The organism is Thermodesulfobacteriota bacterium, assembly GCA_040753795.1.
In the GTDB taxonomy this organism is placed as follows: domain Bacteria; phylum Desulfobacterota; class Desulfobacteria; order Desulfobacterales; family Desulfosudaceae; genus JBFMDX01.
On the sequence record JBFMDX010000005.1, the window covers coordinates 1 to 230686 of the forward strand.

At 55.7% G+C, this 230686-nt stretch carries 190 protein-coding genes and 1 pseudogene (1 of these 191 cut by a window edge); 67 read left to right on the top strand and 124 right to left on the bottom strand.

What is annotated here, in order from left to right; translation table 11 throughout:
- Window positions 1-301: 301 nt before the first annotated feature.
- The 11 genes from AB1724_07860 to AB1724_07910 form a co-directional block, all read right to left on the bottom strand.
- Complete coding sequence (locus tag AB1724_07860) at window positions 302-1984, bottom strand: acyl-CoA reductase (GenBank protein ID MEW6077709.1); 1683 nt, start codon at window positions 1982-1984, stop codon at window positions 302-304.
- Window positions 1985-2001: 17 nt separating this feature from the next.
- The gene (locus AB1724_07865) at window positions 2002-3432 is read right to left on the bottom strand and encodes a hypothetical protein (GenBank protein MEW6077710.1); all 1431 of its coding nucleotides are present in this window, start codon (window positions 3430-3432) and stop codon (window positions 2002-2004) included.
- A 138-nt stretch (window positions 3433-3570) separates the two neighbouring features.
- Window positions 3571-4836 (bottom strand): NADH:flavin oxidoreductase, encoded by a 1266-nt coding sequence (locus AB1724_07870; protein MEW6077711.1) that lies wholly within the window; start codon window positions 4834-4836, stop codon window positions 3571-3573.
- 87 nt (window positions 4837-4923) lie between these two features.
- Window positions 4924-5766, bottom strand: coding sequence for a hypothetical protein (locus tag AB1724_07875; protein ID MEW6077712.1), 843 nt, complete (start codon window positions 5764-5766; stop codon window positions 4924-4926).
- Between the two features lie 48 nt (window positions 5767-5814).
- Entirely contained in the window at window positions 5815-6459 is a 645-nt protein-coding gene (locus AB1724_07880; GenBank protein ID MEW6077713.1) for a TetR/AcrR family transcriptional regulator, read from the bottom strand.
- 106 nt (window positions 6460-6565) lie between these two features.
- Entirely contained in the window at window positions 6566-10999 is a 4434-nt protein-coding gene (locus AB1724_07885) for an efflux RND transporter permease subunit (protein MEW6077714.1), read from the bottom strand.
- A 4-nt stretch (window positions 11000-11003) separates the two neighbouring features.
- Entirely contained in the window at window positions 11004-12092 is a 1089-nt protein-coding gene (locus tag AB1724_07890) for an efflux RND transporter periplasmic adaptor subunit (GenBank protein ID MEW6077715.1), read from the bottom strand.
- Window positions 12093-12190: 98 nt separating this feature from the next.
- The gene (locus tag AB1724_07895) at window positions 12191-14317 is read right to left on the bottom strand and encodes a hypothetical protein (protein ID MEW6077716.1); all 2127 of its coding nucleotides are present in this window, start codon (window positions 14315-14317) and stop codon (window positions 12191-12193) included.
- Window positions 14317-14985, bottom strand: coding sequence for a hypothetical protein (locus AB1724_07900; protein MEW6077717.1), 669 nt, complete (start codon window positions 14983-14985; stop codon window positions 14317-14319). The genes AB1724_07895 and AB1724_07900 overlap by 1 nt, the downstream gene beginning before the upstream one ends.
- 196 nt (window positions 14986-15181) lie before the next feature.
- On the bottom strand, window positions 15182-15745 hold the full coding sequence (locus tag AB1724_07905; protein MEW6077718.1) for a hypothetical protein: 564 nt from the start codon (window positions 15743-15745) through the stop codon (window positions 15182-15184).
- Complete coding sequence (locus tag AB1724_07910) at window positions 15745-17568, bottom strand: clostripain-related cysteine peptidase (GenBank protein ID MEW6077719.1); 1824 nt, start codon at window positions 17566-17568, stop codon at window positions 15745-15747. The genes AB1724_07905 and AB1724_07910 overlap by 1 nt, the downstream gene beginning before the upstream one ends.
- A 232-nt stretch (window positions 17569-17800) precedes the next feature.
- On the opposite strand from AB1724_07910, the gene AB1724_07915 reads away from it, so the two are divergent.
- Window positions 17801-19129: a transglycosylase SLT domain-containing protein gene (locus AB1724_07915; protein MEW6077720.1), complete on the top strand. Its 1329-nt coding sequence runs from the start codon at window positions 17801-17803 to the stop codon at window positions 19127-19129.
- Here AB1724_07915 and AB1724_07920 read toward each other — a convergent pair.
- Window positions 19126-19572 carry a PPC domain-containing DNA-binding protein gene (locus AB1724_07920; GenBank protein ID MEW6077721.1) on the bottom strand — a complete coding sequence of 149 codons (447 nt, stop codon included), beginning with the start codon at window positions 19570-19572 and terminating at the stop codon, window positions 19126-19128. The two genes, AB1724_07915 and AB1724_07920, sit on opposite strands and share 4 nt — an antisense overlap.
- Window positions 19573-19847: 275 nt before the next feature.
- On the opposite strand from AB1724_07920, the gene AB1724_07925 reads away from it, so the two are divergent.
- On the top strand, window positions 19848-20966 hold the full coding sequence (locus AB1724_07925) for an ATP-binding protein (GenBank protein MEW6077722.1): 1119 nt from the start codon (window positions 19848-19850) through the stop codon (window positions 20964-20966).
- Between the two features lie 5 nt (window positions 20967-20971).
- On the opposite strand, the gene AB1724_07930 is transcribed toward AB1724_07925, so the two are convergent.
- The 10 genes from AB1724_07930 to AB1724_07975 all read right to left on the bottom strand — a co-directional run bounded on the left by AB1724_07930 (window position 20972) and on the right by AB1724_07975 (window position 34650).
- Window positions 20972-22819 carry a UvrD-helicase domain-containing protein gene (locus AB1724_07930; protein MEW6077723.1) on the bottom strand — a complete coding sequence of 616 codons (1848 nt, stop codon included), beginning with the start codon at window positions 22817-22819 and terminating at the stop codon, window positions 20972-20974.
- Between the two features lie 4 nt (window positions 22820-22823).
- On the bottom strand, window positions 22824-27110 hold the full coding sequence (locus tag AB1724_07935) for an amylo-alpha-1,6-glucosidase (GenBank protein MEW6077724.1): 4287 nt from the start codon (window positions 27108-27110) through the stop codon (window positions 22824-22826).
- 66 nt (window positions 27111-27176) lie between these two features.
- Window positions 27177-28100, bottom strand: a complete 924-nt coding sequence (locus AB1724_07940; protein ID MEW6077725.1) for a DUF6206 family protein — start codon at window positions 28098-28100, stop codon at window positions 27177-27179.
- Window positions 28090-29385 (bottom strand): aminotransferase class III-fold pyridoxal phosphate-dependent enzyme, encoded by a 1296-nt coding sequence (locus AB1724_07945; GenBank protein MEW6077726.1) that lies wholly within the window; start codon window positions 29383-29385, stop codon window positions 28090-28092. Before AB1724_07945 ends, AB1724_07940 begins: the two co-directional genes overlap by 11 nt.
- Window positions 29386-29406: 21 nt before the next feature.
- Window positions 29407-29841, bottom strand: coding sequence for a nuclear transport factor 2 family protein (locus tag AB1724_07950; protein ID MEW6077727.1), 435 nt, complete (start codon window positions 29839-29841; stop codon window positions 29407-29409).
- Window positions 29842-29870: 29 nt separating this feature from the next.
- Window positions 29871-30998 carry a sensor domain-containing diguanylate cyclase gene (locus AB1724_07955; protein MEW6077728.1) on the bottom strand — a complete coding sequence of 376 codons (1128 nt, stop codon included), beginning with the start codon at window positions 30996-30998 and terminating at the stop codon, window positions 29871-29873.
- A gap of 167 nt (window positions 30999-31165) precedes the next feature.
- Complete coding sequence (locus AB1724_07960; protein MEW6077729.1) at window positions 31166-32758, bottom strand: radical SAM protein; 1593 nt, start codon at window positions 32756-32758, stop codon at window positions 31166-31168.
- Window positions 32759-32767: 9 nt separating this feature from the next.
- Window positions 32768-33412 carry a metallophosphoesterase gene (locus AB1724_07965; protein ID MEW6077730.1) on the bottom strand — a complete coding sequence of 215 codons (645 nt, stop codon included), beginning with the start codon at window positions 33410-33412 and terminating at the stop codon, window positions 32768-32770.
- Window positions 33413-33448: 36 nt separating this feature from the next.
- Window positions 33449-33820, bottom strand: coding sequence for a hypothetical protein (locus AB1724_07970; protein ID MEW6077731.1), 372 nt, complete (start codon window positions 33818-33820; stop codon window positions 33449-33451).
- A 38-nt stretch (window positions 33821-33858) separates the two neighbouring features.
- Window positions 33859-34650 carry a thymidylate synthase gene (locus AB1724_07975; GenBank protein ID MEW6077732.1) on the bottom strand — a complete coding sequence of 264 codons (792 nt, stop codon included), beginning with the start codon at window positions 34648-34650 and terminating at the stop codon, window positions 33859-33861.
- A gap of 185 nt (window positions 34651-34835) precedes the next feature.
- Between AB1724_07975 and AB1724_07980 the strand changes: the two genes are divergently transcribed.
- Together AB1724_07980 and AB1724_07985 are read left to right on the top strand one after the other, a co-directional pair.
- Entirely contained in the window at window positions 34836-37190 is a 2355-nt protein-coding gene (locus AB1724_07980; protein MEW6077733.1) for an ATPase, T2SS/T4P/T4SS family, read from the top strand.
- Between the two features lie 68 nt (window positions 37191-37258).
- On the top strand, window positions 37259-37675 hold the full coding sequence (locus AB1724_07985; protein MEW6077734.1) for a DnaJ domain-containing protein: 417 nt from the start codon (window positions 37259-37261) through the stop codon (window positions 37673-37675).
- A 6-nt stretch (window positions 37676-37681) separates the two neighbouring features.
- Here the strand turns inward: AB1724_07985 and AB1724_07990 are convergent, their stop codons facing one another.
- From AB1724_07990 to AB1724_08055, 14 genes are all read right to left on the bottom strand, one after another.
- Window positions 37682-38086 carry a MerR family transcriptional regulator gene (locus AB1724_07990; protein MEW6077735.1) on the bottom strand — a complete coding sequence of 135 codons (405 nt, stop codon included), beginning with the start codon at window positions 38084-38086 and terminating at the stop codon, window positions 37682-37684.
- Between the two features lie 93 nt (window positions 38087-38179).
- Entirely contained in the window at window positions 38180-39598 is a 1419-nt protein-coding gene (locus tag AB1724_07995; GenBank protein ID MEW6077736.1) for a fused MFS/spermidine synthase, read from the bottom strand.
- A gap of 61 nt (window positions 39599-39659) precedes the next feature.
- A complete protein-coding gene (mtaB, locus tag AB1724_08000; protein ID MEW6077737.1) occupies window positions 39660-40976 on the bottom strand; it encodes a tRNA (N(6)-L-threonylcarbamoyladenosine(37)-C(2))-methylthiotransferase MtaB in 1317 nt (438 codons plus the stop codon).
- A 5-nt stretch (window positions 40977-40981) separates the two neighbouring features.
- Window positions 40982-42007, bottom strand: coding sequence for a tRNA 2-thiouridine(34) synthase MnmA (gene mnmA / locus AB1724_08005; GenBank protein MEW6077738.1), 1026 nt, complete (start codon window positions 42005-42007; stop codon window positions 40982-40984).
- A 7-nt stretch (window positions 42008-42014) separates the two neighbouring features.
- Complete coding sequence (locus tag AB1724_08010) at window positions 42015-42944, bottom strand: putative 2-dehydropantoate 2-reductase (protein MEW6077739.1); 930 nt, start codon at window positions 42942-42944, stop codon at window positions 42015-42017.
- 17 nt (window positions 42945-42961) lie between these two features.
- On the bottom strand, window positions 42962-43597 hold the full coding sequence (locus AB1724_08015) for a histidinol phosphate phosphatase domain-containing protein (protein MEW6077740.1): 636 nt from the start codon (window positions 43595-43597) through the stop codon (window positions 42962-42964).
- Between the two features lie 5 nt (window positions 43598-43602).
- Window positions 43603-44106: a bifunctional nuclease family protein gene (locus AB1724_08020; protein MEW6077741.1), complete on the bottom strand. Its 504-nt coding sequence runs from the start codon at window positions 44104-44106 to the stop codon at window positions 43603-43605.
- Complete coding sequence (gene miaB, locus AB1724_08025) at window positions 44096-45466, bottom strand: tRNA (N6-isopentenyl adenosine(37)-C2)-methylthiotransferase MiaB (GenBank protein ID MEW6077742.1); 1371 nt, start codon at window positions 45464-45466, stop codon at window positions 44096-44098. Before miaB ends, AB1724_08020 begins: the two co-directional genes overlap by 11 nt.
- Before the next feature lie 16 nt (window positions 45467-45482).
- A complete protein-coding gene (locus AB1724_08030; GenBank protein ID MEW6077743.1) occupies window positions 45483-45758 on the bottom strand; it encodes a DUF4911 domain-containing protein in 276 nt (91 codons plus the stop codon).
- On the bottom strand, window positions 45755-47854 hold the full coding sequence (locus AB1724_08035) for a response regulator (GenBank protein ID MEW6077744.1): 2100 nt from the start codon (window positions 47852-47854) through the stop codon (window positions 45755-45757). The genes AB1724_08030 and AB1724_08035 overlap by 4 nt, the downstream gene beginning before the upstream one ends.
- A gap of 3 nt (window positions 47855-47857) precedes the next feature.
- The gene (efp, locus tag AB1724_08040; GenBank protein ID MEW6077745.1) at window positions 47858-48421 is read right to left on the bottom strand and encodes an elongation factor P; all 564 of its coding nucleotides are present in this window, start codon (window positions 48419-48421) and stop codon (window positions 47858-47860) included.
- A gap of 87 nt (window positions 48422-48508) precedes the next feature.
- Window positions 48509-49282: a hypothetical protein gene (locus AB1724_08045; GenBank protein MEW6077746.1), complete on the bottom strand. Its 774-nt coding sequence runs from the start codon at window positions 49280-49282 to the stop codon at window positions 48509-48511.
- A 25-nt stretch (window positions 49283-49307) separates the two neighbouring features.
- Window positions 49308-51356, bottom strand: a complete 2049-nt coding sequence (locus AB1724_08050; GenBank protein MEW6077747.1) for a neutral/alkaline non-lysosomal ceramidase N-terminal domain-containing protein — start codon at window positions 51354-51356, stop codon at window positions 49308-49310.
- Window positions 51353-52153, bottom strand: coding sequence for an FkbM family methyltransferase (locus tag AB1724_08055; protein MEW6077748.1), 801 nt, complete (start codon window positions 52151-52153; stop codon window positions 51353-51355). Before AB1724_08055 ends, AB1724_08050 begins: the two co-directional genes overlap by 4 nt.
- A 206-nt stretch (window positions 52154-52359) precedes the next feature.
- On the opposite strand from AB1724_08055, the gene AB1724_08060 reads away from it, so the two are divergent.
- Window positions 52360-53937, top strand: a complete 1578-nt coding sequence (locus AB1724_08060) for a helix-turn-helix domain-containing protein (protein MEW6077749.1) — start codon at window positions 52360-52362, stop codon at window positions 53935-53937.
- A gap of 39 nt (window positions 53938-53976) precedes the next feature.
- Here AB1724_08060 and AB1724_08065 read toward each other — a convergent pair whose 3' ends face one another.
- The gene (locus AB1724_08065; GenBank protein ID MEW6077750.1) at window positions 53977-54618 is read right to left on the bottom strand and encodes a hypothetical protein; all 642 of its coding nucleotides are present in this window, start codon (window positions 54616-54618) and stop codon (window positions 53977-53979) included.
- A gap of 342 nt (window positions 54619-54960) precedes the next feature.
- Here AB1724_08065 and AB1724_08070 point away from each other — a divergent pair, with 342 nt between their 5' ends.
- Complete coding sequence (locus AB1724_08070; protein MEW6077751.1) at window positions 54961-55266, top strand: hypothetical protein; 306 nt, start codon at window positions 54961-54963, stop codon at window positions 55264-55266.
- Window positions 55267-55294: 28 nt separating this feature from the next.
- On the opposite strand, the gene AB1724_08075 is transcribed toward AB1724_08070, so the two are convergent.
- From AB1724_08075 to AB1724_08175, 21 genes are all read right to left on the bottom strand, one after another.
- Window positions 55295-57073 (bottom strand): ABC transporter ATP-binding protein, encoded by a 1779-nt coding sequence (locus tag AB1724_08075; GenBank protein MEW6077752.1) that lies wholly within the window; start codon window positions 57071-57073, stop codon window positions 55295-55297.
- On the bottom strand, window positions 57070-58254 hold the full coding sequence (locus tag AB1724_08080; protein MEW6077753.1) for a nucleotidyltransferase family protein: 1185 nt from the start codon (window positions 58252-58254) through the stop codon (window positions 57070-57072). The genes AB1724_08075 and AB1724_08080 overlap by 4 nt, the downstream gene beginning before the upstream one ends.
- Window positions 58255-58256: 2 nt before the next feature.
- A complete protein-coding gene (scmE, locus tag AB1724_08085; GenBank protein MEW6077754.1) occupies window positions 58257-59360 on the bottom strand; it encodes a SynChlorMet cassette radical SAM/SPASM protein ScmE in 1104 nt (367 codons plus the stop codon).
- A gap of 10 nt (window positions 59361-59370) precedes the next feature.
- Window positions 59371-60108, bottom strand: coding sequence for a hypothetical protein (locus AB1724_08090; protein ID MEW6077755.1), 738 nt, complete (start codon window positions 60106-60108; stop codon window positions 59371-59373).
- Window positions 60108-60380 (bottom strand): hypothetical protein, encoded by a 273-nt coding sequence (locus AB1724_08095; protein ID MEW6077756.1) that lies wholly within the window; start codon window positions 60378-60380, stop codon window positions 60108-60110. Before AB1724_08095 ends, AB1724_08090 begins: the two co-directional genes overlap by 1 nt.
- Window positions 60337-61431 (bottom strand): hypothetical protein, encoded by a 1095-nt coding sequence (locus tag AB1724_08100; GenBank protein ID MEW6077757.1) that lies wholly within the window; start codon window positions 61429-61431, stop codon window positions 60337-60339. Before AB1724_08100 ends, AB1724_08095 begins: the two co-directional genes overlap by 44 nt.
- 26 nt (window positions 61432-61457) lie before the next feature.
- Window positions 61458-62546, bottom strand: coding sequence for a radical SAM protein (locus tag AB1724_08105; protein MEW6077758.1), 1089 nt, complete (start codon window positions 62544-62546; stop codon window positions 61458-61460).
- Between the two features lie 65 nt (window positions 62547-62611).
- The gene (locus AB1724_08110) at window positions 62612-62911 is read right to left on the bottom strand and encodes a PqqD family peptide modification chaperone (protein MEW6077759.1); all 300 of its coding nucleotides are present in this window, start codon (window positions 62909-62911) and stop codon (window positions 62612-62614) included.
- Window positions 62912-62916: 5 nt separating this feature from the next.
- Window positions 62917-64278, bottom strand: a complete 1362-nt coding sequence (locus AB1724_08115; protein ID MEW6077760.1) for an O-antigen ligase family protein — start codon at window positions 64276-64278, stop codon at window positions 62917-62919.
- Window positions 64275-66548 (bottom strand): AAA family ATPase, encoded by a 2274-nt coding sequence (locus AB1724_08120; GenBank protein ID MEW6077761.1) that lies wholly within the window; start codon window positions 66546-66548, stop codon window positions 64275-64277. The genes AB1724_08115 and AB1724_08120 overlap by 4 nt, the downstream gene beginning before the upstream one ends.
- A 55-nt stretch (window positions 66549-66603) precedes the next feature.
- Window positions 66604-68760, bottom strand: coding sequence for an FG-GAP-like repeat-containing protein (locus AB1724_08125; protein ID MEW6077762.1), 2157 nt, complete (start codon window positions 68758-68760; stop codon window positions 66604-66606).
- A 15-nt stretch (window positions 68761-68775) separates the two neighbouring features.
- A complete protein-coding gene (locus AB1724_08130; protein MEW6077763.1) occupies window positions 68776-69573 on the bottom strand; it encodes an AAA family ATPase in 798 nt (265 codons plus the stop codon).
- A gap of 58 nt (window positions 69574-69631) precedes the next feature.
- Window positions 69632-70549: an HD domain-containing phosphohydrolase gene (locus AB1724_08135; protein MEW6077764.1), complete on the bottom strand. Its 918-nt coding sequence runs from the start codon at window positions 70547-70549 to the stop codon at window positions 69632-69634.
- A 394-nt stretch (window positions 70550-70943) separates the two neighbouring features.
- Window positions 70944-72134: an MraY family glycosyltransferase gene (locus AB1724_08140; protein MEW6077765.1), complete on the bottom strand. Its 1191-nt coding sequence runs from the start codon at window positions 72132-72134 to the stop codon at window positions 70944-70946.
- On the bottom strand, window positions 72131-73183 hold the full coding sequence (locus AB1724_08145) for a DegT/DnrJ/EryC1/StrS family aminotransferase (GenBank protein ID MEW6077766.1): 1053 nt from the start codon (window positions 73181-73183) through the stop codon (window positions 72131-72133). Before AB1724_08145 ends, AB1724_08140 begins: the two co-directional genes overlap by 4 nt.
- Before the next feature lie 26 nt (window positions 73184-73209).
- Window positions 73210-73836: a PIG-L deacetylase family protein gene (locus AB1724_08150; protein MEW6077767.1), complete on the bottom strand. Its 627-nt coding sequence runs from the start codon at window positions 73834-73836 to the stop codon at window positions 73210-73212.
- The gene (locus tag AB1724_08155; protein ID MEW6077768.1) at window positions 73836-74522 is read right to left on the bottom strand and encodes a WbqC family protein; all 687 of its coding nucleotides are present in this window, start codon (window positions 74520-74522) and stop codon (window positions 73836-73838) included. Before AB1724_08155 ends, AB1724_08150 begins: the two co-directional genes overlap by 1 nt.
- On the bottom strand, window positions 74519-75712 hold the full coding sequence (locus AB1724_08160) for a glycosyltransferase family 4 protein (GenBank protein ID MEW6077769.1): 1194 nt from the start codon (window positions 75710-75712) through the stop codon (window positions 74519-74521). Before AB1724_08160 ends, AB1724_08155 begins: the two co-directional genes overlap by 4 nt.
- A gap of 1 nt (window position 75713) precedes the next feature.
- Window positions 75714-76922, bottom strand: a complete 1209-nt coding sequence (locus tag AB1724_08165; protein MEW6077770.1) for a glycosyltransferase family 4 protein — start codon at window positions 76920-76922, stop codon at window positions 75714-75716.
- An 89-nt stretch (window positions 76923-77011) separates the two neighbouring features.
- Window positions 77012-78178: a glycosyltransferase family 4 protein gene (locus AB1724_08170; protein MEW6077771.1), complete on the bottom strand. Its 1167-nt coding sequence runs from the start codon at window positions 78176-78178 to the stop codon at window positions 77012-77014.
- On the bottom strand, window positions 78175-79368 hold the full coding sequence (locus AB1724_08175; protein ID MEW6077772.1) for a glycosyltransferase family 4 protein: 1194 nt from the start codon (window positions 79366-79368) through the stop codon (window positions 78175-78177). Before AB1724_08175 ends, AB1724_08170 begins: the two co-directional genes overlap by 4 nt.
- A 306-nt stretch (window positions 79369-79674) precedes the next feature.
- On the opposite strand from AB1724_08175, the gene AB1724_08180 reads away from it, so the two are divergent.
- Window positions 79675-80655, top strand: a complete 981-nt coding sequence (locus AB1724_08180; GenBank protein MEW6077773.1) for a class I SAM-dependent methyltransferase — start codon at window positions 79675-79677, stop codon at window positions 80653-80655.
- A gap of 61 nt (window positions 80656-80716) precedes the next feature.
- Here the strand turns inward: AB1724_08180 and AB1724_08185 are convergent, their stop codons facing one another.
- From AB1724_08185 to AB1724_08235, 11 genes are all read right to left on the bottom strand, one after another.
- Window positions 80717-82165: a glycosyltransferase family 39 protein gene (locus AB1724_08185; protein MEW6077774.1), complete on the bottom strand. Its 1449-nt coding sequence runs from the start codon at window positions 82163-82165 to the stop codon at window positions 80717-80719.
- Window positions 82166-82390: 225 nt separating this feature from the next.
- Window positions 82391-82966, bottom strand: coding sequence for an acyltransferase (locus tag AB1724_08190; GenBank protein MEW6077775.1), 576 nt, complete (start codon window positions 82964-82966; stop codon window positions 82391-82393).
- A gap of 25 nt (window positions 82967-82991) precedes the next feature.
- Window positions 82992-84191, bottom strand: a complete 1200-nt coding sequence (locus AB1724_08195; GenBank protein ID MEW6077776.1) for a glycosyltransferase family 9 protein — start codon at window positions 84189-84191, stop codon at window positions 82992-82994.
- The gene (locus AB1724_08200; GenBank protein MEW6077777.1) at window positions 84188-85459 is read right to left on the bottom strand and encodes a glycosyltransferase; all 1272 of its coding nucleotides are present in this window, start codon (window positions 85457-85459) and stop codon (window positions 84188-84190) included. The genes AB1724_08195 and AB1724_08200 overlap by 4 nt, the downstream gene beginning before the upstream one ends.
- Window positions 85446-86498: a glycosyltransferase family 2 protein gene (locus AB1724_08205; protein MEW6077778.1), complete on the bottom strand. Its 1053-nt coding sequence runs from the start codon at window positions 86496-86498 to the stop codon at window positions 85446-85448. The genes AB1724_08200 and AB1724_08205 overlap by 14 nt, the downstream gene beginning before the upstream one ends.
- Window positions 86476-87783 (bottom strand): glycosyltransferase family 4 protein, encoded by a 1308-nt coding sequence (locus AB1724_08210; protein ID MEW6077779.1) that lies wholly within the window; start codon window positions 87781-87783, stop codon window positions 86476-86478. The genes AB1724_08205 and AB1724_08210 overlap by 23 nt, the downstream gene beginning before the upstream one ends.
- A complete protein-coding gene (locus AB1724_08215) occupies window positions 87764-88444 on the bottom strand; it encodes a class I SAM-dependent methyltransferase (GenBank protein MEW6077780.1) in 681 nt (226 codons plus the stop codon). The genes AB1724_08210 and AB1724_08215 overlap by 20 nt, the downstream gene beginning before the upstream one ends.
- Before the next feature lie 390 nt (window positions 88445-88834).
- On the bottom strand, window positions 88835-89533 hold the full coding sequence (locus tag AB1724_08220; GenBank protein MEW6077781.1) for a TylF/MycF/NovP-related O-methyltransferase: 699 nt from the start codon (window positions 89531-89533) through the stop codon (window positions 88835-88837).
- A gap of 83 nt (window positions 89534-89616) precedes the next feature.
- Window positions 89617-90909 (bottom strand): ABC transporter ATP-binding protein, encoded by a 1293-nt coding sequence (locus tag AB1724_08225; GenBank protein MEW6077782.1) that lies wholly within the window; start codon window positions 90907-90909, stop codon window positions 89617-89619.
- Between the two features lie 16 nt (window positions 90910-90925).
- Window positions 90926-91777: an ABC transporter permease gene (locus AB1724_08230; protein ID MEW6077783.1), complete on the bottom strand. Its 852-nt coding sequence runs from the start codon at window positions 91775-91777 to the stop codon at window positions 90926-90928.
- A gap of 217 nt (window positions 91778-91994) precedes the next feature.
- A complete protein-coding gene (locus tag AB1724_08235; GenBank protein ID MEW6077784.1) occupies window positions 91995-92765 on the bottom strand; it encodes an enoyl-CoA hydratase-related protein in 771 nt (256 codons plus the stop codon).
- Between the two features lie 289 nt (window positions 92766-93054).
- On the opposite strand from AB1724_08235, the gene AB1724_08240 reads away from it, so the two are divergent.
- Window positions 93055-94908, top strand: coding sequence for a methyl-accepting chemotaxis protein (locus tag AB1724_08240; GenBank protein MEW6077785.1), 1854 nt, complete (start codon window positions 93055-93057; stop codon window positions 94906-94908).
- Window positions 94909-94916: 8 nt separating this feature from the next.
- Here AB1724_08240 and AB1724_08245 read toward each other — a convergent pair whose 3' ends face one another.
- From AB1724_08245 to AB1724_08290, 10 genes are all read right to left on the bottom strand, one after another.
- Entirely contained in the window at window positions 94917-95855 is a 939-nt protein-coding gene (locus AB1724_08245) for a ParB N-terminal domain-containing protein (protein MEW6077786.1), read from the bottom strand.
- A gap of 31 nt (window positions 95856-95886) precedes the next feature.
- Window positions 95887-96765 (bottom strand): phosphoribosylaminoimidazolesuccinocarboxamide synthase, encoded by an 879-nt coding sequence (locus AB1724_08250; GenBank protein MEW6077787.1) that lies wholly within the window; start codon window positions 96763-96765, stop codon window positions 95887-95889.
- Between the two features lie 7 nt (window positions 96766-96772).
- Window positions 96773-97138: a PilZ domain-containing protein gene (locus tag AB1724_08255; GenBank protein MEW6077788.1), complete on the bottom strand. Its 366-nt coding sequence runs from the start codon at window positions 97136-97138 to the stop codon at window positions 96773-96775.
- Window positions 97139-97162: 24 nt separating this feature from the next.
- Window positions 97163-98320: a DUF4388 domain-containing protein gene (locus tag AB1724_08260; GenBank protein MEW6077789.1), complete on the bottom strand. Its 1158-nt coding sequence runs from the start codon at window positions 98318-98320 to the stop codon at window positions 97163-97165.
- 12 nt (window positions 98321-98332) lie between these two features.
- Complete coding sequence (locus tag AB1724_08265; protein ID MEW6077790.1) at window positions 98333-98953, bottom strand: GTPase domain-containing protein; 621 nt, start codon at window positions 98951-98953, stop codon at window positions 98333-98335.
- Window positions 98954-99101: 148 nt separating this feature from the next.
- Window positions 99102-99986, bottom strand: a complete 885-nt coding sequence (locus AB1724_08270; protein MEW6077791.1) for a hypothetical protein — start codon at window positions 99984-99986, stop codon at window positions 99102-99104.
- Between the two features lie 149 nt (window positions 99987-100135).
- Window positions 100136-101719, bottom strand: coding sequence for a hydrogenase iron-sulfur subunit (locus AB1724_08275; GenBank protein MEW6077792.1), 1584 nt, complete (start codon window positions 101717-101719; stop codon window positions 100136-100138).
- Between the two features lie 4 nt (window positions 101720-101723).
- The gene (locus tag AB1724_08280; protein MEW6077793.1) at window positions 101724-103004 is read right to left on the bottom strand and encodes an FAD-dependent oxidoreductase; all 1281 of its coding nucleotides are present in this window, start codon (window positions 103002-103004) and stop codon (window positions 101724-101726) included.
- A 73-nt stretch (window positions 103005-103077) separates the two neighbouring features.
- On the bottom strand, window positions 103078-104001 hold the full coding sequence (locus AB1724_08285) for a methylenetetrahydrofolate reductase (GenBank protein MEW6077794.1): 924 nt from the start codon (window positions 103999-104001) through the stop codon (window positions 103078-103080).
- Between the two features lie 23 nt (window positions 104002-104024).
- Complete coding sequence (locus AB1724_08290; protein MEW6077795.1) at window positions 104025-104708, bottom strand: methylenetetrahydrofolate reductase C-terminal domain-containing protein; 684 nt, start codon at window positions 104706-104708, stop codon at window positions 104025-104027.
- A gap of 264 nt (window positions 104709-104972) precedes the next feature.
- On the opposite strand from AB1724_08290, the gene mdh reads away from it, so the two are divergent.
- Window positions 104973-105905, top strand: a complete 933-nt coding sequence (gene mdh, locus AB1724_08295) for a malate dehydrogenase (GenBank protein ID MEW6077796.1) — start codon at window positions 104973-104975, stop codon at window positions 105903-105905.
- 179 nt (window positions 105906-106084) lie between these two features.
- Here mdh and AB1724_08300 read toward each other — a convergent pair whose 3' ends face one another.
- From AB1724_08300 to AB1724_08340, 9 genes are all read right to left on the bottom strand, one after another.
- A complete protein-coding gene (locus tag AB1724_08300) occupies window positions 106085-107557 on the bottom strand; it encodes a DUF1566 domain-containing protein (GenBank protein MEW6077797.1) in 1473 nt (490 codons plus the stop codon).
- A gap of 242 nt (window positions 107558-107799) precedes the next feature.
- Window positions 107800-109128, bottom strand: coding sequence for a DUF1566 domain-containing protein (locus AB1724_08305; protein MEW6077798.1), 1329 nt, complete (start codon window positions 109126-109128; stop codon window positions 107800-107802).
- A 26-nt stretch (window positions 109129-109154) separates the two neighbouring features.
- Complete coding sequence (gene uvrC, locus AB1724_08310) at window positions 109155-110996, bottom strand: excinuclease ABC subunit UvrC (protein MEW6077799.1); 1842 nt, start codon at window positions 110994-110996, stop codon at window positions 109155-109157.
- Window positions 110993-113002, bottom strand: coding sequence for an excinuclease ABC subunit UvrB (gene uvrB, locus AB1724_08315; GenBank protein MEW6077800.1), 2010 nt, complete (start codon window positions 113000-113002; stop codon window positions 110993-110995). The genes uvrC and uvrB overlap by 4 nt, the downstream gene beginning before the upstream one ends.
- Window positions 113003-113012: 10 nt before the next feature.
- Entirely contained in the window at window positions 113013-113345 is a 333-nt protein-coding gene (locus tag AB1724_08320) for a hypothetical protein (GenBank protein MEW6077801.1), read from the bottom strand.
- 1 nt (window position 113346) lies between these two features.
- Window positions 113347-113661 (bottom strand): TRL domain-containing protein, encoded by a 315-nt coding sequence (locus tag AB1724_08325; GenBank protein MEW6077802.1) that lies wholly within the window; start codon window positions 113659-113661, stop codon window positions 113347-113349.
- Window positions 113662-113804: 143 nt separating this feature from the next.
- Entirely contained in the window at window positions 113805-114761 is a 957-nt protein-coding gene (locus AB1724_08330) for an aminoglycoside phosphotransferase family protein (GenBank protein MEW6077803.1), read from the bottom strand.
- A gap of 11 nt (window positions 114762-114772) precedes the next feature.
- Window positions 114773-115444, bottom strand: coding sequence for a class I SAM-dependent methyltransferase (locus AB1724_08335; GenBank protein MEW6077804.1), 672 nt, complete (start codon window positions 115442-115444; stop codon window positions 114773-114775).
- A 108-nt stretch (window positions 115445-115552) separates the two neighbouring features.
- The gene (locus tag AB1724_08340) at window positions 115553-116167 is read right to left on the bottom strand and encodes a peptidylprolyl isomerase (GenBank protein MEW6077805.1); all 615 of its coding nucleotides are present in this window, start codon (window positions 116165-116167) and stop codon (window positions 115553-115555) included.
- 180 nt (window positions 116168-116347) lie between these two features.
- Here AB1724_08340 and AB1724_08345 point away from each other — a divergent pair, with 180 nt between their 5' ends.
- The 3 genes from AB1724_08345 (at window position 116348) to AB1724_08355 (ending at window position 119375) form a co-directional block, all read left to right on the top strand.
- Entirely contained in the window at window positions 116348-117676 is a 1329-nt protein-coding gene (locus AB1724_08345) for a DUF362 domain-containing protein (GenBank protein MEW6077806.1), read from the top strand.
- A 64-nt stretch (window positions 117677-117740) separates the two neighbouring features.
- A complete protein-coding gene (locus AB1724_08350; GenBank protein MEW6077807.1) occupies window positions 117741-118805 on the top strand; it encodes an acyltransferase in 1065 nt (354 codons plus the stop codon).
- A gap of 12 nt (window positions 118806-118817) precedes the next feature.
- Entirely contained in the window at window positions 118818-119375 is a 558-nt protein-coding gene (locus AB1724_08355; protein ID MEW6077808.1) for a hypothetical protein, read from the top strand.
- A 69-nt stretch (window positions 119376-119444) separates the two neighbouring features.
- On the opposite strand, the gene mamK is transcribed toward AB1724_08355, so the two are convergent.
- The 15 genes from mamK to AB1724_08430 all read right to left on the bottom strand — a co-directional run bounded on the left by mamK (window position 119445) and on the right by AB1724_08430 (window position 139727).
- Window positions 119445-120464 carry a MamK family actin-like protein gene (gene mamK / locus AB1724_08360; protein ID MEW6077809.1) on the bottom strand — a complete coding sequence of 340 codons (1020 nt, stop codon included), beginning with the start codon at window positions 120462-120464 and terminating at the stop codon, window positions 119445-119447.
- Window positions 120445-121653 carry an N-acetylmuramoyl-L-alanine amidase gene (locus tag AB1724_08365; GenBank protein MEW6077810.1) on the bottom strand — a complete coding sequence of 403 codons (1209 nt, stop codon included), beginning with the start codon at window positions 121651-121653 and terminating at the stop codon, window positions 120445-120447. Before AB1724_08365 ends, mamK begins: the two co-directional genes overlap by 20 nt.
- A gap of 215 nt (window positions 121654-121868) precedes the next feature.
- Window positions 121869-123566, bottom strand: coding sequence for a hypothetical protein (locus tag AB1724_08370; GenBank protein MEW6077811.1), 1698 nt, complete (start codon window positions 123564-123566; stop codon window positions 121869-121871).
- 158 nt (window positions 123567-123724) lie between these two features.
- Entirely contained in the window at window positions 123725-126100 is a 2376-nt protein-coding gene (locus tag AB1724_08375; protein MEW6077812.1) for an ATP-dependent Clp protease ATP-binding subunit, read from the bottom strand.
- 1 nt (window position 126101) lies between these two features.
- Window positions 126102-129974: a tetratricopeptide repeat protein gene (locus AB1724_08380; protein ID MEW6077813.1), complete on the bottom strand. Its 3873-nt coding sequence runs from the start codon at window positions 129972-129974 to the stop codon at window positions 126102-126104.
- A 272-nt stretch (window positions 129975-130246) separates the two neighbouring features.
- Window positions 130247-130555, bottom strand: a complete 309-nt coding sequence (locus AB1724_08385; GenBank protein MEW6077814.1) for a GIY-YIG nuclease family protein — start codon at window positions 130553-130555, stop codon at window positions 130247-130249.
- A gap of 42 nt (window positions 130556-130597) precedes the next feature.
- Window positions 130598-130930 carry a DUF3147 family protein gene (locus AB1724_08390; protein MEW6077815.1) on the bottom strand — a complete coding sequence of 111 codons (333 nt, stop codon included), beginning with the start codon at window positions 130928-130930 and terminating at the stop codon, window positions 130598-130600.
- A gap of 29 nt (window positions 130931-130959) precedes the next feature.
- Complete coding sequence (locus tag AB1724_08395) at window positions 130960-131166, bottom strand: hypothetical protein (protein MEW6077816.1); 207 nt, start codon at window positions 131164-131166, stop codon at window positions 130960-130962.
- Between the two features lie 70 nt (window positions 131167-131236).
- On the bottom strand, window positions 131237-132028 hold the full coding sequence (locus AB1724_08400; GenBank protein ID MEW6077817.1) for a hypothetical protein: 792 nt from the start codon (window positions 132026-132028) through the stop codon (window positions 131237-131239).
- Between the two features lie 187 nt (window positions 132029-132215).
- On the bottom strand, window positions 132216-134084 hold the full coding sequence (locus AB1724_08405) for a sulfatase-like hydrolase/transferase (protein ID MEW6077818.1): 1869 nt from the start codon (window positions 134082-134084) through the stop codon (window positions 132216-132218).
- The gene (locus tag AB1724_08410) at window positions 134071-134676 is read right to left on the bottom strand and encodes a tyrosine-protein phosphatase (protein ID MEW6077819.1); all 606 of its coding nucleotides are present in this window, start codon (window positions 134674-134676) and stop codon (window positions 134071-134073) included. Before AB1724_08410 ends, AB1724_08405 begins: the two co-directional genes overlap by 14 nt.
- 70 nt (window positions 134677-134746) lie before the next feature.
- Window positions 134747-136366 carry a phosphoethanolamine--lipid A transferase gene (locus tag AB1724_08415; GenBank protein MEW6077820.1) on the bottom strand — a complete coding sequence of 540 codons (1620 nt, stop codon included), beginning with the start codon at window positions 136364-136366 and terminating at the stop codon, window positions 134747-134749.
- Window positions 136363-137535 (bottom strand): metallophosphoesterase, encoded by a 1173-nt coding sequence (locus AB1724_08420; protein MEW6077821.1) that lies wholly within the window; start codon window positions 137533-137535, stop codon window positions 136363-136365. Before AB1724_08420 ends, AB1724_08415 begins: the two co-directional genes overlap by 4 nt.
- 136 nt (window positions 137536-137671) lie before the next feature.
- Window positions 137672-139072 (bottom strand): ATP-binding protein, encoded by a 1401-nt coding sequence (locus AB1724_08425; GenBank protein MEW6077822.1) that lies wholly within the window; start codon window positions 139070-139072, stop codon window positions 137672-137674.
- On the bottom strand, window positions 139050-139727 hold the full coding sequence (locus AB1724_08430) for a winged helix-turn-helix domain-containing protein (protein ID MEW6077823.1): 678 nt from the start codon (window positions 139725-139727) through the stop codon (window positions 139050-139052). Before AB1724_08430 ends, AB1724_08425 begins: the two co-directional genes overlap by 23 nt.
- Before the next feature lie 217 nt (window positions 139728-139944).
- Here AB1724_08430 and AB1724_08435 point away from each other — a divergent pair, with 217 nt between their 5' ends.
- Window positions 139945-140691 (top strand): isoprenylcysteine carboxylmethyltransferase family protein, encoded by a 747-nt coding sequence (locus AB1724_08435; GenBank protein MEW6077824.1) that lies wholly within the window; start codon window positions 139945-139947, stop codon window positions 140689-140691.
- A gap of 227 nt (window positions 140692-140918) precedes the next feature.
- The gene (locus AB1724_08440) at window positions 140919-141674 is read left to right on the top strand and encodes a DUF1573 domain-containing protein (GenBank protein MEW6077825.1); all 756 of its coding nucleotides are present in this window, start codon (window positions 140919-140921) and stop codon (window positions 141672-141674) included.
- 175 nt (window positions 141675-141849) lie between these two features.
- On the opposite strand, the gene AB1724_08445 is transcribed toward AB1724_08440, so the two are convergent.
- A complete protein-coding gene (locus AB1724_08445; GenBank protein MEW6077826.1) occupies window positions 141850-142569 on the bottom strand; it encodes a CsgG/HfaB family protein in 720 nt (239 codons plus the stop codon).
- Window positions 142570-143043: 474 nt separating this feature from the next.
- Between AB1724_08445 and AB1724_08450 the strand changes: the two genes are divergently transcribed.
- The 9 genes from AB1724_08450 to AB1724_08490 all read left to right on the top strand — a co-directional run bounded on the left by AB1724_08450 (window position 143044) and on the right by AB1724_08490 (window position 156725).
- On the top strand, window positions 143044-143331 hold the full coding sequence (locus tag AB1724_08450; protein MEW6077827.1) for a 4Fe-4S dicluster domain-containing protein: 288 nt from the start codon (window positions 143044-143046) through the stop codon (window positions 143329-143331).
- A 41-nt stretch (window positions 143332-143372) separates the two neighbouring features.
- Window positions 143373-144518 (top strand): 2-oxoacid:acceptor oxidoreductase subunit alpha, encoded by a 1146-nt coding sequence (locus AB1724_08455; GenBank protein ID MEW6077828.1) that lies wholly within the window; start codon window positions 143373-143375, stop codon window positions 144516-144518.
- A gap of 1 nt (window position 144519) precedes the next feature.
- Entirely contained in the window at window positions 144520-145347 is an 828-nt protein-coding gene (locus AB1724_08460; protein ID MEW6077829.1) for a thiamine pyrophosphate-dependent enzyme, read from the top strand.
- 238 nt (window positions 145348-145585) lie between these two features.
- Window positions 145586-146179 carry a 2-oxoacid:acceptor oxidoreductase family protein gene (locus tag AB1724_08465; GenBank protein ID MEW6077830.1) on the top strand — a complete coding sequence of 198 codons (594 nt, stop codon included), beginning with the start codon at window positions 145586-145588 and terminating at the stop codon, window positions 146177-146179.
- Window positions 146179-149544, top strand: coding sequence for an FAD-dependent oxidoreductase (locus AB1724_08470; GenBank protein MEW6077831.1), 3366 nt, complete (start codon window positions 146179-146181; stop codon window positions 149542-149544). Before AB1724_08465 ends, AB1724_08470 begins: the two co-directional genes overlap by 1 nt.
- A gap of 316 nt (window positions 149545-149860) precedes the next feature.
- Complete coding sequence (locus AB1724_08475) at window positions 149861-151465, top strand: hydrogenase iron-sulfur subunit (protein MEW6077832.1); 1605 nt, start codon at window positions 149861-149863, stop codon at window positions 151463-151465.
- A 224-nt stretch (window positions 151466-151689) separates the two neighbouring features.
- Window positions 151690-154110, top strand: a complete 2421-nt coding sequence (hdrA2, locus tag AB1724_08480; protein ID MEW6077833.1) for a CoB-CoM heterodisulfide reductase HdrA2 — start codon at window positions 151690-151692, stop codon at window positions 154108-154110.
- A gap of 288 nt (window positions 154111-154398) precedes the next feature.
- On the top strand, window positions 154399-156504 hold the full coding sequence (locus AB1724_08485; GenBank protein ID MEW6077834.1) for a DUF1254 domain-containing protein: 2106 nt from the start codon (window positions 154399-154401) through the stop codon (window positions 156502-156504).
- Window positions 156501-156725 (top strand): hydrogenase iron-sulfur subunit, encoded by a 225-nt coding sequence (locus tag AB1724_08490; protein ID MEW6077835.1) that lies wholly within the window; start codon window positions 156501-156503, stop codon window positions 156723-156725. Before AB1724_08485 ends, AB1724_08490 begins: the two co-directional genes overlap by 4 nt.
- Before the next feature lie 2 nt (window positions 156726-156727).
- On the opposite strand, the gene AB1724_08495 is transcribed toward AB1724_08490, so the two are convergent.
- The gene (locus AB1724_08495; protein ID MEW6077836.1) at window positions 156728-157804 is read right to left on the bottom strand and encodes a PLP-dependent aminotransferase family protein; all 1077 of its coding nucleotides are present in this window, start codon (window positions 157802-157804) and stop codon (window positions 156728-156730) included.
- Here AB1724_08495 and AB1724_08500 point away from each other — a divergent pair.
- On the top strand, window positions 157803-158231 hold the full coding sequence (locus tag AB1724_08500) for a hypothetical protein (GenBank protein MEW6077837.1): 429 nt from the start codon (window positions 157803-157805) through the stop codon (window positions 158229-158231). The genes AB1724_08495 and AB1724_08500 overlap by 2 nt on opposite strands.
- 289 nt (window positions 158232-158520) lie before the next feature.
- Window positions 158521-159897, top strand: a complete 1377-nt coding sequence (locus AB1724_08505) for a glycosyl hydrolase family 17 protein (protein ID MEW6077838.1) — start codon at window positions 158521-158523, stop codon at window positions 159895-159897.
- 24 nt (window positions 159898-159921) lie between these two features.
- Here the strand turns inward: AB1724_08505 and AB1724_08510 are convergent, their stop codons facing one another.
- The 9 genes from AB1724_08510 to AB1724_08550 form a co-directional block, all read right to left on the bottom strand.
- Window positions 159922-160725 carry a methyltransferase domain-containing protein gene (locus AB1724_08510; GenBank protein MEW6077839.1) on the bottom strand — a complete coding sequence of 268 codons (804 nt, stop codon included), beginning with the start codon at window positions 160723-160725 and terminating at the stop codon, window positions 159922-159924.
- 67 nt (window positions 160726-160792) lie between these two features.
- Window positions 160793-161131 carry a type II toxin-antitoxin system PemK/MazF family toxin gene (locus tag AB1724_08515; protein ID MEW6077840.1) on the bottom strand — a complete coding sequence of 113 codons (339 nt, stop codon included), beginning with the start codon at window positions 161129-161131 and terminating at the stop codon, window positions 160793-160795.
- The gene (locus AB1724_08520) at window positions 161116-161358 is read right to left on the bottom strand and encodes a ribbon-helix-helix domain-containing protein (GenBank protein MEW6077841.1); all 243 of its coding nucleotides are present in this window, start codon (window positions 161356-161358) and stop codon (window positions 161116-161118) included. Before AB1724_08520 ends, AB1724_08515 begins: the two co-directional genes overlap by 16 nt.
- 198 nt (window positions 161359-161556) lie before the next feature.
- A complete protein-coding gene (locus AB1724_08525) occupies window positions 161557-161871 on the bottom strand; it encodes an HNH endonuclease (protein ID MEW6077842.1) in 315 nt (104 codons plus the stop codon).
- Window positions 161872-162306: 435 nt separating this feature from the next.
- Window positions 162307-163125 carry an SDR family oxidoreductase gene (locus AB1724_08530; GenBank protein MEW6077843.1) on the bottom strand — a complete coding sequence of 273 codons (819 nt, stop codon included), beginning with the start codon at window positions 163123-163125 and terminating at the stop codon, window positions 162307-162309.
- Between the two features lie 33 nt (window positions 163126-163158).
- Entirely contained in the window at window positions 163159-163710 is a 552-nt protein-coding gene (locus AB1724_08535; protein ID MEW6077844.1) for a hypothetical protein, read from the bottom strand.
- 231 nt (window positions 163711-163941) lie between these two features.
- On the bottom strand, window positions 163942-164565 hold the full coding sequence (locus AB1724_08540; GenBank protein MEW6077845.1) for a TetR/AcrR family transcriptional regulator: 624 nt from the start codon (window positions 164563-164565) through the stop codon (window positions 163942-163944).
- A 228-nt stretch (window positions 164566-164793) separates the two neighbouring features.
- A complete protein-coding gene (locus AB1724_08545) occupies window positions 164794-166959 on the bottom strand; it encodes a PKD domain-containing protein (GenBank protein ID MEW6077846.1) in 2166 nt (721 codons plus the stop codon).
- A 72-nt stretch (window positions 166960-167031) separates the two neighbouring features.
- Window positions 167032-167571, bottom strand: a complete 540-nt coding sequence (locus tag AB1724_08550; GenBank protein ID MEW6077847.1) for a hypothetical protein — start codon at window positions 167569-167571, stop codon at window positions 167032-167034.
- A gap of 226 nt (window positions 167572-167797) precedes the next feature.
- Here AB1724_08550 and AB1724_08555 point away from each other — a divergent pair, with 226 nt between their 5' ends.
- The 3 genes from AB1724_08555 (at window position 167798) to AB1724_08565 (ending at window position 171470) form a co-directional block, all read left to right on the top strand.
- Window positions 167798-169357 carry an ATP-binding protein gene (locus AB1724_08555; protein ID MEW6077848.1) on the top strand — a complete coding sequence of 520 codons (1560 nt, stop codon included), beginning with the start codon at window positions 167798-167800 and terminating at the stop codon, window positions 169355-169357.
- Window positions 169354-170037: a response regulator transcription factor gene (locus AB1724_08560; GenBank protein ID MEW6077849.1), complete on the top strand. Its 684-nt coding sequence runs from the start codon at window positions 169354-169356 to the stop codon at window positions 170035-170037. The genes AB1724_08555 and AB1724_08560 overlap by 4 nt, the downstream gene beginning before the upstream one ends.
- 92 nt (window positions 170038-170129) lie before the next feature.
- On the top strand, window positions 170130-171470 hold the full coding sequence (locus AB1724_08565) for an MBL fold metallo-hydrolase (protein ID MEW6077850.1): 1341 nt from the start codon (window positions 170130-170132) through the stop codon (window positions 171468-171470).
- A 15-nt stretch (window positions 171471-171485) separates the two neighbouring features.
- Here the strand turns inward: AB1724_08565 and AB1724_08570 are convergent, their stop codons facing one another.
- The 4 genes from AB1724_08570 to AB1724_08585 form a co-directional block, all read right to left on the bottom strand.
- Window positions 171486-172202, bottom strand: a complete 717-nt coding sequence (locus AB1724_08570; protein ID MEW6077851.1) for an enoyl-CoA hydratase/isomerase family protein — start codon at window positions 172200-172202, stop codon at window positions 171486-171488.
- Between the two features lie 43 nt (window positions 172203-172245).
- Window positions 172246-172731, bottom strand: coding sequence for a hypothetical protein (locus AB1724_08575; GenBank protein MEW6077852.1), 486 nt, complete (start codon window positions 172729-172731; stop codon window positions 172246-172248).
- The gene (locus tag AB1724_08580) at window positions 172728-173768 is read right to left on the bottom strand and encodes a radical SAM protein (GenBank protein MEW6077853.1); all 1041 of its coding nucleotides are present in this window, start codon (window positions 173766-173768) and stop codon (window positions 172728-172730) included. The genes AB1724_08575 and AB1724_08580 overlap by 4 nt, the downstream gene beginning before the upstream one ends.
- A gap of 231 nt (window positions 173769-173999) precedes the next feature.
- Window positions 174000-175106 (bottom strand): hypothetical protein, encoded by a 1107-nt coding sequence (locus AB1724_08585; GenBank protein MEW6077854.1) that lies wholly within the window; start codon window positions 175104-175106, stop codon window positions 174000-174002.
- Between the two features lie 234 nt (window positions 175107-175340).
- Between AB1724_08585 and AB1724_08590 the strand changes: the two genes are divergently transcribed.
- Both AB1724_08590 and AB1724_08595 read left to right on the top strand, forming a co-directional pair.
- Window positions 175341-176081 carry a MerR family transcriptional regulator gene (locus AB1724_08590; protein ID MEW6077855.1) on the top strand — a complete coding sequence of 247 codons (741 nt, stop codon included), beginning with the start codon at window positions 175341-175343 and terminating at the stop codon, window positions 176079-176081.
- A gap of 10 nt (window positions 176082-176091) precedes the next feature.
- Window positions 176092-177912: a radical SAM protein gene (locus tag AB1724_08595; GenBank protein MEW6077856.1), complete on the top strand. Its 1821-nt coding sequence runs from the start codon at window positions 176092-176094 to the stop codon at window positions 177910-177912.
- A 26-nt stretch (window positions 177913-177938) separates the two neighbouring features.
- Here AB1724_08595 and AB1724_08600 read toward each other — a convergent pair whose 3' ends face one another.
- Window positions 177939-180017, bottom strand: a complete 2079-nt coding sequence (locus AB1724_08600; protein MEW6077857.1) for a hypothetical protein — start codon at window positions 180015-180017, stop codon at window positions 177939-177941.
- A gap of 167 nt (window positions 180018-180184) precedes the next feature.
- Between AB1724_08600 and AB1724_08605 the strand changes: the two genes are divergently transcribed.
- Window positions 180185-180919 carry a metallophosphoesterase family protein gene (locus AB1724_08605; GenBank protein ID MEW6077858.1) on the top strand — a complete coding sequence of 245 codons (735 nt, stop codon included), beginning with the start codon at window positions 180185-180187 and terminating at the stop codon, window positions 180917-180919.
- A gap of 1 nt (window position 180920) precedes the next feature.
- Here the strand turns inward: AB1724_08605 and AB1724_08610 are convergent, their stop codons facing one another.
- Genes AB1724_08610 through AB1724_08620 form a run of 3 tightly spaced genes read right to left on the bottom strand, consistent with a single transcriptional unit; the run spans window position 180921 to window position 183718 of the window.
- The gene (locus AB1724_08610) at window positions 180921-182282 is read right to left on the bottom strand and encodes a protein kinase (GenBank protein ID MEW6077859.1); all 1362 of its coding nucleotides are present in this window, start codon (window positions 182280-182282) and stop codon (window positions 180921-180923) included.
- 21 nt (window positions 182283-182303) lie between these two features.
- Entirely contained in the window at window positions 182304-182741 is a 438-nt protein-coding gene (locus tag AB1724_08615) for an SRPBCC family protein (protein ID MEW6077860.1), read from the bottom strand.
- The gene (locus tag AB1724_08620; GenBank protein ID MEW6077861.1) at window positions 182738-183718 is read right to left on the bottom strand and encodes an NAD(P)H-binding protein; all 981 of its coding nucleotides are present in this window, start codon (window positions 183716-183718) and stop codon (window positions 182738-182740) included. The genes AB1724_08615 and AB1724_08620 overlap by 4 nt, the downstream gene beginning before the upstream one ends.
- A gap of 300 nt (window positions 183719-184018) precedes the next feature.
- On the opposite strand from AB1724_08620, the gene AB1724_08625 reads away from it, so the two are divergent.
- Window positions 184019-186202 (top strand): DUF6600 domain-containing protein, encoded by a 2184-nt coding sequence (locus AB1724_08625; GenBank protein MEW6077862.1) that lies wholly within the window; start codon window positions 184019-184021, stop codon window positions 186200-186202.
- Between the two features lie 73 nt (window positions 186203-186275).
- Here the strand turns inward: AB1724_08625 and AB1724_08630 are convergent, their stop codons facing one another.
- A complete protein-coding gene (locus AB1724_08630; GenBank protein MEW6077863.1) occupies window positions 186276-186704 on the bottom strand; it encodes a hypothetical protein in 429 nt (142 codons plus the stop codon).
- A gap of 468 nt (window positions 186705-187172) precedes the next feature.
- Between AB1724_08630 and AB1724_08635 the strand changes: the two genes are divergently transcribed.
- From AB1724_08635 to AB1724_08675, 9 genes are all read left to right on the top strand, one after another.
- Window positions 187173-187610 carry a response regulator gene (locus AB1724_08635; protein ID MEW6077864.1) on the top strand — a complete coding sequence of 146 codons (438 nt, stop codon included), beginning with the start codon at window positions 187173-187175 and terminating at the stop codon, window positions 187608-187610.
- A 22-nt stretch (window positions 187611-187632) separates the two neighbouring features.
- Window positions 187633-188793: a response regulator gene (locus AB1724_08640; protein MEW6077865.1), complete on the top strand. Its 1161-nt coding sequence runs from the start codon at window positions 187633-187635 to the stop codon at window positions 188791-188793.
- Window positions 188794-188904: 111 nt separating this feature from the next.
- A complete protein-coding gene (locus AB1724_08645) occupies window positions 188905-190479 on the top strand; it encodes a DUF2868 domain-containing protein (protein MEW6077866.1) in 1575 nt (524 codons plus the stop codon).
- The gene (locus AB1724_08650; protein MEW6077867.1) at window positions 190472-191911 is read left to right on the top strand and encodes a GTPase/DUF3482 domain-containing protein; all 1440 of its coding nucleotides are present in this window, start codon (window positions 190472-190474) and stop codon (window positions 191909-191911) included. Before AB1724_08645 ends, AB1724_08650 begins: the two co-directional genes overlap by 8 nt.
- Window positions 191912-191925: 14 nt before the next feature.
- Window positions 191926-192573 (top strand): DUF2959 domain-containing protein, encoded by a 648-nt coding sequence (locus AB1724_08655; protein ID MEW6077868.1) that lies wholly within the window; start codon window positions 191926-191928, stop codon window positions 192571-192573.
- Window positions 192574-192739: 166 nt separating this feature from the next.
- Window positions 192740-193384 carry a hypothetical protein gene (locus tag AB1724_08660; GenBank protein MEW6077869.1) on the top strand — a complete coding sequence of 215 codons (645 nt, stop codon included), beginning with the start codon at window positions 192740-192742 and terminating at the stop codon, window positions 193382-193384.
- Window positions 193385-193572: 188 nt separating this feature from the next.
- On the top strand, window positions 193573-194400 hold the full coding sequence (locus AB1724_08665) for a DUF2092 domain-containing protein (GenBank protein ID MEW6077870.1): 828 nt from the start codon (window positions 193573-193575) through the stop codon (window positions 194398-194400).
- Window positions 194397-195605: a DUF6515 family protein gene (locus AB1724_08670; protein ID MEW6077871.1), complete on the top strand. Its 1209-nt coding sequence runs from the start codon at window positions 194397-194399 to the stop codon at window positions 195603-195605. The genes AB1724_08665 and AB1724_08670 overlap by 4 nt, the downstream gene beginning before the upstream one ends.
- A gap of 42 nt (window positions 195606-195647) precedes the next feature.
- Window positions 195648-198431 (top strand): glucosidase, encoded by a 2784-nt coding sequence (locus AB1724_08675; protein ID MEW6077872.1) that lies wholly within the window; start codon window positions 195648-195650, stop codon window positions 198429-198431.
- Window positions 198432-198452: 21 nt separating this feature from the next.
- Here AB1724_08675 and AB1724_08680 read toward each other — a convergent pair whose 3' ends face one another.
- Complete coding sequence (locus AB1724_08680; protein MEW6077873.1) at window positions 198453-199199, bottom strand: ion channel; 747 nt, start codon at window positions 199197-199199, stop codon at window positions 198453-198455.
- 218 nt (window positions 199200-199417) lie between these two features.
- Here AB1724_08680 and AB1724_08685 point away from each other — a divergent pair, with 218 nt between their 5' ends.
- The 26 genes and pseudogenes from AB1724_08685 to AB1724_08810 all read left to right on the top strand — a co-directional run.
- Window positions 199418-200596, top strand: a complete 1179-nt coding sequence (locus AB1724_08685; protein MEW6077874.1) for an ATP-binding protein — start codon at window positions 199418-199420, stop codon at window positions 200594-200596.
- A 349-nt stretch (window positions 200597-200945) separates the two neighbouring features.
- Window positions 200946-202115, top strand: coding sequence for an ATP-binding protein (locus AB1724_08690; GenBank protein MEW6077875.1), 1170 nt, complete (start codon window positions 200946-200948; stop codon window positions 202113-202115).
- Between the two features lie 263 nt (window positions 202116-202378).
- Window positions 202379-203314: a DUF4238 domain-containing protein gene (locus tag AB1724_08695; GenBank protein MEW6077876.1), complete on the top strand. Its 936-nt coding sequence runs from the start codon at window positions 202379-202381 to the stop codon at window positions 203312-203314.
- Window positions 203315-203442: 128 nt separating this feature from the next.
- The gene (locus tag AB1724_08700) at window positions 203443-206352 is read left to right on the top strand and encodes an N-6 DNA methylase (GenBank protein MEW6077877.1); all 2910 of its coding nucleotides are present in this window, start codon (window positions 203443-203445) and stop codon (window positions 206350-206352) included.
- Window positions 206349-206969, top strand: coding sequence for a class I SAM-dependent methyltransferase (locus AB1724_08705; GenBank protein MEW6077878.1), 621 nt, complete (start codon window positions 206349-206351; stop codon window positions 206967-206969). Before AB1724_08700 ends, AB1724_08705 begins: the two co-directional genes overlap by 4 nt.
- 511 nt (window positions 206970-207480) lie before the next feature.
- Entirely contained in the window at window positions 207481-208509 is a 1029-nt protein-coding gene (gene fbaA / locus AB1724_08710; GenBank protein MEW6077879.1) for a class II fructose-bisphosphate aldolase, read from the top strand.
- 27 nt (window positions 208510-208536) lie between these two features.
- Entirely contained in the window at window positions 208537-209967 is a 1431-nt protein-coding gene (gene pyk, locus AB1724_08715; GenBank protein ID MEW6077880.1) for a pyruvate kinase, read from the top strand.
- A gap of 12 nt (window positions 209968-209979) precedes the next feature.
- Window positions 209980-212079, top strand: a complete 2100-nt coding sequence (gene pta, locus AB1724_08720) for a phosphate acetyltransferase (protein MEW6077881.1) — start codon at window positions 209980-209982, stop codon at window positions 212077-212079.
- Window positions 212076-213296, top strand: coding sequence for an acetate kinase (locus AB1724_08725; GenBank protein MEW6077882.1), 1221 nt, complete (start codon window positions 212076-212078; stop codon window positions 213294-213296). Before pta ends, AB1724_08725 begins: the two co-directional genes overlap by 4 nt.
- Window positions 213293-213820 carry a GNAT family N-acetyltransferase gene (locus AB1724_08730; protein ID MEW6077883.1) on the top strand — a complete coding sequence of 176 codons (528 nt, stop codon included), beginning with the start codon at window positions 213293-213295 and terminating at the stop codon, window positions 213818-213820. The genes AB1724_08725 and AB1724_08730 overlap by 4 nt, the downstream gene beginning before the upstream one ends.
- 128 nt (window positions 213821-213948) lie before the next feature.
- Window positions 213949-214950, top strand: coding sequence for a type I glyceraldehyde-3-phosphate dehydrogenase (gap, locus tag AB1724_08735; GenBank protein ID MEW6077884.1), 1002 nt, complete (start codon window positions 213949-213951; stop codon window positions 214948-214950).
- 172 nt (window positions 214951-215122) lie between these two features.
- The gene (gene gpmA / locus AB1724_08740; protein MEW6077885.1) at window positions 215123-215812 is read left to right on the top strand and encodes a 2,3-diphosphoglycerate-dependent phosphoglycerate mutase; all 690 of its coding nucleotides are present in this window, start codon (window positions 215123-215125) and stop codon (window positions 215810-215812) included.
- 12 nt (window positions 215813-215824) lie between these two features.
- Window positions 215825-218322: pseudogene (locus AB1724_08745) on the top strand (glycogen/starch/alpha-glucan phosphorylase).
- Window positions 218323-218341: 19 nt separating this feature from the next.
- Window positions 218342-218599, top strand: a complete 258-nt coding sequence (locus AB1724_08750) for a hypothetical protein (GenBank protein ID MEW6077886.1) — start codon at window positions 218342-218344, stop codon at window positions 218597-218599.
- A gap of 91 nt (window positions 218600-218690) precedes the next feature.
- Window positions 218691-219899, top strand: coding sequence for an efflux RND transporter periplasmic adaptor subunit (locus AB1724_08755; GenBank protein ID MEW6077887.1), 1209 nt, complete (start codon window positions 218691-218693; stop codon window positions 219897-219899).
- A gap of 33 nt (window positions 219900-219932) precedes the next feature.
- A complete protein-coding gene (locus AB1724_08760) occupies window positions 219933-223079 on the top strand; it encodes a multidrug efflux RND transporter permease subunit (GenBank protein ID MEW6077888.1) in 3147 nt (1048 codons plus the stop codon).
- A 1-nt stretch (window position 223080) separates the two neighbouring features.
- A complete protein-coding gene (locus tag AB1724_08765) occupies window positions 223081-224538 on the top strand; it encodes an efflux transporter outer membrane subunit (protein ID MEW6077889.1) in 1458 nt (485 codons plus the stop codon).
- A gap of 2 nt (window positions 224539-224540) precedes the next feature.
- Window positions 224541-224666, top strand: coding sequence for a hypothetical protein (locus AB1724_08770; protein MEW6077890.1), 126 nt, complete (start codon window positions 224541-224543; stop codon window positions 224664-224666).
- 48 nt (window positions 224667-224714) lie between these two features.
- Window positions 224715-224903 carry a hypothetical protein gene (locus tag AB1724_08775; GenBank protein ID MEW6077891.1) on the top strand — a complete coding sequence of 63 codons (189 nt, stop codon included), beginning with the start codon at window positions 224715-224717 and terminating at the stop codon, window positions 224901-224903.
- 17 nt (window positions 224904-224920) lie between these two features.
- Window positions 224921-225622 carry a DUF3313 domain-containing protein gene (locus AB1724_08780; GenBank protein MEW6077892.1) on the top strand — a complete coding sequence of 234 codons (702 nt, stop codon included), beginning with the start codon at window positions 224921-224923 and terminating at the stop codon, window positions 225620-225622.
- An 82-nt stretch (window positions 225623-225704) separates the two neighbouring features.
- Window positions 225705-226325 carry a hypothetical protein gene (locus AB1724_08785; GenBank protein ID MEW6077893.1) on the top strand — a complete coding sequence of 207 codons (621 nt, stop codon included), beginning with the start codon at window positions 225705-225707 and terminating at the stop codon, window positions 226323-226325.
- A 48-nt stretch (window positions 226326-226373) separates the two neighbouring features.
- The gene (locus AB1724_08790; protein MEW6077894.1) at window positions 226374-227003 is read left to right on the top strand and encodes a hypothetical protein; all 630 of its coding nucleotides are present in this window, start codon (window positions 226374-226376) and stop codon (window positions 227001-227003) included.
- Window positions 227004-227045: 42 nt separating this feature from the next.
- Window positions 227046-227408, top strand: coding sequence for an STAS/SEC14 domain-containing protein (locus AB1724_08795; protein MEW6077895.1), 363 nt, complete (start codon window positions 227046-227048; stop codon window positions 227406-227408).
- Between the two features lie 148 nt (window positions 227409-227556).
- On the top strand, window positions 227557-228642 hold the full coding sequence (locus tag AB1724_08800; protein MEW6077896.1) for a hypothetical protein: 1086 nt from the start codon (window positions 227557-227559) through the stop codon (window positions 228640-228642).
- A 21-nt stretch (window positions 228643-228663) separates the two neighbouring features.
- The gene (locus AB1724_08805; protein MEW6077897.1) at window positions 228664-230145 is read left to right on the top strand and encodes an alpha-amylase family glycosyl hydrolase; all 1482 of its coding nucleotides are present in this window, start codon (window positions 228664-228666) and stop codon (window positions 230143-230145) included.
- A 33-nt stretch (window positions 230146-230178) separates the two neighbouring features.
- Window positions 230179-230686, top strand: partial view of a DUF4105 domain-containing protein gene (locus AB1724_08810; GenBank protein ID MEW6077898.1) — the beginning only. 521 nt of this gene lie beyond the right edge of the window; only the first 508 of its 1029 coding nucleotides appear in the window; the start codon lies at window positions 230179-230181; its stop codon lies beyond the right edge, outside the window.

Below are 230686 nucleotides of genomic sequence, written 5' to 3' on the forward strand. Positions count from 1 at the left end.
GCTCCCAGCGGCAAAAAAGCCTGGCGTCGGAGATGTTTTAAACAAATTTTCAAAGAGCAGGCGATCAACTAACGAAATCGGATCGCAAAAAGTCAAAAATATATAGGAAGGCTGCGAGACAGCCTGTGAAGCCTTCCGCTACATTATTTCCGGGCAACTGCCCCGGCCTGTGTAGGGGAAGGTTTCAGCCTTCCAGGTGGAGGTCTGAAGACCTCCGCTGCAATACTTTAGCAGCAAATAACGGTTGAATGACAATAGAATCTCTTCAGCCGGCAACCATACCCGTTGTCGGCCGGATTGTCTACCCGTTCTTCCAGTCCACCAGTTCCGTCAGCACCATCATGCCGTCATGGCTCTGGCCGGGGTAAATGGTTCCGCTCTGACCGATATCGACGATGTTGCTGACGCCGGCCGCGGCGATCACGTCCCGGAGTTCTTCCCGCCGGGCCGGCGGGAAAATACTGACCGTGGAGACACCGGGATGCAGGTACGACAGAACATCGGAAAGCGCGCCGACCTTGCGGACGATGATCATCCGTTGCATGGTCAGGCAGGAAAGCGGGAACTCCCGGTTGACGACCACCACCCCGGATGAAAACCGCCCGTTTGTCCGGTTGATGTACCAGTCGGCGTCGATGAGCATACCCCGCATCAGGCGCTTGATTTCCCCCTCGAAGAAGGGTTCGATATAGTTGGGTGCGTATTGGTCGAACCGTTCCAGCCCCTGACGCAGGGCCTCGGCATAAGCCTTCAGTTGATCGTCGTCCCCTTCCACGTAATGAATCTGGGAGGCGATACAGGCTTTCTGGTTGGCGACCAGGGAGTCCGCCAGGGTCCGGTCAGCCACGTGTCGGATGTCTCCGGCAAACGCTTCCCGGCCGATCATGGAAATACCGTAGCGCGGGTTGAAGGTCAGCACCTTGGTGAAAACGGCTCGCTTTTTGACCGATTCCACCGCCTCGGGCGCGCCCCAGACCACGATGCGGTCAAAGCTGCCGGGCGCGAAAAAAGCCGATTCCACGGATTCGTCACCGCCCGGCCAGTAGACGATGGAGAGATGGCGGGTGACCGGATGATCGGGCCGGCCGGTCGCCATGGCCAGGGCCAACAGCGCGCCGGGAATGGTGGCGCCATAGGGCGACTTGACCACCGCCGGAGACTTGGTCAGGATGGCGCGGAGAGCCGAGAACAGCGGAATCTGCGGGGCGTTGCCGGCGGTGATGTGCAACTGCCGGGTGGGCATGGCGCGCAGCGTTGGAACGCGCGGCCGCCAGGCCTTGTCCGGTTCCCTGAATATTTCGGCGGCCATTAAGTGGACCGGTTCGGGGAAAACCGGGGCCTCCGTCAGGGGGACCCAGCCGTCGAGAAAGCGCGTTCCCGGCAGGTTCCAGGCGCACAGGTCATTATCCACCATCCGGCGGGCGTTGCCTTCATCCAGCAGCAGCTCGATGGTGTCGAATCCGGCCCGATGCCAGCGGTCCGGCAGAAGCGCCGTCGGCAGGGTGGCCTCCCGGACATGGTCCAGGAAGGAACGGCTGGCGGCAAAGGTCTCGCCCAGGGCCCGCAGGAACGAAAGGATTTCTTCAAACGGCAGGCTGTACAACTCCCGGCAGAGACGGCCGAAATCCTTTTCGATGACTTCCGTTGCCTGGAATACGGGCATGACAGAGTAAAGATATTGCCCCGTATGGGTCATCGCCTGACGGTCGATAACCGGTTCGCGCGCCACCTGCGTTTCGCCGATGGTGACGTGGGTGACCGGCGCCGACGACAGCGGCCGGCCGCATTCTTTGTCCGCGAAAGCCTGACGGATGGTGTCCATGGCGATCGGGCCGGGCAGGCGGAGTTGTCCCTTGATCAGAAACGGGATCCGCTGGACGCCGTCGGCATCCGGCTGAAGCAGGTTGTGCTCCCGGCAGAATTCGCCGATGGGACCGGAGAAAATGTTTCCGGCGGTTGTCCCGCCCTGATTGCTTGATTCCATATTTTCCTCCCGCCGGGCTACGCGTTGATTTTGGCCATGATGCCGCCGCACCCTTTGACCTCGCGGCCGGCGCTCCGCTCGATGGACAGAATCATCGGCCCGGAGCGGCCGCAGGGACAGGGCGCGTTGATCCGGCGGACCGTATCGCCGGTCACCAGAAAACCCGGGTAGCTCTCGGCAAAGGGGTCGATGATGCCGAGGGCGCCGGTGACGTCATCCCCGGCGAGCGGTTTCAGGGACTCGTCCAGGATAACGGTCTCAAAGTGGGGCGGAACATGGTAGCGCTTATGGCTGCAGCGCAACATGAGGCCGTGGATTTCCGTCATGGAATACCCTTCGGCGATATGCCGGGGCTCCAGGCCGAAGGTTTCGCTCAGCAGGCGGACCAGTTCCTCCTCGGGAATGCGCCGGCCGTCAAAGGATTTCCAGCCGCCGCCGAAAATCACCCCGCTCCCCTTCCGGACCTTAAGCGAAATCTGCCGGGCCTTGATTTTCTGGCATATTTCCAGGAGCAGATACGGAGTTCCGAAAACAATGACCTTTCGCCGCCGGCGGACCGATTCCTGAAGCGCGCCGATCATGCGGTCGTAGTTGGCTTCCTTGTTGAAGACCGTGGCCCTGAGGAATTCGTCGGCCAGGGTCTGCTCTTCCGGAGAATGAGCGCCGCGAATAATACCGCGCACCGCGGCCGGGGACAGGGTCATGTCGTAGAGGAAAAAAGCCGAGCCGCAATATTTGGCGATCTCCTGGCCGACCAACTGGATGCCCTGGTTGCCGCCGGAAAAATTGCAGAAGTAGCCGTCATAATCTTTCAGGACGAAGCGGCCGAATTTATCGGCCATCTTCAAAAAGGCATCCGGCTGTATCATTTTGATCAGCCGCTTCAGCAGCCAATATTTCCAGGGTGAAATCATGCCCTGCTCGGCGATCAGCAGCGGCAGATAGAGCAGCGGCGTCTTTAGAAAATGGGTCCAGGTAGCCTCGTCCCTGGGAACGAACGACATGTTGCCGGAGGTCCCCGAGGAAAAGACCAGGTTCATGCCCTTTGCGGCCAGGGCCTCGATCCACTGGTCCAGGTTGCGGACATCACCCGGGAGCTGCCCTGTCAGGTCCACGGTGCTGATCCGGGAGAGCCAGGCGGTCATGCCCTCGAAGTTCTTTCCGTCGACCAGGGACTGGGGATAGGACTTGAAAATATCGTCGGTCACCATCAGGTGCGCAATGATATTGTCCAAGCCCGGGTTGTCCGTGTCCAGGTCCGCCATTCGACATACCTTGCGGTAGTAAGGAATGTTTTCCCGGTACCGGCGGTGATTGATCTCCACGGCCCTTTGCCGCAGTCGCCTGGCCCGGTCCCCGTCCACGGTCTTGTCCGCGGCCCAGTCCATGATCAGGCGTTTGAGCTCACCGTGAACCGCTTGTAGTTCCCGGTCGTGGCTTGTGTTCATGAGTCCGCCCTCCCCCTCTAAAGACCTCCGCTACAACTTTTTGGCTACTGCCGCGACTTGTGTAGCGGAAGCCTTCAGGCTTCCAGAAAGGCAATGAAAGACTTCGCCTTTCCATCTATGGAGGTCTAAAGACCTCCGCTACATTGAGCCCGCAGCTTCCGCTGCCATCATGCGGTCTTTCTCGGCCTTCACTTCCGGGTCATAGCATTCCACCGGCAGCCGGCCGGCCCTGGCAATGCAGCCGTTGCAGAAGGAGCACCTGGGACCGGCAACATTCTTTCTGAAATGGGCATACAGATACGGGTCGGCGATCATGGCCCGGCCCACGGATACGGCGTCGCATAAACCACGGTTGATGGCGTCGGCGGCCGCCTGGCGGGTCAGAAACCCGCCCACACAGATGACCGGCATGGTCAGCGTTTTCTTGAACTCCCGGGAATAGCCGGTATTGAACCCTTCGTAATGGGGCCAGATGCGGTTGAAGGCAAAAGCAATGGGATGGCGGAACAGGGTCACGCCCGTTTTCCGGATAAAGGGCAGCTGCCAGCCGATGCCTTCTTTCATCAGGCCCTTGAAGAAATCATTAAAAGTTCCCCGGATCATGGGAAACCCTGACTCGTAGTGACCCACCGTCACTTCCACGCCGTCCAGCCCCTCTTCCTGGAGGATGCGGGCGGTTTCGACCAGTTCGCCGGTGCTCAGGCTGGCCCGGCCGGTCAGGGCGTCGGCGCCGCCGATCTTGGCGATCAGGGGGTAATCCGGTCCGACCCGTTCCCGCACCGCCCGGTATACCTCCAGCAGGAAGCGGAGCCGCCGGCCCTGATCGCCGCCGTACTCGTCCCGGCGGCGGTTGGTGTAGGGCGAAAGGAACTGGTTGATGAGATAACCGTGGCCGGCATGGATCTGGACGCCGTCAAACCCCGCTTCCTGGCAGTACTGGGCCGAGTCCGCGAACTGCCGCACGGCCTGCCGGATCTCGTCGATGGTCATGGGCCGCGGTTTCGTGCCCATGACCTTTTCCGTCACGTCTGAAGCCGAGATGGCGCTCTTTAACCCCATGGCCCGGGCGAACACCTGACGGCCGCAGTGGTTGATCTGGCCGAACAACTTGCCGCCGTATCGGTGGGCCAGGTCGGCCCAGCGTTTCAGCCCCGGCACCTTGTCCGGCGCGTCCGCGCCGCCCATGCGGTAGGTGGATTTGCCTTCCGGACTGACATACAGGTTGCCGGTGATGATCAGCGGCGTCCCGGCCCGGGCGATGGGTTCGTAAAAAGCCAGCAGCTCGTCGGAAACAAACCCGTCCTCGGTGGCCCGGGTTTCGGAAGTGGCGGTTTTACAGACCCGGCCGCTCACGGTCAGTTTGCCCAGGGAAAACGGCTGGAACAGGATGTCTTCAGCGCTCATGACGGTTTCCTTTTTAGTGATATAAAGGGTTCAAGGATTCAAGGGGTTGTTGCGGTTCACTTGAATCCTTGGCCCCTTAACCTGGCATCAGGCTTCTCCCGGCTCCCTGATGTAAAGAAGTTTAGCGATTCTCTGCATGGGCATGCCGCGACGGAAAAGCAGGACCTGGGCCAGCACGATGAAGAGCGGTACGCCGATCAGATATCCCAGCAGAGTGCTGCCGGTCACACTCTTCAGGCCCATGACCATGAGAGCCGCCGCGATGGCCAGCCCCAGGCAGGCCACCCATTGAATCCCGAAATAAGCCGCAAGTATTATAATCGGATTGGGCACCTCCTCCGGCCGGATGGACGGATCCATCTTCGCCCCTTCCCGGGTGAACGTGATAAAACCATGGATGAGCATGGGACCGAAAAACACGGCCATGATCACCAGGGTCCACCACACGTTGCTCATGAAAAAACCGAGGCCCATATGTTTTCCCGGGGACCAGAGTTCGCCGTTGTTCATGCTCATGTCATAGAGGAATCGCTGATACCCCGTGCAGTCCCAGCCGCAGACCAGGATAAACCAGAACAGGATCCAGGCCCACATCCAGTTGGCATGGGCGCCGTAGTAGTTTTTCTTTTTTACCAGTTTCAACGTGGTCCAGTACCCCAGTATCCCCTGGGTCACGTTCGTGACCGCAAACAGGGTGACCAGCCACGCCGGTATGTCCTTCATGGTTTTAGCCACCTGCATCGTCTCCCATTGGGTGTGTTCCCAGAGAAGATACAATCCCGACGGGGCAAAGAAAACCGAGAGGAAAATCAGGATAAAGACATACCACTTGTTGTCAAAAGACTTTTCCTCTTTTTCGAGCTGACGGCCGGCAGCCGCCGCGAACGTCGCGCCGAAGGCGTACGCCCAGACCACATCTACCTGAACCATAATTGCATCCTCCCTGTTATTGTTGATATTACTACCCAAAAATACTCATCATTCCGGTTTGAGAACCCGGAAAATCACATCCGCCATGAATGCCAGCCATTCGTCCTGACTGGAAAGCGATTTAAAAGCCGGCGACTTCTTCGAGATCACCAGGTCCATGTGGGGCAGCAGTCCGGCCAGACCAACCACGATCAGCACCATCAGGACAATGCTCTTGTCCGGGTCGATGGATCGGATGGCGCCGCTCTGCTGCAGTAATTTGAGCATGGCCGCCACGGTGTCGAATTCGGCGTAGAGATCAGGCCGTTTCTTCTTCAACGCTCGCAGGCTGGCGCCGCCGGCGGCCAGGTCGTACAGGATAATGGTGGCGTAGTCCTTCTTTTCCAGCAGCGTCTTGAAATACCCCTGCAGGACGGGATAAAGGGATTGCAGGGTCAGGTTTCCGCTCTTAAGATGCGCCTCCACCTGCCGGGTCTTGGCCTCGAACAGGTGTTCCAGCACTGCCAGGTGCAACTCATCTTTGTTTTTGTATATGTAATAGATCATGGCCTTGTTGACGCCGGCCTCCCGGGCAATGCGGTCCACCCGGGCGCCGGAGAAACCGTAGACGGCAAATTCACCGGCGGCCGCGTCCAGGATGAGCTGACGCGTTTTTTCCAGATCCCGTGTTTTGTTTTCCCTGCCCTTTTTCATGATAAACATTTTCCTTTTTTCCACCCGGCGGCCGTTAAAAACTAACCAGTTAGTTAGTTATAGGACGTAAAAAACACGATTGCAAGGGAAAAATTTGAAAATCTGATTATGGCTGCTTAGGTTGTTCTGAAGGTTTCTGCCCGATCTTTCCCATGGTCCATTCCAGGGTCAGGCGGGCGACCAGATAATCTCTTTTGCCCCGGGCCAGGCTGCTCTGGGCATGGAGAAGATTGAGGGCGGCATCGTCAACGTCCAGGCGCGTCATGACGCCGTACTTATAGCCCTGCTCGGCCATGGCCAGCATCCGCTCCGCCTGGGTCACGGTCTCACCCAGCGCCATCACGATCTCGCCGGCATCTCTGACGGCGTTGACCGCCTGCCTCACCTGCAGCACCAGCGTGTCATAAATATTGCGGATATCCAGCTCCAGGCTCTTGGCTTCGCTGACCGCCTGGGCCGTCAGGCCTTTGGTCCGGCCGCCGTCAAACAGCGGCCAGGTCAGATACATGCCGAGTGACCAGGCGTCGCCTTCCCCGTTGAAGCTGTCGTCATACTGCTCCATGGTCAGATCGCGGTAACCGTAACTGGATTTGAAATCGAGCCGCGGCTTGTTCAGGCTGTTGGCGATGATCACCTTCTCCTTGGTCATCAGCAGGTTGTGCTGCAGATACGCGACTTCCGGGCGGTTGGCCAGCGCCGTTTCCATGACCTTGTCAACGGAAGGGCATTCGGCGATGGCAACATCCAGCGTGCCGGAGGCGTCGGGTTTCTCGTCCTGGAGCGCCAGCAGGAACCGGAACCGTTCTCTGACCAGGGCCAGCGCGTTATCGGTCCGGATCGCCTCGGGCCGGGCGTTTTCCAGCGCCACCCGGGAAGACAGCACATCGTAATCCGTGGCGGTACCGGCGGCGTATTTATGCCGGGCCTCATCCAGATGCCGCTGTTTCTGGCTGATGTTCTGCAGGGCCAGGTCATGCATGTCGCCGGCCAGGAGGATGTCGTAAAAAGCGACGCTGACGTCCTTGATCGCCCCCTGCTCGGCCATGATCGTCTGCGCATCCGCCGCCCCCATCATCTCTTTGGCGCCGCGGATGGCGGCCGCGACCTGGCCCCAGGTGAAGATGACCTGGGAGAGCCGGAGCTCGGCCACGTTGAAATCGCTGTATTCCGGAACGTCAAACAGCCCCATGCCCTGGGCCGCCCGGCTTTCATCCTTTTCCCTGGAAACCGCCGAAACGGCGGTGATCTGGGGGAAGGCCGCGGCCCGCTGCTCCAGGTAATAACCATGGACGCGGTTTTCCGATTCCCTGGCCTTGAGAATGTCCTTGTTGTTCTCGAAGGTCAGTTTCAGTGCCTCGTCCAGGGTGAGCCGCCGGGTGGGGACAAACTCCTCGCTCATGCCCGGCCGGGGCCAGAGCAGTAGGGCCAGCAGCAGGGGGACGACGGCGGACTTCGCCCGGAGGCGTTTGAGCCGGTTGATGACATCCTCCAGCAGGGTGTAGAAGACCGGCACCACCAGCAGGGTCAGCAGGGTGGAGGTGATCAGGCCGCCGATGACGGCCCGGCCCATGGGCGCCCGCATTTCGGACCCGGCCCCCAGGGCCAGGGAAAGCGGCAGCATGCCGAAGATCATGGCCAGGGTCGTCATCAGGATGGGCCGCAGACGGGTGCGCCCGGCCTGGATCAGGGCCTCTTCCCGGGGCAGTCCCTGGGCCCGGAGAACGTTGGCGTAATCCACCAGCAGGATGGCGTTCTTGGTCACCAGGCCCATCAACAGGATGAGGCCGATCAGGGACATGATGTTGAGGGTGTCCCCGGCCAGGCGCAGCATGCCCACCATGCCGACGATGGAAAGGGGCAGGGAGAGCATGATGGAAAAGGGATGGACAAACGACTCGAACTGGGCGGCCAGGATCAGATAAACAAAGACGATGGCCAGTATCAGGGATTCGGCCATGTAGCCGAAGGACTCGGCCATGTCCTCGCTTTCTCCGTAGTAGAACACGCGATAGCCGGCCGGCATGTCCCTGGTCGCTTCGGCTACGATCGGCTTGACCTGCTTGATGGCCGAGCCCAGCGGCAGCCGGTCGAGGTTGGTCGATACCAGGGCTTCGCGCATCAGGCCGTAACGGCTGACTTCCGACGGGGTGACGCCCATGGTGTAGGAAACGACGTTGCTTAACGGGATGAGGTTGGTCCGGCCGGCGGGATCATGCACGGCCATGAGCAGATTGTTCAGCTGGGCCGGGTTCTCCCGCATCTCCAGCGGCAGCCGCACGCGGACATCGACCGCGTCGCCGTCCTCGTCCTCGAAGGTGGTGATGACCGAGCCGTTGACCAGGGTGTTCAGGGTGCGGGCGATGGCGGCCGTGCTGAGGCCCGCGTCCGTCGCCCTGGGACGGTCCACCATCAGGCGGTATTCGGGAATGTCCTGCTCCTGGGCCAGTTCCACGTCCACAATGCCCGGGATGGTCGCCACTCCCGCCTTGATGCGGGCGGCATACTTTTTCAACACCTCCAGGTCATCGCCCCGAACGCTGATGAGCAGCGGTTTGCGCGTGTCCATGCGGCCGCAGTCCTCGAGGGAGGGGATGACCCCGGCCACCTGCTGCAGCTCACGGCGGATTTCGGCCATGAGGGTGAACTGGTCCTGGCGGCGTTTTTTCTTATCCACCAGCCGGACATACATGGCGGCGTCGCGCGCCGTTCCCCAGTCGCCGGCCCCGATGGTGGTATAGGTGCTCTCCACCTCGGGATGACGCTCCAGCACCGACATGACCGCCTGGACGCGGTTTCTGGTTTCATCGAGGGAGGCGTTGGGGGCCGATTTGAATTTGAGCAGAAATTCATTCTGATCGTAGATGGGGATGAAGTTCTGTTCCAGGGTGGTCATCAGGAACAATCCGCCGACGAACGCCAGAAAGGCGAGCATCACCACCGCGGCGCGGTGCTTGAGCGCCCACCTGACGAGCCGGCGGTAGAAATCCGCCAGTCGATCAAAGGCGCGGTTGAAACGGTCCAGCCAGCGGGTGAGGAACCCCCGGCGGGCGGTTTTGTCGAGAACGTCAGGATCCAGCCAGCGCGAAGAGAGCATGGGGTCCAGCGTGAAAGAGACCAGCAGGGACACCAGCACGGCAAAGGCCACGGTAATGCCGAAATGAAAAAAGAAACGGCCGATGATGCCCTTCATGTAAGCCACCGGCACGAACACGGCGATGATCGAAAAGGTGGTGGCCATGACCGCCAGCCCGATTTCGTTGGTGCCTTCCCGGGCGGCCCGCATGTGATCGTGGTCCTTCTCCAGGTGGCGGACGATATTTTCCCGCACCACGATGGCGTCGTCGATGAGCAGGCCGATGGACAGGGAAAGGGCCATCAGGGTCATGAAGTTGAGGGTCATGCCCAGCATGTTCATGATGATGAACGAGGAAATGACCGAAACCGGCAGGGTCAGGCCGGTGATGACCGTGGACCGCCAGGAATTCAAGAAAAGAAACACGATCAGGACCGTCAGGAGCGCCCCGATGACGATGGTTTCCTGCACGTCGTCCACGGACTGGCGGATGATGCGCGAGCTGTCCCGCACCACGTCCAGGTCCACTCCGGCCGGCAGGGCCCGGCGCAGATCGGTTATCGTCTTGCGGACCCGGTCGGCCACCTCCACGGCGTTGGCGCCGGACTGCTTGAACAGGTCGATGGTCACGGCCGGTTCCCGGTTGACATAGGCGGCCGTGTCGGGTTCCTCGACGCCGTCAATAATCTCGGCCAGCTCACCCAGCAGAACGGGCCGGTCACCCCGCCGGGCGATCTGCATGGTTTTGAAATCCTCCACCGCCTCGTTCTTGCCGGTGACGCGCAGGGGATACTCCGAATTGTTCTGCCGCAGGCGCCCCAGGGGGATGTTCAGATGCTCCCGCTGAATGCCGCCCAGGAGCTCATCCACGCCCATGCCGATCTCCGTCAGCCGGTCGGGATGCACATAAATATTGATCTCGCGCTTGGCGGTGCCCACCAGGTTCACCTTGCCGATGCCGGGGATGTTCTCCAGGCGATGAATGACCTTCTTTTCCGCCAGGGTGGTCAGCGACCGGGGATCGAGGGTATCGGACCGCAGGGCCAGGGACACCAGGGAGGTGTTGGTCACGTCGATCTTCTGGATGATCGGTTCCTTGATCTCTTCGGGCAAATGGCCCCGGATGGCGTTGATCTTGGTCCGTGCCTCCTGGGCCACGTCATTGAGCTGGACCTCCAGATGAAATTCGACCACCACCAGGGAGATGCTCTCCCGGGAAATGGACCGGACATGCTTGACCCCCGGGATGGCATTGACGGCCTCTTCGATTGGCCGGCTGACCTCGCGTTCGATGGTTTCAGGGGCGGCCCCTTCCAGGACGGTGCTGATGGTGATCACCGGGATATCCACGTTGGGCCACATGTCGATGGGCAGCCGGCGGTAGGAAAAAAGGCCCAGCGTCACCAGGGCCAGTATGAGCACGGTGGCGAAAACCGGACGCTTGATGGAAATATCGGAAATAAACATGGGCTTAATTCCCGGGCGTGTCCGTCGCGGACGAGACAATCACGATCGGATCGCCGTCCTTGAGCTGGAAATTACCGCGCAGGATTACCTGCGCCGAGGGATCAAGGCCGGAGGTCACCTCGATGCGGTCCTGTTCGGCATAACCGGTGGCAATGCTGCACAAGCGGGCCTTGCCGTCCCGGGCCACGAACAGGTCGGCTTTCCGGCCGGCCATGTCCCATTTGAGCAGGGCCGTTTTGGGCACCTGCATTACCCCCGTCCGGAAGGCGGTCTTGATAAAACAGTTGACGAACAACCCGCCCTTGAGCAGGCCGTTTTCGTTGTTCACCAGGGCCACCACTTTTATCGACCGGTCTGCTTCATTGATCACGGGGTTGATGAAATCGACCACGCCCGGGAAGGTCTGGCCCGGGAAGGCGTCGCTCCGGAAATCGATGGCCTGACCTGGCCGGATATCCTTCAAATAAATGGACGGCACGGTGCAGGTCAGGTCCAGAATGCGGTTATCCACTATCCGGAACATGATTTTGGGAGAGCCTACTTCCCCAACAAGATCGCCGACATTGATCATCCGCAGCGCCACCACGCCGTCCAGGGGCGAAACGATTTCGGCCTTGCCCAGCCGGGTCCGGGCGTGACGGACCATCTCTTCCATGGCGTCCCTGGCGGTCCGGGCGTCATCCAGGTTCTGCTGGGTCACCAGCCCGGCTTCATTGAGCTTGAGCATGCGCTCATATTCCCGTTCGGCCTTCTGGCCTTCCACCTCGGCCTTGCGGACCAGAATGTCGGCCTCGCGGGTGTCGAGCCGGGCCAGCGGGTCCCCCTTCCTGACCTGCTGCCATTCGGTCACGTAAACCTGCGCGACGATGCCGGGATATTCGGATTTGACATCCGCCTGGAATTTGGGGGACAGCGTGCCGACCGTGTTGATGCCTTCGGTAATATCCCTGACCATGACCGGGCTGACCTCAACGGCAACGGGCGCCGGGAGTTGGGATTCCCTGCCCTCTTTTTCAGACGGTTGACCGGAGCAGGCGACCAGGAACACGATCAGAGCAATTCCGAACGCGGCGGGAATGAATTTGATGACCATGCGGCATTCCTCAGAATTAACACCTCGTTAATCTTCCGTACGCAAAGGTAGGAATCATAATCCCGGGTTGGTTCATTTACAACAAGGAAGAACAAAAATCAGAAAATCTTAAAATCGGTTATCAGATCCAGCGACAGCAACACCTGGGAATCCCGGTAGCTGTCACTGTCTTCCCGGGTGTAAAAGTAGAACCATTTGTGCTTTGCCGAAACCGCCAGGAAGGAATTTACCCGGCACGAAAAGGCATTGGTGATTTCGGTGCGGATCTGTTGCTTGTTAAAATCCGCCCGCTCCAGGGAATAAAACAGATCCAGATCGAAAGTGTATTTTAGATATTCCCGCCATTCATACCTGGCCCCGACGATGGTTTCAATACCGGAGAACAGCGGTTTTTCCGGATCCCGGGTCTGCTTTTCAATACCCAGCCCCACCTTGCCGGTAATAGGCCCCCTCTCCCAGAGAGCGCCGACAGTTTCGCGGAACAACAGAGGCCGGAGGTTGTCCACCACCTTGACGACCGTGTCCACCTGGGATTTGTGATAGGGCTTGAGATAAGGATTTTCATTATAAGTATAAAAAAACGTTCCCCGGAGAAGATTTTGAAAATAGCTTTCATCCTCCCGGACATAAAAAAGATAAGGCGTGAACACAAATTTATGTTTCAGGTTATAGACGGTGATGTCGATCTTATCTTCCAGTCCCCATTTTTCATAGGTTTCCGGCGGCTTACCTGGAGGAATATCCATGTCGTCATCACGGGCCACCGCGGCATGATCATAGAAATTGGCCAGGGAGACGTCTACCAGGGTACGGAAACGCCGGTCCAGATAATCGTAATCAGAAAATCCGAGTACCCGCTCTCCCCGGAGATCTTCTTTAATTTCATCGGCCATGGTTCTCCAGAAATTCTTGTGAGAAAGGGGCTTGTTCAACCGCTTGGCCACCCGCTCGAATACGGACTGGGCGGAGCAGATCTTGTATCGGCGGCGATCATCAATGGGATATCCCTGGACCGAAACCCCGTCGGTTCCGGCTATGACAAAATCCGGTTCCTGCCCTGCCACCTGCCTGAGATCGGCCCCGGAAACCGAATAGGTAAAGATGGGGAATTCGTTTTTCACCATGCCAAGGATATTCGAATACATGATCGGACCGGCAATCCGACCTGGGGATATGGCATTTTTTTCCACAATAGCAATTTCGGCGTCATACCGGTGCCGGAGAAGCTGGGCCACCCGCAGAGCATCCATCGAAACAGCGCGGCCGTTATCCGGAATAATTTCAACGTCACCTTCCAGGACGAAGCGTTCCTGCCAGATGGACAGCCGGTCCACAAATTCAAGATAACCGTCGTCGCGGATTTCATGGGGCGACGACGGTATGAATTTCAGCTCGCGGACCTCCAGCTGGTCTCCGGCGGAAAGATTCAGCACGTAGAACCCGTCGGGGTTGGTCAGTGTCACCAGGGACCGGCCGTCACCCATATCCACACGGCGGGCCTTGACCGCATAAAGCTCCCCGGTGGCGTCACCGCCGCTGATACACAGATCGATTCGTCCGAATTTTTCCATGATGGCGAAGTTGTCCGGGTAGGAACGGCCGGAAAGCAGAACAATGTAGTCCGCTTCCCGGTTCTTGACCTCGGTGATCACCTGGTCCAGAACTTTTTCATAATCCTTCAGGGAAACGTCCATCAGTTTTTTTTCGGCGGCGTCGATAAACCCCGTTTCCGAGGACAGGCCGATAAAGGCATACCGCCGGCCGTTGATCGGACGGATGAAAAAAGGCAGAAATAACGGCTTGCCGTCCTTTTCAATATTCGCGGAGAGAAGCCGTGCCTGCTTCTCTTTTGCCAGGAACTCCAGATTGCTCACGCCGATATTCAAATCCATGGAAGAGACAAGGGTAGCCGCGCAGTCCAGAGAATCCAGAAAATCCATCACCACCGATCCATAGGAAAACCGGGACAGCAGGCCCGGATAAAAGGCGTTGCCCAGGTCCAGGTACAGGTCGGCGTGATCCGTCATTTGTTCGTGAAGCAGGGACTGGGCCATGATCAGCAAAGGATCCGGCCGGTCATGTTCTTTAGCGGATACGTTGAAGCGGCCGTTGAGGTTTGATGTCAACAGAAACCTGGCGGTCTTTTCCCCGGCGGAGGCCGGAATAGCTGCCGTCAACATCAAGACCAGAAAGGCCCCGGATATCCGACACATTGTCTTGTTCATCACCGGTCGTCCCGACTCCCGTTGATGCCATCGGTATTCGTCTCGCCGTCCGCCTGCCCCGCCGACCCCTGAAGGGCATTGAGCGCTTTATACAGATGATCAATGGTTGACTGACGATCCGTTATTTCTTTTTGCGCCTGCTGCAGTTGCCGCATCTTTTCCATGAGGTCGGCGTCCTGATTCCGGATCAGTCGTTCCTGTTCTGCGGCGGCGGTTTCCATGAGCGTGATCCTGTTGCGGCTTTCATCTCTGGCTTTCTCAAGCGCCGCAATGGTACGGTCTTTTTCCCCGGATTCTTGCCGGGAAACCGTCAAGCTATCATTTAAATCGCTGCACTCCTGTTGACATGACAACAGCTGCCGCTCGAGCAGATCGTACGCTTCTTCCGCCCGGCTTATGTCATCCGCATATTTCGTGGCCATGGCATCGAGATCGTTCCTAAGCCGTTCCATTTTTCTCTTCTGATTGTTTATTTCAGACCGGTAGCGCTCGTTTTCCGTCTTCAGCACGGCATTTTCCCGCAAGGCCAGTTCCGAGTTTCTCTTCAGCAGACGGTTTTCCGCCTGAAGTTGCTCCAACGGGCCATCAACATTGGAGCGTCGTGCCGGAATCGAAACGCAGGATACCAGTGCGGTCACAAGACACAAATGCAGGAATATGTTTTTCATGCCCTTTTCCAGTTATAAAAATGTTGACTATTGGTATACCCGGGCAAAAAAAGATTCAATGAAAATATCGGTTTTCCGGCTATCCATTAAGAAAATGGCTTCGCCGCCGGGGAGGGCGGCGGAACGGGCTGTTCCATTGTGCCGGGAATTGCCGGGAACCGGAAAAAGACGAGAGAGGTGAAACGCAACAATTGTTTTAAGGCCCTGTGTCCAGGTACGGAATGTTATTTTTCATCCGCACGGTTCCGGTCACGGAAATTAATTCGTTGGATGGCCTGGCCGGGTTAAGACCGGGAGGTATGGGGCCGGACACATAGAGGCAGCCCGAGGTATCCCCAATCATCCAGTCGCTGCGCGAAACCGGCGGACCGCCGCGGCATGGCCCCCGCCACCCCAGGAAAACACCTCTGACCGTGACGGCTCCGGATCCATAGCGGGAGGGATCCTGGAGAATCATCCCCGGGCCGACGCCCTGATCTTCAGTCTTGACGTCCGCAGGCCGCGGAGGATGCGCGGATTCGTTTGACTGGAGAGGACCTTCCGCGACCGGTTTGTTCCCGTCCTCGATTTTGTGCGAAAAAGCGGTTTCAGTAAGGTCGTTTTCTCCCAGAACGGCTTTAGGGCCGCCGGCAACCTGTCCGCTGTCGGACGCCCCGCCGGTCGTACCGGATGGTGCCACGGCTTTCACGCCGCAGGCGCCCGTAACGACAACCAGTATTCCCGCAGCAGCCAGCCACATGAACGTTCGTTTCCAAAACATCACTTCAACTCCTCACTCAACTGGGGGGCGCGTTTTTTCGGCGGAATATGGAATGTCACCTGCCGCCCGCCCGCGTTGATCGTCACCCCGCCCTCTTCCGGCATGGCCCGGTCAAATGTCCACGTATACCAGAAGTTGCTGTAGTCGTTTAGATCCAGAAGAGAATCCAGGTCGCTGAAATCACCCGTATAGGGATTGCTCAGATCCATCCAGATGGGGCCCGTCATCTGCCATTCGCCCACATCCGGATCCAGATACCAGAATTCCACATTGGCTCCCCGGCTGTTGGCTCCGTCCTTGAAATATTCGATAAACACGTCATATTGTCCGGGCAGGACATAATCATTGGCCACGTAATACTCTTCCGATACACCGACGTCATAGGAATCCGCGGAGAAAAACCCGTTGGGGGTGGTCTGTCCCATCCAGGGAGCGTAAATCTCCAGGTTGGGTTCCCATACATAGAGATCCAGATCGGCGTCCGTATCCCATGATACATAAAAGGCGAAACCGCCGGGGTGCAGGGTCTCCTCAGCGCCGGACACTATTGTCTCGACCGCGTCCGACCAGACGGTGGACCTGATCTGGTTGCAGGCCAGCAGATTATATTCCCTGAGGTCATCGTACAGCGTGTCGCTGGAAACCTGTCCCCGGGCGGGGACAAACACCGCCAACCCAGTGGCGTCATTGACGGCATTCCCGACGGTGCGATTACTGACCACGGCCCTTGTCACGGCGTTGCTCACTTCCAGGGCGGTATTCCGGACAGCACCGGTAAGAAGACGGTTGGCGATGCGGGAGGCAAAATCATACAGATCCAGATTGGCCGCGTATTCAAACCCCTGGGCATTAGCCTGAACCTGGGCGATCACGCCGGAAACATTGTCGTAGTCGGCGACGATCGCGTTGGCAAAGTTCATCATGGCCGTATGCAGTTCCGGGATCAGCGACATGTCTACCGCGGATTTGGTGATTCTTTCCCCACGGGTGCCCGGTCCGCTGTAATAAGCGTAATATTTTTCCACGATCATATCGGACAGCTGCCGGCCGGTCATATCGGGCCTGACTTTGAGTTCGGCCAGGATCGTGTCATAAGGATCGCCGTCTCCGGGCTCCGTCTCCTCGGAAAAAACCATATAATCGGTGAGCTCGAGAAACTCATAGGCCACCTCGTACATGGCCATGAGGCAGGCGTCAAAATTGATGACATCAAAATGCAACCCGGCGTTGCGGACCGCCCCGGCCAGTTCCGGAAGGGTCATGAAGGAGTCGCTGGTTTCATCCTGAACCGCGCCTTTGAAAAGGACGGATTTTTTCCAGCCCGCTCCATGATCCCAGATCACCAGGGCGTAATGTTTGGCGGGATACGTCGCCCTGGCCCATTGAATAAAACTGGTCAGGGTGGCGGCCGTGCCCATATCGACGTTTCCAAGGGATTGGCCGGCGCCAAGATTGACGTTGTCGGGATTGCCGTCGTTCTGGACCAGAAAACGCAGCGTTTCGCCTTCATAAAATTCCCGGTCGATAACCGAAAAATCCGTGTAGAACTCGCTGAACTCCGCCTGCAGCACGATATTGACTTTTTCATCGGACCCGGCGGTTTCCATTTCGTTCAGATCCACCAGGCCGGCCGTGGACAGGTTGTTGTCCGCGCCCATATAGACCATATAGGTCCAGTCGGCATCAGGAGAACCGGAGTTGTTTGAATTACCACCGCCGCCGCCACCGCCGCCACACCCTGCCAGAAGCAGGCACGTCAGCAGAACCGCAATACGTTTGTACAAGCAGATGCCCACTTTGTTTTTTCCCTGTCGGCTGGTCATTGCGCTGGATTTCCTTGCTGGTTTTATTTAGATCGGCTGCCTTTTTTACAAATTAATTATAACATGACCGCAGTGTTATTTTCAATTATGAAAAATACGGCCATTACCGGGACTGGCTTATTATTCGGTAAGCCGGAAAACAGTTGACATCTAAACAATATCAAACATAAAATATTATAAAAAAGATTGATTATCGATGTCTCGATGCCAACACTGTTGCCCGGGAGTACGCATGAAAAAGGTTGTTCCCGTGTTACTGGTGATCCTGTTGCTGTGGATCAATGCCTATGCCGACCATCCTTCCGCGGATCCGTTTCCGACCTATCCCTGTATCCGCTCCAATGTCGATTTCTGGCTGAAAATCTATACCCGCTACGACGTCACCGAAGGCGTTCTGCATGATAACACGGACCTGTCCATTATCTACGGTATTATCCCCCTGGAGGACCCGAAAAATCCCGGAGCTTCAAAAATCAATGAGGACCGGATCGGACGCATCAAGGAAAAATACCAGGCGCTTCTGATCCGATTGGCCAAATCGCCCGTGCCGGTCTTCCCCGAGGACGAACGGATCATCAGCCTTATCGGCAAGGACGCCCCCCCCTCAAGATATCTGCAGGCCAGTGAACAGCTTCGCTGTCAGACCGGGCAGAAAAGCCGTTTCCTCTCCGGGCTGATCCGTTCCGGCCGTTATACGGATGAGTTCCGGAAAATTTTCATCAACCAGGGGCTTCCCGGAGACCTGGTTTATCTGGCCCATGTGGAATCTTCCTTTGATCTTCATGCCACCAGCAAGTGCGGCGCCGCTGGTATCTGGCAGTTCATGCCGGCCACGGCCCGGAAATTCATGAAGGTCAACGACGCCCTTGACGAGCGGCGTGACCCGACGGTATCCACCCGGGCGGCGGCGGCGTTTTTAAAAGAAAATCATAAGCTGCTGGATTCATGGCCCCTGGCGCTGACCGCCTATAATCATGGAACCGGCAGCATGCTCAAAGCCAGAAAGCAAAGCGGCACCTATGACCGGATCTTCAAGGAATACCGCGGCCCGTCTTTTGGATTCGCGTCCCGCAATTTCTATCCCTGTTTTCTGGCCGCCCGGGAAGCCGCGAAGAACCATGAACGATATTTCGGCCGGGTGGAACTGGACCGCCCCATACCGACCAACACCCTGGTCATGCCGGGCTATGCCTACCTCAATCATGTGATCCGGAACCTGGGAGTGGATGAGGACGTTATCCGGGAACTGAACCCGGCTTTGCGGCCCTCAATATACAGCGGGAAGAAATATGTCCCCAGCGGATATGCCCTGAAGATTCCGGCCGGGGGCAAGGAGATCTCTGCCGATATGATCGCCCGGATACCGGCCGGCACAACCCAGAAGCGTCAGGAACAGGACCGCATCCACGTGGTTAAAAAAGGGGATACCGTTTTCCGCATCGCCCGGATGCACAAGATCGACCCCACGGATTTGCTGGCCGCCAATAATCTTTCCCGCCAGGCCGTCATCCGCCCGGGGCAGAACCTGAAAATCCCCGACTCCGCGATTTACGCCGATTAATCCGGATTCAAAAGTTTAAACCCCAGGTCCGGTTCCAGCAGCCGCCGGGCGGGCGTGTCCAGCAGTTCCAGGACAATGATCTCCATGATCTGCCAGGTGGCGACACCGCTGCGGACGCAGCCTGTTATCGTATTCGTCTTCCGGCCGCAGGCCATGTGCATGTGCAGCAGGGGATTGCCGGCTTCGTCCGGAAAGATCGTGCCGACCCCGGCGATTTCATGCACATTGTCGAGGACCTGTTTCATGGGATTAACCGGGCGGGCGCATCCGTCTTCCGGTCCCACCACCAGGGTGCTGCCCCGGTCCGCTCCGCCGACGGCAATCAGGGCCGCCGCTTTTATCGTCTTTTCCCGGGCAAACTTTTCAATGATCTCGTGTACGATTTCACCGTCTTCCAGGCGAATCACAAATATGCGGCCCTGCCGGGCTTCAGAAAACTTCATCGTTTTCTCCTTTAGACTGGTTATTATCTGAAGTCATGTTATCCGGTCATCCATAACACAAACCGTCCCCTGATCCGAACAGAAAAAACGATCCCCGTTGACCGGACCGATGATACCTGTTACATTAATAACCAAAATCACGCACACGAACCCGGGGCCATCGCTTCTCGCGGAAAAGGGGGAATCCCGGACAATTGTCATTTTCAAGCCTCACTGAACCTGTTTCCCGATATGTTGCGGAAGATCTCAACATTTTTTTGCGAGGCTAAAAAACAATGAAAACCTATTTTGCCGCGCCCGAGAAGACCAGCGGAAAAAACCTTGCCGCCGAAATCGAAATCGTCAGTCACGATCCGGTTGTTTCCGGGTTGCTGCACACCGTCAGCGGCCTGCTGGCCGTGCTGGACGATCACCGCCAGATTATCGCCCTTAACGATTCCTTTCTCAGACTGCTCGGCATTAACGACCCCGGGGAAGCCCTGGGTTTGCGACCCGGCGAAGCGGTCCGCTGCGTTCACGCGCACGATGAACCTTCCGGATGCGGGACCACCCCGTTCTGTTCAACATGCGGCGCAGCCATTGCCATCGTTTCCAGCCTGGAGCGGGGCCTGCCGGTAGAAAAAATCTGTGCCCTGTCGACCATCCGTGACGGCAAGGAGATGGACCTGGCCCTGCTGGTCCGATCCCATCCGATTCGAATAAACCGGAAAAACTTTCTGCTGCTGTTTATTCAGGACATCACCCGGCAGCAGCAGCGGGCGGCCCTGGAACGGACCTTTTTCCACGATATCAATAATATGCTAACCATGATCGTGGGCGCGAGCGAATTGCTGATCCGCAAGCATCCTTCGGATCTTGCCGAAACCGTTCATCGGGCCGCCCTGCGGTTGATGGATGAGATGGCCGTACAGCGCTTCCTGTCTCAAAGCGAAAATTGGGATTATCCGCTCAAAGCCCGTGATATCACCATTTCTCAGATCTTTTCGGAACTTCATTCGTTTTTTTCAGGACATCCGGTTGCCCGGAATAAACGGATCGATTTCCCGCGGGACGCTGATGAAAATGTTTTGCGCACGGACATTTCTCTTCTTTTACGCGTCTTGTGCAACATGATCATCAACGCCCTGGAAGCCACCGGAGAAAACGGCCTTGTCAAGGTATGGATGACGCCAGAGGAGCGTGAGATCTCTTTTCATGTTTGGAACGACCGGCACATTCCGAAGGAAGTGGCCCTGCGGATATTTCAGCGGAACTTCAGTACAAAAGAGCAGACCGGCCGGGGGATCGGCACCTATTCCATGAAACTGTTCGGCGAAAAGCTTCTCGGCGGCCGGGTGAATTTCACCACCTCGGAATCCGACGGCACGACCTTCACCTTTGCCTGCCCCAGGTAAAGCCGTCAATCCATATGCCGCTCGATTTCGTAAAGAAAACGGCTGCGGCGGTTGAACTGTCCCTTGCGGTATTCGGTTGAGGTAAAATAGAGAAACCGCTCGGCTCGTGTCATGGCCACATACATCAGCCGCCGCTCCTCCTGAAGGTCATCAGCGCTTTCCAGGGACTTCCAGTGAGGAAAAAGGTTCTCCTCGCATCCGGCCACGAATACGGCCTTGAACTCCAGGCCCTTGGCGGCGTGAATGGTGGAAAGGTTGACGCCGGCCTTCCCTTCTTCGTCCTCCTTGTCTTCCCTGATGAGAGATGCCTCTTCCAGATACTCCAGCAATGATTCCTTGCGGGAGGCGGCGTAAACCAGCTGTTCGATATTTTCAATACGGGTGGTGTAGTCCATGGAGTTGGCGTCGGCATACTGTTTGATATAATCCATGTATCGGATCCGGTCGATGACCGCTTCAATGGCCCGGTCCGGTTTCATGGACCGGATGTCATCCAGCAGGCCCAGAACGTCCTTGAGCCCGTTGTAGAGTTTGCCGGAAAGAAGCTTTTGGGAAACGGCCTGGCGGGCCGCGTCCTGAAGGCCCATATCGCCGGTCCTCAATTTCATGACAGAGGCCAGGGCCTTGGGACCGATGCCGCGGCGGGGGGTGTTGACGATCCGCTCAAAGGCGGTGTTGTCTTTGGGAAAGACCGCGGCCAGTAGATAGCTGTTGATATCCATGATTTCCTTACGGTCGAAAAAGCCCCGGTCGCCCAGCAGATGATAGGGGATGCGGGCCTCCCTCAAGCCGTGTTCAAAAAAAAGGGAAGTGAACTTGGTCCGGTAAAGCACCGCCATATCGGTGAACTCCACTCCGGCCCGGTGGAGGGCATGGATCTTGTCGGCCACCCATTCGGCCTCCTCTTCTTCGTTGATGAATTCATGGCATTCCACCACGCCGCCGGTCCGGTCGGAAAAGCAGGTTTTGTCCATCCGGCCGGCGTTGTGTTCGATCAGGTGATTGGCCAGCTTGACGATCTCATCCGCGGAACGGAAATTCTGCTCCAGCCGGAAAATTCTGGCCCCGGCATAGCGTCGTTCAAAAGAAAGGAAATGGGTGATGTTGCTCCCCCGGAAGGAATAGATGGCCTGCCAGTCATCGCCCACGCAGAACAGGTTGTCTCCCCGGCAGAGCAGACCGGTCAGTTCTTCCTGAATATTGTTGGTGTCCTGGTACTCATCCACCAGAATATAGTCAAACCGATCCTGATACTGGCGCCGCACATCAGGAAACTGTTTCAGCAGGTCCCGGGTCAGCAGCAGGATATTGTCAAAATCAACCGCGTTGCGGGATTTCAGCGCGGCCTCGTACAATGTAAACACATCCGCCAGCGGGGCATAAGACAGATAAGGTTTGGCGTCAAAACAACTCAAGGGGTCACCGGAATTTTTTGCCCGGGAAATCTCGGCCATGACGGCCGGCGCCATCTTGATGTCCAGATTCAGTTCGCGGAGGACTTCCTTGAAGGTCTCCCGCTGATGATAGGCGTCATAGATCTGCAGGGGCGGGGTGTATCCCAGCAGCGCGCAATGGGTACTCAGAATACGGAAACAGGCGCTGTGGTAAGTCCGGACCCAGGGATAACGGCTTTCCGGAATCCCGGTCATTGAAAGCAGCCGGCTTTTCATCTCGTCGGCGGCCTTGTTGGTAAAGGTAATAGCCAGAATGCGTTCGGGCGGGCAGCCGCCGGACACCAGGTGGGCGATCTTGGCGGTCAGGGTCCGGGTCTTGCCGGACCCCGCCCCGGCGGTTACCAGGGCGGGTGAGCCGCTGTGAAAAACGGCCTCCTGCTGCTGTCGGGTCAGTTTCATTATTTTACGCTTTCAACAATTCCCAGACCCGGACCAGCTCACTCAAGCCCCAGGCCTGCGCGTCACATCCCCGGGGCGTGTGCGGATAATCTCCATCAACGATTTCGGGTAAATGGCCGGCACAACCACAAACCGCCAGTTCCAGACTCGCCGCCAGCAGGGCCCGGGCGGTCCCGTTTCCGCCGGGGCCATAAAGAATGGACCAGGCTTCACAGAAAAGGGGATACATCCAGGTCCAGGCAGTACCGTTATGATAAGCCGGTTTACGACTGGTATCTTCGTCACCCCGGTATTTCCCCTGATACGGATGAATGGGATCGTTCAACACACGGCCCTGATGTTCGATCCGGATGGGATAAGCGACCGGCAGGTCGGCCAGGCTGCGAATGGCACCGGGAACCAGCAGGGTCCGGCAGGCCTCCAGTATTTTCCTGGCCAGAGGCTCATCGGTAACCGCGCCCAGGGTCAGGGCCAGGAGCTGGTTGGGCCGCAGCGCGTCATCGGCCCTGGCCTGGCGGGCGGACTGACCGGGATCGGCGTGCAGGCAATCGGACAGGTAGCCGTTTTCAAGGACAAACAGATCCATGATGGATTGCCTGACCTGTCCGGCCATGGCACGCCAGCGCTCTTTTCCCGTATTATCGATATCGGACAGGAGCGTCAGGGCGGCATGCCATAAGGCCTGAATTTCGATGCAGTACCCCTGCCGCGGGGTGCAGGCCGGGAAATTCGTATCCATCCAGGTAAAATGCTTGGGACTGAAAACAAGTCCCGTCTCCTTGTCGACGTGAATTTTGTTGTAGGTTCCCCGGAGGTAACCCTCGGCAATGGACCGGAGAATGTCACGGATGGTTCTGTCGCCGCAGGATTCATCCAGAAAAGCCGTGGAAGATTCCGCCCGGACCATGTCGGCGCAGGCGGTGAAAAACCACAGGGGCGCGTCGGAGGTGTCCCGGTTGTGGGCATCGTTGCCGAGGATCATGTTGGGCAGGGTGCCGTCACTCTCAAACCGGCCGAACTGCCTGATCACCGCCCGGGCATCGGTCGTCATTCCCGCCGCGATCAGCCCCCTTACGGCGATGAGCGAATCCCTGCCCCAGTCCAGAAACCAGGGATAACCGGCGATAATGGATTTCAACTCCCCCCGGTTGACCACATAATGGTTCAGGTTGGCGGACAGCAGTGACAGCGGCGTTTGCGGATTACCGTCTCCGGAGCGGTCGGTCCGGGCGTGAGGCGGCGTTTTTTTCCGCGGCGATCCTCCGGACGGCCCGTTGACGACGGCAGCCAGTTCCACCGTGTCGCCACCCTGCAATAAAATTGAAAAATAACCGGGGCTGAAAAGATCGGAATGTCCGTCCATGCCCCGCTCGGCGTCCATGGGGTGTTGAACCATATACTGCCATTCCGGTTCCCGGATAAACCGGCCGCTTGAGGCGCTGAAGCGCAGCTGCCGCGAAACATCCGGGGCAAAAACAAATCCGTTCGCCTCCGGACGCACGGCATTGGGCCAGGAATATTCCGGACCGGTATAGGCCTTGGTGATATAATGAAAATTCCGGTCCTCAATATCCGGTCGCAGTATCAATTGAATACCGATATGATCATCCAGGCCGCCGGGCGTGCCGTTCATTTTTTCCCGGGTAAAACGAAGACAGACGGCATTGTCTTCCGGGTCCATCCGGACGTCGACGGTCACGTCGATCCGTTCGCCCTGGCCGGTGGGAATCCTGAAGCGCCAGACCCCGTGATCGCCCTCTACCTGAAAGGTATCCAGGCAGTCAAAACAGATTTCCTGGGAATAGCCCTGATACACCGTCCAGCCCCGGCAGCGGGTGAACATGATCCAGCGGTCTTCCGGGAAATCGGGGTTGAGATTGGCCGCCAGCAGGGCGTCGTATTTTGAATCAAGCTGCCCCCACAGGGCATGGGCCCGGAGCATCCCGCCCCGGCGATTGGTGCCGAGCAGCAGCGGGGTCAGGGTTTTGACGTCATGGCGGCTGTAACACGTTTTCAGGCAGGCCGTGTCCGGATCCGGAAGAAATAAAAGCGGAGCCTGGATATGGCGATACCCGTCAGCGGCATACACGGTCAGTTCCAGGTACCGGTGACAGGCTGAAAACGGCGTCTCCTGAGGCCGAAACAGCACAAACCAGGTTCCGTCCGACGCGGGAAGGCTCTCATCAAAGGACCACACCTGTCCTTCGCCATTGGGCTTATCGATAATCATGGCACGGAACGGCGCCTCGGCCAGGACCATCAGAAAATGCCCGGGAGGGATCATGACCTCCCGGTTCAGGTCATGAGACCAGCGCCACGGGACGACGCGGCTCTCGCCGGAAGCCGGGTTCAGGCAGCGGCAGTACTCTTCCGGGTTTGCCTTCAGCCGGTCGGCGGCGGCGTCAAAATCAACGCCGGTCACATCACCGGTCCCGTGATAATGGCAATAAATCTCCATGGCCCGGGCCCGGAACCGCTGCCGTAACAGCCGTTCGGGTATCGCCGGGAAATCCCGGGAATCATCGGCCAGATCCAAATCCTCCGGTTCGGTCGACAGGCAGCAGACCTCACCGGGACTCAGATCGCAGCCGGGCAGACCGTCAATCCGGGTAACGGCCACCTCTTTCCCGGTCAGAAGATCGACGGTTCCGGATTCCGGCATATCCGCCACCGGCTCCCAGGACGATCGTACGGGTCTTTCGTCATCCAGGTTGACGGTGATCAGCAGCTTTTTACCGGTAGGGAGATGATGCCGCAGGAGAACGATATGGTTGCCTCCTCCCGCCTGGACCAGTCGCAGGGAAACGGCGTCGGAAAAGGCCGGATGGTTCTTGAGCAGAACCGTCAGGCGGCGGATAAAGTCGATCTGGTTATCAGCAGCGCCCCAGTTCAGTGAAACCGCTTCGTGGACATCAATCTTTTCGGTGGCGAACCATTCCACGCCGTTGGCGAATCCGAAGCCTCCCTGAACGGAAGTAAGGGCGCAAAGCGCGGTCCGCATCCGGGCGTAAATTCTGGAACGGGCGGCCAGACGGCTGTTGTCGTGGGTCTCGGCAAAATGGATGGTCAGTCCGTCGCTGCCGGATATATCGATGGCGCCGGGCAGATACTGCCCGATCTGATCCCGGTCGTAACTCTGAAACAGTTCGGAATAGGCCCAGTTGAAATTGGCCAGGTTCAGGATATCCCGGGTAACGGAAATCTTTCCGCCCAGTCCTTCCAGAAAGAAAATCGTTCGCGGAAACTGCTGCCGGACGATGGCGACGATATAGGTCCAGGCCGGTACGGGGATCATGTATCCGGCATCGCACCGGAACCCGTCGACTCCCCGGCGGCACCAGGCCAGAAACACCCGGGCGATGTACTGCCACAAGTCCCTCCGGGAATAGTTCAGGCTGGTCAGATCCATCCATTTGACGCCCCAGGCGCCCGGCACATGGATTTCACCATCCTCGCTCCGCACCAGCCAGTGCGGATGGGTCTCATGCAGGTTAGCGGCCCAGCCCATGTGATTCACGGCGATATCGAGAATAATTTTAGCGTGGCGGGCATGGACGGCGTCCACCAACTCGGTAAACTGTTCCAAAGGCGTCTTGGTGGGATCAAATTCCGCCAGGGCCGGATCCACCCCGGTAAAATTCAAAGCCGCGTAAGGGCTGCCGAACCGGCCCATGCGGCCGTAAGTCGTGGGCGTAGGATGAATCGGCAGGAGGTGAAGAAAACGGCAGCCCAGGCGACCGATTATAAAATCCAGTTCCCTGATCAGATCGCGGAAAGTTCCCGAACGGGGAATTACCGAATACTCCTTGCCATCGAGCTTGCGGATGCACTCGGCCTCGTCGGGCGAAGGGCCGTGTTGACCGGCACGGTTGGGACCGAACTGGCGGACAAAGGCGTTATAAATGATGTTGGCGCAGCAGGTATCGGCCGGTTCCACGTTGACCACGACGTTGGGACCTTCCGGCCAGGTGGGACGAATGGCGCCCGTTTCCATGAAAAAGCATTTAGCCTCAAAATGGCCGACCTGGGCCAGCGGCAGGGTCACCTGAAAGCGGTACTCATCAACGCGGCGCATGGGGATGTCAAACCATTCCGCGCCCAGGGGAGGGATATCATCTTCGATATGACGCACCACGCTTTCCCGGGTGCCGAAGGCCTGACCGATATTGGTCCGCAGCCAGGCATACCCGTCTATCCTTCCGGAAACCGAAATGGAAAAAACAACGGTATCCCCGCGGAATTTAATCATCCGGGTGCCTGGTGCCGGGGTTTGAATGACGGTGTAGTACATCTTTTTAATTATCCCCTTTACCTCTTTCCCTTGAACCCTGCGCCATGAACCCTTGCCCCCTCGCCCCTATCTTTTTATCGGTCCCGGCAGAATGAACTCATACCGCCGCCGGAAAATCCGGGTGACCATAAACCGGTCTATCCGGCGAAGGACCAGAAACAGGTCCCAGATCCGTCGATCCTGATGGTAGTATGCGGCCACGTCTTTTTCCGTCAACGGACGGATGGCTTCCGGCAGCGATTCGTTCATAAGGGATATGGCCGCGGGAATCAGATCGGGCCGCTGTTCCTTAAACAGGTTGGCCACCAGGTCAATCAGGTTCTGGCGGTGATCAAAATAGCGATCCAGTACGCCGTCAGCCAGAAACAACTTTGTCAGCCGGCGGACAAGAAAAGGAACGGAACGGAGCAGAAGCGCCGTATCCAGCTGCTGCCGCCCCTGCCGGCGAATAAATGGCGTGGAGGTATCGATAAAACAGATCCGGCCGGTATCGATGTCACCGTCGATGGCCCAATTGGACAACTGGCCGTCCACGGCGATTTCCAGATGAGGACGGACGGTTTGGTTAAACTTCCGGATCAGTTCCTGCTGGGCGATAATCCGCCGCAGCAGATCGCCGATACGGTCGGCCGGCAGTGTGTTGATCAGACGATGGCAGAAACAGTCTGACGGCAGGGTCCGCTGAGCGATGTACAGAACGACCGGCCGCCGCGGCACCGCCACCACGGCCGTGTCGCTGTCCGGAATATCAAGACCGGCCTGACGTAACAGCCGGCAATACTCATCATGCAGTTCCGCGTATGCCTGCGCCGCCTGCCGGGAAGAAAAAAGAGGCATGCGCTTGTAAGCGGTGCCGGTATCGCCGTTGATGTGAAAAATAGCCGAGATCTCACCGTATCCGATCATCACGGCCGGGACGGTTGATCGCTCTATCCGTTGCGGATCCAGACCGGCCTCGAAGCGCGTAAGCAGGTCCTGATCAAGCCTCATGGGATCCCCCGGCCGGACCGAAGAAATCCCGCAACTCCCCGGTCAGCTTCAGGGCCCGGTCCAGTCCTTCCATGATCTCATCGGCCTGGTCGACGGTGATAATCAGCGGCGGGAGAAACTGGACAACCGACTTGCGATTATTAGCGTAAACCATGAACAATCCGTTGTCAAAGGCGGCTTTGCACATCAGCTGGCCGCAAAATTCGTCCGCCATCTCCAGGCCCATGAAAAGGCCCAGTTGACGCAGGCCCCGGAGAACTTCATAACGGCCGGCCAGTTTTTCAATGCCGGTCCGGAAATATTCCGACAGCCGGTTGACGTGATCCAGAAAATCCGGGGCCGATGATAATTCCAGCACTTTGAGCGCTACCCGGCAGCCCAGTTCGGAGCCGCCGCCGGTGGAAACATGGATATGGGGATCGGCGTGAAATACCGATTCCAGGGGTTTCCGCAACACCGTGGCGGTAATGGGATAAATGCCGCCGGACATGCCTTTGGCCAGGACCACCATGTCCGGCAGAACGTCGAAGTGTTCAAATCCCCACAATTTGCCGGTCCGTCCGAAACCGGTCTGCACCTCGTCCATGATCAGCAGGGCGCCGCGTTCATGGCAGATGCGCCCAACGGCGGAAAAATAATCCGTAGAAGGGACGGGTATTCCCAGGGTGGCCGGAACGGTTTCCAGAATCACCGCCGCCGTTTCCACGTCAACGGCCGCTTCCATGGCGTTGATGTCGTTAAAGGGGACTTGCCGGAAACCGGGACAGGACGGGCCGAAAGGCTCCCGGTACTTGCGGTCTCCGGCCGCCAGGGCCAGGCCCGTATGGCCGTGGTAACCGCCCAGGGCGGAGATGATACCGGCCCGGCCCGTAAAAGCCCGGGCGACCTTGATGGACAGGTCCACGGCTTCCCCGCCGCTGACGCCGAAGACGACGTAATCCAGGTCTCCGGGCATCAACTCGGCCAGACGTCTTCCCAGATCCGCCCTGGCTTTGCTGATCAGATGGCCGTTGCCCATATCCAGGTCCCGCAAGGCCAGCTCCAGCTCCCGGATGATTTGAGGATGGCGGTGCCCCAGGTTGTAAACACCGCCGTTGCAATGCAGGTTCCAGTACCGCTTCTTTCCGTCCAGATCCCAGAAAAAAGGGCCTTCCCGCCGGCCCATGACGACATCCATTTCCAGCTGCTGCCAGAAACATGCCTTGGCGGAGGAAACATGACGGCTGAAATCAACGATGGCCTGTTGTTTCAACGCTTCAAGAGAGCGTGAGTCCGGAGACGGCATGGCGGGTACTTTCCTGTTCGATCATTCAATGTTTTCCATGCTCTCCTGGTCCGACTGGAAAATCTTCCACTGTCCCTGGTCTTTTTTCAGGGTATGGACCATCGTCGATCGGTTACTCCGGTAATTTTCAGGCCCTGCAATCCGCCTGGCTTCCTGTGTGGTGCGAACCCTGGCCGTGTCGCCGGAAACATCGAGCACCTTGATATCGATGAGTTTGTGCTGCAGGTCATAAATCTGAAAAATCTGGGGGCAAATCGCTTTCATTCTGGCATAGCCCTGGCTATCCGGGTGCAGGGTAGACATGTATTTTTCAACATTCTCCTCCTGAAGCGCCGTCACGTTGTTTTCGATAACGGCCTTTAGAGTCGCCTCTTCGTTTTTACCGTTACCGGTACAGCCCGTTATGGCGATGACCGCCATCAGCGCGACTGCGGCCAACATACTGAATCGGACCATGATAACGCCTCCTTCTTGCTGCCACATATTTATTCGATCATTTCCGCCAGAACCGTGGTGCAGACCTGGTTCCTCCCCCGGGCCTTTCCCAGGTAAAGCGCCTTGTCGGCGATATCCAGGGCATCGAGGGTGGCACTGGCGTCATCCGGTATGCCGGCCACACCGACCGTAACGGTCAGGGTGCAGGGACCGAGATGGGGCGCGTCTTCGTTAAAATCAATTGCTTCCACTGCCTTACGAAGCTTCTCACCGACGATGGCGGCCTTCTCTTTGGGGGTTTCCGGAAGCAGCACCAGGAACTCCTCCCCGCCGTAACGGGCCACCACATCCACCTGCCGCAGGGAACACTCAAGAATCTGGGACACGTGCTTGAGTACCCGGTCTCCTCTCAAGTGACCGTAATTATCATTATACTCCTTGAAATGGTCGATATCGATCATCAGCAGGGAAATAAACCGGCCATACCGGCGGGAGCGGTAAATCTCCCGTTCAAAGCGCTCGAAGAAATACCGGCGGTTAAACAGTCCGGTCAGTTCGTCCCGCCGGATCAGCTCCTGGGTCTGCTGGAACGTCATGGCGTTATTGATCGCTATGGCGACATGTTCGGCCACGGCCGCAAAGAGCCGCAAGTCAGTCTGTGAAAAACCATTCACTATCGGCTTGTGCACATTCAGAACACCCATGATGGCGCCGTTGACGTTCTTCAGGGGGAGCCCCAGATAACTGCCCTGATGAATACCGGAATTAGGAAAATAGAAAAAGTCCTTCTCGGCGCTGATATCGTCGATCACCAGCGGCTGCCCGCTGGACACCACTCGTCCGGAAACGCCTTCCGTTACCTTGACCTCCCCGCGGTTCAGGATGTCTTCCGGCATACCGTGACTGGCCCGAATCTGAAGTTTCTGAAGTTCCTTATCCAGAAGCATCAGACAGTACTGATCCACGTTCAGGGATTCTCCGATCAAACCGACGACCAGCTCAAACAGATCGGAAACCTGCAGGGAAGCGCTCAACGTCCGGCTGACATTATAAAGGGTATATAGCTCCAGAACCCGTTCGTTGAGGCAGTTATTGGCTTTCAGCAGCGCCAGATACTGCGCCTTCAATTCATCAATATTGTCCGGAAGGAACAAGCCTCCGGATTCCATATCGCTCATTGGTTCCCCTCCTCCATAATCCACGGGATCACGGTTCTGTTGCCTGACGCTTTTTCCCTTTAGATGATTTTTGCAACTTCTATTATTAAAACAACGGTATGTCAAGAAAATCCTTAAGGATTTTTCTGTTTCCAGACATTTTATGGCAGGTGTAAGCCGCTATCCGGTTACCCGCCGGCGGAGGAATGATCACGGATCATGCATTCGATCCGCTTTACGGCCTTGCCCCGGAACTGCTTGACATACCTGCTCAATCCGACTCGCAGATAGGCCGGGAGCAGACGGGCGGCCCGGGCGGCATCTCCGCCGCAACTCTTTCGAATCAGCCGGAAGGAAGCGACCGGCTCCAGTAAAAGCGCCGATGCCATTCCGGCCGACCCCAGCAGAAAACGGAACCGCGGGCTGAACCTGTTTTTCTTATAAAGATCTGTCAGGTGTCTGATCAGCCCGGGGGGGAGGTAACCGGACATCCGGATCAGTCGGTTTAAATCGGTTTTGGCGTAGTCGTGATAATTTTTGACCAGGTAGTCTTCACGCCCGGCGCTGTTTTCCTCAGCCATCTTCCGGTACAGACCGGTCCCGGGATAAAGGGCCAGAGAAAAAAGTTGAACAAAATAAGGCCTGGAGATGGCGGTCAGCGCCCGGATCGTTTCCAGCCGGTCATCATCCGTTTCCAGGGGGTTGTCCAGGATCACATCATAATAGGCGGCCACGTCCGCTTTATGGATGAGCGTCGCCGCCCGCAAAAAATCTTCGACCAGCGATCGGCGCTGGTAAATATCCGTCAGGACCCGGTCGCTGCCGCTCTGAAGCCCCATGGAAATCCATGACAGCCCGGCATGTTTGAGTCGTCGCAAGCGGCTTTCGGTAACAAAAGAGGGAATGCAGCGGACAATGAACGGTCGGCGGACGCGATTCCGGTAGGTGCCGCAGAACTGCTCCAGATACTCATCCGAACAGGCCAGAAAGCAGTCGTCCTGAAAATTAATATAGGCGATGTCCGGACGAACGGCCAGAGCGCTTTCCAGCTCGGCGATAATGTTATTGACGCTTCTGCGCCGAATCGCTTTCGTGCCGTAAAGCCGGGAGACGAAGTCATTGCAGCAGTAAGAACAGGCAAATGGACAACCCCTGCTGCCCATGATACTGTAGACAATGCCCTGCCAGCGGGCATATTTCCGGAAAAGGAGTTGATCAAGCGGCAGGAGCCGGCCGTTATGAGCGATCAGGTCGTCGCCGGGCAGAAAATTCGCGAACGGGAGCCGGTCAATATCCTCGGTCAGAGGAGCCGGCCCTGTCCGGATAACGTTTCCACCCTCTTTCCGCCACAGACCGGGAATGGCATCCGTGTTTTCCCCGGCGAAAACCGCGGCCGCGAACGCGACCATGGCCTTCTCCCCCTCGCCGACACAGACAAAGTCCGCTGACTCCAGGCACATTTCCGGCGCGATGGTGGGATGGACGCCTCCCCACACCACCGGAATTCCGGGGGCCGCCTTCCGGATGCGAGCGCTCAGGGCCGCGGCACTGTAATACTCATGGGACATGAGGCTGATCCCGACAAACCCGGGAGCGGTTTGCCGGATCAGATCGGCGGTCTTTTCCATCAGGGCGTCATCGTCGGGCCGGAGCCCCGGCAGATAGAGGATGACCGTCTTGAAACCCGCCTGACGCAGTAAAGCTTGAAGGCTTTTCAGTCCGATGGTATCCAGATCGACCTGCGGAGAAATCAGCAGTATATCCGGGGATTTTTCTCCCATCTTTTTTCTTCAGACTCCCAGCATGGTCGCCTCTGGCGGGTCGCCGTTCCGGAACTCAATCAGCGCGCCCGCTCCCTGCCTGGCCAGGCTGCAGTTGACCACCAGTGTCCGACCCAGAAAGACGGTTCCGGCATGTTCATGGATATGTCCGCAAATGACCACGCACGGCTGACAGGTCAGCGTCAGCGCCCGCAACGCGCTGGATCCGGAATGAAAACGGCCCATCACCCTGTCCACCGTACCGCGGGGAGGAGGATGGGTCACCAGAACGGAAACGTCGTTGAAAAAATCGTTCAGCCGGGACAGCAGCCGGTTTTCACGCAAACACAGCCGGGAGGAGAAAGGCAGCAGAAACGTTCCGCTGATACCGGCAAAGCATAGTCCCTGGATGCGAACTTTATTTAAATGAAGATGAGTGATCAGCGGATCCGCCAGGAGCATCCGGTCCGTCCGTCTCCGGTCGCTGTTGCCGCGGACATAAAAAACCGGCGCCGGCATGGATTTCAAGAGGTCGTGAACATGCGGATGGGAATTGAGGCCGGCAATGTCCCCGGCCATGACGATCAGGTCCGCTCCCGTTTCAACGGCCTTTTTCCGGATCAGCGCAAACCGATCCTTGCGGCCGTGAATATCGGCCACAGCATATATTCTCACCCGTCATCCGTCCTGGAAAAGACCGGGGCGCAGGTATCACGCCCCCTCATTGTCAAGTATAACTAAAGCCTCTTCAATGGTATTGACGTTCCGGGCGTGATAACCGACATTCATGGACGTTTTGTCAAACTGCAGATGTCCCCACGTCCCGAATTTTCTGACCACACGTACAACCCGGGCCAGTCCGGCCTTGATGAGAAACTCCTGGGCCTGACGGATGAGCGCCTCCTTTCCGACATCCACCAGTTCATAATCTCTCAAGTCATTTAAGCAACTGAAGCCCGGTTTTAAATCCCGGCAGGCGTTTTTAATTTTCTCCACCACCTCCAGGATCTCGTCGGTGTTCTCCAGTTTCCCCAGCGTCAGAAGAAGCCTGTTTTTCTCTTTATCGACAGTAACCCGGTGCATATCCCCTCCCGGCCGGCGCTCTGATTTTATGGCCCGGTTTACACCTTCAAACACCTCAGCCGTGCCAGATCTTCCGCATACCCGTAAAGATGAAGCCCCTTGCTCTCCACGATCATTTCCCCGTCCTCCACGCCGATCTGCCCCGCCATATACTCTTTCAGGTTCTGAATACCGGCCAGATTGGCGGGCATCCCGCTCCACAGGTCCCAGGAGCGGAAATAAACGAAGAAAATCAGCCGGCCGTCCTGAATCCGCGTATCGATGGAACGCAGACAGGGCGGGTCGAGGAGCATCAGGTCGGTGGGTTCGGCGACCTGCAGTACCATTTGATTATTCCGGTGGCCGAACTTCCGATAGGTGTCGATTACCCATTCGATCTGGTTGATATACAGGCGGCCGCCATCCTCAAAAACAACCCTGCCGTCCGGCTCCCGGCTGTCGACGATATCCGGATCTTTTTGCCGCCACCATTCCAGCTTATCGCCGAAAAGGGGGGCCCGGGTCAATCGTTCGCCATAAGTATAGGACTCGCCCGGTTCCTTTCGCGGGGTCATCAGATACTCGATGTAGGCCCGGTCGTACCCCTGCCCGCCATATACATACCCTTCCTCTACCGGGTTGGGTATGCCGCAGGAGGGGGGAATATCCGGCAGTAGCGGCCGGGTGCCGGGAAAACTGACCAGACCGGTGAAATAATCATATTCCAGGCGTGTCTGACCGGCGAAGGAGCCCCGGTCGATGGTGAATCGGTGACCGTTGTCAAGAATATCATACACAGCCTGAAACCAGAGATCCGGTAAATCTCTGGCCTTTATCCCATGAATACGCATTCCGCCTCCCGCCTGCAATCGGTTCATGAATTTAAAAATTTGTTCGATATATAACCGAAACACCGTTTACAGTCAAGTCAATCAAAACGGCCAAAAAATATCAAAAAAGCTTTTTTTTATTGCCTGTTACATTACAAAAAGATTATATTAACTTTTCCTAATAATCAATCAAACGGGGATCTCTTATGGACAAAAAAAATACTGTCAAGGAAAGCCTGACCGCTTCCATCCGTATTGGTGACTGCCTGATCAAGGAAGGCTTCGCGACCGCCGACGACATCGCCCGGGCGATCGAGCTGCAAAAAAAAGAAGAAAAACTGATTAAATTCTCAGACCGGCCCATCTTCCCCCCCCTTGACAGGCTGTCCCGGGATCAGATCAAGTTCATCCTGGGGCACCCTCCCCTTGATTCCAATATCGGCCTTATCTGTGTACAGAAGGGCCTTATCGGAAAACCGGAACTGTATGATCTGCTCAAGGATAACACGGAATCGAGTTCTCTGGGAGAGGCGCTTATCAAAAAAGGAGTCCTTACGGGCGATAAGCTTGAGGAAATCCTGTTTGAAAATCTCGGGGCCGCCGTGTTCGGCGACATCGCCCTGAAACTGATGCTGATTACCCCGGATGAACTCAACCGGGCCCTGAACGCCAAAAGATCGCCGAAAACCCTCGGCCGGATTCTGTGCGACATGGGCGTCATCAACCCGGCTGACCTGGATTATGTTCTCAAGAAATACGGCAAGCAGATCAAATTCGGTGAAATTCTCGTCAAGGAAGGCATCCTGGATCAATCCCGGCTGATGACCGCTCTTCAGGAGCAGTTTCACCGGGAAATGCCCCTGGGTAAAATCCTGATGGAAAAAAATCTGATCACCATGGATCAGCTGTATCACGCCTTGTCCATACAGCATAATATCCCCTTCAGAAAGATCACCAAACTGGATCTGTTCGGAGCGCAGAAAACCGCCCTGACCAACATCATCGGGCAGAAATACGCCCTGAAAAACCGCATTCTGCCGATCTCGCTGGAGGGCAGAAAAATGACGGTCGCGACCTATGACCCCGAGCATCTATCCGCGGCCACGGACATCAAAAACGTGTATACCTACCTGGAGATGTCCTGTCTCTTTATCACCGAAGATAATTTCATCCGGCTGTTTGACGAATTATATCAAGCCAGCCCGGCCAAAACCGCCGCGTCGGCCAAAACCGCCGTGCCGAAAGGAACGGCGCTGAATGTCGAGTCACTGCATATTTCGCTGGACACCCAGACCGATGACTTCAAACCGGGCGCCAAAACCGACTATGGCCTGGAAAAAATCGAAGCCATGGAACTGGTCAACTACATCATCAAATACGGTATCGCCAACAACGCCAGCGACATCCATATCGAGCAGGACCGGAAAAACCCGCAACTCCGATACCGCATCGACGGCATGCTTCAGACCCTGCAGCAAGGCTGGCTGGACAACAAGCTGCGGGAACTGGTCAACAGCGTCATTTCCCGCGTAAAGGTCATGTCCAATCTGGACATTGCCGAGCGGCGGCTTCCCCAGGACGGCGTCTTCCGGGTCAACTATTTCGATCCGATTAGAAAAGAACCGGTTGATCTGGATTTCCGGGTGGCCACCTGTCCGGGTATCGTAGGAGAAAACGTCACTATCCGGATTCTTGATCCCCGCAAAGCCAAGGTGGACATCGACTCCCTGGACCATTCCCTGCACGTGGCCGATCCGTTCAAAAAACTGCTCAAAAGCGCCGCCGGCATGATTCTGGTTTCCGGTCCCACCGGCAGCGGCAAAACCTCCACCCTGTACAGCGCCCTGCGATACGTTTATAACCCGTCGGTAAAAATCATCACCGCCGAAGACCCCATCGAATACAGTTTCCCGGGCATCATGCAGACCCAGATCAATGCCAAGATCAACCTGAACTTCGCCCGTCTGCTGCGTTCGTTTCTTCGGCTTGACCCGGACATCATTCTCATCGGCGAAATCCGTGACCAGGAAACGGCCCACATCAGTTTCGATGCCGCCCAGACCGGTCACCTGATGCTCAGCACCGTCCACACCAATGACGCCGCCGGCGCCATTACCCGGCTGATCGATCTGGGTATCGATTATAACCAGCTGGCCTCGAGTCTGATGTGCGTAGTGGCCCAGCGCCTGCTGAGAAGAATCTGCCCGGTTTGCCGGGTGCGCTACCGGCCTTCGGAATATGAATGGGAACCGCTGTTCTTCACCTATCCCGAACATATCGAATTTTTCAGGGGTGAAGGCTGCCCGGACTGCAATTACTCCGGGTTCAACGGTCGGACCCTGATTTCTGAAATTCTGATTGTCGATCAGGACATTGCCCGGGCGCTGAACAGGGAATCGCCGGTATCTGAAATTAAAGCTTTGGCCCAGACCAACGGCATGATGACCATGGTGGATGACGGTTTGGCCAAAATGTCCTCCACCACGCTGTCTGAACTGATCCGGGTGGTGCCCAACGAAATGCTTAAAAATTTTAAAGCCCGCCAGAAAGCAGCCGCGTAATGTAGCGTTTCGTTTCATTCCGGCTGACATTTTTCCGGGGACGCCACGGAATACCGGTAAATAAGGATATGTCAAAAGACGCCATGAGCTGGATCGGGAAAGTGGTGGGCGGCGCCGTCGGGTTTATGCTGGGAGGGCCCGCCGGTGCCTTGGCTGGAGCGTTGTTCGGGCATGCTTTTGACGTTAACGGGACCGGGCGTCCGGATGAACAGGCTGAATCGTTTCATTCGGGTGACTCTTCCCGCCATCGTCCGCCGGAAGAACATATCCGCAATCTGGATATGGATTACGCGATGCTCGATTGCGCCGGCAGTGATTCCGACGACCGGATCCGCAAACAGTACCGTAAACTGGTGTCGGAATTTCACCCGGACAAGGTTCTATCCCGGGGATTACCCGAGGAGTTCACCATTTCAGCCACGGAGAGGTTCCGGGAAATTCAGCGGTCTTATGAAAATATCAAACAAGCCCGTGGAATGATCTGACCCAAACTATTTTTTTTCGAGTTCGGCCAGGCGCCGCTTAAGGGTTTTCCCGAGTCCGAGCATCTCCTGTTCCAGAAGCTGCAATTCATTTATTCGTTCCCGGATATCATCGATCTTTTTCTTTCCGAATTCGATGGCCTTGCGGATCTGGTCCTTTTCTTCCGTGTCAACATTATTAAAACCAATAATTTCTGATATTTCATCCAGCGTATAACCAAACCGCTTGCCCCGGAGAATCAGGCGAAGACGGCTTCTGTCCCGTCTGGAATATAACCGGTAATTCCCTTTGGTTCTGCCGGGGGAGATCAGATTCTTTTCTTCGTAAAAGCGGATGGCCCGTTTACTGACGTCAAACTCCCGGGCCAGATCGGCTATGGTATAAAATATCTCTTTGTGATCGTTCTGATTCATGGTGTCCCCTTTAACCTTAACGTAAAGGTTAACAAAGTCAATTGTCAAGATTTCTTTTTCGGACTGATTCCGCCTTTCGTTAAATGGGGAGGTTCAATCAGTAAAATCCCGGGCGATCAGAAACTCTACCGGCGACCGGTCATCGCTGAAAAGCAGACGGTCCATTTCTGACTCGAGGGGTTGACGGCCATAATGCAGCGGCGAGCGGCTGGCCAGTATCCAGATGTTTTCCGTACAGCCGGAAGAGTTGGGTACAATTGAGATGTGGTCAAATTCACGGCTTAACGTATAAAGAAGCGAGCGGGTAAAACGGCTTCTGGAGGGCAGCCCGATGACGTTGACGGCATAGAGCCCCTTAGCGGTCAGTTTACTCGCCACAAGGCTGTGAAACTCTTGGGTTACCAGATGGAACGGGATCTCCTTCATCCCCTTGAAGGCATCATTGACGATCAGGTCGTAAGTTTCAGACTGATCCCGGAGAAGACATCGGCCGTCGCCGATGAGAATATTGAATTCGGGTTTCAACCCCAGAAAGGTGACGGCTGTCGAGAGAACATCGGGGTCGATCTCGGCGGCATTAATGGACATGCCCGGAAAGATGGTTTTCAGATAAACCGGCATGGTAAAAGCGCCGCCACCTATAAAAAAAGCGCTCTCCGGACCGGGAACCTGTTTTGCGATATCGGCAATCATCTGCTGGTAGCTCAATACCGGGAAAGCGCTGTCTTTACTGACCGAACCCTCCAGGGAGTTATCCAGAAACAAAGACCGGATGTTTTTCCGGGGATCGCTTTCCACCACGAAAATGCGATGGTAACCGTTGCTTTTATCAAACACGGCATGGGCATATCCTGAAGCGGGCATGAAGTAGACCGCCGCGGTCAGAAGCACGCCCGCCGCCGGGATCATGGTTTTTCCCTGCAGGGCCAGGGCCGCGAACACCATTGCCGCCGCCGTCATCATGGTTCCTTTAATGCCCAGTTGAGGAAGCAGAAAATATCCGGTGGACAATACGCCGGCCACGCTTCCGATGGTTGACCAGGCGTAACATTCTCCGGCGGCCAGACCGGCCTGAGTCCGCCGCCTTTCGACCACCATGGGTAAAACCGCGGCGCTGAGAATCGCGGGGACAGCCGCCAATAGAATCGCCGTCAGCATGGGACCGGTTTTAATCCCCAGGCCGTAAAAAGCGGGAGTCAGGCGTTGCCCCCAGACGCCCAGAAGCAGCACCCATATGGCCGAACCAGCGGAAAAGAAAATGACTATCCCGGGCGCGTTTTTACGGGAAGCCAGCCGTCCGCCCCAGTAATAGCCGATAGCAAGCGCCGATAGAACAACGGTTATAATGGCCGTCCAGCAGAACAGCGTGTTGCCGAATGTGGGCGCCAGTATTCTGGGCATGGCGATTTCCATGATCATCGTCTGGGCGCCGAGGCACATCAGAAGGGCCAGTGTTTTCCAGCTGAATTCAGAGGCTGATTTTTCAACCTGCCTTCTTTTTTTCCCGCCCATGGATTTTCCTTTCTCCACAAAAAATAAACGTATTGCCGCCTCTGATTACCGTGCTCCCGGTTCAGTCGATTCCCCCCCGGACCCGCAATCCGCCCAGGCAATCCCCGATTGTGACGGGGATATCCCTGTTGGTAATGGCGGCGTCCCCTTCCACCAGCACCGTCAGATAATTGGCGGTAACGCCTTTCAGAAGTCCGGTCACCCGGTCCCGCTGGTCCTCGATACGGATAATTTCCGTGCGGCCTTTCTGCTGCCGGCTGAACCTTTCCCTGAAATCCGCGCTCATCCGGCGGAGGACCCGGCATCGCTCGCTGATTACCGCCGGGGGCACCGGATCGGGAAAACCGGCCGCCGGCGTGCCCGGCCGGGAGGAAAAGGGAAAGACATGCAGATAACTGACCGGCAGGTCATTGAGAAGCGCCACCGTTTCGGCGAACTCGCTGTCGCCCTCTCCCGGGAAACCGCACAGCACGTCAACGCCAATGGCCGCCTCCGGTATGATCGTCTTGACGGCTGCCACCCGCTCTTTAAAAAATGCGGCCGTGTAAGGCCGGTTCATCCGCTTCAAAACGGCATCCGATCCGCTCTGCAGCGGCAGGTGAAAATGAGCGCAGATCCTGCCCGACCGGGCCGCCAGGTCGAGGATGTCATTGGTCAGTTCCCGGGGCTCCAGGGAACTGAGGCGGACCCGGCCGATGGCCCCGGTTTCTGTTATCGTCGCCAGCAGCCGATAAAGGGAGTGCGGCGGCATCAGGTCGAGGCCGTAGGCGCCGAGATGAATTCCCGTCAGCACCACCTCCGGATATCCGGCCGAAGAAAACCGCCGGACGGCGGCCAGAACATCATCCGGGGGCATGCTGACGCTTCTTCCCCTGGCATGAGGCACGATGCAATAAGAACAGAAGGCGTTGCATCCGTCTTGAATTTTCAACACCGGCCGGGCGCGGGAACCGGTGAAAGGCGCTGCGGCGAAGCAGGAGAACATATCGGCGCTGCTTCCTCCGGTAACGGATTCCGTCGGTATCGGTTCCGGTAATGACCGGAGGCGGGCCGCGATTTCCGGGATTTTATGTTTGGCGTCATGACTGACGACGCAATCGACGCATTCCAGATCGCGGACCTCTCCACCGGCCACGGTGGCATAACATCCGGTGGCAATAATGAACGCTCCCGGGTTCTCCCGTCGAAAGTGGCGCAACAACTGGCGGGACTGGCCGGCGCTCCGACCGGTGACAGTGCAGGTATTGACGATACACAGATCGGCCGGAGCGTTTCCGGTGACCTGACGCCAGCCGGCGGCGGTTAATAAACCCGTCAGCGCGTCTGATTCAAACTGATTGACCTTACAGCCCAGGGTGACGATAGAAAAGGTATTCATGAAATTCAACCGACGGTGATAATGCCGCCCCCCAGGACGATATCATTTTCATAGAAAACGGCGCCCTGCCCAGGCGCCACGCCGAACTGGGGTTCCTCGAAGGTTAGTCGGGCATGAAAATCCGGCAGCAGCGTCACCCGTGCCGGAGCCGGCCGGTGCTGATAACGGACTTTGACCGTACAGGTGAAATCCGCGTCAGGGCCGCGTCCGATCCAATTAATTGCCCTTACCCGGCATTCGGGTATCATCAGGTCTTCCCGGAAGCCGACCCGGATACGGTTGCTCCGCCGGTCAATGGACGCCACGTAATAAGGTTTTGCGGCCGGGCAGTTGATGCCCCGGCGCTGGCCCACGGTAAACAGGTGCACACCGCCATGCTCGCCGATCACGTTGCCGCGGATATCCTCGATCAGACCCGGCTGCCGGGTCAGTCCGACCTGACGGCCGATTAGATCCGCGTAAGTTTCCTCCCGCCCGATAAAACAGACGTCCTGACTTTCCCTGGCCACAACCGGCGCCAGTTCCATCTCCCGGGCCAGAGACTGAACCGCCGCCTTGGTCATCCCCCCCACCGGAAAACAGAGGCGGGAAAGCTGGGCTTCCGTCACCAACGCCAGGAAATAGCTCTGATCCTTTTGTTGATCAAGCCCCCGGGCCAGACGCGGGTGACCTCCCTCACGCCTGATCATACAGTAGTGACCGGTGGCAATGGAATCAGCGCCCCGGTTCAGGGCGTAATCCAGTCCCAGGCCGAACTTGATCGTCGGGTTGCAGCGCAGGCAGGGGTTGGGGGTTTCGCCTTCAAGATAGGCGGCAATGAAATAATCAACGACCAGGGATTGAAACGCATCCCGGCAGTCGATGGTTTCAACCGGCATACCGGCCCGTTCGGAAATCAGGCGGACCTCCTCATCGGACAGGTCATTATACCCCGTTCGCAGGTGCAGGCCGATAACCCGCTCGCCCTCGTGTTTCAGAACCCGGGCGGCCATCAGGGAATCGATACCGCCGCTGACCAGAACCGCGATCATCAGATTGTCACCGTCTGTTCCGCCGGTCCAGAAAATCCAGCTGCCGGGCGACGGTTTCCGCTCTTGGCATGGCCACGCCGGCCGCGCGGGCCGCGGCAATGGGATGCCGGTAAATCTCCTCGATTTCCAGGGGACGCCGGGCCTCAAAGTCCAATTTCATGCTGGGACTGTAGGCGACCATGTTCCGGGTGACCCCGATCATCAGTTCGATGAATTTATCCTCCAGGGGATAACCGCAGGCCCGGGCACCGGCCACGACCTCCTCCATGATGGAGCGAACCAGCGCCAGGGAGGAGGAATCCGCCATCAACTGGTCAGTGGTCGCTCCCAGCACCACCGTAACCCCGTTAAAAGCCATGTTCCAGACCAGCTTCTGCCACCTGGCCAGAGCCAGGTTATCAGTGACGTCCACCTTGACGCCGGCCGCCCGGAAGGCTCCGGCCACTCTTTCCAGGGTCGGTGTCAGTCCGGCGGCCGAGCCGTCGGGCCGGAATTCTCCCATGCGGACGGCGCCGAAATCCAGATGATGGATGTGGCCCGGCCCTATTTTATTGCTGCACAGAAAACAAAGACCGCCAATGACGATCGCGTCAGGAACGATCCGATGAATCGTCTGTTCTACTTCAAAACCGTTCTGCAGGGCCACCACCACACCGCCTGGTTTGACCACATGGGGCAGGATCGCGGCCAACCATTCATTGGCGGTGGTTTTTAAGGCGACGATGACCACGTCGCAGCGGGGCATGTCTTCGGCCCGGCCGTAAGCGTTGACCCTTTCCAGCAGAAAGTCACCGTCTTTGGAATCAATTTGCAGCCCGTGTTCACGGACATGATCATAATCGCTGTGCAGTAGAAAATGGACGTCAAACCCGTGACGGCACAGCAGCCCGCCGTAATAGCCGCCGACCGCGCCGGTACCGATAACCGCGAAATTCATTGCTTCTCCATTACCGCTTACAGAAACGCCGCCGCGTTTTTCTGCATCTGCTCAAAATCCGTATCGGCCAGCCCGGCCCCGAGGACGATGCGTCGGGCGCTTTCCCGGTCTTTAAGATCAGAAGGAGAATGGGAATCGGTATCGATGACCATCCCCACCCCGTGTTTCCGCGCCAGGGCGGCCACATGACCGTTGGCCAGACAGTGCCCGGCCCGGGTAGTGATTTCCAGCAGGACGTTCTTTTTACCGGCGGCGATCACCTCCTCCTCCGTGATCAGACCCGGGTGGGCCAGCACGTCCACGCCCGCCTCGATGGCCGCCCGGTTGGTCCCCGCGGCCACGGGCTCCACCAGGGTCTCGCCATGAACGATGACGATCCGGGCGCCCAGATCGCGCGCCCGGGCGCAGACGCCCGGAATCAGCACCGGCGGAACATGGGTAATCTCAATGCCGGGGATAATGGTAATCGACATCACCTTGTTCAACTCATCGGCGATGGCCACGATCCGGGGAATAATAAAATCGATATTGGAGGAATCGCCGTGGTCGGTCATGCCGATGGCCGCCAGGCCCGCGTGTTCGGCCCGCCGGGCCAGCTCAGAAGGGATGAGAACCCCGTCGCTGAACAATGTATGCGTGTGTAAATCGATCATCTCCGTTATACCTTGTATTTTCCGAAATCATCCGGTGACAGCTTATCCAGATACTCCGCCCACTTCTTTCCTTCCTCGCTGTCGTCTCCCATTTCGATCGGTTTACCGCCCTGCCGCGGCGTCAACGCGTCAATGACCTTTTCGTCCACATAAATTGGCGCACCGAACCGGATGGAGAGCGCGATGGCGTCACTCGGCCGGGCATCCATGGAAAACAGCTTGTCGTCATGGGCAAAATAAAGCGTCGCGAAAAAGGTGCTCTCTTTCAAATCGCAGACTTCGATTTTCGTCAGCGTCGCGCCCATGCGGGTGATGAAATTTTTGAACAAGTCGTGGGTCATGGGCCGCTCGAAATCGATCTTCTGCAGGGCCGAAGCGATGGACGCCGCCTCCAGCAGGCCGATCCAGATGGGAATCGTCTCGTTGGTGTCGATGGTTCGAAGAACCAGAATCGGCGCGTTGGATTCTTCGTCAACCGTCAGCCCGAGAATCTTGACCTTATGCAGCATGAAAACTTTCCCCCGTATTCATGGAATTATTTTCTTCGGAAACAATCCGTCCGGAAAGGCTGTGGGCGAATCCGGCTTCAATATACACCCGGACCATATCGCCGGCGTTGACTGTGGGCGTTGGCGACAGGCTCCCGGACAGCATAAAGTTGACAACCTTGTTGGTGGAGGTGCGGCCCGTCCACTGCCGTTCCAACCCGGCGCCTGAACCGGTGCTTCCACCTGACCGCCGGCTTGGCCCCTCCACCAGAACCGGCAGGATCTGCCCGGCCAGAGCGCTGTTTTTACTTTCGCTGATTCCTTTCTGAAGATCAAGCAGAAGGTTCAACCGCCGGTTCTTTTCGGCCGAAGGAATCTTGTCGGGGAATTTGGCGGCCGGCGCCAGGGATCGATCCGAATACATGAACGCGAAAATGCCGTCAAACTCGACCGCCTGGATCAGACTGACCGTTTCCTCAAAGTCCGCCGGTGTCTCGCCCGGGAAACCGACGATGATATCGGTTGTGATGGCGATGTCGGCTGCCGTCTCCCGAAGCCGCTCGACCCGCTCCAGATACCGTTCCCGGGTGTAGCGGCGGTTCATCCGTTCCAGTATCCGACTGGAACCGGACTGAACCGGCAGATGAAAATGGTGACACAGCTTCTCAAGTCCGGCATAGGAACGAATCAGCTCATCGGACAGGTCCTTGGGGTGGGAAGTGGTAAAGCGGATCCGTTCGATTCCCGCCACCTCATTAACCATGGCCAGCAGCCGCGGGAAAGAGCAAAGACCTTCCTTGTTACCGTAGCTGTTTACGTTCTGCCCCAGCAGCACGACTTCCCGGACGCCGGAAGCCGCCAGTTGCCGGATTTCCTCGATGATCCGTTCCGGCCGACGGCTCGTTTCCCTCCCCCTGACATGAGGCACGACGCAATAGGTGCAGAAATTGTCACAGCCCCGCATGATGGTGACAAAATCCGAAACCGCTCCACCCGCCCGGATCAGACCGGGGACCTCGTCAATGGCATCCGTCAGGCCGACGTCAACGACCGGGCCGTACCCGTCCTCGACCAGATTCAGGAATTCCGGCAGCCGGGTCACAGCATGGGTCCCGAAGACGATGTCGATATGCGGGAAAAGGTCGATCAGAGCCCTTCCCTCGTGCTGGGCGACGCACCCGCCGACCGCGACGATAACCCGGGGATTTTTCCTTTTTCGTGATGCCAGACGGCCCAGAAAGCTGACGGCTTTCTGCCTGGCTTTGTCCCTGATGGTGCAGGTATTGACGATAATCAGATCGGCCTCGCGAAAAGAGTCAACCTCCCGAAAATTCAGGGCGGTCAGCATGGCGGACATTCGCGATGAATCATATATATTCATCTGGCAGCCGATGGTATTAATAAAGTAAGAGCGCATCGTCATCCGTTAAATCACTGTCTTTTCCCGGTGCCGGCACCGGTTCAATCATGATTTCGTCTTTCAGTCCGCTGATGATCCCGGCCACGTCCCGCTCACACCCCGGGGCCACCGTCAGCACCACCTGACCGGACTGCGCGTCCAGCGTGGTCAGGACCGCCAGGCCGTCATACCCTTCCAGGATAAAACGGAAAAAAGAGATGTCTCGTCCGGCCACGCGATAGTATTGCCGACTGGTTTCAGCGGCCGTCATCATGGGCTCTCCGGTCGGCACGGTTTTTCCAGCCACTTTCTGATCAAATTCAGCAAGGCATCCGCCTGGATGGGTTTAAAAAGGATATCATCCATGCCGACCTGGACATACCGGCTCTTATCCTGATCGACGGCTCCGGCGGTAACCGCGATGATACAGACATGCCGCGACATCATACCGGGATTGGATTTCTCCAGATCCTGCCCCGATTCCCATTGGCGAATTTCCCTGGCGGCGGCGATGCCATCCAGCTCCGGCATCTGAACGTCCATGAGTATCAGGCGGTACTCATCCGGAGCGGAAGTATATCGCTCCACGGCCTGACGGCCGTCTTCGGCAACCGTCACCGGATACCCGGCTTTTTTGAGTATGGCCACCACCAGTTTCTGATTCACGGGATTATCTTCCGCCAGCAGGATGGCGGCCCGGGATTGGTCTTCGCCGATGCCGCGGGGACCGGATATCGGTTGGCAAGGAGGTTCCGCGGGAACTGGGCTTCCGCCTTCCCCGTGAATCAGATGATGAATCAGAAAAAACAACTGATCCCGCCGTAGCGGCTTGGGAAGAAACCCGTCAAAACCGGCCTCCAGACATTTGCCGGCGCTCCCGGAAAAAGGATCGGAGGTGGCGATCAACGGGATGCGGTCCGTCGGCGGATCGGTCTTTCGAATCTTTTGAATGTAAAAAAAATCACCCGGTTCTTCACTGGCCAGTGCCGCCTCAATGACACACAGATCAAACGGTCTCCCGGTTTTTTGCGCCCTGCCAAGAATATCCGGGATATTCTCGCAGCTGTCACGAAGCTCCACTGTCATTCCGGCTGATTCCAGAAAATGACCGAGGATCTCCAGGTTAGTCTGGTTATTATCGGCCACAAGAATTTTTCCCGGCGGCACCCGGGTCGTTCGAAATCGTTTCGGCGATCCGCCGTCGACCACTTTCATCCGCGAGGAAAAATGAAAAACGCTTCCCTTGCCGGGAGCGCTCTCCACCGTTATATCACCATGCATTAACGCCGCGATGCTCTTGCAGAGGAAAAGGCCCAGTCCGGTGCCGCCATAATGCCTGGCAGTCGAATCGTGAAATTGGCGAAAAGGTTCAAACAGGTTTTTCATATCCGCCGGAGATAACCCGATACCGGTATCTTTCACCGCAACATGAAGCGCTATCGCATCCGGGTCCCCGTCATCGGCTCGGGCGCCGAGGGACAGCAGCACTTCGCCGGAACCGGTAAACTTGGCGGCGTTACTCATCAAATTCAACAGCACCTGCCGGAAGCGATGGGGATCTCCGTAAACCTTGGCCGGAACGTTGTCGTCGATGCGGCAGATCAGTTCCACCGGCTTACGGTAAAGCCGGGGACGGATCAGATCGCAGACATCAAAACAGATGATCTCCGGGTCAAAAACAATGTTTTCCAGTTTCATCTTGCCGGCTTCGATCTTGGAGGAGTCCAGCAGGTCGTTCAACAGGGACAGCAACACCTCGCCGCTCATCTTGATATTGGCGGCGTAGCTCATCTGCTCATCGTTCAGTCCGGTGGACAGGAGGATATCCGTAAACCCCAGGATCCCGGTCAGGGGTGTCCGGATTTCGTGGCTGATGCTGGCCAGGAGATCGCTTTTCGCCTGGGCCGTCTGACGCACCTCGTTCATCATCCGGTTGACCTGGTTAACCGTTTCCATCAACCGTTCATTGGTGTTCTGGAACTGTTTGACCAGCTTTTTTTCCCGCTTTATCCGCTCGATGCGGGCGACCAGTTCCATCATTTCAAACGGTTTGACCAGATAGTCGGAGGCGCCGGCATTGATGATTTCCACATAGGAGTGTTCCCCGGTATGACCGGTCATGATGATAAAGTCCATGTCCGGAAACAGGGCCTTGGCTTCGTTCATCAAGGCGATGCCGTCTTTACCGGGGAGCACCACATCGGCCACCACCACGTCGATGGAAAAATCCCGTATGATTTTCAGGGCACTCTCGGCGTCACGGGCGGATTTGCTGTAATACCCCCGCTGCAGCATGAACTGCTCCAGGGAATCCAGAAACATCCGGTCGTCATCGACCAGCAGAACCGTCTTGTTGAACTGATCGGTCATGCCCTATCCTTTGACGCGCTCCACGTAAGCCCGTGTCCGGGTATCCACTTTCAGAACCTCGCCCTCCTCAATGAACGGGGGGACCTGCAGCACGCATCCGGTTTCCAGGGTAACCGGTTTGGTGCTGCCGGCGGCGGTGTCCCCTTTTGCCCAGGGGTCCGCTTTTGTCACCTTCAGTTCGATGAAATTGGGCAGGGTAATGCCGATGGGCGCGTTATCATAAAAGAGCACGTCACAAACCGTGTTCTCTTTCAGCAGGTCCTTAACGTCACTGACCTGATCGGCGGAGATGGTGACCTGTTCATAGGTATTTGAATCCATGAAACAGTAACCATTGCTGTCGGCGTAAAGATATTCCATCTTCCGCTCCTCCAGATCGGCTTTGTCCACCTTGTCCCCGCTCCTGAAGGTCTGATCGAACTGCGACCCGGTTTTCATGTTCTTGAGCCGGCACTTGTAAAGCGCCTGCCCTTTTCCGGGTTTGACAAATTGAAAATCGACAATCACGTAAGGATCCCCGTCTATAGCGATTTTCAGGCCTTTTTTGAATTCCGCGGCTTCATACATCTTCTTCTGATCTCCTCATTTTTTATTAAAATCAACATCCATTCTTCCTGAAACAAAGGGCGACGACGGGATATGTCGCGATTCTTTTTACCCGTCTGCTTCCGCCCTTCGCACCTCTTCAACAAAACGACGCACTTTATCGTAATCCTTTTCAAAACGCACGGTCCCCCCGCGGCCGTCGTCCCGGTTGGTCCGGGTGCAGCTGTCCACCCCGGCCGGCCGGGTCCGGACGATGGCTTCATACACATTGTCCGGGGACAGTCCGCCGGCCAGGATCACCGGCACCCGGGTGAATTTCACCAGTTCCGCCACCATCTCCCAGTCGCAGGTTGTGCCGGTAATGCCGACAAAACCCGGCACCGGCTGTTCTTTATTGCCGGGATCCGGAGATACCGGCAGAACCGTATCGGTCAGGAAAAAATCGCTGATGGGCTCAAACCGGGCCGCCATTTCCATGAGCCGCTCTTTCTGTTCCATTCCCGGCGGTCCCACCGGCAGGCTTCTCATAACGCTGATCCCGGGGAAACGCTCCCTGATCCTGGCCTGAGCCGTTCCAAGACTGTCGATCCGCCGACGAAAGTCCGGAGCTGAAGGGATGGTCTCACACAGATGAACAATATCCGGCTGATAATAATCCAGCGCCCGGCAAACCGCGTCCGCTGAAGAAAACAGGGGGAGCAGGCTGCTTCTGGCGCCGCTTTCCGATACCAGTCGCACTGTTTCCTTCAGTTCGGGTATCTTCCAGTTCCGTTCGTCCAAGACCACGCTGCCGATGTGATCAACGCCCATGGCCAGGAGTTTATCCGCCACCCGGGGGGACTGGATTTCATATATCTGCGTCAATACGGATTTATCGGCCATACCCGTCATCATCTCCGGTTCTGGTTCAACGGAAAACCGAGGAGTAAAACACGTCCTGCCCCGGCCGCGGCAACACCGCAAACCGGCAGGCCGCGCCTTCCGGAATCCGGGGATTATACCACCGGGCTTCATACACTCCCATCCGCCGGCCGTCCGCCCATTTGAGAAAATTCACGGACACATCATACCCTTCATCATTCACCGGTCTCTCATCCGTCACCAGCTCCCGCCAGTCGCCACCGTCACGGCTCGTTTCAATCCGGATCAGGGGCTGATGATAATCAATGGATCCAGGGGAGACGTCTTTCCAGCGGTATGTCCAGCAGGGCTCGGCATTGTCTCCGGCCTTAATGAAGGCGGGCATTGCCACCTCTTCCCTTTTTCCCGGACAGGCTTGCCGTTCCGGAAAATAGGCGGCCGTGGTGAGGTCGAATCGCCACGCCTCCGGAACATCCCTTACCCCTCCCTTTTCCATGGCGACCGCCAGGGCGGCGGCATGCTGCTCCAGAAAAGCGGCCGTATTGGGACCGTACAGGGTATGACCGCCCTCATAGTGCTGGCGGGAATATTCCTCCGGCGTGGTGACGTATCCGAAATATCCGTTGGCGCAGCTGACCACGACCGCACGGCCGGAATCACCGCCCGCCGCCCGTTCCACCGCCCGGGAAATCCGTCGTCCGGCCTGGCAGGTCACCTCAAAGGGAAGCGGCACCAGGATAACGTCTCCCACCCGGATCGTCTGGAAAAACAAATGGTGGGGGAAATCCTTCTTTTTAAGCACCAGGGGCTGGAAAATGCCTCCGATATGTCGCTTGTATCCCTGGCATGAACCGGTAAAGACCCACCGTGACGTTGCCCATCCCTCATGGAAAAAGGGGAGCCATCGCAGGACCGGCGTCTTGCCGTCCTCTGCCCCGGCCGTCAGGGCGTTGCCCACCACGGGTCGGTCGCAGAGAGAGACCCCATTGATTGTATTATCCCGGTACAAATCGACCTCCCGGCAGGCCGATGAAACAATTATTGCATCACCGGGAACAGTCTGCAGTGAGTCGAACAGCGCCACTGCCTGCCGCCCGATCTCCAGTCCGACCCGCCTTGCTTCCATGAAGCCCTGCCGGCCGGGAGCGTAGCCGGGAGAGTTATCTCCGTGGGTGCCGTTCACCGCGGCGTGAATCTTGCGCCAGGAGGTCGGTTCCCGCTGTTCCAGCGAGAATTCGAGTTCCCGGGCGATATAACCGAACACGTCCGCCGTGTAAAACTCATTCCAGTATGGCACCGACGTGGGGTGAACGGAAAAGCTGGAAAAGGCGCCCGCCGGACGATAAGTACCGTCATCGTCCCGCAGATCCACCCGGATCATCGTCATGATGGGATTAACCGCTGTTTCCCGGTCTGATGGTCTGTCCGCCTCGCCTGTCCGGTGTTCCGCCCCTTCCTCAAAATTTGCCAGAAAAGCTTCCATGCTGCGGTTACGCGTCACGCCCTGAATCTCGGCGGTTCCCACGGCGATCCGGGCCGGCCGCCGGTTGCGATAAGCCTCGATAACGGCATCAGCGATCCGGGAAGAGAGGAACTGATATAATTCCCCGTCCAGTCCTTTTTTGGACGAAGCGAATTTATTGTAAAAATTACAATCGAAAAAATTACCCGGTGCTGAATGAGAATGCGTCCCGGCAAACATCAATCCGCTGATGGGGACATCCACAAAAGGCGCGATCAGTTCGGCGACCCGGTGATGCACCAGACGGGAGCCGGACAGGAGATCCGTCTGGACCAGCGCTACAGCCTCACCTTCGGCCGAACGGATATAGATAACGCGGGCATAAAGCCGGTTTCTGAAGCCCGTGCAGGTTTCGGCCATGGCCGAATAACCGGCCACGGCAAAACCCGGCGGAGGCGTGATGTCGACCCGGGACAATCCGGCCTCAACGTTACCGGAAACAGCCGTCGCGGGCAAGGGCTCTTGCCGCTGGATCTTGATCAGAGTTGTCCCGTAGGAGCCACAACCGATGATTCCGGCCAGCATTACCAGGACCAGCAGAAGAAGCCGTGTTTCCCTACCGTAACGCATCATTCCTCCCGACAGTTTGAAAGTAACAGGTTGATAAATCCCTCATTGCCAATATCCGTGTCCGTCTCATCGGACCAGAGCCGCAGAAAGTCGGGGCTCACGGGCCAGAGCTTCCGGCCGAAATGGTCGATATGCAGCCAGGTCATGTCAAACGATTCCAGCAGATCGAGCAGTTCGTTACCCGATGCCCCCGACTGCCGCAGCCCCCATGGCCAGAATTCCACCATCAGGGTCAAATGGTCCCGATTTTCCAGGATAATGTCTTTTAATCCGTTCAAAATCCGGTATTCCGATCCCTGGGTATCAATTTTAATAAAATTGACCCGATCCGTTATCGACCGTAAATGCCGGCCGGCGTGGATGACCGGAATTTCCCTGCTCCCGCGGCCGTCACCGCTGTCATACAGGCGATGATCTCCTTTATTGTCCGGCGATAGAAAAAGGTGTCCGCTACCGTCGCGGTCGGAGACGGCGGCCTGAACCGGAATAACGTTCAAGGCCCGGTTCAGACACAGATTTTCACAAAGCAGCCGGTAGTTCTCATCGTCCGGTTCATAGGCGATCACCTTCCCGCTGTTTCCCGCAATAGCCGCGGCAAGGACCGTATAGTAGCCGATATTGGCTCCGATATCCAGAAAGACATCCCCGGGTTTGAGAAAACGCACCACTAATCCGGTTTCATAAGGTTCCCAGATGCGGTGCTCCCGGATTTGCCTGGACACGCAGGTATCGTACCGGTCATGGGTGCCCAGTATCAACCGGCTGTTCAGGCCGGGTATGTCCAGTCGGATGGGATGCAAGGCATATCCTTGGGAAATCCGCGCCACATTACCGCAAGCAAATCCCGCTTGCGTCTATAACCTATTTAATCTATACTTATTCTATTGTAATGGCAAGGGATTACTTTTAGCCTTCAAGCGGCGGGATCCCCCCATTCAAGAGAAACGGGCGACCGGCTGTGACAGCGCGTTTCAATATCACGGACAACAGGTAAGGAATCATCATCGTGCCCATTATATTTCCTGTTGCCGGCGGCAAGGGCGGCATCGGCAAAAGCTTTATTTCCGCCAATCTCGGGTGGCTGCTGGCGAAAGAAAACAAAACCGTGCTTCTGGCGGACCTGGATCTCGGCAGCGCCAACCTTCATACCATGATGGGAATCCAGGATCCGGGCACGGGTCTGAATCACTTCCTCAACAAAACATCGTCTGACCTGATGGAAACCATTATTCCCTGTCAGATTCCGGGGCTTTCCCTGTTGAGTTCCAAAAAGTGTTCCATGGAGGCCGCCAACCTCCCCTTTCCCCAGATACAAAAGATCATCAACGCCATTACCCGCCTGCCGTTCGATATCATCTTTCTCGATCTGGGGGCCGGCACCCATTTCAACACCCTGGACTTTTTTCTGACCTCAACGGATGTCATCCTTATCTTCACCCAGGAACCGACATCCATCGAAAGCGGCATCCGGTTCATTGAAACGGTCTACTACCGGAAAATCAAGCACCTCTTCAAACAGAACCACATCAACGCCATTATCAAAAACACGGATAACCCGTCCGCGCCGTCCCTTTCCAACATCATCAACCTGCTGGCCGGCGGCGCTCAGAACGACAGCCTGGACCTGCGTCAGTGCCTGGAAAAAATTTCCTTTAAAATCATCATCAACCAGGCCCGGCATCATAACGGTTATCAGGTCGGTGAAGCCCTGGTCAAGCTCTGCCAGCGTCACTTTTACTCTCGTTTTGAACTGATCGGCGTCATTGATTACGACGAAAAGGTCCTGGACGCCATTGTCGCCAAGCAACTGTTTGTAAAAAAATTCCCCCGTTCCCGCACGACCTATGATCTGGTTAAAACCGCCCATAACCTGGTTTCCGTCCGGAACAAAACCGCGGTTCCGCCGATAAAGTCTTTTTGTGACCGCAACTTTTACGAAATTCTGGAAATCCATCCCGAAACGCTGTCGGTTGACGTGCGGCAGGCCTATCAGAGCATGAAATCCCTTTACCGGGACATCCCCATGGTCACGGACGCGTTTTTTACCTCCGAAGAACGCGATAGGATTCTGGAGACCATTGACGCCGCCGGAGAAGTGTTGAGCGATCCCAACAAAAGAACCGAATATGATCGTCTGCTCTCCAAGGGCCATCCGATCACGGTCAATGGCGGCGACAGGGGGGTGGGAAGCCGTTTGCCGGAACACGATCCCGTTACGGCACCGCCTGAAAAGCCGCCGGAGTCAGCCCCGCCCCAGCCGCCTAATGTCAATGAATCCGAAGCCATGCAACTGATTGAAAAAATATCCGCCCAGCAGATCATTTCAGGCCTTGACCTGAAAACACTGCGAAACGCCTGGGGAATCAGCATGGAAAGTATTTTTGAAAAGACCCGGATCGGTGTCGCCACCCTGAAAATCATCGAAGAAGACCAGTTTGACGCCTTACCGCCGCTGATCTATCTGAAGGGTTTTTTAAGGGCCTATGCCCAGGCCCTTCGTCTTCCGGCCGGGACGGTAGTGGATGGTTATCTGAAAAGTATTGGACAAAAAGACCGTAAACGGCCGGATGCCAGCAGAAGATAACGATCGAAACGGGCCGGGGTGCTGGACCGGACGGAAAGGTCAGAAGCGTCCGGGTTCCTGCCGGTCCTGCTCCGGCATGACGCTATCCAGGTATTTGGGCTTTTTCACCATTTTCCTCAGATTTTCAAGCGTCTTGTAGGGTGTGTCCTCAAAAAACGTTTTAATCAGCCACAGGGGGATGCTGCCGCCGGCATCGGCGCAGATCGTATAAACCACCTGCGTTTTTTCTCCGTCGATCGCGGCCAGCGTCCATTGGCCTCTCATGAATGGGAGGCGGATCATGTCACGGGTATCGGCCCGGTCGTCAATGGATCGGGCACCGGAAACATCATCGATCCCAAAAGCAACAACGATCTGCTTTCGTGAATTATCCGCCATTTTCCTGGAGCTGAAGACGGCATAGCGGTCTTGAAACGGCCAGGGGAAGTCGGCGATGTTCATTATAATTTTTCTGCCATCGGGCAGGTCATCGATCACGCCGGCCGACAGGCAGAAGGGAAACCATTCGACCGCGGCCGGGATGTCATCCAGCACGGCCGATACGCAGGAAATCCCGGCATCAAGGAGAATCTCCGCCCTGTATTCCCTCAAGGTGGAGTCAGGCACCGGCCTGGCATATACCCTGATATCGTGCTTCTCCAGAAGCAGATCCCACGGCCCGTCATCGGCTGATGTTGCCATCGCCAGGCAGCAAAGCCCCAGAAAAAAAATAAAGCAAATGAGCCTTGGTTTCATTAAGCCCACATCATGCCCCTTGCCGGATAATCAAACATAACCCGGGCTTGTAGCACTATTCGAATTCACCTGTCAAAACATTTCCTGGATCGGCGTCTTGCGCCCGAATCGCCGGCCAGCCGGTCATGCGCCGAATTGCCCTTTGGGAGATCCGGGTGAATCGTGCTATGCGCCGTTATCCTATTGACGAGACGGAATCATGTGAATATAATAGAAAAATAAAAATTCTGGTGAGTTCCGACACGGAAACAGCAAAAAAACAAACTATCTACCGGCAGGAGTCCGATAATGCGCTACGTTATAAAAAAGCTGATTGTTCTTGTCTGTTTGCTGACCTTCATGATGACTATTTTTTATACCGGTGCGGTCGCTGAAGCGGTTCAGCAGCAGATGATGAATCCCACACCGGCCGATACCTTTATCGACGCGCTTTTCTACCGCCCCATCGGCCTGGCGCTTATTCCCCTTGGTGCCGCCCTGTTTGTCATTTCATTGCCGTTTTCCGCCATCGGGGGAAACGTTCCGTCGGCGTTTCATAACCTGGTTGTGGCTCCGGCGGAATACACCTTCTGCCGGCCGCTTGGCGAAATTTAGACCGCTTTTACAAATCAAACAAAAAAGGTCAGTTAGCATCCTGGGCATCGGGATTTCCGGACTCTTGCGGCGCCTGAAGACGATACCACTCCCGGTAATTCCCGGCGATCCGCATCAGCGTCTGGTGATCCCCCTGCTCCAGCACCCGGCCCTGCTCCATAACAATAATTCTATCGGCGTGGCGAATCGAAGCCAGACGATGGGATACCAGAATGGTGGTTTTCCTCTGCTGTTTACGTTCAGCGGCGATTTGCCGCAAGATGCGCTTTTCCGTCGGCGCATCCACCCAGGAAAGGGCTTCATCCATCATTAATATGTCCGCCTTTCTGATCAGTGCCCGGGCCAGGGCAACGCGCTGCTTTTCCCCGCCGGACATTTTTCCACCCCGTTCCCCGATAAGCGTGCGGTAGGCTTCCGGGAGCCGGGAAATGAAATCATGGGCGCCCGCCAGAACCCCGGCTTCAACTATCCTGCCCTCCCCGGCCGCAGGATAACCATAGGCAATGGCCTCGGCCGGGGTGGCCTGGAATATTCCCGGATCCTGAGGGACGCATCCGAACAAAGTCTTAAGCGCCGTCAGATCCAGATGTCTCAAATCGTGTCCATCCATCAAAACAGCGCCCCGGGTCGGGTCATGAAGCCGGATGAGAAGTTTCAGCAGGGTTGATTTGCCGCATCCGCTGGGGCCGGCAATGGCAACGGTCTCTCCTTTGGCGATGGTCAGGCAGATATCGTTCAATACCGGGGTTTCCGTATCGGGATATCGGAAACAGACTTGCCGAAGTTCAATTTGGCGTTCCAGTGAAGAGAGGATCAGGCCATCCGGCGGGGACGCGACCGCCGCCTTGCTGTTCAAAAAACCGAATATTTCATTGGCGCTGACAAGCCCCGTCAGCATCGAAAGATACCACGAGCCGAGATTTGATATGCTGCCATAAAGGTAATAAGCGGAAGCGATAAAAATGGTCAGACCGCCGACGCTTAACTTGCCCGATGCCACCTGATGCGTCCCCAGGATGACCAGCACGACAACGCCCGCGACCTTGATCAACTGGGTTACCGGCGACAGCAGAGACATGAACTTATAGGTGTCAAGGGATACGGCCCTCAATTTTTCGTTCATCTTTTTGAATCGTTCTTTTTCCCTTTCCCCGGCGGCGAACATGGAGATAATTTCCAGATGAGACAGGGTCTGTTCCGCCATGGTATACAATTCCGACCGGACCCGGTTGGATTGCCCGGCATTACGGGCGACCATTTTTCTGAAATATCGAAAGAATATCAGGCAGGGGACCAGCAGCAGCAGAACCAGACCGGCCAGAGGTGCGTGCACGGAAAAGAGGACGATAATCAACGCCGGTATCCTGACCGCTTCTGTCACCAGACTCCCGGAGGTAGACGTAATCATCTGCAGCATGACCTGGGAATGATAAAACAGGATCGTCATCAAATCACCGACGGTAAACCGGTTCTGGATGGCGTCGGAAAGCTCGTGGATCTTGGCGTAAATCAGATTCTGAACGCGGTTGCTCATTCCGACTTCGATATAATGAAACAACCAGCCGCTGGCATAAACAACAGCGGATCGCACCATGAGCAGCCCCGCGGCCGCAAAAGCATACCATTGCAGTTCCGGCAGGTGATCGGCGGCAAAACCGCTGTTGATGATTTTCTTAAACAAAAACAGAAAGCCCAGATCAGCCGGCACGCTGACCAGATTAAGCATGCAGGTCAGCGCCAGCAGGCCGGCATAAGGACGGCCGAATCTCATGGTGGCGATGAAAGTTTTCACCATACTGGCGTTCATCTCTGCCGGCCTCCCGGAACCATGGATGCCAGCCCCTGAAAAAGTTTTATCGCCAACCGCATGTGGCGGTTAGGATAATACAGCCAGTAGCACCCCATCGGTTTGCCGGGATACAGTTGTTTCATCACCTGCCGGGAAGGGAAGAAGGTGTCCCGCAGGTAAGCCATCAGGTCGCGGGGAGACTTCATCATCAACAGATAATACAATTCACCTTCATTCGGCAGGCGCAGTCCGGCTCTTGAGACAAACCGGGAAAAAGCCGCGGCCCGGCGGGAAATTTCCAGCTCGCCAATCGGGTCCGGATTCAACCGCCGGGGCCATGATTCAGCGCATTTAAAAAGCAAAAAAAGCGGCAGGGACGCGCCGGCTTCTCCGGCATCGGCCGCCAGTCGGCGGGGAGAAGACGACAACTCCGGAAACCGGTCGAAAAGTAGAAACATATCAACGATCCAGATATCTTTTGAAAAACCGTGTTTCATGGCGTTGGCGGCCAGGCACAGCAGGGCGTCGAAGGGAGAAGGCATGACCAGGTGACTATAACCCGGAAAGGCGGCGGCCCGGGACAGCAACGTCCCGGTGTTCAACGCCAGCGCTTTCCGGCGGGCGGGGATCCGGTCCGAATGCGTTATATCGCCATGCAGGTCGATAACCATCGGTCCCCGATGCCATGTCAGGGGATAATCCGGCCGCCGGGAAAAACCTATTTGATTTAAAACGGGAATCAATGCCTGCCAGTGTATTTCCGGCACCAGCAAATCAATGTCATCCATGGGACGGAGCCCCATGCCTCCGTAAACCATTGCCGATATGGCCGCGCCCTTCCAGACCAGGCAGGGAATACCGGTTTGCTGGAGAGCATCGTCCAGTTCCCGCAGTGTTTTTTGGATCTGCAAATTCCGAAGCAAGGTGCTGAGATAGCTTTCCCGTAATAAAGACGACAGCGGTTTCCGCGATACGGGGGGGAGGCCGTCATCGGTTACGGCTTCCGTCATGAGGCGCAGGTCCGGGTGCCGCGGGTCCAGTTTCAGCAGTCGCCGCCATAGCAGCGGCGCCAGTCCATGACGGCAGGCGTAATGGACAAGTTCGTCCGTCAGGGGCATTGTTCCCGGCGGCTCGTCGGTATTATCCGAATCGAGCAATGCCGTCAGGCACAGCCATCGCAGGTATCGAATTTTGTCCATTCTTACTCTTCCAGAGGCAGAGCCCCGCCCATTGCCAGGTACCGTCTCAGGCAGGCGTCCGGGGCGGGATGGTTCACCTGACCAGTCATGCTGTAGGCAAGGCCGGCACAGTTGCCGGTACAATAAGGGATGTAAAGGCAGTCCGAACAGAACGGGAAAGAAGACAGTGGCATGTTATTCCGGCTCCTCAGTTCATTGAGCAGCGGGCTGTGGCGCCAGACATCCGGCAGCGCATCGTGATTGATGCGTCCCAGTTCCATATGGGCCAGCATGGTGCAGGGAACGATCATCCCGTCGGACCGCACCGCTATCTTATTATGATAGCAACCGCATCCGGTTAATCTTCCCCGGCCGGGCATGGGCGGCCGGTTATCCGCCCGGGCCTTTTCCATTTCGTTCCAGTATGTGGCTTCGGCCAGCGGACCCGCTGAAGAGGTTATCCGGTCACTATACTGATTCTTCAGTCGCCACAATGTCCGCATGGCCTTGCCGCGTTCGTCAACGGTCAGCAGGATATCATCGGCGTTGAGCCGGCATGTCCCCAGATAGGCCGCTGAGTTAACGCTGAAACCGGTCAGGTTCAGATCATTGAGGAGAAACGAGGCCATGTCCTCCAGCACATCAACGTTCAATTTCTGGACCGTTACCCGGGTAGTGACAGTAACGCCATGCCGCTGCAATATGCGGATTCCCCTGACGGCCTCGACAAAGCTGCCCTGCCCCCGGCAGCTGTCGTGTATGGCTGGCCCGTTGCCATCCAGAGACACCTGAATGCCGTCACAGCGCCCGGTACCGGCAATCAAGGCGGCCAGCGTGTCGTCGATCAGCGTGCCGTTGGTGAGAATGGAAAACCGCATCCGGCAGCGGACAACCCTTTGGATCAGGTCGGCAAAATCGTCCCTGAGAAACGGTTCACCCCCCTGGAAGGTGACATGCAGGACCGACAGGCGGCCGAGTTCCTCGAAAAAATTCAGCCATTCCGTTGTTTCAAGATCCGAATATACCACCGCGTCATTGCCGAAATAATAACAATAACGGCAGGACAGATTGCAGCGGGAGGTGATTTCAGCATCAACACTCACCGGTGCGCGCAGGCGGGGTGTCATGGGGCCATCCTCACGCGGCGTGGATCCGGCAGAGGCGACTATCGATCGGACAGGCTGTCGACTCATCTTCCCGGTTGGCGCCGGCTGTCAGCCCGGGATAACGACGGCGGAAGTGATCAATCAGGATTTCCGGAGATAAAATCAGACTGAAAACGGATATGCCGCCAGCATGGACGATTTTGCCGTTTACCAGACGAATTTCCGCGATCGGTTTCTCGGACAAAACCAGCCAGGCCTTGCGGGAATCTGGTTTGGCGTTAAAAACATAGCAACGGGATCGCGCCAGCAGTAACCGCCCGATTCTGTCAACCGGGAAAACGGCTCTGGTTAAAGCCATCAGAACTGCTTTGATAAAACGCCGCAGGTCCATGATATTCAGGTTCAGGCGGGATAAAACCGCCTGCAGGCCAGAGCGACCAACGATGCGCATCTCCTCCTTACGGCCGGCCCGTTGACTGGCGCAGACCCTGCCCCGATAGTTGGCGGGTGTCAAATAAAACGCGTCCGGCCGGACGGCATTGTCCCCTTTTAAGAGGCCGTAACAAACGCCTCCCTGATAACGCCAGCCGATAAGACGATGAACGACGGTACACGGCGGATTGTCCGACTCCAGAAGAACCACATCGCCGATACCCAGAGACTCGAACGGTGCTGGTCTTACCCGGATAAAATCCCCGGCTTTCAAAAAGGGGGACATGCTGGTCCCGGCAACAATCCAGGTCATATCTTTGGGGTCCGGATAGGTCATCAAGCGCGCGCCCCGCTGCCAGGACCGCAGGGCGAATTCCCGTTTCCCGGGCCGACTGTGGCACTATTGCCGGCCGAACAGGCATTGGGATCAGTCGGGGTACCTGAAGCCGAACTCCCGGTACTGCATGATCCGGAGCCTCCGCCGGCATTGTTGCCCAGCGGACTGCAATAGCTGACGCCCAGGGCCTGCTGATAAGCCGTCTGGATATGAATCAATTGCGGGGATTCATATTCCCGCGGCCAGTCCATCTGTCCTTTTTTGATTGTCATGCTTCACCTCCATTTGAGGCTGTTTTCCCATCATTTGAAAAAAATCATCGCCTTTGCGCCACTGCAGCCTGGCGACCGGGCATTGGCTGATCAATGCCCGCCAGAAATCGAACACGGAGACCGCGCTTTCCGGGTCCATAAAGGTAAAAAAATGGGTGGACGCTTTCAGCAGCCGGTCGATAGCTTCCGTCCGGGAGACAGTCCCCAGTCGCGTTTCCCCGCTTTTTTCCAGAAGGTACAACTCGGTCAGGGGGACCGGTTGCTGATGCCAGGCCCATTGATGCTTACCCCCGCCCGGCCGCTGGCGGAAAGGCGTTGGATATATCGTATAGCCATCCTGCCGACGACGGATCACCAGGCCGTCATCGGCCAGTACCGTACCCGGTGGCGACTGCATTGAAAGCGAGGTCTTGCCGTTGCCGGAAGAAGCCGCAAACGCATAACCACCTTCCCGGTATTTCAATCCGACCGCATGCACGACCACTCCTTCGAGGGTACTCAGTGAAAGGGAAAGAAGGCACATGACCGCATTCATGATGGTGATGGTTACCCGGATCAGCCATAATTTCTCTTCATCCGGTTCTTCCGCTATCGGCGGCCTCTCCATTAATAATATCCAATTATTGCGGCTTAAGTCAAACAGCAGGAATCCGGTCTCCAGAGGGACGCATCCGGGGCGATCCGGTTGTTGTAAAAACAATTCAAGCCACGGCGTAATGGCCGGTTGCGTCAATACCGTCTTCAAATCGGTCAGCCTTTGGCCCTCCCAAAGACGCCGTTGAAGCGCTGTCGCTCTTCGCAGGATCAGATCGATCCAGGCATCGGCAGGAGCCGCACCGGCAGAGGATTCGGTAAAGCGGTCGGGAGCAGAACCGGAGAGAATAATGTTCAAGGTCAGATCAGCCTTACCCTCTCCTGTTAGACCGAAATCGGTCATTCGCCGACGGAATATCGTCAGCAGCGCATCCAGTCCGGGTTCGCCCCTGATTTCCAGGGTTACGTCGCCGATGCTGCAGCAGAACAACTGTTTATCAACTTTATTAAGAGCCATATGATCGATCGATATCTTCAGGATACCTATTCATTGACCAACCGGCTTTTCGGAAAAAGCCCGGCATTATAAGCTTCCTGGCAGATCCAGTAAGGGCCCATGAGATCTCGGGACTGTTCATAAGCCAGAGCTCGGCACTCACCCAGGCAGATCGCCTTGAGGATACATTGCGCGCATACCCCTTTTAAATGACGGGGGAGGCCCTGTCGCAAGGCCGCTATTAAAGGCGCCCGGTGCCAAAGCTCCGCCAGGGGTTCGTTAAAAATATTGCCGATGACCAATGAAGCGTCTATATTGCCCACGCCGCAGAAGGACAAATCCCCGTTCGGGAGCAGCCCCAGGATATGATGAATTCTGCATACGGAAAACTGACGCTGTCGAATCACCGCCAGGGGACGAAAAGCCAGCGGGAGCGAAAAGGCCACACCGCCGGGAAAATCAGTCATGGCCCGGCTATTCCAGCGATCGGTCATGGCCAGCAGTTCCGGGACCGTCAGACAGGCGTCTCCGTCCAGATTACTGCCCCGGCCCATCGGCTGGACCGGATTGATTTTCAGGGATTTGGCCCCGCAATCCCGGGCAAGTTTAATAATTGCCTCCAGGTCGGAAAGATTGCCGCGATGAAGGCAGGTAATGATCTGGACCTGGAGGCCACGTTCGGCCAGCAGCTTCAGGCCTGATATTGTCCGTTGAAAAGCGCCCCGCACGCCCCGGAAATCGTCATGGATATCCGGCCTTGACCCGTCCAGGCTGACGGAAATCGAAATATCCTTCGGGTATTTTAAAAGGTCGGCCATGGCCTCGTCGATCAGGGTAGCGTTGGTTTCCATCGTAATCGAAAGCCTATGATCCGCCGCAGCCTTTAAATATTCCGGGAAACCGGGATGAAGCAGCGGTTCACCGCCGGTAAATTTCACCCACCTCATCCCCAGCGATCCGGCCTCATCCAGCAGGCGGGAAAACACGTCCGGCGTAATCCCCTGCCCCGGTCCGGAGTTATTATCCGCATGCGAGCCTGAATCCGCCCGCTGCCAGCAATGCCGGCATTTTAAATTGCAGGCCCGGGTCACATGAAAAATAAGCGTCTCAAGCGCCGGTATGTCAGAGTTGATCAACGTTCGGCCTTACGGTATGCCCGTTATCAATCACCGGAATAATATATGTCAGAAACAAGCGGGTTTTATTGGCTCGACTCGTCAGCCCGGGACCCGGCGTATCCCATATTGATCAGTTCCTGAAGAAACGATTGGACCTGCTGCTGAATATTCGAAGATGGAATATCAGGGTAGCGATCACTGATCATCGATATAATCGCCCCGGGTGAATGAGAACCGTCCAGAAGTTTCCAGATCACAGCGCCCATAAGGTTGAGGCATTTTAATTCACCGCTATCCGGATCGAAAAGAAACGAGCCCTCGTCTTCCTCCCGGAACACAATATCAGGATTAGCCAGCAACGGCCTGTCGTCATTGATCGCCATATTATTTACTCTCTTTCCCACCCGAAGCCAGCCGCCGTTTTCAGCGTCGGCGCCAGGAATACAATGCCGGTAAAAAACCAGAATGGTTCCATGATCCGGACAATGATAAAGGTATTGGCCCCCAGCGCGTGAACCAGCAGTCCGGCGGTGCCGGCAATATAGCCGGCACACAATCCCCGGTAAAAAGAACTGTCCGTCAATCGAAGACTATTGAATGCCATTTTGAATATCGAATAAATCAGAAAAATAAAAAAAGACAATCCCACCACCCCGGATTCAACCAGCACGCGGGGGAACTGTGAATCGATAAACCGATGCCCGGTGATGCCGTACCCCAGTATCGGGCGCTTTGTCCAGTCGGCTATCGCCTGTTTGGCGGAAAGAATCCGGGCGGAAGTCGAAGGGTCCAGCCGTATTTTTCCCAGTGAAACCTGGGCCTCACTCTGGGGAGTCTGTCGAAAGGTATAAGCAACTCTTTGTTTAACCACGGCCGGCAGAAAAAAAGGACTCATCGCCATCATGACCAGGACAAACGCCAGCAAAAATCCTTTTTTTCTTGTAAAAAGAGAAACGACGATCAGCATGACCGGCAGGGCCAGATAAGAAACCCTGGATTGGGTGAAAAGAAACGGCGGGATGATCACCGCGGCCAGCAACACCACCATTCTTTTAAGATTGTAATTATCGCTCAGAAGAAACAGGCCGGCCGTTATGGCCAGCATAAACATCAGGTATCCGCCAAAGGTATTGGGCTCGCCGCTTTCCCCTTCAAAGGGGGCGGTGACCCGGCCGCCGCCGGGTATCTGGAAAAGACCGACAAGGGCCACAATAAAACAGGTTACCAGCAGAAAATAAACCATTCGCCTGGCCTGGTCATCGGTATGGACATAATTGACCACCATGAAAAAAACGATGAAATATTCAAAATATTTTAAAACGAAAAACATGCCTGTTTTGGGGTCGACATTTCCTGCCATGATGCCCAGGCCCGTCGACAACACACACACGAACAAATAGATGAACAAAGGTTTGTTCAGCGGCGTTTTCAGAAAAAGGCCGATATCTTTGTAAACCGCGTTGCGGGCGAACCAGCCGGCGCCGATAATAATCAGTAAAAAATCTTCAAACCGGAGGGTAACCCCCCGCCCGAGAGAGCTGCCGCCAGTGGATCCGGCCACAAACTCGGGCGACAACAGCATGGAAAAAATCAACAGGTAAAGGCTGAATTCAACATTCAGAAAAGAAATAAAAAAAATGAACAGCGCCACTATTCCCAGGAAAAGATGCCAGGCGGAGAACTGGGTAACAGCGTATCCGGCGAAAAGCGCCAGAGCCAGAAACCCTATGGCCGATAATAATGTCCTCAAGACATGTTCCAGAACAGGCTGATCAGCAGCAGCAGGATCACCAGCGTAATCGCGGCCACGGCCGCTTTGTTCTGGGAGACCAGACTGATCAGGGAACCGATCTGCCCCATCCCGGTCGCCGTCTGATGATTTCTATCATTCGGCTCCTGGTTCTCGCTGTAATAATATTTGGAATGATATTTCAGGTATTCAGGGCCGATTTCAGGCCTGACGCTGTTTAAAATAACGCCCACCACATTGGCACGCACCGCCACCAGCGTATCCTTGGCGCGTTTGAGAACGTTCCGGGCGATCCTTCCGGCGGTATATACGATAATGACCCCGTCCACCAGGGTGGCTACCTGGCTGGCATCGGCCACGGGAAGCGTCGGGGGAACGTCGACAATAATAAAATCATAGTAGGGATAAACCGTCTGGATAAACGTTTTAAACTGCTCTGAATTCAGTATTTCGCCGGGATTATCCACCTTAGTGCCGGCGGTGACCACATGGAGATTATCCAGTCCCGGCGTTTTTAAAACATCATCAATCTCCAGCTCACCCACCATCATATCCGAGATGGTGCTGGTTATCTCTTCAATCCGGCAATTGCCCAGCACATAATCGGTCAGTCCGGGTTCACGGTTAAGGCCGAAAACCTTATGAAGGGACGACCTCCTGAGATCGGCTTCGACCAGCAGCACCTTCTGGCCGTTTTGAGACAGCGATACGGCCAGGTTCACGCAGTTTAATGTTTTTCCTTCCTGCAGGTAGGAACTGGTGACGATAAAAGATTTGATTTTCTTCTCAATGTTCAGAAACTGCAGATTGGTTCGCAGGGTTCGGAACGCTTCGGCAGCCAGGGATTTGGGGTCATAATGGGTAATCAGATCGGCATTTTCTTCCTCGCCTGTGTCCGTATCCGGGCGGGCCTCTTTTCTTTCCAGAAACATGGAAGGGATAACACCCAGAACGGGAACTTTCAGCAGGCTCTCCAGATCCTCAATGGTGCCCATGGACGTATCAAACGCTTCCAGGCCGAACGCGCCCACGAATCCGACAATCAACCCCAGGAGAAGCCCGGTGAAAACGATCATTAGCTTGGAGGGGATGTTAAAAGGCCCGGAAGGAATTAAAGCGGGCTTGACGATACTGACATCCGCCATGGTTCCCGACTCCTGGATCAGCAGGTTCTGCTGTTTTTCCTGAAGCTGGGAGTATAATTTATCGGCTAAATCGACACTCCGTTGAAGTTTAGCCAGTGTCTGGGCGTTTTCCGGCAGGCGGTTGCTTTGCGCCAGCAGATCCTGTTCTCTTTCAGCCAGCTTTTCTTCCTGTTTGATCAGATAGTCCTTTCGGGTCTGGAGCTGATTGCCGGCCTCATCGATAACGGTGCGGATTTTGCCCTCCACCGCCTTTACCTGAGGGTGCTCCGGCGTGAACTGCAGCAGCAGCTCTCTCCTTTCCAGCCGCAAGGCTTCAAACCGCTGCTGCAGGGTCGGAAACATGGCATCTTCCCTGCCGCCGGGAAAAACAATCTCGGCAATGGTTTCATAGGATTCAAACGTATCCGCGCCAAAAAGCGACTGCGTTTTTTCAATCCACTTTCTTTCCTCCCGGACCGCGTCAAGATCTTTCCTGGCCTCGGAATAAAGCCGCAGAAGCTCCTGGGTCTGGGTGTCAATGGAAAAAATGGAATTTTCTTCCTTGAATCGCTGCAGGTCAGTCTCCGCCTGCTTCATTTTGGATTCCGTCAACGCCATCTGCTGTTCAATAAAGGTGCGGGTCTCGTTGAGCTTCTTGTTCCCTTGGGCAATATCATACTCCTGATAGGCGGCAGCCAGGGCATTGGCTATGGCTGCAGCCTCTTCCGCGTCCCTGTCGATAACGGTAATATTGATGATATTGGTGCCGGGTTCCTGCTCGGCGCTGACCTTGGATTTCATGCCCTGGATCGTGGAAAAATGTGCCTTGCTGGCACGAACGTCGTTCATGGTGAGATCCCGCGGCAGCACCCCCATCTTCTGTACGGCCACGAGGATAACCGGGAAACTGGTAATCGTATAGGCGTGAGTGGTGATGTCTTCCTGGGGAATCCAGAAGCCGCCGCTCATTTTGGAGCGGTTCTCGATTTTGATGGCCGAACCGGCCTTGTATAGAGGCTGAGGCTCTTTGAACCGGGCAAAACCGTAGCTGAAGACAACGATAGCCGCTGTTATAACAGCGATCACCGACTTCCGTTTTCTGATAATTCTCCAGTAATCCCGGAGATTCAGATCATATTGTGTCATTGAAATTTATCACCTGTATATATTGATTAATATGAAAGAATCTTTTACACGTTTTTTAATCGTTGAGGTCATCGATCTCTTCATAGGATCGGGTCGGCATCGAAATCAGATTGAAAATCGGCCGGATCTGATCCACAAACAGCTTGACGCTGCCGATGGAACTTCTGGGGATATAGACCAGATCGCCGTTGACCAGGTCCAGATTCTGTGCCTGACTCCCCTGTTCGACCAGAGACCGGACATTGGCGGCAATCACCTCCGGAGAAGTGATATCTCCCCGGACGATGCGGGTTTCTTCCGGGCGGCCGAAGATGGTGGGTCCGCCGGCCTGGGCGATGGCATCAAACAGCTTCATGCTGGAACCGCTGAAGGAATACCTGCCGGGTTTGTTGACCTCGCCAAATACATATACCCGGGATGAACCTTCTGCCATACGGGGGACAAATATCAGGTCTTCGTTATCCAGAACCGGATCCTGGGATCGGTCTCCCTGGGTAATCGCTTTGAAGATATCCGCCTTGACCACTATGCTGCCGTTTTTGCGACGGATCTGGATATTGTTCAGGTCCGCGGTCTCTGCCAGCAAACCGCCGCCGGCCAGAACTTCCAGCAGTTTGGTTTTTCCAGTTAAGTATTTGATGCCGCCGCCGACCTGACGATCCAGGGCGGTATCGCTGCCCGGCCCCATTACCGTCACGAATTTGCTTTTGTACTGTTCCACGGTCACATCGATCTGGGGATCGATGATGTACCGGGACAGTTGCCGCTTGAGTTCTTCCTCCACCATGGACGGCGTCATGCCGACCACATACAGATTATTGACGAAATTAAATGAAATTTTACCGTTGGGTTTGACAACAACCTTATCGCTGCGCACACCTTCGGGCACCCAGATATCAATAGCCAGAAGGTCCATGACGCCGATTTTATATTCAGGTATTCCGTTAACAGTGGTAAACACTTCGTTTTCGAACACATCACTGGCGTCCGGCAATTCCTTGCGCAGCGAACCTCCAGCGGCGTTTTCATCGGCTACATCAACAGAAGTTTCCGGATTAACGGGAAAGGGACGGATCCCCTCTCCATCGGAAGACGCCAAAATAATGGGCGTCCCCCCTTCGACCAGCGACATCTCGGCCAGATCGAAGTAGGAACCTTCGGTCGGAAACCGGTCGTCAAGACGACCCCAGGACCCCGCTCCCTTATTCCGCCAGCAGCTGATCCCGCCGTTTTCGATGGAAGTGGCCAGCAGATCCACCCGGTCATCGCCGTCCACTTTTACCGGGAAAGCCTTCCAGAAGCTACCTTCCATCACCGGGCCGTCCATTTTGCTGAATTCGCCACGGCCGTTTCCGGCATAAACCGCCACTCCGGACCGGTAGGTGCCGGACATCAAATCAAGAAAGCCATCTCCATTGATGTCCCCCGGCGTGATGGTGTAAAATTCGCCCTGGCCCACGGTGGATGCCGGCGACCATTTTCCCTTGCCGTCACCGAACCAGACCTTGACTGAACCGTAAGTTCCCCAGCCCGCGGCGGCAATATCCAGCAGGCCGTCGCCATTAAAATCGGCGGTACATACATCCATAAACTTGCCGTTAATAGTCGGTCCGCACTCGACTTCCCAGCCGCCTTTACCGTTTCCCAGCCAGACCTGAACGCCGCCGTGGCTGTCGGCAGTGGCGTTGGCGGCGACAATATCGTAAAACCCGTCATTGTTCACATCCGCCAGTTCGATCCCCTCATAATTATTGATATGAACGGGGCTTTGACCTTTTTCCCAGGCGCCTTCCGGACCGTTCAGCCAGACCATCAGGCCGGATGATTGCCGTTGAACGGAACAGACAATATCTTTGAGTCCATCGCCGTTGATGTCCGCGGCATCAATGGACCGGATGTCTCCCTTGATCGGAAGAGCCAGGGGTTTTAAAAAATTGGCGTCTTTCTGCTTGTACCAGACAGAAACGCCTCCCGGCTCCGAAGAGCCGCCGGCAAAGTCCGGGAATCCGTCATTGTTCAAATCCGCTACGACGACGCAACGGTAGCTTCCCGACGTGATCGGGGTGCCGGCGTTAAACATGACCATCGGCTGAACGGCGGAATGGTTGGCGGCGCATCCGGCCAGCAAAGCGACGGCGCACAGAATGACGATCATGACTCCGGCAAAAAATCGCCAGCCGGTTTTTCCGGCGGTTCTGGTACTTTTATTCATATGATAAAACACTCCCTATTCCAGATCGGCCACAGCCTGTTTAACTGTTTCCGCGTCAACGGATTGCTTTTTATTCATCATCCCTATCAGAAAACAGCGGTCACAGAGATTATTGATGCGCAGCGGAACGCCATGGGAATACTCATAAACCAAAGGGATGGATTCCCCGGAGAAAATCGCCCGTTCGGATCCGGCCTGTTTGAGACGGTATTGAATATACTGGTTCGTATCCTCCTCATTCAGCGGCGGCAGATGATACTTCATGCTGATCCGTTCTTTCAATGCCTGCAATATCTCAACCTTTTTTAACAACAGCGGCTGGCCAACCATGATCAGCGTCAGCAGAAAGCGGTTATCGGCCTGGAGATTCAGCAGCATCCGCAATTCATCCAGAGTACTCTTGCTGTTGATTACATGGGCTTCATCAACCACCAGCACCGCGCCGCCGTTGTGAGCGGCATAAGTTTCCAATTTTCTGCGCAGTTCCTCCAGCAGCACGGATTTGGAAGTACTCTTGACCGGGATACCGAACTGGATGAGAATCCCGCGGATCAGGTCAACGGCCGAAACCGCCGGATTGGAAAGCATCCTGATTTCAAATCTGCCGGAAGGAAGATAGGAAGACAGGTTTCTGATCACGGTGGTCTTGCCGCAGCCGACCTCTCCGGTCAGCATGGCCACGCCTTTGCGATGATTGATGACGTAAAGCAGACGGTTGATCGCTTCCTGATGTTGCGGAGATTCAAAAAATATTTCGTGACTGGGAACATTCAGAAAGGGCGGCTCGCGAAGTTCCCAATAATCAAGATACATTCCGTTTCCCTCGTCGCTTTATCATCATCCCGGTCAAAGCGGATATTTTCCGCCCTGATCAGATCGAACCCGTGCCGGCGACATCTTCCGCCATCCCGTCGGTGATAAACAAGAGTGTGTTCTCCTTCAGGTCGACAATCCGCTCCGTTGTCATCGGCCGATGCTGAGCGTCAAAAATAATTTTCACCCGGGGACGCGTCGGATATCGCGCGTCGGTTTCCAGAACTTTGCCGATGGTGCCGGAGTTCAGACGGACAAAACTGAATACCGGAAAAAGGGACACGACACTCATCAGCGCTTTGAGATGCTTCCGGTCAAAGGAATTCTTGCCCGTGCGGAGAACTTCCTTCATGGCCGGGAAGTGGAGAAACCGGTTACGGTGAGGACGGGAATGAATCAGCGCTTCATAAAAATCCGCCAACCCGATGACCCGGGCATACTCATGGATATCAGCGGCTTTAAGGCCCGACGGATACCCCGACCCGTCCTGACGTTCGTATACCTGGACAGCGATTTCGGCCAGGTAATCGTAATCTTTATCCAGTTGTGACAGAATCTGACGGCTGAAAACCGGCCGCTGCCGGATCTGTTTCATCTCATCTGAATTCAACGCCGACGTTTTGTAAAAAATCTCGTCCGGTACCAGAACCGTCCCGATATCATGGAACATGGCCGCGGTTCCCAGTTTCACCAGGCCGGCGGCGGGGATTCCCAGATGACTTCCGATCATAACGGCCAGGATGGCGACGTTAACGGAGTGATGAACAACCGTATCCTCCCGATAATCTCGGTGAATTGCGGCCAGAAAAAGCGCGTCCATCTCCTGCCGGCCGACGTCCGTCACTTTCTTCATCAAGGTAATGGACGGATCAGGTGAAAACGCCCGGTTTCGTCGAACGGCATCATAAACCTCTGCCAGACACTTGAGTGCCTCCGTATACAAACGGCTTTCTTCAGGGGTTCCGGGCATCCGCATGCGGGCATCTCCGGCAGCTCCTTCCAGTTGGCTTAATCGCAACGATTCTGAGTCGCTATTTTTTTGCGCGGAGGTTGAACGGACGGTCGAATGTCCGCTCTCGGCAGCCAGCTTGGACATGTTTAATTTTGATTCGTTCATATATCTCCATAAAATTTCACCCGGGGTGAAAATCAGACCGGGCCGATGGGTTTATCCGGATTATAAGTTATTAAAAAAATTATAATTATATTTTTAATGATAATCAAATTTTTTTTACGGCCGGGTAACATTGGTCCTCTTGAAACGCACGGGCATATCTGCCTGGAAATAAATTAAATTATATATAACTACAAATAGTTATATGGTCATAGACGAGGGTTTAATCAGTTAAATTCTGAATATTTTTAGTATATTATTTTTTTGTTAAGGGCGGGTCGGGATGCCCGGACGTGGACTTTTTTCGTAACCGGCCGGATTTTTCCAGCACGCTGATCAGCAGCACCAGCAGCACGGCCTGAAGGAGCAGAAGCGCCGCTTCCAGGATACCGGCGTGACGTATGACAACGGCGCTGATACCGAGACAACTGTTTAAAGCAAAAATAAATACCACGCTTCTTCTGTTGCCGCCCAGGACAATGGCCAGTCGATGGTGAAGGTGATCACGACCGACATATTCCAGCCATTGCCGCACGGTGGCCACCTTGCCGGTAGCGATCCGATCGACGGTGATATAAATCATGTCGAAAATCAACACCCAGAAAATCAGCAGCGGAGAAACCAGTGCCACCACCGGATTGGTGTCCGACCAGACGCCGTAAACAGCCAGACAGGCCAGTATAAATCCGATAAAGGTGCTGCCGGCATCTCCCAGAAAAATAGCGGCCTTGCCCCTGGCCCTGAAATTGTAGGGCAGAAAACCCAGGCAACCGCCCATTACGGCGATGGCCAGCCAGCCGACAAGCGGTTGCCCGGTCTGATAGGCAACCAGGCTCAAAAAAAAAGCGATAATGGCGCCCAGACCGGCGGCCAGGCCGTTCATGCCGTCAAAAAAGTTCAGGGCATTGGTAATGCCGATGATCCACAAAAAAGTCAGGACCAGGTTAAAGGCAAGACCGGCGGTTCCCAGGTGAGTCGGGACAACCTTAAGGACAACCCCGTGACTGACGACGATGATGACCGCGACGATCTGGGCCAGCAGCTTGATGACGGCGGGCACCTCACTGATGTCATCCATCAGCCCCACGGCAAAAAGAAGCAGTGAAGCCGATAGAATCGCCACGACACCCGGGTCATAAATGCCATTTAAGAGAATGGAAGCAAGAGAAGCCATAAAAACAGCCATCCCGCCCAGCAGCGGTGTGGCCTGATCGTGACGTTTGCGTCCGTCCGGCAGGTCGAGGATGTTGAACCGGCGGGCCACCCGCATACAAACCGGCGTCAGGCAGAAGGAGATCCCGGCGGAAAGAATCAGGATATAGGCCCAGCGAGCGCCATGCAAAGCGAATGTTATGGAGGCAGACGGCAGCAGCAACGCTCCCGTCAGAAGAACGGCCGTTCCATAAAGCAACCCTTTCCACTTGCTGTTTCCCGACCTTTCCGTCATGACTCCATTTCCTCCAGACATTCTTTCAGGGCGGCGATGACGGTATCTGCTTCCTGATCCGTCAATGAGGGATAGATCGGGATGGACAGCGCCGTGCGCCAGGCCGCGTCCGATTGCTCATATCCCGTCAGGTTCAAATAGTGATGAAGCGGCCGGAACACGGGCCGGGCACAGGTGATACCGCGCCGGGCAAGGCGGTCGATCCACGGGCCGGCGTCATCCGGTACCCGGACAACATAGCGGAAGTAAATCCGGCCGGGCGTGTCCGGCGGCAGGATGACGCGGAAATGACACAGGGCCTCATTATAGCGGCCTGCTATCTCCTGCCTTCTGATGATAAACGTTTCCAGCTTCCCCAATTGGGACAGGCCCATGGCGGCCTGAAGGTCGGTCATCTTGTAATTGAAACGAACGCGGTAATCCGTCCGGTTGTCATAATTTCGCAAATCCACAATCCGCTCGATAATTTTCTGATCCCGGGACGCGACCAGACCGCCCTCACCGGTTGTCATCATCTTGGTGGCGTAAAAGGAAAAAACAGCCGCGCCGCCAAACGCGCCCAGGGGTCGGCCATGATAGAGGGCGCCCACAGCCTGGGCACAATCCTCGATCAGGGGAATGCCGATGGCCAGCAGTCCGTCCAGGTCAGCCGGCGCACCGAACATATGAGGAACGATTATCGCCCGGGTCCGAGATGTTACCCTGCCGGCAGCATCGCGAGAATCCATGTTGAACGTGTCCGGATCGATGTCTGCCAGAACCGGTTCCGCGCCGGCATGATAAACCGCGTTCAACACTGCCGTGCAGACATAAGAGGGAATGATCACCTGGTCGCCCGGACCGATCCCTAGGGCCAGCAGGGCCAGATGCAGTCCCGCTGTTCCCGAGTTCACGGCCGCGGCATGGCCCAGCCTGAATGCCTCCGCAAAATCTCTTTCCAGACGCTCTACCATCCGGCCCTGGGCAATCTGACCGGACAGCACCACCCGGTGGACAGCCGCGGCTTCCGCCTCTCCCAGGGTGGGACGTGAATGAGGGATGACATTCATGATGTCGGCCGATAATCCTGAACACCTTAAATGTTGATAAACAGCCGTAACGGGCTGAAGGCTTCGGCGTATTTCACCCGGCCCTGGATCCCCCGGAAAACCGCTCCGGCGTTGGCGATATCCAGAATGGACAGACCTTCGATATTGGTCCTGGCCACCTGGGATTGGTGGGCCTTGAGCAGGTCTCTCTTTTTGTCGATAGTCTCGCTGATATCAACAAAAACCGAAGGGTCAAACCGCTGAGTAGTCGGCCCCTCGTAAAACATGACATTCCGGACATAACGGGTGGCTGAAATAACGATCTGGGCCAGGTGGCGGTGATCCTGATGGGTGTCGTCATGGTAGTGGCAGAAAATAAAATCCGGTTTCACCACGGACATGATGCCCTCGATATACTGGATCGTATCCAGGTCGACCGCCAGGCGCGTATCTTCGGCGTTGCCCCAGAACAGGCCGCTGGCATTCATGATTTGCGCCGACGCCGTCTGTTCGGCCATGCGGACGTCCATGTCTCCGCCCCTGTCACCCTTGGACATGATCAGCAGATATATCTTGTGCCCCCGGATACCGTATTTTAGCAGGGTTCCCCCGCAGCCGAACTCGATGTCATCGGGATGAGCGCCGATGGCCAGGATATTCATTCGTTTATCCATTATTCTCCTTCCCCTCTGATCACCGCCAGACTGTCCGGACCGCGGTTGAAGAGCAGGTCGACCGCCGACAGGTTGGCCACAAAATCGCCGTACAATTGAGGATAGACCGGATGATCAAATGCCTGAAACACCACCCGGATACCGCTGTCGTTAAACCGGGACAGATCCATGTAATTGGCGCCTCCCCGGCCGGCCAGATAAGTGTCCGCTCCAAGTTCCCGGCAGATATCGATCAGCCGGTCGGTGGGCTCTTCCCTCAGGGGCGCCAATTCCGAAGCGATCACCGTTTTCGTTTCGATCCCCAGTGCCCGGCGCAGCGCTTCGGCCAGAGCGATATTCAATTCGGAAAGGCGTTCCGGGTCAGATCGCAATATGGGTTCAAAAAGGCTCATATACTCATCAAAAAACGGTGCACGCCGGTAGCAGGTCGTCAGGGCCTGAATATGTTTTTTTCCCCACGGCGTTTTCCGGTCGATTTTAACCTGGTTGATTCTCTGGGGAAACCGGTAAGTCACGGGAACGGTCAGCCACTGCCACCCGCCAACGGACTTAATCCGGTTCCGGTTCTGCCACTCGTTCTTTTTGTATTGAACGTTATCAAGATAGCAGAAAACATCGGCTTTGGCCATCTTATCGTAATAGCCGAGCCAGGGAAAATATTGCGGCTGATGAACGGCGGCGATCATGGCCGGTCCCTCATGGCGGATTCATAAAGGGCGTTAATCTTGGATATCATGACGGCAAGCGAGAAGCGAAGCGCTGTCTCCCGCCCCTTCTCCCCAAGGGCGACGCGCAGGGCGTGACTGTCAAGCAATTTTACGATGGCGGCGCGCAGGGCGCCGGGATCCCGGGGATCGACCAGAAAACCGTTGTCTCCATTACGGACCATGTCCGGTATGCCGCCGACGTTTGAGGCCACTACCGGCCTGCCGGATGCCATGGCTTCCACCACCACCCTGCCCATACCCTCGTTCAGGGACGGCAGGACAAACACGTCAAACGCCCGCATCACTGCGGGGATATCCCGACGCCAGCCGGCCAGCACCACCTTCACGTCAACGCCCGCTTCAGCGGCTTTTTGCTTCAGGTCCGATTCCAGGTCGCCCTTGCCCACAAACACCAGATACAGGTCCGGCCGGGATCTCAGCAGCGGTATCATGGCCTCAAGCAGGCCCGCGGGGTTCTTGACGGACTGCAGCCAGCCCACGGTGCCGACCACGGCCGCCCTTTCCGGGATCCCCAGTTCCCGGCGAATTCCGGGGTCATCGCCTGGCGCCGCAAGGAAGGCGTCAATATCCACCCCGCTGTGAATGATACGCATGCGGTCATCGGCAAAAAGGCGCAAGGATAAATAGTCGTCCCTTTCTCCCCGGGTCAGGGCCACCAGATGATGCGTTATAGGGGCGGTAAGTCTTTCCGTCAACAAAAACAGCTTTGAAAAAAGAGCGGCGAAATGACCGTAAAACACATGGCCATGAGGCGTATGGACAATCACCGGTGTCCGCGCCAGCCAGGCGGCCCATCGGCCCAGGATGCCGGCCTTGGAAGTATGGGTGTGAACGATGTCCGGTTTCTCCCGCCGGATGATCCGCCATAATTGTAGCATGGCGTCGACATCATATAGGGGATGGACGCTTCGAACCAGCGCGGGCAGGCGGATGATTTCCACGCCCTGCCGCCGGGCTTTCTCCAGACCGGATTCTACCGATTCCGTCTCCGCCGGCGTCATCCGTGACTCCCGGGACAGGCCGGTGACCAGGATCACCCGATATCTCTTCCGGTCCAGACCCAGGCAGGTCAGCAGCGTGTTCTGCGCCGAACCGCCCATGTCCATCCGGGTGATGATGTGCATGACCGAAACCCGATCCGTCATCATTTCAATCCCTCCCGATTGCCAGGGCCAGCATGGCGTCGATATTTTTTTCCCAGGAATAATTGTCCTCGACAAAGGCACGGGTTTTGAGCCGGAGTACTTCGTAAGCGCCGGGCGTTTTTCTGACACAACCGGTTTTTTCAATGATCAGCCGGGCCATGGCTTCTTCGGAAATATCGTCGAACAGCAAATCACGATCAAACGATTCGAGAATCTCCAGGGTACCGCCGACGGGCGTTCCCAAAACGGGCGTACCGGACGCCATGGCTTCCAGGGTAACCAGGCCGAACCCTTCCAGGTCTTGGGTCGGAAGGATAAAAAGGTCCGCCATGCGGTAATAGTCGGGCAGATCCTCTTCTTGGATAAAACCGGTGAAGAGAACGTGCGGCGTCAGTCCGGTTTCTTCCGCCTGCCGTACCAGTGCCCGCTTCAAAGGCCCCTCGCCGCCGATCACCAGATGCACATCCTTCGACCGTCGCAGAACAATTTCCATGGCGCGCAGCAACACGGAGAGTCCCATGCGGGGCTCCAGGTTCCGCAAAGTAAACAGGATGACCCGGTTTTCGGGCAGACCCAGCCTACCCCTGATGGCTGCTTTGTCATCAGCCGGCCGGAAACGAGTACAATCTACACCACCGGGAATAACCGATATTTTTTCGTCCGGGACCCCATGACTGTGCCGCAATTTTTTACCGGTATAAGCACTTAAGGTCACGATCCGATCAGCACCGTCCAGAGCCGTCTTCTCCAACCGTTTCCTGACCCGAGCCATTACCTGAATGGCCAGACGCCCGAACATGCCGGGTGGCGCGGCGTTCCTGGAAAGATATTCCTCATGCCACAGGGAATGACAGGTGTAGATTTTTCTTATGCCGGTCCTTCCGGTAAACAGAACGGCCATGGCGGATAAGGGTTGATGCAAAAAGATACAATCAAAACCGATGTCCTGATGCAACGACCGGAACAGGCGTCCGCCGTTTTTGATGGTGTCGGCGAAAAAGCCCAAGGGATGTTTCGGATCCGCCCGGTATCGCCATTCGGTGACGCCGGATATGGTCTGGTGCTCCGACCCATGGATTTCCGGGATCCATCGGGTCATCAGATGGACGGAATGGCTCCTGGCCGCCATACGTGTGGCCTGTTCGAAAAGGACACGCTCCGTACCGCTGCCGGCATTGCTGATGGACGCATCCGCCACAAAGAGAAGATTCAACTCCGGTTCCCCGCCTGAAGCAACTATATTTCAAAAGAATCCTTTGAGGGAGTATAGCATAATACGGACGGACTCGTCATTACCGCGTGTCAGCAGACGCCAGCCAGGCCGGATCGTCCCGGGGCCAGTCCTTTAAGGGAATCATACACCGTCTCTGTTGACGCGACCGTAGTCCTGATGTCAAAACGTTCGAGAACCGTCCGGTGCCCCTGCCCGGCTATCTTCTTCCGCGAATCGGAGGCGGACAGGATACGTCCGGCCGCCTCCGCCATTGCCGACGGGTCTTCGGGAGGCACCAGCAGGCCGTTGATTCCGGGGCGGATATATTCCGCCGGTCCTCCGGAATTCGTGGCCAGAACCGCGACGCCTGAGGCCATGGCCTCCAGGGCCGACAGGCCAAAAGGCTCTCTCACCGACGGCAGGACAAAAAGGTCCAGGACGGCATAGATCTCTTCAATTTCATCGACCGAACCAGTAAACCGGCAAATGTCCGCCACGCCCGCGGTCATTGCCTCCCGTTTCAGATCTTCCAGCAACGGCCCCTCTCCGGCGAACAGGCAGACCAGATCCGGGAATGCGGGTTTGAGAAGAGGCAGTGCCCGGATCAGATGCACCTGCCCCTTTTCCGGGACCAGACGGCCCACCGTACCGATCACCGGAGAGCGGCCAGTTATACCCAGCTTCATTTTTATCGCTTCGACATCAAAAGCGCGGGAGAAACGCACCGGGTCGATGCCGTTATAAATGACAATGATTTTGTCCGGACTGATGCCTAGCTTCCGGGTGTCCGCGGCCATAGCTTCGGAAACGCAGATAAAGCGCCGGGTTATGCGGGATGACCATGATTCAATAATCCGGTAGAACCGCCGGAGGGCAGGCGGCGTATCCCGGTAATCAAAAAGAGAAACATGAATGGTGACCACATGAGGCCGTCGGGTCAGCAGCGCTGCCAGGCGGCCGTAAAAATTAGCCCGAAACCCGTGGGAGTGGATCACATCCGCCCCGGCCTCCCGGCAGAGGCGGCAGAGGTGGATGAGGGCCGCCGGAGACGGCTGCCGCGGCATAGGGATGATTTGATACCGATGGCCGGCGGCTTCCATCTCCCGGTTCAGGTATCCGGCATAAGGGATTACCGTAACATGACGGTAAGCCCGCGAGGAATAACGGATCAGGTCGAGCAGGTGCCGCTCGCCACCGCCCGGGCCGCCGGAACCGATCACGTGAAGCACGGTTGTCATCGGAGCTGTCAATGTCATTGGTTTGCGCACTGCCTTACCGCTTCGTCCGCCACCATCCTGGCCATCATCCGCCGGTCGAACCGGTCCCGGATCCACTGATGGGCTGCCATCCGTTGATCCATGTCCGGTTCGCCGGGCTGCGACAGGATGCGGATCACCGCCTCGGCCAATGCCGTAGGCGAATCCGGCTGCACCAGGGTCACCAGGGGCGCGTTCCGGAATATGCCGGTAATGCCGGGCACGTCCGAAGCGACCACCGGTCTGCCGCAGGCCAGGTAGTCAAACATTTTGACAGGTGATCTCAAACCCGCGTCACGATGATACGGCGCCACGCAGACATCCATGGCATTGATCCAGTGCGGGAGCGCTTCATACTCGATTTCTCCGGTAAAAATGAAATAACGTTCCAAGCCCATCGCTTCGACCATTTCCGCCCACACCCGCCTCATGGGGCCGTCGCCGACAATCAGAAACCGTGCCGCCGGAACGGTCTCAACAATCTCCGACGCGGCTTCTATCAACCTTCCTACGCCCTGGTGAGCAAGCAGGGTCCCCACAAAACCGACGTAACGAAGGTTCTCCTCCAAACCAACGGTTCGGCAAGACGCATGCCTGTCCGCGGGTCGCATCAAATCGGTATTGGCGCCGCTGGGCATGACGACCATCTTCCCCGGAGGCATGGCCGGCATCTGCTTTCCGATCTTTGTAATCACCGCTTCTGAGATTACAAAGCAACGGTCGGCGTGACGGATATTGATCCGGTCCAGAAATTCCGAAAGCAGAGACCGCAGGCGGGATCGGGCTTGCCCTCCCTCACCCCGGCGGCCGGCAAACGGGTCGTCATTTACTTCCAGGTAAAACCGGGCTTTCTTCATTTTCGCATACAACAGCGGGACTATCAGTGATGTTCTTCGCAGATAAACAACATCCGGCAGCGTCCTTCGTCGGTGGATCAGAGACAGAAGCAAAAAAAGGTTATAGGAAACTGAACGCAGGCCCGGCACATTCAACAGGGGGATCTCAATGACGGTAAAGGGCGGTTTCTTCTCGGCGAAACCATACTTCGGCAGAAAAAGCGTCACCTCGCTTCCCGTCTGGGCCAGGTTCCAGGCCAGATCCCAGATCTTGACGCTGGCGCCGACGAAATGTTTCCAGAGGGGATCATGCCAGTAGGCGAAAAGGTGAAATGATAGTTTTGTATTATTCATTAGGGCTTTTAATAGTTGTACAAGAAATCTTTTCCCTGCTATAGTTTTAAAAAAAGAAACTCTTTTGATCTATTAACATAACCATTTGATTTATATAAACATCAATTTTGTTTTTCCACTCTTTTATGATTCCCTTATAAAATATGCGGACCAAAGAAAACTTTTTCTCGTCATAACTAACTTAAATTTTGGTTATTTACAACCGATTCTTCCTATGAATCAGTAAAGTCGGTATACATAATCTTAACAAGATATCAGTCAGAATATTGGCAGAAAATAAAAACGGATGGGTGTGCTCCATTGAAAATGACAGTGAATATGCCCTGCCTAATATGCGGTTCGGAAGAAAACCATGAAAGGTTTCGAATTCGATATCCCGAGCATAACTATCCCGGAGACTTTTGTATTCGAGAATGCAAGGGTTGCGGTCTGTTGTTTAATTCGCCTAGAATTCCTGAAGAGCAACTCAAGCAATTATATGATAATAATTATTATTTCTTTAAGAGACCGGCAATCGATGAATTCAATCGTTCGGTACACATTTATAACCGAACTATCCGCAGGATTGAAAATAAAATATCCGAAAAACGAGTACTTGAGATTGGAAGCGCCAAGGGATATTTACTATCAATCATGCAAAAAATGGGTTGGGAGGTCAAAGGTATTGAAATATCGGCCGAGGCTGCCAGGTATGCGGTTGAAAAACTTCATGTAGATACGTTCCATGGCACGATAGACCAATATATTCAATCACCAGGTGCCTTTGAGCCCTATCCTCTGGTTCTTGCCATCGATATTATTGAACATGTTCCAGACCCGGTCTTATTTATCCGGCATTTACAGAAAATCGTAAAACCGGGCGGTATGCTGATCATCGATACTCCAAATGGCGGCTCGAAAAAAATTGGCATTGAAGGCAGCGCCTGGAAAGGCTTCAATCCTTATCACATATCTCTTTTCTCTGTAAGTAATTTATCTCAGCTACTGACTCAATCTGGCTTTCACCTGAAAGATATTTTTTTTTATGGTGGTAAAATAGATGATCAACAAAAAATCGGCTACAGGAAACGTATTAAAATTATGCTCCAATCGAGTTTCGCCTGGCCAATTTTTGAGCATACATACAATCTGATAAAATCGGCGGCATCTCGAATAATACCAATCCCATATTATCTTCACTTGGCTGAATCAAAGATAAGTTCATTAAAAAGGCTTGAATCTTTATCTCAGAATAAAAACGATGTAGACGATGGGGATAATTTTGTTCTATTTGCACAGAAAGAGTAAAAGAATAACCTAAAATCATTTCCAATTTTTGAAAGGGCCCAGAAGTTTTTCTTACTATGCGCTATTCTGTTATTTCGAATCCCGTTTCCCACTCTTTTTTTACATATGGATTTACCTTCTTATTCAGACGATAAAAAATCGTGGCATTCCCCACATTATTTTGAAAATACTCAACATGACTGTCCGCTAAATATCGGATAAATATTTTTTCCAGGTTATGCTCATAATCGGCAAAAATAAAAGCCGGTTCGGGACTAGATCGAACTTTCTCCGTAATATCAATTTTCCTGTCCCGCAACACGATCCCGTCGGGTATCAGATAGGGAGCGCCATTCAGAACGCCACCCGATGCGAACATAATCGAATAAGTTGTATCGTATGACCCATAGAAATTCATCAGATGATTCGAGGATAAAAACTTGGCTGCCGGATACGGATCAAATACGGATTTTCGGAATTCGGAATTCCACCCCATAACATTGGCAATGATGAACAACGGAATCAAAGACAACACAAGGCCTCGACCTTTTAAAATAATATCTTTAAAATAAAAAAGAATTACTGGCCAAACCAGCAACAAGGGCATGAAATGTCGGTCATGGTTCAATCCCACGCCCCAATGGAAAAAAAACAACAGCACCACTGAAAACGCAAACTGTCGAAAATAAAAACGCGGGATGTCGTTTCTTTTATCCCGTAACGCAACGATAATAAATAACAGAAGTGAGGCTATCAGGAATATTCCGACCATATTTGAAATAGGACTCGGTTTTTGAAAAGGATATAAAAAGGTGGAAAGGTTATAAGGCAGATGAAGTACCCACCACTTTAAGTAAGCGAGCTTTTGCTGAATGGCGCATAGGACGATCTCTGCGGTAGGCTTTATCATTGCATTACGGCCGACCCCCAGACTTCTCCCGCCGGCCCTTAAAAAAGTTTTGAGGGGGAATAAAAAATTATAAACGATCAATGGCGATAACCCGATAATAAAACCGGCGGTAAAAACAGATATCCCCTTCCAGCGAATATCCTCGAATCTTCGGTATAACGAAGTAAAAATAAAAGCGATGATGACAGGAATGATCAAAAAAATTATTTGCAGAAAAAATCCGGCGGCAAATCCGGAAAAAAACAGGACTCGGCCAAACCCCTCACGGCCGACATGTTCGTTGATCCGCCAGCTCGAATAAATGACCAGCGCCATACCAAAAACCAATTCACCATACCCACCGTAAGCGCCCATGGTATGATGAAGAATGACATAGGGGCAAAATATATAGAAAAGAACGCAAAGGAAAGCATTCATCCGGCCAAACAGTTTTTCATAAATTCGTTCCATAAAAATAATTGCCAAGATGCTAAAAATAAGCATGCCGCTTCTGATCTGGACGAATCCGATGCCGAACAGTTTGAAGATAACGGCGCCTATATAGGATACCAGCGCACTGGCATAGTGAGCTTCCCAGCAGTAGATGGGGAATTCTTTTAAGTCCATGATGTTGATGGCCATGAGGCCGAATACCGCTTCATCATGAATCCCGATCCGGCCGGCCGGAGATAGCAGATAGATGACTCTGGTTATCAGAAAGGTCAACAACAAAACGATTAATATTATGCTCCGCTTAAAATTCATTTCGATTCTCTGGCAAACGAATTCGTATTGTGATGTTTAAGTTATCTCCGGGAAAACCCCTTGGAAACATATTTGATACGTTCTGACTGATGATGAAATGATTCAGGATCTGGAATAGAAAAATCGTTTAACCCGCTCAATAAAATCCGCTTTGACGGTTAAATAATCAGTTTCGGTTTTTTCGATTTCCCCCATCCAGTCAAAATCAGCGGTCAATGAGCTGCTTTGATGTTTGCGTTTTTCTAAAAGTTCCTCGACTGTGCACAGATATCGGGCCGGGACCCCAGCCCAAACCTGCCCTTCGGGTATATCCCTGTTAATCAAAGAACAAGCGCCTATAATCGCGCCCCTTCCGATACTGCTTCCTGGCAAAATAACGGTCCCAACACCAATATATGCTCTTTCACCGATAATCACTCGACCGACACGATTAGGCCCCTTGCCCAGGGCATTGGGTATTGATGAATCGTGTAGTTCAATAACCGTCCTTGCGGACAGAACGGCACCTCGGCCAATATCTAGCAAAAAAGCAAAGTCGTAATCAATCAAAACGTCCTTGCCGATAAATACCTGCTCCCCTACCGTTCCTCCGTGCCGGCGAATTTTATCCTCAACGGTCTCCAGTCGCAGCAGGACTTCATTGTATAGCCGGTTGATAATTTTGTGTATTATTTTCAATCCGTTATACTCTTATCATGAATATTTATTGGTCACTTAAAGTCTTTACAACCGCTTCCGCCACACGTTCTGGTGAAACCCGCGTCAAACAGGGCATACTGTTTCCACAAGCAAGAAACCAGCGGGTGTAATGACAGGGGCGACACTGAACCACATCTTCGACAATAATCGCATCTGATGCGTTATCCGTGGCATTTTTAATCTCACTGGTGGGACCGAAAACAGTGATTGTCGGAAGGCCCTGCGCTGAGGCCAGGTGGCGCAAGCCACTGTCATTTGAAAGAAACAGGTCGCAACACCCGATTAAAGCCGCTGCTACCCTGATACCATTCAAGCAAGGGAAAACAGAAGTTCGTGCCAGCCGGGCAGATTCAATTGATTGCTTTAAATCCGTTTCATCCGGACCCAAAAAAAACACTGCGGCCATGTCGGTGCGATCCAGAACAATACGAACGGTGGCGATGAAACGATCAAGCCCCCACCGCTTCCATGACTGCTCCGAACTTGATCCGGCATGAACGCCCAGTATTTTTGCCGTTTTCCCTCCGGTCAGATCATGCATCAACCGCCGGGCGGAGTTCTTTTCCTCGTCCTTCAGCATCAGACAAGGCCGCCCAGGCCCTTCGCCGCCCCCCACCAAACCGGCCAGTCTTATATTTCGCCTCAGTTCCGATAGGTTGGGGTCAACCGGTGCCGCATGAGTATAAAACATCGCCCGTCCCCGCCAGTCTTCGCCCACCCGTATCGAGGCATGGGAGAGCATCGTCATAACGCTTCCTCTAACCGGGTCGGCTCCGGCGGCCACCAATACCGCTGACGGGTGTATGGCAGCCAGCATCCGACCGGCCTTCAGGCACAAACGGAAAGACCGTAACCACCCCGGATCCAGAACCGAACATTCGTCCACGTTGGGATCTTCAGCCATCAGGTCGGCACAAATCTGTGATGCCGCGGCCAGATGCAAAAGCACATGCGGATGAGCATTTTTTATAGCTGATAAGGCCGGCAGCAGCAAAATATGATTACCAATGCCTCCGAAACCGACCACTACCAGGCGATCCATCTCCAATGGACGAACCGGCCCCAGGGCCAAGACCATTTTGTGGCCGATGCGGACAGCATTAAATACAGCGGTACCAATGGTCAGGCGGACCAGACGCCAGTATTCAACAAGCGACTGTCTGCCTGCCCGGTGTTTCCGATAATCAATCACCGGTAACGTCATTTCCGTGCCAATTGATCTAAATGATCAGCCAATGTCTTCACCAGACTTTTCAGGGTATACTGTTGAACAACTTCCGGATCAGTCTCTGTCAATACACGCCCGTCTTTGAGCCATTGATGAAAATAACGGCTGACAGCCGATTGAATGCCGGCCTGATCGTTAAAGTCCACTACTTCTCCGGCTCGGGTATCTCGGATCAGCCCTGCGGCCGCCCCCTCTGGAGGCACCAGCGCCAATATGGGTCGACCCGCTGCCAGGTAATCAAAAAGTTTGCTGGGGATCACCCCGCTGCCCCGTTCCCGACTGAGAAGCAGCAGGGCCATATCGGCCCGGGCCAATTGTTCAAGGGCTTTGACCCGGCTTAGAAAACCTGTAAATTCACATACCCTATAGTCATCGGGGACATCCAGATCAGCGATAGTATTAGCCCCCACAAAACAAATACGGATTTTTTCCCGTGGTATGTCGCCCTGGGAAATTAAACGGTTGACGGCTGCCAGCAAAGAATTGGGCCGGAAACTGTTGTAAAAAAGCCCGGTGAACACCAGACGGAAAACCGTTGACTGTTTGGAAGGCTGAGGCATGACAAACTCAGCCGCATCATAACCTGCCGGCAACCATAAAAACTTTTCGGTGTCGGTAACATGCTTTGCTAAAAAATCGCCGAAAGCCGGCGCCATCACCACCACCCTGTCGGCTTTACGGACAATGCCCTGTTCCAGATGATAATGCATACGGTAATGATGCCGGGTCGGCAGATTCAGGGCCGGGTCTTCCAGCCATTCATCCCGAAACTCAGCCACCCAAGGCAGACCGGTCCGGGATTTGACAAATTGAGCGATCAAATGGTTGGTTAACGGCCCCGAGGTGGAGTAAATAGCTTTTATTGGATACCGTTTTACCAGTTTCAAGGCCGTCAGACAGGCCAACGGCAGCCAGCCGACCTGACTATCCGGATGCAACAGGAATCTTCTGATGAAACGATCCATGACACGGCTGCGCAAGGGATTGAGCGCGGAATAAATCCAGGAGGATTTAAACATATGACTCCTGGTAATGACGACATCCTCCGGTAGCTCGCGGATCAGATCCGGGTCTCTGGCATAGTACCAGTCGGGATTCTTAACCGTATGAACAACCGGTATCCAACCATAATCCGGCAGATATTTAGCCAGTTTCAAGGGACGAATGGCTCCGGATCCGCCCAAAGGCGGGAACAGATATGCGATCATCAAGATATAATGATGGCTCCGGTCAGACGGCGTCATGTTTCGTCTCTCTGATATCTGTCCCAAGGACCAGTTCTGCCACACTCTTCTTCCGAAAAAACAATAAGCGCCGGGCCTGCCCCAGTATCTTCCGCTCACATAGAGCCGGTGGAAAGCGCCGGATCATCCTGGAAAAATCAACCAGAGCCGCCAGTCGGCCATGATTGCGCCAATTATCAAACACGTTAATATAATCGATTTCCATCCGCAGGCGACGGGCGATACGCCGCTTATGCCCTTCGGAAATCCCGCAGGCGGTTGCGTGTTTATCAAGGATCGCCAGGGATTCCCTGTGGAAAGAGATCTCCCGGGTCATGCTTTTACTGGCGTTGTGCTCCCGGAACCGGGCCAGCACCTGAGAGATGAACATCGGCTTTATTCCAGCCAAACCCATTCTCAGAAAAAACTCTCTGTCAAAACAGCAGTGCAGCGTTTCATCAAAACCGCCCAGCTCCTGGAAAGCGGACCGGCTCCAGAATGAAGCCGGCTGGGCAAATGTGGAGCTATACGTCCGGGAGACATAATATGCCGGCTTGGCTGGCCACCATGGTTGAAAAATTCTTTTTACCCCCTGGTCGTTAAATACAACGCACTGACCAGCCAGCAAATGGATTCCCGTCTGACCGGAAAAACTTTCGGCTGCAACAAACAAAGCCCCCGGCTCATAGAGATCATCACTGTTGATATAGCCTAAAATATTACCCGTGGCGTGTTCAAACCCTTTATTAATAGCTTGGCTCTGTCCTTGGTCCGGCCCGCTGGTCCAAAACGTCAGCCAGGGCTCATATTTTTTGATGATGGCGACCGAGTCATCGGTGGATCCGCCGTCAATAATGATGTATTCGAGATTGGGATATCCCTGCAGCAATACCGATCGTATGGTCTCTTCAATGTACTCGCCCTGATTAAAGCTTGGTGTTACAATAGTAATTTTTGGCCAAGGAGAACCATCAGGCAGAGGAACAGTCTCCTTTGTCCAAGGCCAACCAGACTTATCAGACATCGGTAATACTAATTCATCCGTTGAAGGAGAATGCATTCTTATCCCTTTGGGATTGTTTTAAATCAATCAGATGGCGATACAAAGCCATGTATTTGAGTGCTTGAACAGACTGGGAGTACTCTTCAACAACGACCTTACGACAATTTACGGACATTACCGCTAATATATCCGGACAGGTTATCAAATGAACAATTGCATTCCTCAAGCTATCAACGTTTTCAGGTTCCGCCAACACCCCTGTCTCACCGTACCGTACCATATCGGGAAGCCCCCCGACCTTAAAACCTACCACAGGAGTTCCGCATGCCATAGATTCAAGTACAGTATTGGGGAGATTATCCTGTAGGGAAGGGACAACAAACACATCGGCGGCGCTATAAACCATTGAAAGCATTCTGCTGTCAGCAATACGCCCAAGATAGCGATATGGAATTGTTGTATTTATCGTTTCGCCTTCCCTTCCGGAGATCATTAAAAATAAATTTTCTAGATGTTGCATCTCGGTCAAGGCCTTATTTAAATAAATAAATCCTTTTCGTTTATTTCCAACCACATCGGAAATAAACAGAATCACCTTGGCATCTGGTGGAAGACCAAGCGTTTTTCGTGATATTTTTTTATCACGAGGTGCAAATTCTTTTATATCTAAACCGTTTGGAATCACTTTCACGGGGAATTTTTGCAATAGACTGCTTGCTCGAGATTTTTCTGCCAACCATTGGCTTGGTGTCACAATCGTAAACAATTCCGGACATATCTTTTCGAATAAAGTATGTTTCCGCCTCCAAATTTTATATGATATATCGTTTGGATCATTCGACCCAAGTTGCGGACAGGCCCCACAATTTTCTTCATACTTTCCACAACCGATATCGTAATGACAGCCACCAGTAAACGGATTCATATCATGCAGTGTCCAGACAACCGGTATGGTGGTCAGTGCAACCGATGTAAAAAAACTCGAATAATCCAAAAAATTAGCAACCCAATGCAGGTTTATGATATCCGGCTTATTAATTTGTCCTAACAATTCGGTACCGAACGACGTGCGGCAGTCACTAAAAGCCTCATATCCCGACAGCCTAGATCTGATATCCTTATTAAGACTTTGGGCAATCATCTTTCGACGAATATATCTATAAAACCGTCTTGTCGGTTTCCTGGATGGAGAGAATTCATGAACGGTTGGATCAGAAGTCCGCTTAAGGGCCACCATCATGGAAGACTCTGCGGGTAAATCACATAGTCCCCTATGCAACCGATATGCCGCATTAGCTGCTCCTCCTCCGTTATCAGAAAAATTAATATGTAATAACTTCATTCTTCTCATAGCATACACAAATAGTATGCCCACTCAGGATTCTGTATATTTTTGAATGTTGAGCGATAGGAAGTCCTATCTTGCGAGTACCAATATAAATATACCGTTTCAAAACTTTAGGTAGTGGGAGTCGCGATAATTGTAAATTTATATACCATTCTAGATGATAAGACGCTAATGGTTCGTATAGAATTCTTTTTATTTTTACCGGATACTGTGTCTCTAAATATCTAAAAACAGATTTAGACCAACGAGTAACGTGATGAGGTGGCTGATTTAATAAATCATTATCTGCAAGTCTTATAAATCCGGCACTGTTCGGCACACAGATCCATAACCGCCCCGATGGTTTTAACAACCCAATACATGTCTCAATAAAGGCTTTGGGGTCATCACTATGCTCAAGTATTTGAAAATTGCAAACAACATCAAACTTACAACTCATCCCTTTTGAAAAATCAATTAACTCCTCTAAAAATACCGGTAGCCCTAATTGCTTAGCCTCTTCCACAGCATTAGAATTTAATTCGATCCCTGTAGCATCGATCTTTTGGGATATAAGTTTTTTAATGAAATGGCCGGATCCGCAACCGATTTCCAGCACTCTATCACCCTGTTTGATCTCTCTGGAAACAACACGGTGCTCCCATTTATCCTTCATATAATACCAGTCGAAATCCTGTAGCTGCGAATAGAGAGATTCAGAGCCGGTTACCAAAGGAATATAAAACTTCAGGTTGCAACGTTGACAGAGATATAAGTTAATGCGGTCCGATTCGACAAAATCATCAGAAACATCTATATGATAACTGGATTCCCACCCTTCAATGATTCTTTGTACCGGTATCGTATCAACAACAACCGTATTCTCTGATCCACACAAGATACAATTCATGCTTCGAGTATCGCTCACGGATTAGAGGCCCTAATCGGCAGATGGACCAAGGCATACGGAAGTAACCGAATAGAACTTTCCTTCTGCAAGTAACGGTGAACTAATGCCTAACCGATTAAATTTTATCATATATATATAAGCCTTTCATAAAATACTTCACTTTATTATATAGCAAACACCTTCTGGTGAAGCGAATATTTTATTAGCTAAATTGTTCTTGGAAAGATAATCATGCACTGCTCTTGAGCAACCATCCCAAGTATAATAATCATCAATTATTATTACTCCTCCTTTTACAACTTTATCAAAAAGATTTTCTAAACACTCTGTCGTTGATTCGTACCAATCACCGTCTAATCGTAGCACTGCAATTTTCTCATTAAACTTATATAACGTATCTTTGAACCAACCTTTTTGAATTTCATAATCTTTTGCTTTTGCTAACTTCATAGCGATTTCTGCATCATTTACACTTGCTTTACAATTATCAAAATACAATTTTGATTGTTTATTAATTTGCCACTTGATTGCTGCTTTACCATCAATTTCCTTTGCTTTGGGAAGGCCTTCGAAACTATCAAATAAATAGTATTTATTATCTTTAATTATTTCTGAAATTGCGGCTATCATGCCTCCTTTCCACACACCGCATTCGACTATTACACCACTTAACTTTCTGTATCTATAGCATATCTTTAAATTTCCGATAAAAAAATTCAACGGTATCATTGTAAAATTTCTATATTTATAATGTAAATATAGATATTTAATAAACATTAAACTATACTTAAATTTATATATATATTTTTTTACTTTTTTTATCATTTTACATTTAATGAGATCGGATAAACACATCCGCCATCGTTTTTCTGATTTACCAGATCGTCTTTTTTCTTAAATGATTCATCAAAATGGTCTGCCCCAATATTTTGAGCCTTTCATGGGATATCGGAATAATCTTCTTCTATTGTTATCAACTCACCATAAGTGAGGCCATGTTCCCGCTGGTTAATGGTCTGAGTTATATTGATCTTGTCGCTTTGTAAAACAGTAAATGGAGCAACATATTTAACGTAATCGAACTCTTCCAACCCTGAACGCCCAATCCAGATATTGAGATAATACAATCCCGGCATTAACTGTACATTGGGGATGTTGGCCTGGAATGAAAAAATATTTTCATCAGTTGTTTGGAACTCTTTAAATTGATCATAAGCATATATTACCGAAATTTCGGTTTGCGTGACAATTTGTAACCCCACTGTGAACGAAAGGTTTGGTTCTGCGGAATTTCCCGATATTTTAACCCTGACATTTTGTCCCATAAAAAAGGTTTTGCATTCATGGTTTTGATCATTTAACAGTTCAATAGAACGGATACGGACCCTCCCAGACCCACTTCTCACCCATCTTTCAGGTAAATTGCTATCTTGATTGGACGCATCTCTTATATATTTTTCAATTACATCATTCGATTCACCAACAACAGACAAGCTGCCTGATTTAAAAAGAAAGCACCGTTTGCACAGTTGTTGTACCGCTCCCATATTATGACTGACAAAAAGTACGGTTCGTCCTTCCGTAGCCACAGCCCCCATTTTACCCAAACATTTTTTCTGGAAAGAGGCATCCCCCACGGCAAGAACTTCATCGATTAACAAAATTTCCGGTTCTAGGTGGGCTGCCACAGCAAACGCGAGACGAACCTTCATCCCTGAAGAGTAACGTTTAACAGGCGTATCAAGGAACGCCTCTACTTCGGAAAAGGCCACGATTTCGTCAAATTTCCGGTCGATCTCTTTTTTTGACATACCCAGGATAGTGCCATTCAGATAAACATTCTCCCTGCCGGTCAATTCCTGATGGAACCCCGTCCCCACCTCCAGCAGGCTAGACACACGGCCGTTAATAAGAGCCCGGCCTGAAGTCGGTTCTGTAATACGGGACAAAATTTTCAACAGGGTACTCTTTCCTGCCCCGTTTCGTCCGATAATTCCGATTACCTCACCTTGCTTGACCTTAAATGATACATCTTTTAATGCCCAGATAACATCAAGCGCCTCGGATGAACTGGTTTCGAACCTTATCAGATCTTTCAGCTTTTTCAGATTCGAGAAAGGCGTTTTCAACCATTTAGTCATAGCACCACCGAACGTATCGCTGCTTTTTTCCTTTGTACCGATACGGTAACGCTTAGAAAGTCCTTCTACTATAATGGCTGAATCGGGCATTCGAATGAATCTCTATTTATGCTACATCGGCAAAGATGCGTTCCATACGGCAAAAATAAAATGCACCGGACAACGCAATGCATGAAGCACTGACTGCCCCCACAGTAATGAGGTCCCACGGCATGGGCCTTGAGCCAAGCAGGGTCGAACGAAACCCTTCAATGACACCGACCATTGGATAGAGGCCATAAAGCAACCGGTACTTGTCTGGTATAAGGGATACTGGCCATACAACAGGAGCTGAATACATCAGCAACTGCACGAGAAAGGACATGGCATGGCGTACATCCCTGAACTGAATGGCCATGGCAGACAACCACATGCCAGTACCCGCCGCAGTCAACATCATTACAAAAATCAATGCAGGTAAAAACAGAACATATACCGAAGGCGCAATACCGTACCAAGCCATTAACACCGCAAGAATACCGAACGATATTACAAAATCCACCAGTCCGGCCAGCACAGGCGTCATCGGAACAACCAGTCGAGGGAAATAGACTTTGGTAATCATATTGGCGTTTGCCACCAAGCTTTGGGCGGAATTCGTAAACGACGTAGAAAAATAGGTCCAGGGGATCAAGGCCACATAGGTGAAAACCGGATACGGCACCCCGTCGCTGGGGATTTTAGCCAACCGTCCAAAGACAACAGAAAAAATGATCATGGAAAAAACCGGCCGGATAATCGCCCACAAAAAGCCTAATACAGTTTGTTTGTACAGAACCTTAATATCACGCCAAACAAAAAACCAGAATAGATCACGGTACTGATACAATTCGTGGAGATCAATAATGCGCCACCCTTTTCGCGCTTCGATAATATACTGATTTTTGATATTGTTCGGGCTTATTGGGGTGCTTTTCATATACCAGAGTCTCGTCCGATGAGTTATCGGTGCATTATATATTAACCCTGATCATTGCGGTAAAAGATGGGCATAAGAAAACCATAGCAAAAAATATCGGAAGGAAAAAGAAAAAGAGGATGGGAAAGAGTGTGATCCATCGCAACATAACAGGCGATGGATCACACTCAGCTACCTATGTTTTTTTTGGCAAAAGCCTCGCCAAGGTTATTCGAATTTACTCCCCCTTAAATACCGGATCGCGTTTCTGCATGAAGGCCAGGAACCCTTCCATGGCGTCGGCGGATCGGGAGACCCGGTTGGTGCCTTCCAGTTCGGTCTGGAGGCCCTTGTCAAAGCCCCAGTCAATGCCGGTGGCAATGGCTTTGAGTACGCTGGCCACGCCCAGGGGCGGACGGTTGATCAGTTTTTCCGCCATGGCCCGGGCCTCTTCCATCAGCTTGTCGGCCGGGCAGACCTTGTCGACCAGGCCGATTTCCAGGGCTTCGGCGGCGCTTAAGCGCTTGCTGAACAGGATCAGGTCCAGGGCCTTGGATCGGCCCAGCAGAACGGTCATGCGCTGGGTGCCGCCCCAACCGGGGATAATACCCAGGTTCAGTTCGGTCAGGCCGATCTTGGCCTTGGGCGCGTCGGACATCAGCCGGAAATGGCAGGCCATGGCCAGTTCACAGCCGCCGCCGAAGGCGAACCCGTTGACGGCGGCGATGACCGGCTTGGTGTACCGGAAAATCTTGGTCCAGACCCGTTGGCCCTCTTCGCCGGCTTTGGCGGCATTGCCCGCGTCGCTGACGTCGAACCCGGCCGAAAAGGACTTGTCTCCGGCGCCGGTGAGAATGATCACCCGCACGTCTTTGCTGGCTTCGAGCTCATCAAACGCCTTTTCAATATCTTGAATGGTCGCCAGGTTAACGGAATTGACCGGCGGATGGTTGATCATCACGGTGGCTACGTAATTATTAATTTCAATGACTAAATTCTGATACGACATGTCGCTCCTCCTTATACAGTTCTGTTCCAGTTGATAAACACCGACAAGGCGCAGACTATTACGAACTCCGGCCGCAAGTCAAGCACTTACCCGTACTTATCCGATATTTCCTTAACCGCCCAGGCAAGGGGCAGCCGACCTCCCGACCCGGGTTCGGTTGGCATAAACAAAAAAGATCAACCGTCCGCACCGGCTGATCCACTTAATTCCCCCCGGGAATTGATTCGGTCTTGACAACTTTGCCCGGATTATATAGTTAAGTAGAAAAAATAATGGGTTATCACAGCAGATGAATTCAAAAAAATTTATGACCCGGGTGTTGACGGTTATCCTGGCCGCCGTTACCTTCCACATCCTGGGTATTGAATTTCTCATCTTTTTCGTCATGGCGCCTTCTGTCCGCGAATTTGCGGCCATGCTGCTCTATCCCCTGCCCCTGGCCGTCGCCCTGATTATCGCCTATATCGTCATCACCGGCTATTTTCTCAAACCCGTTCTGCTGCTGCTTCGGAAAATTGAAAACGGATCTTCACCGGAAGACGGACTCCTTGCCCTGGCCCAGGACCGCTGCATCAACCTGTCCTATTTTCTGTCCGGCCTCTCCTTCCCGGCATATATTATCGGCGGCGGCGGCGGCGTCTGGATCATCCGCCAGATTTACCCGCACTGGCCGCCGCATATTATGGTTTACGGTTTTCTGGCAGGCATCATCGCCGGGCTGCTCACCATTCCCATGTCCCAGGCCGGCACCGACTGGGCCATCCAACCGGCCATGGAAACCATGAAGGACATTCCCGGTTTTGATCTGGCACGCTCGGCCGGCATCGGCGTACCCTTGCGGGTTAAATTCGTCATTATCGTCGTCGTGATGGTCATCGGCATCACCGGATACAGCGCCATCATCGGTTACAACCGGGTCACCACCGTTATCGACAACATGCAGCAGATCGAAGCCCTTCTCCCGGTGGAAGCCGCTTCCCTGCTGACAGACAAGGCCCGGGGCTCGGAAGACACTCGCATCAAATCCTCGGCGTTCTTCCTGTCGCGGATGGGCAGTCTGAAACTGCTTTTTATCGGCATCATTCTGATCGGTTCCCTGCTGTCCCTGGTCGTGGCCTATGCCGCCGCCGACGCCATGACCCGCCCGCTGAAAATGTTCGCGGGGGTCGCGGAGCGGATAAAGAACGGCCGTTTCAACGAAACCATTGCCATCATCAGTAATGATGAATTCGCCGAGCTGGGCGCCTCGTTCAACCGCATGACCGACACACTGCTGACCCATTTAAAGAAGAATGAACTGCTGATCAACAGCATCGGGGAAGCCGTGGATATTCTCAACCCTCTGTCGCAGGAACTGGTCTCTATCGCCGATCAGCACGCCCTGGGCAGCATTCAGCAGGCGGCCGCCACCGAGAACGCCGAGGAAAGCGGACGGAAAATCGCGGAAACCGCCCGGCAGATCGCCGAGAATGCGGCGGATGTGGCCCGAAGCAGCGCCCAGACCCGCGACAACACCCGTGAAGCGCGGCAGCGCCTGACCGAGACCGGCGTTCGGCTGGAGGAAATCGCCGGTAAAATGGAACATATCGCCAGAGCCGTAACGTTGCTGAAGCAGCAGTCCCAGGAAATCGACGGCATCGTTGAGGCCATCAAGAAAATCAGCGGAAAAACCAATATTCTTTCCCTGAACGCCGGAATCGAAGCCATTAAATCCGGGGAAGCGGGCAGGCGCTTCGGGATGGTCGCCGAAGAGATCAGGCAACTGGCCCAGGACACCGGCAAGTCCGCCAAGCGCATCCGCAAAAATATTGAGCGAATCCAGGAATCCGTGGCCATGTCCATCACCTATGCCCGGGCGGGCGAACAATCCGTGGGAGACGGCAAAAACGCCATGAAGCAGATGACGGCTCAGTTTGAGGAAATTGCCAGGGCCAACGAGGCCGCCGTCCGCGACCTGGAAACCATTGAAGCCATGACGGCCGAGCAGGCCCAGGCCAATGAAAAACTAAATGGAATCCTGTCCACCATCCGTTTGACCGCTCACGACACCTCGGCCTCTTCCGAGCAGACTCACAGTTCGATCAAAGATCTGAAGCGGCTGATCAACCAGTTAAGATCCCATACCCGTCTGCATCAGCAGTAACAGGCCTTTCATTTTTCCCCGCTGATCAGATCGCCGTCTATGATCCGCCGCAGGAGGGCCAGATGAGCGTCTAAGTCTTTCCGGTTTCTGAAAGTCAGAGAAAGGGTATAATCCGGGCCTTCAAAATCGGCGGGAGGCGAAAGTTTTGCCCGGGGTCCGGGTTTTAGCGCCCTGACTTTTTCGGCGAATTCCTCTTCGGCCCGGGAAAGGTGAGGAAAGCGGCGCCGGTGAAGATAACGGAAAAGCTGATCGCAGCGCAGTCCGCGGTCGGCTCCCGGTTCGTTGACCACGGCCTGGCGTCGGATATCGACAAGCAGATCCAGGCATGAAATCCCTTCGACAGCCGTGATCTCCTGAATGAGCAGCAGCGCCTCCCGCTGCCGGTTTACGCCCAGTTTCAGATCGGTGAAAAGTCCGGCCAGTTCCAGAACCTCCGGTTCAGCCATGGCCGCCAGAGACAGGCCCGTGGAAAACGCCAGGCTGCCTGCGGCAACAAGATTAAAGACAGCCTCAGGCAGGGCATGAATCGCCAGTAATTTATCAATGGCGTCGGGTGACGACGGCAGACCGAGCGAAGCCGCCACAGGGCGAAGGTCTTTAGGGTCGTCGATTAACCGGCGGAGTTTATAGACCGCCCGGGACTGTTCGCCGGTATTTAGCGAACGCTGCCAGGCGTTATCGGCAATGGCGATCTTCAGGCAGGCCAGTGCGTCTGTTGCCGGATTCACCAGACGGCAGGGGGCTTTGGAAAAATTCAGGCGGCGGAGGACGGCCAGGCGCCGGAAGCCTGTCACCACACGACAGACGCCCTCGCCCGCGGGTTGAAGAATCGGCGGGGACAGGAGACCGACCTGGGCGATGGACCGTTCCAGGCAGGTATCGTCCTTGTCTTTTTCCGTGGTAATCAGGTACGTCCGGTCATCGGGCAGAATATCGGCGAGGCTCACCACATCTTCTGAAAATGGGAACATGGCCGTATCAGCGGGTCAGCAGCCTCAAAGCCTCCTGGTACTTGCTTTGAGTAATCCTGATGACATCTTCCGGCAGGGACGGCGCCGGCGGGGTTTTATCCCAGTCCAGAGAGAGCAGGTAGTCCCGCACGAACTGCTTGTCGAAACTTTCCTGTGCCCCTCCCGGCCGGTATTTTTCCATGGGCCAGAATCGGGATGAATCCGGCGTCAGGATCTCGTCGATCAGAATCAACTCGTCATTGACGTAGCCGAATTCGAATTTGGTGTCGGCAATGATGATACCGCGTTTTTCCGCGATGGATACGCCCCGGCGGTAAACCGCCAGGCTTAAGTCGCGGGCGGCTTCGGCGGCGTCTTTTCCGGCCAGGGCGACGGCCTCTTCAAAAGAGATGTTGACATCATGCTCGCCGGCATCGGCCTTGGTGGATGGCGTGAAAAGAGGCTCGGGCAGGCGGTCAGATTCGCGCAGGCCGGCAGGCAGGGCGATGCCGCAAACGCTTCCGTTTTTCCGGTAATCATTCCAGCCGGAACCGGAGATATAACCCCGAACGACGCATTCGATGGCCAGCGGACGGGCTTTTTTCACCAGCATGCTTCTTCCGGCCAGGACATCGGCGTAAGGCCGGCAGATCTCGGGATAGTCTTCGACCCGGCTGGAAATCAGGTGATTGCCGACCAGATCCTTCATCTGCTCAAACCAGAAAAGAGAAATCTGGGTAAGAATTTTGCCCTTTTCCGGGACCGGATCGGGCATGACCACGTCAAAGGCCGACAGCCGGTCGGTGGCGACGATCAGCAGTTTGTCGCCCAGGTCATAAACATCGCGGACCTTGCCTCTTTTTAAAAGGGGCAGGCCGGGAAAATCGGTTTGGTATACCGCCTTCATTGATCTACTACTCCGTCTTGTCAGAGGCCGTCTGATGCCGGGTAAACGCCTCGATGTATTTTTTAATGATGCGCCGGGCGTCAGCGTCCGGGTTGAGGAACTCGATGCCGGACTGCCAGCGGTCGTTATCTCCTTTTTTGCTGTAAACGATTTTGCCCATGACATCCGTCACCTCTTCCTGGAAACCGATGGACAGACAAACCGCGTATTGCGGCTCGATCTGCACGTGGGTTTCCAGCAGGATTCCGCCTTCACTGACGTTAAGCGTTCGGCCCATACCCTGGGCGACCGTTTCCCGGGCGTCATTGAAGCAAGAATAGGACAATAAATTCAAAGAATTTACCCGCTCATGTTTTCGATGATGCAATGTCATGGCGAACAACCTGTGTATAATGTTTTATTTCTGATAAATATTCAGCGCGATGCCGGTGGTAGCCGCTATAAAATTGGCAAAATTGTCAATCATATTGGCCATGGTGCCGGACATCCTGCCGTGTTCTTCCATTATGGCTTCCATGCTCATTGGTTTCGTCTCAAGATCATCCGTTCCGTAAACCGCCGCAGAAGCCGGTTCGTGCCCGATATTCAGAAACGGCAGCGGTCCGAAGAAATCATCTTTTTTCAATTCGCAAAGCAACAGGTCTCCCTTGGTAAACTGTTTGACGATATAGGCGTTTCCCTGAACAATGGTAAGCAGCTTGTCCTGCTTCCCGCCTTCCTTGACGATCAGCTTCTTGTCCTTGGAGACCTGCTTCATTTCCATCATCTTAACTTTGCTGGTGGAGGCCAGTTCGGTAACCTGCTTCAACCGGTTATCCATGCTGGTGATAATTTTTCTGAAATCCAAAGACAGCGCCGAATATTCATGATTCAACCGCTGGCGGTCCAGAACCCCGAGAATGACACGATCCGCGGCCACCGCGGTAGCGCTCCGGACATATCCCTCAGCCCCCAGGGAGGACAGATTGCCGATAAACGATCCGGCGCCCAGTTTCAATAATGGAACCAGCTCGCCACCGGTCTCTTTACAGATTTTTATTTTCCCCTCCAGGATAACCCACATCCAGGCGCCGTGTTTCCCCTCGTGCACAATCGGCTGCCCGTCCTGGTATTCCTCTTCGGCGACCACATCCATGTAGTCGATCATCGGGCCCTTGATTACGGGCAGGTAATCCTTTTCGGCGCTTTTCCCGTCTGTGTCAATGCTGACCGCGCCCTTGACCTCAATGTTCCCGTCGTCCAGAAGCCGCAGCCCGTCCAGGATGATTTCCATCCGGCTCTTCTTAATGGAACCTTTGCCCGGAACCGGCTCCTTGACAAATTCAAATTCGCCTTCCATCCATCCGAACAGGGAATAAAGCGCGTCTACTCCGGTTTTCTCCATGGCTTTGGCTTCGATAGGGTTGCCGTCCTTGAAATGGATCAACCCGGGGGTTTCGACATACTTGCTGATAATACGAAGCGTACCGGTGCTGCCGTTGGATCCGATGAGTTGAATCAACTCACCCAGATTAAGATATCCCAAATCGCCGGAAAAAACGACACTGCTTTTCATGATCCGGTCTCGTTATGCTTGATCCGCCCATTTTAACTGCTTTTGCAGATATTGCAGCGTTAGTCGCATGCAGGCCTGTAAAGTCTGCCCAACCCCGTCACCATTCAAAGCACTGGCTTCAAAAGTGGGAACTTTCAACTGGCGGTTGAGGTCTTTTTCCATCTGCTCAATCGACATAATGGGAATATTGTCTTTGGCCAGATCGCGTTTATTATATTGAAGCACCAGCGGAAGTTTAAAAATGCTAAGGCCGTATTCTTTTAAATTGTTCTGCAGGTCCTTTAATGAAAGCATGTTCTTTTCCCGACGGATTTCCATGGAATCGGCGACAAAAACAACACCGTCGGCGCCTTTTAAAACAAGTTTTCGAGTGGAGCTGTACTGGACCTGGCCGGGAACGGTGAACAGCTGCACCCGCACATCACAGCCTTTTATCTTGCCCAGCTCCATGGGAAGGAAATCGAAAAACAGTGTCCGGTCGCCTTCGGTATCGATGGACACCATTTCGCCCTTGACCTGCTTTTTGTACGCCTTGAAAATATATTCAAGATTGGTGGTTTTCCCTCCCCGACCCGGACCGTAATAAACAATTTTACATTCGATTTCCCGTTTATTTATATTAAAAACAGCCATAGCAGTATCAGCGACCTTTGCCAGAGAAAACCGTTGTCAGCGATAAATAATCACCATATCAGTCCATCGGGTGTAAATATAACATATTTACAACGGTCTGCAAAAAAATAAAATGTTTTTTTTATTAATTTTGATAGTAATAAAGAGATTACAGGCTGTCAATCTTTATATCCATGCTGTAATCCCCTTCTTTGGGGCCGGAGGAAATCCTGGTTTTGGAAGCAACCGTACCGGATCCCCGGAAGATAGCGATGGGAGAATAAAAATGGACATCGTCCAGCCGGGTACCCTCTTCCAGATCCTTGATGCGCTCCTCCTCGGACTTGTCGATAATCAGGCTGACGACATTACCGGATTGAAAGCTCACGTCAAGTTCCAGCTGGTCTCCGTTGGCGAGTGTTATGGCAACTGCGCTGATATCCAGAAAATCGTTTTCATCCACGCCGCCGCCGCCGGTTAGTGCCTCGGAACGCGCGGCGCCCTTTTCATCCCATTTCTTGTCAAGAATATCCTCAAAAAACGCCTTTACTTTTTTTAGTTCATCTTCCGAAAAAAGATTATCATTCTTCCATTCGGTAAGTTGTGAAAAGGCTTCGTCGGAAGATTTATAGGCGATGAGGCATCGCAGAATATTCTTGGCGGCCTGAACCCGCTGGGTGTCTACCTCCAGCAACCGGCGGAATTCGGCGATGGCGTCGTTATACTGACCGAATTTGGCCAGGGCAACGGCCCCCTCCAGGGCGGCGGCATGCTCATCATTTTCGGCTGACTGCGAAAAAAGTTTTCGAATCAGCTGATTGACTTCGGCCGACATCTGGGGGTTGTCGGAAACACCTTCCACCCTGACGATACTGCTTTGGACTTTCTCTATTTTTTTGGAAATATTCTTAAGCAGTTTCTCCCGGTTGGGAAGCTGTTTGCTTTTCTGAATGATTTTCTTGACACGGTCATACGTCGCCCGGGATTCATTATACAGACCCTGGGAGCGGTACAGTTCAGCCTGCTGCAAGAGTGATTTGATTTTATCCCGCATCTTTACGCAGAATCCTCTAAATCATCAGTATTACATAAAGTTCGGTCCCCGGCACATCCCCTTTGCCACAAACGAAAGGTATATTACCAACGATGAATATTTATTGTCAATATATAGATATCGCCGACCGAAAATGGACAGGTAAAAAACTAATTTCCGGTCCCTTTCGCGGCCAGCGCGTCGGCAGCCTTGACAAAATCGCCGGCCATATTGGAAGCCATGGTCACAAAGGCCAGCCGGCTCTTGTCGACGCCGGTTTCATCCAGCATCCGGAACGCCTCATTCACCCGCCACTTGGCGTAATTGCTGCCATATTCAGACTTACAGTTGCCGTTATGGCAGGCGGCGACAAGCACCCCTCCAGCTCCTTCGGCAAAGGCGGACAGAATATAATGAAGATCGACCTTCCCGGCGCAGGGAACTTTGATGATGGAAAGTTTTTCCGGCAGCGATAGGCCGAAGCGGCCGGCCGCTTCGGCTGCTTCCGCGGCCGAATTTTCGCAGCAGAAGGCAATAATGGCGCCGCTGGTTTTTCGCGCCGCCTGCCGGATCGCCGTGTTCATCTCGTCATCCGTAAAAGACAACAGTTGAATGGCGTCATTGGGACATTCACTGGCACAGATGCCGCAGCCCTGGCAGGCCACCGGCGACACAACCGCCTTGTCTTCCCAGTAAATGGCGCCGTGAGGACAGCACCGGTAGCAGGTCAGGCAGATGGCGCATTTTTCCCGGTCGACGACGGCTATCCGGTCCGAAGGCAGTGCCGCGTTAAACAGCGTCTTCAGTTCCTGAACGACCGCGGACACATCGGTGACGCAACCGGTCAGCGTCTGCGTCAGGCGGGCACCGCCGACCACATAAATCCCCTTGCGGTTGGAACGGGCGGGAAAGCGATGGACGTTATCCTTCTGCAGATAACCCGAAGGCGTCATGTGCAGACCGAGGACATCCGATAATGAATCGTTTTCCGCGTCGGTATGATTTTTTTCATCCACCACCAGCAGGTCATGGGTGGCCACGACCGGCCGTCCCAGAACCACGTCATCGAATGAAACGCTGGTGCCATTGATCGCGGGAGCCTGCTTCATCTTGAAATAAACAGCGCCCTTATCCCGGCCCTCCTTGTACATCCGGTCCAGGCCGTTATCCGTCAACTTGATGTCATTCACGTAGACGGAAGCGCTGCCCCCGCCTTCCATGACCGACAGGACGGCCCGGAAAATACGTTTCATGGTGATGGGATCACTGTTGTGCTTGAGTCCGACCAGAAAACCGACGCTCTGGTCCTTGACTTTTCCTTCCCCGATACGGGTTTCCATCTGGGAAAGCGAAAGAACATTGCCGGAAAGTTCCAGCCCGTATTCCTGATGCATGGAATCGGCTTTTAAATCCGTAGCCACAACAATGGCGCCGATTTTCCTGTCGGTACAGACGCCGTTATCGCCGGCCAGCTGGACGGTAAAATCACCGCACACGCCGGCGGCCCGGGTCAGCCGGACGTTATCAAGAATTTCGACATGTTTGCTGGACGCGGCCCGGCCGGCGAGCTTCTGCCATTCAGCCCGGGCTTCATCACTGACGCCCAGCAACGCGGCCGGCTGGTTATCGGCTTTGCCGCTCTGTTTGGCCAGCAGGACCCGGTACCCTGCGGCAGCAAGGGTGACGGCCGTACCGTCCCCGGTTAAATTCCCGCCGATGACCAGGACGTCGGTATTCATGCTGATTTTTTCCATAATACTATTCTCCCAGATATTTCATGGCTTCCCCTGCCGCCTTGATCGCCTGGGCAATGGAAGCTTCGATTGTTTTCGGCTGATGCGCGGTTCCGGCCACAAAAACGCCCTTTTTCTTCGTCCGGGTCGCGTCGATCTCCCCTGACAATTTAAAAAATCCGTCCTGATCCACGGCCAGGCCGAACAAATCCGCGAGAACCAGGTTGTCCGGATTGGGCGTAATGCCAATGGACAGCACCAGGAGATCAAACATATTATACGCGGCCTTGCCCGCCGCGGCTTGCGGGGTTGCACCCTCTGCGGCCGCCGGTTCGCTCATCTCCAATGGTTTCGCGGCCGTGCCATCCTCATCATAAAAACGGATGGACAAGTTGTCGTTGTCTCCGGGGAAAACATCCACCGGTATGCTTCGGACAAACCGGAAGTTATTGTGACAGGCTTCATAAAAAACCGGGAATTCCTTGCCGATGTTCTGGATATCCATATAAAAGACGGTAACGTCCGTATCGGGAAAACGATGTTTCACGGAACGGGCCGACCGCAGGGCATACGAACAGCAGACCCGGGAGCACCAGAGATTGCCGAGCCGCTCGTCCCGGCTGCCGACGCATTGAATAAAAGCGATCTTTTTCGCCGGAAGCCCGTCCGAAGGACGGACCAGAGCGCCTTTTTCCCGCTTGATCCGCTCCATATCCAGCCCGCTGATGACGTTGGGAAATTTCCCGTAGCCATAGGTCCCTTTTTTGGACGCATCAAAGGGGGCGAAACCCGTCGCCACGATGACCGCGTCCGCTTTTACGGTTTTGGTGGACGCTTTGGCATCAAGGTGGATGGCCTTTTTCGGGCAAAGCTTCACCAGCGGTTTGCATTCGCCAATCATGTCCGGATTCAGGGCGTACAGGGGATTATTGTTTTTGGAATATCCCCGCAGCACCGCCCCCTTTACCGGGGATTTTTCATAACAGACGCCGCAGTTATTGCATTTTTCCGGATCAATATACTGCGGGCCTTTTTTCAACGTGATCGCAAAATTCTCTTTGTAATTGACTTTTTCGATCTCGGAGAAAAGGTGCACCGATGCTTTTTTGTCGCTGCCGACATCCTTGAGCAGTTGCTCCACGCTGCATGCGCCGCACTGCATGCATTCATCCGTCGCCTTGCAGGTATAACCGATGGCGTGCCCACCCAGAAAATTCGTCTTCTCGATTATATGGACGCCCACACCGGATCCTGACAGTGCCCTGGCCGCCGCCAGCCCCGCGGTCCCGCCACCGATAATTGCCACATTTTTTCCTGCCATATCCGTTCTCAAGCTCCTTGTATTCAAATTATCCGAAGATACAATTCTTAAGCTAACATTAAACTTCCGGCCTCGGAAGGACGCCGGCCCTTTCCGCAATTTCAGGAACCTTGTGCTCCCATTCAATCGCCATCAGATGAACGCCGGCGACGCCTTTCATCTCCCTGAATTCCGCGATCTGCTCGCAGGCGATCTTGATCCCCTCGTTGGCCTGTTCGTTTTTGGGCACGCCCTTGAGCCGGTTGATAATTTCATCCGGGACATCCATGCCCGGCACGTTCAGCTTCATGTACCTGGCCATACCGAGGCTTTTCATGGGGGTAACGCCGGCCAGAATAAACACCTTTTCGGTCAGCCCCATGTCATTGGCCTGCTTGACCCATTCCCGCATCCGCTTCATGTTGAACACACACTGGGTCTGAATAAAATCGGCTCCGGCGGCGACTTTTTTCGCCAGACGATGCACCCGCCATTCGTGAGGTCTGGCAAAGGGATTGGCGGCAGCGCCGATAAACATGCGGGGCGGCACGTCGATTTCCTGACCGCTCAAGAACTTGCCTTCATCCCGCATCATTCTAATGGTGTTAACCAGTTGCATGGAATCAATGTCAAAAACGCCCTTGGCCTGGGGGTGGTCGCCGAACTGCATGTGGTCGCCGGACAGGCATAGAATATTGTGAATTCCATGGGCATAGGCGCCGAGGATATCCGCCTGCATGGCCAGCCGGTTACGATCCCGGCAGACCATCTGGAAGTTGGGCTCCAGCCCTTCCGTAATGGCGATCAGCGAGGCGGCAAAACTCGACATCCGGACGACCGCCGTCTGGTTGTCGGTGACATTGACCATGTCCACCATGCCTTTCAGGTGCGAGGCTTTCTTTCGCAACGCTTCTACATTAGCGCCCCGGGGAGGACCGAGTTCACCGGTAAACGCGAAATGGCCCGCACGAAGTATTTTCTCCAGTCTGCTATCAGATTTCATAATGTCCTTCTTTCCCGGGAAAATTACCTTTCTTCAAAAAAAACCTTACGCTCTCTGTATCCCGACTGAATGAGCGTCTGCGGTTTGGTGTTTCTCCAGTCATTTACCGGATTCAACTTCAGAATATTTTCCAGACGATTTTGTGCGTTAAGGCGCTGATAAATCATGAACCAGGCGCATGGCTGATCCTTGCTGATTTCACAGCTCTCATTGTTGGTGCCGCCGCAGGGGCCGTTGAAAAGGGATTTGGCGCACATGGTCACCGGGCAGATTCCGCCCGTCAGGCCCAGCTGGCAATTACCGCAGGCGCGGCATTTTTCCTCGTACCAGCCGGCATCCCGGTTGACGCCGATGAAATTGGTGTTGACGGCCGGGAACACGGGGATCCCGGGATATCTTTCGGCAAGGAATTGAATGCCGGCGCCGCAGGCCATGGAGAGCAGGGCGTCGTGTTGCGGTACCAGGTCATCCAGCTCGGCAAGAAATTCCATATCGCACTGCCGCTGCACGGTGGCCGCGCCGAATTCCGCGGAGCGACCCTGTTGCCGGGCGCTGATGGCCAATTCCGCGTTCAATATTCCGACCTCTTTTTCGCCACCCGTCAGGCAGACCGTTACGCAGGTGGCGCATCCCACGGTCAGCACCTTCCGGTAATTTTTGATAAACGCTTCGATTTCTTCAAACGGTTTTCGTTCAGCTACTATCATCTGGACATCCTCCTCATTGAGACGACCCTCATCATTGCTGATGGACAAAAAAGGTTACATGCCATAAAATCGGAAAAAATGTCAACGAATTTTATCGAAAACAAAAAACATTTTTTAACGTTTTCAGGTAACTATCTTTTTATACAATAAAAACGATCTGACTTGATAAGGTTTTGATTGACATCAGGAATCTGCCGCCTAAAATACGGATAATTCAAAACTGTTTTTAAACCTCATTAACGAAAAAGGACTTGGCAAAACACAATGGAAAAGAAAATCACGGTAATCGGTGCGGGAAATGTGGGGGCGACAACCGCCCAGCGGCTGGCTGAAAAACAGATCGGAGATGTCGTACTGATCGATATCGCCGAAGGGCTGCCCCAGGGCAAGGCACTGGATCTGGCCGAAGCGGCCCCGATCGAAAAACACGACGCCCAGGTTGCAGGAAGCAACGATTATGAACTTTCCAGAAACTCGGATATCGTTATTATAACCGCCGGGATTCCCAGAAAGCCGGGCATGAGCAGAGACGATCTGATCAGCACCAACGCGAAAATCATCCGGGAAGTGACCCGTCAGGTCGCCCAATACTCCCCGAACGCGATCCTGATCGTGGTCAGCAACCCGCTGGACGCCATGTGCCACGTGGCGTATGACGCCAGCGGTTTTCCCAAAAACCGCGTTATCGGCATGGCCGGCGTTCTGGATTCCGCCCGTTTCCGGACGTTCATCGCCAGGGAACTCGACGTCTCGGTGGAAAACACTCACGCCTTTGTGCTCGGCGGCCACGGCGACACCATGGTGCCCCTGCCCCGGTATTCCACCGTGGCCGGGATTCCCATTACGGAACTGCTGGACAAACCGACTATCGATCGTCTGATCGAACGTACCCGGAACGGGGGAGCGGAAATCGTCGGGCTGCTGAAAACCGGCAGCGCCTTCTACGCCCCGGCTTCGGCCGCGGTGGAAATGGCCGAATCCATAGTAAAAAACAGAAAAAAAATTCTGCCCTGCGCGGTTCTTCTGGAGGGTGAATACGGCATCAAGGGGCTGTTTATCGGCGTGCCGGTCAAGCTGGGAAGCAACGGCGTTGAAAAGGTTATCGAGATCAAACTGACACCCGAAGAAAACGAAGGCCTGCAGGCCTCCGCCAGGGCGGTTCAGGAACTGGTTGAAACACTGAAAAAACTATCTTAAGGGCGCCCCCGCCCCGATCCATCCGTCACCCGGGCAAGCGTACCGGCGGCACGGCATGCCTGCCCGGGAAACGGATGGCGTCTCCCGTCGTTCGTCGTCATCGGCACGGTGAACGGCTTGATCAGGACAATTCTTCCGGCGCAACCGACGCGGGTCAACTTGATACCGGGCCGACAAAATCACAAATCCCGAACCGCACGGACATTGCTGCCCATTCCCTTGGGCGTGCCGCCCCCGACGCCGGAATAAAAACCAATCACCCAAACCCGCGTCCGCTCAACGTGATAAGTCGTAGACGACCAGTAGGCTGATCCTATGGTTTCTGGAAAAAAATCCAGGTCAATGGACGGGAGTTCGACGGTATAATCGACAATCGATCTCAGCTCCTTGATATTCGGCAGCCGCCAGTCCGAATACCCCGCCAGCGTCAGATTTTCGCAGTAGGCCAACCCCTCCTGCCAGGACATGGTATCCGTCGGAAATTTCGTCCACATCAGTCCGGTAACGTTATCGGTGACGGTGTTGTTGCCGTTGTCCCGGAAGGACGGGGCGTCGGTCCGTCCGCGGACCGCGCGTACATAACAAAGTTCCTCTTTTGCTGAAACGACCGGCCCACCGTCATAAAAATCAATGCGCCAGGCCAGGGTATCATCGGTCGCGTATGGTATGGCGGTCCAGTACTGGCCATTGATGGTGTTGGGGAAATAAGACCGGTCAATGGCCGGGCCATAGGCGCCGTAATTCACGATATAAGCCAGTTCATTGACGGTCGGCAACCGCCAGTCCGAATACCCGCCGAAATTATTGCGATTAAGATCAAGGATAAACTCCTGAGCGTCATTCCAGGTATAGGTAAAATCTTTGTCCTGAAGGTTCCCGTTGTCGGTCTTGAGTTCCCAAATCAGTCCGGTCACATTGTCTTTGACCATGGCCCAGACCGGAGTGTCATCGGGCAGTTCGCCAGCGCTGTCGTCCAGTTTGGTATAGGCGGAGCCATCAAAACGATAGCAGGCATCCTGCCCGTAAAAAGCCTCTCCCGCGACGGGACAGGGGAAGATTCTTTCATTATATCCGTAGCAGACGCTCTGGCCGGTATCAGGAACCGAAGAATCTCCGGCAACGCACTCCTCGTCAATGAACTGGTCGCCGTCATTATCAATTCCGTCACCACAGATTTCAGGCGGGCAACCGGGATCGATCAAGCCGTCACAATCGTTATCCACATCGTCGGCGCAGATATCACCGCCTCCCGGATGGACGGCCGCGTCCATGTCATCACAGTCCACGGGAGTGACGCAGCCCGCTCCGGCGTAATAACCGTCTTTATCGATATCGGTGCATCCGGGCGCGCAGCCCTCATCGATGTAATCGTCGAAGTCGTTATCAATGCCATCCGCGCATACTTCCGGGGCGCCGGGATAAATGGTCGCGTCGTTGTCGTTCGGGTCAATGGTGGTGCCGCAGCCGGCCTGACCATAGTAGCCGTCCGAATCCGCGTCCGTGCAGGTATAATCAATCTCATTTTCTCTGGAGACGCCGCCGCCGCCTGTATCGCAACCGATAACGCCGGTCAGCATCGCCAGCGCAAAAACCGCAACGGTCAGCATTGTGGCAAAATGAATCGTATGAAAAATTTCTGATAAGCGCCTCATGACGTTCTCCTTTTTGTCCTGCCATATCATGGAATCAACCATACGGTGACTTCCTTGCCATCGACAGGGCGAATTGAATGTATTCATCCTATTTAAACATAACTAAAATTTCAACGATCTTTTCTCCGGCTTATTCTCCGGATTCGTCTTAACAGCCGGTTTCATCCTGAGCCACGATGAGCAGATAGCCTCAGCGGGGACCGGCTCTCATGACGCCTGTTACCGAAATGATTGGAGGCAAGCTATTCCAGCCCGCCGCGAACCGCACGCACTTTAGACGCATCCCGGTTCTTGTCTTCACCGCCATTGCTGCCGCCGCTGTAAAAACCAACGACCCAGGCATCTCCAGGAGACTCGGTATAAGTTGTGGAAGACCAGTAAGGATCTAACGTCGTATCGGGAAAATAATTCAGGTCGATAGCGGGCCCATGGCGTTCGTAATCAACGAGCGATCTCAGCTCTTTGATATCGGGCAACCGCCAGTCTGAATAACCGGCCAGGATCAGATTTTCACAATAGGCCAAGGCGTCTTCCCAGGACGACGCCTCGACGAATGAATCCCGGGCCCACATCAGGCTCACGCCATTATCAGTGGCGGTGACCGTTCCGTCTCCGTTGTCCGTGTATGTTCTCATCAACTGACCGCCGCGAACCCCGCGCACATGGCATCCGTCCTCTTTGCTGCCAATGAAGATACTGCCGTCGTTGAATCCCAGACTCCACGCCAGCGTCTCGTCTGACGCGAAAGTCGTTGAGGACCAGAAGCACTCGGGTAAGGTGTTAGGAAAATAACGCCGGTTAATCGCTGGATTAGAAACCCCAAATCGTACAATGGAATCCAGTTCATCTATGGCGGGAAATCGCCAGTCCGAATATCCGCCGAACCGGTCGGCATTGAGTTGAGCGATAAACACGCCGGCGGCATCCTCCCAGTCATACAGATTATCCCGGTCCCGTAGGCCGCCGTCATCGGTCTTGACCTCCCATACCAGTCCGGTAACATTGTCTTTTACCATGGACCATTCAGTCGCGTCGTCCGGCAGCTCATTCCCGTTGGCGTCCAGTTTGGTAAACGGCGTACTGTTCATGGAATAACAGGCATCCTGGCCAAAGAACGGCTGTCCCTGTGACGGGCAGGGATACATTGCCCCCAGACTGTCATAGCACCGCGCCTGGCCGGTGTCGGAAACAAAAGACGTCCCGGTAGCGCACTCTTCGTCGGCGACGCCGTCACCGTCATTATCGACGCCGTCGCCGCAAACCTCCGGCGTACAGCCTTCATCGATCAAACCGTCGCAGTCATTGTCGATATCCACGCAATGTTCCCTCGCGCCGGGATGGATGGTCGCGTCCAGGTCATTGCAGTCGAGGCTCGTTCCACATCCCTCCTCGGCGTAATAGTCGTCCTTGTCCGCGTCCGTGCAGCCGGGAGGATCTGCCTTGTCCTGTCCGGATTTACCGTTTCCGGTGGTGCAGCCGGCCAGGCCGGACATGATCATCATGCCGGCCACTGCCACTGTCAGCAGCATGACCATACGAATCAGCCACGAAACTTCCGGTGTGCGTCTCATGCGATCTCCTTGTCTTTGGCGATATGTCATTTTCCAGGTATCTGCCTGTCGGACTGTGTTTGCAGCGCCTGTCGGATTTCGGCGGCGATTTTTCCGGAAATCCCCGACACCGCGACCAGTTCGTTCATATCCGCTCCGCGGATTTTCTCTATGGTGCCGAAATGATCCAGCAGCGCTTTCTTTTTCTTCGGGCCGAGCCCGGTCACGCCATCCAGGGCCGATCGAAAGGCAACGGCGCCCCGGCGGGCCTTCTGATATGAAATCGCGAACCGGTGGGCCTCATCCCTGATCTGCTGCAATAAAAACAGGGCCGGATCGTCCGTTTTGAAATTCACGGGGTTGACCCGGCCGGGCAGATAAATCTTGTCCTCGGTCTCGCCCTTTTCCTTTTTCTTCTTGGCAATGGCCGCCACGGCAAAACGCCCGGCCAGCCCCAGGGATTCGAACACCGACAGGGCGATGCTCAACTGTCCCCTGCCCCCGTCCACCAGAACCAGATCCGGCCATTCGGTGATTTCCGCATCGGGCGTGAACCGGCGGATCAACACCTCGGCCATGGAGGCGTAATCGTCGCCGCTGCCGGCCGAGCGCAGGCGATAGCGCCGGTACTTATTTCTGTCCGGCCGCCCGGCAGTAAACACCGCCATGGCGGCTACCGTTTCCGTTCCGGCCAGGTGAGAATTGTCAAAACACTCGATCACCTCGGGCAGATCGGATAGATGCAACTTTTTTTGCAGCCGTTCCAGCACCTGCCGACCGGATTCCAGCTGGGCCATGCGATCGGTCAGCTCTTTTCCGGCGTTTTCCGCGGCCATCTCAACGAGCCGTTTTTTCTCGCCCCGTTTGGGATATATCAACTCAACCTTTTTACCCCTGAATTCACTCAGGGAGGCGGCCACCAGATCCGGATCGGCCGGCGAGACGGCCGTCAGGATCTCTTCCGGGACAACGCTGTTTTTTTCATAATACTGCAATACAAAGGAACTGACGGTCTCCGGTTCCGGCGTCATGGGCCGGTCGAAAACAAAAGAACCGGTACCGACCAGAAAGCCGCCCCGGACATGCAGCAGGGCAAAAACTGAAAACCGCTCGTTTTCCGCAAAACCGATCACGTCCCTGTCGGCAAAATCCGTGGTAACGGCCACCTGTTTTTCCAGCGTTTTTTCCACCGCGAACATCTTGTCCCGCAACCGGGCCGCCTGCTCGAAATCCTGGCATCGGGCCGCCTGCAGCATCTCCCCCCTGATCTTCGCCACCAGGTCGGCCCGGCGTCCCTTTAAAAACAGCACCACTTCCTGGACGATTCCCCGGTATTCGTCTTCGGCAACGTTTCGGCAGCAGGGCGCCAGACAGACACCCATCTGGTAATTCAGGCATGGCCGCTCCCGTTTCCGGAATCGAATGTCCCGGCACTGCCTGAGCCGAAAGGTCCGGTCGATCATGCGGACGGTTTCACGGACCGACCGGGAGGATGTGTAAGGTCCGAAATAGAGGGCGCCGTCGTTGACGATCTTCCTCACGATCTCCAGCACCGGGTACGTCTGACCGGCAACGTCAAGGCGCAGCACGGGATAGCGTTTGTCATCCTTTAGAATGACGTTATAGCGGGGCTTGTGCCGTTTGATCAGGGTCGATTCAAGGATCAGCGCCTCTTTTTCCGTGGCGGTCACCACCGTGTCAAAAGAGGCCATGCGTTCCACCAGCACGCCCGTCTTCGGCGTCAGCCGGCTCCGGTCAACAAAATAAGATGATAGCCGCTTTTTCAGGTTAGCGGCCTTGCCGACATAGATGACCCGGCCGGCGGCGTCTTTGAACAGGTACACGCCCGGACCGGATGGTGTATGGGACAATTTTTCGTTAGGGGTCATTTGTCAAAATCAAACAGCATCAGTTTTTTCAGTTCATTGATCCGGTCCCGGATCTCAGCCGCTCTTTCAAACTCATAGACCTCGGCCGCCTGCTTCATCTCCCGTTCCAACCCGGACAGAATGCGGCTCAGATCTCCCGCGGCATCATACTTTACCAGCGTTTCGCCGACCTTGTCGTCCACTTCAGCCCGGGTCAGGTCGCACATGGCCTCGAAAGTGGTGGCGATCTCCTTGACAATGGTGCGGGGAATGATGTGGTGAGCCTGATTGTATTGAACCTGGATCTCCCGGCGGCGATTGGTTTCATTCATGGCGCGCATCATGGAGTCGGTCACCCTATCGGCGTAAAGGATGACGGTGCCGTTGATGTTCCGGGCGGCCCGGCCGAAGGTCTGGACCAGGGATCGTTCCGACCGGAGGAACCCCTCCTTGTCCGCGTCCAGCACCGCCACCAGGGAGACTTCCGGGATATCCAGCCCTTCGCGCAGCAGGTTGATGCCGATCAGCACGTCGATCTCCCCCCGCCGCAATTGCTGGATCAGCTCCATGCGCTCGATGGTCTTGATTTCGGAATGAAGGTATTTGGTCTTGATCCCCAGATCGGCGTAATAATCGGTCAAATCTTCGGCCATCCGCTTGGTCAGGGTGGTGACCAGTACCCGTTCCTGACAGTCGGCCCGCTTCCGGATTTCATCAAAAAGGTCGTCCACCTGGCTGGTCGCGGAACGGACCTCAATGCGGGGATCGATCAGTCCGGTGGGCCGGACCACCTGTTCCACTACGGCGTCCCCGGCCCGGTTGAACTCGTAGCCCGCCGGCGTGGCGGAAACATAGACCATCGCGGCCCGCTCCGCCTTGGCGTTGAATTCGTCAAAGGTCAGGGGCCGGTTATCCAGGGCCGACGGCAGTCGGAATCCATATCCTACCAGGGTCTCCTTGCGGGACCGGTCGCCCTTGTACATGGCCCCGATTTGCGGCACGGTAATATGACTCTCATCCAGAAAAATCAGAAAATCATCGGGAAAATAATCGATCAGGGTCGAAGGCGGCTCACCCTGTCCACGGCCGGTAATGTGCCGGGCGTAATTCTCGATGCCGTTGCAGTAACCGATCTCCTGGATCATCTCCATGTCAAAAAGGGTCCGTTCCTCGATCCGCTGAGCCTCGATCAGTTTATTGTTGTCCCGGAAATAATCGACGCGCGCCTTCATCTCGTCCAGAATCCGGTCGATGATGGCCTGGCGGTTCTGCTTTTTGGTGACATAATGGCTGGCCGGGTAAATCACCGCTCCGGTTAACCGGTTGACCACCTCTCCTTTAAGGGAATCGATTTCGGAAACGGCTTCAATTTCGTCTCCGAAAAATTCAACCCGCAGGGCCCGGTCTTCCTCGTACGCGGGAAACACGTCCACCCGGTCGCCGCGGACCCGGAAAACGCCCCGGAAGAAATCCAGATCATTCCGTTCGTACTGGATGGACACCAGACGTTTGAGAAAATCGTCCCGGTCCATGGCCATGCCGGGTTCCAGGTCGATGCGCAGGTCGAGATAATCCTCCGGCGCTCCCAGTCCAAAGATGCAGGAAACGCTGGCCACCACGATGACATCCCGTCGCGACAGCACCGACCGGGTGGCGGAATGGCGCATCTTGTCGATCATTTCGTTGATGGATGAATCCTTCTGGATGTATGTATCCGTGACAGGCAGGTAGGCTTCCGGCTGGTAATAATCATAGTAACTGACAAAATACTCCACGCTGTTTCCGGGGAAAAGCCCCTTGAACTCATTGTAAAGCTGGGCCGCCAGCGTCTTGTTGGGCGCGATGACCAGGGCCGGTTTTTCCAGCCGGGCAATGACATTGGCCATGGTGAACGTTTTGCCCGAACCGGTCACGCCCATGAAAACCATGTGTTTCCGGCCGGATTGAATGTAACGGCAGAGCCCGTCAATGGCCCCGGGCTGATCGCCCCTGGGCGTGAAGTCGGTAACAAGAGAATACAGGGGCATAGCGGTCGGCTTACTCTCCCCACACCCGGACGATCTGCTGTTTCCACAGCCCGCCCAGGACGCTGATGGTCTTCATGTCGGCGTAGTACAGTGACTCCATACCCGCTTTGCGGGCGGCATCGCCGATGGCACGGCTGTCCCATTGAAGGCTCAGATCAAAGCCGGTGATCGGCTCTTCCAGGTGTTTGCTGTTAACGGTGCAGACTTTGTCCCCGCGGGGTGTCCGGTCCATATCGGTGGACAGAGGAAGCGTAACATGGGTATAAATGAACCCGGAAACGCAACCCGATAACAACAGGAACATGGCGGCCAATAAGGCGGCGGTAAAAATTCGGAAACGCAATTTATTCCCCATAGGCAATGGTCGTCTGACGGGCATACAGCCCGAACAGCACGATAAAAAATTCGCCATCCAGATGGTTGATCGTCTGTAGATCCCCGTTTTTCGCGGCCGCGGCCACACCCGCATCTCCCCAGCTCACCAGCCAGGCGACGGAATGGGCGCTGGAGGAACCGATTTTATCTCCCAGATGGGTCTGGGCGACGTCCTGATCAAGGGGATATCTAACCCTGCCGTATACGCAGCCGGAAAGAAATAGTGAACAGAATACCAGTGCCAGCGACAATACCGCCGCTTTTCTTGTGACTAATTGTTTCATAACGTCCTATCCTTCAAGATATTTAAGATAACCGGGGTGCCGGAACCCGGGACATGACCGGGTTCGTTTTGGAAAAAAGGATTTCCAGAGCCAACTATTGAATAATTATGATAGTCCGGATTATGAAAAAAGGCCAGTTTCTTTTATAAACTGTCCCACTCGTCCCGCAGGGTCTCCGCATTTTTAACCAGCAGGTTCATGTAAACCGCCTCCAGGTCGATCATCTCCCCATCCTTTTTCCGCAGCCACTCGGCCAGCCAGGCAAACCGCATGGCCGTCACCCACTCGGGCAAAAATCGCCAGCCGTGGTCACTGATGACCGCCGCTTGCTTGAGCGAATGAATAAAAGCCGTTGCCAGACCGCCGGTCAGGCCCGAGGGATGCTCCATGCCGACGCAGCCCACCAGGTTGGCGGCGTCGTAGATATCCGGTTTGAAACCGCAGAATTCCCAGTCGATCACCGCCGTGATATCGCTGTTTTGCCAGATGACGTTCAAAGGATGAAAGTCTCCGTGGCAGAAGGTCGTCGGCAGCGCGTCATGAGCGTCAAAAAAAGACCGGCGGAGAAAGTCGAAAACAGGAGCAAACCATTCCGCTGCCGCCGGATCATATCGTTTCATGTCCTGCTCAAGCTTCAGGACGTAGCGTTTTAATGAGAAAACGGGCAGATCTGGGGCCGGGAGAAGTTCCCGGCCGCAACGGTAAAGGTCTTCGAGAACCCGGGCCAGGGATGTTCCCCTTTCCGAGTCATGGATATAGCCGGGCCGGGCCAGGGGAATGCCGGTGACATAGGGCGTTACCTGCCACCAGAAGCCGTCGTAAAATCCCAGAGGCGCGCCGGTCAATATTTTCAGGGAGGGGACAACGACCGTGAATCCGCACCGGTAAAGCCCGTCCAGGGTTCGGCTGATGCGTTCCTTGTTTTTCTTAAGGGAAGGGACGATCTGTTCCAGAACGAACAATCCGCCGGCTTCGTCCTCAAAAGCCGCCCGCCATAGAGATCGTTCCGGGCTGCCTTCAAGAGGGAGATCGGGCCGTATCTTTTTACAGGAAAGGCCCCATTGCCGGACGATGGTCTTGATGATGGGAAACGGAATCATGAAGGACCGTGTTAGCAACCCTCTTTTCGCGCGATCAGACTGGCCCAGCCATGGTGATGAGGCCGTCCATGAGAGAGGTCTTCCTCCACGCCTTCATAATAATAAATTTCGGACATCCCGGAAAAGCAGTCCTTCAGTTCACCCGGGGCAAAATAGTGGGCCATGCCGAAGGAGGTATCGCTGATGCCGGGTTCCGTGGTCCGGTCGATGGCGGCGCTGCATCCTGGATCCGCTGTGGTAAACACGTTGACGTATAAAATCCCTTCCGGTTTCAGGGAGTCCCTGATCCCCCGGATGGCGCGATTCCGGTCGCGGTCGCCCAGATGATCCAGGATAGTGGCCGCGATCACCAGGTCAAAGCCCCCGGTCCGGAACGAATAGGACGCCAGATCGCAAAGTTCGGTGACCACCGCCAGTCGTTCCCGACCGGCGATATCGCGGAGCTTGTCCAGGCCGGAAGCGGAAAAATCAACGGCCGTAACCGTGCAGCCCCTTCTGGCCGCGTAAATGGAATACCGGCCCTCCCCCGCTCCCAGGTCAAGCGCCCGCCACCCCACCATATTCCGGCGGCCGAAGAAGTCCTCAAACTCGGGCCGGACTTCCCAGCCGTAATACATTTCCGATCCCTGATAGGCTTTATCAAACGCCCGCGCCTTGTCGCTTGTCCTGACAGGATTATCCATGAGCCGCCCGCGCCGAAGTATCATCCGGCATAATAAAATGAATCGTTTCGTTTGGATTTTTTTGTTATGGCACGTTACCGGTCTTCCGTCAACCGGCTGGCATACCCTCTATGGGGCGGCCGGACGCGGGAGCGCCGCCTTTTTAATGACGATCGGTTTTACGGGTACATTCTGCCAGGAGTCAACGGTATGGGTGGGTTGTGCGGCGATGGCGTCGACCACCTCCATGCCTTTAATGACCCGGCCGAACACGCAGTAACCCCATTCTACCGGATTTTTGCCGCGATGATTTAAACGCGGATTGTCCTTGTGATTGATGAAAAACTGGCAGGTGGCGGAGTCGGGTTCGGCAGTTCTGGCCATGGCGATGGTACCCCGAAGATTGGTCAGGCCGTTGTCGGCCTCGTTGAGAATCGGCGGGCGGGGCTGTTTGGCCTGCATGTCGGCGGTGAGTCCACCGCCCTGAATCATGAAGTCAGGGATGACCCGATGGAATATGGTGCCGTTATAATAACCGTCCTGAACATACTGAATGAAATTGTCTACCGTACGCGGCGCTTTGTCGCGATCCAGTTCAAGGGTGATGGCGCCGAGATCGGTTTCAAGAATAACCTGCGCGGCCGGTTCCGCCGCCGGAGCCGATATCGGCAGCGATGAAATGATTATAAACAGGAAGACCGCGGAAATCATCGACAGAGCGATCCGGATAGTATGGTGATGCATGGGCGTTTCGTCCTCCTTATGCTTATCTGACAATGACAACCTGAAAAACCGGTTTATGAATATTCCGCTATAACAAGGCCGAAGGGATGAAGTCAATCCTTTCATTTTCATTTAATTTTCGACATAATGCCTCGTCAAAAACAGGGCATACAATTAAATCGTTTGGAGTGAGCGCTATCCATGATTTCAATACTGACCTACAGGGACCACCTGACAATCCAGAAAGCCATTGAACTGGTCAACGGTTTTGAGAAACTTCGTTCCGGCGACAAGATCATGATCAAGCCAAACGCCGTCGGGGCCGATCCCAACATGCCCTACTACGGCATGATGACCACCGCTACGGTGGTGGAGGGGGTTGTTCGCGCCTTGCTGGCCTTCGGCTGCCGGCCTGAAAACATCACCATCGGCGACGGCGGCGCCTCCCGCCGGGAGCTGGGTCTGAACACGCGCATTATCCTTACGGCCATGGGCATGCGGCATATATCAAAAAAGTACGGCGTTCACCTGATGGATTTTAATGAAGCACCCATGACCCCGGTTGAATGCGGAAATCTGAAACTGGATATCGCCCGGCCGGTGCTGGAAACCGACTTCCTTATTAATGTGCCTGTCCCCAAATATCATGACCAGACCCTGATCACCCTGAGCCTGAAAAACCTGAAAGGCTGCCTGGCTCCGGCGTCAAAACGCCGCTGTCACACAGCCCGGCTGGAGGACCATATCGCCGCCTTTAACACGAAAATCCCCTGCCATCTGACCGTAATGGACGGGATCTATTTCCTGAGAGGCGGCGGTCCCATGATCGACTCGGGCGAGCCCTGCCGCAAAAATATGATCATGGCCGGCACCGACCGCGTGGAAATGGATTCAGCCGCGGCCTGGATCCTGGGGGTAGACCCGAAAAAGGTCCGGCATTTGACTACCTATGCCCGGCTGACGGGCCGGGAGAATGCCGTCGGCCGGGTGGAGTGGACCGGAGAAAATGCGGAATCCTTTCGGGAGCCGCCTTTTAGCGGCGACATGGAGGTGTTCGGCCATAATTTCCAGCGGGCCGGGATTACCGGCATCCATCTGCAGCCGCCGGGACAGACCTGGTGCACCGGCTGCAATATCAGCCTGCGGGCGGCCCTCTACATGCTCTGCAAGGACAATCCCGGCCATGATTTCGGCGGCGTGGAAATCCTGTGCGGCAAGCAGACCCGCGCCCGGGGAGACTGCGACCGCACCATCCTGTTCGGCGACTGCCCGACCAGGACCAACGCCAGGAATAAGGCCATAAAAAATTGCCTGGAAATCACCGGCTGCCCGCCGTCGTTTGTCAAGGCCTATCCGGCCATGGCCCGTTTTCTGCTGCCCGCCCCCCGGGCAATGTATCAGGTGGTCAAAAACCTGGCCCTGGGCGGACTGACTCACACGGGCCTGTACCGGATGCGATTTCCTTTTTTTGACCGGTTGACGGCCTCCCCGGAATTCGATCCGCGGGATTTTCACCGGAAGTCACCTTAGCCCGGATATTTCATGAAAATTTTCGACACGGATAAATGTCATTTTAAAGTGGGACTGAAATCGGATGCCAAGGCTTACCTTTATTGATTCCCTGAGGGGACTGTCCATCGTCTGGGTCGTCCTCTTTCATATGCTGTATATTCCCGTACCGAATCCGGAAATCCCCGCCTGGGCACGCCCCTGGGTCGCCCGGGGGGATATGGGCGTCACGCTGTTTTTTATCATCAGCGCCTTTTCGTTATGTTATACAATGGGGCACTACCGGGGTCATGACAGATCACTCCTGTCCTTCTATCTGCGCCGCTTTATCCGTATTGCCCCGCTGTACTATGTCCTTCTCCTGGTCCACATTTATCGTGGCTGGCGCTATTATACTCACGGCAAGAACCGCCTGGATATTTCCGACTGGTCGGCCAATCTTCTTTTTGTATTTAATCTCTTTGCGGACAACCAGGTGGGTATCGTCTGGGCCTGCTGGGCCATCGGCGTGCTGGCGATCTTCTATCTGATTTTTCCCCTGCTCTATCAATTTTTCGACAACATTTGGAAATGCCTCGTCCTGGTTGTCCTGACGCTGCTGCTGGCGCACGCCCTGGAGCCGATTCTGGGTCGCCAGTATTTCCAGTGGTCCTTCCTGCGACACCTGCCGATGTTCGCCATCGGCATGCTGGTCTTTTATGCACTGAACCGGATCGCTGAAATCAGAGGGAAACGAATCATCGGCGCAGCACTGATGTGTTTATCCCTGCTGTTCTTTGTTCTGCTGTTACGCCGGGATCTGATTTCCTATTACTGGCAGGGGCTCGTCTTTTCCTCCCTTATACTGGGTCTCGCTTTCAGTCCATTTACGCTTATCGTCAACCGGAGTACCCTCTTCCTCGGCAAAATCAGTTATTCGATGTATTTATGGCACCCTTTGCTGGTCTTCTGGCTGATCCCGTATTATCGTGCTGTGTCCGGCCTGACCATTCCGCTATCCGTCAAGTATGCGATCGTTGTAACGTCGACCCTGGCATTGCTTCTGGTCATCTCATATCTTTCGAATCGTTTTATTGAAGAGCCCGGAGCAAAAGCCGGAAAAAAGTTCCAACATCGATTATTGGCGGGCAGTAATTCAGGGGACGGGTAACCTGTTCAACAAATGATCATTTCCCGGCGCCATGGGATAGACGCCAGAATCCCTCCCGGGGCGGGAAAGTTATGTCCGGCGGCGGTGGCCATCAAACCCGTCATCGATTTTCTGGGTCAACGGGTTTCCTTCGAAAATGTCCATCTGACCTGTTATCTCAACGACATGAAAATGGAATCCGATGTCCCCCTGCAAAGGGCCACCCGATCGCTGATCGGGCTCCTGCTGACGTTCTCCGACTGTCCCATCATGATGAAGCTGCGGCTCATGGCCTATTTTCATGTGCCCTTGGCGAATAAGGAACATACCGGATTCCGATTCATCGGAATGTATCTCATCGCCCAGTATTTGCGCCGCTCGATGAATCTGCCGCCGGACTGGGATCTGGATCAACTCCCCGACACGTTCAGGAAAATCCACCAGGCCAATCGCATACGCGCGGTGGCGGAATCTGACGCCGCCGTCAACGGCCTGATTCTGCTTGATGCCTTCGCGGAATCGGTGGAGTTACAGGTTGAAAAGTTCCTGGAAGGAATGAAACCTTTTTTCTCGACATATTTGTCGGAATAAATCCGTTTCCCGGACCTTGCTGAAGCGGCAGGTCCGGAAAACGAATGCGAAAATTCAGAAAAAATCGGGCTAGAGTTGTTCCCAGTATTTTTCGGGCATATCCTGGGCCAGCTTCAAAGCGCCGTCGGACCCGGCAAACAACGGGTCCTCCACGCATTTCACGTTGCAGGGGCCGTATTCCTTGAGGGCATCCTGGACGTATTCCTTGATCCCCCGGATCAGGCTTCCGCCCCCGGCCAGAACAATATTATTCTTGATCTTGACCTGGAACTCGGGATCAAATCGCGCGATCATCTCGGTGGTGGTCTCCATCAGGGCCGGCATAATGCTTTCACAGGCCCGTCTGACCTCATTCTTGATGTCATGCATCACCGGTTTTCCGTCCACGGGCAGTTCCACCCGGATCTCCTCCGGGATCTCCCGCACGAAGCTGAACTGCTCCTTGAATTCCCTGACCATGTTCTTGTTGAACTTCGAGTTGGAAAATTTTTCATTCAGGTAACTGAACAGCTGATCGTCGATGTAGTCGCCGGCGGTCAGAATTGTTTTCTGATCCTCTTCAGAAGGGATGGTCCCGTGCATGATGCAGAAATCCGTAGTGCCGGCTCCGATATCAATGACCATGGCGTTATTCAGCAGCCCCATTCCATAGGCGACGGCAAACGGCTCGGACACCACCATCATCGAATGGGCGAAATCCGCCACCGCTTTGCGGATGGCGAGCTTGTTGACTTTCAGTGTATCGGCGGGCACGCCGACCACCGCGAAGATCTTCCGGCCGGTCTCGGGTCCCGCCAGGCTGATCAGATGCTTGATGATCTCCTTGACCGCCTCTTCGCTCCGCTCGATGCCTTCCTTGATGACGCCGTGCTGCAGCGGCCGGAACAGATCAAGGGAAAGGCGGTGCTGGAGCGCTTCCGCGCCGAACATGACCGGCTTGCCCACGACCTGCTGGGCGATAAAATCCTTGGGCCAGCCGACAAAGCTCTGAACCCATTCCCGCGTACCATTGCTGGCGGAGATGGAACTGCGCGATGTTCCGAGGTCGATACCCACAAACAGGATCTGCTCATTGTCTTTTGGCTTCATAAATGAAATCTCCTTTATCCAAATAATCAAGTATTCCCTTTTCAAGATAACTGGCGATATTTTCCCGGTGAGCTTCGGTGTTCAGCTGCACCTCTTCCTCCCGGTTGCTCATGCAGGAAACTTCGGTGAGGACCGAAGGGACGTCGACCCCCAGAAGCACCACAAACGGCGCCCTTTTCACGCCATAATTATAAATGTGACTGTTCTGCCGGCGGCTGGATACAAACAACTCCTTCTGAATGGAGGTGGCCAGGTTTCTGGATTCCTGGAGTTTTAACGTATCGCCGATTTTCTCGATCATCTGTTTGAAGTCGCTCAAGGCATATTCCGATCCGACATTTTCCTTTTCCGCCAGCCGCATGATTTTCGGATCGGAAGACGGGCCGAAATAGTAAGTCTCGATAATATTGATCGGTTTTTTCGGCAGATAATTGATGTGAATCGATACAAACAGATCGGCCCTGCTCTCCCGGGCCGTATACACTCGCCGCTGAAGGGGCAGGGTCGCGTCATCCTCACGGGTCATTAAAATGTTATATCCCTCGTGTTTCTCCAGCCGCTCCTTCAGTCTTCTGGCGATGTCAAGGGTAATGTCCTTTTCTTTTGTACCGAGGCTTCCGATCGTTCCGGGATCGTCACCGCCGTGCCCGGGATCGATCATGATGGTTTTAACTCCCAGGCCGAACATTCGGCTTAACGGGATATTGCCCCTTTCCAGAAGGCCGTTGAAATCCGACGGCTTGACCAGACTCTCCGACGGAAAGGGCGAATCCGGCATGACCGTCTGAACGAGCAGCGGCGCGATGCTTTCGGACGAATTGCCTTCCCTGGCGGCCGGCGCAACAAGCCCACCTCTATCGGGAGGAGTCCCGTTAAAATCCGTTTCAGGCGGATTTTCCGTCACATGGCCCATCCCGGTCGAGGTCGGCTGAAGTTTCTTCGGCGAAGCGGCGATACTTTCGGCAGGGTATCGTGCCGGAGCGACCGCCAGATGCGAAAAGCTCCCCTGAACGACATAGGCGGTCAGCAGAAGGAGCAGAAGAATCAGCATTTTCCGATAGGGGTAGTCGGATGGTTTCCTTCTCCGGTAAGAACCCTTGCCGATGATCCGGAGATTATCCTCATACACCCCTTTAAGGATGCCTTCTTTCAGCCTTGATTCCCTGTTTCTTAATAATGACGACATCATGGTTATGGATTATAACAAAAAAGATAAAAAACACAATTATTTTATATAGTTTATGGCCAAACCGTTTTCCCTGTCAAAAGTCCCCGGGAAATGACCGGACTGCACACAGAATTCATCCCGTCACGACGGGTTGGCTAACGCCAGATTGTAATACGGTCGCCCTTGGCTATCAACTATCACGGTCAAGCGACATCGTACCGGTCCGGGCATGAAATCTAATTGACATAACTCACCCGGAACGGGCCGACGATGGAATTAAAGACCAGATCACCGTTTTTCAGGTACTGTAAAATGGCATAGGCGCCGTTACCAAAATTCTGACGACCGAAAATCGTCTGATGCACCGTGGCGCCGCTGTCCCAGTCAAGACCGGTGACTTCCCACCCTCTTTCCGGGGTATATCCGTTCACGACGGCCAGGTGCTGCGACCGGCTATGGACGGGAATCATGCTGGTGGAAGACACGTCAGGCCGGGACCAGACTGAAACCCACCGGTCTTCATCCGTGTCCCAGCGAAACCGCTCTACTCCGTAACAGGTGTCATAAGCCGGTCCCATCAGGGACACCGCCAGCAGTTTATTGGTACCGGCGATTTCCGAATCCTCCGCATTTTCCGGAATGTTGTTGACCACAAAGGCGCCGTAGCCATCAACCACGACCGACTGTTCCGACTGGATCCAGTCCGGAGCAGCGGCGAATCCGCAGGTCACCTCCATTTGCCCGGCGATTCTCCGTGAAGCGGTATCCGGCCGCTGGACAAAATCCGCCGGGATGGCGTCGCGCCAGAAGGCCACCAGTTTCATCCGCCTGGATCCGTCGGTAATGACGACCAGTTTATCGGAATCGCTTCCGAATCCCATGAGGGTCGGGGTGGAGCCGGTGCCCGTACCGAATTTGACGATGGGCGGCACGGCATCTTCAGGTGCGTCATAGGGACTCGACCAGGCGCCGTCGGCTTCCAGGTCGGAAATCCTGTCGCCGGTCCAGACCAGCTTCCGCATTATTTTATTGGAGGCGACGTAAATACCGTTATCCTCATCCACGGCAATGGAATTGGTAGTGCTTTCGTCCAGTCCGAAGGGATAAAAGCGGGCGGTCGAAAGGTCGAAGTCGCGATCGATTACGGCAATTCCGTTGTTGAAATTAACAATCAGATAACCGTCATAAGTCAGGGTCAGCCCGAACAGGCGGATGGAATCCGGCGGCATGAACCCGGCCGCTTCCTGGATGTCGGCGGCATTGTCGATCTGCCTCAACACTTCAATCCCCCGGGATGGATCCCGAAAATCACGCAGGCCGAAGGCGTAGATACCGAAGCCGAAATTGGCGTACAGCACGTTGTCACGGTCCACCACGGAATATGCGCCGTTAAAAAGACGGAATAAATAATTGGTACCGAAGTTCTCGACAAGGTAGACGTCCATTTCATCGATGGTCATGCCGGCCGGATCCATCTGGCCGAAATCCCGCTGCGTTTCCTCTGAAACCGGGCCAAGCGTCGGATCCATGTACGCGGGCGCGTCCAGAAACGCGACCGTGTTCCAGCGTTCATCATCCATACGCACATAGGCCACGTGATCCGTTCCGACCCCCCACATGTAGTCGGGATCAACGGCTGCCAGGGTAATGATATTCACCGGGCCGCCCCAGGAAATGGGCTGCTGTTCAGGATCCACGGTAAAAGTTCCGGCCGGAGGGCCATAGGGGGTGGAATCACTCTGGGATGAGTCAAAATGGGTGATGCCGTACAGGGAGGATGAAAGAAAGGGATTGGGTGCCGCCCGCATGGTTCTTTTGTCGCTATCGCTGTCATCCCAATCGCAGGCGGACAGGGTTATCAGCAGGGCAGCGGTCAGAACATAATATCCGGCAGACTTCAACAGACGTTTTCGTTCCGTTTTTTTTGGGCGCATGAGACTTTCTCCTAACAAAAAATATATTTTAAAAAAAATTATAGCACCTTTTTCTTACACTGGCTATCCGGGATTTCCTCTCCCGAAAGTAAAAAGAATCCGGGCACTGTCCACCCGGGCGATCGGCTAACAGCTTTTGTTATCTTGGATGAAAAAAATTAACGGACCGGCACGATCGCTATGCGGTCAGCTTCAACACGGGCCCTCCAGACTTTCCGCTCCGCGAACTTTCCATCCAGGGCCATGGCGGCAAGAGGCGCCTGAAGCATCTGATCGATGGTTCGTTTGAGCTCCCGCGCCCCGAATTCCGGGCTGAACCCCCGGTTGACCATCTGGCCGAAGGCCTCTTTTGAAATCTTCAGGGTAACGCCGTATTTTTCCCTCAGGCCGGACAGGATATCCAGGCAGATCATCTGGGCGATTTTGCCGACGGCGGCCTCGTCCAGGGGATTGAAGAGAATGATCTCGTCAATGCGGTTGACGAATTCCTTGCGAAAAAATCCCGACAGGGATTCCATCAGGTCGGCGGTCGAGGGGGCCGCCGTGTCCGCCACCCGAGAAACGAAGCCCACCGCGTTGTCCCCGCCGGTGGTGACGGCCAGGTTGGAGGTCATGATAAAAATGGCGTTTTTTGCGTCCACGGTCCGTCCCTTTGAATCGGTGATGCGGCCGTCGTCAAATACCTGGAGGAACAAGTCAAAGATCCGGGGATGGGCCTTTTCCACCTCGTCAATCAGAACAATGGAGAACGGTCGGGTCCGCAGCCGGCCGGTGAGCTGCCCCTCCTCTTCATAGCCGATATATCCCGGGGGAGACCCGATCAGTTTGGCCGCCGAATGCTCTTCCATGAACTCCGACATGTCCAGGCGGATCATTGCGTCCGGCCGGCCGAACAGGAATTCAGCCAGGGCTCTGGCGGTCTCGGTTTTGCCCACGCCGGTGGGACCAAGGAAAAGGAAAACAGCCACCGATCCCTTCCGGCGGGTAATACCGGAATAGGCGATCTTGAGTTTTTCGCAAATCCGGCGGACGGCATCTTTCTGCCCGATGATTCGTCGTCCGAGGTGCTTTTTCAGGTCCAGTATCCTGGCACCGCCGGACCGGCCCTCATGGCCGGCGATGATCTCCAGGGGGATGCCGGTCTTGTCGGACAAGACCTGCGCCACGGCCGTCTTGTCGACGACGCCTCCCGAAGTCTCGTCGGGCAGGCCTCTCGCGGCGCCCGGGATCATGCTCAAAACCGGGATCTTCGCCCTGGCGCCGGCCTTGTCGACCAGGTCGATGGCCTTGTCCGGCAGGCGGTGATCCGGGTCAAACCGGATGGCCAGGTCCACGGCGGCATCTATCGCCCGGTCGCTGACGGTGACGCCGTAATGCTTTTCCCAGCGGGGCCGGATACCTTTTAGGATGGCAACGGTCTCATTCCGGTCCGGTTCCTCGATCAGGACCATTTCAAATCTTCTGGCCAGGGCCGGATCCTGTTCAATATGCCGACGGTATTCGTCAATGGTCGTGGCGCCGATGCAGGAAAATTCGCCCCGGGCCAGTACCGGCTTTAACATATTGGCCGCGTCCATGCTCCCTTCGGCCCGGCCGGCGCCGATCATGTTGTGGATTTCGTCGATAAAGACAATCGTGCCGGGCTGGCTTCTGACCTCGGCGATGATCTTCGTCAGCCGTTCTTCAAATTCTCCCCGGTACTTTGTCCCGGCCTGGAGCGCGCCCAGGTTGAGTTCGATGATCCGCTTGCCGGACAATACAGCCGGGTCCTTGCCCTCCACGATCCTCATTGCCAGGGCTTCGACGATGGCGGTCTTCCCTACCCCGGCTTCTCCGACAATCACCGGGTTGTTCTTTTTTGACCGGGCCAGGGTCTGGATGATATGAAGCAGTTCCTTCCTGCGACCGATAAAAGGCCCGAGCCGGCCGGCCGCGGCTTCTTCGTTCAGATTCCGGCCATACAGCGCCAGGGTCGGGGTGACAGCGGGATTTACCGGACCGCCGGGGACCTCCGGCATGGCGGCGCCGGCGGGGGCAGGACCTGCCGCGGCGGCGTTGATCAGGGATTGGAATTGCGCCGGTGATACCCCCAGGCTTTCGATGGCCGCGGTAATGACGGACCCCGGTGAATCCAGGATGGAGGCCAGCAGATCGACAGCGGTGATTTCTCCGGACCGGGAATGCGATTCGGCGGACTGGAAAACGCCTTTGCATTCCGCGCTCCGGTGGACCACGGCGCCGGGAGGATGAACGTATTTTCCACGGCCCTGAAGCGATCGCGTCCGGCGGCGGATATCGGCCATGGACCGGCCGAGGCCGGACAGCGCGCCTGCAAGGATCTGGTACTCGCCCTTGAGTCGCGCGTAATCGACATCGGAGATATTCAGATCCCGGGGAGAGGCGGCGACCACTTTGTCCAGGCTGAAAACCGCCATGAACAGATGCTCTTTTTCGATATATTCCGATCCGGAATAAACGGTTTCGCTGACCGCCGCGGCCCAGGCCGCGCTTGCTCCGGGAGAAAGCCGCTTCATGTCATATCAACCCGCGTTCAAGCTGCATCAGTCTGTATTCCGCGTCCTTGACGAATTCGACCAGAGCCCCGGACGGCGTCAGCTTCAAAAACGCCTTAAAACACTTCATGGCTTCGATTTTCTTTTTCAGGTTGATCATGGCAAACCCCTTGAAGTAATAGGGCGTGGGGTAGTTGGGATTGATTTCCATGGCCTTGTCAAGACAAGCCGTGGCCTCGTCAAACCGCTTCAGGGCGATCAGGGCGTTGCCCTTGTTGCACCAGGCGTATTCATAGCGGGGTTCGATCGCAATGGCCTGGTCGTGGTAAGCGATTGCCTCCGGATACTTTTTCAGGTCATACATGACCAGGCCGATATTGTATAAAGAAGCGGCCCGCCGGGGATTGATCTCCAGGGCTTTCTGATAACTGGCGATGGCCTCGTTGAAATAATTGGACGAATAATAAGCGACCCCCTTGTTAATCCAGGACTCCTCCATCTTCGGGTTGTATTTGAGGGCCGTGTCCGCGCAGAGAATGGCTTTATCATAATCCCTCATGGAAAGATAGGTAAAGGACTTGTTGTTCCAGGGGATGGCAAAGGCGGGCTCGATTTCAAGGGCCTTGTCGTAACAGTCCAGGGCCTCCTTAAACCGGCCGAGGGCGTGCAGCGAAAATCCCTTGTTGGTCCAGGCCTTGTCGTTTCCGGGATTTATTTGTATCGCCTGGTCATAACAGTTGAGCGATTCCGCAAAAGCCTTCTTCTGATGGAAGCAGTTGCCCTTGTTGGACCAGGCCAGGGAAAGCGTCGACGGCGACGGCTTCATGGCAATGACTTTCTCATAACATTCCAGGGCTTCGTCGAGCCGGCCGAGCATTTTGAGGCTCAACCCTTTGTTCAGCCATTCGCCCGCCGTCATTTCCTCCCGGTCGGGCGGGGTCACGGTCTCACCGGTCAGATTGAACAGGATCGGTTCCAGCGCCCCGCGCAACTCGGCAAAGGACGCGTATCGCCGGGCCGGATCTTTCTCCAGGCAGCGGCTGATGACGGGGAAAAGCGGCGATTCGACGGCCGGCACCGGGGCGGCGGCATGGAGATTCTTCATCTCATCCCAGAAACGGGTAAACGCCTCCGGGGAGCCGGTTCGCGGAAGGGCGGCCAAAAACGGCAGCCCGCCCCGGGAAGCCATCTGGTAGAGAACGACGCCGAAGGAGTATATGTCGCTGCGCTCATCACAGTCCGCGGCGCTGATGAACTGCTCCGGGGGCATGTGGGTGGGAGTTCCGAAAACCGCGCCCCTGACGGTCATACCCGCCGTCTCCGGTCCGTCGGGCATGACCGCCGTGTCCGGCTCCAGGGCCGGGGCCAGCGACGTCAGAATTCCGGCCAGACCGAAGTCCGAAATCTTGATCGTCTTCTGGGGGGTGATCATGATGTTGGCCGGCTTGATGTCACGGTGGCACCTGATCCCCTGGGAAGCCATGAACTCCATGCCGTGGCAGAACTGAATCGCCCAGACAAGGCTCTGGGCGAGACCGGGGGGTTTCACCGCCAGGCAGCCTTCCAGAGTATTGAACCCGTCATCGCCCGGAGCGACATATTCCATGGCGATGTAAGTACGGCCGGAAATTTCATCGATAAAATAATCTTCCACCAGATAGGGATGAGATTCCATATCCGCCAGGATCTGGGCCTCTTTCTTGAAAAGCGCCCGGGTCCGGTCATCCTGCAGATACTCGTCCCGGAAGGTCTTCAGGGCGTAAAAACCGCCGGTGTCATGGGAATAGACATGGTAGACGACCCCGAATCCGCCCTTGCCCAGAACCTTGATCACCTCGTACTTCTGGCCCAGGAGTTCCACGTCCTTGGGAAACTTCGGCCTGGCCGGAACGGCCGGCTTTTTCGGCTCCTGCAGGGTTTTGATCTCTTCCTCGGGGACCCCTTCCTCAACCAATTTTTTCCTCGCGTTTTCTATATCCTCCGGCAAGCCGTTGAATTTTTCGCGTGAAGCGGCGACCGACGATAGGAAATTCTTCAGGGAAACAATCATCTCGGGTTTCATACCCAGGGTCTCTTCGCACATCGCCTTCCCGTGCCAGGCATCAGCGTATCCCTTGAAAATTTCAACGGCTTTCTGGTACGCCTCCAGGGCCGCCTCGGTCTTGCCCATATTCCGCAGGCTCTCGCCTTTTCCGTTCCACGGCGCGGCGAAGGATTTGACGGCCAGGGCCTTGTCAAAATACGGCACGGCCAGGCCGTACCGCTTCATCTTGTTGAGTACTTCCCCGCCGTTGTGCCAGGCAAAGGCGTGTTTGGGGTCCAGGGACGTCACCCGCTCGAAGCAGGCCTGGGCGTCGTAGAGTTTGCCCAGTTCCAGCAAACAGGTACCTTTGTTGTTCAGCGCATTGATATCCTTGGGATTGATTTTAAGTGCCCGTTCATAACTGACCACCGCCTCTTCTTTCCGTCCGAGATCGCTCAACACTTTGCCCTTGTTAAACCAGGCCAGGCCCTCTCCGGGATTGATCTCCAGCGCCCTGTCAAAAGCCGAAACCGCCTCTTCCAGACGGCCCAGCTTGGAGCAGGCGGCGCCCAGATTCAACCACACGGCGCCGACGCCGGGATCGATGTCCGCGGCTTGCCGGTAACACTCCAGGGCCTCCTCTTCCCGGCCCAGATCGCCCAGAGCGATGCCTTTGTTAAAGAGCGCCCGGTAAGAGTCCGGTCCCAGCGCAATGGCCTTGTCAAAACAGGCGATGGCCTCGTGGATGCTTTTCTGGTTGAAAAACGCAATGCCCTTCTGATTCCAGGCCTCGGCCTGAGCGGAATCCGGTGCAGCGGCCGGTTTGGTGTCCCGAGGCGGGGGAGACGCCGGTTGGGACGGAGACGGCCCTTCTTCAGCGGTGGCCTCCAGGCCGGAGTGTTTGAACCCGCCGGAAATCTCTTGGATCCGTTTTTTGGCGTATTCGACCTGTTTGGCGTTCCGGGACGAAGCCAGCTCCAGAAACCGCATATAGGCGTCGGCGGCCGCCTGCGGACGGTTCAGGGCGTCCTCGTTCAGGCCCTTGTTGAACCAGGGGGTTTCGGAACCCGGCGCCAGCGCCAGCGCTTTATTGAGGCACTCCAGGGCTTCTTCGTGACGCTTGAGCAGGCCAAGAAGATTGCCATAATTGCTCAGCGATTCCATATAGTCGGGGGTTATTTCCAGGGACTTCACATAACACCGGGCGGCCTCGTCATATTGCTTCAGCTTGCCGTGCAGGACCGCCTTATTGTACCAGTAAACGGCATTCCGGCCGTCCAGGTCAATGGCCTTCTCATATGCGTCCAGAGCCTGATCCGGCATGTTCATGGCGGCCAGGCACATGGCCTTGAACTGCCATGCCCTGGATATGGAGGGGGAAAGTTCAAGGGCTTTATCCAGAAGAGAGCCGGCGGCCGGAAAATCCTTCTGATCCACGGCCAGGGAATAAGCTTCCTTGACAAGAAGAAAGGCTTTCTCCGGGGGGATCTCGGCTCCTTTTTTCCGGTAGCCTTCGAGCACGGCCAGTATTTTCTGAACCAGCGGATTACCGCGTTCGACAATAGAGGCAAGACAGAACTGGAGGGATTCAATGGCTTCCGTTTCCCATTTCAAATTTCTTTCGGTTACCGATTTGGAGAACCAGGCCTTATGGGAAAACGGCACGCAGTCAACCGCCCGGTCGCAGCTGTTTCTCGCCTCCTCAAGCTGCCCCATTTTGTAAAGGCAGTTGGCCCGGTTGAGCCAGAGGTCGCCGTCCTCTCTTTCATAACCGAGGGCCTGATCAAAAAGTTTCAACGCTTCTTCGTGCTGATCCGCTTTATAAAGCCGCAAGGCTTCTTTGCTCAATCGGGACACTTCTGTTTTGCTCATCCCGGCCTCCCTTTGCGAAAACCGCGCGCGGGCGCGCGGCGGTTTCTTTCCTCCCTGCCATAAATGCTATGATTGTAAATAATTTCAAGACAAAAAAGCAAGCGGAACTGGTTTCAAACCTGCATCTTCCGCACCGCGGTTTCTGGCTTTCCGAGCCGCACCGTGTCGTCGCTTTCGGTTTCGTCTATTTATTAATGCTTGCGATTTTTGAACTGTTGTACGGACCGGTTGCCTTCTTGAAAGAGAACCCATGCCATAAAGAGCGCACCTCTTTATGAATGACGGGGATCGGGCTTCGGGAAAAGAATCTGTTGGAGTTCCAACAAGGCCGGCTGCGTGGCGACGATCCGTTCCTTACGGTCTTTCTTCAGCCGCTTGATCGCTGATTCAATTTTATAGGCAGCGCTTTTTGAATCGGCTTCGACGGAATATACCAGTTCCAGTGATCGGGATGAGCGGGTGTATTTGGCGGCTTTTCTCCCGCCTTCAAGGTGCTCATTGTAGCGAGCGATGGGATTCATGGCGACACCCGTATAAAGGGCATTCCGTTCGTTGCGAAGCATGTAAACGTGCCATGACATATAGAAAACCTCAAAGACCGCCAACGCCATTCCGGTTCTTTTTCATTTCAACAGCCACTGGTGAACAAAAGCCCCGGCCAGCCAGACCCCGAAACTGGCGGCCAGCACGACCGGCAGGGACAGCCGGCTTCTGAAGCAGACAAAGGCCATCAGAAAAAAAAGGATGCTGGGCAGAATACCCCACAATGCTCCCCGGGTGAATGCCGTCATGATGCGCGGATCGCCCTGATTGTCCAGGTACATCCACACCAGGACCAGTGCGCCGGTCAGGGGCATGACCCCGATCAGGCCCGCCATGGAAGGCATTTTCTTCCCGACGGCAGTGGCGATCAGGATGACGGCAACACTCAACAGGGTTTTAATCAGAATCGGCATAACGTCCTCCACCGGGATGGAACCACTTCTTATCTTTTAATGACAAAGGGCAAAACCGACATAACCAGACCGGACAAGACCAGAAGATACAAGTTAGAGATAAAGTAAGGGATTACCATCAAGCCGATGCCGCAGAAAAGCGTGACAAGCAGTTTCCGCTTCTTGCCGTAAACGAAAAGGCCCAGGCCGATGGAGCCGAATATCACGCCCCACATCAAGGTCGCCGTGCTGTTCATCGATGCTGTCCCCTCTTTAAAACAACATTATTCATATATTAATGCAATTCATGAAACGTGAGAGATAACGTCAAACGGCTTTTTCACCGCGGGCGTCGAAAATGATTCCGTCCGTCAAATTCGCAAGCAGGCTGAAAAAATATCCCTCGTAGCCGTAATACGAACTCATGCCGCCGCTTGGCCGCCTGACACATTCGACATCAAGCCGTATAATTCCTTCCGGGCACTGTGTTTTCTCGCCCAGGTGCGGAAACGGCGGCAGCGGCCCGACAGCCGCGACCGCGGCCGGCAGCCACACGGGATAGGCGTCTTCAATCCTCGTGCCGGCCGGGACGTCGCCTTTCAGGACAACCCGGATCTCCCCGCAGACCGGCAGATAATCAACCAGCCGGGTTTCACGAACCAGGGCCTCGATTCGCGGCAGCCGTGACTTGCCGTCATCCGGGACGGCATTAATATGGATGGGCGTCCGGCGTCGGATTTCGCTTGCCGCCGCCGGCACCTGCCCCGGCCAGAAAGACAACGGCTCCGCTCCGGCCCGCATGAGTTCCATCAGCCGCGACCGGTACAGATATCGATAAGCGGGATAAGCCGCCGCCGCATGACAGGCCAGCAGATAAAAAGGGAAAAGACCGTTCGATTCCAGCAGAGACCGGGCCGGCGGCCAGGAAATCGCCAGCAGCCAGGGTGAAGCCGCCACCGGCGGCCAGATTAAAACCAGAAGCACGGCATGGATCGCCCGGCGCAACAGACCCGCGGACGACCGTCCGGCCAGATAATTGTTCACCGTAAGTCGCATGAGCAGATAAGCGGTTACGGAGATCGCCGCGCACAAAACAAGAAGCATAATCCATGGCATCATACGACCACCTGAAACACTTTACCCGCGAAGCAAGGCCCTCACGTACAACCGTTCGATGACCGGCGGCCTTCCTCAGTGTTTCCGACATCTACCTGGCTGGTAATATGCCGGATAATGTGCACAGGCCTTGGAAAAAAATATATCATGCGGAAACGGGATAATAAATGACATATTACGGGGAATGAAATTACGGCCGGCCCGGATAGGGAGGCGCCCAGCGGTTCTCATGGACCAGCTCGCCCGTCACCTGGGCCGCCGACATGAGAATTTTTTCCAGGCCGTCAAAATAAGCGTCCGGCAGGTTCTCGGAAAAGCGTTGCACATTCAACCGGTTCTGCAAGTTGTGGGTCAGGCTGCCTTCCCCGGCCACGATGCCCATCAGATCCCCCTTCTTGACCAGGGCGTATCCCTCCCGCCTTCGCAGGAGGCTTTCGCCGGCTGCCGCGTATGGCTCCTTGAAACCGAGCAGGTCGAACATCGTCGGCAGACAATCCAGATGGGAGCATACCGCGGTAACGACTCGCGGTTCCAGCAGCCGCGGGGCGTAGATGATGAACGGAATCCGGAAATCCATTCGCGGGTCATCGCCGGGCTTGCTCCGCCAGGCATGATCGGCGGTAAGAATAAAGACCGTGCGGTCAAACCAGGGGCGCGAGCGCGCCGCCGCCATGAACTCGCCAAGAGACCAGTCAGCATAATGAAGGGCGTTGATGAAGCCGGCCTCCTTGTCTTTAGCCTGACCGCTGAAAACAAAACGCTGACCCGCGTCGGCATAAGGGGCGTGGGTCGTACCGGTAAAAACGAATGCCATGAAGGGCCGGCCTTTGCTGTCCATTTCCTCCAGGGAGAACATCAGCGTCTCATAATCCCAGCCCCACTTGGGATTTTTCTCGGGATAATCCAGTTTGAGCGGAATGTCCTCCTGACCGGAATAATGTTCAAACCCGAGATGCCCGGCGACCGCATCCAGCCGGTAGGACCGGCGTCTGGAACTCTGAACGAAAATCGTTGCATACCCGTGATCCTTCGCGACCTTTCCGATTTTCGTCATGTTCGACTGTTCCAGGCCCCAGCCGATCTCGGGCTGGCCGGTGACGGGCGGGATGCCCGTCAGGATTGATTGTATGCTCTGCACGCTTCGCTGGCAGGTGGCATAACAATTTTCAAATTTGATGCTTTCCGCCGCGAGTGCATCAAAATTGGGCGTGATCCCCTGCCCGCTTCCTTCATAACTGTCCAGGAAAGCGACATCCCAGCTTTCCAGCAGCACAAAGACCAGGTTCAGGCCGCTGGGTCCGGCGCCTTCAAAACTTTTCAGCATCGGAAAATCGCCGTTCTTCAAGCCGAGGGCGTCATAAGCCGCGTTGTCCGCGAAAAAACGGTAATCCAGGGCTTTTCTTTCCAGAGAGGAGTGGACCGCGGAAAAAATGCCGTTCAAGCTCAGGGTACCGAAGGCGGTGTTGCCCGAGCGATAGGCATCCACGATGCCGAGAGGCTTGCGGTCGACGGAACCACGGAGGCAGAGCAGACTGGCGGCAACCAGAATCAGAAAATTGACGAAGAGATGTCCGGATCGTTTGACCTCAACGGAAAGGACGCGTTTCCAGATCCAACCCAGCAACAGCGCAAAGGTGAGGCAGGCGATCAGTCCGGGCAGGTATTCCCGGGAGGCCATCCCGACGATAAAGCCAAAGTCGTTGCCCAACAGCAGCAGTTCATCGGCGATGTGCCGGTGAACGAATGAAAAATAGATTAGATCTCCGGCCAGGACAAGAACCGACGGTATCAGTAAAGCGAACAGAGCCCAGGCCCAGGCGTCGAACCATTTTTTTCCGAACCACGACAGGGGCAGGTTCATCATGCCAAGCGGGATAATAAAGATTGCCGTGAGGATGGAAAGGTCGAACCGGACCCCGTTGAGAAAAGCCAGGGCCGTCAGCGGAAGGTTAAGTTCGCTGAAGGTATCCGGATAGAGCAGAAGCAGCAGCAGACGGGCGCATGAAAAGATCAGCAGCGAAATGCCGGCGAAGACAATGCTTTTTCTAAACCGGGTCAATGGTTTTTTCCTCCATGTTTATCCGGGCCGTGGACCGGGGTGAATAATTCAGAATGAATTCCCTGACATTATCCTCCCAGTCATGACCGAAGGTGGGAAGTCCGGCAAAGGTTTGCCGGTTATTCGTCCCCCTTAACTCCATTTCATATATGGCTGTCATCATACCCGTTCGAACGACCCCATGGGTGCAGTGGACGAGTACAGGATGATTCCCAGGGTTCTTCATCAGATCCAGCCACCGGGCAATCTGCATGTCGTCGGGCGGCGTTTCCGGCGGCAGTGAAAGAGGAATCCAGGCGACCCCCTTATTCCGGCAGATCCGCGACTCCTCCTCATGCAGGGCCTTGCGCTTGCGGTCATGCTCCGCGCTCAGGTCCACCACTGTTTTTATGCCGTAGCGATCCAGAACCTTGTTCAGGTTGTCCGGCGTGAGCAGGGCACTGCGGTACAGGACACCGTCCTCAACAACGACAAAATGCTCCGGCCTGGTTTCAAGATGATAAATTGTAGTGCCCAGGATTACCATCATGGCGGCCAGAAGCATGACGGTCCAATAAAACTTTTGTCTCCGATTGGTGATGAATTGAAGCATTTGGGTACCTCACTTTCAAATTTTTTCAGACATCATATGGCTTGAAAATGACGGTACGATTGCCTTATGATTACCATTTGGTCATCAGGGAAAATTGCCTGTCTTTATTGACGATGTCCAGGTCACGGTTATACGCTGCCGTTGTGATCCGCATCAGTCCCAGGACCGTATGAAACAGATAATCATGAGAAAGCGCATCGGATGACTTTTGACGTAAATCGGCTTTATTAATTTTAAAATTGTCGGAAAACCACATCAGGGACGCGACATGTTTTTGTTCGTCCGGGGCGATCGCGTAGGGCAGTCCATGAAGATAGATCCCATTTTCTCCCAGCGATTCCCCATGATCACTGATGTATATCATGGCGGTTTCAAACTCCGGCGCATTCCGCTTCAGCAGACCAATGACGTTCGACAGAAAATAATCCATATATAATATGCAGTTATCATAAGCGTTACCGATCTCCTCAACGGTGCATTCTTCAACCTGATTCGTCCGGCAGACCGGGGTAAATATCTCAAAGGCGTGGGGATATCGTTTATAATAGGCCGGGCCGTGGTTCCCCAGTTGGTGAAGGATGATGAGGATATCCCCTTCCTTCTGATTTTTAATGTACTCCTGCAGTCCGGAAAGCATTCCCTCGTCATGGCACCCCCTGTCATCACACGCCGGGTTTTTGTCCGGGTGCCGGAAATCCTCATAGGGCACCCGGAGTGCCACCCCTTTGGAACTGGAGTTATTGTCCCGCCATAATATATGGACACCGGCCCGGGCCAGAATATCCAGCAGATTTTCAGTGGTATCTCCTTTTCTCCGCGTGAAGTCTTTTCTTCCAAAACTTGAAAACATGCAGGGGACGGAAATCACTGTTGACGTGCCGCAGGAATACAGGTTGGTAAAGCTGACGATATCCTCTTTTTCCAGCAGAGGCGTGGTCTCCCGGGAATACCCGTTCAAGGACAGCCGGTCGGCCCGGACCGCTTCCCCCACCACCAGGATGATCAGTCTTCGGCCGGTGGCGTCGGTTGCCTTTACCGCGTCTGTTCCGACAGGCGTTATTTCCCCGGTGTGCGCGAAAGCGGTTATCGGTATCAATGCCGCCGTGGCGGCAACCCAGGCGATGGGATTGGCGTAGAACCGCAGTTCCCGGTTGCTTCTGAAAAAAGAGGTGTAAAAGCGGCTGAAGATGAGAAGCAGGCAGACGATCATCATCAGGGAGACGACCGTGCGACCGGTTTTTTGCAACAACTCGGTTACCAGGGTGCCCCGGACAATCGAAGTCTTATAGATCAACACGGACGGCAGCAGCCCCAGAAACACGAAATAGACAATGAGTCTGAGGCTGATAAGGTCAAGCGTTTCATTCACATCCGTGGCCATGATGTTCCGGGCCATGTCCCGATCGATGAAGATGTTGTAGGTATCCATGAAGTAGGCCGCGATGGAGGAGACGGCCAGGAGACCGATCAGTACAGGTTTAATGGTATGTCTCGTACAGATCAGAGAAAGTGCGGCAACCGTCAAGCAGGCAAGCACCAAGGCCAGCGAGCACAAAAACGGTATATTGTTTCCGACAAGCGGATAGCTGTCCGTCGTGTTTTTAAAAAACCGGAAATTGCAAAAAAGGGTCAGAAAAACAGCGGACCCGATGATAAGCTTGCCGGAGGTTATTCGGAAGGTCCGTCTCACGCTGAAGTCTTCCGGTTCATCCGGTTTCTGATTTGTTCAGGCAACGACATCATCAGCGGGGGGCCGCCAGCGCCGGCATAACCCGGCATAAGGCCGTCAGAAGCATCACGATCAACAGCGCTGCGTTCCCCGGTTTGCCCGACATGCCGGAGAAACCACCAGATTGAGAGCACGAAAAGAATGGCGCCCAGCATGTTCAGTCCTACCGCCACGGTCGTGTTCTGTCGCAGCCAGGGCCACGCGTCAGTGATGGCAATCCGCTCGAGGTGATCTTGCGTTTCCTTGACCCCCGGCACCGACACGATCTGCGTGTCGACCGACTTCGGGGTGACATAGACGGTTATGGCATGGTGAAGCGCTTCCCCCGGTCTCTCGACAAGGGCTGCGCCCCCTCCGCCCGTGATGATGTAAGTCGTCCGGCCCCGTTTCGATTGCAGGTAGCCGTGATAATCGCCCGCGAACACGTACTCGATGCCGAGCCGGTCAAAGAGTTCCATGAACGCTTCGGCTCCTTCAAAGGTACGGGCCTTGAAGGTGGGGGATATGGGAGGCGGAATGTGGAAAAAGACGAAGGTGTGGCGGTACCTGCTCAAATCAACGTCCCGGAACCCGGCCAGGAAGTCCAGGCTCTCGTTGTTCGTAAACGGCTCATTGAGAATACGCAGCACGATAAACAGACACTGCCGGTATTCAAAACTGAAGTTACTCGGACCGTAGACTTCCTCGAAACGTTTGATCGGAAAATCGCCGGGACTGACGTCATGATTTCCAACGACATAGAACACAGGAAACGGCAGGGCGTATTCATCATGACATTCAGCGCGGAAATACCGGTGATCATCCTCGGTGCCGCCATACGAGCAGTCCCCGAGCAGAAATGCGAAGTCCAGCGGCATTTTACGCAATTCGACAGCGATTCGCTCGAACGTGCCGATGCTTTTGGTATCCCCGACGACCGCGAATGCAAAAGCCTCCCCTCCCTGCTCATTTTCAAGCAAGGCTCTGTTTGCCGTAAAATTGCCGAACAGCGGCGGCAGAGAAGAGTCGCCTTCTCCCTGGACGGTGATGGTGTACATTTCAAAGATATAGATCAATCCGATCAGGATGGCCGGCAATATCCGGATCACCAAGCCCATGATGCCGGGTTGACGGCGTGCATACTTCTTCATCTGTTTAACCTCATGGGTACGTGACAGCGCTCAAGTTTCGGCATGGATCATACAACCTGAAAATGACGGTACGATTGCCTTATGATTACCATTTGGCAATCATGGGAAAAGCGGGGGACGTTGATTGATCTGAAAACTACATGGGCAGACTGACGATAAACCGGCTGCCTTCATTAACGACGCTGCTGACAACGATGTCGCCGCCGGCCGCACGGGCAATGGCCTGGGCCAGGCTCAAGCCGAGGCCAAGGCCGGGTTCTGAACGGCTGGGATCACATCGATAAAAGCGATCGAAGATTCTGGGCAGATCCGCTTCTGCTATTCCCTGACCGGTATCGGCGACCTCGATACACAGCCACCCTTCTTTGGCGCCGGCCCTGATCCTGACGCTGCCGCCGGGACGGTTGTATTTAATGCCGTTTTCAATCAGATTGGTGATCAGACGCTGAAGCTGGTGACGGTCCCCCTGACAAAACAGGGGCGCGCCCGGAAGGTCGGTCGTCAGGGTAATTCCCTTTTCCCTGGCAATGGGCTCGAACAGTTCGCAGGCCGCCAGAACCAGCGCGTTAACGGCAACCGTTTCCATCTCAAAATGGCCGACGCCGGCTTCAGCCTCGGTAATGTCCAGCATGGTGTTGATCATGTCAATGAGATTGTCGCATTCTTCAACGGTGTCAGCGGCCATATCGCGATAATCCGCCGGTGACCGGTCGCCGACGATGGTCATCTCGGCCTTTCCCCGGATCCTGGCCAGGGGACTTCTTAAGTCGTGGGCGATGTTATCGGTAACTTCCTTCATGCCTTTAATCAGTGCCTGAATACGGTCCAGCATGGCATTAAATGCATCAGCCAGTATCTGTATTTCCAGATGGCTTTTTTTCAGCCGGACCCGCTGATTGTAATCTCCCGCGGCGATCTTGTCGGCGATCAGGGCGACCTCTCCCACGCCGGCCAGAGCTTGCCGGGCAAGAAACCAGCCGATCAGCGCGGACAGGACAAACAACGGAAAGACCGCCAGAAGCAGCAGGCGTTTGAAAATCGACGCGACCTGGTCATGATATAAAAAAGAATCCCCGACCTGAAGCACCAGGCCCTTCCCGATCACTCCGGAGAGCACCCGCAGTCGATGGGGATAGTCGGGAATTTCAACGGTAACGAATGCCTTATCGATATTTTTATTTACCGGGGGGATATGGGCCTGAAGTAATTGGCCGGTCTCAAGCGAGATATTGGAGACCATTTTCAATTCACGGCCGTCGGTCGTCAGCAGTCGGAAAAAAGTATCCTCGACCTCGGAGTCGACTTCGATGACCATGTAACCTTTAACCGCCTCCACCCCTCCTTCGGCCAGAATGGAAGTGAACTCCGTCAGTTCTTCGCCCAGATCGTCATCCATATCCTCGATAATCTGGAAAGCGGTATAATAGTAAAACAGAAACAGCAGCAGCAGCGTCGAACAGACAAATACACCGGCGTACCAGAGCGTCAGGCGGAAGGAGAGACTGCGGCCAAGATCACGGATTCTCTTTGAGAACATAACCGACCCCGCGGATGGTATGGATGAGTTTGTTGTCAAAACCGCTGTCGATCTTTTCCCGCAAACGGCATATCCGGGCTTCCACGACGTTGGTCCGGGGGTTGAAATTATAATCCCAGACATGTTCCATGATCATGGTTTTGGAAATCACCTGTCCGGCGTTACGCATCAGGTATTCCAGCAGGGAAAATTCAAGCGGCTGCAACTCGATGCGAGTTCCGCCGCGTTCAACCCGGCGGGTCCGGATATCCAGGATCAGATCGGCCACCATCAGGCTGGTCGGGGAGGCCGCGCCGCTGGCCCGCCGAATCAGAGCATGGAGGCGGGCCAGCAGTTCTGAAAAAGCGAACGGCTTGATCAGATAGTCGTCGCCGCCGCTCTGCAAGCCGCGAACACGATCATCCACGGTTCTCCTGGCGCTCAAAATCAGGACCGGGGTATTAACGGCCTGAGCTCGCATGGTTTCTATCAGGGTCAGTCCGTCTAATCTCGGCAGCATCAGGTCGATGACGGCCGCGTCGTAGGTTTCGGTCAGGGCCATATGCAGCCCGTCTTCACCATTGTTCAGGCAATCAACCGCAAAACCGGCCTCTTTCAATCCCTGGCTGACGAATTCGACTATTTTGGCGTCGTCTTCAACCAGCAGCAATCGCATCGTTCTCGATTCCTCAATCCTTTCTTTAGCAGTATATCGCACTGGAAGGCTATGTAATGGTTTTTTCTCCAAAAAGGCAACCCCTGACCGAAACATTACCAAATGATAATGATACCATCACATTCCGGTAATACTTTTTTGATAGTAAAAACTAAAAAAATGGTTAGAGTGACAAATTAAGACCGTACCCGTATTAGGCCAGGAAAGGACGTCAGATATGCTGTTGAACCAGAAGATTACCCTTCAGGGAGAAGTTTTGTTCCGGAGACGGGGGACCTACCTCTCTCTCATAGCCGTTCCAATCCTGATAATAGCTTTTTATCAATATCGGCATCCTTTCGGCGGCGATCCCGCCGGTCTGATCTGGACTATCACCTGTTTGGCCGTTTCGCTGACCGGCCTGTCGCTGCGAATTTTTACAGCCGGCTGCCGTCCCAGGCGGACGTCCGGGCGAAACAAGAAAAAAGGCCAGGTGGCCGACGCGCTGAACACATCCGGCGCCTACTCGCTGACGCGGAACCCCCTCTATCTCGCCAATTTCATCGTCATCCTGGGCGTGGTCATGTATTTTTTCCTTTGGTGGCTGGTGGTAATGTACGCCCTGGCGTTCTGGCTCTATTACGAACGCATTATCATGGCGGAAGAAAACTTTCTGAAAAACAAATTCGGAGATGAATATATTCAGTGGGCCGAAACCACCCCTGTTTTTTTTCCGGCCTTCCGCAACTGGCGTCCACCGGTCCTGCCCTTTTCCTGGAAAACCGCCCTGAAGGCCGAGTATCAGACCCTATCGTTAACCGTCGTAGTTTTTATTGCGCTGGAAGTTGTGAGTCATTTCCGCACGGGGCAAAATTTTCTGGCTGAACCGGCCTGGATTGGCCTTATGGCCGTAACGCTGATTTTTTTCACAACCGTAAGATATATTCACAAACGCACGCGCTTTCTGCGCGTGCCCGGCCGATAAACCGGCTTTCTTCTGAAGAACATATCCGCCACAGACCGACGCACGAATCGACCTGCGCGGCCTTCACCAACCCTTTTTGCCTGCTTTTCCCCCTGCACCCTGCACCTTAAACCTTGAACATATATCTTGAACCTTTTCGTAAACTTTTGTCTTGAATCAAAAAGCCGACGGATTTATAAATGTTGGGTCCAAAAATCCGAATCCGCCAAACGATAAAGGAGAGAACGATGCGGCAATTGAAATGGATCGGTTTATTACTGGCGTTAATGATGGTGAACCTGCCTGCTGCCGCTGCGGAAGAGGGAACCCCGCCGGCCGTACCGGTAGCGACGTTTCAGGAAATCACGCATGTCTTTCCGGCGACTCTGGAAGGAGTGGATGTCAGCCACGATTTTGTCATCCGCAACACGGGCGGCGCGCCGTTGATGATCGATGACGTCCAGACCTATTGCGGCTGCGTCAGCGCCTCTTTTCAGGGGGGTATTCCCGCGGGTGGCGAAGGCGCCATTACCATCAAGTTGAGCACCAGCGGATATGGCGGCCGCACCGTTGTCCAGAAAGCCGATGTCTTGACCAATGATCCGGTGAACAAGGCGATTCGCCTTACCATTCAGTGCCCGGTGGATCGGTTCGCGGAAAGCAACCCCAACATGGTTGTCTTCAAGGGACCCCTGGGTTTTGTCATGAAGCAGCAGGTCCAGATTATTCCCGGCGAAAAATACCCCTTTAAAATCACCGGTTCAAAAGCACGGGACGGCAAATATATCCGGTTTGAACTAAAGCAAGCAACGCTGGAGGGAAGAGCCGCTTATATCATCGATGTGGAAAACACCAAAACGGATGTCGGTACCTATCAGGATTTTATCCTTCTTGAAACCGACAACAGCGTCCAGCCCCTGCTGAAGCTCAAGGTATTCGGCGATATCTACGACCCGGCGAAGATATCAACGGATGTCTCCGCCCCGACCGGCACCAAACAGTAGGGGGGCTTCAGGCCGCCTTTGGAAGTCGGATGGATATTGTCCCGGCAGGGGCACGGCCCGCCGTGCCCCTATATTTCGGGGGTGGAGAGAGATACTGCCCCGCCACCCGGAAGACGGCCTTAAGGATTCAATAAGGTCGGCCGTTCCTCCGTGTACGGTCAGTAAGGTCTTGCGGTTAGTCGTCTAAATCAATCGCCCCCTTGGTTTTGGTCTTGCGGGCGGCTTCCTTTTCCTTGTACTCCTGCATGCACGAATCGTCTTTGCCTTTGACCAGGGCGCACTCCACGAATTCGGAGATTTCAATGATGCAGGCGCGGATGGCCTTGCCGGTCGGGGTTTTGGAGTAGCCGCCCAGGTTGCCGGAGAAGGAATTCTTGCTCAAGCCCACGTTCAACCCGCCGGACTTGGCAGTCGCCTCCACCGTCCTGGCAATGGAGATCTCGCCGGTGTTCACGTCGATCAGCTTCAGGTCCACGGCAATGTAAGCCTTTTCCCTCTCCCCGCCCAGGGAGATGCCCTTGATATTGATTCCGCCGCCGGTACCGCTGGTGTCCGACTCAAAGGCGGAAACGGTGGCCGCGACCAGGTACTGGGCGCCTTTTAATTTGCCCATCTTGGCCTTGGTCTGGCTGTTGACCCGGCCGGATGCGCCCAGATCCTGTTCGCCCAGGACGGCATCGATCTCCTGTCTTTCCAGCACGGAAAAAGATTCCATGGCTACGAGTTCAGCCGACAGCATGTCCGCCAGCTCGGTACCCGTGGACCCGGTCCACCAGCCGGCGCTGGTGTTGTTGGTGAATCTTAAGACCCCCAAACGCGGCTTGTCAGCGGCAAAACCGGACGATACCAGCACTAAAACCATGACACACAGAGCAGCGGCAAACCATTTTTTCATTGGACTACCTCCTTAATTGATTAGATATATTATTGAAAACAACTGTTTATATTTAAAAGGGAGCTGACGGATCAAGTCGTCAGATGATCATGCCTTATATCAGTTTACGATCGGAGTGTCAATTTTTTAGTAGAAACGGCCATGGGTAATCCGATGGTATATCTGGGGCGGCCTTCAGGCCGTTTTCCGGTGTCGGGAAAAAGGCGGCATGGGGGAGGATCAGAGTTTGACCGGTAGGGGCCCGGCGCGCCGTGCCCCTACACCGCAGGCGGACTGAATGTTTTCCCAACAGAGGTTATTTTCCCCTTTACGAATAGTCAACCAAGCCCGTATCCGAGACACCTCGCCAAAAACTATGGGGGTGTCTCGAATCTTCGGTGAAAAATACCATTTTGTGGTTGCTATTTTATAAAAAATGTATAAAAAAGAAAATGATTGTGATTGCGTAATGAACCATAAAACGGGGTCGGTCTCATGAAATACTGGCGTGAGCCTCTGGATTCAAATGAAATCGTCGTGTCCAGGGGAAAAGTGATCATTATCGCGGATCGATGCAAGGGTTGCGGGTACTGCATCGAATTCTGCCCCCGGGAGGTGCTGGCGTTCTCCCCGGACTACAATATAAAAGGATACCATCCGCCGGTGGTCAGGAATGATGACTGCCTGAACTGCCATTACTGTGAACTGCTGTGTCCGGAATTCGCCATCTACTCGGTGGAAGACCCCCTGCCGCCGGCGGCGGACGCCCATTCTGAAACTTAAGGTTTTTGTTTAAATAACAACCAAAAAATACTGATTATACTATGAAACCATCCGTCCTAACCGGAGAGCACTTTATCAACGGTGATTTTGCCTGCGCCGAAGGCGCTATTGCCGCGGGCTGCAAGTTTTTCGGGGCCTATCCCATCACCCCGGCCACGGAAGTGGCCGAGCGCATGTCCGAGCGGCTGCCGGATGTGGGCGGCACCTTTGTCCAGATGGAGGACGAAATCGCCGCCATGACCTCCATCCTGGGGGCCGCCTGGACCGGCGTCAAGACCATGACCGCCACCTCGGGCCCGGGCTTCAGCCTGATGATGGAAACCGTGGGCCTGGCCGTGGTCACCGAAACCCCCTGCGTGGTGGTCAACATCCAGCGCGCCGGTCCTTCCACCGGTCTGCCCACCATGGGCGCCCAGGCCGACATGATGCAGGTCCGCTGGGGCTCCCACGGGGACTATGAGATCATCGCCATCGCGCCCTCTTCGCCCCAGGAGATGTTCGACCTGACCATCGAAGCCTTCAACCTGAGCGAAACCTATCGGGTGCCGGTTTTCATCATGTCCGACGAGATCGTGGGCCACATGAGCGAAAAGGTCGTCATTCCGGCGGCCCAGACCGTGAAAACCGTGGACCGCAAGAAACCAACCGGCCGCAAAAAAGGCTACCTGCCCTATCATCCCGACGAGAACGGCGTGCCGCCCATGCCGGCCATCGGCGACGGCTACAATATCCATGTCACCGGTCTGACCCACGACGAGCGGGGCTACCCGGTCATGTCCGTGGAGGCCCAGAAGGATATGGTCACCCGCCTGGTGAACAAGATCCGCCGTAACCGGGACAAGATCATCCGCACGGAAGGCTACCTGTTAAAAGACGCCGAAATCATTATTGTCTCCTACGGCGTTTCGGCCCGGACCAGCTACACGGCCGTGGACGAGGCCCGCAGGCTGGGCATCAAGGCCGGTCTGCTGCGGCTGATCACCGTCTGGCCTTTCCCGGACGACACCATCCGCAAGCTGGCGGAAAAAGCCAGAGGCTTTGTGACCGTGGAAATCAACATGGGGCAGATCAGCCGCGAAGTGGAGCGCTGCGCCGGCGGCAAGGCCCCCTGCCACCTGGTCGGCCACACCGGCGGAACAGTCATAACGCCTGATGAAGTCATCAACCTGATCAAAGAGGCATTTTAATATGGGCGCCAAAAAACAACCGGTGCATCCGCTGGAAGATCTTATCCGCGTGGACCGACTTCCCCACATCTGGTGTCCGGGATGCGGGGTTGGCTCGGTTTTTTCAAGCTGCCTTGAGGCTATCAAAGCCACCGGCATCGACTATCGTAAATTCACCATGGTCTCCGGCATCGGCTGCTCCGGAAGGGGCGCGGGTTACATCAACCTGGACTCCTTCCACACCACCCACGGCCGCGCCATCCCTTTTGCCAGCGGCATCAAGATGGCCAAACCGGACTTGAACGTCATTGTTTTCTCCGGCGACGGGGACCTGTTCGCCATCGGCGGCAACCATTTTATTCACGCCGCCCGTCGCAACACGGACATCACCGTCATCTGCATCAACAACCTGATTTACGGCATGACCGGCGGCCAGGTGGCGGCCACCACGCCCAACCGGGCCAAGACCGCCACCACGCCCTACGGCAACCCGGAGACGCCCTTCAACCTGCCGCTGCTGGCGGCCGCTTCGGGCGCGACCTACGTGGCCCGGTGGACCATGATTCACGTCCGGGACCTGATTCATTCGATCATGGAGGCGCTCAACCATCACGGCTTTGCCTTCATTGAGGTGCTCTCGCCCTGCCCCATCAACTACGGCCGGCGGAACAAGGAGCCCTCGACCCAGACGCTGAAAAATTTCCAGGACAAAACCATCATCAAAAACGGCGCCGACCCGGCCACCCTGAGCATGAGCGTTGCCGAAGGCATCACCCTGGGCAAATTCGTCCACAAGGAGATGCCGACCCAGGATGAGTGCTATGCCAAGGTTTGTTTGGGGGAGAAGTGATTAAGTGGTTAAGTAATTAAGTTTTAAGTGATTAAGTTTTAAGTGTTAAGTGTTAAGTGGTTAGGTGATTAAAAGGCAAAGGGAACCTTTTTAACCCTTGAGCCCATAAAACCCTAAAACTTAACCACTTAAAACTTAACACTTAAAACTTAATCACTTAAAACTTAATCACTTAAAACTTAAAACTTAATCACTTAAAACTTTTATTTCTATTTTCAATAGGATACGGAAGCAAAGCATGAACAAGAAAAAGGACATAATACGGAAAGAAATCGTCGTCACCGGCTTCGGCGGCCAGGGCATCGTGCTGGCCGGCAAGATCCTGGGACAGGCGGCGGCCCTGGGCGACAAGAAAGAGAGCACCCTGGTCCAGTCCTACGGCCCGGAATCCCGGGGCGGGGCCTGTTCGGCCCAGGTGATCGTCTCGGACACGGTCATCCAATACCCGTACATCAAGACGCCCGACGTGCTGGTGTGCATGTCCCAGTCCGCCTACGACAAGCACAAGGATTCCCTCAAACCCGAAGGCCAGCTCCTGGTCGACCGCGACCTGGTCAAGCCCGACGGCAGCCGGGAGTTCTTCGCCATCCCCTCCACCCGCATGGCCGAAGAGATGGGCAAAAAGATGATGGCCAACATCATCATGGTCGGGTTCACCGTGGCCATCACCGGCGCCATTTCCGAAGCCGCGACCCGGGACGCCGTCACCGCCTCGGTGCCCAGGGGGACGGAGAAAACCAACATCCAGGCCTTTACCAAGGGCTTTGAATACGGCCAGTCCCTGCTCAAGGGGCGGGAACGCAAGGCCTCGGGCCAGACGGGGGTGATCTGATGAAACGGGAAAAGGAACGCCTGCAGCGGGTGCTGGTCATCGGGGCGACGCCGGCGGGGATCGCGGCGGTCAACAAGCTCGGCGAACTGGGCGTGCCCGTGACCCTGGTGGACCGGGACGGCGATCTGGACGCCCGGCTGGGCGCGGACCACTGGCGCTTGCCCTCGGGAACGCCGCTGAACCACGCCCATCGGCCGGGGCTCCTGCGGATCCTGCGCAATCCCGGCATCCGGTCCCTGTTTCCGGCCCGGGTGGCCGCCATCAAGCACAGCCACCAGGGCTTCCGGGTCGATGTCCGGACCGAACCGACCTATGTCGACGCCGACCTCTGCGTTCTCTGCGGCCGCTGCGTGCAGGTCTGCCCGGTCAACTGCGACGGCCGCAAGGCCATCGGGTTTGCCGGCCGCCATAGCCTGCCCGGCGGGGCCGTTATCGACAAGCGGCGCCTGCCCCTGTGCCGGGAAGGCTGCCCCCTGGGCGTCAATGTCCAGGGATACGTGGCCCTGGCGGCAGCCGGGCGTTTTGCCGAAGCTCTGGACCTGGTCCGGCAGCGGAACGTGCTGCCCGGCATCTGCGGCCGCATCTGCACCCATCCCTGCGAAGAAGCCTGCCGCCGTAACGAACAGGACCAGGCCGTGGCCATCCGCGACATCAAGCGGTTTCTGGCTGATGAAGAAATCCGGCACGGCGCCGCCGGGAAAACGGATGCGCCCAGGCCGCCGGAACGCGCCGAAAAAATCGCCGTCATCGGCTCCGGCCCGGCCGGCTTGGCGGCCGCCGCCGAACTGGCCCGCCAGGGCTGCCGGGTGACGGTTTATGAAAAAGAGCAGCAGGCCGGCGGCCTGCTGCGTTACGGCATCGGCCCCCACCGCCTGCCCCGGAACATCCTGGACCTGGAACTGGCCTGGATCGAAGGGCTGGGCGTGACATTCGTCCTGGGCCGGAACATCGATTTTAAGAAAGACCTGCCCGGTCTGGCCAAAGATCATGACGCGGTCCTGGTGACGGCCGGCACCTGGGCCGACCGCAAGCTGGACGCCCCGGGCGAAGACCTGGAAGGCGTCGAGGGGTGCCTGGATTTTCTGCCGCGCCTCTACCGGGGGGAAATCAAGCGCCTCAAAGAAAAGATCGCCGTCATCGGCGACGGCAACGCCGCCTTTGACCTGGCCCGGGCCCTGGTCCGCATCGGCGCCGAGGTGACCATCGTCTCCTGGTTCGACGCCGACAGCATCCCGGCCGACCCGGCCGAATACGCCGGCGCCCTGGCCGAAGGCGTCAAGCTGCATCCCGGCGCCCGGGTGATCGCCTTTGAAGGCGAAAAAGGCCGCCTGCGCCGGCTGGTCTGCCGCCCCACCCAACCCGGTCCGGCCGACGACCGGGGCATTTGCTGGCCGGTGGTGGTCAAGGGCAGCGAGGCCTATCCCCTCGAGTTTGACCGGGCCGTGGTGGCCATCGGCCAGACCGGACCCTGGACGGCCGGCAATGTCGGCGGGCTGAAGGTCTCCGACCGGGGGCTGATCGCGGTGGACGAAAACCGGAAGACCGGGCTGAAAAACGTCTTTGCCGCCGGCGACGCCGTCACCGGCTACTCCTCGGTGGTGCAGGCCATGGCCGAGGGCCGGGCCGCGGCCGTAAAGATCCTGGAAAGCGTCTGCGGCCTGGTCATCGATGACCCGGCTGGCGCCCGACCGGCCGACCGTGATTTTCCACCCCTTCCCCAGGGGATGCCCCCCTGCCCCCGGACCGCCATGCCGGAATTGAAACCGTCCGAGCGCAAAGGCAATTTCGAGGAAGTGGCCCGGGGACTCACGGAAGCGCAGATCAAACTGGAAGCCGGGCGCTGCCTGCAGTGCGGCGTCTGTTCCGAGTGCATGGAGTGCGTGACCGCCTGCGGCCCCATCAACGCCCTGCGCCACGATGAAACCTGGGAAACCGTTTTCGAGCAGGTCGGCGCCATTATCATCGCCGACCCGGAGCAGGCCCCGCCGGTCCGGGGGGACGACATCATCCGCGCCTACGGGCCGAACACCTCCCGGGCCGACGTCCCGGCCATGATGACGCGCGGCTACGCCGCCGCCGCCCGGGCCATGACCATGCTCGGGGACACCTCCTCCCGCCAGCGCCGTGGAAAGGGCGTGGCCTTCACCCCGCCCGATCCCGGGCTGTCGCCGGCCATCCGCATCGGTGTTTTCTTTTGCACCTGCAACCGGTCCCTGGGATGGCTTCCGGAATTCGACGATTACGCCCGCGCCCTGGCCGACCGGCCGGACATCGTTCACGTGGAAACCATGCCCTCGGCCTGCGTGCCCGACGGCATCAGCCGCATCCTCCGGACTGTCCGCGAAAAAGGCATCACCCGCCTGGTGCTTACCTCGTGCGTCTGCTGCCCCCTGGATTTTGTCTGCAGCGCCTGCACCGACCAGCGCAGCCGGCTGAAAAAAGGGCTGTTCACCGCCACCGGCATCAGCCGGTCCATGGTGACCACCTTCAATCTCCGGGGAGAAGTGCTCAACCTGATCGCCTCCTCGCCGGAAACGGCCGTCCGCCGGTTCGAAGGCATGACCGACCGGGCCATCCGCCGTTCCCGTCATCTCAAGCCCTTCACCTCGCCGGCCCGCAACTACAACTTCACCACCGCCGTCATCGGCGAATCCGAGGCGGCCGTGGAAAGCGCCCGGGTCCTCTCCCGGCTGGGCCTGGACGTGTTCATGTTCGGGACCAAAGACAAGCCGCTGTCCGACCGGCACGGTGACGTGGACGTGCTCCGTTTCGAAGGTTCGACGGCCATGCGCGTATCCGGCAGCCTGGGTGATTACCATATCCTGGTGCGCCTGGGTGACGGTCAGGAACAGGAGTTCCAGGCCGGCGCCGTCATCTTCGGGGACAAAAACCCGGAGGCGGTACCGTTCCTTCGCCAGACCGAGCTTCCCGGCCGGGGGATTTCGGCCGCCATGCAGCGGCCCGGCGTCACCGGCATACCGTTTTATTATCCCGGCATGACCTCCATGTCCGGCCTTTTCGTGGCCGACCCGCCGGGGATCGAGGTGTCCACCCGCCAGAAAGGCGCGGCGGCGGCCATCCTGGCGGCGGCGGTCATGCCCCGGGGGCCGCGGCAGAGCAAGGGCTACAACGTGTCCATCGACGCCGGCCGCTGCCGGTTCTGCGGCCGCTGCATCCACGTCTGCCCCTACCAGGCCATCGTCGCCCGCATGAACGATTACGGCAACTGGCACGCGGCCGTGGATGAAACCCTGTGCAAGGGGTGCGGCAACTGCATCTCCGTCTGCCCCTCCAACGCCGCCGACAGTCCCTACCGCGACCAGCAGTTTTTAGAACAGACGCTGGAGGAAATTTTACTTAAATAAAGTTTTAAAGTGTTAAGTTTTAAGTATTAAGTATTAAGTGTTAAGTATTAAGTATTAAGTTTTAAGAGTTAAGGTTTAAGTTTGAGGTTGTGGATAGCATGAACAGCAGGAAAGAATTTAGAAAGCCTGAAAAATGAACAACCATTTGAAAACAACACATCATTTTTTAAATATGTGCAGTCATGTCACCCCGGGCCTAACTTCTAACACTTAACACTTAAAACTTAACACTTAACACTTAACACTTAACACTTAATACTTAACACTTAATACTTAACACTTAAAACTTAAAACTATCTGCTTATAAGGAACAACCGTGGCAAAGACACCGACAGACAATAAAGGAAAAGATATCAGTATAATTCTTTTTTTATGCAACTGGAGCCCTCATTCCGCCTATCACGCGCTGCTGGATCAGGGCTACGCCATGCCGGCCCAGATGCGCATGATCCGCATTCCCTGCACCGGTCGGATCACCAAGGCCCTGCTGTTCAAGGCCTTCGAGATGGGCGCCGACGGCGTGGCCCTGCTGGGCTGCAAGTCCGGCACCTGCCGTTACGGCTCCGGTACCGACGCCGCCACCAACAACACCGAGGACACGCGAAAAATCCTCGATCTGGCCGGGATCGGGCCAGAGCGCATGAAGATGGCGACCTTCTATCCGGATGAAACCGTGGCCCTGAAAGAGTTCCTGGAGACCTTCCGCGATGAAATCATCGCCCTGGGCAAAAGCCCGGTGGTCCCGTCCGGCGGCCTGCGGCTGGAAGACCGCACCGCCCTGCCCCCGTTCGCGGAGATTCTGACCCGCTACAATGCCTACGAGTGCCAGGACTGCGGCAAGTGCACCGCCTCCTGCCCCCTGGCCTTGAGCGGACGCCCCTTTTCCCCCCGGGCCCTGGTCGGGGCCATCATCGCGGGAGAGGCCGAAAAGGTCAACAACGACATCTGGGCCTGCCTGACCTGCGGCATCTGTTATGACCGCTGCCCTTCGGGCGTCAATTTTCCGGATTTCGTGCGGGACGTCCGCTGCGAGTTGATCGGCAGCGGCGAACGCCATGCCACCCACGGCGGCTTCTTCCAGTCCCTGATGCGGGCCATGACCTCGCCGGACCTGCGAACCCGACGATGGGGAGGTCTGCCTGAAAGCGTTAAAACCGACCCGGATTCACCGATTCTCTTCTTCGGCGGCTGCGCCCCTTTTTTTGACGCTTTTTTCCGCAAGCACACCGGCGTGGGCACTACCGGCATCCTGGAGGACAGCCTGCGGCTGCTGAACTTTTTCGACATCCGGCCAGCCGTTCTGGAACATGAACGCTGCTGCGGCCACGACCTGCTCTGGTCCGGGGACCGCGAGAATTTCTTAAAGCTCGCCCGGCTCAATGTCGAAGCCATCCGGACCAGGAGGACGCAGGAAGTCATCACGGCCTGCCCGGAATGCTGGCGCACCCTGGCCGTGGATTATCCCGCCCACGGGATCGACATTGGTTTCAAGGTCACCCACCTGTACGAGATTCTGGCCGAAAAGATTGAAAACGGGGCATTTTCCTTCAAGCCCCTGGAGCGGCGCTTCACCTTCCAGGACTCCTGCCGCATGAACCGGTTTGAACAATTACGGGACCTGCCCCGGCGGCTGATCCAACGGATCGCGCCGGACGCTTTTGCCGAAATGAAAGACCACGGCGCTTCGTCCATCTGCTGCGGTAACTGCGCCTGGATCGGGTGCGACGCTTTCAGCAAGGCCATGCAGGTCAACCGCCTGGGCCAGGCCCATGCCTCCGGCGCGGAGCTTCTGGTGACGGCCTGCCCCAAATGCCAGGTTCACCTGCGCTGCGCCATGGAAGACCCCCTGCGGGGCGAAGAGCTGGAAATGGAGATGATGGACCTGACCGGGGTCATCGCGCGAACGTTGAAATGGGAATAATTTCAGGCCGCCTTGATGTTGTTTTGAATGCTGTAAAAACAGAATCGATAAGGTCGAAAAACCGCATATATATGTCATTTCGAGCGCAGCGAGAAATCTCGAAAAAATAATATTACAGAAAAACGAGATTGCTCGCTGCGCTCAAAATGACAAATCGACCGACCTCGATCTTACGATTGCATCAGAATTGAAGAAGAGTGAAAACACCTGAAAAGGAACTCAATATGAAAGAAGAAAAAACAGCGCCCGTCGTCGTGTCAAAGGACCAGCCGCGGATCGGGGTTTATGTCTGCCGCTGCGGACTGAACATCGCCCAGACCGTGGACTGCGCCGGCGTGGCCAGAACAGCCGCGGGCCTTGACGGCGTCCGCGTGGCCAAGGAAATCACTTATGCCTGCTCCGAGCCCGGCCAGGCGGAGATCGTCGAGGACATCCGGGACAACAACCTGAACCGCATCGTGGTGGCCTCCTGCTCGCCGCGCCTGCACGAGCCCACCTTCCGGCAGATGTTGAAGAAAGCGGGCTTGAACCCCTACCTGCTGGAAATGGCCAACCTGCGCGAGCAGTGCAGCTGGGTACATATGAAGCAGCCGGCCGAAGCCACGGCCAAGGCCGAAGACCTGGTCCGCATGGCCGTGGCCCGGGCGAGCCGCCTGTGGTCCCTGACCGAGGAAGTGCTGCCCATGACCAAGCGAACCCTGGTGGTCGGCGGCGGCGTGGCCGGCATCCAGGCCGCCCTGGACCTGGCCGACAACGGCTACGAGGTCTTCCTGGTGGAAAAGAACCCGTCTATCGGCGGGATGATGGCCCAGCTGGACAAGACCTTCCCCACCATGGACTGCTCCATCTGAATACTGGGGCCGAAAATGGCGGATGTCGGTCGACATCCCAACATCACGCTGCTGACCGCAAGTGAAGTAATCGACGTCAAAGGTTACGTCGGTAATTTTGATGTGCGCATCCGGAAAAAATCCAAATTCGTCATCGAAAAGGAGTGTACCGCCTGCGGCGACTGCGCCAAGGCCTGCCCGGTGGTCTATCCCGATGAGTTCAACGCCGGTTTGGGCTCCCGCAAGGCCATTTACATCCCCTTCCCCCAGGCGGTGCCGGCCTCGTACCTGATCAACATGCAGGAGTGCCTGGGCCACGGCTGTACCCGCTGCGCCGATGCCTGCGAGAAGCACTGCATCGATTTTCACCTGTCCGACGAGGAGATCAACGTGCGCGTGGGCACCATCGTCGTGGCCACGGGCATGGAGTCGTATGATCCGCGGGAAATGGACGAATACGGCTACACCCGCTTTAACAACATCGTCACCAGCGTCGAGTTCGAGCGCCTGGTCAACGCCGGCGGCCCGACCAAAGGAACCCTGGTGCGCCCGGGCGACCGCAAGCATCCCAGATCCGTGGGCTTTATCCAGTGCGTCGGATCACGCTCCCGGCGCAAGGGCGGCGTTTACTGTTCCAACATCTGCTGCATGAACACCATCAAGAGCACCCTGGTGTTAAAGGAGCACGATCCGGATATCGACATTACCGTTTTTTATATCGACATCCGCGCCTTCGGCAAAGGCTTCGAGGATCTCTACAACCGGAGCCGCGCCCTGGGCGTGCGCTATGTCCGGGGGCTGCCCGGCAACGTCGAAGAGACCGCCGACGGCGGCCTGCGAGTGGCCGTGGAGAACACCGCCAGCGGCAAAATCGAATTTCATGATCTGGACATGCTGGTGCTGGCCGTGGGCATGCAGCCCACGGCGGGCGCCCGCAAGCTCCAGGAGATGCTGGGCCTGCAGCTCACGCCCGACGGTTTCTTTCTGGAGGCCCATCCCAAGCTCCAGCCGGTGGACGCCGCCACCCGGGGCATCTTCTACGCCGGGTGCGCCGAAGGTCCCAAGGATATCAAGGAGAGCGTCACCCAGGCCTCGGCGGCCGCGGGCCGGGCCATCCGGCTCATGCACCGGGGCGTAATCCTGTCCGAACCCATCACCTCGGAGGTCGTCGCCGAGCACTGCAAGTGCTGCGGCAAATGCGCCGAAGTCTGCCCCTATAATGCCATTACGGTGGACGTGAAGAAGAAGATCCCGGCCGTGGTCAACAAGGCGGCCTGCGCCGGCTGCGGCACCTGCGCCGCCGAGTGCGTTTTCGGGGCCATTGTCATGAACCACTTCACCGACGAGCAGATATTAAGCCAGAGCGACGCCCTGCTGGCCGACAACCCGGCCGACAAAATCCTGACCTTTGCCTGCAACTGGTGCTCTTATGCCGGGGCCGACTATGCCGGCGTCTCCCGGCTCCAGTACCCGCCCAACGCCCGCCTCATCCGGACCATGTGCTCCGGCCGGGTGGACGAGAAGTTCGTCTGGCACGCCTTTGCCAAGGGCGCGCCGGTGGTGCTGATTTCCGGGTGCCACATCGGCGACTGCCATTACATCAACGCCAACCACTGGACGGAAAAGCGGGTGGAGAAGATGCACCGCAAGATGGAGAAACTCGGCCTCCGGCCGGAACGGCTCCAGCTGGAATGGATCAGCGCCGCCGAAGGCGTGCGCTTCGCCAACGTCATGCAGAAGATGGAAGAGATCCGCCGGTCCGTGACGCCTGACGAGATCGCTGACACCATCCGCATCATCAGCGCCCGGGAGTAACGGCCGGCCGGCAGATCAAATGTTTTTAAACTGGCCGGGAATGATGCCCGAATTATCTCGTCTCAAAAAGGATGCCCCCCTGCCGGGAGGCGTCCTTTTCTTTTCTGTCGCTCCTTACAGAAATCGGTCCAAAAGGTAACTTTAAGAGGTGGCCACCACTCATCAACATAGGGTGGCCTGGAAAATATTGACACACATGGCCGGTCTTGCTAAGAATGATGGCAATAAAAGCAAGTTTTTATCCTTATCCTTTTGGCATTCAATCCGATTTCTAAGAAAGATCTAATAATGAAAACTAATTTCTTCTTCCTCTTTCTTTTTCTCGTTCTCGTGCTGATCTTGGGGGCTTGCGATGGATCGCACAACCACACCAATTTTGACTCCTGCGCGGAACTCGAGCGCTGGGCCACATCTGACTTGTGCTCATCGTTCGATCCTCAAGCGCTGGCGAATCACCTCCGCACAGAAGATGCGGAGTGGCCTGACATCCCGGCGTCAATCACTTCGGATATCGACCTGACCGAGGACGACGAGGCTTTCCTCAAGCTTGCGGTGGAAGCTTACGTCTGGGGCTACTCGCCGATGACCATCTACCGGCTGGAGCAGGAGAAGATCAATAGCCAGGCGCCCCAGAACCACTTCTACCATCCCACCCACCTGGCTTACTGGCAGCCCCCGTCGCCGGTGTCCGCGCCCAACATGGACGTGCTCTATAGCAGCGCCTTCCTCGACCTGTCCCAGGGACCGCTCGTCTTGACGATGCCGCCCGTGGAAGGCTACTACGTGGTACAGCTCGACGATGCATACGGCAACTCCCAGGCCTCGCTGGGAAGCCGCACGCGGCCGGGCGGTGCGGCCGATTCGTACTTGATCGTCGGGCCGTCGGACCCGGCCTACACCGACCCCGGCAGCTACCTGAGTCATGGGTTCGACCAGCAGCACGTGCTCCCGGTGGATACGGAACACGCCTGGCTCATCGTCCGAATCCCCATAAATCCATACGCAGAACCCGGCTCGCCGCGCTCCCTCACGGAAAGCGCCAGCTACAAGGCCAATACCGCTTTCGACCTGACGCCACTTCTGAACCCGCAACCGGTCACGCCCATGGACCCGGAGGTGTCGAAGAAGTTCAAGGAGCCGCCCTCCGACGCCATGACCTTTTTCACCTGGCTGGGGATGGCCGTAAAAGGCAGCCCCCTCCCCACGCAGGCGGCCTTCAGCTCCGAGACGTTCCCGCCCTACCTGATGAGTCCCAGCGCCTCGGTAAGTGAGGATCAGCTGGCGCTGTTCGATTCGTTCCAGCTCCTCGGGCTGGACGCCCTTGGCTTCCACCCGGAGCGTCTCAACTGCCGCCAGAGGGCCCTGCTGGAGGCCGGAATGGTCATCGGGGACTGCATCCTCAAAGCGGGACAGGGTTTCATCACCGTCGGGCCGCCCGACCAGAACTACTGGCACGTCATGGGCACCTCCAACATCGGCAAGTACCCCAACACGCCAAGCGGCTGGACGGTACGTTCCATCGCGGCCTACGAGGGCGGCATCGCCAGCCTGGCGCCGGACGGCACCTACCCCACCACGGCCCACGACGGCCAGGGCGCCCGCGTGAGGGGCGGCCGGGCTTACACCATCACCTTCGATGCGGACAACCTGCCGCCCGTGAACGCGGGCGGCTTCTGGAGCCTGACGATTTACTCCGACAACAGCGCCAGCGGCGTGCAGACGAACCTCCCCGCGGTCTCGTCCGCGGCCGTCCTCAACACGGCCTACTCGCAGCTACCCGACGACGCTACCTCAGTAGTGGACACGACGCATTTCTCCAATCCCGATTACCAGGAGGACGACACCGTCTATTTCGCTGTATCCGGCGGCGGGATCGACGCGGAGAGCCCGTACTTCGTTTTTAATGCAAACGACGAGGGCTTCCAGCTGAGTCGCGGCCCCTGGACGCCTGATCACAGCGGCATGACGGCGATCACCGTGGATCCGTCCCTCATCGGACAGACCCTGATGACGGGGCTCGTCATCCCCGTTCATTCCCTGGGTTCGCAGCAGTTGCCGGACGCCCCGCCGGGGCTCCGAGGCACCCAGCTGGCCTTCGAGACGGACGACAACGGAAACAGCATCCTGCGCCTCTACCTCCAGGACACGCCGCCAGCAATCCGCAGCAACTGGCTGCCCATCCCGGACAGCGGGAGCACGTTCCAGGTTATGGCCCGCCTCTATAACCCCACGGCTGCAACCGAGCAGAGCGGTGGTGCCTCCATCCTGTCCAGCACCACTATTCCTCTGACGACAGACGACCCCGATCTGGCGAAGCAATATCCTCAGGAGCCGGTCAATGATTCGAATCGATACGGCACCTTCGTACTCCCGCCGATCGTGCCGATCGAATAAGACAGCAGGAATTCTGGTATAGTCGAAATTCCGGACACCAAGGTGCTCCGAAAAGAAATGGGGTTACCTCCGGCCGGGTAGACGAAAAGTTCGTCTGGCACGCCTTTGCCAAGGGCGCGCCGGTGGTGCTGATTTCCGGGTGCCACATCGGCGACTGCCATTACACTGACGCCAACCACTGGACGGAAAAGCGGGTGGAGAAGAAGGTTTGCCGGCGATAGCTTCATGCCCCTTTCCAGTTTCGCCCCTTCATGATCTCCTCTTTAATGATTTCAGCAATAATTTGAACGGCACTGCTTATCGGTTCCTCTTTATTCATTGTAAAATTCAACCGCATGGTTTCAAGGCCATCGCCCTTGTGGGAAAAAAAGAACCTGCCGGGCACAAAAGCCGCTTTCCTTGCCACCGATTTCCGGTACACGTTTTCCATGTCCAGTCCTTGGGGGCCCCGGCACCAGACAAACATGCCGCCGTCAGGCCTTGACCACTCGAATTCCTCGGGGAAACAGTCGTCAAGTGCTGCCAGCATGGCCCCCAGTCTCGGCCGGTATAAATTAATGATGTTCGGCAGATGCTTTTTCAGGAAGCCGCCGTTGAGATATTCCGCGGCCAGCGCCTGATTGAAGGTGCTGGAATGCAGATCAATCCCCTGTTTCATGATGACCAGCCATTTTCTTAAACGTTCAGGCGCCACGCAGAAACCGATGCGGAGACCCGGCGCAAAAATCTTGGAGAACGTGCCGATATAGACGACATGTTCCGGAGCCAATGTCTTTATCGGCGGGATCGAATCTCCCCGATACCGCAGGGCGCTGTATGGGTCGTCTTCAATGAGAATCCGGTTATATTTTCTGACGATGGATGCGATTTCCTTCCGCCTGGCGTTGGGGATGGTCCTCCCTGACGGGTTCTGGAACGTCGGAATCAGGTAGATAAACTTCACTTGCTCTCTCTGCAGGACCGCTTCGAGGGCGTCGGGGACAAGCCCGTCGTCATCGGTATCCATACGGATATATTCCGGCTCATAGGGAGTGAATGCCTGGAGCGCGCCCACATAGGTCGGCGCTTCGATCGCGATTTTATCTCCCTTGGTGATCAACGCCATGCCAATGGCGTCCAGAACGCCCTGTGATCCGGTGGAAATAAGAATCTCATCCGATGCGGCATCAATACCGTTCTCCCGGAGGTGGGTTGAAAGCGCTTCACGAAGAGGCGGAAACCCCTCCGTCGGATCATACTGAAAAGCCCGGGTGGCATACTTTTCGATGACCATCAACGTCAACTCACGGATAATCTCCATGGGGAAACTCTCCGGGGCCGGGTTTCCGCCCGCGAGGGAGATCATCCCCGGCTGCGAACCGACCTTCAACATTTCTCTTATCGCATTGGTCCCCATCCGCTTTGTTCTGTCGGCAAGCAAACTGTCGATCATCATTGGTTGGTCCTTTCTGTTTTTCCGTAATACCCGCGATCTCTCTTTTCGCGCATCCATGTTTTCCCGGCCACAAAATAAAAAACCCCCTCCGGCCTTACGCCGGAGGGGGTTTTTGCTGACTGTATATGTTAGGTTAAGTCATTCCACTCGACGCCAGGCCATGAAAAGGGGCCGCTGCCGCAGCCGCGGTAGCGGCGATAATGGCAACCCGTACGATTCCTTTTCTGCCCGCGTTGAATGGATTCACAAAAACATTCCCTTTGCTGATTGTGTTAACAATTATTTCTTTTAGATTTAAGTAAAAATTATGGGGTTGTCAATCTTTTCTTCCAAAATAACGGGGACACCATACTTAACTCCCTGAATCAGTGCCATTGTGCTGCCCCATGTGCCACAATAATTGTCTGTTTTTCTGTAAACCCGAATGCCTGGAATGTCTCTCCGGCTGCCCTGCCCTTCTGACCGTGTCCCCCGCATTACGCCTGAAAGCCCTGTCAACATAGGCCGGCTACAAAAACATTGACACACACGGAACCCTTACTATAGATAATGGCCGACAATACAAGTTCTTATTTTTATCCTTGGAAAAACGCTCACAATTGCCAGGGGCGATCTTCTTTTCGACAGGGGAATCACCACAGAAACGGCCTGGCGGAGGGTCTTGCTTCGATCTCCTTACTTCATGTGGGTTAACCGTCGGTATGGTCCTCGGAGGCGGATGGTTCATGAGTAAAAAATGGTTTATTGCGATGATGATCATCCCGGCACTTTTGGCGATGATGGGTTGCGGTGACAGTGGCGGCGGCGGGAATGGAGACGACGAGAGGAATGAAGCGCCAGTCATTTCTTCCATCCCCGACCAGGATCTTCTCATCGGCGAAGCCCTGTCAATCGACTTACGCCTGTATATTACCGATGATCAAAGCGGGCTGGAAGATCTTTCCGTAACAGTGGACAGCCAGACCAACACCGACGCCGTCGCTGTTTTCGTGGAAGACGATTTTTTGAGAAGCGGCCCTGGCGCGACCAACGGGACTTCACTTATCTCTTTTTCGGTCAGCGACCCGGACGGCTTGAGCCAAACGTCATCATTCCTGGTTTCTGTCGCGCCCGCGCCTGTCGCCTGCAACATCCACGGGGTGAATTTCAGCCCTTATATGGACGGACAAAGCCCCAATTTCGGCACGGTCCTGGAGGCGCCGCAAATCAGAAACCGGCTTGAGATCATCGCTCCTTATACCAATTGGGTCAAGACGTTCGGTTTCGATGGCGGCCTGGAGCTGATTCCGGATATCGCTCATGAATACGGCATCGGCATTGCGGCCGGCGCCTGGCTCAGCCGGGACCTGGGCAGCAATGAAATACAACTGTCCAACCTGATGGCCGCCGCCAAAACAGGCAGCATCGATATCGCCATTATCGGCAGCGAAGTGTTGCAGCGGGGCGATCTGACGGCGGAGCAGCTGATTGCCTATATTGACCGGTTCAAAGATGAGGTGCCGGATGTCCCGGTAACCACCAGCGACACATGGCCGGCACTGCTGAACCATCCTGAAGTAATGGCGGCGTGCGATGTTGTTTTCGCCAACTTCTACCCTTATTGGGAAGGCGTGAATATTGATTCGGCTGTCGCCACACTTTATGATGACTATCTGGCGGTTGAAGCGGCCGCCGGAGAAAAACAGGTTATTGTGGGTGAAACCGGCTGGCCGAGCGCCGGCAATCAGATCGGGCAAGCGGTCCCATCAGCCGCCAATGCCGCCGCCTTCTTCCTGGACTTCGTATCCCTGATGAGAGAGAAGGGGCTGGATTATTTTTACTTTGAAGCATTTGATGAAACGTGGAAAATAACCGCGGCAAATCCTCAGGAGGGGTATTGGGGAATATGGGATAAAGATGGTGTTCTCAAAGAGGGGATGCAGCCTGTTTTTGATTGCGAAACCACAGCAGGCAGATAGTTTGTTTCCATCCACCCCCTTTTTTCATGCTTTGCCCATGGCTTTGAAGAAGGTGTAGCAAAAGGTGCCGTCCGGCCGGGTCGTTCGATACAGGTCCTCAATGCCTTTATCGAACGTAGCGGGATCGATGATGCCCTTTTCGATCGCCGCTTGACGGACCCCCTCGATCATCGCCGTGAATGTCTTTTTCGTGAATCCATCGACCAGTTCCGGCTTGCCGGCATCGACATACACCATCCGGGGCGATACCCGGACGTCGCCATAGCCCGCGGAAACCAGTAACGGATAAAGCGACCTTCCGATCAGCGCGTTCCCGCCCGCGCGAGCCTGCAATTCGACCTGGCATAAAATCGCGGCACGCGCCGCCTCGCTATCGGGGTAAAAATAGGCGGAACCATGGTCGCCTTCAATGACCGTCATGGTTCCGCCCGGCCGCAAACAGGCTTTCAGTTTCCGCAAGGCCGCGACCGGCTCTTTCATATGCTCCAGAACAAAACAGACAAAGACATGGTCAAACGATTGCGGGGCAAAGGGCAAATGGAAAATGTCGGCCTGCTGGAACCGGACATTGGTCAACCCCGCCGCCCTCACCTTCTGTTCAGCCTGCGCGACCGAATTTTCCGAGATGTCAACGGATACAATCGAAGCGCCGGGGCTGTTTTTGGCCAGGGTCACCGTTTGCGCGCCCACTCCGCAACCGGCTTCCAACACGCGGCTTCCCGCCGGATAGGCCGTATCGGAATGCAGCAAGGCAACCAGGGTTGTCGCCTGATCCTGCAAGCGAATGCTCTCCCGCGGATCATACCCGTGAACGTATGGTTTTATCATGGGTTTATTTTCCCTGCCGGACGCTGGAACTTTACGTCTACTGAAGCGAGTCCGCAACAGTGACTGGTTAGCCGCCAATTATCTCATTTAAACCATCTATTATCAGATTCAACTCTTCCTCGGATGCTTTGGATATCTTCTTTCCGATCCGCTTTGTTGAAAGAACTCGAATCTGACTGATCTTTACCCAGGATTTCTTTGGAAGACCCGGACCCGCCAGTTCCAGAGTCAAAGGGTAACCTGCCTTCTGCGGCTGACTGGTAATCGCTGCGGCAATGACCGTGCCGGACCTCTCATTAAACACATTGTGGCTTAAAACAAGAACAGGGCGTAAGCCGCCCTGTTCGCTGCCAATAACCGGGTTTAAATCTGCCCAGTATATTTCACCCCTTAATATTCCGGCCATTCTTCCAGCTCCATTGAGAAGCCCTCTTCAGCTAAGGATTGTTCAAATTCCGGATCAAGTTTGGCGCACTCCTGGGCCAGACGGCTTTTGTCGATGCGATTCAGTTTTTCTGTAACAGCTTGCTGGATAGCATTGCTACGGTTTGGGAAAAACTTCGATTTAACGAGCAGATCGAGCCGCTTAAGTGTTCGGTCGTCAATTGTGATTGCGATCTTTGAAGCTGCCATATCGATTACCTCCGAGTATGATAATAAATCATACCCCAAGCATTTGCAATTTTTTTTTAGCGGATAACGGCGGCCGCCAATGGGAGCCAGGGCTTCCACTGACTTGCCTAAAAGACGGTTAATATTCAATTCCCCCACGAATGCTCAAAAGCCGTATGCCCTGGCGATCCTTTGGGCGGCATGGTTATGCGATTTTTTTTATTCACCATTTTCAATTGCCTGGTTAATAATTGGAGCGACTGTGTCAGGATTTATGCCTCGGTCTTTGCAATATTTAGACTGCAACCAGACTGACAGTCGTTTCTGCCCTTTACTTGCATTACAACCTCGACAGCAAAGAACAATGTTCTCTCTTGTGATAATTTTCGCATCGTTGATTATATGCTCCCAACTTGCAGCAGATTTCGCAGATATCTTTGCTGGGGTAAATTCAACGCCGCAGTAAACACACCTTTTATCCCTTTCCCGCACTTCCTTTTCAAGCCACTCTGGAATATTCCAATTATTTGCCATGAGTGATGGATATCTTGTTACGCATAACATTGTAATAAATGGAAAATTTTCTATGTTATTGAATCATATAGGTGGAAATTTTTCCATTTATTACCATTATTAAAGACCCAAACGTGGAAAATATGACGGATTGATTCCCACGTTCTCTTTTTCCGATATCCTTTTCTTGTCTTTTTCCACTTATTACCGCATTAAGGCCCCGAACATGGAACTCGGTACCGTCATCCCGTCCATAGCGCAGAGCGCACTTATGGCCTTGGGATTAAACGGATCATTTTGTTTCATGGACGGCCTCCCCCCCAAATAATACAAAAGACGTATTGCAAGATTTTTAGCGTTTATGGCTGGTGATGTCAACATCACGGCCGCCATCCTGGTTCGGGCGTCAGGCGAAACCGCCGTCAACGGTGGGATGCGGCGAACGGGAACGAGATCTTATTTTCGGAGTTTTTTCCTGAAATACCATACCGGCGCCTGCATGAATTTGACCAGGGCCAGCGGCATCAGGCGATACGCCAGCCAGAGCATCCGGGCGTGAAGGGGAAACAGGATCAGGGCCTTGTTTTTCGTTACGCCGGCAAGAATATGATCGGCGGCTTTTTCGGCCGGGCAGGCCCGGACCGGGAGGATGCCCATGACATCCGGAATGCTCGCGCGTTCGGACGGGCTGTGATCGTACAGCGGGGTTTTGACCACTCCGGGGCACACGGCCGAAACCCTGACGCCCAGGCCGGCGGCCTCGATGCGCAGGGACAGGGAAAGGCCGACCACCGCCTGCTTGGTCATGACATAGGCCACGGTGATGGGCTGGTAGATCAGCCCAGCCATGGAAGCGGTGTTGACGATGTGGCCCGATCCCTGGCGGATCATGACGTTATAGGCGGCCAGGGTGCCGTGCAGGACGCCCATGGTGTTGATGCGGACGATCTTCTCCCACTGGGCCGGCGCCATGTCCCTGACCTCGCCCACGAACAGCATGCCGGCATTGTTGAACATGTAATCCAGGCGGCCGGATTCCCTGGCCGTGTTCTCCACCAGGGCGAACACGGCCTCCCGGTCGGACACGTCCAGAGCGGCGGCGCGGGCCATTCCGCCGGCGGCGCGGATTTCCGCGGCAACTTTTTCAGCTTTTTCCGACTGAATGTCGGCCACGATGACGCTGGCCCCCCGGGCGGCCAGCTGGCGGCAGACCGCCTCGCCCATGCCGGATGCGCCGCCGGTGACAATCGCTGTCTTGTCTTTAAAAACGCTCATGAAAGGTTCCTTAAATGATCGCGGAAAAAATTTTCAGCCCAGTCCCTTTGAAAACCGCCGCAACAGCGCCACCCCGGATATGACGGCCAGGGCAAGTCCGACGGTCAGGGCCGTGGCCAGGGGCGTAAAGGTAAATCCCGGGCCGATCATGGGCACGCAGGCGCCCGCGTCCCACTGGGCGATCGTGCCCACGTTCCACAACCGGTCAAAGGTCAGGACAATAAACAGGACCAGGAATATAGCCAGGGCGGCCAGCATTGACAGGCTGCCGCCCCGGCGGAGCTTCTCGGCCTGGTCGGCCATCAGAAAGCCGAAGGTATACATGGCCGGATACATGAGAAAAACATAGATCGTAAAACCCGCTGACAGGCGCGAGGCGTCCAGCCAGTACATCCACATCCAGTCCGGATTCAACAGATAGGCCGCGATGGCGATACCCATGCCCACGACCACATTGTAGGCCATGCCCCAGCGGTAATAGGGGCTGGTCAGCAACGGTTGGCCGGACGGGATATGATTTTTGGCCGCCGCGTAGAAAGCGGTCCCGAGGGTAGTGGTCAAGGCGGCGTCAATGGGTACGGTCATGGTGTCCTCCTTTATGCTTAACGGGTTTTATGCCGCGCCTTTCCGTGTACACCATTCTGATCGGCTATGGCAGTCCACATAGTTCGAACTAAGAGTACGAACTAATTTAATTGATACTACGAGTCCGAATTATATGTCAAGAAAAAACATCAGCCTGAATTTCTCAGGAAACGATGGTGGGTGGCACAAAGACCGGAATGGGAACCAATCCGGTCGAAGGCGCTTTGACCGTTATTGACCTGTGACCATACCTTTAAAATAAAGATCAACAATCGAGGAAAAGGCTTTTTCAACATCACGGACATCGTTTTTGACCAGCCAGCGGTAGAGGACCTCTTTTAAGCCGCCGATGACACAAAGAGCGGTAATAAAAGGATCGATCTTTCCGGATACCGTGCCGTCTTTCTGAGCCCGGGAAATATATTTCACGCCAAGATTGACCAGGTCATTGAAAAAGGTATCCACCTTGTCCAGAAAAGGATCATGAGATCCGATGATTTCTGAAAGCAAAATTTTTAATAATTTGCGGAATTCAGGCGTGTCGGCCAGGGAACGGGCCACAGCCAGGAAGATTGCCCTGACGTCGGTAACGGGCTTTTTTATGGATATGTCGAGTTGTTTAATCGCATCATAAAGGAGCGGAAAATAAATATCGATGATCCTGGACAGAATTTCCTTCTTGTTTTTAAAATGGAAATAAAAGGTGCTCTTGGCGATATGGCTTGCTTTTATGATGTCATCCACGCGTGTGGCGTGATAACCCTTTTCGGAAAAAATATCCAGGGATACCGCCAGGATCTGGGCCTGCCTTTCAAGCCCATCGCTCCTTCGCACCTGCTCTGACTTTTTTTTCATTGGAATCGTACCATGATAACGTTTGATTAGATAAAAATAAGTATTCAAAAACCGCCGCCAGCCGGAAACGGGTAACGTCTTTTATGTTTTAACTTTTGAGGGCATGCCTGAATGTAGAGCCGGTGAGGTTTTTTTTCAACGCTTTTAAGGGGCGACAGGGGACATCCATGATTTAATGCGTTTCAACAATACTGCGATGAATAACGCACAAAAGCATAGACGTCCCCATCATAACCTCGAAACAGCCGTGTCGATGAAACAGCCGCCGCCTCCGCCGCCGCCGAATTTAGATGGCGTCGTATCCGTACCTTCCGTATCCACGGATATGTCCTTGGCGGTTGTGTTGGCGCCGAAACTGTTTTCCACCGTCAACGCCACGGTGTAATCGCCGGGGACTGAATAGGTGTGCCGGGGATTCTGCTCCGTGCTGGTGACGCCGTCGCCGAAGGCCCATTCCCAGGAAGCGGCGCTGAGCCCGGAGGCATTCTGGAAGGTGACCGTCAGGCCATCGGCGGCAGAAGAGAAGTCGGCCACGGGGGCAGTCCGGCTGTAGTTCAGATTCAGCGATGCGGAACCCAACGTGAGAGAAGCGATCGCCCCTGCCAGGACATCGCCGGTGATCTCAGCGGGGTCACCGGGCAGGTCCGGCGAGCCGGACAGGGCGTAAAGCGTGAAGGTATAAAGTTTTTCACCGGGCCCCTGGGATTGCGGCGGCGCATAGCCCGCTGCCTCATGACTGCTTATTCCGGACAGGCCGACCCCGGAAGTGTTCTTAGCCAGATTCGTCACTCCGGCCGGAATGCCGTAGAGCACCCAATTGTAGAGGATAGAACCGTCACCCGGCAACGTACTCATGAGCAGCGCGAACTCCTTTGTGCCTAACGGCACGTTCGTCCAGGACAGGTCCGGAGAGACGCCGCTGCCGTCATAAGTATAGTCAACGGGAAGCGTACCGCCGTCGGTTCCGACGCTGCTGGTGAGTTTAAAGGCCTGACTGCCGGTGGAGCCGCTTCCGTTGAACAGAAAGTCCGTGTTCTGGATTTCAGGCATGGCGATTTTATCGGAATAGAGCCATGCCCCCTGGCAGTCGTATGCATGGGAATCGGCCTGATATTCCGGGAACCGCTGATAATACTCCAGACGAAGCCCCATGAGCGTATCGGCCTGATCGGTGGTTAACGTATTATGAACATCGGTAAAACTGGTCGCATAATGATAAGAGAGCTCACCATCACAGGAACCATAGGATCTGGCCAGGGCCAGGACTTCATCCTGGCTGACCGATGCGCCGGTCATGAACTGCCTGAACTTTTCAGATATCGCTTCCCGCGTGGAAACGATATTGTTCAGATCGGTTTTCTGGGTGGTGACCAGATCCGTGATCATGGCTTTCTGGCTGGCGTTCAACGCATTCAGAAAGGCCGTGCCCATATCCGCGGTCAGGTTGGTGTCGATGGTCACCCCTTCCGCGGCTGTCATGGGCGGAATGTCTTTCATGTAAAATGAGCCGAAATACGTGCCATGCCGCTCCGGACAGAAATAGGTATCGCCGTCGACCGACCCGAAATACCAGGAAAAGATGTCGTCCGCATAAGTGGAAACGAGCACTCCCCGGTTGGTTCCCTGTAATCCGGAAAGATCCACCGGGGTAGCCGCCGGCCAGTCACTATTGGCAATGGTGCCGCCTTCCCCGGCGTTCTGGAATAATGTCGTGAAGGCATCCCTCAAATCCGCAAGCTGCGCCTTCTGGGAATCGGTCAGGGCGGAAATGATGCCGCCATAGGTCCTGGCCCGGTCATAGCTGATCTGGCCGTCAATGGCATATAAATCCGCGGCAAACGACATGACCGCATCTTTATCCAGGCCGCTGGCGCCGGCAGGGACATCTCCGTTCAAAAGGCGCTGAAAAGCTTTGATCAGGACAAATCGTTTGTAAGCATAGGCATCCACCTGCTCGGCCTGGTTGTTGGCGAGGGTGACCAGCGCCTGGACCTGGGCATTGGTCAGAATCGACAGAACGCTGTCGGACACCCGGCCGGCGAATTCCGTGTTATGCCCGAATCCGTTGGGAGTGACATCCCGCAGATATTGGAATCCGAAAAAGTCAGACACTTTTCCCGGCGGGTAAAAGGTGCTGGAGCACATATCTCCGGTCAAAAAGGCCAGGCCGTCAAAAGACAGGGTGTTCAATTGCGCTTCATCGGAAACAGCCTGATCGATTGATATATTGCTGTCTCCCGAAGAACTCCCGGGTGGTTCAGCCTGTTCCGCTCGGACCATGGAAACGGGTGCAAACCCGCCCCATCCCAGAAGGAAACAAATGATTAATGATAAGCAGAAGGCGCGATTGATTTCTGCGGCGGTTATCTTCAGGTGATGATAGATGCTGTTCATAGGACCTCCTTTATCAGTTCCTGGTGCGGTTGTCCAAAGGGCACCTCTAAAATCGGACAAAAATTCAAATTTTCAGTGATCTCCTGAAGGCATCCGGGGACGGCCGGCCGACAGGCATTCTCCGGCACTGAGCTGACCGTCTCCATCCAGGTCGAGCTTCTGAAGGGCAACCGGCGCCTGGGCGATCTCCCCGGCGCTGATGACGTCGTCACGGTCGGCATCCAGGGCCAGGTCGATGGGTGGTTTGGGCGGTCGCCGGTCGTCATCAGCCGGACCGGAAGATAAATCCTGCTTCGGCGGAGCGCCGGCACGGTTACCGCCGGGAGGGCCGAAAGGGCCGTCCGGCCTCGGAGGGATATATTCGTCCGGAGTGAGCCGACCGTCTCCGTTTTTGTCGAGTTTCTGCAGGGCGGCCGGGGCCTGGGCGATCTCCTCCGTGCTGATGACGCTGTTATGATCGGCATCCAGAACCGCGAAGATGGGCGGGGATGGCGGGCTGCCCCCTCCCGTGCCGGGGCCGGGAAGGTTCGCGGCGTCCTGGGCGGCGGCCGGCAGGGACAGCGGGCCGAAAAGCAGCGCGCCGATGATGATCATTTTTTTCATGCGTTTCATGGCAGTCGCCTTTCATTAAATGTTGTTTCTTCTCTTTCCCTTTCGTTGATTCCTTTATCTCAGACAATTGTGGAGATTTTATGAAGGTCCCGTGTTGTTGCCGTGGACTTTACGCAATAGACTGGATTGCGCGGGAATAATGTCATATTCTAGAGACAACCGGGATGACGACGGCGATCCCGGTGATTGACGTTCCGCCCTTTTCGGGCATACCGGGAGCGGGTTTGTGAAATACACCTACAAGCTTTTTGCTTCGTTTCTGGCCACCAGCCTGATGATCGTCATCCTCATGGTGACGGTCCTGCAGTACTATGCCTCACGGAATTTCTCCGCCTATGTCGGCTGGGTGGAAATGGAGCAGCTCGGCGATATCATGCCCCGGCTGGAGCAGGAATACCGCGATCACAACGGCTGGGAGCATTTGCGGGACAACCCCGAGACATGGTCCGAAATCCTGCGGCAAAGCCCGGGGAAGGAAAGCCCTGTCGGCCAGCCGCCCCCCCGGCGGGAGCGCCCCGCCGGCTGTAACGACAACCCGCCGCCACCGCCACGGGGCGACAACCAGCAACTCCCGCCACGAAACGGCAACCCGCCGCCCCCGCCACGGGACAGCACCGGCGGCCGGGACGATAACCCGCCCGCCCCCGCTCAAGACCACCTGAGTCCGCCTCCCCATGACATCCGCCCGCGGCTGACGCTTTTCGACCGCGATAAAAAAATGGTCGTCGGCCAGGGCTCGGCCGACAAGGACCATGTCCTCATGGAGATCCCCGTCGACGGACAGGTGGCCGGATGGCTGGGGCTCAAAATCCCGGAGCGCCTCTCCGACCCGCTGCAGATGGACTTCCTGTATCGCCAGACCCGGGCCATCTACCTCATCGGCGGCGTCATTCTGGTCCTGTCCTCCCTGCTGACCTTCCTCCTGGCCCGCGGCCTGATGCAGCCGATCCGGCGGCTGACGGAAGGAGCGCGCGCCCTCGCCTCCCGGCGCTTTGACACCCGCATCAAAGCTGGCTCCGGCGACGAAATGGGGCAGCTCGCCTCCGATTTCAACCACATGGCCGACACCCTGGAACGTTATGATCGCCTGCGGCGACAGTGGCTGTCGGATATTTCTCACGAGCTGCGGACGCCGCTGTCGGTGCTGCTGGCCGAAATCGACGCCGTGCTGGACGGGGTTCGCGATATGAGCCGGCAGACGCTGGAGTCCATCCATGCCGAAGTGCTGCTGCTGGCGAAACTGGTGGAAGACCTGCACGCGCTCTCCCTGCTGGAGAGCGACGCCCTGACCCTGGCCAGGGGCAGGGTGGACGTACTCAAGGTGGCGAGGGATGTACTCCAGGCCTTTGAACTCAGATGCTCGCAGGCCGGCATCACCGTGGAGAGCCGGCTGACCGCCAAAACGGACATGGTAATCACTGGCGACGCCGCGCGCCTGGCTCAGGTATTCGGCAACCTTCTGGAAAACACCCTCAAGTACACCGACAGCCCCGGCCGGCTGCGCGTCTCTCATGTTGTGAAAGACGGTCAGGTGCACCTGCTTTTCGAAGACTCCCCGCCGGCCGTCAGCCCCGGCGAATTGCCTTATATCTTCGAGCGACTGTACCGGACAGACCGCTCCCGGTCCACCGGCGGCAGCGGCCTGGGGCTGGCCATCTGCAAAACCATCATCGAAGCCGGCGGCGGTTCCATCCGGTCCGGCGCCTCCGCCCTGGGCGGGCTGAAGATCGAAATCGCGCTGCCGCTGACGCGGCGAAGCATGCCCCATACGGAGAAACGTTCATGAGCCATATCCTGGTCGTGGAAGATGAAGCCAAAATCAGGGAAGTCCTGCGCGACTACCTGAAAAAAGAGGGCCACCAGGTCTCCTGCCTGGAGCGGGGGGACACGGTCATACCAACGGTAAAGAAATCACCTCCCGACCTGATCCTCCTGGACGTGATGCTGCCGGGCATGGATGGGCTGGAGGTATGCCGGGGAATAAGGAAGTTCTCACGGATCCCCATCCTCATGCTCACCGCCCGCGTGGAAGAGGTCGACTGCGTGCTGGGGCTGGAACTGGGCGCGGACGACTATATCTGCAAACCCTTCCGGCCGCGGGAAGTGATGGCCAGGATCAAGGCGGTGCTGAGACGGACCCGGCCGCCGGAAGCCGATGAAAGCATTCTCCGGGCCGGCCCCATTGAACTCAATGTCCCGGCCCATGACGTCACGATCGATGCCCGTCCGGTGAAATTGACCCCCATCGAATTCAACCTGCTCCGGCTCCTGATGGAGAACCCCGGCCGGGCCTTCTCCCGTTCGGAACTGGTCAGCAGGACCCAGGGCTATGATTTCGACGGCTACGACCGCACCATCGACACCCACATCAAGAACCTCCGCCGCAAAATCGCGGCGACCCTGCCTGGTCAGGAGGTCATCGCCTCGGTTCACGGGGTCGGGTATAAACTGGCGGCCGGCCGTTAAGACGTTGACGCACAACACCCGCCCTGTTATAGATAATGACCGAATATTCACATTCCTATCCTTTTTATCATTTTAAACGAGGGAAGGTGTCAATGGATCTGATCAGCCAAGCCATCAGGCGTCACATTTCACGGCGGCGGTTTCTCAAAGGCGGCGGCTCTCTGCTGGCGCTGCCCTTTTTGTCGGGGATCAGCGGAACAATGCTGGCAGGGTGCTCGTCGAGCTCGTCGGCTTCCAACCGGACGGATACGGACAAGTACAACACCCAGCTGGTTGTTCTGGGATCATCCGGCGGCGTGGGATACTGGCCGGGCTCAAACCGCGCCAGTTCCTCGTCGGCCCTGGTCGTTAACGACACCATTTATCTGGTCGACCTCGGGCAGGGGTCCATGGCCCGGCTGAACGAGGCGTTCAATACCCAGAGTGTCCTGAATGCCGACGATTCATACATGGACAACCCTTCTTCCACTTTTCTCAACAAAATTAAGGCGCTTTTCTTTACCCACATCCATCCGGATCATATCGCTGATTATGCCAACCTGCTGCTGATAGGCGCCGGCAGCCAGCTTGGCAGCCCTGCCCTGGGCTGGGGAGAAAAACCGCTGAAAGTGATCGGGCCCTGTGACCGCGGACAGCCGGACTTCAACAAAAACCCTTTTATTCAGGAAGACGCCCTGGCGGACTGGATCTTCCAGACGGACAGCGCCGATCCCGACCGGATTACGTCGACGCCGGGCACCATCCAGATGACCGATCTGATCTTTCAGGGCGTTGCCCAGGCCGTCAATGACCTGATGCTGGATGACGGATACCCGAATTACCGGAGCCTGATCGATGTTTCCGAGATCGGCAATCCGCTTGAAGCCCAGGGCAGCCCCACCTGCCCGTTGACGGCACCGTTTCAGATATATCCGGCGGGCGGCGGCCAGGATGAAAACGGCGTCAGCGTGACGGCGACCCTGGTCGACCATCATCAGGTGTATCCGGCCTTCGCCTTCAGATTCGATACGCCCGATGGCTCGGTCGTCTTCTCGGGCGATACCGGGGCCAACACGACCGCGGACCGCTATCTTGTCGAAAGAGATCCGGACCTGGCCAATGGCAATTTGCAGATGCTGGCCGACGGTGCCGATATCCTGGTGCATGAGGTGATCGACACGGCCTGGGTCAACCAGATGTTTGGCGACCCGGATCCGGCCTCGCCGTATTATGTTTTGAAAGAGCACATGTTAAACGCGCACACACCCATTGAACGGGTCGGTCAGGTGGCCGCTTATTGCAACGTCAAGACGCTGGTGCTCAACCATATCGTACCGGGAATGGCGCCGATATCGCATCTGGAGCAGGCCCAGCAGAACTTTCCCGGAAACCTGATTATCAGCCAGGACCTGATGCGTATCGGTGTCAGCACCCAGGGCGGTGTTGTGCTGTAGGGCTTGTCCCGGCCCTTACATCATCAGGTTCAGGGGTTCGATATATTCCGGGTCTTCCTTGTCCATGATGTCAATGATATGCCGGTGCAGCCGGCGCTTGTGCTCACCGAAGATCCCTCTTTTTTTATTGAAGGTTTTCGCGAAGGCCAGGGCTTCGGCCATGAGGTTGTCTTTATCGGCACAGGCTTTTTCAATAATATGATGCGCCTCCAGTTCCGGCGCGGAGACCCTTCTGCCGGTCAGTTTCATTTCGTTGAACTTGTAATAAGGAAGGGCTTTTTTGACAAAGGCCACCATCCCGGGCAGAAAAGGAATACTGACGTCCACTTCCGGAAAACAGAAATAGCCCCGGTCCGACTTCATGAACCGGAAATCACAGGCGCAGGACAGGATGGCCCCGTTGCCGAAGGCATGGCCGTTGATGGCCGCGATCACGGGAACGGGTGCCAGCAGGCATTTTTTAAACACTTCGTTCATGCCGTACATAAAGGCCCGCATATCGTCCGGCGCGCTGTTTGAAAACCGGTCCATCATCCATTCCAGGTCAACGCCGGCGGAAAAATATTTGTCGCCCGCGGACGTAATGACAATGGCGGTGACGGATTCATTGGCCAGGGCGTCGTCAATGGCCTTGCCCATGGCCCGGGCAAAGGCCAGGTTCTGCCGGTTCTCACCATTGTTCATGGTAATGACGGCGACCGTGCCCTCCAGGGTCAGATCAACGATACTCATGTTTTACTCCTGTGTATTAGATTCTTAAAAAAATTAAACTTCTTCAGCCTTTTTGAGCTACTCGTTCGAGAGCAAAGAAGAACAGATCCCCTCTGTTTTTGGGGACATTGACGCCGCCCATTCCCAGGCAAAGCGTTTCAGTGATCGGTTTAACCTCATCATAAAGATGCCTTTTGACAAAACCCGGGAGACGGGAGCAACCGTAGTGAAGCTGGTAAGTTTGGGTTTCTCTCCACCGGGACGGACCAGGGGTGGCTTTAAATTTTCCGAGGGCGACTTTCGGATGCCAGAAGCACCAGAGGCTTTTGGAAAAATCGATCCAGAAGGGTGTCCATTTAAAGCCCCCATTGCTTATCAGCCACAGCCAGGGTTTTCCGGCATCCACCGAATCCAGCATTCCCAGGAAATGGCCTTTGTACAGGCCGTCACCTAATTTGGCCGGCTCACTTTCCCGATAAATTTGTTCCAACCGGTCAAGGCCGCTGCCCTTCAGGCCGGCAAGCGTGATTTCAGTTTTGGCTGATTTCATTTCGTTCTCCCCAACAGGAACCGCAATCCGGTAGTAATGGATTCCCGGTGCAACTCCCATGTGTTGGAGGCGTCAATCCGGTCCGCATTGTTATGAACACAACACCATTTTTCTCCATCATCGATCATGCCCTGAATTCTTGGATGATGTAATATAGATCGGAGCGACTGGTCTTTGACATTACCAATCGGTTTATCAACATTGACACAGTCCAGTACCGAACCATCGGCGTAAACCTCTAAAAACATTTTTGGAAAATGACACCGGTACGGTTTCTTCCCCGCAACAAATTTATTGAAGTAATTATACGTGTTGAGAATCGGAGCCTTGTTTTTCTTCCTTGAGATCAGCCTCCTGGCAAGTTCTCTGCGGGTTGCTTCCGATGCATCGAAGGCCGCATTCTGAGAGCCCAACCCGCTTGATTTCAGGAGATCCATCTCGATGAAATTGACATATCCGGGAACTCCCATCTTTTCCCACAAATCAATTATGTTATCGATATCATGATGGTTATGCTTCAAAATCAGCGTATTAAAAATGATCGATATTTTAGGATATTGCGTTTTGAGAATGTTGATCGCTTCAAGAATTCTGTCAAAAGACCCGTTAACGCCGCAGGTTTTATCATGAATTTCGGCTGTGGCGCCATTGAGTGAAATAATGATAACGTCAACATAAGGGGCGATAGAGGGTATTTTTTCTTTTAAGAACCAGGCGTTGGTGTTGATAAAATTGATCAGGCCCTTTTCCCTGGAATACCTTACAATCTCTTCAATGTCCTTTCTGATAAGCGGCTCCCCGCCCCAGAGATAGTTGGCGACAAATCCACACGCTCTGGCCTGATCATACAGGGAACGGATTTCACCAATCGTTAAGTCTCCGGTTGATGATTCATTCCAAAGGCACTGTTCACACTTGAAATTACATTTGGATGTTATCAGGTGGGAAAGAAAAAAGGGTTTATAGCCGGATATCCTGCCTTTCAGCAGATTGGCTGATAGCTGCGTAATGATTCGTAATTTATTTATGGCAGTCATATTCAAGGATTGGGGTCGGACCAAGCTAAAATATTGATTATTAAAGATAGTCAATCAAAAACAAGCTGTTTTCATCCATTAAAACGGGCCTTTTGAGGGGCAAAAAAATCACTTTAACCAGTTAGCCCTACTTAGAAAAAGCTTAAAATGCGTTTTGGGGGTCAAAAAGGGCCTTTTAAGCCTTATCCTGGGGGTTGTTTTGCAGTTTTATGTTTATATATAAGCATGTTGTTATGGTCCGACCCCAGAAACACCCTGGCCGAGGGCGGAGAGAACCGTTTCAGCATAGAGTCTGCCGTGCGTGGCCGGCGCCGTATGCGTTCCCGGCAGAATCCTGAAGGCCAGAGTTGTCTTGTCAGCCGTATTGGAAGGATAATACCGCTGCCAGAACGATTCGATTTCTATGTCGGAAGGATGGTCGAGATTTCCGATTCCATATTCGTCCACCGCTATGCAGGTATCATCGCGCGCGAAAATGACCGCGATATTTTTGAGGCCGCCGACCGGCGCGTTGCTTTCGTCAATCAATCGGGCGCAGTCGCTGATATCTTTATATATCCTGGCCAGTTTGGATGGTTTGCCGGATAAAACACTGTCGGCCACCGACCGGGAAAGGTCGCCGGCCAGCCCGCAGCTAAGCCCCCAGGCGGAACCGATGGCGCTGGGGGATTTGCCGGTAAGGGTCTGGACTCCCGAATTGATCGCTTCCAGCGTGAATCTTACCAGCAGATGGCCGGGATTTTTCCACTTTTTGTAACCGGCCGCGCAGACAGTGGCCAGCCCGATGACGGCGCCGGGATAATTTGAGGCGAATTCCCTGGCCAGTATCCCGCCGTGAGACCAGCCTATCGAACAGAGTTTCCCGGAGATGTTGTCCGGCTTCGGGACGACGGCATGGCCGTTGATCAGCGCCGGCATGGCGGCTATCGGGCTGAATCCCTCGACCGAAACGCCGCCTTCATCGAGCAGGCGCCTGATCGTCTCCATCAGGATGACCATCTTCCCCCTGTCGCCCCGCCAGCCCGGATCGTCGCCAAAAGGGGTGTCACATGTCGGTACGATGCATATTCCCGACAAACTGTTAAGCGCCAGCGTTCGGGTGAATTCATAGCTGTCCTTCGGCCGCTGATCATGGCCCTGGAAAAAGACCATGGCCGGGCCTTTCAGGCTTCCCCTGGCCCTGTCGGCCGCCTTTTCTTCGGGCGATCTGGCGTCGAGACAAACATAATTAACCGTTATCGTCTCGTTGTTGAATGTCGCCTTGAATTTTTTCATATCCGGTTTAGAAGGGATATATCTTCCATTGGATGAGCTGGATGAATTTGATTTTAACGCCATTTTCTCTCCCGCGGTAATGGTAATAATATTCTAATTCCACTGCTTGCGGTATCAGCATAATCATAATAGCGGTTCTTGGCAATGTTTCAAAACAACTTCTCGGCCAATTCTTTGCACATTGGATGACCTCTTTGCATACCCGGACCGCCTACACCGCCGCCATAAAAATGGTTTGACATTTCAAAACGGCTGACACAAAGTAAATAGTATCACCTATCACTTTACGAGAAAGCCATGAACATATTAGCCGACAACAAGTTGAAAATCGGTGAGCTGGCCAAAGCCAGCGGCCTGCCCCTTTCCACCATAAGGCACTATATTAACGAAGGGCTTCTGGGAAAACCCCAGAAGACCGCTCGAAACATGGCCTATTACGATCAGGAATCCATCCGTAAAGTGTCCTTCATCAAGCGCCTTCAGGACGAACTGCGATTGTCGATAAAAACCATTAAAAAAATATTTTTTACCGGCGATGATCTAACCATGGAGGATTATAAAATCCTCCTGGAGGTCAAATCCCGTCTGTCCGAGGATCACGACCTTCTTCCTGAGATTTACGACATTCCCCACGCCGAAGTCATGAAACATGTCCTCCTGACCGAAACGGAAATGGCGGCCATCGAAAAGCGGGGCGCCATTACGCCCGAATACAAAAAAGGGAAAAAATATTACGACGAGGTCGACTATCGCCTGATTAAAGCGCTCAGCGATTTCCGGGCCCTGGGATTTTCCGCCGACATGGGAATCAATGTCGAGGCGCTGGACGTCTACCTCCGTCTCATCCGCGAATTGACCAGGTCCGAACTGACCATTTTTGTCGATCGTATTGCCCGCAGCCGGTCAGCGGATGAAATAGCAGACCTGCTTAAAAAAGGGATCCCGGCCATTAACGAAGTCATCAGCGCCCTGCATCAGAAATTTATCCAGGATGAATTGAAGCGGCTGCGCGCGCTGGCCAGGAAAAAAACAAAATAGGGAGACGGCAATGACCAACATTCTTTTTACCACCACCTGGGGCCCTTACATCGAACAGTTTTTCAACACTTCTCCCACCGACATAATGAACCAGCGGTTCAGCCGCGGATGCGACATATTTACTCTCAGCGGTCATCTGCACATGAACTCCTTCCACCTCATCGCGCAGAACATCGATTCGCCGTCGGTTTTGCTGGAATTTCCGAAAAAAGAGGATTTCCTGACGGAGATTGAAAAAGGCTACGACTACATCGGCATCAGCTTCTTTCATAACCAGATGGACGACGCGGTGGAAATGTGCCGGGCCATCCGCCGGAAAGCCCCAAAGTCACGAATCGTTCTGGGCGGTTTCGGCGCCGCGGGTCTGGAGGCCACCTCGACACCGGAAAAAATCAAGGAATTTTGCGATCACCTCTGCCACGAGGAAGGTGTTTCCTACTTTCGGAAACTGCTCGGCGAACAAGTCGACCAGCCCATGTTCCACTCCCACCTCCCCAAATGGGGGACGACTTTACCGATGATCAGCCGGCGTTCAAAAGGCCAGACCCCCGTCATCGTCGGGTCGGTAGGATGCCCGAACAAGTGCGACTTCTGCGGTACGACGGAATATTTCCAGCACCGCCGCATCCAGTTGATGACCCCGGAACAGGTGCACCGGGAATTCAAGCGCCTCTATCGAGAAAACCCCTACATCCCACAGGTGACGCTGCTCGAGGAGGATTCCTTCGCGGATATGGAATACATGCGGGAACTGGGCAGGCTGCTGCGGGAAGACAGCGAATTCGGGCTGGCCTATTACAGTTTTTACTGCCTGGCCTCCATGCGGTCGATGAGCAAATGGTCTTTCGAGGACATGATGCTCACCGGCGCCAGCACCGTGTTTGTCGGTGTCGAGTCGAAATACGCCCAGGACCACGGCTATTGCAAGACCGCGGGATTGAGTTACCAAGAGATGTTCAAGGGGCTGCACAATGTCGGCATCACCACCAGCGGGGCGTGGATGGTGGGGTTTGACTTTCAGGACCGCCAGAACATAGAAGAAGATCTGCAGGATTTCATCGCCCTCGAGCCGACCACCCAGCAATTGACCCGGGTCTGCCCCTTCCCGGCCACCCCGATGTGGCGCGACATGAAAAGCCAGGGACGCATCAAGGAAAATGTCGACTGGAATTCGATCAGTTTTTTCGGCGGCGGCGGCATGGACCCGAAAAACTTCAACGAACATGAAGTGATGGGACTGATCGAACGGGGATACCGGGAGCTTTACCAGACCCACGGCGCCACTGTCGCCCGCTATCTTGACGTCAACCTGCGCGGTTATGCGTACTGCATGGAAAACAGGCACAGAAACGAGCACATCGGAGAACGCGGCCAATACCACAAACGCATGGCCTTCACCGTCTTCCCCCTGCTCAAGGCCATGGAGATTTACGCCCCCAACAACATTGTGCGGAAAAAGATGAAGGACCACCGACGAAACTATCTGCGCCTCATCGGCGAACCGACCACCTTCCAGAAATGGCAGGAAAAATGGCTCATCGGACTTTCCGGGCTCAACAAAGCTCTGGACGTTATCTCACCGCGCGAAAATCTGATCAGCGAAGAGTCCTTTAAAAAATACATCTACTCCAAACCCGCTCCCGGGTGGCCTGAGCGGCCCTATCGGGTTGAACGTCCCGGCGGAGAAAAATCGTATAAGCGGTTTCAGAAATCCCAGGGGCGACTCAGAAATATAATGGTAGGGCTCCAGGCTTTCACTCAATACCTGGACAAGAGAAAAGGCGTCGAGACGGAGAAGGAACTTCTGGAAGCTTCATTGAGCCTGATGTAAACTCCGGGCGGAGTCCATCCGGATTATTATTTCGGTTTGCCTCCGGTTGCTGGTTTTGAAATCGGCGGTTTTTTTACGGGAAGGCCGTCCTTGAATTCCCCCTCGTGTTTTGTGCCATCAGGGGAAGTCATCGTACCCTTCCCATGGGGGCGGTAATCCTTGAATTCTCCCTCGTATCTCGACCCGTTCGGATAAGTCACCGCCCCGCTGATCAGACGGCCCTCCATGAATTCTCCCGCGAATTCCGATCCGTCAGGGAGCGTCATCAACCCTTTCCCATCGGGACGGCCATCCGTCCATACCCCCTCGTATTTTCTGCCGGACGGAAATATAATCATCCCCTTCCCGCTGCGAAAATCGTCCCGGAACTCTCCCTCGTATTTTGCCCCATCCGGAGAAGTCATCGTCACTTTCCCTTCGGGTCGGCCATCCGTCCACTCCCCCTCGATTTTTCTTCCGTCCGGAAGGATCTTCGCTCCTTTGACCAGATGGCCTTTACTGAATTCTCCCTCAGATATCGATCCGTCCGGGAACGTCATCGACCCTTTAACAAGAGCGCCTTCGCTGAATTCTCCCTCGGATATTGATCCGTCCGGAAATGTGATTGCTCCGTTTACCAGAACGTCGTAGTTCCATTGTCCCTCGTATCGTTTCCCGTCCGGGAGCGTCAATGCCCCTTTCCCATGGTAAACGTCATCCTTTAATTCACCGGCGTATATCGTGCCGTCCGGTGAAGTCACCGTCCCCTCTACAATGGCACCATCCTCCCATTCTCCCTGGTATGTTGATCCGTCACGGAGCGTCAGGACCCCTTTGCCACTGTAAGCATCATCCTTTAATGCTCCCTCGTATTTGGTGCCGTCCGGAAACGTCACAGTCCCGGTGACGAAGGCATCGTTTCTGAACTCTCCAACATATACTGTCCCTTCCGGGAGCGTCATCACCCCTCTGCCTTCAGCATGGCCATCCTTGCATTCTCCCTCGTACGTCGCCCCGTTCGGAAGCGCCAGTTTCCCGTTTCCAGTAAAGTGGTCATCCTTTCGCTCTACCGCGTATTTTTGTCCGTCCGGGAGCGTCATCATCCCTTTTACCAGAACACCATCCCTGAATTCCCCTTCGTATTTCTGCCCACTGGGAAGAAGCATCACCCCTTTGCCTTCGGCACGGCCATCCTTGCATTCCCCCTCGTACTTGGCTCCGTCCGGGAGGGTCAGCAACCCTTTCGCCAGGACCCCGTCCTGCCATTCTCCTTCCTGTTTTTGTCCGTCCGGGAGGGTCATCGTGCCTTTCACAAAACTGCCGGCCTGAAAATCCCCCTCGTATTTTGTCCCGTCCGGAAGTGTCAGTGTCCCATTTATCAGGGTACCGTCTTTAAATTCTCCCGCGTACTTTTGCCCGTCCGGAAGGGTCATGACCCCGTTCCCTTCGGGACGGCCATGCTTGCAGTCCCCTTCGTATTGCGATCCGTCCGGGAGGGTCATCAACCCGTTCACGAAACGGCCGCCCTGGAAATTCCCCTCGAATTTTGTCCCGTCCGAAAGAGTGAGGGCCCCTTTCCCGTGGTAAGCGTAATCCTTGAATTGCCCCTCGTAAATGGCACCTTCCGGGGAAATCAGCGCCCCTTCGACAAAACTGCCGCCCTGGAAATTTCCCTCGAATCTTTTCCCGTCCGGGAGCGTCAGCACGCCTTTTCCCGCCGGGCGGCCATCCTTGCATTCCCCCTCGTATTTTTTGCCGTCCGGGAAGGTCAGCACCCCTTTTCCGGTGGGGCGACCGTTCTGGAATTCACCTTCATATGTTTTCCCGTCAGGCAGCCTCAACACCCCAATTCCCATGGGGCGTCCATCCCGGCATTCCCCTTCGTATTTTGATCCGTCCGGGGAAACCACCTGTCCTTTTACAAAACTGTCGGCCTTCCATTCCCCCTCGAATCTTTTCCCGTCCGGAAGAATCAGCGTCCCGTTCCCGTCGTAGGCATCATCCTTGAATTCTCCCTCGTATGTTGATCCGTCCGAGAATGTCTGTGTCCCCTGCCCATGTTTAACTTTTTTAAACAGGCTGACCTTCTTTATTTCACCCTCATATACATAACCATCTTTTTGCATTCTCCCGGGCTCCTTTCCATGTAATCCGTGACGACCTGTTTGACCCATTAATGTTACCACTATTTAAATTAAATTTCCATTCAGGACGGGAATCGGGTATGCAAAACCTTGACACACAAGTCCGGCCCTTGTTATGAACAATAAACAAGTTATGGTTGAAATCGACGATGAAAACCGCGATCATCTCGGATATTCATGGAAATCTTGAGGCGTTCACCAGCGTCCTGGCCGATATTCAAACGCAGCAGACCGACGGCATCGTTTCCCTGGGTGACAATATCGGTTACGGGGCGGATTCCGAAGAAGTCTTACAATTACTGATTGCCGGCCATATTCCCACCGTGCTGGGCAATCATGAGATGGCCGTTCTTGATGATACCGTTCTCGGCTGGCATAGAGGAGACGTCAGAAGGGCTATTGACATTGCCGCGGCAAGCCTTTCGGAACACTCCCTGAGATACTTGAGGGAATCCCGCACCAGCCTGTCGGATTCAGGGTGTCGCTTTGTTCATGGTTTTCCGCCGGATTCCTTCAGTCTCTACCTGCACCAGGCGGGTGATGACCAGTTGCGGCAGGCGTTTACGGAAATAAAGGATGATCTGTGTTTTGTGGGTCACACCCATAAGCTTAAGCTGCTGTATTACGAGAATGATCAGATCATGCTTCACCCCCTGGATAAAGGGCCCGTGCAAATCCGGCAAAACAGAAAATATTTAATCAACGTCGGCAGTGTCGGACAGCCCAGGGACGGTGACGTCCGGGCCCGGTATGTTATCTGGGATTCAGGAACCGGCCGGATAGAGGTCAGGGCGGTTGAATATGATGCCGCCGCCGCCGCCCGGAAAATAATCGCCGCCGGCATTCCTTCCAGGTTCGCCGCCCTGCTCCAGAGCAGGGGTTGAATCAGACGGAACAAACCGCTTTGACATGGAAACCGTCCAGAATATCGCCGGACGCGACAAACCCCATTTCCCCATCCATGAACCAGGCCGCCCTTTTTGATCGGGTATCCCCGCTCCAGATCCATTTCTGTACGGAAGACATGGCGGATTGGAAACAGAAGTCCTCTCCCGGCGGCGGGGGGTTCAACAGGGACAGGAGTTCATTGACGGTCGGCAGACGCCAGTTTTCATATCCGCCGAATTTCCGCCGGTTTAACGTGAATATGTAGGCGTGGGCCTGATCCCATGGCAACACGGACTCGGACCCGGCCTGCTGCCACGCCAGGTTCGTCGTGGCGTCAACCATCACACCGTCTGTTACGGCTCCAAAGCTGTTTTTAAGGTATTGCCGCGGTCGATGGTATTCATCGATTTGAAAAACCGATGCCGCGCGATTGGCCGGAACCCTTTCCGCCACGGATCGTAAAAGAACAGGACCGGATTCTTCCTTTGTTATCCGTCTGCCGGAATCGTCCGCAAGATTGCAGGCCGCCTGCTTCTGACGGCTGAAATCCCGGTAGCGGGTCCGGATCTCGTGACTCATTGATTCCGCGTCCTGAAACCGTTTATCCGGATCAGGGTGAATGGATTTTAAGATGAGCTCATCCCAGCCGTCATCCAACTCGGGGTTCAGGGCGCCCGGCCGTTTCAACGGTTGTTGGGGCAGTATTCCGGTCAGCATGCGATACAGCATCACCCCCATCGAATACAGATCCGCCCGGTGATCCGCTTTTTCCGGTGCCGCCACCTGCTCCGGCGCGGCATAATAGGGCGTGCCGATCATCACGTTTCCGGGGCCGGCCGGCCTTTCTCCCCGCCTTCTGGACAAGCCCAGATCCGTTATCTTGATAGCGTCCGCTTCGGTCAGCATCAGATTGAACGGTTTGATATCCCGGTGAACGATACCGGCCCGGTGAAGCCAGCCTAAGCCATCAAGCGTTTCCAGTATGTAACCGACGGCCTTTTCAACGCGCAGAACCCGCGACGGCCTGTCCGCCCAATAGGATTCGCCCATGATGAGGCCCAGGTTGCGGTAAAAGTATTCCATTACATAATAGACAAGCGTGTCATCCTGCTCCAGGCCCCAGACGCTTACCAGGCCGGGGTGGCGCAAATCCGACAGCATTTTGAATTCCTGAATAAACTGCTCGTAAATCCATTCCATTCCCATTTTATTGATCAGGTCCGGTCCCGGTTTTAATACTTTCAAGGCGGCAAACCGGTTTTCCCCGGGGAGGATAACCTTGTATACCTGTCCCATGGCCCCCTGCCCCAGACGCGACCTGATCGGATATTTACCGATGGATTTTATCTCTGTATTCATTTTTGAGATGGCCTCATATGCTCAAGCGCCCGATGATTCAGCCGCCTGCCGGATGGCTTCCAGAAGCCGGATCGTGAGCGCATGGAGCCTTGACGGCATACCGATCATCCTGGCGAACATCAGCAGGGGACCGCTGAAATGTTCGATGCTCGTCAGGTCCACGCCATTGCTCGTTTCCTTAAAATAAAATTCATGGACCGCGTGGATGCCCAGGCGGGAGCCCTGCCAGACCACTTTTTCCCCGGGACTGCAGTGCGTCACTTCCGGCGCGATGCGCAGGGGAAGAATCAGGGGGTTTAGCTCAAAGGAAATACAGGCGCCTTTGACCAGGGCGCTGCCCGTTTCAAACCGGCATTCCCGGCAGACCGGATTCCACTCTTTCCAGTGTTGAATGTCCGCGAACACGTCCCACACCCGTTGCAGAGGGGCGTTGATCTGAACAACGGCTTTGATGATCATGCCGGATCCTCAGGCAGAAAACAGGCCTGTCGGGAGAGCAGTTTCCCCGGGCCTCCGGCTTCTTCGGCCAGGGCGTTGCAGATGGCGGTTTCCATGGGGGTCAGATGAATGGGGATCAGGTCCCGGATGGTGTTTTCCCGGCAGACGGCCTTGTTTCTGAGCCCTTGGGCCAGGGGCAGGACCACGCCGGCGGGAACGGGGGTGATGAGGTGGACCCAGTAGGCGGAAAGCTTGATGGGCACCAGGGGCACCCCGATGATGGCGCGCGGAAGTTTCCTGACCCGGGCATACATCAGCATGAGATCCGCGTAGCTGAGGATCTGTTGACCGCCGATGTCAAAGGACCGGCCGGCGGTTTCCGGCGCTTCCAGACATCCGCAGAGATAGGCCAGGACATTGTCGATAGCGATGGGCTGGGACTGGGTGTAAACCCAGCGGGGGCAGAGGAGGACCGGCAGCCGTTCCACCAGATAGCGGATAATTTCAAAGGAGGCCCCGCCGGCCCCGATGATGACCGCGGCCCGCAGCACGGTGGTTTTCACCGTTCCGGCCTGAAGAATCCGGGCCACCTCATGGCGGCTGGCCAGATGATGGGACAATCGGTCCCCGGCATCCCCCAGGCCTCCCAGGTAAATAATCCGGGAAAGCCCGGCCCGTTCGGCGGCCTGCCTGAAATTGAGCGCGGCCCGGCGGTCTTTTTCCGCAAAGGCCAGGGTCTGGCGGATGCTCCGGCCGCCCATGGAATGCACCAGATAATAGGCGGCGTCCATGCCGTGAAGGGCCTGCGGCAGGGAGTCCGGGTCGAGAAGGTCGGCGTAAACGATTTCCGGTTCCCGCCGCAGCGGAATGTTCAGGTCCAGGGTTTCGCCGGCCCTGACCAGGCACCGGACCTGATATCCCCGCTCATCCAACTGGTAGAGCAGCCGCTTACCGATAAACCCGGTGGGGCCGGTGAGAAGAATTTTTTGATTCGCCATGGCGTTAATCCATTTCTTGCCGCCGGGGGCATTATATTTGTTTCTATTTAAATTCCGGCCAGATACCTGTATTCAGATTATCAACAACTCCGAAACGAATCAACTGGTTTGTCTTGTCTGCTGGTTCAGGCCGGGCACGACGAAAGCCCCTTCTTCCGGCGGGCGGAGTCCGGGGGGCTAACGTACGCTTCAAACATGAAGCCGACTTTTGTAGTATTCCGAGTCTTTTTCTGATAAATATTGAGCGATAGGCAATGAAAATCGAAGTGACCATATTCCACCTTAAGGAGAGCAGACAATATGAAGTCTGGAATATTTAAAAGCATCTGCTGTCTCGCGTTGACGACGTGGCTCTGCCTCCTGCCGGTGCTTCCGGTATCGGCCCAGGATCAATCCGCGCAACCGGTGGTGGTCGGCCGTATTTCCTATATAGCCGGGGAACTGCTGCGATATGTCCCGGAACAGAACGACTGGGTGGCCACGGTTGAGGACGCCCCTTTCGGCTTGAGCGACATTCTTTATTCCGGCGATAATACCCGGGCCGAATCCATATTTCCCAACGGCGCCTGGATACGCATGGGAGACGGTACCCAGGTCCAGCTCATCGCCGTCGGAGAAGAGTTTACCCGGGTCGACTTGGTTCAGGGCATGGCCCGTTTCTATAACCAGAGCGCCGATGGCGTGATCGAGGTTACGTCCGCCTTCGGCCGTGTCACCGCCCCCGGCCAGACGATTTTCGATTTTTACGCAGGCGATAAATCAGTGGAGGTAATCGCGCTGAAAGGAACCGTGACGTATACCCCGGTTTCCGGAACCGGCGGTTATGACGTCACCGCCAACGGCCCATCCATCATCGCCGACGGCAGCCAGGTCACTTCCGGGGACGGAAAAGCCGATGAAGACTGGGACGCTTTCAATTCCCAGCGGGACCGGGTATGGGCGGACCGGATCAGTCAGAGCGATACGTCCATGAGGTATCTGCCGCCGCGCCTGCATGAGGAGGCCTACGTCCTGGAGGAATATGGTCAATGGGATCGGGTCTATTATGAAGGCGCCTACCACCACTTCTGGCGGCCTGTTCGGGTCACCAGCGGGTGGGCGCCATTCACCCACGGCCACTGGACCGTCTGGTACGACGACAACTGCTGGATTCCCCATGAACCGTTCGGCTATATCACGCACCACTATGGCAGCTGGGTCCATCTCGGTCATCACTGGTACTGGGTACCGCCCAAGTCGGGCCGTCACATGGGTACCGGACCGGGCTTTGCCATGGAATACGCCTGGTATCCGGGCCGCGTGGCCTGGATTTACTCCGGGACAACCGTAGGCTGGATTCCGCTGACGCCTTTGGAACCTTATTACTGTCATCGGTACTGGGGGCCGCGGTGTAATGCCGGCGCTCACCGCTGGAGGTACTACACCGGCAGCCATGCTTATCGATACCGTCATCATGCCGTCATTATTAATCGCAACAGTTTTTACCGGACCGCTGATTACAGCAAACTGCGGCTCACCCAGGGCCCCGGCATTGACGAATTTAAAACAGCGCCGGTGCTGAACAACAGGGTCATTCCCAATTACAGCACCATTGCCAGTAAATATAATTTCACCAAAACCGTCGTGAATCAAAAACCGCATGAATCGGTGACACGAAAAATCCGGCCTGCGACTCAGGGCGTGCCGCCGTCCGTCCAGCAGATCGATAACAGCAAACGGCCAGGCACCATGCCGGCGATTAAAAAAACACCGGTGCCGGCGCCCCGGGTCACGGAACAGCCGGCGGCGACACCGGGACCCTCGCCGTCGCCCCGTCAGCCGCGCTGGGATCATAACAGGCAGATTCAGGCGCCTGCCGGTCAGAACCATTTACAACCGGGAGTGACTACACCGACGCCGCAACAGCCCCAATCCCTGCCGACATCTCCCCGGCATTACCGGAAGAAGGCGGAAACGCCGGCGCCGGCGCCGCGGATCACGGAACAGCCGGCGGTGACAACGGGCACCCCGCCGTCAAATCAACCGCCTCGGAACCGGAAAAATCAGATTCAAAAATCCAGCAGCCAGGGCAGCCCCCAACCGGGTGTGGATGCATCGATTCAACCACAGACCCAATCCCAGCCATCATCTCCCAAGCATTACCGGAAGACGTCTGAAACGCCGGCGACCACGCCACCGGTGGCGGAACAACCGGCGGTGACATCGGGCACGCCGCCGCAGCCGTCAAATCAACAACGCCGGAAACAAACGAAACCGGTTCAGGCACCTGCCGAACAAAAAATTATGCCGCCGGTTCAGACACCTGCCGGAAAGGCGATGTCACCGCCGGAGGCGCAGGTAACGACTCCACCCGACCCCCCACCCCAGACGAACACTTCCGGGCAGCAGCGGAAAAAAGGCAAGCATAAGCAGAATCAGCAGCCGCAGGTTCAGCCAAGCAGCGACCAGGGTCAGGTCCAGGACACGGAAGAAGAGGCACCGTAACCGGCAAGACAGCATAAAAGACAAAACCGGGCACTATTGTATGATGGGTATCTCTAAAAAATAAAAAACGCCCTTACAATGTCTGGTAGTTGATAATCTCCGTATACTCCCGGGTGTCCGGGTCTATAGTGATGAGCACGAACCAGTCGATGTCATCCTGATGATCGGGATAATCGGGGTAAATCCAGATGGCAATAAGCTCAAAGCGATCTTTACCCGGGTCGGAAACCCATTTGCTGAATTTGCCTTTGTCCGGTTCGCACCCTTCCGCATCGGGGTAACAGGAAACATCATACATCAGAATCTCCTCACCGCATTCCGAACAGGCGCACTTTACCTCCGGGTAATCGGACAGAAAAACCGTAAACAGATTATTGCCGCAATTGCAGATGATATGGGAGAAGGTGCTGTCCAGCCGGTAAGGGCTGTATTTACCATAGATGGTGATCGATTCCCTGACCGGCCTGGTTCTGCCGGTGTAGTGACTTGGAATTTTTTTCATCAACGTAAGCCGGTAGTATGGGGGTGTTTTTGAAAGGGCCAGGATTCAAGGGGTCAAGGCACGCGAACAATTAATCATTGTACCGCCCCGCAATCGGCGTAATCAATAACAGTCAAAATCTTTACAATAAACCGCTTTGAAAGGCAATCGGATAAATCCGCTAACCGCATCCTGTGGCCTCACATTTCATCATATTCGGCAAGACCGGCTCGCCGGGGGAAACAAAAAAACCGGTGCGGGCGGGACATCCGAGAAAATATTGACACACGAGGGCCTTCCTTGCTATGGGTGGACGACAGACATTAACGCAACTTCTTATCCTGACTGACCTTTTTAACAATAAGGGAAACTGGAATTAAAGAATCGTAAAGCCTGAACTCAATTCGCTGTGGACGGATGACGAGAAATACGGCGCCTGTTGCGGATGAGCCCGGCGCCGACTGAATAACCGCGAGAGGAGAAGTTTGCATGGATAACGAAACAGGCAACATCATGCTGGTTGATGATGAAGAGGATTTCTTGGAAATGCTGAGCCTGCGGCTCAGGGAAACAGGCGAAAATGTCGTGACGGCCTTGAGCGGTCGCGCCTGTCTGGAAATGTTGGGAAAGCAGGAGATCGACGTCATTGTTCTCGATATCAAAATGCCGGGCATGGACGGCCTTGAAACCCTGCGGGAGATAAAAAACCGGTATCCCCTGACGGAAGTGATCATGCTGACCGGTCACGGTACGATCCAGACGGCCGTTGAAGGCATGAAGAGAGGGGCTTTTGATTTTCTGCTCAAACCAGCGGATTTTGAGGAGTTGACCGCCAAGTTGAACCGTGCCAGGCAGCGGCGGCAGGAGCAACTGGAGCGGATTCGCAAAGCCGAGACCTCCGCCCTGCTGAGACAGAGCAAAATATGATGGCTGTCGGAAACGGTCCGGAATGAGCGGCGGCAAAAACACAAATGCAATCCACATCCTGCTGGTCGACGATGAAAAGGATTTCCGGGAAGTTTTGACCAAGCGACTGGGCCGCAGAGGCATAGGCGTCCGGGCGGCCGCAAATGGCGCGGAAGCCCTGCGCCTGATGGCGGAAAGTCGCGTCGACGTTATCGTCATGGACGTCAAAATGCCCGGAATGGACGGTATTGAAACCCTGCACGGTGTCAAAGCGGATTACCCCGAGACGGAGGTGATCCTGCTGACCGGCCACGCCAACACGAGGGACGGCGTCGACGGCATAAAAGCCGGCGCCTATGACTATCTCACCAAGCCCGTCGAACTGGAACACCTGATCCTCAAAATCACCCAGGCCCATGACAAGGTTCGCCGCGGTAACGCGGAAAAACAGGAAGCCGAATTCCGGGAACGCGTCAGGCAGCAGATGGTGGTGTCCGAGCGACTGGCGGCTCTGGGCACCATGGCCACCGGTGTGGCCCATGAAATCAACAATCCGCTGGCCATCATTCAGGAGGCGGCCGGATGGATGCGGCAGATCCTGGTCACGCCGGAGATGCGGGACATTCCCCGCAAGGGCGATTTTGAAAAAGCGCTGGACCGGATTCACAAGGGAGTGGATCGGGCCGGTCGGATCACCCGGCAACTGCTCCAGGCGGTCCGGACCCAGACCGCGGAGACGGTTGATCCGGCCAGCCTGATCGAAGTCAGCCTCAAGGCACTGGCGGAGGAGAGCATCGCGCTGGTTCAAACCGAGGCCGCCATGAAAAACATCGAGATTGTTCTCGAAAGCGTTCCGCCCCACCCCATCGCCTGGAGTGATCCCTATTCCCTGCTGCAGGTACTGCTCAATCTGCTGACCAATGCCATTCAAGCCACCGGCCGGGACGGCCGCATCACCATTCGGCTGAGTTCTTCTCTGGAAGAAGCCAGAATCATGCTTCAGGATACCGGCAGCGGCATATCCGAGGAAAATCTGACCCGGATTTTCGAACCGTTTTTCACCACCAAGGGTGTCGGGCAGGGAACCGGCATGGGACTCTATATCTCCTGGGGCATTATCTCCAAACTCGGCGGCCTGATTGACGTCGCCAGCCGGGATGGTCAGGGCGCCACCTTTACCATTACCCTGCCGGTAAAGAAATAGGCACCGGAACGCGAGTTGACAGGATGACGATTTGCGTGCATCATGCCGTCAGTAGCGTTGATTTTCTCGAATTATATCGATTTGAATTACATCTTCCCATGGAGACCTCCGGTGTCGACCCTTTGGCGGATAAGCGACCTGATCGATCTGGATTTTTTTCTGCGTCAGGCGCCGGAAGAGATGGACGGTGCCGGGAAGCCGGACACCGCTTCCGACCGGGACATTTTCCTGGGCTACGCCAAAGCCCACACGCCGCCTTTTAAACGCCGGGACCTGATCCGTTACTGGCTGGATGAAAAGCGGGCCGGCCTGCCGAAAGACCGGCCCCTGCCCGGTGAGATTTACCGGGAGACCATGGCCCTGATGCGGATCCTGGCGGCAGCCGCCGCCTTTGCCCTGGGCGCGGTCCTGGCCTGGTCGGTCCTGTCCTACAGCGGCGCCATGCCCATCAACATCTTCACCTGCCTCTGGATCCTGGTGGCGCCCCAGTTGCTGCTGCTGGGCCTGCTGGGAATATCGTCCCTGCTGTCCCGCCTGGGGGTAAAGGGCGGCTTCATGGGGTTGTACCCGGCCGCCGCCCTGCTCTTCCGGCGCCTGGCCATTCGGATTGGGAAGGCCGGGGACAATGTTCTGACGGCGGAAACCCGCCTGCGGTTCAGCGCCCTTTTCAATCTGGCCGATCTCCGCCGGACGATCTACGGCCCGGTCTTCTTCTGGCCCTTCTTCCTCCTGGCGCAACTGACCGGTATCTGGTTCAACCTGGGAATTCTGGCCGCCGTCGGTCTCAAGCTGGCCATCACCGATCTGGCCTTCGGCTGGCAGTCGACCCTCTTCGTCGATCCGGCAACGATCCATCGCCTGCTGGGCTTCTTTTCCCTGCCCTGGTCCTGGGCCGTGGCGTCCGCTCACCCGGCCCTGTCCCAGATCGAGGGCAGCCGGATGATTTTAAAGGAAGGCATGGTTCATCTGGCCACGCCGGACCTGGTTTCGTGGTGGCCGTTTCTGATCTATGCGATCCTGTGTTACGGGCTGATTCCCCGCGGGTTGCTGCTGGCCTGGGGCGTCCGGGAGCAGCGCCGGGCGCTCCTGTCCGTCAGTTTTTCCACCGGCCAGTGCGACCGTCTGATCCAGCGCCTTCAAACTCCCCGCCTGCGGACCGCGGGGGAGGAAATGCCGGAAGATCCGGTCGGCGAAAAACAAAACTTCTCCGCTAACCCGTCAAGCGCAGCCGACGGGCCCCTCACCGGTCCCATGGGTCCGGCCATTGCCCTTGTCCCCGGAGAGATCGACGCTTTCTTTACCGATCCGGCGCTGAAAGAAAGACTCTCCTCCCGGCTGGGGCTGAATCTGGCCGGCCGCCTGCCCCTGACCCAGGACACGGCCGTCGACAGCCAGTCTCTGCGTGATCTTCTTTCCCGGCAACCGCTGCCGCCCGACGATCTGCGTCTGGTGATCCTGACCGAAGCCTGGCAGCCTCCCCTGAAAGAGACCGTTTCCTGGCTGGCCGGATTGCGGCAGGCGGTCGGACCGGCAACAGGAATGATTATCGGCCTGGTGGGAAAACCCGGGTCCAACGGCCGATTTACCGGGCCGGCCCCAGTGGACCGTACGATCTGGGAACGGGCAACGGCCGGTCTGAACGATCCGTTTCTGCGGATCGAATCCCTGGGAGGCGGCCATGAATAGACCGGACATTCCCACCTTTGCCGTGCTGGGACACCCCAACGAAGGAAAATCATCGGTGGTTTCCACCCTGACCGAAGACGATAGCGTCCGCATCAGCCCGTTACCCGGCGAGACCCGCGTCTGCCGCCGCTATCCGGTGGTCATCGACGGCCGCGAACTGATCCGGTTCGTGGACACGCCCGGCTTCCAGCAACCCCGCAAAACCCTGGAATGGTTCTCCCGGCATGAGGGACCGGCCGACGCCATAACGGCCGACTTTATCGCCGGCCACCGCCATGACGCCGATTTCGCCCACGAAGTCGAACTTCTCTCCCCCCTGGCCGAGGGCGCCGGCGTCATCTTCGTGGCCGACGGTTCCCGGCCTCTGCGCCGGGTGGACGTCATGGAAATGGAAATCCTGCGCCTGGCCGGCCTGCCGCGCCTGGCCGTGATCAACACCAAGGAACGGGCCCGCGGCGAATTCATGGAGGAGTGGAAAAACGAAGCCCGGAAGCACTTCAACAGCGTGCGCGTGTTCGACGCCCACCGGGCCACCTACGCCGAGCGGATCGAACTGCTGGAAAGCCTCCGGCACATCGATCCGGAATGGCAGCCCGCCCTCAAGGAGGTCATCGACGCCTTCCGGCAGGACTGGCGGCGCCGCATCGATCACACCGTGTCCACCATCCTGGAACTGATGGTCACTTCGGCCCGGCACGCCGTCGACGCCGCCTGCGCCGACGAATCCGAAGTACCCCGGACCCGGAACCGCCTGGAGCATCAATACCGGGCCGATATCAACCGGCTGGAAAAGGAGGCGCACCAGTCCATCCGGCAACAGTTCAAGCACCATCTGTTTGACGTGGAACTACCGCCCCACTCCATTGTCAATGAAGACCTGTTCTCTAAAAAATCGTGGCGGGTTCTGGGCTTAAGCCAGTGGCAACTGGCCGCCGCCGGAGCGGCCGGCGGCGGGATCGTGGGCGCGAAAATCGACCTGGTCCTGGGCGGACACAGCCTGGGCGCCTTTGCCGCGCTGGGCGGCTTGCTGGGCGGCGGGTCGGCGGCCCTGGGCGCGAAGCAGGCCGTCACTTCCCGGGTCAGGGGGTTGCCTCTTGGCCGCGTACGGGTAGAGGTGGGACCCATTAAAAACGACCAGATGCTGTATATCCTGATGGACCGGGCCCTGATCTATTTTTCCCATGTCAGCGCCTGGGCCCACAGCCGGCGGGAGCCGCCCCGGCAGCCGGACGGAGAAAACGCGCCGGTTAAAGCCGGTATCACCGCCCGCTGGGACGCCTTCATCAAGAAACAGTTCGGTCACTATTTTGCCGCCGCCCGGAAAGGCGACTGGACCGCCCTTTCCGCGGCCCGGCCGACCGTGTCGGATATTTTATTCCGGACCCTCCAGGAAATTTCCAAGGGAGGGTTTGAACGATTACAGATAACCTGAAAAAGGAGATCGTCATGAAAGGATTACGGTGGCTGGCGTTCTGCCTGGTCTTCCCCGGGCTTACGGGCTGCAGCACCATGTATTACGGCGCCATGGAAAAAGTCGGCATCCATAAACGCGACATCATGGTGGACCGGGTCGAAGAGGCCCGTGACACCCAGAACGAAGCCAAGGAGCAGTTTCTGACGGCCATGGAGCAATTCAAAAGCGTGGTCAACTTTAAGGGAGGCGATCTGGAAAAGGAATACAACCGTTTCAACGCCACCCTGCAAAAGACCGAAGCCGAGGCAAACGCCGTGCGCGACCGCATCCGTGCCGTCGAGGACGTTTCCGAGGCCCTGTTTGATGAATGGCAGTCCGAGATCGATCAGTACAACAGCGACAGTCTCCGCAAGGCCAGTAAACAGAAGTATGACCTGACCCGGAAAAAATACGCCAAACTCATTGAGGCCATGAAAAAGGCCGAAGCCAAGCTGGAGCCGGCCCTGGTCCCCCTGCGGGACCAGGTGCTGTTCATGAAGCACAACTTAAACGCCCGCGCCATCGCCGGTCTGAGCACCGAAGTGGTCGCCATTCAGACCAATGTCGATCAACTGGTCCGCGACATGGAGGGCGCCATCGCCCAGGCCGATTCGTTCATCGCCTCGCTCAAGGAGGAATAAAGTGCCGATATATCGGCAGCGGGTAACACCACATTTTTTCCGGAAGCCATCGTCATATTAAAATTTCAATCGGTTCAATATATTAAGTAGATTTCTAAAAGTGGCATACGGTTTGCTTTGCGAATTGAGAAGACAAACAGCTGTTTAATAAAATGGGGAGATAAAAATGATGAAAAAATGGATGCTCTGTTTTATCGTTCTGGTGTTTATTACCGGCCAGGCCCTGGCGGCGGAAAAGACGACGACCGGGACGCCGGAAGCGGCATCAGCTCAAACGACGACGATTGAGGAAGTGCCGGAAGTAACCGACACAACCGGAAAATCAGCGGACAAGACCGCGCCGGCGGAACCGACGGACAAGACCGCAACCGCGGGGGGAAAAACCAGCGAGGTCAAAAAGCACGGATTCGGCCATAAGCTGCTGTTGTACATACCCAATAGAATCCTCGACGTGTTTGATTTTGTCCGTCTGCGGGTGAGAGTCGGACCGGGAATCGCCGTCGGCGTCCGCGCCACCAAGCCGCTGACCCTGGCCGTCGGCGGATACACCTCCATTTATGCCGGGCTGCCCGGACCGCGCCGGGAACCGACCATCAACCTGCCCATCGGCATCGAGAACTACGTGGGAGCGGAATTGAGCGTCCTGGACGGCAGCAACGAGGGCCGGTTTTCGCCCAACTATTCCTCAACGGAAATCGGTGTGTCCGTTCACCCGCTGATCGTCGGCCTCGACCTGGCCGTTGATCCGCTGGAAGTTCTGGATCTGGCCCTGGGCTTTCTGTTTATCGACCTGTGCGGCGATGATTTTTAGATAGCCCCTAACCTTGATGAAACCGTAAAAAGTCGAAATTTGCCATATTTCGTCGCCCCGGCCCCCGAGCCGGGGTCCAGAAAAAATGGATAGTATCAATTTTATACTGGATTCCGGGTCAAGCCCGGAATGACGAGGTAAAAACTTTTTACGACTTCATCAACCTTATTATCCAGAAAGAGATCTGAATGAAAAAACTCATACCCCTGGCCCTGTTCCTGACGGGTCTGTGGCTCTGCCTTACGCAAACGGCGTTCGCGGCCGATACGCCGTCACCGCGGAAACCGCCTGAGGCTCAAACCGCCCCAACCACGACCGACGACGATAACCGCGACCCGGCCGCCCTGGCCGAACTGAAGCGGGCCACGGATTTTCTGACCGGCCTGAAACGGTTCCATGTCCGCTCTGCCATTGCTTATGACGTGGTCCAGCAAGACGGCCGCCTACTGCAGTTTGAAAGGAACGGCGACATCTACATTCAGCGCCCGGACCGGTTCTTTGCCGATGTCAATTTTGATGACGGCCGCAGGCGCCAGTACTGGTATGACGGCAAGACGATGAGCCTGGCCGAGCATTCCAAAAAAGTGCACACCCAGGTCAAGGCGCCGCCCACCATCGACGCCACCCTTGACATGCTGGAGAAACTGTTAAAGGAACCCCAGCCCCTGGCCGATCTCTTTTACAGCGACCTCAGCCCCCTCGAACGCCTGGCCCTCAAGGCCGACGTGGTCGGCGACAGCATGGTGAACGGCCGGCCATGCACCCACCTCTCCTTCTGCGGGAAGGCGGTGGACTGGCAGCTCTGGGTGGAAAAGGGCGCGACGCCTTTCATCCGGAAACTGGTCATCACCTACCGGGAAGAACCGGGCATGCCCCAGTCGGTGGCGCTTCTGGACACCTGGGAGACGCCCGGCCGATTTGCCGATGACCTCTTCAGGGTCAATGTGCCGGCCGGTTTCCAGTGGATCGACGTACTGGTCCCGGCGCCGCTGGAAAAGGAAGGGGGGCAGCCATGAACCGCAAAATGTTTTCCGTCATCCTCATCAGTGTCTGTCTGGCGGCCTGGTCTTATGCTGTTTCCGTTGAAGCCCGGGGCGGCGGACGCGGTGGTGGTGGTTTTTCACGGGGCGGCGGCGGTTTTTCCCGGGGCGGCGGCGGATTCTCAAGAGGCGGCGGCGGAAGTTACGGTTCCATCCGCAACAGCAGCCGGCCCTCGACGCGGGACGTTTCCCGTCCTTCGCGGGATTACGGCTCACGGCCGTCCACCCGGGACGTGTCCGGTCCGTCCGCCGGCACCCGGGACCGGTCTTCTGACAGAGCGGAGCGCGCCTCCGACCTGACCTCCGATCAGAGAGAGGCTTTGCGAAACCGCGCCGAAAACATGACGCCCGAGCAGCGGCAGGCGCTCCAGGAAAAAGCCTCCAGCCTGACCCCGGACCAGCGCGATGCGCTGCAGAGCCGCGCCGAAAACATGACACCCGAGCAGCGGCAGGCGCTCCAGGAAAAAGCCTCCAACCTGACCCCGGAACAGAAGGAGCAGGTCAAAAGCCGCCTGGAAAGCCTGACCCCGGAGCAGAAGGAGCAGCTCCGGCAGAAATTCGAGGATTCAGGTCTATCCGCGGAGCAGCTGCCGGCGGACCATAAGGACTGGAGCCAGGAGGACTGGCAGGACTGGCGGGACCAGAACCGGGAAGACTGGCAGGACTGGTATGAAGACGAATACCATGACTACTGGGACGACCACTATTACCCGGTCTGGTGGTACGGTTATCCGGTGACAACGATGTCCTACTCCTTCTATCTAGATGATGACCCTCCCTGTTCCCGGACGGTGGTGGTCAACAATGCCGGCGGATACGCCAGCACCTATTACCATTGTGATTCCGTCTGGTACCGTTCCACCTACGCCAGCGGAGAGGTCCGCTACGTGGTCACTTCCCCGCCGCCCGGCGTGGAGCTGGACAACCTGACCGACGCCTACAAGGTGATGGTCAACGGAAAGGAGTACTTCGTCAGCGGTCATGCTTTTTACCAGACGGTCACCCGCGACGGTAAACCGGTCTACGTGCTGGTGGATCCCCCCCTGGGAGCGGAAGTCAAAACCATCCCCCAGTACGCGGTTGAAATCAAGCACCAGGAGCAGAGCTACTACCGCTATGATAAAATCTTCTACCAGCGCCAAGGGGATGTTTTCGTGATCGTGGCCAACCCGGGGGTGTAACGATTCAGGTTTATTGATTTGTTTTTAAAACGGAGGAACGGGATGAAGAAGACAGCGGAGCAGATCAGGCTCGACGAAGCGCGTCTGGGGAAAACCTCATGGAAAAGATGGGGGCCTTACCTGTCCGAGCGGCAGTGGGGCACGGTGCGCGAAGATTACAGTGAGAACGGAGACGCCTGGAACTATTTCACCCACGACCAGGCCCGGTCCCGGGCTTACCGCTGGGGCGAGGACGGTCTGGCCGGCATCTCCGACGACCGGCAGCTGCTCTGTTTCAGCCTGGCCCTGTGGAACGGCCAGGACCCCATTCTCAAGGAAAGGCTGTTCGGGCTCACCAACAGCGAGGGAAACCACGGCGAGGACGTCAAGGAATACTATTACTACCTGGACAGCACGCCGACCCACTCCTACATGAAATACCTCTACAAGTACCCCCAGCGGGCCTACCCTTACGACGGGCTGGTGAAAACCAACCGTTCCCGCGGCCGCCTGGATATGGAGTACGAACTCATCGACACGGGCGTCTTTGACGACGACCGGTATTTCGACGTGTTTGTGGAATACGCCAAAGCCGCGCCCGACGATATCCTGATCCGGATTACCGCCTGCAACCGGGGGCCGGAGGCGGCCATTCTCCATGTGCTGCCGACGATCTGGTTCCGCAACACCTGGTCCTGGGGCGACAACAGTCCCCGCCCCCTGCTCCGGCGGACGAAAGCCGGCGTCATCTCCGCCACTCATCCCGAAATGGGGGATCTGTGCCTCTACTGCGAAGCCGCCGGCGACCTGCTTTTCACGGAGAATGAAACCAACACCGCCCGCATGGTGCATGTTCCCAACCGCACCCCCTACGTCAAGGACGGCATCAACAACTTCATGGTCCACGGCATCCGGGAAGCGGTTAACCCGGATCAGGCCGGCACCAAGGCCTCCGCCTATTATCCGCTGACCATCCCCGGCGGAAAAGAAACCGTCGTCCGCCTGCGCCTCACCGCCGGGACCGCCGCCAAACCCTTTGCCGACTTTGACGCGGTCATGTCCGCCCGCCGCAGCGAAGCGGACGATTTCTACGCATCGGTCATCCCATCCTCCCTGGACGCCGACGCGGCCGGCGTCATGCGCCAGGCCCTGGCCGGCATGCTGTGGTCCAAGCAGTTTTACTATTATGACGTCGACCGCTGGCTGGAAGAGCGCGGGGCCGGCCTGTTCAAACCGAAAAAGGGCACCGCCCACCGCAACGAACAGTGGAACCACCTCTACAACGCCGATATCATCTCCATGCCGGACAAGTGGGAATACCCCTGGTACGCGGCCTGGGACCTGGCCTTTCACGTTCTGTCCCTGAGCCTGGTGGACTGCGATTTCGGAAAGCAGCAGCTGAACCTGATGCTGCGGAACAATTATCTTCATCCCAGCGGACAGATTCCCGCCTATGAATGGAACTTCAGCGACGTCAACCCGCCGGTGCACGCCTGGTCCACCATCTTTTCCTACCGCCTGGAGCAGGCGCAGAAGGGCAAGGGGGACCTGGACTGGCTGGAAAACTCCTTTCACAAGCTGCTGCTGAACTTTACCTGGTGGGTCAACCGCAAGGACCGCTCGGGCAGCAACGCCTTCGAGGGCGGGTTCCTGGGCCTGGACAACATCGGGGTCTTTGACCGCAGCGCGCCCCTGCCCACGGGCGGTTACCTGGAACAGGCCGACGGCACCGCCTGGATGGCCCTCTTCTGTCAGAACATGTTTGAAATCGCCGCGGAACTGTCCGTCCATAAGCCGGCTTTCGCGGACTTGAGCCTCAAGTTCGCCGAGCATTTCGTCTGGATCGCCAACGCCCTGGCCCATGCCGGGGAAGGCATGGGCATGTGGGATGAAGAGGACGGGTTCTTTTACGACCTGCTGCGGCTGCCGGACGGCGGTTCCCAGCGGCTGAAAGTGCGTTCCATGGTGGGCCTGCTGCCGTTCTGCGCGGCCACCGCCATGGACGGGAAATTTGCCGACCGATTCCCGGAAGCCGGCCGGCGTTTTGAAAAATTCCTGGAAGCGCGGCCGGAATTGAGGGCCTTCATCCATGATCCCTTCAAGCGCGGACAGGAAGGCCGGCGGATGGCTTCGGTATTGAACGAAACCAAGCTGCGACGAGTGCTGGAGAAGATGCTCGATGAGAACGAATTCCTGAGCCCCTACGGCATCCGTTCCCTGTCCCGTTTTCACGACCAGAATCCCTACGTGTTCCGCGCCGGCGGCCAGGATTACAAGGTCTCCTACCTGCCGGCGGAATCGGACACCGGCATGTTCGGCGGCAACTCCAACTGGCGCGGCCCCATCTGGATGCCGGTCAACGGCCTGATCATCCGGGCGCTGCTGCAATACTACGCTTACTATGGCAATGACCTTACCGTGGAATGCCCCACCGGGTCCGGGCGGCTGATGAACCTTTACCAGGTGGCCGAAGAGATTTCCAGGCGCCTGGCGGCGATATTCCTGAAGGACGCCGACGGCCGGCGGCCGGTCAACGGGGGACAGAAAAAAGTCCATGAGGATCCCCACTGGAGCGATCACATCCAGTTTTACGAGTACTTCCACGGGGACAACGGGGCGGGTCTGGGCGCCAGCCACCAGACCGGCTGGACCGGCATCATCGCCCGCATCATGCACCTGTTCGCCACCAGCACCTTTGAACAGGTGCTCCGGCAAGGCAAGATAGCCGCTTTTATGGAAAAAAAACCGGAAGGGAAAATTCCGGCCGGTGGGAAGAAGCCGCCCCGGGCCGCGGCAAAGACCCGGGGGAAGACCGTCGCCGGGAAGCCGAAAAGCAGGAAGGCATGACGCCCTGCAGCGATCGCCTTTTTACCACCGGTCGTCTTTCGAGTCTTCCTCCGGGGGCTTTCCGATCCCCGGCGTGTGCCGGTACATGATCTCCAGAGACACCAGCCGGGCCAGAAGCGTGGCCGGGAAAAGCATGCCGAGGAGGGCTTCGAGAATTGCGAACATGCGGGCCACGGGATGAACCGGCACGACGTCTCCGTAGCCCAGAGTGGTCAGGGTGACGAAGCTGTAATAGGTCAGCGTGGAATGGAGGCCCGGATCATCCGGCCGTACGATTGTAGACGGGGGGAAGGAAAAGGCGTCATTGATCAGGAGTGAAATCAACATATATATATAGGACCAGGTGATGCCGATGAGCAGATAGGCCGCGATGGCGCCCCGGATCCGATGACGGGTCACCGGCCCTTCCCGGAAAACCCGATGCATCAGCACGCTGATCATGAGGAAAAAAAAGGCGACGATGGAAAAATACCAGCAAATGGCAAAAAACCTGCCCGGGAAATTCTGGTTCAGGACATGAAACACCAGAACAAGACATGCGCCCACGGCGGCAACCGTCCGGAGAAAGCGGCTCTCCGTAACCGTGGCGACGCCCGAGATCAACAGCGGAATATAAAAAACAGCCAGAAAAAAACCGGTCAGGGTCGACTCGATAAAGGGCGACAAAAAGAAAACCAGGAGCAGGATGAGCAGCAGCGCTGAAAAGCCGCGCCCTTCCCACCAGAACCGGTAAAACCGGCTGATGCCGTGTTGCAGCGGTAAACCCATTATCCCCTCTCCCGCCCTCTTTAGTATTTGTAAAAAATATATAATTAAATAGTATAAAATTAACAACATAAAAACCCATATCCCGTATTTTCCGCTATCCTTCAAACCGGATTCTTCTGTTTGCCGAGCAGCGGATCAGAGATGCCCATGGCCGGAAAGATAAAAGCGGAATTCAAAAAAAGCTTGTAATAATGTAAATCGAAACCTATAGTTTCAATATGCAAGGTTACAGAAACAGACAGATCCAGGCGGAAATAGAAGAAAAACTGCTGAACTTTCCGGCCGTTGCGGTGCTGGGGCCGCGCCAGTGCGGCAAGACGACCCTTGCCCTTACAATTGTCAAGAAGCTTGGCCGGGCGTTATATCTTGATCTGGAAAAGCCTTCCGACCAGAGAAAACTTCAAGACCCCGAGTTGTTTTTTCAATTTCAGAACGACAACCTGATCTGCCTGGACGAGATTCAGCGACAACCGGAGCTCTTCCCGGTTTTGAGAAGCATCATCGATGAACGGGGAGCAAACGGGCAACTGCTCATTCTGGGAAGCGCCTCCAGGGACCTGATCAAACAGAGTTCAGAAAGCCTTGCTGGCAGAATCGCCTACATTGAGCTGACGCCGTTTACCCTTCCGGAGGTGGCCGAGACAGCCGATAAAGGGCCTGTTGCCATCATGAAACTCCTCGTAAGGGGCGGATTTCCCAGAAGCTTTCTCGCTAAAACCGCAAAAGAAAGTTTCGACTGGAGAGAAAATTTTATTCGAACTTTTCTTGAGCGGGATATCCCACAGCTTGGTTTTTCCATCCCCGCCCATTCACTGGGACGATTGTGGCAGATGCTGGCCCATGTTCATGGTCAGGTCCTTAACAGCTCCAAGCTTGGTGAATCCCTGGGGGTCAGTCACACCACCGTCAGAAAATATATTGATCTGCTTTCTCAAACGTTCATGATCAGGACACTACCGCCCTTTGAAGCCAACCTCAAAAAGCGGCTGATAAAATCACCAAAGATATTTATCCGCGATTCAGGGATACTGCATGCCCTGCTGGGCATACAGAATATTGACGATCTGCTGGGGCACCCCGTTTATGGTTCGTCTTGGGAGGGCCTTGCGATAGAAAACATTCTGACCTGCGGCAGAGGCTGGCATCCTGCTTTTTTCCGCACCTCAACGGGCGTTGAAATTGACTTGATCCTGACAAAAGGGAAGAAAGCCGTGGCCTTTGAATTTAAAGCATCCGCGGCGCCGACGGTCGGCAAGGGATTCTGGATGGCGTTGAGCGATCTGAATATTAATGAGGCCTGGGTTATCGCGCCGGTAAAAGAGGCCTATCCGATCAAGAAAAATGTCATGGTCGCGCCGCTTGATTACGCGCTTAACCGGCTTCAGGGAAAAAGATAACCGAATTCTCATGGGGTCGGACCTGCATAACCTCTTTATATATCAGAAAATATTTTCCAAGAGAAAGCGTTTTTATCGCTTAAACCGTTATTTTCAAACTTAAAATCGGCATTGTAAAACAAAGAGCCTCTTTCAGCACGGATGTACCGTCAGGTACAATGGATTCCAGCAGATGGTCCGCTACTACGGCTTTTTATAACAACAAGAGCCGGGGTCAGCGGATAATGGCAAACCAGGTTGATGACATCGCCCAAATTCTCCCCAGGTAAAAAATCCCGTGGCTGATCTCGAATGGCTAATTCGGCATGAAAATCGGAAAAGTCTTGACTTTTTCGGAGTCACAGGCATAATGGTCAGCATGAAACGTTACCTGGAAACATACATTAAAAAGGATCTGCCGGAGAAGATCATCCTCCTGACAGGGCCACGGCAGGCCGGCAAGACCACGCTGTCCAGAATGCTGACCGACAGCTTTGATTATTTTAATTATGACAATGCCGAGCACCGGGCGGACCTGCTGGAAAAATCCTGGGACCGGTCAAAGGAACTGATTATTTTTGATGAGCTGCATAAACAGAAAAACTGGAAGTCGTGGCTGAAAGGCATCTTTGATACCGAAGGGATACCGCCGTCCCTGCTGGTTACCGGCAGCGCCCGGCTGGACACTTACAGAAAAGCCGGCGATTCTCTGGCGGGCCGGTTTTTTCAGTTCCGGCTGCATCCCCTGGACCTGAAGGAAATCAACGCCGTTCTGAAACCGGACCATCTGGAGAAGGAGCTGGATAAGTTGCTGGATGCCGGCGGTTTTCCGGAGCCGTTTTTAAAGGGCAGTCAGCCGTTTTACAAGCGCTGGCAGAAATCGCATCTGGATATAATCATCCGGCAGGATCTGATCGAGTTGGAGGATGTTCAGCAGATCACGGCCATTGAGACCCTGATTCAGCTGTTGAAGCGGCGCGTGGGCAGCCCGGTTTCCTACCGCTCTCTGGCGGAAGACTTGCGGTGCTCGGACAAGACCGTCAAGCGCTGGCTGACCATTCTTGAAAATATGTATGTCATTTTCAAGGTGCCGCCGTATCACAACAATATTGCCCGGGCGATATTAAAATCTCCGAAATTCTATTTTTACGATACCGGCCAGGTGATCGGGGACCCGGGGGTAAAGATGGAAAACCTGGTGGCCTGTGCCCTGATTAAAGAAATTCATTATCTGGAAGACTGTTTCGGCGAAGAGAGCCGGCTTTATTATTTGAAAAACAAGGAAGGCAAGGAGATCGATTTTCTGGTTACCCGTAACGAGGCTCCCTTGTTGATGCTGGAGGTCAAATGGCAGGACAACGCCTTGAGCCCCAATTTTGCCGCGTTTGAGAAATATTTTCCCGGAACCAGAAAAATCCAGCTGGTCAAAGCGCTGAAAAAGGAAAAAACGTATTTAAAAGGGCCGGAAATCCGCGCGGCCCACAAATGGCTGGCCGGCCTGGATTTGTCCGGGAGTAAAAAGGGGGACAGTCTCACTTAATTGACGATGGCAGAGGCACCCGGAAATATGTCACCAATTAAGTAAACTGTCCCCCTTTTTACAATTCCATAATTATTTGAATTTCAGTAGATTTATGAACATGCATAATTTTTGCGCAGACCGCTTGTAAATAATCAGAGATGTGGCAGAATGTCAAAAAGGGGTTATAAACAAGCAGTCTACATAAATATAATGTTATGTTTTTGAGACAAAAGTCATGGTGCATTGATTCTTCGAAATATTGGAGTGCAAGATTAACACCGATGACGAAGAAGACTTCGAGTAAAAAACACCATTATCTTCCCAGACATTACTTAAAGGGATTTACTGATAAAGAGGGTGGTTTCTTCGTCTATGACAAATCTACTACCAAGATATTTCCCACCGCTCCTGATGCCGCTTTTTTTGAAAACGATTTGAATACAGTCGAACTACCGGATGGGGGGTTCTCAGATTTCTTAGAAGGTCTCTACACGGGGATTGAGAATCAATCTTGGGGGCCGTTGGACAAAATCAGAGGGTCTAGTTTTGACGCACCCATTGAACCTTTGGACAAAATGCAACTTTTTCTTTTCTTGTCGTTTCTGTACTGGAGGCTGCCGAGCAATATCAAACTCGCAGAAGAACTATCAAGAGAGTTTTTTGATGGAGATAACGATCTTGATTATTTCAAGCTCCTAAGTAAAACCGGTGAAACTGTGCCAAAAGAGGTAGTGGAAAGAATAAGAACCTCTCCAGCTTTCAAGAAAACTGCCAGGAGCATAGTGCCATTCGCCCCATTTTTTAAAGACAAGGACTGGTGGCATAGCATTGATGACTGGCGATTCGTCTATTCGGGAGATCAGGGTAAGTGGTTTATCGTAGGAGACAATCCGATCGTTGCTCACGGCAACAACGACCACGATCCTGTCAACTGTCTAAAAGAATTCATTTTTCCGATCTCTGGAAACATTCTTTTGGTCGCTGGCCATAAACATACTGATAAAACACTCCCTCCCGGTTTCGCAGTGCAGTACGGTATCGGAATCATAGAAAGAGCTCAGAGATTTGTTGCCTGTCAAAACAAAGCTTTTCTTGAGGCACTGATAAAGCACCATGACTTGCATGTTCAATATGACAAGACCAACATCATTATCCCGGAACTCTTTAAGATGCTGGAAGAAAAAGAAAGGGTTCCTGTCGATTTCAAAAGGGTATGATTGGAATATTTTACAAAAGAAAGAAGAATTGCATCACAAGGTCAATCCAGCCGATCGCTATGATCCGGCTGATTTTTTCGTTGGGCGTCTGAATGTTGCCGGTAACCGTGGATAAGGATTGAATACGTATGAGTAAGACATTCGACCAGGGCAAAGATGAAGTTGCCAAGTTGTGTCAGTACTTCGCCGTTAACCGGCAGTCCTTCCTTGCCCCTGGCGTCAAGGAAGCCCACGTCCGCCAATCGCTCATAGACCCTTTTTTCGAAGCCCTGGGCTGGGACATGCGCAACGCCGCCATGGCCGCGCCCCAGTATCGCGAAGTCATTACCGAAGACAGCCTGGATGTGGAAGGCCAACAGAAGGCGCCCGACTACACTTTCCGCGTCGGCACCTTGCCGAAGTTCTACGTCGAAGCCAAGAAGTGCGGCGTTAATATCAGCGCCGATCCGGCGCCGGCCTATCAACTTCGCCGCTATGGCTTCAGCGCCAAACTGGCCCTGTCCATCCTGACCGACTTCGATGAACTGGGCGTGTACGATTGCGCCTCTCGCCCGCGACCCGGCGATAAGGCCAGCCATGCCCGCATCCAGTATTTCGGGTTCACCGAGTACCCTGACCGCTGGCAGGAGATTTGGGACGTGTTCTCGCGTGAGGCCGTCTGGTCCGGGACATTCGACCAGTATGCCGCCTCCAAGCGTAAGCGCGGCACCTCCGAGGTTGACGGCGAGTTTCTGAAGGATATCGAAGGCTGGCGCGATGTGCTGGCGCGGAATCTCGCCCTGCGCAACAGCGATTTGTCGGCGGACGATCTCAACGCCGCCGTTCAACGGATCATTGACCGGATCATCTTCCTGCGAATGGCCGAGGATCGCGGGCTGGAGTCTTACGGGCAACTGCTCAAACTCTGTGAGCAGCCCGACATCTACGACCGTTTTATGAGCGGATTATGCCGTAAGGCCGATAAGAAATATAATTCCGGTCTGTTTCATTTTCAGAAAGAACACGGCGTGTCTGATGCGCCGGACACGCTCACGCCGCGCCTGGCAGTGGACGACAAAACCATCAAAACCATTCTTCAAAGCCTCTACTTTGAGCATGGTTGCCCTTACCACTTCGGCGTCCTGCCCGTGGAAATTCTGGGTACGGTGTATGAGCGCTTTTTGGGCAAGGTCATCCGCCTGACTGCCGGGCATCAGGCCAAAGTCGAGGAAAAACCCGAAGTGCGCAAGGCCGGCGGCGTCTACTACACCCCGGCCTATATCGTGAATTACATCGTCCACAACACCATCGGCAAGCAGATTGAAGGCAAAAGCCCCGCCGATCTTTCCGGCGGCAAAACCAGACCTCCCTTTCGTGTGCTTGACATGGCCTGCGGCAGCGGCTCCTTCCTCCTGGGCGCCTATCAGTTCCTGCTCGACCATTGCCTGAACTGGTACCAGGCCAACCCTTCCAAGAAACATGGCAAAGCCGTCTATCAGAACTCCAAGGGCGAAACCTGTCTTACCATCGCCGAACGCAAACGCATCCTGACCACCCACATCTTCGGCGTCGATATCGACCAACAGGCCGTTGAAACCACCAAGCTCTCTTTGTTGTTAAAAGCCCTGGAAGGCGAAAACGATACCTCCCTCTCCAAGCAGATGCTTCTTTTCCACGAACGCGCCCTGCCGAATCTATCGGACAACATAAAGTGCGGAAACTCCCTGATCGCCTCCGACTTCTCCATGCTTCCCGAAGACCTCGTCCGCGTCCGCGCCTTTGACTGGTCCGCGCAATTCCCTGACGCCATGAAAGCCGGGGGGGTCGATGTGGTGATTGGGAATCCACCTTGGGGAGCAAGTCTCTCTGATGAAGAGAAGAAGTATCTGTCGCAGAGCTATTCATGCTTCCAAGGAAATCATGACAGCTACCTATTCTTCATAGAAAAGGCTAATACCCTTCTTAGGAACAATGGGCACACATCTTTTATCACTCCAGACTCGTGGATCAAAGTTCCTCAAGCCGAACAACTTCGTCGGATACTTCTCGGTAACGGAAACATCGCTTCGATCACAACATTACCTCAGAAGGTGTTCAAAGGCGTAAGCGCAAACTGTCTCATTTTTGCATTCACCAAGGGAAGAGAGACGGATAAGTGTCAAATCAATATCCTGAGACCTAAATCCGACCTGTCAAACCTAGCGCAATGCAAGTTTGAAGAGAACTACAAAGTAAACACAGCGGAGTGGAAAACGTCTCCTGATGCACAGTTCCAGATATTTCAGAAAAGGGAAGTCTCTCAAATTATCAACCGCATTGGCGACCGCTGTGCACAGGCGTTCCGATTTTTGGACGTCATGCAAGGAATTGTGCCATATTCGAAAGAGAACCATTCGAAGGAGACAATCGAAAAGCGAGCATTCCATTCCCCTAAGAGATTATCTGATGAGTACGGGATATGGATTCAAGGACGGGCGATCACTAGGTATTGTCTCACGCTCAAAACCGTCGAGTATCTGCGTTATGGTGACTGGTTGCACCGTCCGCGAAAGGCCAAGTACTTTCAAGGCTCCCGGATCTTAATTCAAGAGATAACTGGTGGGCATCCGCCAAGAATTGCTGCATGCTATTGCGATGCAGTTCTTTATCATGATCCAGGCATCATTTCATGCTTGGTTGTGGAAAATCTTCATCTGAAGTTTCTGCTCGGAATTTTGAATTCCCGTTTTCTGAGTTGGTTTCATCGTTACGCCTCGCCTAAGGGAACTAGGCATGCGTTTCCCAAAGTTCTCATCGGGGATATTCGAGCTTTTCCGATACCAAGGATACAGCTTTCAAATCCCGCCGATAAAGGGCGCCACGACAAACTGGTAGCTTTGGTGGACAAGATGCTAACACTGACGCCGAAGCTACGCGAGGCCACATCAGAATCCGAAAAAGCCGCATTGCAAAATGCCGTCACGGCGACCGATGTGGAGATCGACCGTCTGGTGTATGAACTATACGGCCTGACCGAAGAGGAAATCAAAATCGTTGAAAACGACCGGAGGGTTCCATGACATCCAACAAGAGCCATTGGGATAATCTGTTTAACAGGACAGAAGATACAAAATTGGGGTGGTACGAAAAAGATACCGCCCAGACTTTCAAGCTGCTGAGCCAAATTCCAGGCCTGGAAAAAGCCACCGTCTTTCTCCCCGGCGCCGGCACTTCCATTCTCATAGACGACCTTATTCCTAATACAGGCAAGCTGATCCTCAATGACATCAGCGAGGAGGCGTTAAATCGGGTAAGACGACGATTAAAAGAGGGCAGCGGGAAAATTATATGGCTTTGCCAGGACATTGCGCAACCGATTACCGGTCTCATACCGGAAACGGATGTCTGGATTGACAGGGCTGTCTTACATTTTCTAACCGAAGAAAATGACATTGCAGGATATTTTAAAAACCTTACGTCTATCTTAAAGACAGGGGGCCATGCCATATTTGCCGAGTTTTCATTAACAGGTGCGCCCAAATGCGCCGGATTGACGCTTCACAGATATTCCGTTGATGAACTCTCTCAAAGGCTGGGGGCGGCCTTTACGCTTGTGTCTCAATTTGACTACACTTACATCAATCCTTCCGGTGATCCCAGGCCATACATTTATGCGCTGTTTAAAAGAGAAGGATAGTATTACGGTGCCATCATACTAATTTCCGTCTAAGCAGATAAACCGGTACCGTAATCCAATGTAACTCGTCACCCCGGCCCTAGTTTCGCTTTGCTCCACTGGCCGGGATGACCTCGGAAATGATGCCTACCCGGGGCCGGGATGACGAGGAAGAAAATGACCTCAGCGCCAGGGCGCTTCAACATCCGCCCCCTTGTCCTTCGAACACTGGCAGCGAACTGCCATTCCGCGTCAAGTTGACAAGTTAAGAACGTCCCCCTCCCCGTCCATGAAAGCCATAAGGACAAGGATGACTTCCGCGTCATCGTCAACTATGATCAGGGGTTATTGTGACCCGATCCCGGAGCGTCGGCGCCGGCGGTAATATAAAAATTGGATTGATTTTGTACGAACAACCTTATATTAATAAGAACTTCTAACGACCCTTCAACTTATTCAACGATCACTGAGCGGATATTTTTCGTCGATTGCGTCGTATATAACCCAAAAAGAGAAGACAACGGAGGCATTCATGCCGGTAGCTGATTATGCAACTTACTGTAAAATGCTGGAAAGGGCCCGGGAAGGCCGTTTTGCCTATCCCGCCATCAACGTCACCTCCCTGACCACCGCCAACGCGGTGCTCAAAGGCCTGGCCGAAAGCAAAAGCGACGGCATCGTCCAGGTGTCCACCGGCGGCGGGGCTTTTGCTTCCGGTTCAGCCGTAAAAGACATGGCCCTTGGCGCCATGTCCATCGCCGAGCACGTGCACCGGGCCGCGGCCCGATACCCGATCTATGTCGCCCTGCACACCGACCACTGCCAGGCGGACAAGCTCGACCAGTTTGTCATGCCGCTGGTGGAAGAGACGGAGCGGCGGCGGGCCGCGGGGCTGCCGAACCTGTTCAGCAGTCACATGTTCGACGGCAGCGCCCTGCCCCTTACCGAGAATCTCGATATCGCCGTCAAACTGCTGGAGCGGTTCCGGAAGAATGAACTCATCCTGGAAATAGAAGCCGGCGTGGTGGGCGGAGAGGAGGACGGCGTCAAAGGCGAGGCCGGCGCCAAGCTCTATACCACCCCGGAGGACACCCTGGAAGTAGCCCGGCGGCTGAACGCCGTCCAGGGCGGCCGCTACCTGCTGGCCGCCACCTTCGGCAATGTCCACGGGGTATACAAGCCCGGCCATGTCAAACTCAAGCCGTCCATTCTCAAGGACTGCCAGGAGGCGGTGGTCGCGAAATACGGGGAAAACGCCCGTTTTCACCTCGTCTTTCACGGCGGCTCCGGGTCGGAGATCGCCGACATCCACGAGGCCATCGACTACGGCGTCATCAAAATGAATATCGACACCGACACCCAGTACACCTTCACCCGTCCCATTGCCGATCATATGCTGAAGAACTATAACGGCGTGCTCAAGATTGACGGCGAAGTCGGGGACAAGAAACTCTATGACCCCCGCAACTACCTGGCCCAGGGGGAAAAAGCCATGGCCGAAAGGGTGAAAGTAGCGGCCGGCGATCTGCGGTCCGTCGGAACAACGATGTTCAAGGGGTAAAAGACAAACATAAGGAGACAGACGACAATGACGCTTCCTGCCAATAAAACAAAAATCATCTGCACCATCGGACCGGCTTCGGAATCGCCGGAAGTCATGGAAAAAATGATCCGGGCCGGGATGAACATCGCCCGACTCAACTTTTCCCACGGCTCCTTTGACAGCCACCGGAAAGTGGTCAACAACCTGAGAGCCGCGGCCCGGGCCGTCGGCCGTCGGGTGGTCCTGATGGCCGACCTGTCCGGGCCCAAGATGCGCATCGGCAAGATCGCCGGGGAACCGGTGGAACTCCTGCCGGGCGACACCTTTATGCTGACCACCGATGACATTATCGGAGACGCGGATAAAGCCTCGGTCTCTTTTCAGACCCTGCCCCAGGCGGTCAAGGCCGGCGACACTCTCTTTTTAAACGACGGCATCATCCAGATCGATGTGACCGAGGTCAGGGGGAACGACGTCGTCTGCCGGGTGGTGGCCGGTGGTGAATTACGGTCCCGTAAGGGGCTCAACCTGCCGGGCATCCGCCTGGGCATCAGCGCCTTTACGGAACGCGACCACGAGTGCCTCAGGTTCGCCGCCGAGGAGAAGGTCGACGCCGTCTGCCAGTCCTTTGTCGAGAGCGGCGACGACATCCGGGCCGTGCGCCAGGCGGCCGACGCCCTGGACTACCACCCCTTCATCATCGCCAAGATCGAGCGGTCCAACGCCCTGGATCACATGGACGATATCCTCGACGCCTCCGACGGCATCATGATCGCCCGGGGGGACCTGGGCGTCGAGGTCCCCATCGAAAAAATCGCCGTCATCCAGAAGGAGATCATGAAGCAGGCCAACCGCCGGGCCAGGCCGGTCATCACCGCCACCCAGATGCTGGAATCCATGACCGAAAACAAGCGGCCGACCCGGGCCGAGGCCACGGATGTGTCCAACGCCATTCTCGACGGCACCGACTGCGTCATGCTTTCGGGCGAATCGGCCATGGGCCGGTATCCCGTGGCGGCCGTGGAGATGCTGGTCAAGATCGCCGCCGCCGTGGAACCGAAGCGGCGGCAGATAACGGTCAAAGAAATGTTTCAGGATGCCGACATCCGCAACCGTCTCAAGCCCGATCATCTCATCGCCATCGCGGTCGAATCCTGCCTGGAATATGCCCTGCCGGCGGCGGTGTTCACGCCCACCCACGGCGGCGGCACCGCCCGGAGCCTGTCGCGCTTCAAGCTCCCGGTCTGGACCATCGCGGTCAGTTCCCAGGAGCGGACCTGCCAGAACCTCGTATTCTCTAACGGCGTCTATCCGGTTTACGATCCGGATCATCCGGAAGACTGGAACACCTTTATCCGGGAATGGATGAAAACGCATGGAGTGACGGGTGAGATGGCGATCCTGACGGAAGGCCCGTCCTCCAAGTTCCCCAACGCCAACAACCGCATGGAAATCATCCGGATTCATAACCAGTAAAACGGAAACATCATGAGTAAAGGGATATACATCGGCAGCGCCGAACCCCGCAGCGGCAAGTGCGTCCTGGCTCTGGGCGTCATGGAAATGCTGGCCGGCCGGGGGGGAAGAGTGGGATTTTTCCGCCCAATGGTCGCGGGCGACAACCGGCAGGATCATATCACCCGTCTTATTACCGGGCGATACAATCTGACGTTTCCTTATGAGAAACTCTACGGCTGTACCTACGACCAAGCCAAAGAGCTGCTGATTCAGGACCGGCCGGACGACCTGCTCAAGCTGATTCTGGAAAAATACAAAGCCCTGGAAAGCGAATGCGACGTCATTCTGTCCGTGGGCTCCGATTTTACCGGCGCCGCCGTGACTTTTGAATTCGACTTCAACGCCCGGCTGGCCAACAACCTGGGATGCGGCATGCTGGCCGTCGTCAATGGATACGGCAGGGAATTCACGGAAATCATCGACGCCGCCCAGCTTTTCATCGACTCTCTCCAGGATCGCAAGTGCGACGTCCTGGCCCTGGCCGTCAACCGGGTTGCCCCGTCGCGGGTCGACGCGGTCGCCGGAGAACTGAAAATGCTCATGCCCTCCGGTATTCCCGCCTATGTTCTCCCGGAACTGGATATCCTTGAAAAACCAACAGTCGGTGAAATCGCCGTGGTCCTCGGCGCGGACCTGCTCATCGGTCACGCGGAAAGCCTGAACCGGGATGTCAGGAACTTCAAGGTGGCGGCCATGGAGTTGCCCCACTTTCTGGATCATATCGAGGAGGAAAGCCTTATCATCGTGCCCGGCGACCGTTCCGATATCATCATCGGCAGTCTTCTGGCCGATCATGCCAAAACCTACCCCCGCATCTCCGGCATTATTCTGACCGGAGGGATCAGGCCCTCGGCCCAGGTCATGCGGCTGCTGCAAGGACTCGGGGACATCCCCGTGCCGGTCATCGCCATGCCGACGGATACCTACACCACGGCCCTGAAAGTCAGCTCCCTGGAAGGGATTCTTGACGCCGGCAACAGCCGGAAAATAGCCGCCGCCCTGGGCATCATCGAATCCCGGATCAATGCCGCCGAACTCATGGGACGCCTCGCCGCCGACCGTTCCGACCGAATCACGCCCCTGATGTTTGAATATGAAATCATCCGGCGGGCCAAATCGGACAAAAAGCACATCGTCCTTCCGGAAGGATCGGAGGAACGAATCCTCCGGGCCGCGGAAATCCTGGCCATGCGCCAGGTGGTGCGGATGACCCTGCTGGGTGATCCGGAGGCCATCCGGAGCAAGGCGGCCTCCCTGGGTATTTCCCTGGCCGGCGTGAATATTGTCGATCCCCTGACCTCGGACCGGCGGACGGTCTACGCGCAAGCTTACAGCGAACTCCGCAAGCACAAGGGCGTCACCTTCGAGATGGCCTTTGATGTCATGGCCGACGTGAGTTATTTCGGCACCATGATGGTCCATTTCAACGAGGCCGACGGCATGGTGTCCGGATCGATCAACACCACCCAGCACACCATCCGCCCGGCCTTTGAAATCATCAAGACCCGGCCGGATTGCGCCATTGTTTCCAGCGTGTTCTTCATGTGCCTGCCCGATCACGTGGTCGTATTCGGGGACTGCGCCGTCAACCCGGACCCGGACGCCGGGCAACTGGCCGATATCGCCGTCAGCTCAGCCGAGACGGCCCGGTCCTTCGGCATCGAGCCCCGGGTCGCCCTGCTCAGCTATTCCACCGGCGATTCAGGCAAGGGCGCCGAAGTCGACAAGGTCCGGGAGGCAGCGAAAATCGCCAGAAAAAATCGGCCCGATCTGAAAATCGAAGGCCCCATCCAGTATGACGCCGCGGTCGATGCCGGTGTGGCCAGGACCAAGCTGCCGGGAAGCGAGGTCGCCGGCCGCGCCACGGTCCTGATTTTCCCGGACCTGAACACCGGCAACAACACCTACAAGGCGGTCCAGCGCTCGTCCGATGCCGTGGCCGTCGGGCCTGTTCTCCAGGGCCTTAACAAACCCGTCAATGACCTCAGCCGGGGGTGCACGGTCACCGACATCGTCAACACCGTGGCCATCACCGCCATTCAGGCCCAGACCGCGGGAGTCGGAAAATGAGAGTCATTGTCGTCAATTGCGGAAGCTCCTCCATCAAATACGAAACCTTCGACGTGAACGGGCTGATCCCGGTCACGGCCGGCCTCCTGGAAAACATCGGCGGGCCGGACAGCCGCCTGAAGCACCGCTACCGCACCGCCGACGGCGCCTGGCATGAACAGGTTGAAAAGCGCCCCGTCGCCGACCACCGCGAAGGGTTTGCCTGTATCCTGGACGTGTCGGGCCGGGCACGGGCGGACAGCGCTCAGATGAATATATTCGGCGTGGGCCACCGGGTGGTGCACGGCGGCGAAAAGTTCACGCGGCCCGTCATCATAGACGAGTCCTCACTGGATACCCTCAGGGCACTGGTGCCGCTGGCACCGCTCCACAATCCGGCCAACATTACCGGCATTACCGTCATGCGCGAAATGCTGCCCGAGGTGCTTCAGGTGGCGGTCTTTGACACGGCCTTTCACCAGACCATGCCGCCGGAGGCTTTTCTCTATGCCCTGCCCTATGAATACTACCAGGACCATGGCGTCCGCCGCTACGGGTTCCACGGGTCATCTCACCGCTATGTGGCCGGAGAAGCGGCCCGGCATCTTAACGCTCCGCCGGGAAAACTCAATCTGATCACCCTCCACCTGGGCAACGGCGCCAGTGCGGCCGCCATCGAACGCGGCAAGTGCGTCGACACCTCCATGGGGCTGACCCCCCTGGAGGGCCTGGTCATGGGAACCCGTTGCGGCGATCTGGATCCGGCCATTCCTTTTTTCCTGGCCGGGAAAACCGGCCGGCCGGTGGAGGAAATGGAAGCCGTCCTCAACCGGGAAAGCGGGCTCAAGGGCCTGTGCGGCGTCAACGACATGAGGGAAATCCAGCGCCGGGCCGGCGAAGGCAATGCCCGGGCGCGGCTGGCTTTGGACATGTTCTGCTATCGCGTCAAAAAATACATCGGCGCCTATTACGCGGCCCTGGGCACCGTCGACGCCATCGTCTTTACCGGCGGGATCGGAGAAAATTCGGCGGCCGTCAGGGAGAAGTCATGCCGGGGCCTGTCAGCCCTGGGCATCATGGTCGATCCGGGCAGAAACAACCGGGTCGCCGGACCGGTCACGGAAATCCAGGACGACCGGGGCCGGGTCAAAGTGCTGGTCATCCCTACCAACGAAGAACTGGAAATCGCCCGGCAGACCATTGCCACGATCAAGGCCGGCAGGAACCCGGAGGCATGATGGAGATAAAAAACTACGCGGCTGACGAGACGCTTAAAAACGGACGGCGGGTGACTATCCGGGCCATCCGTCCGACCGACCGGGATGAACTGGTGGCGGCACTGAAGGAACTCGACGACCAGTCCCTCTACCGCCGTTTTTTTTCAATGAAAAAAAACTTTTCCGAAAAAGAGCTGAAGGCGGCCACCGAGGTCGACTTTGACCGGGTGGTGGCGCTGGTGACCTGCCTGCCGGAACAGGAGGACGGAAAACTGATCGGCGGATGCCGTTATGCCGTATTCGATAATCCGGACATGGCGGAGGTGGCGTTTACCGTCCGCAAAGGGTATCACGGCCTCGGCCTGGGCGGCCTGATGTTCAAGCGCCTGGCCGGAATCGCGAAAGACAGAGGAATCAAAGCGTTATGCGCGGAAGTCCTGTCGGAGAACACGCCCATGCTGAAGGTGTTCAAGCGCGGCGGTTTTCCGATTAAATTCAAACAGGAATCGGGCGTGACCCATGTGACCATGTCCCTGACCGGGTAATATCTATTAATAGTAATGATGCGCGGATTACGATCGCATTCTTTCAATTTACGGGAAAATGTATTAAGAAACAGTGAAGTAACGGCTGTTTCATTATCAATTTTTTAATTGGGGGAAAGGAGTAAGTCATGAAAATCAAAGTCGGTATTAACGGTTTCGGCCGGATCGGAAGATTGTTCTTTCGGGCGGCCAGCAGCAACCCGGGGATCGAAATTGTCGGCATCAATGATCCTTTCATCGATCCGACCTACATGGTCTACATGCTCAAGTACGATACCGTGCACGGCCGTTTCAAAGGCACGGCCGAGGCCAAAGACGGCCAGCTGGTCGTCAACGGCAACACCATCAGCGTGTTTTCGGCCATGAAAGCCGATGAAATCCCCTGGACCGCCTGCGGCGCGGAATACGTTTTGGAATCCACCGGCGTCTACACGGAACTGGAGAAAGCCGGCGCCCACATCAAGGCCGGGGCCAGACGGGTGGTCATCTCGGCGCCGTCAAAGGACGCGCCCATGTTCGTCATGGGGGTCAACCACGACAAGTACAAGGGCGAAGCCATCGTCTCCAATGCCTCCTGCACCACCAACTGCCTGGCGCCCGTGGCCAAGGTACTCAACGACAACTGGGGCATCGTCGAAGGCCTCATGACCACGGTCCATGCCACCACCGCCACCCAGAAGACGGTGGACGGCCCGTCTAAAAAAGACTGGCGCGGCGGCCGGGGCGCGGCCTTCAATATCATCCCCTCTTCCACCGGCGCGGCCAAGGCGGTCGGCAAGGTCATTCCCGAGCTCAACGGCAAGCTGACCGGCATGGCCTTCCGCGTACCCACGGCCGACGTGTCGGTGGTGGACCTGACCTGCCGTCTGGCCAAGCCGGCCAAGTACGACGACATCAAGGCCGCCATGAAGAAAGCGTCGGAGACCACCATGAAAGGCGTCCTGGGATATACCGAGGACGAAGTGGTCTCTTCGGATTTTATCGGCGAAACCTGCACCTCGGTTTTTGACGCCAAGGCCGGCATCCCCCTTAACGACAATTTCGTCAAGATCGTTTCCTGGTATGACAACGAGTGGGGATATTCCTGCAAGTGCGCCGATCTGATGCTTCATATGGCTTCGGTCAAGTAGTTTCCAGCCGGAAATGGCCTTTTTCCGCAATCTCTGTGTCAAACTGCGGGATTCTTTGTGCGGCGTACAAAAAGTACGCCTCCGCAGAATCCCTTGTTTTCCTTGATCTTGCGGAAAAATTCTCATTTCCGAACTGGAAACTGGTTTTTTTAAACAATAACGGAGAGTGGTCATGAAAACATTAGTCCTGCTCAGGCATGGCGAAAGCGAGTGGAACCGGGAAAACCGGTTCACGGGCTGGACCGACGTGCCGCTCTCCGAACAGGGCATCATCGAGGCAAGGAGAGCGGGGCGTCTGCTGCGCGAAGGCGGTTTCACGTTTGACGTGGCCTTCACCTCGGTCCTGAAGCGTGCCATCAAGACCCTCTGGCTGGTTCTGGAGGAGATGGACCTGATGTGGATCCCGGTCATCAGCAACTGGCGCCTGAACGAACGGCACTACGGCGCCCTCCAGGGCCTGAACAAGGCCGAGACCGCCGGCAAGCACGGCCCGGAACAGGTGGCCCTCTGGCGCCGGAGCTTTGACGTGCCGCCGCCGGCGCTTGAACCGGAAGACCCCCGCCACCCCTGCCATGATTCCAAATACACCTGTTTCCACCCCGAGGATCTACCGGGCACGGAGAGCCTCAAGGAAACCATCGACCGGCTTCTGCCCTTTGCCCAGGAGAATATCACCCCGGCCATTCGAGCGGGGAAACGGGCACTGATCGTGGCCCACGGCAATACCCTCAGGGGGCTGATCAAGTACACCGAGCGAATCCCGGACGAAGATATCGCCGATCTCAATATTCCTACCGGCGTGCCGGTGATATACGAACTCGAAGACGACATGAGGCCCATCCGCCGATACTACTTGGAATGACAGGACGAAAACATGGCAGCAAAAACAAAGAAAAAAAGCGACCCGGCCCGACCGCCCGCGGCCGAAACCATCGATCCCCGCCGGGGAAACAGCGTCGAGGCCATCAAGCAGGCCATGATCGACCACCTGATCTATTCCCAGGGCCGGACGCCCCCCATGGCCACGCGCAACGAATGGTACCTGGCCCTGGCCCCCACATGGCCTGGGACCGCATGTTCGAACGCTGGGCCAATCTCATCAACCATTTGAGGGACCCGGACGCCAGGATCGTCAGCTACCTGTCGGCGGAGTTCCTCATGGGGCCCCATCTCGGCAACGCCCTGGTCAACCTGGGCATTTTCGAGAACACCCGGGAGGCCCTGGCCCAGCTCGGCTCCAACCTCGACTACCTGCTGACCCAGGAGGAGGAGCCGGGGCTGGGCAACGGCGGCCTGGGCCGGCTGGCCGCCTGCTACCTGGATTCCATGGCCACCCTGAACGTGCCGGCCATCGGCTACGGCATCCGTTACGAATTCGGCATATTCGACCAGGAGATTCATGACGGCTGGCAGGTGGAGAAGACCGACAAGTGGCTGCGCCTGGGGAATCCCTGGGAAATCCTGCGGCCGGAATACGCCTACTACGTGAATTTCGGCGGACACACCGAGCCTTACACGGATGAAAAAGGCCGCTACCGGGTACGCTGGGTACCGCGGCGGGTGATCAAGGGTGTGGCCTATGACACTCCTGTCCCGGCGTTTAAGAATGCCTTCATCGACATCCTGAGGCTATGGCGGTCGGAAGCCGTGGAATCCTTCGATTTCCAGGCATTCAACGTCGGCGACTATTACAAGGCGGTGGACGAGAAAGTTATTTCCGAAACCATCAGCAAGGTCCTCTACCCCAATGATGAACCGGAAATCGGCAAGACCCTGCGGCTCTCCCAGCAGTATTTCTTTGTTTCCTGCTCCCTCCAGGACATGTTCCGCATTCACCGGCTGAAAGGGAGAAAGCCGGAAACCTTTCACGAAAGCTTTTCCGTCCAGCTCAACGACACCCACCCCTCCATCGCCGTGGCCGAACTCATGCGCCTGCTGGTGGACGAATACAACGTTCCCTGGGACAAGGCCTGGGACGTCACCCGCAAAAGCATGTCCTACACCAATCATACCCTGCTCCCGGAAGCGCTGGAAAAGTGGCCCCTGCCTTTTTTCCAGAAACTCCTGCCCCGGCACATGGAAATCATCTTTGAAATCAACCACCGCTTTCTCCAGGAAATCCGGGGCCTCCGCCCCGGCGACGACGCCCTGGCCGCCCGCCTCTCCATCATCGACGAGCGGGGCGAAAAGCAGGTGCGCATGGCCCATCTGGCCACCGTGGGCAGCCACCATGTCAACGGCGTGGCCGCCCTCCACACCGAACTCCTGGGCCGGACCGTGCTTAAGGACTTTTACGATGTTTTTCCCGACCGATTTATCAACGTAACCAACGGCGTCACCCCCCGGCGCTGGATCGTGCTGAGCAACCCCCGGTTGACCGGGCTGGTGTCGGAGGCCATCGGCGACGACTGGATCAGCCGTTTTGAAAAGGAAATAAAAAAAATCGCGCCCCTGGCCGATGACGCCGATTTCCGGGCCCGCTGGCGGGAAGTCAAAAACGCCAACAAGGCGGACCTGGCCGAACTGATCGTCAACCGGACCGGCATCACCGTCGACCCGAGATCGCTTTTCGATGTCCAGGTGAAACGCATCCATGAGTACAAGCGGCAGCATCTCAACCTGCTGCACATCATTACCCTTTTCAACCGCATCAAAGAGAACCCGGGCCTGGATATCGTGCCCCGCACCTTTATTTTCGGCGGCAAGGCCGCTCCGGGTTACGCCCTGGCCAAACTGATCATCAAGCTGATCAACTCGGTGGCGGACGTGGTCAATGAAGATCCCGACGTGGCCAACCGTCTCACGGTCGTCTTTTTTTCGGACTTCAACGTGACTTACGGCCAGCAGATCTATCCCGCGGCGGACCTGTCGGAACAGATTTCCACCGCCGGCAAGGAGGCCTCCGGCACCGGCAACATGAAGTTTTCCATGAACGGCGCCCTGACCATAGGCACCCTGGACGGCGCCAACGTGGAGATCCGGGAGGCGGTCGGACCGGACAACTTCTTCCTGTTCGGGTTAACGGCCGAAGAGGTCGACGAGATCAGGGCCGGCGGATACAACCCCGGCCGTTATTACCAGGAGAATGCAGCCCTGCGAAGGGTGATCGACCAGATCGGCTCCGGGTTTTTCTCGCCCGCATCCCCGGACCTATTCCGGCCTCTGGTCGACAATCTTCTGCATAAGGACCCTTACATGCTGATGGCCGATTACCAGGCGTATATTGACGCCCAGGACCGGGTGTCGGCCGCCTGGCGGGACCGGGAAAAGTGGACCCGCATGTCCATTCTGAATACCGCCCGGATGGGAAAATTTTCATCGGACCGCTCCATCCGGGAATATTGCAACAAGATCTGGGGGATAAAACGGTAATAATATAAGGAGAACGCATATGGCAAGAATAGCGCACATGACGATTCATTTCATGGACGGATCCAAGATCGTCTTCAAGTACCCCAAAATCACCGAAAAGGAAGCCGCCACCCTCGCCGGCAAGGTAAAAAAGGCACTGGACCAGGACAAGATCGTGGTCAAGACTTTCGATAGCCTGATTGTCATGCCCGTTTCCAACATCAAATACATCCAGGTGACGCCGCCGCCGGATGCCCTTCCGGCCGGGGTGCTCCAGAACGCCGAAATCGTGGAGTAAAAGCGTCGCGAATCGGATGGATCCGGATCAGAGAAGTTCTGTGATCCATATTCCAACGAAAGTCGGCATTATTAGAAATAAGGAGCTGAAAATGGCTACTCGTCATCAACGACAAATCAATGTCGCCAGGTCATCCTTCCGGCCGGTAATGTATGTCCTGGCCTTGCTGCTGATCGCCACCGCCTTTTCCGGCTGCAAGGCCAAAGAGAAGGCGGCGCCGCCGGTTCCGGAAGTGGCCGTAGTCGACGTCGTCCAGAAAGATGTCCCCATAAGCTATGAATGGGTCGGTACGACGGACGGCATGGTAAACGCCACCATTCGCGCCCAGGTGGCCGGTTATCTGATCGCCCAGAATTACAAGGAAGGCGACCTTGTCAAAAAGGGACAGGTCCTGTTTACCATCGATCCCCGGCCTTTCGAAGCGAGCCTCCAGCAGGCCAGAGCCGTGCAGGCCCAGCAGGAATCAAGCTGGCAGACGGCCCAGGCCAACCTGAAGCGGATCCGGCCCCTGGCGGAGAAAAACGCCGTCAGCCAGCGTGACCTGGACAACGCCATCGGCATGGAGCAGTCCACTCATGCCGCCATGTTAGCCGCCAAAGCCGCCGCGGACACCGCCGCCCTTAATCTGGAATTTACGAAAATCACCTCCCCCATCGACGGCATTTCCGGCCTGGCCAAGGCCCAGATCGGCGACCTGGTCGGCCCCGGGCAGATCGAAGAGCTGACTACCGTTTCCACTCTGGATCCCATCAAGGTTTATATTCCGTTAAGCGAACAGGAATATCTCAAGTCCATGGAGAACCGGAATTCGGACAGGCCGAGTACTGTTTTTGAGCTGATTCTTTCCGACGGCAGCACCTATCCCCACAAGGGAGAATTCGCCTTTGCCGACCGCCAGATTGACATTAAAACCGGCACCATCCGGGTGGCGGCCCTCTTCCCGAACCCCGGAAGTTTTCTGCGGCCGGGCCAGTACTCCAGAATCCGGGCCCAGGTGAATGTCCGGAAAGACGCCCTGCTGGTTCCCCAGCGGGCGGTTTCCGAACTCCAGGGCGGCTACCTGGTAGCCGTGGTGGACAAGGACAACAAGGTGGCCATCCGGCCGGTTAAGATCGGCGAGCGCGTGGGAAGCTTATGGGTGATCAGCGAAGGGCTCAATGCCGGCGAACGGGTTGTGGCCGAAGGCGTTCAGAAGGTCAAGGACGGCGTCGTGGTAAAACCGGTATCACCCGCGGCGCCGGGAGCGGCGGCGCCGGCGGCGACTGCGCCTCACGGCGGCACGGACAAGCCCAAACACTAGACTGGATTATAATTGATAAAGAGGTAGTGTCTCATGGCCAAATTTTTCATCAACCGACCCATTGTCGCCATCGTGATCGCCATCATTACGGTCATTCTCGGGATCGTCGCGCTCCTGGGTCTGCCCATCGCCCAATATCCGGAAATCGTGCCCCCGGAAATCTTCATCAACACCTTCTACGTCGGCGCGGACGCCCAGACCGTTGAGCAGTCGGTGGCCACGCCCATTGAGCAGGAAATGAGCGGCGTCGACAACATGAATTACATGTATTCGCTCAATGCCAACAACGGCGAGTTGAAGATGTACGTCAACTTTGACGTCAAAACGGACCCCAATATTGATCAGGTCCTGGCCCAGATGCGGAAAAGCCAGGCGGACGCCAAGATGCCGGCGGAGGTCCGCGACTACGGGGTAACGGTCAAAAAATCCCAGTCCGCTCCCCTGATGCTTCTCGCGCTCACTTCCCCCAAGGGAACATATGACGCCACTTTCCTGGCCAATTATGCCTATATCAACATCAATGACCAGTTGACGCGGATTGCCGGGATCGCCAGCGTCACGGTTTTCGGGGCCGGCCAGTACGCCATGCGGTTCTGGGTCAGGCCGGACCAGCTGGCCAAGCTCAACATCACCATTTCCGAAATCGTGGATGCCATCAAGAAGCAGAACACCGTCAACCCCGCCGGGCAACTTGGCGGCGAACCGGCCCCCCCCGGCCAGGAATACACCTACGCCATCCGCGCCCAGGGACGGCTGGAAAGCCCCGAGCAGTTCGGAGAAATCGTGTTGCGGGCCAATCCCGACGGCTCCATGGTGCGGCTCAAGGACGTGGCCCGCATTGAACTGGGTTCCCAGAGTTATTCCATTGAAGGCCGGCTCAACGGCAAGCCCTCGGCTATTCTCGCTTTATATCAGCTGCCCGGTTCCAATGCCATCAAAGCCGTGGACGGAGTCAACAAGCTGATGGAAGAACTCAAGCAGTCCTTTCCCCAGGACCTGGATTACGTGGTGGCCCTGGATACGACCAAGAGCGTGCGGGAAGGTTTGAAGGAAATCGTTCATACCCTGTTTGAAGCGCTGGTCCTGGTCATTATCGTCGTTTTTGTTTTTCTCCAGGGCTGGCGGGCGACCCTGATCCCGGCCCTGGCCGTGCCGGTCTCCCTGATCGGCACCTTTGCTCTGTTTCCCCTGATCGGGTTTTCCATCAACACCATCGCCCTCATGGGCATGGTGCTGGCCATTGGCCTGGTGGTCGACGACGCCATCGTCGTGGTGGAGGCGGTGGAACACAACATGGAACATGGCGGCCTGTCGCCCAAGGAGGCCACCGTCAAGGCCATGGAAGAGGTGTCCGGCCCGGTGGTGGCCATCGCCCTGGTGCTCTCCTCCGTGTTCCTGCCGACCATCTTCATCCCCGGCATCACCGGACGGCTTTATCAGCAGTTCGCGGTAACCATCGCCATTTCCGTGATGCTTTCCGCCTTCAACGCCCTGACGCTGAGCCCGGCCCTGGCCTCGCTGTTGCTGAAACCGAAGAAAACCGCCCGCGGTCCCCTGGGCGCCTTCTACCGCTGGTTCAACAATATGTTCGGCAATGCCACCAACGGCTACGTGCGCATGTGCGCCTGGTGCATCCGCAAGACCGCCATCAGCATGATCTTTCTGGTGGTTTTTGCCGCTGGCACCGGCCTTCTGGCCGGCCGGGTGCCCGGCGGTTTTCTGCCGGAGGAAGACCAGGGGTACCTGTACGCCGGCATCCAGCTTCCCAACGCGGCCTCCCTGCAGAGAACCAACGAAGCCTGCAAGGAGATGGAAAAAATCATCATGGAAACTCCCGGCGTGGAGTACTGTACCACGGTTGCCGGTTACAGCCTGCTCAGCGGCGTCACCAATACCTACAGCGGCTTTTTCTTCGTGACCCTCAAAGAATGGGGTCACCGGACCAAACCGGAAGAGCAGTACAGCGCCATCATGGCCGGCCTGAACCAGCGGCTCCGCACCATGCCCCAGGGCATCGCCTTCGCCTTTTCACCGCCGGCCATCCCCGGTATCGGTGCGGCCGGCGGCGTCACCTTCCTGCTCCAGGACCGGGCCGGAAAGGATATCACCTTCCTGGCGGGGAATGTGGCCAAATTCATGGAAGAGGCTCGGAAACGACCCGAGTGCGCCTCCGTCACCACGACCTTCCTGCCCACCATCCCCCAGTTGTTCGTCAACGTCGACCGGGACAAGGTGCTCAAGCAGGGCGTTGATCTGGGGCAGGTTTACCGGACCCTCCAGGCTTTCATGGGCGGGTATTTCGTCAACTACTTCAACCGCTTCGGCCGGCAATGGCAGGTCTATGTCCAGGCCGAGGGTGAGTACCGCACCAATATTGAACAGCTCGGCCAGTTCTATGTCCGCAACAACGACGGGGACACGGTGCCCCTGTCGGCCCTGACCAGTTCCGAACCGCGACTGGGACCCGAATTCACCATGCGGCACAACCTCTACCGCTCGGCCCAGATCAACGTGTCCGCGGCGCCCGGGTACAGTTCCGCCCAGGCCATGAAGGCCCTGGAAGAGGTCTTTTCGCAGACCATGCCCACTGAAATGGGTTACGATTACATCGGCATGTCGTACCAGGAGAAAAAGGCCCAGGAAGGGGTTCCCATATCGGTGATTTTCGCTCTCTCCCTCCTGTTTGTTTTCCTGATTCTCTCGGCCCAGTATGAATCCTGGTCACTGCCCTTCAGCGTTCTGCTGGCAACGCCCATAGCGATATTCGGGGCCTATGCCGGTATTTTCATGCGGCAAATGGAGTTTAATCTCTACGCCCAGATCGGCCTGATCATGCTCATCGGTCTGGCGGCCAAAAACGCCATCCTGATCGTGGAGTTCGCGAAAATGGAGTACGACAAGGGCAAACCGCTGGTCGAGGCGGCCCTGGAAGGGGCGCGGCTGAGACTCCGGCCGATCCTGATGACCTCCTTCGCCTTTATTCTGGGTTGCGTGCCCCTGGCCATTGCCAGCGGTTCCGGCGCGGTTGCCCGCAAGGTCATGGGCACCGGCGTCATCGGCGGCATGCTGGCCGCGTCATTTATCGCGATTTTTATCATCCCGGTAAGCTTCTATCTGGTGGAAAAACTGTCTCATCGCAAACATGAAGAAACCATCCAGCCGCATAAGGGAGTGGAATAACATGAAGAAGATATGCCGTTTACTGATCACCGGGCTGGTACTGACCTGTCTGGGCTGCGCCATCGGTCCGGATTACAAGCGTCCCGACGTGAACACCCCGGACAAATGGCGGGTCGATTACGCCGAAGCCCGGGATCTGACCAACACCCGCTGGTGGGAGCAGTTCAACGATCCGGTGTTGAACGAACTGATTACCGTGGCCCTGCAGGAGAACAAGGACCTGCTCATCGCCTCCGCCCGGGTCGAGCAGTATCTGGGCCTTTACGGCCGGACCCGATCCTTCCTTTTCCCCCAGATCGGCGCCAGCGGCAGCGGCTACCGGGAACGGGTGACCAAGGACGGCCGGTCGCCCCTGCCCGCGGACATGAATCCCGTGGACAACTCCTTTCAGGGCCTGATTTCCGCGGGATGGGAGTTTGACATCTGGGGCCGCAACCGCCGTGCCACCGAAGCGGCCCGGGCGGAACTGACCGGCGCCGAGGAAACGCGCAATGCCGTCATGCTGACGCTGGTCGCCTCCGTGGCCAACACTTACATCGACCTGCGCGACCTGGACCGGGAACTGGAAATCACCCGTCAGACCGCGGCCCTCCGCGGCGCCACTTACGACCTGTTCAAGGAACGTTTTGCCAGCGGCGTCGTCTCGGAACTGGAGTTGAGCCAGGTCCGATCGGAGTATGAAAAAGCCCTGGCCACCATCCCCCGCATAGAAAAGAGCGTTATCCAGACGGAAAACGCCCTGAGCATTCTCCTGGGGCGCAATCCCGCTCCCATCACCCGGGGAAAAGATATCGACGTCCTGTCCATTCCGTGCGTGCCGGCGGGCATCCCTTCGGACCTGCTGACGCGCCGGCCCGACATCCGCCAGGCCGAGGCCGACCTGGTCGCCGCCAATGCCCGCATCGGGGTGGCCCGGTCCCAGTATTTCCCCAGCATCAGCCTGACGGGTTATGACGGGACGGCCAGCGCCGAATTTGACGAACTGTTCGACAGCAGTTCGCATATCTGGAGCTACGGATTGGAGGCGACCGTTCCGATCTTCACCTTCGGCCGCATATCCGGCTCCGTCAAGGCGGCCGAAGCCATGCAGCAGCAGACGCTGTTCCGCTATCAGCAGGCGATTCAGAACGCCTTCCGGGACATGGATGACGCCCTCATCGATCAGCAGAAATCCCAGGAAGAGCTTGCCGCCCAGACCCGCCAGGTGGACGCCCTGCAGAACTACGCCCGACTGGCCCGGCTGCGGTTTGACGAAGGGTACACCAGCTATCTCGAGGTGCTGGACGCGGAACGGAGCCTGTTCAATGAACAGCTGAACCTTACCCAGATCCAGGCCGGCACGCTGCGGTCCCTGGTCAATCTGTACAAGGCCATGGGCGGCGGCTGGGTGGTGGAGGCGGACGCCATGACGGAACCGAAGAAAGATGCTGAACAGCCACAGAACATTGAGCAGAAATAAAAATGCTGGAACTGGCCAGCCCGGAGGACTTTGCTATCCCCCAGTGCGTGGATACGGCCGCCCAGGCCATTGACATCATCCGCCGCCGGCACGACCAGTGGCTACGGGAGCCTGGAGCGGGAGCATAAGGCCGGAAAGGAATAAAGCCGGACTGCTCCCCGGCGGGACATCAACGGATGAACGGAAAACAAATCACTATACTGGCAGTCGCCCTGGCGGCATCGGGCCTGATTCTCTGGCATGACCTTCCCCTGGAGTTCCCGTGGGTAATGCTCAAGGTGCTGATGCTGTTTCTGAAATTATTTGCGGTACTCGCCGTGGCTGTTTTTGCCTATGTAGCGGCCGGAAAGAAAAAACCGTCATAAAAAAGGAGAAATCCCGTATGAAAAAGAAAACTTCAGCAGGGAAATGGCTTATGGCCGCGGCAATGATCATGCTGCTCGGCGGCTGCGCGGTGGGAAGCTATCAGGCAAGAGACGTGGATACCCGAAATGCCGTCCTGGTCAACCCGAAAATTCTCGTCAAAGGGTCGGGCGATCAGGCCCTTTACCGTTATGTCAATCCCAAAAAGGACATAAAAAAATACAACCAGGTCATTATCGACCCGGTCATCGTTCAGAAGGACGGCGAACTGGACAAGGATGAACTGCAGGACTACCAGACCCTCGCCAACAACGCCTACGTCTATCTGACCCAGGAGCTGGAAAAAGATTATCAGATCGTCAAGGACCCGAAACCGGGCAGCCTGCGGATTCAGATGGCCATTATCGACGCCGACAGTACCAAGCCGGTCCGCAACACCATGTCCACCCTCATACCGGTCGGCATGGCCCTGTCCGCCATCAAATACGGCGCCACCGGCAAACAGTCCGGTGTCGGTGAAATTACCGTGGAGATGAAAATCACCGATGCTGCGTCAGGGGAACTCGTCGCCGCCGCCCTTGACCGGCGGGTGGGCGGGAAGCAACTGACCAAGCTCTGGAGCGACTGGAACAACGCCGATGACGCGCTTCAGTTCTGGGCGAAGAGATTGCGCTTTGTCATGTGCGACATGCGCGGCGGTAAGGACTGCGTGGCGCCATAAATTCGGTTTTGTAACAGACGTCACCGGATTTATGACCCGGAACATTTGGAAAATTGACAAAAATAAATTATGGAGAAAACCGATGAAAAGAAACCTATTCACATGTGCGCTCGGGGCGCTTCTGGCGGGACTCATCCTGTCCGGGTGTGCCGCCTCACCTAAAATCACCAAGCTGAACCGGGTCTGGAAATACGACATGTATACCGGCGGATACCCGGACCAGGTGATGGTGGTCGCTAAAACCAAAAGAACCGACAGCCGCGGGCCGCTGGAAGACCACATGTCCGGCCTGCTGGCCAAGTACAACATCACGGCGATCCCCAGCTACACCGTCATCCCCAACATCAACCTGCTGGAACGTGAACGGGTCAAACAGGTGGCCATTGACAAGGGCGTCAACGCGGTCCTGGCCACAAAAGTCGTGGACATCGATGAGGAAGAGGTGATCTTCAACTCCCAGAGCTACGACCGCGTTCATACGCGCTATGGCATGTACATGAGGCCGACCATGCCGAGCGGCCCCCAGGTGGAGCGCATCACCAAAGTCCGCGTGGAAACAGGTCTGTTCGAGCTGAAAACCGAAGAGTTGATCTGGGCGGCCACCTCCTCCGTCATGGACCCGGACACTGTGGATGAAGCCATAAAGGATTATTCCGCGGCGATCATCCAGCAGCTGGTCAAAGATGGTTATTTAAAGAAGTAAGATAAATTTTCCAATACTTTAAAACTTCAACAAAAAAAGGAGTATGGCATGAAAATGAGAACAGCAGCTGAATTGATTCTGATCGTTGTATTGACATCAACCCTTGCCTTGACCGGCTGCGCCCTGAATCAATCGAAAGAACCGGCGGCTCCCGCGGACACGTCCGCGAAAGCTCCCGGCGCTATCGTGGGCGAAGTCCGGGCCGTCACCGCCACGGTCGACGCCATTGATTACGAGACCAGACACGTGGTTCTGAAAACGCCTGACGGGACCCTGGCCCCGCTGAAAGTCAGTGAAGAGGCATATAACTTCGATCAGGTTAAAAAAGGCGATCTGGTCGATATTTCCTTTACCAAGGCGATCGCCCTGAAACTGGAAAAGGATACCGGCGCTGAGCCCGGCGTATCCACTTCCAGCAGGATCGAAAGAGCGCCCAAAGGCCAGAAGCCCAAGGGAACCGCCTATAACGTCATCGATATCCGGGCGAAAGTCGTCGCGGTCGATGCTAAAACGCGAGAAATCAAGCTGAGCCTGCCGGATGGAACCGTCTACCCGGTGATCGCGGACGACAGCGTTAAGCGTTTTGAAGAGATCAAAGTCGGCGATATCGTTCTGGCCAGCTATACCGAAGCCATGGCCATATCGGTCCGGCCCGCCGGTCAGCCGGAAAAGAAATAGCCTCACATAATACAAACCGGCCATGCCCGCGGGAGAAATGACATGGGTATAAAAAGTCTGGATTTCCATGAGGGGATCCTCACCTGGACCATAACGGGTCAGTTGAATCAACCGGATCTGGCGGCGGCCCAGAAAGCCGCCGCCGATTTTATCCGGAAGAACGGCCGCATCCGTATCCTGGTCGTGGCGGAGGATTTCGCCGGCTGGGCAAAAACCGGGGACTGGGGCGACCTTTCCTTCCAGATGGACAACGACAGGAATATCATAAAGGTGGCTGTCGTGGTTGACCGGAAATGGGAGGATCTGGTGAACGTGTTTATCGGTAAGGGACTCCGCCAGTTTCCGGTTGAATGCTTCCAGCCGTCTGAAAAAGGCAAAGCCCGGCAATGGCTGGACGAGACATAATCTTTCACCCCGTGAAGCCAAAACCATAACCGCGAAAAGGGATGACCGTTTGATGACGGCATCCCTTTTCAAATCGAACCGGATATTATGTCCTTCCGCTCACCAAGATAAAACGGCTGGTGCTGTTCATTGTAAAAAGGTGCGATTTATGAAACGGATCCGAATGACGGCAATGGCCGCCCTCTCATTGAGCCTCATGATGGTCTGGGGATGCTCCAGCATTGGGACCCATACGGTCGTCAACGACCGCTTTGACTATACCGGAGCCATCAGCGACTCCTGGAAACAGCAGATGCTGATCAATATCGTCAAGCTGCGGTATGGCGACGCGCCTGTTTTTCTGGATGTCGCTTCGGTCATTAATCAGTACTCGGTGGAAAGCCAGATGGACCTGAGGCTATCCTGGGCGGACCCCATCGTTTCAGCGGTAACCAACAGCCAGTCCACGGGCGGCACCGTGCGTTATACCGATCGTCCGACCATCACCTACACGCCGCTGAGCGGAGAAAAATTCGCCCGCAGCCTCATGAAGCCCCTGCCCCCGACGGCCATCCTGAGCCTCATCCAGGGAGGGTACCCCATCGATCTGGTGCTGCGGTTGTGCGTGCACTCGATCAATGGCGTCCAGAATCGATATGGCGGATCGGCACGGATGCGGTTGGCCGATCCTGAATTCTATCCTCTCCTGGAGCGGTTACGAAGGGTTCAGGGATCCGGCGCCATCGGATTACGGGTCCAGAAAACAAGCGAGATGGAAGGCGTCCTGATGCGTTTTACGGGCAAGGTGGAGGCCCCCGTGCAGGAGGACATCAACGCCATCCGCAATACCCTGGGGCTTGATCTTTCCGCCGATGAATTCAAGATCGTCTATGGTTCCATCGCCCAGAGCGATAAGGAGCTGGCACTGTTGACGCGGTCGGTTCTGGAAATCCTCGTCGACCTGGCCTCATGTATAGAAGTCCCGATGTCGCATGTGGAAGAGAAGCGGGTGAATCCGACCATGCCGGAAGAATCCGGCAGCGACGGCCCGGTTCCGGCGCTGATACGGATTCTCAGTTCTTCCGGGAAACCAGGCGAGGCCTTTATTTCCGTCCCCTATCGGAATCACTGGTTCTGGATCGATGACCGTGATTTAAGATCAAAATCGCTCTTTACCTTCCTGATGTTTATCTTTTCACTGACCGAGACCGGGGGTAAGGAGGGAGCGCCCATCATCACGGTGTCGACAGGTTAACCCTGAGATAAGGAATAAATCATGAAAACCTGGCCGCGTCATCCACTGATCTATGAAATCAATACCTGGGTCTGGCTCGGGGAACTGACCGGCAAATACGGAAAAGCCGTCACGCTGTCCACGGTTCCCACCGAAGAATGGGATGCGATTGCCTCGTATGGATTTGACGCCGTCTGGCTCATGGGCGTCTGGAAACGGAGCCCGGCGGGCATTGCCGTGGCCAACCGCAACAGCGGCCTGCTGGAGGACTTCAGGCGGGCCCTGGCCGATTTCCAACCGGAAGACAACGTGGGTTCGCCTTACTGCATCCGCGACTACGCGGTCGACGGGCACCTGGGAGGACGAAAAGGCCTGGCCGCTGCCCGGAACGAACTGGCCGGACGGGGGCTCAGGCTCATCCTCGATTTCGTCCCCAACCACGTGGCCCCGGACCATCCCTGGGTCAAGGGCCAACCGGCGTATTTCATTTCCGGGACCCCCGGTGACGCGGAATACGATCCGGCTTCATTTCTGAAGGTCGGTAAAAGCATATTCGCCTGCGGCCGGGACCCCTTTTTCCCGGCCTGGCCGGATGTGCTCCAGCTCAACGCCTTTTCCCCCGGGTTGAGGCAGGCGGCGGCGGACACCCTGGCGGATATCGCCGGCCAGTGTGACGGGGTACGCTGCGACATGGCCATGCTCTTCATCAACCGGATATTTGAAGGCACCTGGGGCGTCCGCGCGGGGAAGCGTCCGGAAGCCGAGTTCTGGACCGAGGTGATTACGGCGGTCAGGAAGGACCGCCCGGATTTCCTGTTCATGGCCGAGGCCTACTGGGACCTGGAGTGGGAACTTCAGCAGCAGGGGTTTGACTACTGCTACGACAAGCGGCTCTATGACCGCCTGGAAAAGGACACCGCCGAGAACGTGCGGCTCCATCTGTGCGCGGAGCCTGCCTTCCAGAAAAAGATGGTCCGCTTTCTCGAGAACCATGACGAGCCCCGCGCCTCGGCGGCGTTTTCACCGCCGCAGGTGCGCGCCGCCGCCGTTGTCATGGCAACGATCCCGGGCGCCAAGCTCTTTCATGAAGGCCAGTTCGAAGGAAGAAAAGTCCGGCTGCCCGTTTTTCTCGGCCGGCGCCCGGACGAGACGCCGGACCCGGAACTGCCGACTTTCTACCGGAAGCTGTTACTGGCCGCGTCTCTGCCGGAACTTCGCGGCGGCGACTGGCATCTGTGCGATCGCTCCGGCTGGCCGGACAATCCCGGTTACCTGGACCTGGTGGCCTGGTGCTGGGAACAGGACGGCAACCGTTCCCTGATCGTGGTCAATCTCTCGGACCGGCCGGCCCAGGGACAGGTGCGGGTGCCCTGGGACGACATCGCCGGCAAAACCTGGCGAATGACCGATTTTTTCACCGGCGAAGTTTTTGAGCGCGGCGGAGACGAAATGCGTCACCCGGGACTGTACGTGGATCTTTCTCCCCGGGGGTTTCATTTCCTGACCGGATGGACTCCCGTATAGCGATATCAATCGTCTGAAGATCGGAGAATGATAATGCGAAGCGTAAAACTTTCCTCCAGCCGGGATCGCTCCCGTCATTGGCCGGCCCGGCTGGGATATGCCCTGCTGCTGTCCCCGTTTCTCCTGTGGGGCATTTTTGCCCTGTGGTGGGGGAGCTGGCCCCGCGGAGCATGCCTGACCCTGCTGTCGGTTTATGCCGCCGCACATTGCGCCATTATCCTTCTGGCGCCGGTCCGGCGGGTGCTTCCGTTCTGCCTGGCGGCCTTCCTGGTTCCCCTGGCGTCCTTTCTGCTGATGCAGCCCTCCAATGACCGGAACTGGCAGCCGGACGTGGCCCGGACGCCTTACGCGGAGATCAGCGGTGACCGGCTCGTTGTGCATGATGTCAGAAACAACGTCTATCGCTCCGAGACCGATTATACCCCGGCCTATGAAACCCGGACCTACGACCTGTCGAAACTCAAGGGCGTTGACGTGATGCTGACGGACTGGGGACTGAAATACATCGCCCACACCATGGTCAGTTTCGCTTTCGAGGGGG

Bases quoted from the DNA above. Each gene is read 5' to 3' on its own strand.
- AB1724_08625 (MEW6077862.1), top strand. From the start codon at position 184,019: ATGAAGTCTGGAATATTTAAAAGCATCTGCTGTCTCGCGTTGACGACG.
- AB1724_08400 (MEW6077817.1), bottom strand. From the start codon at position 132,028: ATGATGCCATGGATTATGCTTCTTGTTTTGTGCGCGGCGATCTCCGTA.
- AB1724_08750 (MEW6077886.1), top strand. From the start codon at position 218,342: ATGGCAAGAATAGCGCACATGACGATTCATTTCATGGACGGATCCAAG.
- AB1724_08805 (MEW6077897.1), top strand. From the start codon at position 228,664: ATGAAAACCTGGCCGCGTCATCCACTGATCTATGAAATCAATACCTGG.
- AB1724_08155 (MEW6077768.1), bottom strand. From the start codon at position 74,522: ATGATCGCCGCCGTTCATCAGCCGCAATATTTTCCCTGGCTCGGCTAT.
- AB1724_08430 (MEW6077823.1), bottom strand. From the start codon at position 139,727: ATGCGATTGCTGCTGGTTGAAGACGACGCCAAAATAGTCGAATTCGTC.
- AB1724_08290 (MEW6077795.1), bottom strand. From the start codon at position 104,708: ATGATAGTAGCTGAACGAAAACCGTTTGAAGAAATCGAAGCGTTTATC.
- miaB (MEW6077742.1), bottom strand. From the start codon at position 45,466: ATGAATATATATGATTCATCGCGAATGTCCGCCATGCTGACCGCCCTG.
- AB1724_08035 (MEW6077744.1), bottom strand. From the start codon at position 47,854: ATGACCGATCAGTTCAACAAGACGGTTCTGCTGGTCGATGACGACCGG.
- AB1724_08230 (MEW6077783.1), bottom strand. From the start codon at position 91,777: ATGAAAAGCACCCCAATAAGCCCGAACAATATCAAAAATCAGTATATT.
- AB1724_08520 (MEW6077841.1), bottom strand. From the start codon at position 161,358: ATGGCAGCTTCAAAGATCGCAATCACAATTGACGACCGAACACTTAAG.
- AB1724_08015 (MEW6077740.1), bottom strand. From the start codon at position 43,597: ATGATCGATTTACACACGCATACATTGTTCAGCGACGGGGTTCTCATC.
- AB1724_08100 (MEW6077757.1), bottom strand. From the start codon at position 61,431: ATGGCTCTTAATAAAGTTGATAAACAGTTGTTCTGCTGCAGCATCGGC.
- AB1724_08785 (MEW6077893.1), top strand. From the start codon at position 225,705: ATGAAAAGAAACCTATTCACATGTGCGCTCGGGGCGCTTCTGGCGGGA.
- AB1724_08435 (MEW6077824.1), top strand. From the start codon at position 139,945: ATGCTGTTGAACCAGAAGATTACCCTTCAGGGAGAAGTTTTGTTCCGG.
- AB1724_08265 (MEW6077790.1), bottom strand. From the start codon at position 98,953: ATGGCTGTTTTTAATATAAATAAACGGGAAATCGAATGTAAAATTGTT.
- AB1724_08300 (MEW6077797.1), bottom strand. From the start codon at position 107,557: ATGAGGCGCTTATCAGAAATTTTTCATACGATTCATTTTGCCACAATG.
- AB1724_08460 (MEW6077829.1), top strand. From the start codon at position 144,520: ATGGGCGCCAAAAAACAACCGGTGCATCCGCTGGAAGATCTTATCCGC.
- AB1724_07945 (MEW6077726.1), bottom strand. From the start codon at position 29,385: ATGCCGTCTCCGGACTCACGCTCTCTTGAAGCGTTGAAACAACAGGCC.
- AB1724_08485 (MEW6077834.1), top strand. From the start codon at position 154,399: ATGAAAACTAATTTCTTCTTCCTCTTTCTTTTTCTCGTTCTCGTGCTG.
- AB1724_08185 (MEW6077774.1), bottom strand. From the start codon at position 82,165: ATGGCCATCAACATCATGGACTTAAAAGAATTCCCCATCTACTGCTGG.
- AB1724_08795 (MEW6077895.1), top strand. From the start codon at position 227,046: ATGGGTATAAAAAGTCTGGATTTCCATGAGGGGATCCTCACCTGGACC.
- AB1724_08570 (MEW6077851.1), bottom strand. From the start codon at position 172,202: ATGAGTATCGTTGATCTGACCCTGGAGGGCACGGTCGCCGTCATTACC.
- AB1724_08585 (MEW6077854.1), bottom strand. From the start codon at position 175,106: ATGGCGTTAAAATCAAATTCATCCAGCTCATCCAATGGAAGATATATC.
- AB1724_08700 (MEW6077877.1), top strand. From the start codon at position 203,443: ATGAGTAAGACATTCGACCAGGGCAAAGATGAAGTTGCCAAGTTGTGT.
- AB1724_07875 (MEW6077712.1), bottom strand. From the start codon at position 5,766: ATGGTTCAGGTAGATGTGGTCTGGGCGTACGCCTTCGGCGCGACGTTC.
- AB1724_08065 (MEW6077750.1), bottom strand. From the start codon at position 54,618: ATGGCAACATCAGCCGATGACGGGCCGTGGGATCTGCTTCTGGAGAAG.
- AB1724_08345 (MEW6077806.1), top strand. From the start codon at position 116,348: ATGATTTCAATACTGACCTACAGGGACCACCTGACAATCCAGAAAGCC.
- AB1724_07950 (MEW6077727.1), bottom strand. From the start codon at position 29,841: ATGGTCCGATTCAGTATGTTGGCCGCAGTCGCGCTGATGGCGGTCATC.
- AB1724_08765 (MEW6077889.1), top strand. From the start codon at position 223,081: ATGAAGAAGATATGCCGTTTACTGATCACCGGGCTGGTACTGACCTGT.
- AB1724_08595 (MEW6077856.1), top strand. From the start codon at position 176,092: ATGACCAACATTCTTTTTACCACCACCTGGGGCCCTTACATCGAACAG.
- AB1724_08730 (MEW6077883.1), top strand. From the start codon at position 213,293: ATGATGGAGATAAAAAACTACGCGGCTGACGAGACGCTTAAAAACGGA.
- AB1724_08495 (MEW6077836.1), bottom strand. From the start codon at position 157,804: ATGGAGATTATCCGTGAGTTGACGTTGATGGTCATCGAAAAGTATGCC.
- AB1724_08755 (MEW6077887.1), top strand. From the start codon at position 218,691: ATGGCTACTCGTCATCAACGACAAATCAATGTCGCCAGGTCATCCTTC.
- AB1724_08270 (MEW6077791.1), bottom strand. From the start codon at position 99,986: ATGCGGGATAAAATCAAATCACTCTTGCAGCAGGCTGAACTGTACCGC.
- AB1724_08195 (MEW6077776.1), bottom strand. From the start codon at position 84,191: ATGACGTTACCGGTGATTGATTATCGGAAACACCGGGCAGGCAGACAG.
- gap (MEW6077884.1), top strand. From the start codon at position 213,949: ATGAAAATCAAAGTCGGTATTAACGGTTTCGGCCGGATCGGAAGATTG.
- AB1724_08390 (MEW6077815.1), bottom strand. From the start codon at position 130,930: ATGCCGATTCTGATTAAAACCCTGTTGAGTGTTGCCGTCATCCTGATC.
- AB1724_07955 (MEW6077728.1), bottom strand. From the start codon at position 30,998: ATGAGCGATATGGAATCCGGAGGCTTGTTCCTTCCGGACAATATTGAT.
- AB1724_08725 (MEW6077882.1), top strand. From the start codon at position 212,076: ATGAGAGTCATTGTCGTCAATTGCGGAAGCTCCTCCATCAAATACGAA.
- AB1724_08800 (MEW6077896.1), top strand. From the start codon at position 227,557: ATGAAACGGATCCGAATGACGGCAATGGCCGCCCTCTCATTGAGCCTC.
- AB1724_08510 (MEW6077839.1), bottom strand. From the start codon at position 160,725: ATGATAAAACCATACGTTCACGGGTATGATCCGCGGGAGAGCATTCGC.
- AB1724_08370 (MEW6077811.1), bottom strand. From the start codon at position 123,566: ATGCGCCCAAAAAAAACGGAACGAAAACGTCTGTTGAAGTCTGCCGGA.
- mtaB (MEW6077737.1), bottom strand. From the start codon at position 40,976: ATGAATACCTTTTCTATCGTCACCCTGGGCTGTAAGGTCAATCAGTTT.
- AB1724_07890 (MEW6077715.1), bottom strand. From the start codon at position 12,092: ATGGTCATCAAATTCATTCCCGCCGCGTTCGGAATTGCTCTGATCGTG.
- mnmA (MEW6077738.1), bottom strand. From the start codon at position 42,007: ATGATCGCGGTTCTGGTCAGCGGCGGTATCGATTCCCTGATGGCCGCC.
- AB1724_07995 (MEW6077736.1), bottom strand. From the start codon at position 39,598: ATGGGCGGGAAAAAAAGAAGGCAGGTTGAAAAATCAGCCTCTGAATTC.
- AB1724_08020 (MEW6077741.1), bottom strand. From the start codon at position 44,106: ATGCTGCATAAGGTCAAGATTCTCGGGCTGACGGTTGACGAAGAATCC.
- AB1724_08160 (MEW6077769.1), bottom strand. From the start codon at position 75,712: ATGATGACGGATCGGGTTTCGGTCATGCACATCATCACCCGGATGGAC.
- AB1724_08410 (MEW6077819.1), bottom strand. From the start codon at position 134,676: ATGCTTCAATTCATCACCAATCGGAGACAAAAGTTTTATTGGACCGTC.
- AB1724_08760 (MEW6077888.1), top strand. From the start codon at position 219,933: ATGGCCAAATTTTTCATCAACCGACCCATTGTCGCCATCGTGATCGCC.
- AB1724_08670 (MEW6077871.1), top strand. From the start codon at position 194,397: ATGAACCGCAAAATGTTTTCCGTCATCCTCATCAGTGTCTGTCTGGCG.
- AB1724_08350 (MEW6077807.1), top strand. From the start codon at position 117,741: ATGCCAAGGCTTACCTTTATTGATTCCCTGAGGGGACTGTCCATCGTC.
- AB1724_07930 (MEW6077723.1), bottom strand. From the start codon at position 22,819: ATGAAACTGACCCGACAGCAGCAGGAGGCCGTTTTTCACAGCGGCTCA.
- AB1724_08090 (MEW6077755.1), bottom strand. From the start codon at position 60,108: ATGACCTATCCGGACCCCAAAGATATGACCTGGATTGTTGCCGGGACC.
- fbaA (MEW6077879.1), top strand. From the start codon at position 207,481: ATGCCGGTAGCTGATTATGCAACTTACTGTAAAATGCTGGAAAGGGCC.
- AB1724_08140 (MEW6077765.1), bottom strand. From the start codon at position 72,134: ATGACGGAAAGGTCGGGAAACAGCAAGTGGAAAGGGTTGCTTTATGGA.
- AB1724_08130 (MEW6077763.1), bottom strand. From the start codon at position 69,573: ATGTATCTTGATTATTGGGAACTTCGCGAGCCGCCCTTTCTGAATGTT.
- AB1724_08275 (MEW6077792.1), bottom strand. From the start codon at position 101,719: ATGGAAAAAATCAGCATGAATACCGACGTCCTGGTCATCGGCGGGAAT.
- AB1724_08610 (MEW6077859.1), bottom strand. From the start codon at position 182,282: ATGAATACAGAGATAAAATCCATCGGTAAATATCCGATCAGGTCGCGT.
- AB1724_08470 (MEW6077831.1), top strand. From the start codon at position 146,179: ATGAAACGGGAAAAGGAACGCCTGCAGCGGGTGCTGGTCATCGGGGCG.
- AB1724_07900 (MEW6077717.1), bottom strand. From the start codon at position 14,985: ATGAAAAACATATTCCTGCATTTGTGTCTTGTGACCGCACTGGTATCC.
- AB1724_08325 (MEW6077802.1), bottom strand. From the start codon at position 113,661: ATGAAACAATTAGTCACAAGAAAAGCGGCGGTATTGTCGCTGGCACTG.
- AB1724_08680 (MEW6077873.1), bottom strand. From the start codon at position 199,199: ATGGGTTTACCGCTGCAACACGGCATCAGCCGGTTTTACCGGTTCTGG.
- AB1724_08545 (MEW6077846.1), bottom strand. From the start codon at position 166,959: ATGAACAGCATCTATCATCACCTGAAGATAACCGCCGCAGAAATCAAT.
- AB1724_08095 (MEW6077756.1), bottom strand. From the start codon at position 60,380: ATGACAATCAAAAAAGGACAGATGGACTGGCCGCGGGAATATGAATCC.
- AB1724_08305 (MEW6077798.1), bottom strand. From the start codon at position 109,128: ATGAGACGCACACCGGAAGTTTCGTGGCTGATTCGTATGGTCATGCTG.
- AB1724_08010 (MEW6077739.1), bottom strand. From the start codon at position 42,944: ATGAATTTCGCGGTTATCGGTACCGGCGCGGTCGGCGGCTATTACGGC.
- AB1724_07905 (MEW6077718.1), bottom strand. From the start codon at position 15,745: ATGTTTTGGAAACGAACGTTCATGTGGCTGGCTGCTGCGGGAATACTG.
- AB1724_07940 (MEW6077725.1), bottom strand. From the start codon at position 28,100: ATGAGGCTTGATCAGGACCTGCTTACGCGCTTCGAGGCCGGTCTGGAT.
- AB1724_07860 (MEW6077709.1), bottom strand. From the start codon at position 1,984: ATGGAATCAAGCAATCAGGGCGGGACAACCGCCGGAAACATTTTCTCC.
- AB1724_08675 (MEW6077872.1), top strand. From the start codon at position 195,648: ATGAAGAAGACAGCGGAGCAGATCAGGCTCGACGAAGCGCGTCTGGGG.
- AB1724_07960 (MEW6077729.1), bottom strand. From the start codon at position 32,758: ATGGGAGAAAAATCCCCGGATATACTGCTGATTTCTCCGCAGGTCGAT.
- AB1724_07990 (MEW6077735.1), bottom strand. From the start codon at position 38,086: ATGAATCAGAACGATCACAAAGAGATATTTTATACCATAGCCGATCTG.
- AB1724_08530 (MEW6077843.1), bottom strand. From the start codon at position 163,125: ATGAGCGTTTTTAAAGACAAGACAGCGATTGTCACCGGCGGCGCATCC.
- AB1724_08215 (MEW6077780.1), bottom strand. From the start codon at position 88,444: ATGAAGGATAAATGGGAGCACCGTGTTGTTTCCAGAGAGATCAAACAG.
- AB1724_08550 (MEW6077847.1), bottom strand. From the start codon at position 167,571: ATGAAACGCATGAAAAAAATGATCATCATCGGCGCGCTGCTTTTCGGC.
- AB1724_08590 (MEW6077855.1), top strand. From the start codon at position 175,341: ATGAACATATTAGCCGACAACAAGTTGAAAATCGGTGAGCTGGCCAAA.
- AB1724_08225 (MEW6077782.1), bottom strand. From the start codon at position 90,909: ATGCCCGATTCAGCCATTATAGTAGAAGGACTTTCTAAGCGTTACCGT.
- AB1724_08120 (MEW6077761.1), bottom strand. From the start codon at position 66,548: ATGACACAATATGATCTGAATCTCCGGGATTACTGGAGAATTATCAGA.
- AB1724_08650 (MEW6077867.1), top strand. From the start codon at position 190,472: ATGAATAGACCGGACATTCCCACCTTTGCCGTGCTGGGACACCCCAAC.
- AB1724_08135 (MEW6077764.1), bottom strand. From the start codon at position 70,549: ATGCGGATGCCCGGAACCCCTGAAGAAAGCCGTTTGTATACGGAGGCA.
- AB1724_08615 (MEW6077860.1), bottom strand. From the start codon at position 182,741: ATGATCATCAAAGCCGTTGTTCAGATCAACGCCCCTCTGCAACGGGTG.
- AB1724_08080 (MEW6077753.1), bottom strand. From the start codon at position 58,254: ATGGACAAAATTCGATACCTGCGATGGCTGTGCCTGACGGCATTGCTC.
- AB1724_08200 (MEW6077777.1), bottom strand. From the start codon at position 85,459: ATGACGCCGTCTGACCGGAGCCATCATTATATCTTGATGATCGCATAT.
- uvrB (MEW6077800.1), bottom strand. From the start codon at position 113,002: ATGCCCCTGTATTCTCTTGTTACCGACTTCACGCCCAGGGGCGATCAG.
- AB1724_08635 (MEW6077864.1), top strand. From the start codon at position 187,173: ATGGATAACGAAACAGGCAACATCATGCTGGTTGATGATGAAGAGGAT.
- AB1724_07895 (MEW6077716.1), bottom strand. From the start codon at position 14,317: ATGAACAAGACAATGTGTCGGATATCCGGGGCCTTTCTGGTCTTGATG.
- AB1724_08340 (MEW6077805.1), bottom strand. From the start codon at position 116,167: ATGCATCACCATACTATCCGGATCGCTCTGTCGATGATTTCCGCGGTC.
- scmE (MEW6077754.1), bottom strand. From the start codon at position 59,360: ATGACACCCCGCCTGCGCGCACCGGTGAGTGTTGATGCTGAAATCACC.
- AB1724_08285 (MEW6077794.1), bottom strand. From the start codon at position 104,001: ATGAAATCTGATAGCAGACTGGAGAAAATACTTCGTGCGGGCCATTTC.
- AB1724_08455 (MEW6077828.1), top strand. From the start codon at position 143,373: ATGAAACCATCCGTCCTAACCGGAGAGCACTTTATCAACGGTGATTTT.
- AB1724_08205 (MEW6077778.1), bottom strand. From the start codon at position 86,498: ATGCATTCTCCTTCAACGGATGAATTAGTATTACCGATGTCTGATAAG.
- AB1724_08620 (MEW6077861.1), bottom strand. From the start codon at position 183,718: ATGGCGAATCAAAAAATTCTTCTCACCGGCCCCACCGGGTTTATCGGT.
- AB1724_08045 (MEW6077746.1), bottom strand. From the start codon at position 49,282: ATGGCCGATAAATCCGTATTGACGCAGATATATGAAATCCAGTCCCCC.
- AB1724_08375 (MEW6077812.1), bottom strand. From the start codon at position 126,100: ATGAAGCGGCTTTCTCCCGGAGCAAGCGCGGCCTGGGCCGCGGCGGTC.
- AB1724_08235 (MEW6077784.1), bottom strand. From the start codon at position 92,765: ATGTCGTATCAGAATTTAGTCATTGAAATTAATAATTACGTAGCCACC.
- AB1724_07935 (MEW6077724.1), bottom strand. From the start codon at position 27,110: ATGTACTACACCGTCATTCAAACCCCGGCACCAGGCACCCGGATGATT.
- AB1724_08070 (MEW6077751.1), top strand. From the start codon at position 54,961: ATGCGCTACGTTATAAAAAAGCTGATTGTTCTTGTCTGTTTGCTGACC.
- AB1724_07915 (MEW6077720.1), top strand. From the start codon at position 17,801: ATGAAAAAGGTTGTTCCCGTGTTACTGGTGATCCTGTTGCTGTGGATC.
- AB1724_08575 (MEW6077852.1), bottom strand. From the start codon at position 172,731: ATGAAATCAGCCAAAACTGAAATCACGCTTGCCGGCCTGAAGGGCAGC.
- gpmA (MEW6077885.1), top strand. From the start codon at position 215,123: ATGAAAACATTAGTCCTGCTCAGGCATGGCGAAAGCGAGTGGAACCGG.
- AB1724_08500 (MEW6077837.1), top strand. From the start codon at position 157,803: ATGGGGAAACTCTCCGGGGCCGGGTTTCCGCCCGCGAGGGAGATCATC.
- AB1724_07880 (MEW6077713.1), bottom strand. From the start codon at position 6,459: ATGAAAAAGGGCAGGGAAAACAAAACACGGGATCTGGAAAAAACGCGT.
- AB1724_08125 (MEW6077762.1), bottom strand. From the start codon at position 68,760: ATGAATAAAAGTACCAGAACCGCCGGAAAAACCGGCTGGCGATTTTTT.
- AB1724_07970 (MEW6077731.1), bottom strand. From the start codon at position 33,820: ATGCACCGGGTTACTGTCGATAAAGAGAAAAACAGGCTTCTTCTGACG.
- AB1724_08440 (MEW6077825.1), top strand. From the start codon at position 140,919: ATGCGGCAATTGAAATGGATCGGTTTATTACTGGCGTTAATGATGGTG.
- AB1724_08395 (MEW6077816.1), bottom strand. From the start codon at position 131,166: ATGAACAGCACGGCGACCTTGATGTGGGGCGTGATATTCGGCTCCATC.
- AB1724_08110 (MEW6077759.1), bottom strand. From the start codon at position 62,911: ATGGCGATCAATGACGACAGGCCGTTGCTGGCTAATCCTGATATTGTG.
- AB1724_08355 (MEW6077808.1), top strand. From the start codon at position 118,818: ATGATCATTTCCCGGCGCCATGGGATAGACGCCAGAATCCCTCCCGGG.
- AB1724_08050 (MEW6077747.1), bottom strand. From the start codon at position 51,356: ATGATGCGTTACGGTAGGGAAACACGGCTTCTTCTGCTGGTCCTGGTA.
- AB1724_08690 (MEW6077875.1), top strand. From the start codon at position 200,946: ATGGTCAGCATGAAACGTTACCTGGAAACATACATTAAAAAGGATCTG.
- AB1724_08665 (MEW6077870.1), top strand. From the start codon at position 193,573: ATGAAAAAACTCATACCCCTGGCCCTGTTCCTGACGGGTCTGTGGCTC.
- AB1724_07980 (MEW6077733.1), top strand. From the start codon at position 34,836: ATGGACAAAAAAAATACTGTCAAGGAAAGCCTGACCGCTTCCATCCGT.
- uvrC (MEW6077799.1), bottom strand. From the start codon at position 110,996: ATGACCCCTAACGAAAAATTGTCCCATACACCATCCGGTCCGGGCGTG.
- AB1724_08780 (MEW6077892.1), top strand. From the start codon at position 224,921: ATGAAAAAGAAAACTTCAGCAGGGAAATGGCTTATGGCCGCGGCAATG.
- AB1724_08330 (MEW6077803.1), bottom strand. From the start codon at position 114,761: ATGATTCCGTTTCCCATCATCAAGACCATCGTCCGGCAATGGGGCCTT.
- AB1724_07925 (MEW6077722.1), top strand. From the start codon at position 19,848: ATGAAAACCTATTTTGCCGCGCCCGAGAAGACCAGCGGAAAAAACCTT.
- AB1724_08420 (MEW6077821.1), bottom strand. From the start codon at position 137,535: ATGAAGAAGTATGCACGCCGTCAACCCGGCATCATGGGCTTGGTGATC.
- AB1724_08170 (MEW6077771.1), bottom strand. From the start codon at position 78,178: ATGACATTGACAGCTCCGATGACAACCGTGCTTCACGTGATCGGTTCC.
- AB1724_08685 (MEW6077874.1), top strand. From the start codon at position 199,418: ATGCAAGGTTACAGAAACAGACAGATCCAGGCGGAAATAGAAGAAAAA.
- AB1724_08240 (MEW6077785.1), top strand. From the start codon at position 93,055: ATGAATTCAAAAAAATTTATGACCCGGGTGTTGACGGTTATCCTGGCC.
- AB1724_08445 (MEW6077826.1), bottom strand. From the start codon at position 142,569: ATGAAAAAATGGTTTGCCGCTGCTCTGTGTGTCATGGTTTTAGTGCTG.
- AB1724_07975 (MEW6077732.1), bottom strand. From the start codon at position 34,650: ATGCGTATTCATGGGATAAAGGCCAGAGATTTACCGGATCTCTGGTTT.
- AB1724_08605 (MEW6077858.1), top strand. From the start codon at position 180,185: ATGAAAACCGCGATCATCTCGGATATTCATGGAAATCTTGAGGCGTTC.
- AB1724_08150 (MEW6077767.1), bottom strand. From the start codon at position 73,836: ATGGATAAACGAATGAATATCCTGGCCATCGGCGCTCATCCCGATGAC.
- AB1724_08250 (MEW6077787.1), bottom strand. From the start codon at position 96,765: ATGAAGGCGGTATACCAAACCGATTTTCCCGGCCTGCCCCTTTTAAAA.
- AB1724_08450 (MEW6077827.1), top strand. From the start codon at position 143,044: ATGAAATACTGGCGTGAGCCTCTGGATTCAAATGAAATCGTCGTGTCC.
- AB1724_08775 (MEW6077891.1), top strand. From the start codon at position 224,715: ATGAACGGAAAACAAATCACTATACTGGCAGTCGCCCTGGCGGCATCG.
- AB1724_08425 (MEW6077822.1), bottom strand. From the start codon at position 139,072: ATGTTCTCAAAGAGAATCCGTGATCTTGGCCGCAGTCTCTCCTTCCGC.
- AB1724_08580 (MEW6077853.1), bottom strand. From the start codon at position 173,768: ATGACTGCCATAAATAAATTACGAATCATTACGCAGCTATCAGCCAAT.
- AB1724_08465 (MEW6077830.1), top strand. From the start codon at position 145,586: ATGAACAAGAAAAAGGACATAATACGGAAAGAAATCGTCGTCACCGGC.
- AB1724_08365 (MEW6077810.1), bottom strand. From the start codon at position 121,653: ATGATGTCGTCATTATTAAGAAACAGGGAATCAAGGCTGAAAGAAGGC.
- AB1724_07920 (MEW6077721.1), bottom strand. From the start codon at position 19,572: ATGAAGTTTTCTGAAGCCCGGCAGGGCCGCATATTTGTGATTCGCCTG.
- AB1724_08695 (MEW6077876.1), top strand. From the start codon at position 202,379: ATGACGAAGAAGACTTCGAGTAAAAAACACCATTATCTTCCCAGACAT.
- AB1724_07910 (MEW6077719.1), bottom strand. From the start codon at position 17,568: ATGACCAGCCGACAGGGAAAAAACAAAGTGGGCATCTGCTTGTACAAA.
- AB1724_08175 (MEW6077772.1), bottom strand. From the start codon at position 79,368: ATGAATAATACAAAACTATCATTTCACCTTTTCGCCTACTGGCATGAT.
- AB1724_08600 (MEW6077857.1), bottom strand. From the start codon at position 180,017: ATGCAAAAAGATGGTTATGTATATGAGGGTGAAATAAAGAAGGTCAGC.
- AB1724_08210 (MEW6077779.1), bottom strand. From the start codon at position 87,783: ATGAAGTTATTACATATTAATTTTTCTGATAACGGAGGAGGAGCAGCT.
- AB1724_08030 (MEW6077743.1), bottom strand. From the start codon at position 45,758: ATGATGACGGCCGCTGAAACCAGTCGGCAATACTATCGCGTGGCCGGA.
- mdh (MEW6077796.1), top strand. From the start codon at position 104,973: ATGGAAAAGAAAATCACGGTAATCGGTGCGGGAAATGTGGGGGCGACA.
- AB1724_07865 (MEW6077710.1), bottom strand. From the start codon at position 3,432: ATGAACACAAGCCACGACCGGGAACTACAAGCGGTTCACGGTGAGCTC.
- pyk (MEW6077880.1), top strand. From the start codon at position 208,537: ATGACGCTTCCTGCCAATAAAACAAAAATCATCTGCACCATCGGACCG.
- AB1724_08655 (MEW6077868.1), top strand. From the start codon at position 191,926: ATGAAAGGATTACGGTGGCTGGCGTTCTGCCTGGTCTTCCCCGGGCTT.
- AB1724_07985 (MEW6077734.1), top strand. From the start codon at position 37,259: ATGTCAAAAGACGCCATGAGCTGGATCGGGAAAGTGGTGGGCGGCGCC.
- AB1724_08220 (MEW6077781.1), bottom strand. From the start codon at position 89,533: ATGTGTTTATCCGATCTCATTAAATGTAAAATGATAAAAAAAGTAAAA.
- AB1724_08630 (MEW6077863.1), bottom strand. From the start codon at position 186,704: ATGAAAAAAATTCCAAGTCACTACACCGGCAGAACCAGGCCGGTCAGG.
- AB1724_08380 (MEW6077813.1), bottom strand. From the start codon at position 129,974: ATGAGCAAAACAGAAGTGTCCCGATTGAGCAAAGAAGCCTTGCGGCTT.
- AB1724_08260 (MEW6077789.1), bottom strand. From the start codon at position 98,320: ATGAAAAGCAGTGTCGTTTTTTCCGGCGATTTGGGATATCTTAATCTG.
- AB1724_08515 (MEW6077840.1), bottom strand. From the start codon at position 161,131: ATGGCCGGAATATTAAGGGGTGAAATATACTGGGCAGATTTAAACCCG.
- AB1724_08075 (MEW6077752.1), bottom strand. From the start codon at position 57,073: ATGAACGCCAGTATGGTGAAAACTTTCATCGCCACCATGAGATTCGGC.
- AB1724_08560 (MEW6077849.1), top strand. From the start codon at position 169,354: ATGAGCCATATCCTGGTCGTGGAAGATGAAGCCAAAATCAGGGAAGTC.
- AB1724_08565 (MEW6077850.1), top strand. From the start codon at position 170,130: ATGGATCTGATCAGCCAAGCCATCAGGCGTCACATTTCACGGCGGCGG.
- pta (MEW6077881.1), top strand. From the start codon at position 209,980: ATGAGTAAAGGGATATACATCGGCAGCGCCGAACCCCGCAGCGGCAAG.
- AB1724_08145 (MEW6077766.1), bottom strand. From the start codon at position 73,183: ATGAATGTCATCCCTCATTCACGTCCCACCCTGGGAGAGGCGGAAGCC.
- AB1724_08535 (MEW6077844.1), bottom strand. From the start codon at position 163,710: ATGACCGTACCCATTGACGCCGCCTTGACCACTACCCTCGGGACCGCT.
- AB1724_08640 (MEW6077865.1), top strand. From the start codon at position 187,633: ATGAGCGGCGGCAAAAACACAAATGCAATCCACATCCTGCTGGTCGAC.
- AB1724_08790 (MEW6077894.1), top strand. From the start codon at position 226,374: ATGAAAATGAGAACAGCAGCTGAATTGATTCTGATCGTTGTATTGACA.
- AB1724_08255 (MEW6077788.1), bottom strand. From the start codon at position 97,138: ATGACATTGCATCATCGAAAACATGAGCGGGTAAATTCTTTGAATTTA.
- AB1724_08335 (MEW6077804.1), bottom strand. From the start codon at position 115,444: ATGGATAATCCTGTCAGGACAAGCGACAAGGCGCGGGCGTTTGATAAA.
- AB1724_08540 (MEW6077845.1), bottom strand. From the start codon at position 164,565: ATGAAAAAAAAGTCAGAGCAGGTGCGAAGGAGCGATGGGCTTGAAAGG.
- AB1724_08525 (MEW6077842.1), bottom strand. From the start codon at position 161,871: ATGGCAAATAATTGGAATATTCCAGAGTGGCTTGAAAAGGAAGTGCGG.
- AB1724_07885 (MEW6077714.1), bottom strand. From the start codon at position 10,999: ATGTTTATTTCCGATATTTCCATCAAGCGTCCGGTTTTCGCCACCGTG.
- AB1724_08770 (MEW6077890.1), top strand. From the start codon at position 224,541: ATGCTGGAACTGGCCAGCCCGGAGGACTTTGCTATCCCCCAGTGCGTG.
- mamK (MEW6077809.1), bottom strand. From the start codon at position 120,464: ATGAAGCCAAAAGACAATGAGCAGATCCTGTTTGTGGGTATCGACCTC.
- AB1724_08180 (MEW6077773.1), top strand. From the start codon at position 79,675: ATGACAGTGAATATGCCCTGCCTAATATGCGGTTCGGAAGAAAACCAT.
- AB1724_08705 (MEW6077878.1), top strand. From the start codon at position 206,349: ATGACATCCAACAAGAGCCATTGGGATAATCTGTTTAACAGGACAGAA.
- AB1724_07870 (MEW6077711.1), bottom strand. From the start codon at position 4,836: ATGAGCGCTGAAGACATCCTGTTCCAGCCGTTTTCCCTGGGCAAACTG.
- AB1724_08385 (MEW6077814.1), bottom strand. From the start codon at position 130,555: ATGTCATGGCACGTTTACATGCTTCGCAACGAACGGAATGCCCTTTAT.
- efp (MEW6077745.1), bottom strand. From the start codon at position 48,421: ATGTATGAAGCCGCGGAATTCAAAAAAGGCCTGAAAATCGCTATAGAC.
- AB1724_08660 (MEW6077869.1), top strand. From the start codon at position 192,740: ATGATGAAAAAATGGATGCTCTGTTTTATCGTTCTGGTGTTTATTACC.